This is a genomic window from Metabacillus litoralis (genome assembly GCF_007994985.1).
Classification (GTDB): Bacteria; Bacillota; Bacilli; order Bacillales; family Bacillaceae; genus Metabacillus; species Metabacillus litoralis.
On sequence record NZ_VOQF01000001.1, the window covers coordinates 57,672 to 288,357 of the forward strand.

Genomic DNA, 230,686 nt, shown 5'->3' on the forward strand with positions numbered 1-230,686 from the left:
TTCAAGGAACCCTCTTACGCTACTAGCTCCGTAAAGCATATCTTCTTCAGATGTGAGATGGTGAATTGTTGTTTCATCGATTTTGTTTTTGTAGTATTCTTCGGTGAAGGTTTTGAGTTCGTCTGGTGGGATTTTGTAGATGTCTTGGTCACTCATTAAATGGAACTCATCAGTAATTCTCTCTCTAAAATCAAAGTCTATTACTGCAAGTTGATAAGCTGTTGGTGGGGCATCGTTTATAGCGTAAACATTTTTAAATCTTAAGTTATTTTCATTCCTTGACATCAATTGTAAAACTGTTATATTATTGCCCCCTAAAGAATGTCCGTAACCATATTTCTCTATAATAGGTAATGCCATGTTCTTATTTTTATTTTGAATAATCCTTTGTACTTCATCATCAAATAATTTTGCATCTTGAAATTGATTATCTGTTCCTCCAACGTATATACCGATCAAATTATAACTCCAATCAATAGGCCTCCAAGTATCCTTTTCACCTAGCTCGCTTCCCCTCGTTATCGTAATTGACTGATTTAGCTTCTTATCTTCACTTTGGAAGTGAATAATAGTCCCGTCAAAACCACTATCAATATTGGTTTTTCTATGCTCTTTTAAAATATCATCTGAACGATATATCGTCACATTAGCTGCTAACTCTGTTCCTGTTTCTTCATAATAAATTCGTTTTATTTCACTTTCTATTTCCTTTCCTTCAAGATTTTCATATTCTAATTCCATAATTCTCGCTTTAAGAATTGAAGTATTTAGTAGTTCTTGGTTATTCATTTATTTACCTCTATTCATCTTTATTGAATACTATTGTTTTCATATTATTTAAAGCCTTCTCTTCTTCACTTGCAACATCTATATCACAGGTAGACTTAGACTCATCCAAGCACCGAGCTGAAAATACATATTCTAACCCTTTCTTATTATCTTTTGAGGTAATAAATCCAAAGAAACGATAAGATGTTGAATGTTTTAATTTTTCTTGAGACTTTGCATAGTATATACGAGTTTTTTCTGTTTCTATTTTTTCATATTCTCCATCGTAACTAACGGAATCACTCAAAATGCCAAGACTGGAATCAATTATACTTTCACCATAAGTAGAATATGTTGTACTAAAAGAGTATCTATAATTTTCATCTTCGTTACTTTCATAAAAAATAATCTTTTCAAAACTATCTTTTGTTTTTTGATAAAACGGCGGGCCATCTGTTACCGCATTTTTAGGCCAAAGCATGGAATATCCACCAGTTTTTGATTTATATAAATAATATCCATCTTCCACTTCCTCAGGTGAATCTAACAAACTACGAGTAAACTCATCCTGAAACGCGGCTGTATTTGGTATTTCTTTTGAATCCACTTCTTTTTTCATACTACATCCTCCTGTAAAGATCAGAGTACATATAAGGGCATAAATTAACCATGAACGCATTCGTTTGACCCCTTTCGATTTCCTTTAACACTCCATTATTATCATATATTTCCATTCGATTACAATGTGATATTTGGTTTTTTATAAAGAGAGGAGTTATTTACTATGTTGGATATAGTTATTAAGTATTAGAGGTGTGTCCTTTTTAATAGAAGAATATTATTTTTCTTGCTTTAAGAATTGAAGTATTTAGTAGTTCCTCATTACTCATTATTGTACCTCTATTCATCTTTATAGAATTTTACTGTTTTCATATAATGTAAAGCCTTTTTTTCTTCTTTATTAAAATCAATATTACAATTAGACGAAGAGCTATCTATACATTCTGCCGAAAATACATATTCTAATCCTTTCTGAGTTTCTTTCGAAGTAATATAACCAAAAAAGAAATGAGTTGTTGAACCTTCAAAAGAATCTTGAGATTTCGCATAGTATATACGAGTTTTTTCTGTTTCTATTTTTTCATATTCTCCATCATAACCAACTGAATCACTCAAGATGCCAAGACTGGAATCAATTATACTTTCACCATAAGTAGAATATGTTGTACTAAAAGAGTATCTATAATTCTCCTCTTCTTTTCTGTCATAGAAAATAATCTTTTCAAAACTATCTTTTGTTTTTTGATAAAATGGCGGGCCATCTGTTACCGCATTTTTAGGCCAAAGCATAGAATATCCACCTGTTTTTGATTTAAATAAATAATATCCATCTTCCACTTCCTCAGGTGAATCTAACAAACTACGAGTAAACTCATCCTGAAACGCGGCTGTATGTGGTAATTCTTCCCGATCCACTTCTTTTTTCATACTACATCCTCCTGTAAAGATCAGAGTACATATAAGGGCATAAATTAACCATGAACGCATTCGTGTGACCCCTTTCGATTTCCTTTAACACTCCATTATTCTTATATATTCAGTTGATTACAACGTGAAATTTGGTTTTCTATAAAGAGGGGAGTTATTTACAATGTTGGATATAGTTATTAAGTATTAGAGGTGTGTCCTTTTTACAAGAAGGTAATATTATTCTTACTTTTAGAATTGAAGTATTCTGTAGTTGCTCATAACCTATTTTTTCACCTCTATTCATCGATATTGAATTTTACTTTTTTCATATAATGTAATGCTTTTTCCTCTTCTTTTTTAATATTAATATCACAATTAGTCTTTGACTTATCAAGACATTGGGCTGTAAATACATATTCTAAACCTTCCTGACTTTCTTTCGAAAGAATATAACAAAAATAAAGATAGGCGGTTGAATGTTCTAATGGTTCTTCAGACTTCGCATAGTATATACGAGTTTTTTCTGTTTCTATTTTTTCATATTCTCCATCATAACCAACTGAATCACTCAAGATGCCAAGACTGGAATCAATTATACTTTCACCGTAAGTTGAATATGTTGTACTAAAAGAGTATCTATAATTCTCATCTTCGTTTCTGTCATAGAAAATAATCTTCTCAAAACTATCTTTTGTTTTTTGATAAAATGGCGGGCCATCTGTTACAGCATTTTTAGGCCAAAGCATAGAATATCCACCAGTTTTTGATTTATATAAATAATAGCCATCTTCCACTTCCTCAGGTGAATCTAACAAACTACGAGTAAATTCATCCTGAAACGCAGCTGTATTTGGTAATTCCTCCCGATCCACTTCTTTTTTCATACTACATCCTCCTGTAAAGATCAGAGTAAATATAAGGGCGTAATTTAACCATGAACGCATGAGTGTGACCCCTTTCGATTTCCTTTAACACTCCATTATTATCATATATTTCCAGTTGATTACAACGTGAAATTTGGTTTTATATAAAGAGAGGAGTTATTTACTATGTTGGATATAGGTATCAAGTATTAGAGGTGTGTCATTTTTACTAGAAAGAATTGTTTTGTGAAGTAAGTAAAGACAAAAGGAGTAAAATCGAATAAGCGTTATCCCCTTTTCTAATTGGATAACGCTTACCATATAGATATAATTTTTTACTTCTATTTTGATAATGGAATCTTCAACTCTTCTCCAATTTCAAGCACGACATTTGATCGATCCTTCACTGGTGCAAAGATCATGAGAAATTTTCCAAGCTCGCTGTCTACTTCTCCCTTACTAAAGTTTGGATCGATTTTTTTACTCGATTCACGTAAGAACACCCCTGATTTTCCTTCCGCAACCGTATACCCAGAGCCTGGATTAATTTTTCTTGCATTTAAAAATTGAAGCTCGAGTTTACTCTTCGTTTGGAACTCTTCACCAAATTCATCAATATAGATCATGTCACTACCAGAAATAACTAATCTTGTTTCTAGTTCAGAATACTCAACCTGCTCAATTTTGTATGTTTCGTTATCGTACGAAAATTCTTTATTTAAGACTACTGTTTCCACATTTGAAATATAAGATTTATCAAGTGTAAAAGACACTGGCCAAACGGTTTCTAACTTATCTCTTCCAGTATCACTCCAAATGGTGATGTTTTCGATTTCTAAAGAAATCTGTTGGTTTTCGTATTTCTTTATCGAATCAATGGATAATGCCGTACTCACTTTGTTTTCTTTTTTATCATAGTGTCTGCTTCCCCATCCGATATTATCTAGTTCTTTTCTTTCACCATTTGCTGTAACGACATACATTTTACTGTCACCTTCGAAAAGGTCAATCGCGTAGTTTTTTAAATTTGTTGTTTCACTTTCAAAGGTGACTAATAGCTTTGTTTCTGAGCTATCTGTTATGACATTTTCAAAATGAACAGTAATATCATTTTTTTTATCAAAGTATGTTTGAGAAAGAGCTTGACCATGTCCATCTTTTAGAACAGCTTTTAGACCAGGATCATCGATTTTTTCACTTTCAAAAATTTTATCATAAGCCTCTTTTACAGCCGCTCCTACAGGGGAAAAAGAAAGTCCTACTATTCCTATGATGCATGCTGCTGTTGTTAGTGATCGTTTTATGATGCTGCTTTTATTACCTGTTTTCTCTTGCTTTGCTTTTTTTACACCGAGCTTTGATCGTTCATGTAACTCTCTCGGAATGTTGATTTTCTCTATCTCACTCTTGATATTACTCATAAAAGTCAGCCTCCTTGAATTCATTTCGAAGTTTAGCAAGTGCACGATATAAAACCGATTTCACCGAACCTAGTGGCATGTCAACAAGCTCTGCTATTTCAGAAAATGAATAACCTTCATAATACTTGAGCATAACAATACTTCTTTCATGCTCATTCAACTGATTCAGTAGATCTTGCAATGTAATCGAAAGCGGGATATCTTCTTCCTCTGATCCAAAATTATCTCGGTACTCTTGCTTTAAGTGAACCACTTTCTTATTCTTTCTAATAAGATCAAGTGAACAAGTAATAGCAATTCTGATTAACCATGTTTTAACATACTCTGGATTTTTCAAGGTGTTGATTTTTTTAAACGATCTGTAGGCCACTTCCTGAACAACATCCAATGCATCACTCTCATTCTTCACATAAACAAAGGCCATTCGATAAATATCTTCTTCATACTGCTGAAAAAGCTTTAAAAAAGCTTTATTATTACCCTTTTGGGCTTTGTGAACTAACCTAATCATCAGATTTTAGCCTCTTTCCTTTTATTTCGTATATCTATTAGACAAATTAGATTGTGTTTTGGCTTAAACTTTCATAAAAATTTTTAAGCTTGCTACTATAATTAAATATTGAATTCTTATCCATTATGCCCTATAGGAGTCATGGATGGTTGTTAGAAACGTAAAGTTTTAGTTAAAAGCTCAGAAGAAAAAGGTATGAATTAGTATGGTGGAGAAAAAGAAGTTTTTTAAAGAACATTTATTCGAAGACAATGCAGCTTCACTAGATATGCAAACAGAGTAAAATTGGTGCTTATAGCTTTACTGATTTGGAAAAATTGATCGAAAGGTTGAATCAGTTAACGAGTGCTAACTATAATAAGTAAGTAGTTATTTAACTTGTTTTTTTTAAGATTATATAGTTAGTTTACTAGAAGGTGTGGAACTAGAACATTAACTAAAACATTATTTCTTTTTGAATCCATACTATTTATCCAAAAATACAGTGATTCTCATAATTCCATCTTACACTTTGTAGAAATTTGTTGAAATATAGTACAAAAGTCTTTAAAATCTACATATAGATGATAAAGGCAAACTTACTGAAAGGTAAGGACGCAAAGCTACGAGTCTAAAGTCACAGTACTATGACAGTCGGGTTGCCAAAGTTTTTATATTACTGGTAGCCCCTTTTATTTTAATGGAGGGGAGATAAAGATGAGCAATAATACTGAAATTCATTTAGCAATAAAAAAGTTCAATCAATTGATAACTAAATACGCAGATAACAAGGAGTCAACGTTTTATTTCGTAAGTTTTTTAAAACAGTTTCTAAGAATGAATAATAGCAATAGCAATTCTGAACTTTGTTTATCATCATTTATTACAATAATCAAACACGAAATGCCGATTGTTTTCTATGAACTTCGTAAACGCGGAGAGTATGATGATGTTATTAACTTTATGGTCCATATTTCAGTAGATTACCAAAAAGCAAAAACAGACTTAGACAACCTTAGTAAGAAAATAAATATGAAAGCAATTCTATAGTAATGTTAGATCCATAATCTGGTTATTATCTATAAAAAGGTCTTTTTTTATATAATGCTATATTTATTTCTTAGTACGTTCCCTATATGTTCAAAAACGTCTAAATCCCTAATGGGTTTTAGACGTTTTTTAATTAGTTTGTTCTAATTTTTAATCGATTCTTGATAGAGATCGGCGTAAGTTTTTGAACCTTGAATTAAATCATCACAAAATGCAGCAACATCTGTTCCTGTCACTTCAAGCACACCTTTCCCAGCAGCTACTCCTTCTTCAAAGAAGCTAAGAATTTCTGAGAGCGGTCCGATTCCTTCGTGTAATTCAACTGGTCCAACTTTATAGAGATATTTTTGGATTTCTTTATAAACAATTTGGTAATCTTGTGGAAGTGCTTTAACACGTGAAACATGGGCTCTCCATTCTTTTTTACCTTCAATGATTTTTTTGATACTCATTTTAGATCCCCTCCCAATTTTCGTGCTATGTTCTTATTAAGCTGGTTTCGCCATTTATCTCTATAAGATTTTGCGCCTTCATCACCAACAAGTGCTGCACAGAAACCTTTGATATCATTCCCTAGTACTTCTTCGACACTTTGGCCGTCTGCTGATGTCACTTCAAGCAGTTCAAGTGCACTGTCAAGTATCGGTATCAAATTACGACCTGTGAAATCACTATACATCCATAGATTGCTTGTGATCTCTTTCCAAGCAGCCTGATATTCAGATGGTAAGACTTTTGCTCTTGCTTCAAATTCTTTCATTTCTCTCTTCATATCGTTGCCAGTTATTTTATCAAGAAAGTTCATTGTCGTTTCCTCCTTTAAATTAAGTCTTTGCAGTTCCATTCCTAAAAGCTTTATTTTGATTTTAATTCGTTTAGTTTGCTTGAGACGAAGTTCCATTTAGCCCAAAAAATCTCAAGTTGTTCTTTCCCTGCAGCATTAAGTGTATAAAATTTTCTCGGTGGTCCTACAGTGGATTTCTTTTTCTCGATGTTGACCAGATTGTTTTTTTCTAATCTTAGGGTAATCGTATAAACTGTACCTTCAACCACATCACTAAAGCCAAGTTCTCGCAGCTTTTGTGTAATTTCATAACCATAAGTTTCACCACGGCTGATAATCTCAAGTACACACCCCTCAAGTACACCTTTCAGCATTTCTGTAATATTTTCCACATTAATCACTCAATTCTAATTTATTATCTTTTTCAGTAGTTTGTACTACATATATTCAGTGTTACTTACTACTGGTATATAGTATCACTGAATAGCGTGAGTTGTAAAGTAAAGTGTGAAATTTTCAATTATAGAAATTTAACTAGTATGTAGCTGACGTATTTTTTCTTATTTAGAGTTTCTTTCTACCTGTGAAAATTTTAGAGTTCTATTCAGACTAAGGTTCAATCTAACATCTGCTTTAGCTCTATACACAGCAATTTTTTATATCAGGAGCAATTAAGACACTAAAACTAATTAGTCCAAGTCATTTTGCATATAAAATAATTGATATCATCCTTATTTGATGAATCTTCTTAGGTAAGATAAACTATTTATTTCTAGGATGGTGTTTTAAATAAATAAAAACCTTAGTTATTGTAATTGCCATAATTAAGATGGCCAGATAATTAAGAAAAAGATAAAAGTAGTTCATTCCATTATCTAATTGAATTAAATCCCATGCGACCATAACGGGTTTGAATAAAAAAGAGAAAAAAGCGCTTGTTAATATCCCATAGAGAAATACATTTTTATCGTTGTTAATACACCATTGATAGACCAGCATAAAGGTGACTGGAACAAGAGAAGCATCAAGAGCAAAATTAACTGGCATAATAGGTATAGCCTGAAATGGATAATATACATACCCTGTCCTCATTGCAATGGCATCTGAATATGTGAACCAAGTGTGTATGTTAAATCCATAAAATCCGATATGGAAAACCTTCGTTCTATCGATCTTAAAATAAATAGTAACAAGAGGTACAATTAGAATTAGTATAATGACCCAGAATTGACCTGTTCCAATATGCGAGTAATCCTTCCAATATTCTAACCACAAGGAAACAATTTTCTCTTGTAAATTCAGAATTTCCTCTAGTCTCTCTCCTTGCTCTTTTGTCATCAAGACAGATCCACTCCTAGGTTCTTTTCTTATAGTATAAGTAAAATCAGTTAACATTATAATTACGGTTCTATTTATAAGGAGGATTAAAGCTTTCATACATTTAAATTAATTACTAAATATATAAATTTGCTTCTTTATTCACATAAATTTATTTCTTATGAACATTCTACTAGTAGGTGGTGTATTTTATGGACAATTTAGGAAAAGAAATTGATAAGCTTAGTAACCAGTTAACTGATTTGAGAATAGAGCTATGGAGAGAGCATACATTATTTACCTGGCAGTGGTGGATGTTAGTTGTAATTTGTTTTGTGTTCGTTATCTTATTAATTGTCTTTGTAAAGAAAGAGAAAGCACTTTCAACTGTTGCCTTTATAGGTATTGTGTATATAATCAATAAAAATTTAGACGATGTTGCTACAGCCCTAGATTGGTATGATTATCGAATTCAATTAGAGCCTATTATACCAACAATGTTACCAGCAAATCTTATTATAATCCCTATTGGTTTTGGTGTCTTATACGCAAGGTATGAACCATGGAAATCTTTTTTAGTCTCTATCATTATTTTTGCGGGGCTCGTTTCGTTTATTGCATTACCACTTATGAAGTTGGCTGAGATTTACATAGAAAAAAACTGGAATTCTATTCTTTCGTTTGTCAGTCTTTTAGCAATTACAATTATTAGCAAACTAATTATTGACCGTTTGAAATTTAAAAACGTCTAATACCAATCAAAGGTTTAGACGTTCTTTGGGCTTACATTTTGTTTGTTTATCCACAATTCAGCATTTTAGAAGACTTACTATAGAATACAGATTACTTCTTTCATGATCGGTGGTTATAATCACGTTCAATCCCCTTTTTCCAGCTTCGATCAATTTTTTTTCCACTTCTTAGCTTTACGACGGCTTCGCTAACTGTTTCATAATTTAATTGTGTGCCAATGTTGTCAGCATGATACTCTACTGCAAAGTCTTCATCAATTCCAAACGTAGCAGCAGTCGCGACCGCATCAATATTCGCTCCTAAAAAGATAAAGTCCCATTCATATCTCTCTTTTTGGTGTTGTATCAGTTTCTTAATCTTTTCAGGCGTGAATTCACGACTGGCATTTTCCATTCCATCAGTTGTAATGACGAATAGTACCTTATTCGCTCTTTCATCTTCTTTTGTATGTTTTTGTACATTTACAATTTTTTGGATAGTAAAACCGATTGCATCTAATAATGCAGTTGTTCCTCCAACTTCATAATCATTTTCTGTCATTGGAGAAATACCTCTTACGTTGATTCGGTCATGTACGATTTCAATATGATGGTTGAATAATACAGTTGTGACAAAAGCTTCTCCCTCAGCTTTTTTTTGCTTGTTTAACATCGAATTCATGCCACCAATTGTATCTGATTCAAGTCCTGCCATTGATCCGCTTTTGTCTAAAATAAAGACGATTTCCGTTACATCTTTCTTCATTCTTGTCATCTCCTACACTTTACTTTTCTTAAATGTAGAATACCAAGAATTGAAAAAGAAAAGGTCGCATAGAAAGCGACATTTTAAGCACCTAGTAAAGGTTGATCATATAAAAAGAGAGCCTCATTTATTTCGTGAATATCGTACTTGCCGTGTTCAATAAAGAATTCAATGATCACATCAAATTTACTACTTCGTGACAACGTATACCCAGCAGCCGAAAGCAATTCATTTGTTTCTTCTTTAGTCATTTCTAAAGCTATAGCTAAGGCGATAGCTGTTTTCTTTTTAGGTGAATAGTCAGGCGTATTTCGTATTTTTGAAAACAAACGTCGATCAATATTCGCCCTTTTATAGGTATCAACATCTGTCATTCCTCTTTCATCAATAAGACGAAGCAGACGTTCTGAAAATGATTCATCAAGTTCCTCCAATAAATCTACTAAACTATTTTCTAGTATTGGCTCAATTTGTTTTTCAACATAATCATCCGAAATACTTTTTGACTCCTGCAATTGTTCCATTGAAAATTGTTTAAGTCGTCGATTATATTGGATCTCTAATTCCTCAACATAATATTCATCTATGTATTCATTAATAGATGTCACTAGTTTTTTACTTAAACCAAATGCCTCTTTATCAAACACAACAAGATAAACAAGCATGTCATGTTGTAATAAAAATTTGCTAATGGTAGAAACTGCAATTTGTAATGCCTCTTCTTTGGGATAACCATAAATACCTGTCGAAATGAGTGGAAAAGCTACTGTCTCACATTTATATTTTTTAGCTAGTTCAAGTGAATGATCGTATGAATTCTGCAATAGGACAGCTTCATGATGAGCGCCATCCTTCCATATTGGACCTGGTGTATGAATGATATATTTTGCAAACAAATTAAAGCCATCTGTAATGACAGCTTGTCCTACCTGGCATCCACCAATTTCATCACATGCACGCTTCAGCTCATTAACACCGGCTGCTTGAAAAATAGCTCCACAAACACCTCCACCACTTGTTAAATCTGTATTTGCAGCATTTACAATTGCATCTACCTTCATCTTTGTAAGATCGTTGCGCACAATTTCCAATGGCATGATTATAATCACTCTTTCTAAATGGGTTGCTTTTCTATCTATATAATTATTTCTATTTCGAACATGTTTTTCCCTTTAATTATCAGTGGCTTTCGATACGAGGACTTAATAAAATATGATTAGGTATTTCCTTTCATTACTTTTCAAATATAGAATCTTTGGTAGAAAAGCATAAACTAAAAAGACTGTTTGGTGCTACAACACCAAAACAGCCTCACAATAGCTAAGGTTCTCCTAAAAAGGTGGCTGCGATAAAGTTAAATAAGCCCACTATCGCCGGAAAGATTAAATCATTTTATTCTATACTTGGTATTCTCTTGATCCTTGGATCTGTAAAAATATCTTCTTCATCGGTACTTGTTGTTGAAAATTCAGATACGACGCTTCCTTCACTTCCTGCTTGAAACCAGTGTAGTGTATTCGGATAGATTGTATACTGTTCGCCGGGATGTAATACAATCTCCTTAAACGCTGTATAATAAGCTTCATCTCCTCTAGGCGGATTGGCTCCCCTGTCTTTTGTTTCTTCTCCTTCAACATAGAGATATACTTTTCCATATCGACATCTAAAGGTTTCTTCTTTGCCATTGTCAAACGACCTTTTTGGGTGCTTATGTTCTGGACAAGTTTGTCCCGGGAGTAAGACCAATTCTTTCGCACATACTTTTTCCGTATTAACATATGTGATAAGCTGTAGTCCTGTTTCTTCAACTTTTCCAAGACCAAAGTCTGCAACTTCGAGATTTCGCTTCTCTTTTTCTGTTAACACAATATCAGCTTTCTCGAAATACGTTAAAGCCTTATCTTTTATTTTGAAATAATCTTCTAATTTCACTTCAAAATCTCCCTTCCTATTTATTTTTATTTAAGAAAACACAAATCGCTCGCTTATAATTTTCTTTTATCGCATTCTTTGCTTCTACAGTTAAGTCATGATAAAAAATAGGGTCATTGTTTTTAATATATTCTTTTACAGCTAGTGCCCCAGCTTGTGCAGCATAGCTATAGTAATTAATTTTTCGAACACCAGCATTTATTGTTCTAATATAATCGTCATTACTTAAACCTGATCCCCCATGCATGACAACTGGTCTTTCAATATTTTCATGAATGGCTTCTAATCGATCAAAGTCTAAATTTGGTTCACTTCTATAAATTCCATGAACGGTTCCAAACGAAGCGGCTAATGCGTCTATATCCGTTCTTTTTACAAAATCTTTTGCGATGATTGGGTCTGTATACAAATCTTCAGATGCTTCTTGATTTCCTGTAATGGTCTCTTCTCCCCCTAAACCTGAAGATGTCATCATACCAAGCTCGGCTTCGACTGAAACATTGCGTTCGTGGGCATATTTTACAACTTTTTGCACCATCTCGATATTCTCTTCATAATCCATATGAGAAGCATCAATCATGACGGAAGAAAAGCCAATATCGATCGCTTTTTGTATCATTTCAAAGCTTGTGCCATGATCAAGATGAACTGTAACAGGAACACTCGCTTTTTTTGCCATAGCTACCATTACTGGACCTATAATATCAATTGGTACTATTTCTTCATGTACCTCTGCATGGGCTAAAATGACTGGTGCATTTAATTCTTCGGCAGCCTCTATTGCGGCTCTTGCAGATTCTAGTGTTGGTGCATTAAACTGCCCAATTGCAAAATTCCCCTTCTCAGCGTTTATTAAATTTTCTTTTAACGTAACTAACACACTATCTCCCCCTTAAATGAATGTTTCATCTCTTTTCGGATAGCTGTTGTAAAGTGTAATTAATTCTGGAAAACTTTTTATTCCAGATGTACTATCTTCTTCAAATAAAGATGATGCTGCAGCTGCAGTTGCAATCTTCATAGAATCTAGTAAACTAAGCTCTTTATATGCTCCATATAATAACCCGGACAAATAGGCATCACCTGCACCTACCGTACCTTTAATGCTTTCTTTTTCAAGCTTAAGTGACGGAACACTATGTAGAGTACTTCCGTCATAACCAAAGCTTCCTTCTGGTGTATGAATCACAACCCAATCTTGAACACCGAAATCTTTTAGCTTAAATAACACTTGCTTTATTCTACTAGCTAGTAAATTACCACCTTTATCTCTTAATTCGATACCAGCAGTTTTTCCAGCTTCGTACTCATTAATGACACAATAGTTTGTATATTTTAGACTTGGAGGAACTATATTTTCGTAGCGATTATTGTTTTCACTAACAATATCAATAGACGTTTTAATTCCCAAATCTTGTGCTTTTTTCAAGAGTTTTGCCATTTTTGTTCCATATTCTGAATCCTGTTGATCAAGAGCATCTAATAGTAAAATATATGCCACGTGCAAGATCCGCGCATTTAGCTTTGTTAACTCAAAGGAATGTTCATTAAATAAAGTGGAATTTCCTTTAAAAGTAAAGAATGTTCTCGTTTTATCACTCAAATCTTGAATAACATCAGTGAAAGGTGTTTCACCAGTAAACTTCATATGCTCTAACCTTATATTTTTATATTTTGATAGACGGTCGTATAAAAAATGACCTCTTTCGTCATCACCAAGTAGGGCAATTGCTTCTACAACAAGTGATTCATCGATTTTTGCTAAGCCTACAGAGCAATTTGAAACAGCTCCACCAATTGATTTTTGTACACTTTTTATTGTTGTAAGCTCTGACTTTTGTGGGTACTGATCAATTACTTTAATTTCATCGACTGCAATCGTTCCTGCTATTGCTATACCTTTGGTCAAAAAAATCACCTTCTTTAACTATGCTCATTTCATTTACATAATTTCACATAACATATATTAAGCAAGGGCACTGATTTGGTCTCTTTTCTTTTTGACAACATCAGCATATACAGCTACTAAAATAACGACACCTTTTACAACGTATTGCCAAAATGAGCTTACACCCATAAGGTTCAAGCCATTACTTAGTACACCAATAATTAAAGCGCCGATGATTGTTCCCCCGATTCTACCAGATCCACCTGTCATACTTGTTCCACCCAAAACGACTGCTGCGATAGCATCTAATTCAGCCATATTACCAGCAGTTGGCTGACCTGAAAACATACGTGAAGATAATACAACACCAGCGACACCTGCCATTAACCCACTAAATGTATAAGCGAAAAGCTTAATTTTCTTAATGTTAATACCTGCATATTTCGCAGCTTCACTGTTTCCTCCAACTGCATACATATATCTTCCTAGCTTTGTTTTGTTCATAATTAAGTAAGCAATCAGAACAAATACAATCAAATAAATAACAGGAAGTGGTACAAGATCACCAACATATCCAGAGCCAATCGAATTAAAAGAATCTGACATTACTCGAATTGGCTTTCCGTCAGATAATACGTATGCTGCACCCCTTGCTATATTCATGGTTGCTAGAGTGACAATAAATGGAGGAATGATTGTTGTTGCAACAACATACCCATTAAAGGCACCAAATATCATCCCTACCAGTAACCCGGCAATGACAGCTAGCCATACAGGAAATCCTGCAAGGGCAATCAACATTGTTGTAACAACTCCAGTGACCGCTATAATCGAGCCAACCGATAAATCTATTCCACCCAATATAATAACCATTGTCATGGCTATCGCTAAGTACATGTTCGTCGATACTTGTCTTAACACGTTCATCAAGTTATTTGTAGAAAGAAAATCTGGATTAATAAGTGAAATAACAATACATAAGACCATTAATCCGATTAAAATCCCCATATTTTCTTTGACATATTTAGTAGTAGCATGACCTATTTTTAATAACATGCCATCTTTTTTTGTTTCATAATTTAATTCAGACACTTTAACTCCCCCCTGTTGCGTAATACATTATTTTTTCTTGACTGATTTCATCTTTATTGAGTATTTTGCTAATTCTCCCATTACTCATAACAGCAACCCGATCACTTAAATTAATAATTTCAGGCAACTCAGAAGAAATCATTATAATAGAAACTCCCTCAAGAATAAGCCGATTCATTATGGAGTAAATTTCTGCCTTAGCCCCGACGTCAACACCTCTAGTTGGTTCATCTAGAATAAGAATTTTAGGCTTTGTTGCTAACCATCTTGATATGAGTACTTTTTGCTGGTTACCACCACTTAGATTTCCCACCTTTTGACTAGCATTAGGGGTTTTGATTGATAATTCATTAATATAATTGTGTACTTGCTCATCTTCATAGTGATGATCAACTCTAAAAAACTTCATAAATTTATCTAGTATCTTAATCGTTATGTTGTAATCAACTGGCTTACCTAAAAATAAACCTTGTTCTTTTCTATTTTCTGGAACATATGCAAGCCCATTATTAATAGCATCATTAGGGTTTTTTATCATTATTTTTTGTCCGTTTATAAACACTGTTCCTTCATGGAATATGTCAATACCAAACAGGCATTTCATAAGTTCAGAACGTCCAGCACCCATTAGACCAGAGAAACCTAATATTTCTCCTTTCTTGAGCTCAAAGTTTATGTCTTCCAAAACGCCTTTTCTTTTTAAATTAACTACTTTTAAAACACTTTGCTCAGATTTCTCGATATAAGTGCGATTGTAAAAGCTAGTTAACTCACGACCAACCATCATTGAAATAAGATGATCGTTACTAGTTTCCTTTGTAACGACTGTGCCAATATACTCTCCATCTCTCATTACTGTAATTCTGTCAGTGATTTTGAAAAGTTCATTCATCCTATGAGAAATGTAAACCATTCCTACACCTTTTGCTTTTAGGTTTCGAATCGTCTTAAAGAGGAAATCTACTTCTTTGTCTGTAAGTGAAGATGTTGGTTCATCCATGATTATGATTTTCGAATCAAAGGATACTGCTTTTATTATTTCGATCATTTGTTGCTGAGCAACCGTTAATTTTCCTATCGGAGTTTGTGGATCTATGTTGAGATCAAAATCATCTAAGAACCTTTTGGAGTTCTCCAGCATCGTGTCAAAATCTATAAAACCAGATTTGAGCAGCGGCTCGCGACCTAGGTAAATATTTTCAGCGATTGATAAATAGGGTACTAAGACAATTTCTTGATGAATGATACTAATCCCATTCTTTTGAGCATCTTTCACATTATTAATTTCTGTTTCTATTCCATTGATTCTTATTTTGCCCTCATTAAGTTGGTGAATACCACCAAGCACCTTCATTAAAGTAGATTTACCAGCTCCATTTTCCCCTAAAAGGGCGTGAACCTCTCCTGCAATTAATTCAAAATCAACGCTTTTTAGAGCATGAACACCAGGGAATTTCTTTGTGATTTTGTTCATTTCTAATAGCCGAGTACTCACTAAATTCACCTCTTCTATTAATAGATAGCTTGCTTAATAATAAGCAAGCTACCCTAATTTATCTATTTATTGCCAACCTTCTGTGCCATATTCCTCTACGTTTTCTTCATTAATTAAAAATGTTTCAACAGGTGTTCTTTTTTCAAAATCTTCATCTTTTAACACTTTATAAGCAACTTCAACTGATTTCTTACCAATATTGATTGGTGATTGAGCACCAGTTCCAACGAACATTCCACCTGTAGCAATTTCAGCTTTTGCGCTTGGAGATCCGTCAACACCATAAATTGCTAGGTCAGTAATGTTATTTGCTTTTGCAGCTGCCAATGCACCTAAAGCTGTTGGGTCATTACCACCCATTACCGCAATAATATCCGGGTGTGCTTGAAGAATATCTTCAGTTATTCCTAAAGCTGTCTCCAAATCACCTTTTGCATCTTGTTGTGCAACAATTTCAAAACCCTTTCCTTCAATTGCTTCCATAAAGCCTTCAATACGATCATTAACAGAATTCATTGTTGGACTATCAAGAACAGCAATTGGTCCACCGTCAGGAAACCTTTTCACTAAATCTTCGCCTGCTACCCTACCCGCATTTTTGTTATCAGATCCAACATAAGCAGTTACATAATCAAAGTCTTTTACTTCTGTATCGTAATTGATGATTGGGATACCTGCCTCTTCTAACATTTGTAAAGCAGGTCTAATACCTTCCCAATCTACTGGATTTAAAAATATAGCATCAATGTCTTGAGCAATCATATCTTCAATTTGATTAATTTGAAGTGATACATCCATTGCTGGATTAGTTGTAATTAACTCATCACCATTAGCTTCTACATCTTTTCTAATGGATTCTTCTAATATTTGAAAAAATGGGTTGTTTTGTGTCATCGAAGTATAGCCAAATTTATAGCCCTCAGATTCCCCATTCCCTTTACCGCCGCCTGATTCTGAGTTACTACAAGCAACTAATCCAATTGTTAACACTAATGTAAGAAGCAACACAATAAATTTTTTCATGCTCTTGACCTCTCCCTTTTTTATAAAAATTTATAATAAATCACTAATGTGACTTAATATCATTTATATAGTCTGTAGTTCATCGGCTAAGCCCCTTTTATAAAACGCTTACATTTAACCGATTATCGATTTCTTGTTACCTTTATAAAGAAAAGCATTAATTAAAAGTTTTTATTTGAGATCTACTAAAGTCATAAAATAATAGACATATATAAATAAGTACCCTAAGATAACGCTTACATTATATAAAAACCGAAAGAACAATTAATCTTCGTCACATACAACTAAATCAATTCCTAGTGCTGTTATTAAATCACAATACTCATTTCCTGGTTTTTTATCGGTAATGATACGATCAACTCCTTCAAAATTAGTAATCTTATGAAGAAATTGCACATCAAATTTACTATGATCAACCAAGAAAGTAACTTCCTTGGATTGTTTCATTGCTTTTTGTTTAATTTGAACTTCATAGACATTTGAATTACTAAAGCCATTTTCTAGTGTTAAACCAGATGATGAAAAAAAAGCTTTTTCAAAAGATAAATTATCTAATTGGTGCTCAGTTATTGGTCCTACGAGTGACATAGTAGATTGACGTAGAACACCACCTAATAAAATCGTTTCAATATTAGCTCCTTGAATGCTTGTTGCAACATTTACGGCATTTGTCGCAATTACTAAATTCCAATTGCGAGGTATATATTTTAGTAGATTCGGAGTAGTGGTACCCGCGTCGATAAAAATGGCATCACCAGACTTTATATATTGAGCAGCTTTTTCTCCTATTTTGTTTTTAGCTTCCATATAAAGATTTTCACGTTTTGCGAGACCGATATCTGGATCAACAGGGATAGCACCTCCAAATGTTCTTTTAACAATCCCCATTTTTTCCATCTTTTCAAGATCTCGTCTAATCGTCATCTCAACAACTCCAAATTTCTCAGTAAGGTCGTTGACTTTTAACTCTCCTTCTCTTATTAAAAAAGTATATATTTGCTCTTGTCTAGAATTTAAATTTGTCTGATTTGTCATACGATCTCTTCTTTCTTTCGTGTGAATGTTATTTACAAACATTTTTATGTTCGTTATAAACAATTTATGACAGTGATGATGAGATGTTTTTTACTTTTCTTGTTTTTTAATCATTATTAATCAAGATTATTAATAATAGATACAGTTAAACAACTTACGCAACACTTGTGTCAAGCAATTATTTGAGGGACTTCGGTAAGAATTTTGAACAGGATAGTGGACGTAGTATTATCAGATTTCCCACCTAAAAAAGGTACCTATCCTCAATATCCAGAGGTAGGTACCTTTTCAATATTCCTAATAGAAACGCTGACTCTTTCCCATCAAACACTCTCCTGCTTCAATCCATCAATAATATTGTCTTTTTTGATTTTTTGAATAGAGTAAAACATCGCGAGTCCAACGATAATGAATATAATCACGATTGAGAAAGCTACACTCAGCCATGGCACAACAAAGCCATATTCGAAGGTTTGTTTTAATCCTAAATACATTAAATACATGATAATAAAGCTAATTGGAAGTCCATAGGTTAAAGACTTTATTCCATAAAATATACTTTCGTAATTAATCATTTTGTTAAAGCCCTTTGGTGTCATACCTACTGAACGAAGCATAGCAAACTCACGTTTACGTAGGGATATGCTTGTTGAAATGGTATTAAAGATATTCGCAATTGAAATTAACGAAATCAACGTAATAAATCCGTATGTGAAGACTGACAACAGAAGGACCATTTGTTCTTGTTCTTGTCTTCTTTCATGTACATTAAAAATATCCACATTAGCCAAATTCATTTCATCCAATACTTTTTGAGTTCCCAGCGGATCAGAGGAATTCATAAACAAAATTGGTTGCATTTCACTAAGTGTCTGTTTATTTGAACCAACAAGTTTGTTCAAAGTTTCTTGTTGGACAATAATAGTAATTCCACCTAAACTAGCTTTCTGTATTCCGATTGGAGCTTGATTCGTTAACGCAGCAATTTCAACACTATTTAAAAACTCCCGATCTTCCGTGTCTTCATAATTTATAGCATATATATCTAGCTTTTGACCGATATCAGCATTAATTGTTTTTGTTTCAATAACCTTACCAGATTCAGCGTCTTCGTATTTTATCTCTTCAATAATAATGGCACTGTTTTGTTTAGATTGCTCTAATTTCTCACTATCTACGCCAATACTAGTTGCGTATTCTCGAAAACTGTCTTTTTCCAATCCATATATTGATGCGAAATAAGGATATTTCCCATCAATAAGAGCTGAATCATCCTCTTTCACTAGTTCAAGGATTTCGTTTGAAGCGAAATCTAAATCAACCATTGCATTTACAAGTACTTCATTAGCCATTACCGATTCTGTTACATAATCAACCTTTGTTAGTGGTTCTAGCTCCTTTAAACCATTTTCTGATCCATAGCCATAGACTTGGATATCAGAGGTAATATCACCTTGAGAAAGCTCTAGTGATTTCTTAATATTTTCTGTGAAAAATGATACAGCCAAAAATAGGACAATGCTAATAACCAAAGAAAAAACGGTTGCTTGATATCTTCGCTTGTTTCTTTTTAAGTTTTTAAGGCCTATTTCAGCTTCGATACCGAATAATTTGCGTACAAATCTTGACGTTTTCACTGCTTTACCTGTTAGTTTTATATCCTGTGTTTGACGAAGAGCATCAATTGCTGACACCTTTGAAGCTTTTTTTGCTGGATAAAAGGTTGAGATAAAAATAGTTACAACGGAAACCACACATGCAACCATAATCGAACCAGGTGTGACAATTACCTCTAATTTTTCAGATACATTTAGTGCTCCTTGTAGATAAGAGTTAATAAAGGAGAATGTAACAGCTATTCCACCAATGCCTGATAGAAGGCCAATAGGAATACTTATAGCACCAATAATAACCCCTTCAAAAAACACAGAATTTCGCTTTTGTTTTTTAGTAGCACCGACACTCGCAAGCATCCCTAAATGTCTTGAACGTTCTGACACACTAATTGCAAATGCATTATAAATTAACGCAACTGAACCAACAATAATAACAATCATAATTATTCCTAAAAGTGAGAATAATGTCACTCGTAAATTATCGTTTTTTGTTACTCCATAGTAACGAAGTAATTCGGAATTATACCCTATTGATTCTATGTTCTGTTTTTCAGCAAATTCTTTTGTAGATTCAAAGATTGAACCCTTAACCTTCTTTAACATAACAATTGCATTTGCTTTTTTTGCATTGCTTACTAAGCTCTTATCAATATAGCTTATAATTGTGTAGCCAGGTGCCCATGAATATTCCCATGGTGGACGTTTTATTGTACCAACGATCGTAAGGGTTTTTGTTGATGTTATTTTGAGTTCTTCCGCTATCCCATTCTCATTCTTAATCAACCCATTCGTTTGATCAAGTCCCGCTTCTCCACCGTTACCAACGCGGTTCCCTATATCAAGTGTAAGCTGATCACCAATTTTATACTTTACACCTGCATTATTTTCAATTTCCTCAGAAATGACAACTTCGTTTTCAGCTTGCGGTAAACGTCCTTCTGATACCTCAATGGGAAACTGTTCAAATGCTGCTGGATCATATTCCTTTACAAATAAATAGGGCTTATTTAGGTTTTTAGAATTTGGTAGGTGTGCATAACCCAAGTCTCTACTTAACATGACCTTTTCGGTTGCTTTATCACGTTCAATTGCTTCAATTTGCTCAGCATTCACGTTTTTATAATTAACATGCCATTCACCATTTTGTGAGATATCTTCGCGAATCATTAAGTTTAAAAACGATACACCAAGAGTAGCAACGGCTGTGATCATTGCAACAGATATAATAACACCAATAATAGTGACAAGTGTTCTTCGTTTATTTTCCTTAAGATGTCGTATTGTTAATTTATTGATAATGTTCATGGACGAATCACCTCATCCTTAGCAACCCTTCCGTCTTCAATTGAAATAACGCGATCAGCTTGCAGGGCAATCCGTTCATCATGAGTAATCACAATTAATGTTTGGTTAAATGTTTTATTGAACATTTTTAGAAGTTCTAGTATTTCATCACTGTTTTTACTATCTAAATTTCCAGTTGGTTCATCTGCTAACATAATGGCGGGATTACTGATTAAAGCACGTCCGATTGAAACTCTTTGTTGCTGACCACCTGAAAGCTGATTTGGTAAATGATTTGTCCGATTTTCTAAACCTAAGGAACTTATAATGTTTTTCATTTGTTCTGGATCTACCTTGTGCTCATCAAGCAGCATTGGGAGGGTAATATTCTCTTCCACTGTTAATATTGGTATCAAATTGTAAAACTGATAAATAAGTCCGATTTGTCTTCTTCTGAAAATGGCAAGCTGAGTTTCATTCAGCTTGTATATATCTGTATTATCAATTAGAACCTTTCCGCTAGTTGGTCGATCAACCCCTCCAAGCAGATGAAGTAGAGTTGACTTCCCTGATCCTGATGGCCCTATAATCGCGACAAACTCTCCCTTTTTCACTGAAAATGACACATTATCAAGTGCTTTTACCGCTGTTTCACCTTTGCCATATACTTTAGACAGATTTTCAATTTGTAAAATATTCATCGATATATTCCTCCATGTTTTTCATTCTACAGTTAGTATATCTGCCTAAAATGACATTAAAGTGACTAGTTAGGTGACATTTTTGTCACTTTAAGAAATCTAGGGTAAAAACTAAGACAGTTTCGTTATCCTACTATATAATTTGTTTATAAAACTTAATAATAAATTGAGTTCCTTTTCCGATATCGCTTTTAACTTCAATATCACCTTGCTGACTTTTGATTACACTGTGAGCCATTGCAAGACCTATACCGACACTATCTTCTGCTGCATTTTTGCCTTTATAAAATCGTTTAAATATATAAGGTATATCTTCTTTTACTATTCCCTTACCATTATCAGAGATGATCAATTCAGTAAATAGTGCATTTTCTGAAAATGATATTGAAATTTCTCCACCGTCTTGTGTATGCTCCACACAGTTTTTCAAAATATTAATAATAGCTTCTGCTGTCCAATTGAAATCACCCATAAATGATACTTCATTATCACCAATCATTTTAAGAGTTTGCTGCTTAATATCCATAGGTACTAAAACAGGCTGAATCGCACGCTCTAGTAATTTGCAAACCAAAACAGGTTCCTTTTTAAACATAACCGTTCCAGCGTCAATTTTTGAGAGCTTTAATAAAGAAGTAACAAGCCACTCAATTCGTTCTAGCTGTACTCGAATATTGTTCGTGAATTCCTGTCGTTTCATTTCATCAAGCTTCACGTCACCTAAAAGATCAGCCATCACCATCATCGAAGTTAATGGTGTTTTCAGTTGATGAGAGATATCTGAAATGGCATTCGTTAGCTTTACTTTATCTTCTTGTAATAAAGAGTGATGCTCTGATAGCATTAATGTCACCTTGTAAATATCACTTTTTAAAATACTAAGTTCACCTTCATAATTATCCCGAACATCCAAGCTATAGTCACCCCTCGAAATGCGACGTAAATAACTCGACAGCTTCTCAATTTCTCGGTATCTCCATTTTGTGAAAAAAAGAAAACTACAAATTAGCAAAAGTGATGTTAGTAAAACAACAACTGCTGCTTCTATGGAAATAAAGAAAAAAGAAGCTACTGCTACTAGTAATGAAATGAATAGTAAACACAGTAGAAAAACTTGGATTTCTTTGTTTCGAAACAACCTAATCACCCACCTTGTAGCCCATGCCACGCATCGTTTTTATCAATGATGGATTTTGAGGATCGTCCTCTAGCTTTTCTCGTAATCTTTTTATGTAAACTGTTAATGTATTATCATTCACAAAATCACCTGCAACATCCCAAATTCGATCTAGTAATTGTGTTCTTGTGAGAACCTGACCAATATGATTAGCAAAAATCAATAAAAGTCGATACTCCAACGCAGTAAGTAGCACTTCTTCCCCATTTTTATAAACTTTACCTTCTAAGGTATTGATACGAATGGTTTGGATTTCAATGATATTTTTCACTTGTGTTGTTGTTTGCTTATGATAACGGCGTAGCACAGACTTGATTCTAGAAAGTAACTCACGAACACGAAAAGGCTTTGTAATATAATCATCCGCTCCCATATCAAGCCCCATCACAACATTCACCTCATCATCCAAAGCAGTTAAAAAAATAACAGGTTTATCACAATCTTTCTTCACTAACTCACATAACTCGTAGCCACTTCCATCTGGTAAAGACAAATCAAACAAGCACAAATCCAACTCATTTAATTGCTCTTTAATAACCTTCTTTGCTTCTTCCACATTGTAGCAAACAACCGTTTCATACTCTTCCTGCTTTAATGAATAATCTAGTCCCATTGCAATTGTCTTATCATCCTCGACAAGTAATATTTTCATCTATAGCACCTTATTCTTGGTTTTTTTACAATACTTCTATCTATTATAGTACCAGATCTTCACATTTAGATAGAAGTAAGAGCATATAATTTTCGATTAGACCTACATGTTTATTTCATCTTTTTGACTGTGTAATTTGGCGAAAATTGTCGTTTGATCGTTTATTCCGAAAAGTTGAATGAATAGGTGCATAAGTTGAATGATTAATTACCAAAGTTGAATGAATAATGCCCAAAGTTGAATGATTATTCTGTTCACGGTTGCACAAATTGTAAAATATTTACTTTTTCACGCCGAATTAGTTCTGTTTTGTATACAAAATAACATATTACGATAAATGTTCAAGCCAAAAAAGGAATAACCTTCAAAGATTATCCCAATCACTTAGTTTATAAGACTTATTTTCTTAAATTCGTCGAGTTTTTGTCATAAACCTACTTTTCCAAAATGGATAAAAACTGAATTTATCTATTTTTAAGGATATGTTGAACTACATTCTACGTAATCATTTTCGCTGTGTGTTAATCATTGACAGCCATGTGACCAAGGGGACCATTTTCATCAATTAGTTCCTGAATGTCATAGAAAGAAATAGGGAAAATTGGGAAACCAAAAACATATGGAGTGATTTCGTATAATTGAAAGTAAATAACAAGAGTCTTATCGGCAATATAAAAATCTTGATTAGGTTTGATCGTATTGAATTCGTGAAGCAGTGGGATATCTCGTTGTTTCATTTGCATCTTAATTATCTCTGAAAGCTTTTTCATATAATCCACTTCAGGTTTAAATAAGTCACGGAGTTGGCACTGTTTCCCTTTTTTCAGATCAAAGGTTAATGATCTTAAATATGTCATGCCATGAGCAGCTTGATCGTGGTACGTATAATTAGAAAATGTTAAACTCAATACTTGCCTTTGATTATTTTTGATTTCATAGAAACCTAGCATTTCCTTCACTGTTGTTGGCATATTACCTACTTGCTCGTTTATAAGTTTGTGAGTTTCATATACAATTGCAGTATTAATTAGCCTTTGCAATTGCTGATTTGTCATCTGCATCACTTTTGGATAAAAAACTGTTTGTTTCGGTCCGCTGGTAATTTTTAATGATTTAATACTAATCGGTAACGTAATAGGCATTGTTATCCATCCTCTGTTTTTTACATATTGTATGCATAACATGCCTAAAGTTGTACGTTGAGAAAGGAGTGATACCTTACAATTAACCTCCCCCGGTCGATACTAATCTTAATCCAGTTGAAACTGATACTTTTTTTCACCTTTTTTGTGAGGTAGATGAGTATGGTCTTTTTAAGTCTGTTTTTTTAAGGCTGTTTTTTCTAAGGCTGTTTTCGTAAACTTTGTGCTTTAAGATAAGAAAACCGCTCCTTCCTTTGGGATTTGTGTGAGTTGTGGTTACTTCAAAATACCAAATGGAACGATTTTGTTATTTTTGCACAAAAAGAGGTGCCCCAAACGTTAAACTTCTTACTATAAATCCAAGAAAATAAAGTCTGTTCCCTATAACTTGGAAACAGACTTTATTATTATTATTATCTACCTAGTTTATTATCAATCTCCGTTGTATCTACATTCTCACCAAATAAATCTTTAAGTTTATTTTTGGCTTGCATTTTAATTTCATCATCCACATAAAAAGCAACTTGAACTAGAGCGAATATTACAACACTTAAGTCGTCAGCATATCCTACACCAATTGCTAAGTCGGGTATAATATCTAGAGGTAAAATAAAGTAACCTAAAGCCCCAACAATGGTTGCTTTTACTTTTAATGGTACATCTGGCTTTTGAAGTGTGTAATAAAGTAATAAAACGGCATAGACTAAAGAAGTTCCAGCTCTTTTAGAAAACTTTTGAACCTTAGTCCAAAACTTTTCCTCTGAGAAATGCTCCTCGTGTTGCTTTATATCTTCAGCATTTAGTTTTTCTGCTTCATCTTTTAAATCAGGAACTAGTTCTTCTTCCATTTCAACTTTTTCGACTTCATTAGAAGAGGATAATTCGTCAAGATCTGTTTTCTTCTTAAATAAATTACTTAACATGAAATCACTCCAATGATTAGTAGATTACATATACATTTTACCCTATTATCCATTTACCATCTTTTAGAACACTAGTATATCAAATAAATAGGTTTCTTTGCGACAGCTATTAGATTAGAGTTGAAGGTCCAACCCCTTAAACTAGGATAAACACATTCTTACTTGGTGACCAATATAAAAACTAAGAAGAGGCGGGTATTTTCTTTAGTTGAAATCTAGTACCCCCACACTAATAGAAAAGAGTCCAAAAATAAGTAGAATTTGACAAACATCTATAGCCCCTAGTAAAGGAAAGGCCTGTCCCAAGTAATATGAACAGGCCTTCCTATTAGTTAAACGTGACATTTACCGTATAACCATCATTCTTAAAAAATTCCTTTAACACTTTTTCTGCATTTTTCTCTGCAGTATCTAGTAAACCACTAGAGATGGCTCCTTGACGAATTTTCTCTTGTGATTCAGCTGCCAACTCAAACCCCTCATCCATTTTAATATCAGCACGGAAAAACCCATTTTTGTCCAAGGCTTCTATTTTATCCATCTGTACTGATGGTTCCTGGATAATCTCTGCATGAGGAAGAGTAATATCTATTTCTTTTGTTTCTTCATTAATATCCATGTCATTAGAAGTAATCCCTTTCAAATCAACTCCTGCAATAACCGTCGCAGGTACAACTAAAAGAACTTCTCGCTTTGTTCCAGGTAAATTAATATTCAAGAACTTCTTATTATCCTCTTGGTGTAGAACCTCTTTCATATGAGCTTGGGCTGTTGCCAATGTGGCTAGCTCTTGAACACGTTCAACAAACGTGACAGACTCTTGTTTGGAGGTACTGCCCTCAAATAACCGAATTCCTCCTAAAGCGATGACTAGAGTTAAAAAAATAATGATGGCAATGATTAAAATATTCTTCAATCTACCAAAATTTAAGAAAGATTTAGATATTCCTTTCGGTGGAGATAAATATCTTGAGTTTTGACCTACCGCAATAGTTGCAGCACTTTGTTGTTGTGCTTCATTTAATTCTCTTAATTGTCTTTCTAACTGTGCAATTTTTTCGTCTTTTTCTTCTATAATTTCTCTATTTTTATCCATTTTTTTCACCTTTCATTTTTACCATCACAATGCTTATCCTTTTAATCCACTAATCTATTATGTGAGTAATTAATTAGATAGTATCACACATAAAGAAATTTTATATTTTAAAAATAATGGTTTTCCTAGGAATCCCTATCTTCCTAGTTCTACTTACTAAATTAATAATTTAGTATCAGATCCTTTAGATAAACACGCCAGTTAATTTCATATCTTTACTCTGTTGATCAGCTCTTCCATCTTTTTAGTATGGCATATAAAATCACCACAGATTTACCTAATAATAGAACATCAATTTCTTTGCAATATTTGTCATAAATTATATTCTTAATTCGATATTATAAGAATTTTGTTACTGCAAACATTCGACAAATTTCTTTAAAAATCCTCCAAAAAACATAAAAAACACCCAACACAGAGTAATGTTTGCGTGCTAAATCATGGTTTTTTTTGCAGGAAAATAGATATAAGATCTGGTGTTTCTCCCCTCAAAACGTGTTAATAACACTTATCTTTCGTTTTTTTTCTAATGAAAAAACGTCTTAACCACCGTAATATCAAGGATTTGAGACATTTTAACTACTTTTACTTAGTTGTGTTAATAGATATTTTACACGAAGTTAAGACTTAGAGAATTTCCGCCATCTTCAATTATTACTTATAGTATTTGTAAATTTCAATATAAAAGCCGATTAAAAACAGACCAGTCTACTTTGACATATCATTGTCTCGTTTGAAAAATCTCGATGTTGTCCTCATGAACTTATATTTTTATGAATGCTAAAGGAACAGAGTAATTGTCTTAACTTATGAGGAAAAATTCATGTTGTTTATAATCCATATTATTATCTTAACAATTTGGTTTATGAGGGTCGTGAAAAAAGGAGAATATACATGGGGTACAATATTAACAGCTTTCTTCGTCTTTGTATTAATTGTAGATATTGGAGAGATGATTTTTAATTTTTTGTTAAATTTTTATAAATTTCCCGCACATTTACTTTCTGATTTTAATAAGGACAACCAACTTGGTGTCTTACTGGCAGATGTAGTTACTTTGCCCCTAACATTGATTATTGTATGTCATTATTTAACCCATAGTAATAAGCGTTGGCTACTTGTCATATTATTTACGATTATGCAAGGTTTGACTGAAGTTCTATATATACGTTTAGGATACCTTGTTTATCTTCATTGGAATATCTGGATTTCAATATCTGTCTATTTTGTTGGGTTATGTATATTTTCAAAATACGCCCCACATTTTTTACGGAAAGAAAAGCCACTTCCTTATCCGATTATACTTACGGCTAGTGTGTATAACATTGCAGGCATGTTAGGAGGAGCCATTATGGGTGGAGAACTTCTAAATTTGTTTGAGTGGAGACCACACATTTTCAACTCTCCACATGCTGATGACCGTTTTTCTGAAATTGGTTCTCTTACTTTACTTGGAATTTTAACTGGTACCCTTATACCTAAATTTAATTCTAAACATCGTCCAATCGTATTTGGACTATTAAGCCTTGTAGGTATATCATACTATACATTTGCGAATTGGAAGGGTTGGCTTTTATATAATAACTGGAATGTTTATTTAACAATCATTCGCTGGATTGTCCCTTTCGCTATTATTGCATGGTTGGATCGTCAAGAGTCTTTCCGGACCTAATTATAAAAAAATCACACTTTTTTTATCTGGTAAATAATCAGTGAGTTGAGAGGCTAAAATATATAACTTACAGGTTAATTCACACTAGTTTTCAACACTATTTATTAGAAAAAATCACCAATATAATTAGCAATTCAACAAGGACCAGATAATTGAAATCTGATCCTTTTGCTTTGTTATAGTCATCGTTATTGTAAAACTGTATACTCAACTGACGTGTCTTCTACATGCAATCATTTGTCCATGCCCTTTTAGAACACCCTCCAAGGACCAAGGATCGTCCAAGTGGAATTGCGATTAGAAAGTTCTTTTTCTATGTGATCACTTAAAAGTATGTTATTTTTCAGATGAGTTTATCAGATTTCCAACCAAAACATAACGTTCCGGTGCATTGCCAATGTACGTAAATGGGTAACAAGTCGTCAAAGTTAATGTAGCCTCAGGCTTTGGGACAATGACAGTTTTATCCTCTGCGTCGACAATCCTGACTTTTTCTATTCGGTAGGTGTATATTCCTTTGGCAGTTTCAATCTTAATCACATCATGTTCTCGGACTTCTTTAAGCTTTCTGAATACAGTGTCCCGATGCCCTGAAATAACCGTGTTATTGTCTTCACCAGGCATAACGCTGTTGGAATAATGTCCAGCACCTTTTTCAAGCTCTTCTTCACTTGTACCTTCGTATATCGGAACAGATATGTCGACCTTTGGGATGGATATTTCCCCGATCTTTTCTCCTTTATCAGGTTTATCGGTATTTGTGCTTTTTTCATTTTTATCCATTTCTTGTTCCATGTTCCTGATACTAACACTATAATTACCTTTCTCGACAGCTATGACTCCTTTTGCCCAGCTATATGCATGGGTGCCTGCCAAATATATGCCAGAAATGATGAGGAAAAAGGCAATAGCGGGAATAATCCATTCCCGCATACCATTATTTTTCCCTTTATTCATTACCGATCACCAAAGTGTTTACGCGCTCTCAAGGTAATGCCTCCAAGCATGAATAGTCCAACTCCAAGAAAAACATAGGCAAGGGAATTTGTGGCTGTATCTGGCATGTCACCGCCATTTTCGGTTGCTGCTTCTTCCGGCTGATCACTATTATAGTAATCAAGCGATTCTCTCAAGTCATTCAGGAAGTAATAATCATCTGGACGTTCTCCGTACTCTGCCAATAATTCTTCGTACTCTCCAGGAGTCAAGCCGTATTTTTCGATTAACTCACGTTCATTTTCGTCGGTAATTAGCGGACCTACCTGAGATACCAGATCTTCAAATAAAGTGTAGTCATTCAAATCTGTGTCATAATTATCAACTAAATACTGGTTGAATTCATCAACCGTCCACCCAAGTGGTATTAAGTACGTTTCCTCTAACTGTCGCTCGTCCAGTGTTTCTGTTTCAGAGGGTTCATTTGGTCCATTGGCATTAGAGTTATCTGATGCATTGTCTTCGTTATTGTTTTCTGAAGCAACAACTCCATTATTATTGGTTGAACCATTTTCGTCAACGCTCCAGCCCTCATCCAATGAATTCACCAAATCACCAACAAAGTGTATATTATCCCTGTTGTCATATTCTTCTAAGAAAGCTACCAGCTGATTTGTGTCCATATTGTATCTTTCAATGATGTCCAATATATTTTGATCAAGATCTCCGTCAGCCAGCTGATTAACATCTATTGGTTCACCGATCTCTGCTTTCAGTTCATCCATGTTATCATAATCATTTAACTGAGATCCGTAATTTTCTTCTAGATAGTTATTCCATTCCATCTCTGTCCAGGTCGTCACCGCCGGGTATTGCTCTTTTACCTCTTTATATTCCACTGCACCCGCAGATAGCGGAGCAAAAACTAATGTTGATACTACGGCAAATGGTATTACTTTCTTTTTCATGTTTAGCCTCCTTTGGTTACTATTTACAATAGATCTTGAAAGATTATTTATTCACTTTTAAAAATAACAGCCCCTATATTTCGATAGGCGCTGATTTATTTTGAAACAAAATTACTAGACTATTATTTTCCGTTTACTTCTTTAAAAGTTTCTTCTACAAGATCTGGGCTCCTCTTCTTCTTTCGTTTCAGTTTCATTAGATTCTGATTCTAATTTATTGTGTTCTACTCATAGATGATTTCCCTCCTTGTAATTAGTCTTGAAAACTATTGCTTTAGCCTATATAAAACTGTTACCCGACACAAAATGCTATAAACGTCTTCTTTCATTCTAGGCTTTTGTTAATATAAAAACGGTAATTTCCGGAGGTGTATTGATTCTAAGTGGAAGATCACTGAAACCAATCCCTCTATTTACATACAGATGGTTTCCATTTGCTCCAAAGTTTTCAATCCACCCATCTACCTTTGCTTTGTCTTTTGCTACTAGGCTTTTATATGACCACTCTGGCGCAAACGGAACTCTAAATTGTCCTCCATGTGTATGACCGGCTACTGCAAGCGGTGCTGAATTTGCTGGCAGCTTTGCGAATGATTCTGGATTGTGCATCATGATCATTCTCGGAGCTGCTTCTGGAATACCATTGAGTGCTTTGGCTGGATCCGCATTTTCAGGCCAATTAGCTCCCAATCCAGCTATATAAAAACTACTGTCCTGAGGCTTTCCGATTGAGACTTCATTATCCTTTGTCAGTTTTAAAGCAACAGAACGATTGTGCAACAATGTTATTCCCATCTCCTCTAGAGAAGTTTTCACATGCTTCGCAGATGCTATTTTGGGTTCGTCATTTTTGTTTCCCATGTTGTAGTCATGATTCCCCAGAACGGCAAATAAGGGAATATCAGTTTTTACCAGAGGGTTGATCAGCTTTTCAACCTTTTGCATCTCTGCATTTGGATCCTCAAGCGAATGGTAGATAAAATCTCCAATGATCAGCACTGCATCCGGCTTCATTTCTGCGATTTTTTCAGCAGCATCCTCTACAGTTTCTGTGTTATCCATCCACATCCCTACTTGGAAATCTCCAATCACCGCCACCTTTTTGCCCTCCCATTCTGATGGCAAGTTCGGAATGGCTGCTTTTTCCTTTTCAATATCTAAAAAATATGGTTCTACTAATCCCCAAACCAAGATGCTCACTAGAATCAATCCCACTATTTTTCCTAATTTATTTTTTTTGAAAACTTTGACCCTCTCCTTCCCAATTTAAAAATTAATATATTTTCCTACAAATCTCTTAAAAACATGAGTTGGCCGGATAGAGTTTGCGCTTCTCCACTCTACCCATTCCAATGCAAGAATGGTGAGGATTAGCCAAATAGCTCCAGCTAAGTGCCCCGCTAGGACATCACTTGGGTAATGAGCTCCAAGATATATCCGTGTCGATCCGATCCAGATTACTACCAATCCCGCAGTCAATATCACAAACCACTTTAAAACTTTCTTTCTGCTAGATCGAACGATGAAATATGCAATAAATCCATAAAAAATCAAAGAACCCATTGAATGACCACTTGGAAAGCTATAGCCAATCGCATCAATTTCAGGATTGATAGATGGACGATCGCGTGCATATAGATGTTTCAATAAGGTAGTCAGCAAGCCTCCTCCGCCGATCCCAATCACGAGGAATAAAATTCCCCATTTATCCCTGGATGTAAACCATAACCCGATGATAGCAGCAACTGTACATACTGATAAAAACCAAACTGAGCCTAGCTCCGTACCAAATATCATGATTTGGTCGAGCGTGCCATTCTCTATGTATTTAAACCAATTGATAATCGTGGCATCAAAAATTTCCACCTCTTTTTCTAGCAATTCTTCTGCCAGATTGGCAAATAAAATGATAAAAAGAACCGAAAACCCAATCCCTCCAATCATAATTAGAAACGGAAATCCGGCTTTCTTTGCTTTTTGTTTATTCGTTTCCATATGATGATCCTTTCTGATGTTTTTTTATTTTCTCTAAAAACATTTCTATCTCCTCGATAAATTCTAACCTCAATAGAAATTCCGAAATAAACGTGCCCAGTGTTCTTTTATCGCTTGACATAATACCTCTGTCCAGCACATCTTGGAGCTCTTGCATCTCACTATTTCTATTCTTTTTTAAATCTTTAACTGCTGATTGCCTAGGCAAACGAATGCTTCCAACTAAGTTATCCAGATGCCTGACTTCCACCCTCCTTTGCCTTTTTCAATATCAAATCTATCAATTTCTTTCCGGATGAATCCTTTTTAAAACGATAAAAAGATAGATGGACAGAAGATACCGCTTCCGTATATCTTGAAAGATTTTTTTAAAATAATAACTTTCATTACCGAAAAACTCAGTCTTTCCCCATCGCTTTGCCTATTCACGAAGCTGCCGGGATATTAGCCTGTCCCTATCAAAAAATCAACTTCATTCAAATGAATAGTACACCTGCTAACCGTAAATCTCGCACAACCAATATCTCTCCAACAATACATCCTATATTCGCCTATTCCCCAATAAATAGTGAGTAAACGAAGGAACAGTAAACCAGGTGAACCAGGAGTAAGAAAAAGAAAAACTTTTACGAGCGCAGCCCCTCCAAGTATTGAAATATTTATCTTATTATCCTAGTGGCATTAATATCTTTTGTTCAATAAACTTCACATCATGTATATTCACAATCTCTCTAAAAACGGTGATAATCAGTTCTCCATGCTTCATTTATGATTTAAAAAAACGTAATTTTACTCGGTAATTAACACTGGTGTTAGTAACCAAATCAGGAATACAAAAAAATACAAAGCAAAAGGAGCAGATTTAGATCTGATCCTTTTGCTTTGTAATAACAGTCTTCTTAAACTAAAGCATCCGTTACTTCAATAACTCATTCACTTGTTTGACTGAATTCTCGGATAGACTATAGATTGTATGTGTATCTTCTGTAGTCATAACTCTTCCAGAATTTTCACTAATCCAAAGGAAATATGTTTCTTCTCCAAGTGCAATTTTAAATTCAGGGTCTGCCATATTAACAATCCCTGATTGTTTTTCTGCTTTTTCTACTGCTTCTTTAATCATTTCAATTGTTTTTTCATCCTCGATAACTAATGTTTCAGATATGCTAAACATTGAATCAATAGTTATCTTTTCTAAACTTTCAGTATCCTGCTGACATCCGAATAAACCAATTGATAATAAAAATATAGATAAGACCAAACTTATTTTTTTCATAGACAAAACCTCCTTAACCATCTTTTTAAATTAGACGAAAAAAAACTTTGTCGGTTTCAAAAATAGTATTGATTTATCCCAAGGCTTATTTAACTAACCTGCTCCGTTAGTGAAAAAACTACTGTTCTTATTGAACTCTCGCACCAGTTAGTGGAACATAGAGCAACAACAATATTGTTAAAACATTAGCTTATTCGCTATCTTTGAACTTTAACTCGTCTAAATTTTCTTTTTTAGTCGAAAAGCTGACTTGGTAAATGTTATTCTTCTCTACCCAATAATGATAAGTTACTTCTGGTTCGTCTTCGAAAACCACCCCAATGTAATATGGATTAAGGTGCTTATAACCATCTTCTTTATGAGGAACCGTTGTGATAATCCATTCGTCATTCGGATACTGTTGTTCTAAATATGGTTCTAACATTTCAACTTTCTTCTCAATTTGTGCATCAATCCAATTGGGGCGAGCTATAAAAAATACACTATATGCTAAAAGAACGACTGTGGCGAATACCAATCCAAACTTTCTCCGATTACCTTTTAAAATAAATGAAATAAGTATGATTACTGCAATAACAACACCTACAACGATAAACTCTATTACTTCTGTTGGGTGCATAATACCCTCCTTGGGTTATTTTTTCACTTCATTTCTACTCTTTAATTCTCACGAATGAAGAGCAAAGACTTGTTGTGCTAAACTGCATTTTTAACACAATAGGAGCTGCAGCAACGACAACTTTCCTTGTTCCAATCTTGCTCCCGTTAGCTGAATATGGACTTAATCTTCTTGGTATTCAATCTGCTCTTTAATGTAGTTAGCATCACTTTTATTGATTTCGAAATAATCGACTTGGTCCCAACTTTCCCCAGAACGAATACCAATCACGGCACCTTCATTGGTGAACCATAGTCTGGAATCTATTAAGCCAGTAGACTGCTTCGGACTCATTACTGAAATATGAACATCTGGCTTATCTATATCTTTATTTGTATCTAGAATTTTCTCTTTGTAGAGATAAATCATTAAAAAGTTATCAACTATCCCTTGGTTTTCTGTGTCTGTAATGACTTTTTCAATGTCAATTTGTCCAACATTTTCTATGTTATCATACCCAATTCTAATTTCCCGTGAAGCCTCATTGGAGTTTGCTTTTCCTATCATATAACCGCCCAAGAAAACGATTAAAATTAAAGCAATGGGACTAATAATTTTCACTAGTTTGATAATAACTCCCCCTTGAATTCAAATTCAGTTATATCACTAAAATGCACCGTTAGTGAAAAAGCGACTGTTCTTATTGAACACTCGGCCCGTTACTTGAAGAAGAAAACTTCACTTTTCAAATCTAACTAACGTTTTTTCGGGTATTTCAATCTGGTCAATATCAAAGTTATTGATTAGGAGGGTTATCTCACCCTCTCGCTTTTCAGTTTCTTCTCCTACCCAGCAACTATACAACTCAAAATAATCGCCATGTTTAAGATAACCATCCATTCTTTTACATAGTTCTATTAGCTTCTTTTTCGATTCCGCACACGTTTTTGGGTTCATAAATTCCGTAATCTCAATTCCCCAATGGCTTGATATTTCATAAACATAAGGAGTAGTAAACTGAAATTTCTTTACATTTTGTAGGTCATACTCACCCGCAAAACACCCTCCAATATATAAAGATTCATCTGAATATTCATCATCGGTAATCGACAATTCTATATTACACCCAATATAACTAGCTAAACTCATTTCGCCACCTCTATTCAATCTTTCAATAAAAGCTAATCTCCTTCTTGAAGATTAGCCCCCGTTAGTTAAACTAGGAGTTTTTTTTGGAAGCCACAAAACAAGAAACTAAATATAAGAGGGATAAAAGGAAAAAAACGATTAAAACCGAAAGTGAAAATTTATCTTGATGCCATATTGTTCCACAACATTTTATTCCATAAAAATAAGGTAAAGGTGGGTCAATTTTAACCCACGTCAGTTCTACAAATCCTATTGGAAAACCTATTACCATAGGGAAACTCTCTTTTAACTCGTCATATGTATTTATCATTTTCCCGTCAAAGAAAGAAGTAGAATAAACAAAAATGCTAGAGATAAACAGTATAAATGTTAGAACTACTAACTTCTTTATAATAAATCTCACTCATAAACCACCTTTCTTACTCTATAAAATAATTCTATTATTTTTTGCATTGTTATTGAATAAACCTGCCCGTTAGTTTAAGTGACAAACTTCACAATATCACTTATCTTCTAATTATCATCTTATCAGAAGATATTAAATTATTGTTCAATTTTTCCACAATTATGTAAATTCTACTGTGCAGTATATGTCTACTAGGCATTAAATGGGTTATGCTAAATCCTGATTTTGCTGCCGAAAAATAGTTATAGATTCTGGTGTTTCTCCCCCTAGACGTGTTAATAACACTTATCTTTCAGTTCCCGAGCTAATAAAAAAACGTCTCAACTCCAATACTATCAAGGAATTCAGACATTTTAGCTACTCAAATTCAGTTGTGTTGATAAATATTTTACACGAAGTTAAGATTTTAAAAATAATAGCTAGTTTCCCCCCTACCTGTTCATTATTATATACAACTGTTGCCTTTTGTATCATATGGCATGTGTTGAAGAAGTCTATCAAATTATGCATTTGAGGACAGGGAACCTACTAAAGAAGAACGAAAAGAGCTTGATTTAGGATTGAAAATTGGTAAAAATGCACATAAAGAAATCACTGATAAAGGAATTGAATTCTATAAATAGAAGTTTAAATTAGTCCGAGAACGTACTTTATTTTGTGACATTTACTATTTTTTTATGAATGAAAAAAGTCTCGATGATTAAATGATCATCAAGACTCTATATTATTATTCAATAATATTTATTGCAGGAGATTCCTTTTTCAATGAAAAGTCATAGTTGGTTTCATTTTCAAACATTGGATCCAAATAACTGGATTGTGAATCACTAGTTGAAGCAAGCTTGAATTCTTGAAAAGAAGTGAATTCTTCTTCATTCCATACCCAAAGACCTTTTTTTCCCTCTTCTTTATGAAAGACGTTTCTTCGTAGTTCATTATCTTGATTCGTTGTAAAAAAGTTGGCGATAAAAATACGAGATGGCCCAGCAGTTAAGGTATTTCTTTCTATAATATTATCTTTTATATCATGCTGCAACAGTAGCTGTCCCCCTGCTAGCCCTTTTGTATCATTTCGATAAATAATGTTTTGGGTAATGGAAGAGTTAATCGTTCCTCCCCGATTATCATCATATCCACCAATGGAAATTCCTGTATAATGGTTGTCATACACGATGTTCTCTGTTATTTCAATGTTATCAGCATATTGTTTTGCGTGCTCAGAGGTTGCCTCAATACCGATATCACAATTATATATAGTATTCTTTTCAATCGTTATACTTTTCCCACCATCGACATAAATTCCACCGGCATTGTATTCTTCTCCATATGCTGGATTACCGAATGAGGATATTTCATACACTTCATTATTTTTAATGATACCATTTCGAACGTAGTCAGCTTTTGGATCATTTGAAATTCCTTCATGACCAATTAGATCAATCCCAATATTATCATTTCTGCGAACTACATTATTTTCAACACTAAAACCATCGATATTCCCATTAAGAACGAGTGATTCACTCCACCCGAGTTTTAAATCCTCTAATGTATTATTTATAATATAAATATCTTTCATCGGACCAGTTCCGTATATTGCAATTCCATGGGCATTTCCATCTTCTGCATGCGTTTCTATCTTTCGTACAACATTATGTTCTAACGTAATATGGCTGCTTGAGCCTGTTACATACATTCCTATTACAGTTTCATTCGTTAAGTTAGTAGTTAAATCTTGAATAATGAGCCCACTAATCGTGATATAATTTTTATTGTCTATGTTAACAAGGGACGTATCTCCTTCTACATTTTTTACGTCCTCACCAGTAATAACAACCTTGTCTTGATTGTACGCTTTAAACGTAATTGGTTTTAATTTTGTTCCACTATATTTAACAATTAGCCTTTCTTTATAAATGCCTTCTTTTATGTAGACAATCGTCCCTGCTCTTGCTTCTGAAGCAGCTTTCTTTAGTGTACGAAATGGTTTTGATTTAGTCCCATCATTTTTATCACTTCCATTTGTAGCAACGTATATAGCCTTATCATGTGTTGACTCTGTTGTATTAAAAGCATAAACAATTAAAATAGCTACTGCTGCTGCAACGAGGTAAAGGATTGTCTTTTTCATTTCATCATTCCTTTATAAAAGTTCGTAATTTTCACTTCATACTAAAGCATAAAAATAGCCCTTTAGACTTTCTTTTCCCCTAGACTAAATCATGCTTTTGGAAGTATCAAAAGGTTTTTAGTTCGACCAATCAATCATGGTCATCCTCCAGGTTACTATACTATGATTTTAACACTTATTATTTTGAAGAATTAGTAATTTTAAGGAGATAATTACTAATTTCTTATTATAATATTTTTACAATATACGGCTTTTTATAAAAAAACGGATATGCAACAATCTGGCCCGATTGTTGAAAAAAACTAATAACGTTTGTTCAACTAAACTGCACCGTAAGTTTAAGTGAAAACCTTCACAATATACAATATGGTCTGTTTGTTGAAAAAAAAGACATGGTTAGAAACTTAGGTTTCATCCCCCTAGACGTGTTACTAAAACTTATCTTTCGTTCTTGCTCTAATAAAAAAACGTCTTAACTCCAGTCCTATCAAGGAAGTAAGACGTTTTAACTTCTCAAATTCAGTTGTGTTAATAGTTATTTTACACGAAGTTAAGACTTTAAGAATAATTGAGAGTTTCCTTCCTACCTTCAAATAAAATTCATTATTATTTCCAACTGGAGAAACATTTTAATTAGTTTAGTTAAAATGAAAAATTAGGTCTTCAACACTCGGGCCTGATTGTTGAAAATACTTATTCAATTTAGGCACCCGATAGTTGAATATCAATCAAGGCATAGAAGTTACTGCGAAATGTATCAAACCTGTTAATAAAAGTAAAAACACCATAAAGGAAGTTGAATACAACATAAGTTTCCTAACGATATTTTTTTCTTTTATTTGTTTATAAGCAATAAACCCTAACAAAATCGAAATTAACCATATGATTAACCCCCATACTGAAAATAAAAACTGTGAATTTGCTACCCAAAATGCGGTTACAACTAAATAAAATAACATTAAAAAACAAGCCAACCCCCTCATAACATCCCCCTTTTTCTATTAACGCAACCCGTTAACAAAATACAAAAGGCACATAAAGTGTCTTTATTTAACTCGTCAGCCACCTTAAATACAAGTTGCTTCTGTAGTACCAATTACTTTATTTATTTCAGTTATAATTGAAATTAGTTGTTCGTCTTGAAGGTGTTCTTTAAGTGCTTTATTAGATTCATAAGGTTTTGTTTCCTCCCAACTACTTGCAATACCTGATACTGGCATATCTTTTGTAATAACAATTTTCTGCACCTCTTTCTGTCTATAATTTTATCAACTCTTGTTCAATAATCCTGCTCCTTTAGCAAAACAAGAATGAGTTTTAAACAATCCTCTTAACAAACAATACCCTATCTTGATTTTTTCCATCGTAATCGGAAAATACAGATACTCCATCAACTTCTTTGTCACCTTTGTCAATATGAAATCCCATCTTGGTATGATAAGCAATTGAAACCTTGTTTACTGGTGAAGTTACAGCATGAACAACATTTCTATTATTCTTTTTTACCACATTGAAAAATTCATTATAAAGTTGCTTTCCAATTTGGTTTTTACGGTACTCTGGATTAACTCCAACAAAATGTATGTATGCAACATCAGTATCAGATTGAGACAGAAAGCCAATTAAAAATCCAACAATTTCACCATCTTTTTCAGCAATAAAACTTGTATTATTAAAATGAACAAAGAATAACTTAGGCAACATATCGGACATTTTCCTTCCGTCCCACCATTCGTTAATCAAAGGTGAAATTACGTTATAGTCAGAACTTCTCACATTGCGTATTTCCATTTTTAAACATCCTTTCTTTCTTGAACAAGCCTGCCCGTTAGTTCAGCAATAAAAAGAGTCGTATATCAAAAGATCAATCTACAACCCTTGTTCTCCACTGTTAAAGAACAAGACTATGATTGCTACATCTTCTAATTTGTTGAACTAAAACATCCTTTAATTCATTAGCCTAATCACTCTAAATATTGGAGTATGTTTCCTTTAGCATCATAAAATTTATAATTTTGGAATGTGTAATCTTTTTTATCAGTTAGTGGAAAATCCACCCAGGTAACCGAAGCCTTGTTTGAGAGAAAATCTTGTTCTACTAATTGACCATTTATATCCACTTGTATTTTAGTAATTTCATTTTCGTAGTTTGACACATACATAAGCTTACGTCTTATATTGTTAGGCAGGATAGGAGAAAAAGAACTTAATGTTTGATCATGTCTAACTTCAATGCTCCTCCACTTATAATTACCTACATCATTTTTATAGAACTCAATATAAGCTGGACTATCGTTATATAGGAATCCAACAATTCTTACATCATTGAAATCTTTAATCCCTAAAATTTCAATTGGTTTATCTTCATACCCTTTAATTGATTGAATAACTTTAACAATTGACTCTTTATCATTACCATATAAAGTATTATTAAAATGATAAATTGAAAAACCAACAACCCCTATAATTAAAATAATAAAGATAGTAAAATACCTCTTTTTTAAGATTTTAATCTCCTCCTTAATACTCATAATCTCATAAAGTAACCTTCGCCATTATAATAAGAAACGATTGAACTTATTGAACAATTTTACCTTTTTAGTTGAAAAAGATAGATAAAGTTTACTGATACACCTATTAAGATACTTGATAATAAAATCATCCATAAAATAACTGTTGATAGATTGCTCAATCCCGCTTCTATTTACCATTCCATACTTACCTTTTATACGTTTTTTCGAATGAGGAAAATTCCAATAATTTTAAACTCTTATTAAACAATTCTGTACCTTTAACACAATAGAATCTGCTGCATCGACAACTTTCCTTGTTTCACTCTTGCCCCGTTAGTTTAATAAGATTCTTATATTCACTTATCTTCTACTTTAACTTTATGCTCCGCATAACTGTCTGTGTTTTTCAATATAATTGACCATTCGTCTTTATCGGCATCATATGAAATGGATTGGGCAGTTAAAATTTCATTTTCAAACTTATTCTTAGATAATGCTCTATTTAAGATTTCAGTGTCGGAAAATGTTGCACCTTCAGGAGTAGAGCTTTGCATAACTTCTAATTTACCAACAGTCGTTTGACCTGGATATGATTCTTCTACTCCTCCGTCAAACCATATTTTCACTTTTTCTCCTACCTTAACATCATTAGGTGATTTATTTACCCATACAGCATCATAAAATTCTTCAATTCCACCATTTTCGCTGTAATCCTTAGCTTCTGTACTGACAACTAAAATCTTTTGTCCTTCCTTATCCATTACATATCCAGTAATCCCTGGTTCTCCACCATATTCATTTCCATTATCATTACTACATCCAACTAATACAAAAAGCATAAATGCTGTTAAATGAACTACTAGATTACGCAATTATAGCCCCCCTTTATTCTATTTGACGTTTTATGTTGCTTATAGTTTCAATTATTCTTTATTGTTGTATTATCCTGCACCGTTAGTTTTACAAGAATATGATTAATGAACAAAAATTCCCGATTACGCAATAAAAAAAGCCAACTTAATATGTTGACTCTGCTTACCTATTAAATTAAAGCCATCTTTAGGTGAAGATTAACAGGTAAATTTAACCTTCAATTCGCGTGGTAATCGAGTAATTATCCTTTTACTTCTGCTAAGATTACAAATGGTGCCTCGCCACTTTTATATTCTTCATATGTAGAATATACTTCAGTACCTCTTGTTAGCTTACTTGCATAAAGGTTCCCGAACCACAAAGTGTTGATTGTTTGTTTCTTGATTTCTCCTATTTTTTCACCGTTGGAATAATCATTTTCTATATTAGAGTTTCTTGAATAAATTAAACCGTCGTACCTTATTATATCGGCATCACTATTATCATTTAAGATTTCTTTTTCTGTTGGATTTTCTGTGGTAACAGAACTACAACCAGTTATTAACAAAATAAACACTACCATTAGAAAGAGATTTGGATACCTAATAATACCCATCCTTTTCTTCAACACGAAAACTTCAGTTAACCTGCCCCTTTTCTCTTATAAAAACAAAACGACCAGCGATTGAACTGATCGTAAATTCTTGTTGTTTATTCTCACCCCGTTAATACTATTAGTAAATTCTTCTATTAGTCACAAGTTCACTCTTCCTCCAGCTCTTTTAACAGCTCAACCCTTTCTTGCTCTGTTAGCTCACGCCATTCTCCTATAGGTAAATCGTTTAACTCTATGTTCATAATTCGAATCCGCTCTAGTTGCTCGACATAATACCCATGAGCTTTAGACATTCTTCGGATTTGTCGATTGAGCCCCTGTGATAAAATAATTCGAAACACACAATCATCTATTCGTTCTACCTTACATGGCTTTGTAATCGTATTTAAAATTTCAACGCCATCAGACATCTCTCGTATGAATAAATCTGTTATCTGCTTGTTTACCGTGACAATATATTCTTTTTCATGATTATGCTCTGAACGTAAAATCTTATTTACAATATCTCCATCATTGGTTAGTAATATTAATCCTTGTGAGTCTTTATCTAACCGACCTATCGGAAAAATGTGCTCTGGATAATTTATAAATTCCATAATGTTGTTTTCCACATGTTTTGCAGCTGTACAAGTTATCCCAACCGGTTTATTCATAGCGATATATACTAAATCAGCTTTATCTTTAATAGATTCTCCATCTATAAGCACGAGGTCACCTTCATTTACTTGATCTGTATGCTTAGCGGTAATTCCATTTATCGTTACTCTATTTGCTTCAATAACTCGTGCGGCCTCACGTCTAGAACAAAAACCCCTATTACTAATATATTTATTGATTCTCATGATGGACCGCTCCCTTCTACCTAATATACGCCACCCGTTACTTCAATAACTTTTAAAGAGGAACATTTTCAAAATGTTCGACTGTTGGAAATGGGTCATAGAAATGATGTAGTTGTTTTTTCCATTCTTGATACTCTTTCGATTGTCTAAATCCTAGTGTATGGTCCTCTAATGTTTCCCACTTCACCAATAATAAATATTTCCCCTTAACTTCCATACATCGTTGTAATTCGTGAGATATGTAGCCTCTCATTGATGATATAATATTTGATGCTTCTCGAAATGTTTCCTCATATTCCTGTTCCATACCTTGCTTAACTTGTAGCATAACAGCTTCTAAAATCATTTAATCTCCCCCTTTTTGAAAGTATATCATTTTACAAATTTTTCTTATATTGCTTATTAAGTTAATATGATACATAAAATTGGATTAATATAAAGTGCTGTTACTATAAAAAAATCCATCATATCTCTTCTTCTCTCCCCTAATTTAACTATTAAATTAATAATAACATTTATAATTTGAAATCCGTCTTCCACATACCTACTCCTTTAGCACAAGAAGTGACTACCTTAAATCAACACTCGCCCCCGGTGTTAGTAAGTTAAACTTTTTTATGGACCTGTTCCACAAGAGACTTCATACTTTTCAGTTTCAAGCTCTTTTGTATAACATAAGGTTGCAGTTTGTCCTGTAGGGCTATCGTAGTTAAACCAAAATACATTGTATAACTGTCCGTAGTCTTTATCTCTATAATCATGCTTAGTTATTAAAGCAAAAAAACTTTGATATGGATGCCCGCTTTTGTATATTTCCCCTCTTATTGCAGACCTTGGCGAATCATTATCATGTGCCAAGGGTGCTAAAATTGGTGGGAAAACTATTATCACTATTAATACCAGCAAACCAACCATTAAGAGTCTTTTTTTCTTTTGCAAATGAATCCCTCCTTTATTTCACTTTTTTCTTCAAATACAGCATAACCGAGAGAGAGAATTTCATCTATTTTGTTAAATTTATATGCTTCATTAGTTAAATAAGAAAAGCGACCCTCCTTTATCGAAGCATCGCACCCGTTAGTTTTAGATTCCTTCATAAATTCGTCATTTCACACACTTCTAATACTACAGTACTGATATCCCGATCATAAAAAACGATTACTTAAATAATACAATTACTCAACTCACTATAATTTCCCAGCAGATATATTCACTTTTTTTCTCCAAGATTACTAGAAGATAAAATTTAGCTAATAAAATAATGTAGCAAGTATGATTTAAACTTTAATTAACACTTTACATTCATAATGACGGCTTTCAACTAATTTGTGTGCACTAGCTACATCACTTAAATGGAATACTTCTGCAAAAACTTCCTCTACAAATGTATCGTAGGAACAAACGATATCTGCTCCTAACTTTTTCACATAATTTTCTTTATTTAGATTTCCAACAGTTACTATAATTTTTTGAACGCCAAATAGTTTGGCTAATTGTACGAGTACTGAACCTACTCCACCGGCTGCACTATGAATAACAATAATATCTGATTTTCGAACTAGCCCAATTTCATAGAAAAGTATATAAGATAAAATTGAAACCGTATGCATTGTTGCAGCTTGTTCATCTGTTAGACTATCTGGAATTTTAAATACTAGATGCTCATTTGCTACAACTTTTTCTGCATAGGAGCCTGCTTTTGGGAAAGCTATTACTCTATCACCTTTTGCAAAGTTTGATTTAGGAGAGACCTCTTCTATTGTCCCCGCAACATCCAGTCCGAGGGTTAAAGGAAAATTACCTTTACCTTTATTTCCTTTTCGTTTTTTTATATCTGCATAGTTCACACTCGTGTAAGCCACTTTTATTAAAACTTCATTTTCACCTATTTTCGGCAAATCAACATCTGTGTATGTAAGAACACTAGTGTCTCCAAATTCATTTTGAATGACAGCTTTCATTTTCTCTCCTACCTAATTAATATATTTAATAGTTATATATTTTTGATGATAACGATCTTTCTATACATACCATTAAACATTATTGGAGTGTCTTCTTGAATAAAAATAGTCTCTTTATTATGCTCATACAATCTTTCAAAACTTACACCAATATCAGTACCTAACAATTTGACTAGAGGTCTAAACGTTTTCTTCATAAGAGAGAGCTTCTTCCCTTTAGGTGAAAATTTATCAAAAATAATCATTTTTCCATTCGGTTTTAAAACCCTTATCATTTGTTTAATACATTTATCTGCGTCAGGAACAACGGATAATACAAGACTTCCCACCACAACATCAAATTGATTATCATTAAAATTCATATTTTGAGCATCCATTTTTAAAAAATGTATTGAAGAATTTCCAAATTTAACTTTTGCCTTTTCAAGCATTTCGTTCGAATAGTCTATTGCAGTAATATTTAACTCCCTATGATTAATTAGTTCCAAATCGGCTCCTGTTCCAACACCCACGAATAGGATTTTTTGATTTGCAATAAACTTGTCTCCATGAAATATCTGTTTTCGTGCTTCTAAAAACACCCCAGAATTAAAAAACTTATCGTACACAGGAGACCAAATTTTATATATGATTTCATTCCAACGATTGCCCATTTTTCACCTCATTAAGGATGTATCTAATTCAAGATGACTTTTTCTATATTTTAACATTAATTTCCTTTTCATTAACATAAAAAGATGCATTCCTTTTTAAAGAAATGCACCCTATCGTTGAAGATTGGTTCGGCAGCTCCTACCTAGTAAACTATTCTAATCTTTCATATATAATTAAATAAATTGTGAAAAGTCTTTTTTATATCGAATAGCTAGATATATTCCTGAAGCTAAGAATGCAAGAGAATATTTAAATAGGAAGAAAATTTGCCACATATATTCTTTCGGGAAAATTAAATCGCCAAAAATGATTGCACATAACATAATTAAGGCGCTTTTAAAATATATTTGATTTGTTCTTTCGTCTCCTTTACCCAATTTTCTTTGATATACGTATACAAGAATCGCTCCGACTACAAGCAATAATAAACTGCTTCCAACTAGCATATTCCAATTTTCAGTTGATTTTTCTGCCCAGGTTTTTAATGGATTAAAAAACATATTTGATATTTCTATAGATTTAATTCTCATTTTTATCAGATCCTTTCACATAAGTAAAAATCTCCTTAACATCTACGTTGAAGAAATCAGCTATTCGAAAAGCTAATACAAGAGAAGGCGAATAATTATTTTTTTCCATAACAAAAATCGTTTGTTTTGAAACGCCAACAGCATCAGCCAACTCCTTTTGTGACATTCTCTTTAACACCCTGTGTTCATACACTTTGTTATTAATAGAATCTCCAAATTTCTCTTTCACTTCCAGCACCTTCCTTTTTACTTATAATGTTATAATAAATTATTTTTATGTAAAAGTAAAGTAAACTTATACAAAAGATATATGTAATTTTATTTTTGTAAAGTTTTCATTTGAGTTTTCAATGCAATTAAAAGGGCCTGGGACATTATTAAAATAGTCATACAACAAGACGAAGAAATCTAAAATCAGTTAAGTTGTAAGAACAAAGTTCGTTCCAGTGCGCTGCAGACACTCCATTCGCAGGGGAGGAAGTTGAGCCTCCTCTATTCCCGTAGGTGCCCGAGTGCCTTCCGCTCCATTCCACTAGTTCTTGAAAATAGTATGCAAAGTCAAAAGATCTATTGAAGACGGCATAAAAAAACCGAACTATTAGGTGAATGATTAATTGAAATATCACCTAATAATTCGGGTTTATCATTAACTTAATTACTTGTATCCCTCTTTTTTATATGATCTTAAATTCCGCAACGATTATCCACAATCCTTCTAAACTTTCCATTAGAGCCATATTCCAGTTAATATGCAAAAAATCTGCACAAAATTTACATTTTTCATGTGAAAAATAATGCTTCAAATAAATAAAACTATCCTTCGTACATATCAATATGGTTGCTAAAAATGTTGGTAAGTATTTAGTATGGGGTGAATTTACAATCACATACTGAAGGCATTCTTAATGATTAAACGGAAGTGTTTGGTATGATAATGTTTGAAAAAGACCTTGATAAAACGTATCTACCTTAAACAAAAACCATAAAAGGGAAATAACATAACTAATCTGTACGCACAACATAATCCTTTACTTTATTGCTGCCCTCAAAATCAATTATTAACCATTCACTATCAATAGAAATAATTCCTCTTTCATTTCCAAGATAATAAACAATGTTTTTTTCATCCTTAAAATATTCTGTGTCAGTTGGTGGACCTAATAATGTCATAACATCACTTTTGCTCTTTCCTTTTAAATCATACGTATTGATTAAATCATCAACCATGTGCACTCTTCCTGACATATTATTAACCCATTTCTCTGTACTGAAGTTCGTTCTATATTCGTTTATTCCTAGCATTAACAGACAGATTAAAAAAGGTATTATACCCATAATGGTAATAAGATTAAGATTCTTCTTTGCATTTCTATCATTTTTTATATCGACTCGTTTCCAAATAAATAGTAAGGTTACTAGAAATATAATAAATGGTATAAGAATAGCAGGAATACTTATTATACTAAATGAGGACTGAGCAATAATAATAAAAAGAATGTAACCAAGATACAGTAGCCCGTACAAATATCCGAATAATATAGAAAAGCAACCAAACTTCCATTTGTTATTTGTCATAAATATCTCCCATTAAACATCTATTTATTTCTTATAAATACAGTTTATTTTGCAAACTATTTTCTAAATGTAAATGGGCAGTTGGAACACCAACATCATAATCCTCGCCAAAGCACCCTGTAAGGACAAAAAAAAAGCATTCCTACAATTAATTTCAAACCTTTATTCATAATAAGTAACTCCATATAAGCTTCACTTCTCACTCAACTATACCTCTACTCCACAAGAGATTTTATAAATAACCTTTCATCCTAATTACTTTACCTTCAACTTCTGGACAAATTTCTTTCATTCCAATTTTATGATAAAAGGTAATAGCAGCTTTATTTGACGTGGAAACTCTTAAGTGGTACTCACCAACTTTATTGTTCTCAAAAAATTGCATTGCATAGTTGTGTAATTCTTTTCCTTTACCCAACCCCCGCATTTCGGGCACTAAATAATACAAATTTACATAACCGATTGTATTACCTCGATATTCACGTATGGTTAATTCCAGTTGCCCTATATATTTACTACATTCTTCAATTAAAACAAAACCTTCAGGAAATTCTCTTGTTTTAACAACTAACCAATTTAAGTAATCCTCTTCATCACCAAATCCCGCATCATCACCGAAACTTGCCTTAAACGAGTCTTTACGAAATTTAACTACAGTATCTTGATGTTTCTTTAGATCAATTTTCTCAAAGTGCATGTTAATCACCCCTTGCAAAGATCCCTTGTTCTACAACACTTTCTTTTTTGTGGAATATAATAGTTAACCTAAAATAATTGATAGTCTTTTATTCAATAAATTTTGCAATAATTCCTCTATCGACTAAGTTATGGAGGTTTGAATATGAAATTCAGAAAGATAAGAACTATATCCTTACCTTTCCATTTGGTCTAATAACATGAAAACAAACACCGCGAAAATATGAAAAACAGCTATTACTACAAAATGATATCCCTCAACACCATGAATATATTTATATATGACTGGGAATAACACTGTCTCAATGCCAAATAACATAATCACAAAACCTATTCGCTCAGCTAATTTCTTTTCGATTGACGGAAAAACCAACAATGATTATTAATACACCTAAAACCATTAAGACTAATGCAGCTAACATTTCTCCCCCACCTTGAATAAATGTAGATGTTTTATAGATTTGTAGCTTTATATTGATTTGAGATTGTCACTTTATTAACTAAACCGCTTCTATAGTTTAACATTAATTTCCATTTAATTTATATAAAAAAATTCCCTCTTTAAGGAATGCACTCTTTACTGAAATAAAAATGTACTAGCATAATTACATTTTAAGCTTCTTTTAATTTTTGAATGATGTTTTCTTTTATTATCGCTATTAACGTTAAACCTACTTATCCAAATTTTTCTAATGTATTTACTTTTCGTTTTTCATAAATTTGGTAAAATAGATCATATATTATTGAAAAATGAGTGGTGATATTTCAGTGAAAATAAAATCATTTAAGTTCTTACTAAGTTTCATTTCTATGGGCATTTTAGTGTATCATTTAATAAATTTGTTTTTACTTTGGTCAGATATTCCAGATCGTATTGCGATTCACTTTACTAATGATGTACCAGATAATTGGGGTTCAAAGTTTTTTGTGCTAATTATGCCAATTATAGGACTTTTGCTATGGTGGTTAATCGGATTATTCACTAAGCATCCTGAAAAACTTAATTACATTAACTTAACGGCCAAAAATCGAGAGAAACAATATAATATGTCGAAAAACATAATGATTTTCATTCAACATTTAGTATTAATTATTTCTATATTGGCTAATGAATCTTTTATACGTTATTCAGTAGGTATTGAAAACAGCGTTTTAAATTTCTTACCATTGTTTTTAACGGCGATTATGTTTTTGGCAGTTTTTTATAATTTAATATGGGCAGCTAGATTAAAAGAATAAACGATCAACTTATTTTACCAACTGAACTATTATCAAATTCAGGGCGAACAAAATCTATTTCCTCTGTAATTTTATTTAAAACATTTCTATAACTTCCCTTATCCAAGTCTCTAGCTACTAAAATTTACATTAATTACATTATAATGGCATAAAAAAGCACCCCTTTCTTGCAGGAGTGCCCCCGTTTTTTTCTAAAGAAGATAAATTATTATACTACCAATACCTGCGATAGTGATCATAATACCTCCAAAACGAGTAGACCATTTATACAAGCTTGAAGGTTCAGTACCATCGTTTGATTTCCAGCTCTCTGTTAATATCCATAAAATAGATGGCTTTACAATCATTGTGACACCAATAGTTATTAGAAGGATTCCTAGTATACCCATTTTGAAGTTCCCCTTATTTTATTTCATTATTCTTATTAATCATTACAATTTATTGTTATTAGGATTTTAATTATTCTTGAAAGATCTTGCTCTATAGTCAGTTTAACATTTATTCCCTTCTGTTGAGGTATAGAAAAGCGCAACCATTAGTTTATGTGATATTTTTAATATATTTTATCCCTCTTTCCCTTGTGTTTCCCCTTTCAAGTACTAAATAAAATAGGACCTCTCATATCTTACTTAGTAAAAGAACTCAATTAAAGGGATGTGAGCAAAGTTGAAGAATGTGAATGTGCGTTTACGGCCACTTGTGCAGAACATTAATTTACCCACTGTGTTGAAAACAGCATTTCTACCTGGAGATACAGTGGAAAGGTTGTTTATTGCTACTCAGGTAGGAGAGGTCTTTTTCTTAAGAAATGGCGAGGTTCGAACGTTTTTAGATATTCGTTCACGAATTATAAAATTGGGTGCTTCTGGCGGATATGATGAACGAGGCTTACTAGGACTAGCGTTTCATCCTCAATTTTATTATAACGGTGTTTTTTATCTTCATTTTTCAGTCGCTGGTACTCAAGGTCCTGGTGCTCTCCCTAATTCTTTTACTCCTGATCCGTGTGACCCAAGTACCTTAAACTTGAAATGGGAAGATAGAAATAACCAATACGATCATATTGATACTGTGGAAGAGTGGATACTACAAACAAACGGACAACCGAAAAAACGTAGAACTTTACTTAATCTTAAAAGACCATTTTTTAATCATAATGGTTTTAATAGCTTAAACTTCTCACCTGAAACAGGTAATCTTGTTTTGACAACTGGAGACGGCGGATCAGGCTATGATCCTTTTAATCTAAGCCAGGATAACATGGAAATAGCCGGTAAGATTATTGAAATTGACGTGACTAAAAGCTTCCCCAATGATTTACCCACTATCACTCGTTTTAATGAACTTCCAGGTTCTATTCAGGAAGCATTAACGGTAGTTGCCAAAGGAGTTCGTAATAACCCTGGCATTTCTTATCAAAGGTATGGGAATCAGTATATTAAGTATATAGGAAATGTCGGTCAAGATTTTGCAGAATCCATCTTTTCATTTGTGCACGATCAGCGAATCCCTGTTACTCAGCTGGTTCAGTCTTATTCAACGAACTCAGATATTAAGGGCTTGATTAACTTCGGTTGGAGAGGATGGGAAGGAGCTTTTCCAACTTCGATTTTCGAGGACTGCTCAGAAAATTCTTCTCTGGATAAAAAGACGATTGCTTATTACAAGGAAGCCGTAAAAGATTCTGTGGAACGTCTTCCTCCTTTAACGAGTTATTTTCATCAAGATTCTAGACCTGATAAATTTGAAGGCACTGCACTTACGGGAGTCCAACCATATATGAGTAACAATATACCAGATTTAACGGGAAGCATTGTGTTTACCGATCTGTCTCGGAAAAAACAATCAGAATCTCCAAGGGGCGTATTAGCTTATACCAGAAACAGGTTTGATGGGAAGCTTAATGATTTTGGTGTGATTGAACCTATTTATGATTTTGGATCTCAACCAGCTTATTATGTGGGTTTAGGAACGAATCTTAACCATACAAATCTTTATTTAGGGGTATATAACTCTATGAAAGTAACAGACTTGAATCAAGGGACTGTATTTGAAATTATCCCTTGATTTAAAAACAAGGAGCGGTTTTTTGCTTCCGATACAGAAGCCGCTCGTTTGTTTCTCCTGTTATTCTTTTCCCTATAAGAAGTTTAACTCTTTTAATTAAATAATGAATCCTTCTACAATTGTTATGCAATGTATAACATCATTTTGTTTTTTGTTTGAAACTGATACCCTACAAATGAAAGTAATGCCATTCAATATGAAAATAGCAATATTGTAATTAAAAAATACGACTATAATTGAAATAATTTTAAGGTTAGGTTAGGTTAAGTTAGGTTAGGTTAGGTTAGGTTAGGTTAGGTTAGGTTAGGTTAGGTTAGGTTAGGTTAGGTTAGGTTAGGTTAGGTCCGGTCAGTTTCACAAATTGTATAATACCAGTTACTGTAATAGATACATTTTTGGGTAATCGTTGTTCCACTATCCTGCTTCAATAATAAAAAGCAACTGTTCTTATTGAAAAATCGCACCCTTTTATTTAAGAGAAGTGTTATGTTTTTACTTATTTTTAATTTCTTCTAATAAAGATATTACCTTTTCATTTTGTTCGATTATCGTATCATTTTGTTTCCTAAGTCTCGTAAAGTCGAATAAAAATACGATTAAAATTACTGTGATAAAGATAAGCATTGCGTTCACCCCATATACTTTGTATAGACCTATAAATAACATATTGAACTTTTCCGTCCTTTAACGAAATAAAGAAAGTATCTCTTGTTCCAGATAAACACCCTATAGTTTAATAAAGGAATTTGAAGCAGTGGAAATTTTTCAACTAATGTGTAATTCATTAATCGGATGAGTTGCATTCGAATTAATCTTGTAATCTTTAATACCAATTGGCACATTATAGACAGGTGTTTCCTAACATTTGCATACCATTAACAAATTCCCATCAGGATCTTTAAAATTAAACCAATGTCCGTTCTCTATATCTGTAACAAAATCAACATTACGTTGCTTGAGAAAGTGATAAGCCTTATGTATATCGTCTGTGTTGAAATGGAATGCCGGATTTTTATATAGCGATTCTTTATTATAAATCTTACTGTCTAAAACAAGGTTCAATCCATTATTATCAAATGGAATACAACATAGATGACCGGCTATAATTTCATGATTAGGTTCTAGATTTAGTATGGAACAGTACCAATCTCGTGCATGTAAAATGTTACTTACAGGAATAAATATTGCTCCAGCCTTACTTGAAATACTACTCATAATATCACATCCCTTAAAATTTTAACCCACCAAATCACAGTAAGTTGTTTTGGTTAAGTATAACTTAAATTATCAATCTCTAAATTCTCAAGTTTAATGACTTTTTTATAAAGCACACCGTTAGCCATCAAAATAGGTAGCACTACAATTAACTATCCAATTTTTCATTGATTTGTTTTAAGTGGTGAGCATCGTGTTTTACAAAAATCTTCACAAAGCTTTCTCCTGAGAACTTTCTTTTACCCCCACCAATAGTAAACCTAACATCTCGGTCTATACTAGATAATCTTTCAGATAATTCCTTTCGAGTAACAACAAAGTTATCTATGATCGTTTCAACTGAGTAATCTTTAAGAAAGGTCATAGCCTCTTCATTATGCTGGTCATGGTCTGGAAACTTAGGTAAATCAGCATCTTGAACCATTAACGGCACCATCTTTTCTAGATTGAATTTATCCCAATAATATAGATGACCTACGATTTCTCTAATTGACCATTTCCCTTCACTTATAGCTTCGCATAGCTTTGTTCTAGAAGTTTCTTTTAATTTCAAAACTTCATCAATCGTTTTACCAAATTGATTTAACGTTTTATTCATGGTTTTCTCCTTAGTAAAAATAATATATACACTTGTACCTCGGGTGATTTACCTATTACACCAATGACTAAATCACTCCCTTCGTAATTAGGGGAGTCAACCGCATCTTCTGCTTTGCACCCCACTAATAGTGAGAATAAAATTAAGCATCCTAAAAAAAATACTTATTCATTTAAAAACCCTTTAGTTCAAGTCCTAATTTAAATAGCTCACTTCTTCAACATAACTGCTTCTTTAGTTCCATAAGACATTCAAAAGAAAAAGGCATTAATCTTTCTTAGATCAATAACCTTTATGTTTAGGAAAACCTTTGAAATCTCTTATTTTAAATCCTTGCTTTTTTGCATATTCATTAATTGCTCTAAGTAATTTATTTTTAGACATAGAAAAAGAACCGTGAATTTCTCTTTTTTCATCAATAACATATTCTATAAAAACTATAAAGTTTAAGAGGTCCATTTTTCTAATAACAAATTCATTACATTCATATTCTCCACATCTTATATTGCCATTATAAATAAAATCAATAATACCGTCATAATACTCTTGATCAGAAATTTCAACTTCTAAAAATGATCGCACCATCCCTTCCATTTACATCAATTCCTTTCAAATCCCATCCTTTATATTCTATCTCATTTGGTCGAATTCCTTCTTCAACTAATCTGTACTGATAGTTTAAGTGGGACATAGCTTTACACTATTTTCTAACTTCAGAGCCTTTCATTCGGAAGTTCGTCAGTTCCTTTCGAGTGGAACATTCTCACCTTATCTAGTTTTCAGCTATCCGGCATATCAGCGGTTGTAATGTTGTAATCTATTAAAAGATATTCCCTTCATTTCACGCTCAAAAGTGTTTATAGCTGAACTTGTCGCTCGGCACCCGTTAGTTCAATAACTATAACTTGAGAGCTCCAATTTATAAAGATTCAATTCTCCATTTTTCAGCTTCTATATAGTCATAAACATTCAATATTTCTTTGTCATAGTCGTTTTCGATTTCAAAATACCTAACACCTGCTTGTAAACATTTTGTTTTGAATTCATTATGTTCCCTGATTAGTTCTTTTACTGTTCTGTCTTCCGGCCAATTACGGAGTTCAACTGTATTCCTATGTTTCACTATTTTTGTTTCAAAGTTTTCTCTAATATAATTCGTCGAAAAACCTAAGAATACCAAAATGATTTTTTCTGAATATTTGATGTCAAATCCCTTCATATAGTGAGGCAATATATAGCATCCTTCAATAATGATATGTTGTTCATTTTCGATATTTGTCATAATAATCCCTTTTAATATTGGCCAGAGCTTATCTCCAATGACTTCGGTACTATCTAGTGGTGTGAATCCACAATTCTTATCTCCTCTATACAAACCCATTTTCAAATGGTCTATAGAGAGATAAGAGATATGATATTTTTCTAGTAACTTTTGAGCCATCAAGGTTTTACCAGTAGCACTTACAGCACTTATTAAAATAACCATATATTACTCCCTTCTGATTTATTTGTTAATTCCGCTAAACTGCTTCTATAGTTGAAGAAGAAAGAGCCTCAACACTTAGTAGTAACGCCCCTTTACTTGAAGAAGGAAAAAGGGATACAGAGCTATATAACAATCATCCTTGTTTTACCTACTATATCTCTCCAAACGAAAGAGCTATCAATAGCTTAGTATTTTTATTGCTAACTTATAATTCTTGAAGCTCATCCACAGTCACAAATTTATACCCTTTTTTCGTAAGTTCTTTCAAGATATCTTCAATTGCTTGGATTGCCTCACCTGTTTGATCGTACATTGGATGCAGCAAGATTATCGATCCTGGTTTAATGTTCTCCATTACATAATTTACTTTTTCATCAGCACTGGTGTAATATGTATCAGGTTCTAAAGACCACATAATCGTTTCTCTGTTGTGCTTATTTAAATAATAAGGTAGTCCCACTAATTTTTTCCCATAGGGAGGTCTAAAGTCAATTTTGCTCTTATATCCAGACTTTCTAATCAGCTCATCGGTTTTTTCAATTTCTTCTTTAATAAAAGAGGGAGATTTTAAAACCATTCTTTTATGTGAATAGGTGTGATTACCAATTTGATGCCCTGCTTCTACCAATTTTTTTGCTTCTTCAGGGTATTTTTCAATATCTTTTCCAATAAGGAAAAAAGTTGCTTTTGCTTTGTATTTATCTAATAAAGGCAGAATTTGATCCACATTCTTTGTCGGACCGTCGTCAAATGTTAAAGCAAGAACTTTGTTTTCCGTTTCAAATTGGTATGTTAGCCCTCCAAAAAATTGAAAGGTCGTTAATTTTGTCACTTTAAAAGTTCCTATGAATAATAGAATCATAAACAAAAATATAATGCTAAAAAATATTAATTTCTTTTTCATCGGTGTTTCCTTTCTTTCAAAGACTATTTTTTAACGCTTGTAGATTAATATAATACAAATGCTTTATTGAAGTAACCTCATCAATATCATTGATTATTCCAACGAACTCCTGTTCATCTATTTCCTCGTCAAGCAAGATTTCCCTTACCATTGAAACCTCTTCCAAGCATATCCCTCTCTGTAATATTATTCATTTATATTGGAGAGTTTTGCTTCATCACTAACCTGCACCGTTAGTTGAAAAATATAATAACGAATCCTTTATTGATAGCTATCAGGTGCCCAAATAGCAATATCATTACCAGGAGTTGCAACTATTAACCAGTGGTCGCCACCAAATCCAGCACCATCTCCAGCTTGCCAACACTCATAAAAATCTTGATGACCGCTTACAAACATAGTTAGACCAGATTGGAAAGTCATAATTAAATGTGGTATTGTATCACCTAATTAAACTTCTACAACTTTGTCCCTTCGTAATTTAAAGATTAAGTTGTATTCCTCATCTTCAGTTAAATCCTCAATTGGTTTTCTGAGACAGGAAAATCTTTAATATCTGTAGAAAAAACTGTCCATTTTGACTCAATATTAATCCAAAGCTCATCAGGATCTTGATTAGATGTATAATGCATAAATCTGATTAAAATTGAACCAGGCCCTACTCCGAATTTTACTCCATCTAATTGGCTACCGACAAATAAATGTTTCAGTGCTTTTTTTGAAAATTCCTTCAGCCTTAAATCCACATTTATCACTTCTCTCTAATCAACGTTGATTTTCAGTTCAAATTTCCTAAGACTATTCACTTCCTCCACGAATCTACGCTTTTAGCTTAATAAGGAAATTCAATAAAAAAAGCATCCATCCCTCCTAGATCGACACATTTTTAGGTTTAAGAATTATTGATTTTTTTTAACCCTTTTTGATATTGTTCCTACGAAAAGGAGCTGTCCTTAAAAACTCCCGTTATAACTCAAGCTCACCGTTAGTTCAATAAGCATACGTTTATATTTCTACCGAGATATAAACGACACTTGCAATAGCACACTAAAGAATATGGAAAAAATCTTAATCCAAAAATAATTTTTCTTTGATAAAACGGTCGAAGACCTTTCCATATATCCAACAACAACAAGCAAACCGAGAGCACCTATATATGGCTTGAAATAATTTAATTTCTCATTACTCCAATTTGTATCAATAAAACTATAAAAGAACAGAAGCAGAAAAGTATAGGTTCCAATTACAAATATAGTCTCTTTAAACTTTTCGAGTTTCATCTTAATACCTACTTTTCTTGACTTTTTAAAAATTACAACTATAAATCTGTGCTTGAAGAAACTGCTCCGTTAATGAAAAAGCGACTGTTCTTAATAACCAATTGCCTTATCAGTTTATTAAAAACTTACTCAATAGAATTCTTATAATAAATTAGATTATCTGTCCATTCTCCAAACTCGAAAATAAATTCTTTTCTTGTACATTCATACTTCATTCCCACACTCTCTGCTAAAATGAATGAAGCAGAATTATCTACATTGATATGGGCTTCTATACGGTGGAATTTCAAATGATTAAAAGCAACATTAAATGCTTCTTCTACCGCTTCTTTGCCATAGCCTTTTCTCCAATACTGATTATGAATTGTGTATCCTATCCTACCCCATTGAAAGTCATCTCTTGCTAAGGTTGAAAAATCGACCATGTCTAGATGTCTACCATCTTCTTTTCTAAACACACCAAATACGTGTGCAGTATCTGTAAGTGCTAACTTTTGCTGTTTTTCTACCAGATTATGAAACCATTCCTGAGTGCACTCACTCTTATCTATTTTTCCTTTATCGTATCGATATTGAGATGGATAACGGTTTTCAAATTCATTTAGCCAATTTTCATAATCGGCTTTTTGTAATGGTCTTATTATTAATCTTTCTGTTTCTGAAACAATCTCAAATGTTCCTTCTGTCAGTTTCAATGTGACATTCTCCTCTGTATAGACCTGGTCCTATTGGCAAAACCTACTTTATTAACTTGATATAGTTTATATGCCTTAGGTATCAAACCTTTTTATATGTTATATAAATATAATACTATTATTTATTTATAATATATTTAACTCTTCTGCCGGTTAGTGAAAAAGCGATTGTTCTTATTGAACACTCGCACCCTTTACTTTAACTGTAATGTTTCACATACTTTAACGTTTTAAATTATATTCCATGCTACCTTAATAATTAATACCAAAGATAATATCCCAATTTCTTAAATAAAATTAAGAAATTGGGATATAGTTCTACTATTAAATTATTACCTATATGAATTATGTGTTGGATAAAATAACTCTTCTTCTGTATTTCTTACAATGGAAAAGTTTTCAACATTGTAATGTCCATGAAGAGTTTCGTTATGATGATTTATAATTTGTTCGGCACTTAAAACATCACCGTCTGTTGTAGAATGTCCATCTCCTACTAAGGTGACGTCCATTCCATTAATAGTTGCAGTTCGGACTGCACTATCTATGCAGTGTTGAGTTGCGCACCCCATTACAACAACATGTCCAATCTCTTGAGATTTTAAGTGATTTAGAAGTCCTGTACCATGAAACGAATTCGTTGCAGTTTTTTCAAAGAAATTTGCATTTGTAGGTACATTAATTTTTTCATGAACTTGAAAACCTTTGCCTATTCCTTCTGCAACCTCCAAGTCCCTTACAAAGACAATAGGAACATTAGAATTATTTGCTTTTTTAATTACTACATTGATATTTGTGATAAGTTGTTCCTTATTGTAAACAGCACTTTCTTCTTGATTCCCTTCAATTAACTCCTGTTGGGCATCAATGATTAACAATATTTGCTTCAAATAATTTTCCCCTCTCAAATTTGGGGAAACGTTTTAATTAATTTGACATTTTCCCCTTAATGTTTTTAACGTCGATATATTTTTCCATTTTCATAATATCTACCTCCTACACGAAGATTGTCCTCTAATTGAGTGTTTAAATTTTCAGACAGTTAAATATTAACATATGATAGTTGAAATAACATCTCATATCGTCAATTAGTTATTTCACTATCCTGCACCGTTAGTGAACAAGCGACTGTTCTTGTTGGGGTACCGTCAGGAAAATGCGGATTTACAACGTTAAGAAATTTTCAATACTAAAGAGCCCAACTTCCGCTTTAATTAATAGAGAAATTGGGCTTTTTCATTACTCCATAAGCATTTTTAAGTTTTATTCAAAAACAATGCTTTGACATTGTCTAAAGCATGGTAATTATTTAAACTAATATGAATCTGCTAAGTTGCTTTTTTTAGATCAGCTATTTATCGAATCCATTAACTGGAAGAAGTGTTCAGGTTTATGAGTCTTATTTAGGTTATACCATGATTGTAATGCATCTGGTGTAAATACATCCATTTTTTTCAGTACCTCCATTTCAAATTCCAGAGGAGAGCTATTCCTGATGCAGTAACTAAATTCACATTAGATACTGCAGATCCCATCTCATAGAACTTTTCTCCTTTATAGTTAGGACATACCATTTTAGTATATTCTAAGTTATTACTTGTATGCTTTCTAGTATCTAAGTATCCCATATTCGCGAGGGCCTCAGTTGCACCACAAATTGCAGCAACAATAGTGCCAAGCTTTAAAGCTTGACCAATTCTTTCCAAGATAGGTTTATGAATTTCTTCACTCCAAGTAGTCCCTCCTGGTAAAATTAAAAGATCTTTACACTCAAGAGTACATTCATCCAGCGAAATATCTGGTTTTATGTTCAGTCCTCCCATAGTAGTAATCATTTCTTTATTAGCTCCTACTGTAATTACTTTTAAAGGTGCTAAATCTTTTTTGAAATATCTTCCTGAGGTTAGTTCAGCAATTAAATATCCATATTCCCAGTCCGCTATTATATTAAAAACATATAGAAAAACTTTTTTTGTTTGCATCCAATAACACTCCAATCACAATTGATATAGCTATTATAATAAAACTTCCCTGACAGCTAACGTCAGGGAAGTTATCATTCTTGATGAAATTTTATTAATTCAGACAGAACTTCAATAAGTCTTTTCTTAAGACTTATTGGCTCAATAACTTTAATAGATTTGTTGGTTTATCTTTGTTTCCTGCTCTTGATTTGAGTATTTACTTAGTTTTGAAATGACCCTATTTAATGCTTCACCTCCATAATATCCGGCTTCTTCTGCAAAAACAGCAGCGTGAAATAGTGAAGTTTGCTCCTCAAAATCAAAAAAAGAGGTGCCTCAACAAAATTGTTCAATAAAGTGTATCCACCGTTATGTCCTGGTTCCGAAATTATAGGTACGCCACTTGTTGAAATTGTATCAATATAACGATAAACAGTTTTTATATTCATCTCTAACCTTTCTGAAATTTGTTTTGCAGTAATTTTTTCACCTGAACGAAGCATCCATAAAATTGCTAACATATTGTCAATTTTAGGCATATAATTCCACCTTTATATGAAATTTAATTTCTATTATATAATTCCGATTTTTGGTATAACTCATCAACTGTTCCTTTCCGATAGCTTTCTATATAATGAGGAGCTAAACACATTAGTAAATGTTTAATACCTTCTCTTCTCACTAAAATGCACATTTATTTTAACATTAATTTCCTTTTTATTAACATAGAAAAAAGCACTCCTTATAGATAGAAGGAATGCATCCCTTATTTTAATTAGCAGTTACTCACGTCTAAAATCATATTTTTCATCAAGTACATCTAATGAATGTCCGTTAATCACTACTGTATCATCGTCTGTCCAAGAAATACTCGCAGTGTCCTCTTCATAGTTCCAGTAGATATTTTTAGTTTTACTTTTTCTTTCATTAAAAACTAATTCACCACGAATTGAATATGAAGTTGTTGCACCTCCATTAGCGACATAAGCTTTTAGGGTATATGTTCCATCAGGTGAGGTATCTTCTGTTAGATATTCTCCTGTTGGTAACCTATTCATATCAAAAAAGGCCCAATAAATACCATAGCCGACGAATGCAATAAATAAAAATGAGACCGTAATAAGCGTTTTAAAAACCTTTTTCATTAAACTCTCTCCTCATGGTAATAAACTAGTCTTACCCTTTCATTTTAACATTAATTTCCTTTTATTTAATATACAAAAAGCTCTCCTGTCTTTATGCAGGAACGCTTATTGCAACGATTCCTGAGTTTTCAAACCGTAAACATTTATTTTCACTTATTTGATAGCTTACATTTTTCTATGTGCTAAACCACTCATATTAAATTCGAAAGGATAAGTTCAAAAGTGGGAATTTAGAATTTAATTAAAGTTCAAACAAAGGAGGAATTGAGAGATTACTTGAGGAAAAATCAAATACAGCAAGGTTTTGTTGGGTAATAGTAAGCATGAGTGAACAAATTGAGGATAAATTTATTGAAAATACAAGAGAAAATAAAATGTATGGTCAGTGGTCGCTTAATCAATAATTGAGGAAAGGTTGGAAATTGAATTTGGACCTTTTGATATCCATCATGAATCTTAAAAGCTGACTGACCTATAACATTTTATTTGTAAAGCTTCATTGCGTCCTCTAGAAAGTTCAAATATTTAGAAACAAACCCTTTTGGCTTCATAATTTTAACTTTATTTCCGAATCCGGCTATAAATTGGTAGGCAAATTGATTCTCTGGCAGTTCAATTGTCGCAAGGTAACTTCTTGTATCTACTTTAGTAACGGCATTTTTTCCGTATCTCTCGATAAATTGATCTCTTACAGCAACATCTATCGCTAGTTGTACACTAACCACATTTTGTTGTACATTGTGTTTTTTTTCATCCTTAAATTCCTTTTCAGACCTTGGGACAAAAAAACCGTCTTTTTGGATATTTATTATCCTCGTCAATTTAAACGTTCGATAATCTTCCCGTTCTACACTATAACCAATAAGATACCACCGCATCTCACTTAAATGTAATTTATAGGGTTCTACGACTCTATAAGTTATATTTCCTGTTTGGTTTACATACTCAAACTTTAATAACCAATTATTCTCAATTGCCTTCTTGATAAATAAAATTTCTTCCTTAATTTGACTTCTTCCAACCCAATCATAAAAAGATAAATCAAGTTTTGGAAAGATATCTTTGCTTGTCATTCCTTTGATTTTTTGAATGGTCATTTGAACCTCTTGATTCGTAATTAGTCCCTCAAAACCACCTAAAGCTACGAGTATATTTTCAATATCGTTGTGATTTAGTAATCGTTTGTCGAATTTATACCCTTCCATTAGCGCATATCCCCCTTCAGCACCATATTCCGCATAAATAGGGATGTTTGTATAACTTAATGCTTCCATATCACGCTGAATCGTTCGTTTCGTTACATTAAAAAGTCGACTAAATTCTGATGCCGAAACAACTTCTTTTTGTAACAAGATCATCACTATCGAGATAAGTCGTTCAATTTTTTTCATATTCCCCTCCCATATACGACATACTGTTGTCGCCTATGTCCTATTATACTTCAAATATGAAAAGGAGGAATTAAGTTATGGAAGCAATATCTTATCTACAATTTGGTGGAAGAGCAGAAGAAGCAATAGCTTTTTATGAAAAGGCATTACAAGCAACAAATGTAAAAATGGTGAGATTTGGTGCTTTTGGTAAAGATCCAAATTCTCCATTAACGGTAGAACAACAAAACATGATTATGGAATCTCGTATTGAATTTTCAGGGAATAGTTTAATGATCTCTGATGTTCCGCCTTTTATGCAAGCTGCAGCAGGCGAACTCACAACAGGGAATACCGTCTTAATCAGTATTATTGATGCTGATCCAGAAATGAATAAACAATGTTTCGAAAAGCTTTCGGAAGGTGGTACTGTGATTATGCCGATATCTTCTACGCCATGGTCAGTAAGTTTTGGAATGTTAGTCGACAAATTTGGTGTAATGTGGAAATTTAATAGTGATGCGAGTAAATTTCTAGATGGTTTCGTAGATTAAATTTGTATTATCAGAGTGGGTGTCCCGTTAACAATTTTTACGATACACCCACTCTAATACATTATTAACAGACCCTGAAGTACCACCTATATGATTGGTGATTTCAGGGCTTGTTTTATTTTTATTTTAGTTTGAGATTTTATTTAGAAGTAGGGATGTAAATGGGCAAGGTATATTTCTTGTCTTTGAAAATTTAAATAGTCCAATCAGTAAAAATACCATACCTAAAGCTCAAACAACCCCAGAAATTCCTAGCTGAAGAGATATTTCTTCAGATGCCATTGGGTGGTTAAAATCAAAGGAAATTGCCTTTATGAAAAAATATATTGCAACTGAGAAAAACAGCATATGTAATAATATCCAGACGTATGCAGAACTGTTATTTTTATTTTTTAACCAGAGTAAAGATGCAGGTAATATTGCAATTCCCATTACAATAGAGAAACCACCGATTAATAAACAGATTACTTCTTGTTCTAATGGCATATGTCCCCCTCCTTAAACTGGCTTTATATAACATTAATTGTAACATTCTATTAATTTAGATGGTATATATTGTTAAACTAAGCCGCATCGTAAGTAAAAAAGCGACTGTTCCTATTGAACACTCGCCACCCGTTCCTTCTATAAAGTTAGATCATTACTTTGAAATTGCACTTATTATTAAAAATTGTGGACTTTTCATAAGTCGGTCATAATTTTCAGGTGCTTTTTCTTTAAATGTCATTGTAGGCTGGGGCTCAATAACTTCTTTAATAGCAAAATATTTAAGTGTTGTGTTTAAAATTTCACTTAGAGGTCTTCGATAAAAAGGTACTTCATATAATTTACCTTCTTTATTCCATTTATCAATTATTAATTCAGTTGAGAAATATTTTGGGTCTTGGAGTAATTTTATATCTGAAATAGGGTGATGTATTGAAAACAAAAGGATACCTTTAGGCTTCAATATCCTTTGAAATTCACTAAAGGTATAATCCCAATTTTTTAAATAATGTAGAGTCAGTGAGCTTACAATAAAATCAAAATAATTATCATCAAAAGGTAATTCATCCTCTAAATCTAAACAAATAACCTTTGCCCTTTCCCCAATACGCCTCTTTGTAGAGTTAACCATCTCAGGACTAATATCAGTTGCCACAACATTAGCTCCTTTACTGACTAATTGGAAAGTATACCAGCCTGCAGCACAGCCAGCATCTAATACACTTTTACCATTTAAGTTTTCTGGCAATTGCTTTAACATTGATGGTCTTTCATATTCGCTATTATACATGCTTGTTGTATCAACACTATTTTCATAAACCTTTGCAAGTTGATTAAACGTTCCTTTTACCATTTCTTTCACAACTTCACCTCCCTTCATACTACTAAATTCAATCAAAAAATGCGATATTCCTACTTGAAATAACCTACAGAGTTAGTTTTTAAACACTTTATTAATTTAATCGGTTTAACAAATAAAATGTATAGGGAGTCACTAAAAATATAGCTGTATAAAGCCCTGGAGTATAGGTTTTTAATAACCATGACTGCACATCATGAACTATATTTTTTGTGACCCTTTTATTTATTTCGAATCGATGCACAATACTTTCCATGGACAACCAGTAAAACCGCTCCCATTACCATAATTGAAAATAGTTGGGATTGACCCGATGTAATCGAATAAACCGTTGAAAGTAAAATGGCAATAAATAAAGATATAGTGAGTAAATTGTAGGATTTATAGAATCCGATTAGCATAACATGTCGTTCACCTTCATCTGATGCCTCTAACAGCTTTTCTGCATAATTTGCTTCTGATAATTTCGGAAGACTTCGCTCTGGGTAAATTAGTTGTGTTAGATGAGAGATAAGCATAGATAAAAGATAGCTAATAATCATCCCTACGGCCGCCAGAACTGTGAGAATAAGTGTTGTATTTATAGTAGCTGATATACATAAAGCTACAAGAGAAAAAGTAAGACTAGTCTGAACAAAAAATGAGTAATCTGTAAACTTTTTATAAATCAGCACATCTACTTCGTCTTCATCCTCACCATAAACTTCTCTACGATTCAGATTAATGATTTGTCTGTATTTTACTAGGCTTACCACAAGCAATATGATAATAAGCACTAACATACCGACAACAATAGTTTCTCCATGTTTAGTGAAATCAAAGGTAAAGCCATTCAATAATAATGTAACGACAACAAATCCGATGACTGCACTAAAAAGGAGTCGTATCAAGGTTTTCATGCTATAATTCATCCTCCTCTAATAAAAATACATTCTCAACAGGTTCACTAAAGATTCGGGAAATTCGAACGGCGATTAATATAGACGGGATAAACTCTTCACGTTCAATCAAACTAATGGTTTGCCTTGAAACCTTTGCAAGCTTTGCAAGTTGTGTTTGGTTTAGCCCCTCTCGAGCACGAAGTTCTTTCAGTCTGCTTTTCATATTTACATCACCTCACAATAATATCGTAAACGATATTTATCATTTTGACAAGTATATTTGTCAAAATGATAAATATATAGGTCATTATTCCATAAAAAGAAGATTATACTCTGATTCACGCCTCATTTACACAGTCTAATTAACAAAAAAACGTCTCAACTCCATGAGTATCAAGGAATTAAGACGGGTTAACTATTTAAATTTAGTTGTGATAATAGATATTTTACACGAAGTTAAGACTTTAAGAATAATAGAGAGTTTCCTCCCTACCTTCAAATCTATTGATTATTTATATCCAAATAGATAAGCGTTTAATATGTTTATTAGATAAAATGAAAAATTACATCTTTCACACTCAGGCCCGTTTGTGGAAAATACTTATCCAATATTAGTAGATTTACTTTCTTTTATTCCTTTAATACAAATCCATTTTTTATTTGCATGCTCATAAAAACTAACCTTAGCAAATCCTGTCTTTTTAAGCAATTGCTCCATTTCCACTTTTGTTTTATAAGATTTCATATGATAATTTATTTTGTATAACTCGGCTGAAATTAAAAAACATCCTCCTGGTTTCAATACTCTACAAACTTCATTAACACTCTCTTCTAAATCAGACCAAAAATAATGTGTCTGAAATGCTGTGATAATATCAAATGTATTTTCTGGAAACGAGATATCTGTAACACTTGCTTGCTTAATATGTACTTTACCAGTCGCTACATTGTTTTTATTGGCTCTTAAAGAATTTTTAACTGCTTGGTCGGAGTAATCTATACCGAATATCTTCGCGTTTGTGTTAATTTTTGATAATAATAGTATTGTTTTCCCGCCACCGCACCCTACATCCAACACAACCGACTCTTCTTTCATTTTTATCTTCTCTAAAGCCCATTTGTTCATATTAGTATGAGCGGTATTCATTATCCTCAACATCATCGATCCTATGATTCCATTAGGATTCTTAGCTTGTTCTATTAACTGATTTAAAAAAATCAAATTCTACACATCCTATATTCAAGTTAACTTTTTATATTCAATGTGAATATAATAATTCCCTCTACACATATAATATTATCTTGAACTATCCTGCGCCTTATATAGCAAACGATCTAATCATAATTTATTATTGTTGAATCAGAGTTATCCCTGCTTACTTCACTTTATATTTACCTTAATAAAAAAACTGCACCGCTTTTAAGGTACAGTTTTTGGTAGTTAAACAAAAAATAAATCTTGATTTTATTTTGTGATTAAATATTTCTCTTTGAAGATAGGGCTAAGTTCACTCCATACATCAAATTTATTGCAATCTAAATCATAAAAAATAAAATTCCTACCATCGTGTCCCCTGTTTTCAATATCTCCAACTCTTATCTCATTATTTACAAAATCCTTATGCAGTGCTTCCAATGCGTCTAAACCATTTACTTCAAATGTTAAAGAAAAACGTTCAACACCATAAAAATCAATAAAATTAGAACTTTGACTTTCATTTGACTTCACAAGAAAAACACTTTGATTTGCAAGGTTTAAAATCGCTTTGTCGTCATCTTTATAAGATAACTCTGCACCTATTTTATTTACATACCATTCAGCTGAAAGCTGTACATTTGTTACTGGAATATAATATAAGTCGTTCCAACCCTCAATAATTTCTCACCCATTTTATAAACTCCCTCCAATTTCTGATATACCAATCATTCTCTTTTTATATACATTCTTCCAGTTATTAAATTAATCTCTTTAAAATTATCATTTACATAGACAAAGTCATCGCTTGTTGTAGAAATGCACGTCTTTAGATCAACTTTAATTATATACATTAAAGACACTTAATATCTGTAATTAAGCAGAAATTTAATCCTTTAATCAGGCTTCTGAGCAATGAGAATGTATAAAGATTTCGCTGGGAAAAATTTCTCTGTTACTTGAAATCCGGCTTCTTTCATTTCCTGCTCCATTCCTTCCAATGTAATTCTCGGTGCTTTCTCGGAACTTCCTTTTGGTTGTAGTTCAAGACAGATTAAATAGCCTTCTTTTTTTAGTACATTTTTCATTTGATGTAACAGCGGTGCTAGGGGCTGTATTTCATGCAGCACCAGAGAAGCAATTATCAAATCGATAGAGCCATCAGGTAAAGGAAGTTCCTCCTTGCTTACCTGAACCGGAACAATATTCGTGAGCTTTTCCTTCAAGGCTTTCTCATTTATTATTTCTAGCATGGAAGAGTCGATATCCAGCGCGTATACATTGCCTTTGATCCTTTTCGCCGCAGGGATGGATAAATAACCGGTACCAGCGCCAAAGTCCAACAAGCTGTCCGTTTCCTTTAAAGGAATCATATTTAGCAGCTGTTCCGGGGAGAATTCTTTTCTTCGTTCGGGACTTTCCAAGTACGATACCTTACCTTTACTGTGCTTTCCATTCTGTTGATGCATATAGATCCTCCTCTTTTTTAAGCGTGCTGTTTATCATGGTTAAATTTCTCTTCTATCAATGCTGCAATCACAGACATGGCAGCCAAAGAGCCTTCTGCTGCTGCAACAATTAATTGGGACGGCCCGGCAATTCGCGTATCTCCGCAAGCAAATACCCCTTCCGTATTCGTGCGTTGCCAGCTGTCGGTTTCAATTCCACCATGCTCGTTAAATGAATATTTAAGTGTTGAATCAAAAGAAGCAGCCTGTTTCCATTCCGCTGTTATAAACCCTCCTTCACGGAGCACTGCTGTACCATCTTCAAGTTGGATTTTATTCAGTATTCCTTCTTCTCCAATGAAAGTGACGATCTTCTTTTCATTTATACTGATTCCGTAGCTTTTGAGCCAATCTTGTTCTTCGAGCGAAAGTATCTTATTGCCATTGGTAAAAATAATTAAATCATTCGTCCAATTGGATACCATTTTCGCCATATGAAGCGCCCTTTGATCATTTGCAATCACTGCTAGAGGCCGATCTCTTAATTCCCAGCCATCACAGAAAGGGCAGCTGAACAGGCTCTTGCCATAGAACTCTCTCACTCTTGGGATATCCGGAAGAACTTCCTTAAAGCCAGTTGCGATAATGATTTTTTTCGCTCTGTAAACTTCCCCATTTTCTGTCTCCACCTGGAACAAGGTGTTTTCTTTATTAATTCGATGAACCCGTTGTTTTTCGATTCTCACGTCTGAATACTTACTTAATTCTTCATGGGCAATCCTTTTGAATTCCTGAGGATCAATACCGTCCCTTGTGATAAACCCGTGAGATTCTGAAACAACCGCATTTCTCGGTTTGTTGTCATCGAACAGGACAGTGTTACGTCTTGATCTTCCAAGAACTAATGTAGCATTAAGTCCAGCTGGTCCTCCACCAATCACAGCGCAGTCTAATATCATCTTGTTCACTCCTTTAAATTTACTTTATTGTTATTTCTGTTTGGATTCTGCCTCTTTAGCAATATTGATCAATAGCTTTGATTTCAGTTCAGCTTTCATATTTTCCTCTGCCTGCCTCATTACGTTTTCAATCAAGCAGCCTTCATGATGAATGGAGCAGTCAAATAAGCTAGTATCTCCTTCGGTCGCATGAATAACATCTAAAAAGGATATTTCATGTTTTTTTCTGGAAATTTTATAGCCCCCCTTTGCACCAGGCGTCGACTCGATCAAGCCTGCTTTCGCAAGTTTGGTTAATATCTTAGAAAGGTAAGTCGGGGATAGATCCTGCATTTCGGCTAATTCCTGCACTCCCACCGAGCTGTCCGCTGGCTGCAGCATTAAATGGACCATCGTATGCAATGCGTAATTTGTCGCGTTTGAATACCTCATACATAACCTCCTTATTTAAAACAGATATTAAAGACTCTTAATGTCTTTAATAAAATGAGTTTATCACTAGAAAGTAAGGAAGTCAAAGAAGTGGTTTTAAACTTTGACTAAACTGCTTGTTACTTTAAATTCATTTTTACTAAAGTTATCCAACACTGAAGAACTTTGTTTAGCAGTAATCATTTGCTACGCAATAAATGAGATTCGCTAAATTCAGGGTTTGATAGCCGAAAATAAAAATAGAATCTGGTGTTTCTCCCCCATGAAGTGTTAATATTAACACTTATTTTCTAGTTCCTGATTTAAAAAAACGTCTCAACTCCACTACTATCAAGGAATTAAGACGTTTAAACTAATCAACTTTATTTGTGTTAATAGATATTTCACATGAAATTTGACTTTAAGAATAAAAGGTAGTTTCCTTCCATTCATCAAAACTTTTGTTGAAACTCTTCACTAATTGAAAAAAGATCTTCGAATAAGAAAAACACAGGTAGATGTTAGTCTTCCTATTTTTTCATTCATACTATTTATCTGTTTGTTTTTGCTTTTTTTCCAAATACTCCGCACGTATTTTTTCAAGTTGCTTTTTTTTATCAAATTTCGCAGGTCTCTGCTTTTCATGAAACTTTGTCACAGCTACCTGACCTTTCGTATCCAATTGATATTTCCCCACTTTATTCACCTACTTTTCTTTAAAGAAAATCTATTCAACCAATATACTATACCTTATATTGCTGTAGTAAAGCTTTATTACTTTATTATGTACTGCTAACTTTGTATATATCAGTAAAACTATAACTTATTGAAATAATTTTGTACCCGCTCATATAGAGGATATTTTCAAAACTATTATTCGAATAAATGTGGCATACCTATATTATACTTTACTATAATTATGCGAACTTATATGTGTAAGAAGTCGAATCATTTTATCTATGATATTCAGGATGATTGTGCCTTATACATCCAAATAGATAGCAAGATCCAGTACGATAAATATCAAAATCTAATTTAGGAACATAACCAGATACGATAAGGTTTATCATGTTTTTATACTGATTATTCTCGTCAATTAACTCTTTGATAAGCTCTATTTTATCGCCTTTTGATAAGTGTTCATGAAGTAAGTTAATGATAAACCTTGTGCAGCCATTTTTTTGAACAGACTCTATTTACAAAAAAATATCCCCAGCCTTATTTATAGTGACCATAACTGCTACTGATAATGGATTTACTCGTCCTCAAAATCATCATCGTTCTCTTCTTCTGATATTGAAATTATAAATTTTTTCAAATCTTGAGCATATTCTTCAAGTTCCGTATCTTCGTGATACCATAGATGAATTTCATTGCCCATTATTCCGTTTTTTACTTTAAGACATAATATATTTCCCGAACCATCATCACCTATAGCAATAAGGTCTTTCGACATATTCTCTTCTCTGACTTCAGTATTTTGTCTAATAACATCATCCCAGGTCTTTTTCGTATTTCTATGATCTTTAATAGGATAAAGTATCCATTCACCAATTTCTGCATTATTAACTAACTTGAAAAGTTCTTTATATTGTTCTGGAAAAACTGCACCTAACTTTTCTTCTGTTACTTTTATATCCGATTCTTCTACCCCTAATTTCTTTGTATGAATTAGTTTCCTAACATCTTTCATTTAACAAACAACTCCCCTATTGGTTTTAAAAAAAAAATCAACTTTTTTTGCATTATCCTTATTCTATTAACGTGCTTCTATACACCTTTTCACAAAGTTTGCATAAAAATAGTATATCGTTTAAATGCACAGTATTGTTAGATTGCGAATTAATCTTATTCAGTATCACCCTTCCAGCAAAGGTAGAGCTGACGATTTACAGTAGTCCTCGAGATTGCGATGCCTGTTGTTAAGATTCGTGCAATGCTTATAGAACCAGATTCAGAGGGATGTAGTGACATAGATGGTTCCTATACTCAGCGTTTTTTACTAGAAAATGGCTATGAAATGAGATTTACTGGCGATGATCTTAACTTTAGTGAGTTCTAGTTATGGTATGAGGAATCATAGTGGGGTGAAAGTCCTTTTGGGTGCTCCTTCAAAAGACTTTTTTTAAAGTTGGGTTAAGCATATTATTTACTGGGAAGGGGCTTTTGCATTAATTGAACTAACCTACCCATAACTTCAATAAAGCAAAGAACTACAGATCCTTCTTGATCTTCAACCCTTACACCCGTTAGCACAACAGCGATTTAATCATTAAACATTTTTTCAATATAATGTAGTTCTATCTTTTCTTCTTCTGAACGATAATCATCATATTCATTTACAGCATTTATTCTTAGTAATCCATTTTGAAAAAATGTTAGCAATCTTCTTGCTTCATTAACCATCTTAGGTTTAATATCTATTAATATTTCTCTTTTCCGATCAAATTCGTTTTTATCCCATTTTTCTTTTTGTTGTAATTTGGGTATTTCTTCTACTCCAGTAACATAATTAAGCGCTAAATATCGAAGAAAGTAATATCCCCTACAATAATCGTCGTATAAATGCTCTAAAATCTCTACTAAATCACCTTTTTCATTAATTATGTTTTCTAATAATGAAACAACCCTCAATTGTTCAAACTCACCAATTGGAATTTTATTTTCAATAACTTTCTCTAATTCGTTTTTAATGTGTCTACTTCTATAATTCAAATCAAGTAGGTTAAAGTAAAAGGTATCACCATAAACCCTTTCAATTTCAGGTGTATGATAAAGCCATTCTTCGAATTCAGAGGAGCTAATTAGACCTTTATATATTTTATAAAACTGCTTTTGAATCTCCTTTTGATTACTCACTCCTTAATTCAACTCCTTAATTTCTAACCTCTCTTTTTCAACTTATTCTCTTTATTTTCATTATAATTCATTGATCAATAATAATATTGAAAAATGAGCACATCTTTTTGGCGAATCGCGCTTCTCATTTTATTTATCTAGTCTTAACATTTTCTTAACAAAAAAATAAAATATAATTGAAGAGATTAATAAAAAGGTAATGAACACAATTGCTATGCCTATGGTTTGTTGACTATCGTAGCCACCAAATAATACAAGTAGAAAAGTACCTATGACTCCTAAAATAAGATAAATCCATATCGTTATTTTTAAATATTTTAACCTTTTATTTAAAACTAAACACACCTTTCTGAATTTTAAATATAATCTAATTCTTTATGTCTTACTTCCGCATAAGCACCTGTTAGTTCAAAAACAGCTTTTCTCAATCTAAATAAGGCGAAGTGTAATTTTTAACAAATAAACCACTCTTTTCTATCTTCATTCTGGCTTTTGGACAATCCTTATACGCACCTATGTACATATAATAATCGTAACCGAAATGAACGAAGAATTTCCCCTGTAAAGTCATCTTACACCAGACAACTTCTCGTAGAGTTAACATTGCTATTTCTTTTATCTCTTGAACGCTAAGTTCTTGATTTGAACGGATGGGTAAAATGTGTTCAATATCGTCCATTTCTCCCTCAAAATCACTTAGGTACACCGCTTCTAATCCCAAATCCTCAATAAAATAAAAAATAGAGTCTATATACTTTTGCTCAGTTTCAAAGTATTCACTTTTATCGATTTTCGCATCAAAATCCGAATATGAAGTCCATTCGTTAGTATCTTTATAGAAACCATTTTCATCTCTGTTTAGAGGATTATATTTTGAAATTCTGCACGAGTACATAAAATGATAACCTCCAAACATTTATTTCTTTTTACAGGAAAGTTGCTCTATTAGTTGAATAAGAAAAAAGCGATTTGTTATTAAAGCAAAGCCACCGTTACTTCAATAGAAAAGTATCCCAAATTGTTTCATCTACAAAAAAATATTCTTCATGAGAACACACAGCTAATATACATTTATCATTGTGATAAAACATCAAATCTTCTGGTAGCTCACCAATCCAACCAAAGAGGGAATGACTACGTTCTTTTAAAAATTGAGTTGTAGCGTTATTCATTTGAAAATAGAAAACGTAAGCTGAGTCTTTAGCAAGTCTTGTGGTTTCCCATTCTTTTTGTATTCGTCTTTCTATTAAATGCCATTTAATATCGGATATCATATCATCAATATAGGCAAGACGCTCTTCTTCAATCTCCATCATTCGTCTATCTTCAACAAAAGCAAAGCGGTTGCAATTTCTTGAGAGTAAGTCTATTAATTGCTTATACTGTTTGCCCTTTACATTTTTATAAATCATTAACATATGAGCATCACCTCAACACCGAGTCTACATATCTACAGCTTTTTGCACTACATTTATCTTTTGCTTGCTATGAGTTTAATCTCCTTGCACGCTGAAAAGCAGCTGTTTCTATTGAACACTCGCACCCGTTTAAGAGTAATCATTCACAATCTAATTTATTGAAAATCTCAATTTACAAAATGTCTTGCAAGGTCTTATCAAGAGTTCCAAAGGTAAACGTGAAACCTTCTCGTTCTAACCGTTCTGGAAGCACCCACCGACTTTTTAATACCAATTCTGTTTCAGTTTTAATTAGAAGTGAGCCAATCTCTAACATCCATTTTGGTGATGGTATACCGAATGGAACATTCATTGTTTTTCTTATTTCTTGCATCAATTTACGATTACTAACTGGTTGTGGTGAAGAGCAATTAAAAACACCACTTAAATCCTCTTTATCTTTCAAAAAGAGAACGATTTGAAACAAATCCTCGACATGTATCCAACTAAACTTTTGGTTTCCCGTTCCCTGAATACCTCCAAGTCCAAATTTCACTAAATTTCGATAAGGTATAATGACTCCGCCGTTTTTACCTAATACAATAGCTATGCGTAATGCTATTTGTCTCGTTTTTGGTAAGTCAAAGGAAAAGAAAGCTTTCTCCCAGTTTGTTGCAACATTAACGGAGAATCCAGACCCTATTTCTCCATTTTCCTCTGTCATCGGACGATCTTCTGCGTGTCGATAAATCGTCGCCGTACTGGAATTCATCCAAATCTTAGGTGGATTTTTACATGCTTGTATTGACTCTCCAAGGATTGTAGTAGTTCTAATCCTTGAATTCATAATTTCTTTCTTATTTTCTTCATTGTATCTACAATTCACAGATTTTCCTGCAAGATTAATAAGAAGCTCACTATCATCTAATGCCTCTATAATCCCTTTTTGATCATCCCAAGAAATATGTTGTTTTTGTCTTGATATGATATATACTTCATATCCTCGTTCCTCAAATTTTTTATGAAAATATTCACCGATGAAGCCTGTTCCCCCTGCTAAAACTACTTTTTTCATAAAAAAACTCCAATCTACTATAAAATCTTACATATTTATAATCTCTTCTTATATAAATGCACTTTTTTGTTGAAGAACGCTATTGAAGTAAAATTCAGTTTAGTTGAATTAAAAACTCCATTTATTTTAATTTTCATCTATCTTTTCATCAAGTACCCATTGAATTTCTGCCTCAAAATCTAACTGAAGGACAGGATTTGGAAAACTTTCTGGGACAAACTCTAGGTCTTCTGAAAATCCAAATATGAAATTCTCTATTTCAATAGTGTTTGTTTCATTCCAATTGGACGATGTACTCAATGCTCCTTCCAACACTCTGCCGACTAAATGATAATTTCCTATGTATAATTTTGTCATGGTTTCTTCAGTTGGGAATTGAGAAAGATGTGCTGGCATAGCAGGATTGATTCCTAGCTCGTTAAATAGCTTTGCTACTGAAGTATCTAAATGCTTACAAGCTTCTACAAAATTGTTACAGTATAGACAGCTGCACACATCTATACCTTTCTTATAGTAATCTCGAGTCTTATCAATATCGACTTCTACTATCCAATTTGCTAATCTTATCTGCTATAGCACTATGACACCTCATCTCTTATAAATCCCGTTTATATGTAAATATTCTATTAATATCTTCACAAATCCTTCTGAACTACCCTGCACGTTTGTTGAATAAGGATATGTTATAAATACCCTAATGTAATTTCACCTTCATGGTAAACTTCAATTACATATTTCTTCGGAACATATAGGAATGTATCTGAACTTACAGCTACTAACTCTTCAAATGCTCCTATAATATTAACAAACTTAGTTTTTAATACTGGTGAATTACCATAACTCCAATATACTTCAATATTCTCTTGGTAAAGTATGTCTGTAACTTCTTTTAAGTTGTGTATCGTTTTATATTTATTGATTTTACTCCAATCAATTCTAGACCATTTTGTAAAAGGTATTTGTTGTTGAAATAAATCATAAAATTCTTTACTCTTTGAATCGGAATAAACAATTACTTCATCACCAAGAGCCTCGATACATTCTTCAAATAGAGGCCCATATTCAGGTTTTTGGTTTACCTTTTGACGTTCCAATAATAGTTCTAATCTTTTCTTCCTCTCATTGTTTTCCATGTCATGAACACCCCATATTTTTCAAGTAAAGCACCCTTTGCTTTAGTGACGTATTCACAACCACTTAAAATAATTGGTCATTTAATCAAAGGATACAATCTTTCCATGGCTATTTATCCCTCTAAAACTGAAACTACCTACAACTCCATTTGGTAACTTACTGTAATGAGCTACAAATCCATCTTTTACATCCATTTCAATAAAAACAGTTGATTGCTCTTTGACTATGCTTAATGGTGTATTTTTTTTATCATCTTCTTCATTACTAACAATTACCTTCTCAATATCCTTATCTAATACCTCTGCTGCGATATTACATCATAAAATTCATCTTCTATTTTGGTTCCAGACCAAGTAACTTTCATTTTTATATCAATAGTTTCTGCACTAATAATTGTAATCTCATAATAATCAGCTATTAAGAAATCCCCCAAAGGGCTTACTGTTAAACTTTGATATTGGGGCTGGGACTCATATTCAGTTAATTCTCCACTGATACAATCAAGTTTAAACAGATAATCCGTAGTAAGGACAAGAACACAGCTATGCTTTTTTGATACTGCAACTTCTCGTGGAAAGCCTCGAAAATTCCCACACCATTCAGTTAAATCATTATTTGAGAATTTTATCCAAGTCCAATCTTGAGAGGTCCATGAATTCGGAATATCATAAATCTTTTCTTTGAATTCTCCTGAATATGGCTGGGTTATTATCTCTGCTTTGATTATCATTCGTTTATCCTCCATAAAAAACCTTCTTGTACTCTACTGCTCCGTTAGTATAATAAATTCTATAAAAATAGCGTCAATCCCTTCTTGGATCAACGCCCCCGTTTGTTTAATAGGCTCTATACTTTCACTCTTTCGAAATGCTAAATATTTGGAATGCTACACGTTAGTTAAACAAAAAAGTAAATCTTGATTTTATTTTGAGATTAAATATTTCTCTTTGAAGATAGGACTAAGTTCACTCCATACATCAAATTTATTACCATCTAAATCAAAGAAAATAAAATTCCTTCCAGCGTGTCCCCTGTTTTCAATATCTCCAACTCTTATCTCATTATTTATAAACTCCTTATGCAGTGCTTCCAATGCATCTAAACCATTTACTTCAAATGTTAAAGAAAAACGTTCAGTACCATAAAAATCAATAAAATTAGAACTTTGACTTTCATTTGACTTCACAAGAAAAACACTTTGATTTGCAAGGTTTAAAATCGCTTTGTCTTCATCTTTATAAGATAACTCTGCACCTATTTTATTTACATACCATTCAGTGGAAAGCTGTACATTTGTTACTGGAATATAAGTCGTTCCAACCCTCAATAATTTCTCACCCATTTTATAAATTCCCTCCAATTTCTGATATACCAATTATTCTCTTTTTATATACGAAAGAGACGGGTCTTCTTTGTTATTGTAATATTTCAAAGTTACAGGTGTATATTTTCATGGTAGTTCAAGAAGAACAGATAATTATATAGACTAAAGAACAGCTATTTAATCAATCAACCATAAGTCCCCATCCATCTGTGTATCCATCATAAGGTTTACTTAATTCATCAAGTCTTTTTTGTATATCAATAATGTCTTCGTGATTTAAAAGCATTTTTATAAAACAATAACAAGTCCACTCTTCAGTTTCATCATCTTGTTCTAATTCACAATTAAAACCATCATCACTTAATGCTTTTAATACAGCTTCACCACTCTTTTTATCAGGAACTGCAATAAAAAAATCTACATCTTGTGGTTCTTTAAAATCAACACCTTGTTTATATAGCATTTTTAACACTTGCCCATCTTCATCATTAGGAAATTTTTTAGAGAATAGTTTCATTATTTATCTTCTCCTTCTTTCTTGAGTATTTAATATTTTTTTAATATTTTACCATCTTAATTCAATTAACCTGCTCCGTTAGTCGAATAAAATAACTTTTCTTCGAGCATCTCACCGTTTAGCTTTATAACTATTCCACCCTAGATAACTTTTCTCCAGTTAAGACCTCGAATAAAACAGCAGAATTTTCTTCATTTAATAGTGCATATTTATTCGATGCTTCAACTATCTCAACTTTGTCTATATTAGGATTAATCCAAATTTCGTATCCTACCGCTTTAGCCTCTATTTTTGAATCCTTAAACTGAAATATAAATTGGTAATCTGCAGGACGATCCATATTTAACTTCGCATCCTCCCAATCCGCTTTTTTTAATATTTTTTTTATCTTTTCAACTTTGTCGTTTTCAGTTATTATTTTGAAGTTTTCATATTCATTTCCATCGCTAACACGTTTCTGAACAACTATATTTTGTTTTTCATCTCCTATGCCATTTGTACAACCCGTGGTTAATGATAACAAGACTACAAACGAGAAGAATAAAAGCATTCTAAACTTCATATCTGACCACCTCATTTAATAGACGTGTTTTCCTTACTAAAGTTCCATTAAAATCATTGTTCAGCAAAACATCTTCTTAGTTCAATAACAAAAAGGAGCGATTTCTTCATAAAGAATCGACCCTTTAGCGATCAATAATGACTTACACATAGGTGCATATTTAAATGATGTGACTAAAAAATTATTTCTTACCTTTTCGTTCTAAAAATATAGGTGCTATATTTAGTAGTATAGAAACAATTGTCAAAAACCATAATGCCCTTTCCATACCAGGTACTACATCCATTAAAGCTGACCAATCTTCCACTTCTACCCAATCAGATACAAGACTGTATTCTGCACAAAGTGTTAATGCTGTAAATGATAATCCCATCGCCATCGCAAGCTTATAATCCTTTCCTGCTGTATACATATAAAGATTTATACAAGTCACTACTATTGCAATAACCCCTAATATAATCCACATAACTATCCCTCCATACAATTGTGAATCCACTCAATTTTTGTATTATTAGACATTAATACTTCAAATCTTATTTTATAGTAAATGCTCTTCCTTTTATGATTTCTTATTGAACAAACCTGCTCCGTTTAAGATCATTCATTCAGAAACACACCATTAATTTTAACATATAATTACAATTACCTTTATTTTATTTAAAACTTAAAAATAAATATTTTTCATAGAAATAAAAAAGTAAAAGACCAAATCAAGTGGGATTTGGTCTTCTACTTATACTATTATTTAATATGTAACTTAACTTCACTTTAACTATCTTACCAAATTAATTAAAAGTTTTACTGATAGATAGTTCATAAACCACACACTTTAGTGATACTACGTCAAGATAGTTTTTCTTTTTTAAGAATGGAAATAGTGGCTCTGCTACACCAATATTTCTAATCTATCAGCCTAATAGATGATTTTTACATCTTCCGTTTGACTAAAAACGCACTTCCATTAAAACTATGACGATAAAACTAACTCTATATACTTCCCTAGTTGATTTAAAGCGTAACGATAATTGGGCCATTTTTCGTAATGATAATTGTATGCTCAATTTGGGCAACAAAGCTTTTTTCTGTAGCATAAGTCCAGCCGTCGTCTTTTTGGAAAACTTCTTCTTCAAGAGTTGAGATAAAAGGTTCAAATGCGATAACCATGCCTTCCTTTAATAATTCATTATCCCATGTATCATTATAGTTATAAATGTGATCAGGAGCTTCGTGTATGTTTCGTCCAATACCATGTCCTGTAAGATTTTTGATAACAGTTAATCCGTTCTCTTTCGCCGTTTGAAAAACTGCTTTTCCTATTCCGCTTTTTTTGGCACCTGGCTTTACTTTTTTAAGTCCTGCTTCAAATGCTTTCTTAGCCACGTTACATATTGTCGTTAATATTTCTTCTCCATCGCCTACTACAAACGATATTCCTGTATCTGCAAAATATCCATTTTTAGAGCCAGAAACATCTATATTAACTAAATCGCCTTCTTGAATAACTCGAGAACCCGGAATACCATGTGCCACTTCTTCATTAACACTAATGCAAGTATAGCCAGGAAAATCATATTCACCTTTTGGAGCTGATACTGCACCCGCTTTCTCGAAAAGCGTTCCAGCTATATCATCAAGTTCTTTGGTTGTTATGCCAGGGATTGTTCTTTCTACTAATTCATCTCTTATTGAGCCTACAATTTTACCAATTTCCTTCAAGCCATTAAAATCTTCTTCTGTTTTTGCTATCATCGTATATCCTCACTTTTTAAAGTATCTATTAGTATTCCTATTAGATTCTATCATAAAGATAAAAGCTATTGCTCCATCTAGGCTGCTTCCTAGTGAAAATTTTGGAGAATTGATCCTTATTCTTCGTTATTTTCATCAAGTCGTTTTTTTCGCAAATAATAGATATAGATTATTGGAATAAGACCGCAAATAAATAATATCCCGCCCATAATTACTCCATCAATTATCTTAAATCCATCAGTACGAGTTACAAAGAAACCGATAACAGTTGATATGAGAAAAAGCACAATCAGAGAAATATTTAGACTTCTTTGCGGTTTATTTTTATTATTTTCATGATCTGCAGTAATACTCATTGATAAATATACTGAAATAACGGTGGTTATCATAAATACGAACCATAGTGGATTTTCTCTCATTCCGTCTAGCCCTTTTGTAGCTAAGTCATATCCTAATATCCCAAGTATACCAATTGTTTGAATAAAATAAGCAATACGGATATTATTCAAATTTTGTAATACTAGACGTTCATCTGTAATCTTTTTCATCATTATTCACTCCTTTTCTACCCAAAAAACTTCATCTAATGTTTTATTAACTACATAACAAATTTCCAGACACAACTTTAACGTTGGATTATATTTTCCCTTTTCAATTAAACTAATTGTTTGGCGAGTAACACCTATCTTCTCTGCAAGTTGTTGTTGTGTTAAACTTACTTGAATTCGTGCAATCTTTACTTTATTCTCCAAATTGTAGAATCCCTCCTCAGAACGATTGTAACATATACATTACATAATTCAATATATATGTTACATTTGAAGCATAGTAAATTCCTAAAAAAATGTTTGTTTGATCAATATCAAAAGCTACTGTCTTACAACTCTAATTTATACTCAACCCGTATTTTGATGAACTATAAAAAGCACTTATGAACATTTCGAACACAAGTGCTTATGGTTTTTCACTAATTCATGATGGATTTTAAAAATAAATTCATTAAATTTTTTCTAAACCCCATAATACTACGTCTATTCCCTTTGAATAATGGAGTAATGGTTTATTTTTTTCTGATTGAAAATCACTTATCGGGATCATAGTATTACAAGTTATATTTGCTTCTGCATGTTGTAATGGCCACGGATCATGATTTATTTCCGAAAGATAAAATTTGTTATTGTGTGTTGTGTATAAACAGTACCTTTCTGTTAACCAGTTTTCTAAGGTACCTGTTTGTGCGAAGAATATCTCTGATGTTGGCTTATATGAAGCAGTAAATTCATATTTCCCTTTTTGTTTATGTCTAATTGAATGATATTTTATTGTTTCACCATCTTTTCTGGACGAAATATTTGCATAATAATAAGGTAAGTAGAAAAATGTTTTAGCTACTTGTACAGCTAAGAAATTAGCAGCATCTAAACTAAAAAAGTAAACTCCTGGTTTTCCGTTTTTAGTAACATATGTTCGAACATTAATTTCAGCAAAACTTGAAGTAAAGGGTATTTCTGGGAGGTATCTTAGACGGATATTCCTCATTTCAAAAGGAACAACAGCAATCCAGGCATCACCATTAAATGTATCGATATCTAAATACTCTGGTATATAAGGTCTTATTAAATCTATATCAATCTTCCAATGTGCAAAAAGTAAATGTTCCCATGTTTGTTTCATAACCCAGGGTTTCCTTGGAACGGGCCAAGGACGAGGATGACTATTATTCATAAAATAACCTCCAAAATGGATGATAGATAAAAAAGAATCTTTATGATTATTACAATATATTCTATGTGTTTACCTAATTATAGATGGTCTAGCACCTAACATCTACCATACTCAAATATACAAGATTATAAATGTTCCTAGGTTTAATATGTATTTGGATATTTAATCTATTCTCCTCCTATTAAAAGCTACAAACAAAATAAGCATTGATATAATTAAAACAATAACACTAAAATTTATTTTACCACTACCAATAAAAGTATAGAAAAATGCTATTATTCCATATATTAAAAGAAAACCAGTAAATTTCCTTCCTATTTTATTTCTCTTTTTCAAGAAAACCCCTTCCTTTCTTAATTTTATTTTCTATTAGCTTTTTTAATACTTCATTGATCTCAAAATGATTCGGATAGAGAGAAGTATGTAAATCGTGAACTGGTTTATTTAATTTTGCACTTAATGCAGAATCTTTCGTTTCGCTAATTTTAATTATGTTTCCTACCTACTTATTTCAATCCTTACTCCTTAGCAACTTGCAAAAATTCATTTCATTTCTATTTATATTTTCTGTCCTACCCTTAGTGTCAAACATTCTTTACATACAGATTGATTTTATGTACTAATTTTATTAATCTGCTATACAGATTTAGTGTTCTTATTATCCTTTTAAGTACCGCTAACTCATAATCTATTGTTCGTTCTTTTTTTAAAAATTAATTATCCAAAATCAACGACTGTCCATTTCAAACTTGTATTGACAGCATAAACTATTAGTACACCTACAATATTTCATGTATATATCTTCCAAGGGCACTCAGTTGAGTGTCCTTTTGTTTTCAAAAAAAGAGAAATACTGATTCATTAATCCAATCATGATTAATTTTCAAACATACTATAAATTAACCTCATAATAAGGAGGTGTAACATATGGGCGCAGGTGGATATGGTTCAGGTGCAGGTTTTGCACTAATCGTTGTTTTATTTATCCTTTTAATCATCGTTGGTACTTCTTACGTTGGCGGCTTCGGTGGTTACTAATTTAACTTGAGTATTTTTAGTTGAAGCAGACTACTTTTGTGGTCTGCTTTTTTTAAATACATTATTTCATAATCTTGATTTTAGATCATTTTTATATTTTAAAGGAAATACTCCAAACACGATTCCAATTAAAACATATTTCATTATCCCGTTAAAAAAGTAGTCAATAATTGCTATATATAGCATGAAAGAAATGACAAATAAAACTAAAACTCTAAAAATAATTTGATTTATTAAACTCATCCTCGAAAAAAGCTCCCTTTCTTTTATCAAACTACTTATGTCCCAAAATTACCAACCATCATGATTGCAATAACCAAAACAAAGATGATCAACAAAATTAACATACCAAGTGAAGAAATAGATAAAGTAATGGTTTTCAAATGTCCTTTCACACTAAAAAGTGCCGTAAAAAATGCACCTAGTAAAAGGAATAATAATAAAAATAAATCTAATGATTCGGGTAAAGCTGTCAACACTTCTGGAATAACAAAACTTAATATGATAAATGTAAGAATCAATAACAAGGAGATTAAGCTCAGATATTTTTTCATCAAATAAACCTCGCTTTAATTAAACACACTCTGTAATGAATTTACTTTTACAAAGGTCGCATCAAGATTTCTATTATTCCTCACTAAAATTCACGTCAAACAGATAATCAGTTGATTCGGCACCTTCAAAGCTTTCAAATATAATATTTCCATTATCATCTTTTTTTTCTTCTGTTTTCTTCAAAGCGTATGTTAATATATAATAGCCTTCAAATGGTAATTTTTCATCATCGATTAAATGTATATCTCCATTTGATATAAAAAAGGAATTTTCATTTCCCAATTCATGATAAGTTCTTTGCCCAGTACTTCGTATCACATAGGAAGAAAAGTTACCTTTTGCAAGAGTAATATCTTTAATATCAAGTATAGTAAGATTTTCAAAGAAATAATAAGCTGGAATTAATCGATCGTATTGCAGCCATGAATCAAGCTGACTGCGTCTAAGCTCATACCTATTATTTTCAGTGTCATATCGAATTTGATAAAGGTTATAATTGTTGCCATTTTGTTCGAGTAGCTGCCATCGTAAATCTGTTATTTGACCATTTTTACCATAGTTTAATTCAAAATCCTCAAGCCTTAAATGGTTGTGCTCTATCTTTAATTTTTCCTTAATTTGATCATATTCATCTTGAAAGTTCACGGTATAAACTGAATCAAGCTCACGTTCGATAATTATTGGCCGGCTTTGCCATTCATTTATGGCAAATGGCAAAATCCAATGAACCAATATAAATGCAGTCACACCAAAAACAGCCGCCATTTGTTTTACATCTACATTTAGCTTAGGTCGAAAAAACAACAAATACACTATTAACCCTAGAGGTAGTGTGAATTGATTGAAATTAAAAGCAAATGAACCTAATATAAAATATCCAACTATTTTTAACGGAAAATAAGCTTCTGTTTCTGTTTTTTTCCGCACTAAAAATAAGAAACTAACAATTAATACACCTGTGTAAACGATTGAAATCAATTTTCAGCCCCTATTCTGGAAGTAAAAACTCTCCTGTTTTGTTAGAAGTAACCTTTTATTCATAATGACATATTGATGCTGACAAATCGTTAACACCATAGTCAAAATCCCCATAACCAGTCTGTACCGTTAGCAAAAAAAACGACTGTTCTTTAATTGAACAATCGCATCTCTTATTTTATATACAATAATTCAGATGATTTTTGATATGTAGATATTTAATAGAGCTCCAGAATAAGAGCCTTTTACACATTTATCGTTTAAATCCACCTTCTGAATGAATAATTTGTCCTGTAATCCAATCTGCTTCATCACTCACTAAAAATTTAATTGTTTTTGCTACATCTTTCGGTACACCTATTCTTCCGAATGGAAACATCGGTTTTAAGTGCGTTTTTATTTCTTCAGTCATCCAGCCGGTATCTGTTGGACCTGGGTTTATTGCATTAACTGTAATACCTAACGGAGCTAGTTCTGCCGACAATGTAATAGTTAGAGCATCAATTGCTCCCTTGGTCGTTGCATATGCTAATTCTCCAGGCATTGGTCCTTGAAACTGACCTGAAGTAATATTAACTATTCTTCCACCAGATATCTTATTAAATTTTTGAGCAAATTTACTACTCAAAAGTACTGTGGCACGAACATTTACCAAATAATGCTTATCTAATACCTCGGCAGTAAGATTAGAAAAATCATTATTGGTTGAGTAAGCTGCATTGTTTACCAAAATATCTGGAAAACCTAGGTGCTCAATTACAGTATTTATAAGTTCTTCTGGTGCATCATGTAAGGTTAAATCTAATTCCATACATGATACTTTCACACCTTTTTTTAGTAATTCCTCTTTCAGTTTCAATGGTTCATCTACAGAAAGGCTCCAAGGCATTTCCTTATCATATTCCGTCCAATAAGTCAAAAAGATATGATACCCTGCTTCAGCTAGCTCCTTACATATAGCTGCGCCAATCCCTTTAAGACGGCTAACACCCGTAACAATTGCAATTTTATTTTTTAATAGATTCATAATTATCCCTCCAAATGAAGGACGCACCATACAAAACAAAAGGAGATACGATTTTCCTACAATAGAACAGATACTCAAGATCCATCCTGTAAAAATGGCTGTTGAAGCCGTATAATGCAATCCTTAAATGATTATTGATAGTTAAATAACCCTCATAAAGAGAGTTAATATTAATCTATCCAACTACTAATCATTACAAGTTAATCCACATTAGAATTTAGCTCCTTCGATTATCTCCAGCATATTAATTTTAACAAAAAAGGGTATTAATTACAAAAACAAATTCCTTGCATAGTTTAATACAATAAACAGCAACTAAGTATAGAATACCTTTTCATTTATTTCCAGTATTACAGTACCTTCTCACTCTATTATTCCTTCATCTCAGTTTTTCACGCTACACCTTAACTCATCTTCCGTTAATTATATTCCATTTGAAATTGTCTCATTTTATCAATGTACTAAAAAAGTCGATTTCAAATATTGCTTAGAATCAACTTTCATTTCTTATATATTTTAATCTGTTCCAGTAATATTAATTTGATTATGTTTTAGAACTTCTCCTAACTGATCTGCTTGTTTATTTTCATCAGGTTGAGTCATTCCTGACTTCTTTTCAAAATAAACCGCAATACTACCAATAACAACAACAGGTATTAACAAAAATAACCAAATCATAATAATACCTCCTTTAGTGGTATTGATCATTATTCCATTATTATACCATATATGTGGGATTATTTTACAAAAATATTAAAAACACACAGAGAAAAGATAAATCAATATTTTTTAAAAGAAAACACTTCTTAGTTCGAGTTTTTAACCTATTGGGGTTTCTACACATAAATTAATATTCTAAATTAAAGGACAAATCTCTAGTCCAATAATCAACGATTACATTTGCGTGTTTGAGATCTATTGTTTCTTTTAAATATGTAATAAATGTATCAAAATCGGTTTGTGTTAAATCACTATGATTTTCATTAAACTTTACAACAACCAGAGGTTTTCCTATTGCTACGTCATAACTAACATATATATATCTTGTATCTCCAAAATGTTCTTTTATAAATTTTTCAATTTGCGGTGTTATTTCACGTTCTAAATGTTCCTCTTCTTGATCGATATTAATCGAATCTTCCATTCGCTTCATTTTTTTATCATAAAATACTAAAAAGGTATCTTTTGTATTAGTGTTTTCAACTGTTACTCCATGTTCAAAATAGCCATAATGCTTAAAGTCAGTGGACGACAAAATATCTTGTATTTCATAACTTATATCTTGATAGTTTTCAGCTAAATAATGTTGTGTTTGTTTTATTGCTTCGTCTTGATCTTTCTTGTTAAGGATACCGATTATTTTAAAAGCTAAAACTATTAATAAAAAGAATATAATAATCGCACCAAATATGTATATTAACCTTTTAAACCCATTCTTCATATGGACTTTCCTTCCCATGTTTACAAACCTGTTTTGCTTTAAGTGATTATGAAGTCACTTCGTTTCAACATTTAAAATGTTTCCAGTTCGTTCCAAATACGTGAAGCTGTATGTTTTACCTTCTTCTATGTTAAATACCTTTTGATCCAGCAGATAGAGTTCTTGTTCCTCCGTCTTGATTAACGCTATTTTTGTTGAGCTTCCGGTATATACCTCCACAACTTTAAGATCATCTCTTTTCATCACACCGTTTGAGTAATCCTTCATATCTCCCACACTATTAATTGTTAAAGAACTTAATTCTTGAAAAATGAAAACACTTGTGACGAGAGAAATTATTCCTGTGCCTGCCCATAAAAATACCTTATTTCTACTTATTTTTTGAGGATTTTTTATTGTGATTACTGAGCTAAAATAAATTATAAAGAGAAGTAGGGTTATTCCTCCCAAAAACAAAAAAGCAGTTCCTATCCAATCATAAATAAATGCATGATAAAGATCTGTAGCATAAAATATTCTAAGAAAAGTAAAAGCTACACCTAACAAAACAAAAGTACACATTACAATAAGGAAACCATATATAATTCTTATCCTCTTGCGATTTGCAACATCACGTTTGATCCGGGCTTGCAAATAGTGTGCTTTTTCTCGCGAACTGATCACTTAATCTCCTCCCTTTGCAAAATTCTTAGTATTCGGATGGTATTATATAAAGATAAAACTAATAGTCTTACCTCATTATTTCCTAAGCATTACCTAAAAGTTCTTATTGACCCGCACCGGTTACTTCAATATGAAACTGTTTATTGATACAAATAAAACAAATATAAATACAACTATACTAACCAGCCGTAAACTTTTTGGCCTTTTTGAAATTCTCTTAATCCCATTATCAACATCGTTACACCTAACAATAAAATCATATATGGTTGAAATCTAAAATCCTCAGTAATCAATGCATACCCTGCAAGTGAAATAACCGCTATTGAAAAAATAACTTGCAAAAACTTTAACAATTAAACATCCCCTATTAACCAAGTCACAATATTCCTAACTGATTCGTAAACAAACCTGCTTTTTTACTAGCGAATCCTTTGTTATAATTTGCTTTCATTTATTGAATATGTGCTATTTAAAATATCGTTAAAAACGAGAACAGAAATATAAATAAAATATACTTATAAGCAGCAGCTGGTGATTTCTTCTTATTTGAGCTTCTCCTAATATCTGATGTTAAAAAAGCAAGAAATACAATAATTAAACTATATGTAATTATTTCTGTTATTGATGTTGTACCAGTAAATAGTGTTAATAATAAAATGCTGCTAACAATGACGATTAACGAGCTTGTCACATACTCTGGTTTAAATCTTGAAACGTTTTTCAAGTGAATTAGCCTCCAAAAAAAGTGTTTGAAATACTGTCAATATCTCTAATAGTAGGGATTTTCCCGTTTGTATCTCTTACGATCATATAAGAACCTGTTTCTTGTTTTTGAGAGTTTTCATCATGCCTAACAATCAACTCGATGCCTTCCCCATTATCTTTTAGCAATTGTTGATAATAATTAAATATACCTTTCTCTATTTCTATTGCTTTTTCTTCCCTAAAAGGATCTTTCAAATCAACATAAATGGTTATCCATAAATCATTTTTTACTTCTTCAATAGGTTTAGCAAGCTGACTTATTTTTCTGCTTGCTTCTTCACGATAACCAATATTAAGGGTAATTTCCTCTACACCTTCAATAAACTTTTCTGCATACCCCCATTTATCCAAACCCTTTTTATTCCACAGTTCTTCCATATAAAAATCCACAATGTCATTTGGTCGGTTCCACGCATCAAAAATGATCCCACTTTCAGTTGTTAAGGTTGCCCCATAACCAACAGTGTGTGTATAAAAGCCTTCGCTATTTTCGATAACAATATCGTATTTCTTTTGCATTTTTCCTTTCAATATTTGTGCTGTATCTCTTTTCTTTTCGGGATCACCATTTATACTTTTATCAAAATAGTTAAAACCAAAAATCCCCAATATTGAAATGCCTATTACTATGATAAAAATAACAATTCTCCGTTTTTTATTCATACTATTATCCTCAATTTAAAACTTTCTTTATAAATTTATTGTATAGCTTCTATTCTTTTCTGTCCGACACTTTCAGGTTTCTAATCCTTTTTATAGAAGCCATAAAAGAAACCAAGCAAAACAACTAAAAACCCTGGATATATTAAAAGTCCACCCCTTGTTGTGGTTGTAGTATCTAGTGTAATAATTGCACCTAATAACATAATACTTATTCCCAATAGCATTATTCTTGTTGAATTCATAAAACTCCCCCCTATAAAACTTATAAGTTAGTTTTGGTAGCAAGTCTCATATTCGTCTTTCATTAACAAACTTTTACAAGCCAAACCATTTCTATGATAAATCTCTTTACCAATTTCTAGTTCTATACTTCTATTTGAATTTGGAACATCAGGTTCATCATTTAAAATGTACAATGTATCCTCGTTCAGCCACTCCATAGCAAAATTACTTTTTGCATCACTATAATAAACAACTTGACCTTTATGTTTCTCATTATTGGTTGTAATTTCCACCATTAAATTAACACCACCTGCTGCACCACCATGTGGTTCATAAAAAGCATTAGCTGTATATTCTTCAGTAGGTGATATTACTAGACCTGGTCCCTTTTGAATAGATTCTCTATTAATTTCACTAAATGTAAAAAAGTATGTTTCATATATATAAATTGAGCGATTTTCTTCAATATTGAAACTCCATTTAATCCATTAGATGTACATTTTCTGTACTTGTTTCACAATAATACCGAATACTTCTTATTCTATTCTTCTTTAGCTAAACTGCACCGTTAGTTCAACAACTTCCATTGAATCAGATGTATAATCTAAACATATTCTTAAATGCAAAATTCATTTGGAATTATTGATCCTTTCTTCTTTCTTTTCATAGCGGCTTGAAAAGAAAAGAGTAAGGAAAATTCCTAATAAAACGAAGCTTATACAAATATAAAAGGGAAAATCCAACCGTATATAAGCTGCCGTTGACACTCCTAAAATTGTAATCCATTCAAATACTAAAAATGGCTTTATGTATTTCATTAATTGCCCCTCCTTAAATCCCAAATATTGTTAACTTATTTTAACATATTTAGAATTAAAGAGACCTATAAAAAATAGTTTAAATAGAGCCAACTATAGAAAGCTAGTAACTAGTAAAAGAGCCAAACCCTTGATAGCTATAGGATTTGACTCTTTGTTAACGTTATAGATGATTTTTTACATCTTTGTTTATCAACAGTTTTCTAGTTTTTTAGATGACTGTTGGTTGTATAAGTAGGGTTATACTAGCTCTTCAATTTTAAAGCCTCACTAACTGAATAAAAATGATTTACATTTTTGATATACCGTTAATGAAAATGCTAAATAACAAACTTATTGTTGTTAAGCCAGCAACTGGGAGGGCAAAACCTTTGTTGTTTTTAAATTCATATACAACTGTGACATATCCTGCTGCGCATAACATTAACCATATTGGCATAAAAATGGCATTTGCAATATTTGTTGGTAATAAAGTGTAACCGTTAGATAAGAAAAATGCCCAGTGCAAAACCAACAAAGCTAATATTGTATAAGAAATTCTTCGCGGAGATTTCCCTTTCCCTTTTTTTAAAAAAGATATAATTGGAATAATAATTGAAGTTATTGCAATAATGCCTATCACCAGTAAAAAAATTATTGAGAATCCAATGATGACCACTTCCTTTAAAATATATTCTATAATTCAACATTTTCACATAAAAACACACACGATAAGTTGGTTTTATCTTAGAACATAATTTATCGTTTGTCAATAAATAGTTATTAATAATCAATATGGAATTTTTCTTATGGAAGCTTCTCCTAAAAAAACACCTCTAATTTGAAGATATGATTCTTAAATATAATTCTATTCAATTAACCTGTCCTGCTCCGGTAGTGAAAAAGCGAATGTTCTTATAGAACACTCGCTCACATTTAGTTGAAGAACATGCCCCTGGATATTTAATTATAAATTAAATTGTTCTTTTATCATTTTCACCACTTCTTGTGGACTCAAATTTGTATTGTCAATTCTTAAATAATGTTCTTTTTTGATCTCACCCTCAAATGAATTCAATCTGTGCTTTTCCTGTGTCTCCCTTAGTTCTTTTTCTGACCATTCAACATTTCTTTTTGTTGGCTTGTGTTCAAGTCTATGTGGACTTTTATTTCGCTCAAGTCTTTCTTCCAACACTGCTTCAAGTTCTACCAAATAAACAGTCCCTCCTCTTGACTCAAATACTCATAAACTTCATTAACATAATCCCAATCTTCTTGCATATCGAACGCCCACAGATAGGTAAATATCAAGCCTTCTAAGTCACTCTTTGCAACAGCCTCGAATATTTCTTTTCGAAATTGATTAACTAACCTCCACATTTCCGGATTAAAACCGAATAAAGGTGAAAGTAAATCAATGGTCATATGATTATGAAAAAGTTTCAAATCTGTTAATTTAGCTAATTCCTGTCCTACAGTCATTTTCCCAACTGCTTGGGGTCCAAATATCATAACAAATTTCATATATTTCCTCCGTTACGTGATTTTTCCTAATAATTCTATCTATATTGATTATTTTCCTTCTTCCACTATTCTGCACCTTTAGTGAAAAGTAACTGTTTCTTGAAGAAACACACGTTACATTTAATGAATCACCACTTCCCCTTATAAATAGCACTAATTACCGTAACCTTTAACTCTATTTCATTTAAAGAATCTAAATCATAAAATTCAAGTTTCATATTTAGACCTCAAATTTTTGGGATGTACCTTAAAAAATTCTTTACACTGTGCAAATACCCCTTATTCTTTATCAATTGTCATACTTTTTTAAAGTAAATGCTTACTTAGTTGAATAAGAAAAATGCCTCCCCCTTTAAAGCGGGCATTCCGAACGTCATCAAATATACAGATACTTCATCACTATTAGTAATTTCAAAGTGAAACTTATTATCCTTCATCTTCTCCAATATCGACTTCTTCAATGTGATAATCATATATCTCAGCATCAGGATGACCAAACACATGCCCTCTCTTATTTATCCTGATAATCCGAATTACTATGGTTATCAAGATCCCACCAAGTGAAATGTACAAACATAAATAATTATTTAGTAAGTAAGAAACCAAAAAAAGTATACTAGAGGGAAGTGCTATTATTAACTGTAACTTTTTCATATACAACCCCTATAAGCATATTGAAATTTTTGTTTAAGTTAAAAACTAATATTTTTGTAATTTTATTTTGAAATTGATCTAAAGGTTTATTATTAAGCACTGATTCTCGGTCATTTAAAAGCAATTAAACAAACCTGCTCCGATAATAAAAAAACGACTGTTCTGATTGAACACTCGTATCCGTTTGCACAAAAAAATTTGATTATTCTTCTTTCGCTTCTAGCAGAACTTTTTGTATAAAAGGTGCTTTATTCTCTGTATAAGCCACTCTGTCAAAACGATAATTTCTCGCTAAATCAAGTTTTAGTTGATGGTATTCCATTAAAACAACAGGATTATTTATTAAATACTCTCTAAACAAAATCTGATTGTTCCATTCTTCGCCCCCAAATTGATAAATATGCAAATGATGTGTACCCGCTCTCCATTGTCCTTTTCTAAAGAATCGTCTTTCTGGAAACTCTCTATGGTAAACAAATTCGTATTCTATTTGTTTTAATGGATCTATAAATTTGTCAACTACATCCAAATCATTTACTCCAATAGCAATATCTATAATCGGCTTAGCCGCTAACCCTACAATAGATGTACTTCCTATGTGTTCAATTGATATAACATTGTCAGCTAAGATTTCTTCTAGTTTTACTTTTTCTTCGACAAATTGTTTAGACCAATTTGAATTGTATTCTTCAATTGTTATTTCCTTATCCATTCTTTTCCCCTATCTCAACTCTACTGGATTCTTTGTTTGCATTAATTTCCTTTTTGTTGACATAGAAAAAAGCACCCTTTGTTGAAGGAATGCACCCGTTTGTTTAAGTGTAATATTTCACAATATAGGTTTTAAAAATCAACTTTTGAAAAAAATCACTTTGAGTTAGTAGATTTACTTTCCTTTATTCCTTTAATACACATCCATTTTTTATTTGCATGCTCATAAAAACTAACCGTAGCAAACCCTGTCTTTTTAAACAATTGCTCCATTTCCACTTTTGTTTTATACGATTTCATATGATAATTTATTTTGTATAATTCGGCTGTAATTATAAAACAGCCTCCTGGTTTCAATACTCTACAAACTTCATTTACACTCTTTTCTAAATCAGACCAAAAGTAATGTGTATTGTTTTCCCGCCACCGCACCCTACATCCAACACAACCGATTCTTCTTTCATTTTTATCTCCTCTAAAGCCCATTTGTTCATATTAGTGTGAGCGGTATTCATTATCCTCAACATTAATGATCCTATGATTCCATTAGGATTCTTAGCTTGTTCTATTAACTTATTTAACCTTTTATATTCAACATATATATATGATTCCCCCTTCAAGTATAATGTTTCTTGAACTTTCTACCAAAATAAACAGAGATTATCTGTTTCCAGTCCTAATCCCAAACTGAAAGGACACTTTTTGTGAATTGTCCATTGTAATATATACTTTAACAACTTGTTCTTGTATATGTGTAGGTAGTAAAAATTCATTTCCTTCTACTTTTAAATCTTTTATCTTTTTCCCATCTATATAGAAAACTGAGATTGAATAATCCCTTTTTGAATTTGGTATGTGTACCCTTGTCTTTATTTCTGCTTCTTTCTCAACATTGAATTCGTTTATCCCTATAGGATCAATTGGTAGTAAATAAGGTTTGTTATCGACTGGACAACCGTTGCTACCGTCTGAATCCCAACATGTATTTGGTGTTACTTCAACGACTTCACCATTCACATCGAGTTCAACCAGGGGTAACTCTTCGTTCTGAATCTGAGAAAATTGCCATTTATCAATTAAGTTTGGCGTTAATAAAGTCAGTAAAAAGATAAATGGAACAATTAATACAAAGTATTTTTTCTTACTTGTTGATTCTCTAAGAAAAACAAGAGTGTCTACCACAAAAAAGATCGAAGAAATAAAAACTGGTATGAAAATTAAAAAGAATTCTTCATTAAACAAGATTACTCCTATTATTAAGGCGGGTACGCTATGAAGTAGTAGATTAATAAATGGTTTAAAACGAGTAACCTTCTTCAAAACGAAACCAGTAATTATATTGACTGGTATCCCTAGAAGGATCATAAAAGGAGAAGCGAATAGACTATATATCAAAATCAGTCCTAAATAATCCTGAATGAAACTATTTCCATATTCTCCTAAAATTAATGGTAAGATCAAAATTGAAATAACGATAGATATCAATGAAACTATTATCTTCTTTTTAAAGATTGCTTTATTGCTCATCTTAACCTCCTATTTAACAAGGGAAATTATTAATCTGACCTCTTTATTAGGAAATCCTTTATGAATGCACCAAACCTATTGAACAAAAGATAACCAAAACTAGCCATATAGCTTTCACGAAATTTAGAAGAGAAGAGATGACCTGCATGCTCCTATTAGAACCATTAAAAACAATACTTCCTATTAGTAATAGTTGTTTTCATTTTTTTAGCAAGAGAAATTTTCTACCTTTCATTACTTCGATACTATTCAATTGCTTTCCGTTCCAAATTTTGCACAAAATCATTTTTCCCATCGCAATACCCCTTCAATATCCTTTAGAAACTGTTGGGCAAGTCTTTCTTTTAACTGACCGTACTCAACCATATCTTCTTTATGGGAAATAAGGTAATCAGAGCTGCAATATGGCGTTCTAATTCGTATTCATTATCGTACTGAGTAAAATATGAATTTGAATTTGGTGTGTTCCGTTTTCTCCGCCCTTTCGAAAGTATCTTCTTCCTATAATCCCTAATTCTCCAAGCGGCTCGTAACTTAATTCAATCATTTTTCTTAAATTTATCAACTTTTTTTAATGTTTTTAACTACTGGCATTATATCGATGATTGGCTTAGCTTTTAAGTATGGGGCTGCTGTACTTCCTATATGGTGAATTTGAACAAGTTTATCATTGAATATATCTCTCATTTTTTGTTCTTCCTTTTTATAAATTTCAATCCATTTTTATCACAACCTGAAACTATGATATTCATTTCTTGATTAATCATTGTTCATTCCTCTCTCGACTACATATTTTTCCTCTTCAAGTATTCTGCTTCGTTACTTCGATCAACATAAAGAGCTACTGCTTCGTCTTGATCTTTAACTCTTGCACGCCGTTAGTTGAAGAAAAAGTGCTCTACCAAATATTTAAAAAATACCGGTTAACAAATTCAATTACTCTTTTTAGTTCCTTCTACTGCCAATAAATACATTACTTGAGATTTTGCTCTTTCATTTATCCATTTCCTAAAATCATCCTCAGCTCTTGCTCGTTGACTTTCAGTGATAGTTCCATCGTTGACCATTTGAATCCCTTTAGATGAAGCAACTCCAGCCAAGATTTCAATATGTTTTTGAAAGTCATTATCTGTACGTTTTGTCATTTCATTTTGAACAGTAACTTTTAAATTTGTAAGCCCAGACTCTTCAAACATCTTTGTAAGATGGTCAGCTATTTCATTGTCCATACCTGCATCAGAACGCCATTTTAAAAAAGCATCGTAAAAGTTTTGCATAGTTTCTGGAATGTCTGGTTCCCAAGATATTTTTGTATGGTTATAATCAAGCACTAAAACTTGACCATTATGTTTGGTGGATTGAACCATTTGATTTAAAGCAGTTTGTGGATTTTCAAGCCATTGAAGAACCCTTGCGGAAGTAACAATATCAAACTCATTATGAAATGGGAGATTATAAATATCAGCAATTTCAAAGGTTAGCCCCGGAATATTTTTATAGTTTTGACGTGCCTTTTCAATTAATGCTGGATTGTTATCAATTCCGATTACACGTCCATTTGGACCTACAATTTCTGCGATACCAGAAGTAATAGCTCCTGTTCCACATCCAATATCGAGTACAGTCATTCTAGGTTGTAATATTTCTGCCAACCTTTTATGTGACCTCTTTAATGAGCGAGCATCAATAATACCTGATTCCTTTAATGTCGCTCTTTCTTTTGCTACTTCAGCTGCCATTACAAATCCTCCCTACACATTAATTAATCCAATAATTCCCAATAACTTATCACGTATGCACTTCCATATCAAGAACTAAATAATATACCTTAATTGCACTAAACTGTGCCGTTAGTGAAAAAGCAACTGTTCTTGTTGAACACTCGCAACCGTTCGCACAATAACTACTATTAAGTAATTTACTTTTTTTGATTATCTTTTAATGTTTTAGCCATTGCTAAAAATACAATAATAACAAAAATCATAGAAAATATAATTACTGAATACAAATTATCACCTCATAATCCACCTAAATAATACAATAATTTAAACCCAGGTTATTCCAGTAACCTGCACCGTTAGTTGGATATTGCTGCAGATTAACATATACTTTTGCTAGTTTCTGTTCCTAATGCATTTTCATTTAAGGGTTGGAATCCTCATTTTGAAAGAATAGATCTAAATCCCTTAGCAAAGGAATTGAATTACTAAAAAGATGTCTAACATTATTATCGAGTTAACAATTTAATTATTGGTATCCACTCCAAGTGGAGCAGCTTGAATATATTGGACTAACCGATCCTGAGATAGTAGTAATAAGGGCATAAAAGCTATCCTAGAACGTTCTTTTTGAAAGTATAAGTTCACATTAGAGAATTACTGCTCTTAGATAAAACACCAAATAAAGTACGAATGGAATAAACGTTAGAAAAACTCCGATAAACTTGGTTCGTTCTTTAAACTGTAATAGAAACCCGACTGCCCACAACACAAATAACAACATAAAGTACCATCTGTAAGTTGGTGTGTTTGTTTCACCTATTCCTGGACCACTCATCCAAATTGAAAATAACAATACAAATACCCCTGAAAGAGTATTCCAAGTATGTCTCATTATTTTTTTGAACATATCACCATCTCTTTTCGTAATGTAGTAATCTGCTCTTTTAGTTTAACATTAATTTCCTTTTTGTTGACATAGAAAAATGCACCCCTTGTTGGAGGAGTGCACTCTTTACCTTAATACATCATTTCAAAATTTCATTTAAGATGGTTTGTTTTTGATCTAATTGATTCTCCTTATAAGTTAAATAAGTATTATTTAACATCCATTTTTAACTTATCAATATATTCTTGTCCTTCTAACAATGAGAGACCTTTAAAAACAAAGTGACAATGAAAATAGACTTATTCTTTATACCATTTTCTTAGCTGATTGATATGAGCTTGATGATAACGATTATGGTCAGCCATATGCCATAGCCCCCATCGAATGGTTGCTTTCTTTTCATTACAATGTCCAAAAGTAACAACTAAAGCTAAATCGTCATCAGTTAATAGTGTACATGTATCTTTCAACATGTTTAATACTTCTTTATAGTCATCCATAAGTGTATCTATAGATTTTCCTTTGATCATCGGTAACCTATTATTTTCATCTATCATTGGACCAAATTGTTTTTTAAACGAAGCAGGAAGTGGTTTTCCTTTTATTCTAAAAATCCAATTAAGGTCAACAAACATGATATGATTTATCAACTGAGCTGTACTGTTAAATTTGTCATTTGGCCCTTTGTAATCTACTTCTTCATGTGACATGTCATTCGTTATATATTGTAGCCTTTGACTATTTTCTTTTACAGCTGAAAATAACATTCCCACAATTGGTGTCATATCAGTATCACCTTGTAAATCGTAAAACATAGACTCTGCCTCCAGTCCTTTAAATTGAACCAATATCACTTTAGGTATGTGAAGAGTGTTTATATTATTGCTACAAATAATAAAGCCATAAGAGCTGCTACTATCGCATCCCTCTTTGATGTAGTTCTTACTGTTGGCATCCTTTCGAAACTACCTATAAAACTAACTAATCTAGCAATAACAAAAAACAATACAAAATATATAAAAAATGAGCCTAACATAATATCACCTGAAATCGTATGTATTTAAGAAAAGCACCTGATAAATGAAAATGTCATATCTTATAAAACAAAAACACCCAAAAGGCAAATTAGTACCTTATTTTTAATGATACTTTCACTTGCCTAACTGTTACATCTCATTTTCTATTCACGATATAGATAATTTAACCCACTATTCCTGTCTACCTGAAAAACCAAATGCGAATCAGATGTAAGCATCAGTGTATGAAAATAAAGACCGTACCCATTATCCTCTGGATATCCGTATACATAACAAACGACCTCTTCATCCTTCATAAAAACGATTTGGTTCATACCCTCATTGACGGTTTCGGTAATGTCATCCCACTTGTACCCAACCATTTCAAATACATCTTCATTACTTGTATAGGGATTAAATGAATAGGCAACATCCCACTCAAACGGGGTGACATCTAATAAATTCACCTTTTCAACAGATTCCTCTATGGAAAGGATTTCTTCTTTTAAACGTTTTTCGTTTAAATCCCACACATCCTCCTCTTCGGAAAATTTTATGAAAGCCGCAATTAACATAATACACACTACAATGGTGGCTACCTTATTTTCTGTTTTCAAATTTAGAGGCTCTCCTCTTTTTTAACGTAATAGCATCACTAAAATAATTGGCCTGAAACTATTCTTCACTTTGTTTTTTTTCGTAGTTTACTACCGTAATAATATAATAGGCATCCAAAACAAATGCCCAATAATATAATTGATAACCAATAAACAATTGGAGTTGCACTAGGAGCATATGTTGCAATGAGACCTAATCCAATTCCAGCAAGCATATATAAAGTAATGAATCGCATTATTTTAACGTACATTAGCTTAACCTCCCTAAGCCTATTATCTATTTTATACTAATTTTACCATTTTTTCTTTAACTTTACTGCCCCAGCGGAACAAATGTACACTTTAAAATCTAGTTAACATAATAATATTATATGAAGATATTAAAATAGCCAAACCCTTATAGTAAAGGCTTGGCTACTTTTCGTTTTTTATCTTTTATGTATACTTGATTGATCAACGTTTTAGCCTTTTAGAAGTCTGATTATTAAAACTAAAGGTTATTTTGAACTGTTATAATACTTAATTGATCTTGAAACTTAGAAATCTTAAATACCGTTTTTCCCACGTATAATAATTCCAACCATAAATGTACATTAATATTTTTGATAATTATTGCTCGGTTATGTAAATCGTTTCACAAACATTCAATTTTTCTTTATTACCTTATAAAAATACAAACTCAGCCAACCACCAACTAAAGCAATCGGCACAGCGAATATTCTTTTTGGATTTCCCTCTTGGACCCAATCTATATTAAAATTAGGTGCTACAAATAAAAGAAATAACAAAATGACAATGCCTGAAGAAGCTCTAATAAAAAAATATTTCATTTTCTAACTCACCAATCCTTGACGGTTTGTTTTATAATCTTTTTATAAAGCTAAAACTACAGATATATTATGCTAATCAAAATCCCTCCTTTAGTCGGAAATTATAACTACCTTGATCCTAATGCAAAGCACACAGTTACATAGATTAATAAAGTTACTATTACTATATAATGGAAAAAAGATTCTTAATCCTTATTTTCTAGTACTCGCTTTATATCAAGATTCCTATCGTTCCACAAATCAAAACACCCAATAGTAAAATACCTGTAAGAATCCAGTTATCCCCCCAGCTTGTTATTGTGCTGCATAAACAGCATAACGCAATAACTAAAGACCCATATTTCTCTCTCCATCTTGCTAATTTTGAGGAACCATCACTACTCAAATATCTTCCCTCCTTTTTCACTAAAACCAACGACTGCCTTAATTAATTCATTATAGAAAAGAGGTAATCTAAATTATATATGATAATGAGACCCAATATCAGGAATATAGCTGTCCCGAGATATTGCTTTGAATCTTTTATAAAGATAAACTCAAGTACAGCCTGAAAACCTAATAAAAATGTTAAATAAACCATCCAATACAACTTCATGATGGTATCAGAATCTTGATTAATCACAAACCATAATGTACATAAGAAGATAACAAGTATAATACCTCTACCCCAACGGTCTATATTTTTACCACGTGTTTCCGCAATTTTTTTCTTTTGCACTCCAAGTATTTTGTATGTCAATTTTTCTGTTAGAAATATTATTAAAACTAGAATTAATAATAACAATACTAAGTTCATGCATTTCTCCTTTAGCTACACATTTTAACTACTTCGTTACCTCAGAATAAGAAACATTATTGTAAACTCGCACCCTATACTTGCTACAAACGTTAACCTTTATCTTGGATTACTACCGTATAAATAACTCATTTAATTCTATTATTTCTCGGCATTGCTCAAATCCTTCATTGGTTTTGCAATCTGAGCTTCAACACCGTTTGTTAAGTAATATTTTTAAGCCAAGTTATTATCCGAATAAATTGAAATGGCTCATACCAACTAACTAAAAATAAGATAATAAAAAAGAAAGCGAGCGATATATATTTTATACGACCTTTTTCCTTCTTAGAGATTGCTATAATACTGAATAAAGCTCCTATCAATAAAAAAAGTGCTCCTATAAGTACAATGGGTTCATAATAACCTTCTATTATCCAGTTTAATCCAAAAGAAAGCAATCCAAAAAATATAGCGATTATTGACCATTTACTATATGCTTTCATAATCCCCCTCCTAAAAATTAAATTATTATCGTGCTAATTAGAAGAAATACTAAAAATACCTGCCCCTAAATTTTAACATTAAATCCCTTTTTCAGTGATAAAAAAATGCATTCATTGTAAAATGAACACACCGATTAGTGGAATTGTATTATTAAAATTTGTATGTCTTTTTCATACATACTTGAACAAATCTCATTAGTTATTCTTTTAGGTTATTGTTATTCTTACTATATCCATATACTAAAAAAGACCGCTAGTTACCACCAGACGGTCAGATAATTAAATAGTAAACTCCATAACAGATCAGCTCTTAAATATACTTCAGGCTTTTTTTACAAATAAATTCAATAACTCTTTTGCACTATGTACTTCTTCATCTGGTTTATAGGTAGCATTGGTTGGTATATCTTTTTTGCGATGATTCATCCAGATCGCCTGCCAACCTGCTTGTTTTGCTCCGATAATATCTTTTTCAAAATTATCTCCGATATAAATTGTTTTTGTTTGATCAAGGTTCATTTTTTCTTCAATAAAATCAAACACTTCTCTTTTCGGTTTTGCATGACCAATACTCCCAGAAATAAAGGTTCTTTCTGCAGGAAACCAGCGACTAAGACCGAGCTGCTTAATTTTCATTGCTTGATGTTTTTCCTCACCATTGGTTAGAATCCCAAGCTGTTTACCTTCCTTATAAAGTGCATTTAATAGTTCTTCCACTTCCGGAAAGAGTGTAATTTTATTTTGTTCAACAACATACGTTTCATGAAAAACAGCCGCTTTTTCCGTATCAATCGGGATATTAAAGTCTTTACAAGCAGAAATAATTCGTCCTGTTTGCCATTCGAATTGTGATATTTCACCATTTTCACTTTTATCAAATAAAATCTCACTATACTTTCTACTAGCTTTATATAAAGAATCAATTTCTTCGTCAGAAAAGGGCTCTTGAAACAGCTTTTTTACCGTTTTATGAAAAGATTGTGCTTGATCATATAATGTATCATCAACATCAAAAATAATTGTATCCATTTTTATAAACCTCCTTATCTTTATGATATCACTAAATTATTGTTGACTCAGTATCAATGGTAAGAATTATTAACAGAATACAAATAATATAAAATTTGATTTTTCATCGTTTTTTAGCAGAAAATTTCCCCTTATAAAAATAATAGATATACTACGCATTTACTTGCTGTTACAACTGTCAATTATTTAATCAAGCAAACTAAAATGAAGAGGTAACTGTGTAGAAAAACAGCTGAAAATTCCGACTCAAAACAAATCTTCATGATGCATTTTTTTAATCTAATGAACAGTATAAGAGAAGTGAAACCCTTGTTACTTCGTGCTAGTTAATTCTATGTTTTAATCATAGCATAGAAAGGTAAATAACATTAAAATACTATAGTTGCAAATGGGTGAATAAAATGTTTAAAAAATTAAAAAATCGAACAACACTTGATCAAGAAACGATTCAAATTCATTTAGGAAAAAAGAACATGGTCATCCAAAATCGTTATCAAATGGTTTACTACCTTAATAATATTCTTCAAGGATTATTATATTTGACCGGTAGTATTCTTTTTCTATCAAAATTTAACGAAGTATACGCTATTTCCTTTTTTATCGCTGGTAGTTTCCTGATGGTTTTCCGTTCTCTTATTCAAATTGTAAGAGATATTCATTTAATGAAGTTAGAAAATGAAGGTAACACGAATACACCAAACAACTCATATTAAGAATTGTTCGGCAGAATGGACAAACCTCTTGGTTCAATTATTTCAGATTCACTTAAACTTTATTTGAAGTAACTCACCCAATTAAAAGAAATATCTCAGTGGTGGGTTATTTTCAGTTAAACTTTGTTGTTGATTTCCGTTACAGGCATTCTCTTTCCGCGAGCGGTCCGGGAGCCTCCTCGGCGCAAGCGCCTGTGGGGTCTCCCTTTGACAGGCTTCTCCCGCAGGAGTCTCATGCCTTTCACTACAATCAACAAAATGCTTAAAAATCAACATTAAGCTTTAACATAGCCTTTTATTAAAGGCTGTTTTCGCAAACTTTGTTGCTTTAAAATACCTAAAGCAATTAGCATTGTATAAAGTCTAGTGGCATCTTTTCTTCATAAAATGGTACCCTTATAGTGAAAAAACACTATTTACATTCCAAATTTTTAGTTACATAGCAACAATTGTTCAGAAAAGAGCCTTATTAAAAGAATCTCCAGTAGATATTAGGTTAGTGATTTGATACTTTATATATAAATAGTAGTTCAGCTAAGTTAATTAACTAAAACGATGTTCAAACAGTGAGCAGAAAAGTTCTTTCTCAACTAGTTATTTGTTTCTGTTTGAAATTTCCCATTGTCATATTTATACCTACAAAAAAAATACTTAAATTTAGAGTTTGTCTAACTTCAGTCATTTCGTGCAATTATAACGCTCTTAAATATGTACTTGTTAAAGATAAGCTTCATTTGGATCAGAAGAAAGCTCTTCGATCGTAAGAAAATCAAAACGCACAGTTTGATCTTTTCCTTTGGGACTGCATGCGAATAATCCAGCTGAAATTGTTGAGTCACAAGGAATATCCAGGTGAGCTAGCCGTATTTGCATCCATTCTTCTCCATCAAAGGAAAAATCAACATAACAATTATGAGCAATCCTAGATATTCTAAAGTATAAGTCAATCTCTTTAGACTCCATAATTTGTGTCGACCAGTCAGAATATCCATGATTTGTTACTACTGTACCCAATTTACTCAAAGTATTCGTTATATATTCTAAAGAAGTTTTAACCCAAACATCCTTTGAAAAACGAATCATCAACCCTGCCTGGTCGTATTTTGACTTTGGAAAAGTTTTGACCTTTGTGGTCATCCTAAAATTTTTATCTATATTCGTATAAAGAAAATGACCATTATCTGCTTCAAAGCCGTAATGTGTTTTTTGCCAGTAATCTGTTTCCTGATCGGTTTGTAAAACCAATTGAGAACTAGTTGGATCAACAAACCAATTCTTAGGTTCACAACGCCATTCTAGTAAGCTATTTAATTGTTCACTTTCAAATTTCTCCTCAAGAATCGACCGTTTATCCAACCAAATCCCTCCAAATTTAATCAATTACATACTTCCTCAATCATTATACTACTTATTTATATCTTCAATCGTTAAATTCCAAGCTCTTGTTTGATGATTTTTTCATCAATAAACATCAGTGAAAATATGTAAAAGTTAGCACTCCTAGTCTTCATTGTAAATCCCCATATTATCCATTAATAATATTTCTACGAAAATATATAAATACAATCATTATTACGCCTAACCCAGCACAAATCGAATACATCATTGAGTATGATGACATATCGGCTATAGGTCCCATCATTACTCCTCCTAGAGATACACCAAGATCAGCCATAGCTATAAATAAACCTAGTAACACATTTCGATTCACCTGTGGTAAAACAAAGCTTAAATAGGTTGTTAGCGTCGGATACAAAAGAGCTTGCGCTATTCCAATTAAACATGCACCAGCATAAAAAAAGCTAGCTCCACCATTTATAGCAAAACTCACACATTGTGTTCCCGTTGCTAATAGAAGCATCATACCCATTATAAAACCTGGATGCCACTTTCCATCAGAAGGGATTTTCTTTCTTAAAGTAAACCGAGAAAAGACAACAGTTCCTGCTATGATCATAAGGAAAATTCCAGCATTTCCGTTTTCTATCACGTCAGCATATAGGGGAATAAAGATCGTCGTTGCACCGAATATAATTGAACCAACTAACATAAGAACACTGCATGTAAACAAAGATGGATTTTTCACTAGATGGCCAAAAGAATGATACATATTTTTACCTTGCTCTGAATTGTTTGTAGCAGTCTGTGCTTCCTGTTTACCCATTTTGGCACTATATCCAACAACTCCAGTAAAGATGGCAATTCCGATCATCACCACTGCAAAGTATTCCATCCCTCCTTGCCAAATACCTAGTGCCAATAATGGACCAATAATACCTGGGATATAAGAAAATAAAGAATAAAGTGATATCCCTTGAGAACGGTCTTTTTCTGGCAGAGCATCAATAATTCCGATCTGTAATGCCATTGAAAAGAATGCTGTTGATACGCCTTGTAACATACGAGCAACCAGATAACCACCTAGCCCTGTTACCGTATATAATATTAAAGCAAAACCATTTACAATAAGAATAATTCGTAATACTTTTATTGAACCATACTTTTGAATAATGTGACCTGCCCAGGGTCTAAAAAACATAGTTGTAAATAAATAGGCCCCCATAATCAAACCAATTGTTGAATTGGTGGCTCCTAGGGAATCTCCTTTCAAAGGGATAATAACATTTAGTATAGAATTGGCACTAAAATAAAGAAGCACCAAAAGATATAATCGTAGAAAGGGCCAAGACAAAGCTCCACTCAAAATTTCTTCTCCTCCAAATCTATCAGTACATTAACCTGATTAAAACGTGATCAATGATTGCAATAATTTTCTTGCATAAAAGGATTTTACGTTCTTTAAGTGTTCAATTTTAACTATTTCTTCTATACTTCCTTCTTTAAAAATAATCACTCGATCACAAATATAGGCGCAGCCTGCAATTAATGTATCAGCGACTGATTCTGTACCATTAAAAATATCTTTACTAAGTTTCTCTATCAATCGCATACCATATTGCTTCACGAACAGTCATTTCACATATTGGATTATTAGCTAAATAAAACAATAATTACTAAACTTACTAACTTGAATTTTTAATGAACAAAAACATTCTGTCACAATAAAACGAAACAATTACGATTTGAAGAAAATACTTATCTCTTAGTTTAAGACAAGTTCTATTAAACTTCTTTTTTTCCTATACTTTTTCCTATTTCACTGCAGATCATATTTAAAACTTCTTCAAAGCTATGAACAACAATCGTATTTATTACGATTTGAAAACTAAAAATAAACCACTCTTTAAATAACCTCACCTTCCCAATTCGTAATGATTACTATTTAGCAAATAATACCACTATAAATCAACTTTCGTCAACTAAAAATTGGAATTTTTGATCAAATTCGCAGAATAACTAATAGGAAAGGATCTTTAAAAATCCTTTCCTTATAAACAACTTCTTCTCATTCGACACTCTGCTTGTAATCTAACCCCACTTGCTACCCAACCCTATTAAAAAACCCCGCTACAACAGGAAAACGTTCAAATTCCATTCTCATCTTTCGAAACGAAATCACATCATTTCCTCTAGTAAGTTCATAATCTAGTGAATATTCATGACAATTCACTGGAGTGTGTCCAAATGTTTCTGTAAAAAATTGAATAGCTCTTTGCTTGCTATTTGCAAAGATAAACACATATTCATTATGCTTCAGCTTTAATGAATAAATGCCAATTTTATGAAAACCTAATACATTATTTTCGATCATTTCGCCTACTTTTTGATGATCTGCTTCATCAAAGTTCAACTGTGAAATATCGTCAGTTAAAGAAATTTTCTTCTCTTTAAGTAAATGAAATATGTAATGCGCTAATGGAGATTCTTCCAGCTGAAGGGATTGTAAGTATAGTTCTTTTACAAGCATTTTTTAAAGCACCTCACTACTTTAGAATTTTAAATACATTTTATCTTCATTTTTAAACAATATTTTTTAGTTATAATCTAATTCTTTTGATCCTCAATCTTCCCTGTATGCTCGTTGTAATGTACTTTAATAAATCCAACAGGACCATTTCGGTTTTTAGAGACAATGATTTCTAGAGATTGATCTTGAACATCTTTGTCATAATAAGCTTCACGATAAAGAAACAAAATCACATCCGCATCTTGCTCAACACTGCCTGATTCCCTGATATCCGACATCATCGGTCGTTTGTTTGCTCTCGTTTCGACTGACCTGTTTAATTGGGCCAAACAAATCACAGGACAATCAAAATCCTTTGCTATCATTTTGAGAGATTTTGAGATTTCGGTTACTTGTAAATGAGAATTTCCTCCGTAAACATCACTAGGAGAAATGAGTGTTAAGTAATCAATAAAAAGAATTGGTTTTTTATTTGGGTATTGATGAATCATTTTTCTCGTTTTTGCTCTCATTTCAGCAACTGTTTGTCCCGCACCATCAAAGATGTGGATATTTGTTTCATTTAAGTCATGAATAACGTCTGACCATTTATTTTTTTGAGTAGCTGTTAACATATTTTTCGGATCTCGCATTTTTGAGCGATTAAAGTTCCCTGTTGAAGCAATTAATCGTTTGGTGATTAATTTTCCCGGCATTTCTAACGAAAAAACAAGTGGCAAATACCCATCCCATCCCACCATTTTCGCAAAATGAAGCATCACATCTGTTTTCCCCATCGATGGTCTTGCGGCTAAGATTGTCACTTCTCCGCTTTGAAATCCTCCTGTTACTTCATCAAGTTTTTTAATACCAGTTGTTGCATGATGTAAGATTTCTTGATCCTCCCATGGTGCTTCATAGATTGAAGACAACGCATGTTGTAGGGACGTGTGATCATCAATTTTACTTTGATTAATTTTATCCAGGCTAGTAATAACCTTAGATATATCCCAATCATTCATATTTGCGATTGTTAAGATGTTTTTCTTTTCTCGCTCTTTCCAAAGATCAAGAATAATCTTTTCAATTCCTTCAAACCTCTCTACATCACCATATGATAACAGCTCAGAAAGATAAGACATCCCACCGAAGGAATTGAGATCTGGTAAAGTTGTTAACGAGATTAAATCGATATTTTTACCGCCTTGATGATATTCCACCATTCTACGCATTAATTCTTTATGTATTGTGCCTTCCAATTGATCAGGCCTAATAACAGTATCCTTTAGAAGATACTCTGCCTTCATCAAGCTTCCTAAAAATGCTTTTTCTGCGATAGTCATCCATCTTCACCTGCTGTTATATCTAAAACAAATTCTCCAGGTATTGCCCTTCCAGCTTTTTCATTGTATGTATTCTGCTTTTGATTTTTATTTTGCTTTTCTTGATATAAATCGATCTCTTCAACCGTTCGCAATGATTGATGATCCCAGTTTTTAAGAATGCCAATCACATAGTTTAATTTCCGCTTATTATTCGCACAAGCTATTGTCAAAGCCTTTAAGATCACTTTCTTCGGTTGTGAAAAATTTGAAGCATCAAGCCAGGATAACAGCTGCTCTTTAGCATTCATATTAGACACACCAAAGCCATTATTGTCCCAAAACTCAACAATTTCCTTCACACCTTTTGTTTCTTGTTTTTGTGGAAGCTGTTTTATGTTACTATCACTTTCTGCCTTGGAATTATTATCTTTTTCTTGTTGATCTTGTTCTGTAGCAGAAATAATGACAGATTCATTTTCATCTAAATTCTCACTTTTTGAGTCCTGATTTGTATGTTCTTCAATTGGATTGCTGCTATATTGATTGACATTGTTTTTATTATAATAATCGTCATAAAGACTACGCATTTCCTTTTTCTCAATTCCTTCTGAGATAAATGGAATAAGCGACATATCAATTACCTGCTTTAATTCAGATTTAATACAATCCATCATAGGTTTTCCACCCTTATTCAGGTTATGTTTCCCCCAGTTTTTAATGGCAACTTCCTTAGTTGCCGGATTGTATCGGATTAACTTATGATGATTAACGAAACGATCGACAAGTGAATGAACCTTCTCAATCGAAAGATCTGTATCACTTGATATCTTTTTTGGGGATATTTTATAAATTCCAATTTGAGTTGTTCTAAAATTTGTTAGAAGAAAAAAGTAAAAGTACCTATCCTCTATCGTCATCACATCTGATACCTCTAGATCTTCCCAAAAATCACAACGTATCATTCGATATAAAGCCATCTATCATCACTACCTTTTTTATGTAAGTTTCTTTCCATTTTGTATATATAGAAAAAAACAAATCGGGTAGCGTGTTTTTTAAAAAAATATTTAAAAAATTATCTCGAGCTGCAATTTTTGTTTGGTTTACTTTAATTTTTCATTCTCACTACGAATTTTCAACCTAAATAAAAAAACGTTCCTTACTTTTGTAAGAAACGTCACTACCAACACTCGTTAAAAAAATTCATTATTCTTCGCTTATTTTAGCATTGGGTTAAAAGTTCTTTTGTTGTTTTTGTTTTTGTTTTTCTTTTTCTTTTTGCCCACGTATCGTGAAAAATATTTGAACGTATCGTCAAAAAAATTCTATTTTGTTATTATTTTAATTCCCATCCCTCTTTGTAGCACTCAACATCCCTCTTCTTCGCTTCACTTTTTCCACCAAAAACTGAACTGCATATAATAAATATGCTTTATAGTGTATGTATATAAAAAATTGAAAATAATTTAATCGATATAAACGTAAAATTTTAATTTTCTTTAGAAAAGCTATAAAAATAAAAGCAAAGAATATATTAAAAATCACATTAACAAGGACAAACTTTTTAAAGTTTCCATAAGTATATTTCAGGATCCACATCGAAACCGGTACATATGGACCAATATCAAACGGTAGTTCATCTCTTATAAATTTTTGAGGTTTATCATAGAATTTCCAATACTTTTTCTTTCGACCAATTAGATGACTTATGATTTCATAAATTCCTATTACAACACTCGATAAAGAATAGCGCATAATACTGCGCTTACCTATAAACAAAGTGGATAACCATGGTAGACCCATCATTAAAGTATTAAAGATTTTGTGTTTTCTTGAAGTCATACGTTAGTAGCACCTCGACATAATGAATTAACTAGATATATCTAAAATGTCCAAATACTATTTATTTAAACCACTTTATTTAAAAAGACTCAATGCTTCACAATATTAATTTTTGTTTACTAATAAATTTAATCAGATTATAATTCTTGATAGGAAGTATTCTATTTACATAATAAAATTTTTTCGAATGGTGAAGACGATGAATTTACTACTAGATATGAAGACCATTTTCATTACATTAGTGTGCGGTAATTTTTTTACTGTGTTTTTAATATCTGCTTATTGGCAGCAACATAAACATAATAAAACCTTGAATACTTTTTTTGCTGCAAAATGCATACAAGCAATTGCGTGGCTTTTCTTAACTATTAGAGGTGGAATTCCTGACATTTTTTCGATCTCACTAGCCAACAGTCTACTGTTTGTTGGTCTCTCATTAGAAATAGCTTCAGTGTTATTGCTGTTGCAAGTCTTTTCTAAGCGTGTAAAAAAATTCTACATTTACTTGACGCTAATCAATCTTATTGGCTTTCATATCATTATTCTATTTTACAATTTAGAGAATGTAAGAATTGCCTTTGCGTCCATTGGCTCTGCCATAGTCATCATCTTACCTACTTATAAATTACTTTTTCAACAATCTTCAACACCATTAAAAAAAGTATTAGGCACTCTTTATTTTCTCATCCTGTTTTCTCTTATTTTTAGGGGCATTTCTGCTTTAAATGATCAAGCAATGGGATTGTTTACACCAAGTATTACTCAAAGTCTATCTTTCCTATCCCTTTATTTATCAATGATTTTAGGTAATATCGGGTTCATTTTACTGTTAAAAGAAAGAGCTGATGAAGAGTTAATAAAATTATCTAAATATGATGATCTAACCAATGCCTTAAATCGTAGAAGTTTTATCGAGCAATCAAAACAATACTTAATACACTATCAAAAAATACAAAAACCTGTTTCTTTACTTCTTTTCGACCTTGATCACTTTAAACAGATAAACGACCAGCATGGACATGAAGTAGGTGACCGAGTACTTAAAGATATAGCTTCCCACATTTTTCAACAAATGACCCAAGATGGTTTGTTTGGCCGATATGGTGGTGACGAGTTTGCTATTTTACTTCCCAATACTGATGAAAACCAATCTTCAATATTTGCGGAGAAAATGCTAAATTCTAAGAAAGTATATACTCTTGAAGAAATGTCTGTTGAATATTCGTTAAGTATCGGTGTTATTACAGTTGTTCCTACGGAGAATATCTCGATGGAATCACTTTACGTTATCTGTGACAAAGCACTTTATGATTCGAAAAATGCTGGGAGAAACAAGGTGTCAAGGCGTTATTATGAAACATTAGAGGCAATTGGGTAAGCTAAAGATCATCCCGAATTATTATGTTTTAGTTCAATTAACTCTCACCTAAAAGTTCGGGTCGATATTTGCTATCATCAATAGATTTTATGGTTTTGCATACTATTTATAAAAACTAGTGGAATGGAGCGGAAGACACTTGACTCCTTCGGATGTAGAGGAAAGGCTAAGACCCCACAGGAGAACCTTGTGTCTACAGCGCAATGAAACGAGCTTATTTTCCAAACTAGACTAATTAATAATTAAATATATTAGAATACTATGGATTTATTATCTTTGTGAATTGATTAATTTGATTATGCTTTACCTCTTTTTTACAGAACAATAGTAAACAATTAGTCTACAGAGATATCGGCTGCTACAATATCACCTTCAACCTTATCTATTTCCTTTTCCCCTTCAATTGATATTTGTACACGTTGTGCTACTTTTAAATCTGAAAACTGTTGAACATCCCCTGAAAACGAGGTATTTTTTGTTACAAAAATAGTATATGCTGGATAGGTTGCTGTTGGATCTCCATTTCCAGTTCCAACAACAATACTACTTGTTGAGTCTTCTATTTCTAAAATATGACCTTTCACACCAAATTCAACATTCTTTCCACAAGCTGAAAGTATTAAAACACTTAAAACAGTTAAAATCAAAGTAATCTTCTTCATCTTGAAGCCTCCGATCAGACAATGTAAATTCCTACATACAATTAACACAACTAAAAAGTAATTCTTTTAAAATAGCATTGTATTAATTTGAATATTTTACCATAGAAATCAAAAAAAACAAAAACAAACCACTCCTTCGTTTACATGAATTGTAAGCAATGGAGTGGTTTTTCTTTTTTTTAATGGTAAACCTTATTCAATATCTTCGGTAATTTCTTCCCGTTCCACACTAATTTCCTCTATATTTTCTAAAATCCGTTTGGCCATAAGGCTATACCCACTTGAATTTGGATGAAAATGATCTTCTGATAATAGTTCAATGTCGGAATCTTTAAAGAGATCTGCGATTGGAATGTAATTTACATAATCATATTGCTGTGTAAGAATTTGTCCTGAGCTATTCCAATCGTCAATAATCATTTGCATTTCCTCGATGTCACCAAAATAACGATCGAACGGATTGTAAAAACCAATTAAATAAATCTTCGCGTTTGGATTTAAGCTATGAATTTTAGTAAAGATAACGTCTAGTCTCTCAAGATAGTCTATTTTCGCATCATTAAAAGGTTTCATTTGAAGGTTCATAATATTACTTTTAACAATTTTCATAATATCATTGGCACCTATTGTTACTAAAACAATATCTGCTTCTTCAACTGATGCTTTGATTTTCTTTTTATCCAGCCGCTTTACTAATTGATCTGTGCGATTTCCTCTTTTACCATAATTCTCAATTGCGACTTTTATGTTATTATCTTCAAATGTGTTCGTTAAGATTCCAACATAACCATCATTTTTTGTTTCATCTCCAACACCTTGCGTAAGTGAGTCACCGATTGCAACAACATGGAGATCTTTTTCAAATAATTTGAAGACTCCTTCTACTACCCCCCTAACTTTTTCCTTGATCTCTTCTGATACTTTATTTATTTTTTCAGTCTCGACCTCAACAACTTCTTTTCCTTCTTCAGCTACAAGATTACCTGAAACAACCTCAACTTGTTCCTTACTCTTAAGCTCAGAATCTTTAGAATTCTCTTCTTCAGAAATAGTGTCATTCGTCTTTTCTTTAGATATATCCTTTTTTTCAGTTAAAGATTTATCTACTGTATCACTAGAAGATATTGCTTCATTTTTAATTGAGGTTTCAATATTGATCATGTTTGATTGATAAGAAAATGAAAGAAAAAAGTATACAGCAAAGCATACTACTAACAAACTAGATATCAAGATTAATACTTTATGTCTCCACATGTGTAACCACACCTAACGATGTAAATTATTAAACAGTTTTTTCTTTTAACAGTGCTCTTTTCTGAAAGAATGTTGCTATGTAACAAAAACTTATTTTCGCAAATAAGGATACCCTTTTATGAAGAAATGGTGGCATCTACTGATTTCTCAGGTATTAAAAGCAACAAAATTTGCGAAAACAGCTCATTAACATTTTAAAAACCGTTTGTAAAGCCTTAATAAGTTAAACTTTACAAAATTTTAATATTGTAACATTCATTGTACTATAAAAAGTGACTAAATAATTATGGAATTTTGTACCATGGCATGGTACAAAATTATTTTGAACATCATAAGAATCTTATCATAGTACTTTTTTAAGACTGATCTCTGCTTAAATTAACAAACAATTTAAGACGCAACGATTTCTATACAAGCTACTAATAATATCTACATTTAATTGATAAAGTCATACGCTGTGTTTTAATTGGGTTTTGCTTTTCTTTTACCTTCTAGTCAAAAACATACTCATTTTCTATCTCTATTACATACCTATATTAATAAGAAATAAACCCCTGATTAATGGAGGGACACTTTTTGGATAATAATTGGTTAAAGGAACATTCTTTTAAGGAAATAAAGATTGAGGATTATGATTTGTTTAGTAAATTCATTCAACAATCTAGTTACTTTACAGGATTATGGGCATCTAATTTCACCTATATTTGGAGTCTATCTCAGCTAAAAAACATAAAGGTCTTTTGGAAAATTATTGACCATATGTTAGTCCCCTTCATCATGACAAAAAAATTATATATGTATGTTTGGTGCTTACCTTTTGGTAAAGGAAACGAGAATCATGTTATAAAGGTAACAAAAAAAAGCTTACTTCTTTGCAAACAATGGAATTACATTCATCAACAAAAAAATAGTGCTACCGTTAACTTAGTAAATGAACGTCAATTTCAATTCTTAGCATCGTCTCCTTTATTCAAAGAAAACTTCTTTTACAAAAAATACGACAGCAAGGAGATAATTTGGAGTGTTCCTAAGTTGGTTCATTTAAAAGGCAAAGAATTTAGTGAAATTAGAAGCTTAAGAAATAAATTAAAACGTGAACATCCGACAATTTTATTTCGTGAATATCAACCAACTGATTATAAAAGTGTCAAAAAATTAAAGCAAATATGGAATAAAACTTCTGGGCAGAAATACAAAGTCATAACAGATCATAATCTCTTTCATCAAGTTATTCACTATTACCAAGCTCTTCAAGAGAAGATTTATGTTGCAACAGTTGATGGGAAAATTGTTGGAATTGTCACAGGTGCTATTTTACCCAATGGTATTTCATGGGGTTGTATCGCAAAAACACTTCCTGGTTATAAAGGACTCTCCGAATATTTATATACCGAATTTGCAAAATCAATGTATTCCATTAATCCCAGGTTAACCATGTTACATGTTGGTAGTGACAATAACCAAGAAGGTTTACGCCGTTTTAAAGAAAAGTTTCGTCCTATTGAACAATTAGAACTTTATGCTCTGAAATTAAGGTAATAGTGAGAGCTATGGATAAAATCCCTCTCTATTTCCAACAATGGTGATGATCATGAAACGATATAAAATTGTCCCTTTTACAGGGAAATCAACTATTCTAAAAATACACAATGACCTAATGATGGATCTTAAGTGTATAGAATCTTCTTTATCGTTCGGAGAAAAAACTGTAACAATACAGATTCAACGTACACCTGGGGTAAAAAATAATGAGATCCATTTGTCAGAAGAGGTAATCAACCATTTTCGCATTCCGCTTTTCTGTGAATACGAAATAACCTTTAATCAAGATACAATAACATTAGGACCATATATCGGAATAATAGCTGACTTAACTAAAAAGGGTTTAATTCGTAGATTAAGTGATTTAGATAGTTATGTTAAATATTATGAAAAAATAGGTGGTAGCATTGCTGCTTTCTCTTTAGATTCAGTAAATGTAGAAAATGAAGAAATCTCTGAAGGATTTATTTATAATCCCCAAATGCAAGAGTGGATACACACAGAAAATATTCCTCTACCTTCTTCTTTGTTTAATAAATGTAAAGTTGAAATGAATAAACAATGGGAGTTTTTATCATTTTATTATAAGTCGAACATTTGTAATTTTCCTACGTTTGATAAATGGGAAATGTACAAATGGTTTTCCTCTGATCCTTCTTTAAAAAACGTTCTACCTAAAACTCGTTTATGTAAAACTCCGAAAGATATTTTACAATTTTTAAGAAGTTATAAAAATGCATTTTTAAAACCTATAGGTGGTACGTTCGCTAAGGGAATCATATGGTTATCATATAATAGCCAGGGTGTGACGGTAAAATATGAAGTTAAAAGAAAAACAATCACACAAACTTTTTATCAAAAAAGAGAATTTATCCTTTTCTTAAAACGACTTTTAAGAAAAAACGAGTACCTTATTCAAGAATCTATAAATCTTATCCGTGCAAATCAAAGAGTTGTAGACTTTAGATTCATTTTTATAAGAAATCAAGAAAGAGAATGGGAAAATGGCGGTCTATTTGCAAGATATGGAAAACAAGGGAGTTCGGTTAGTAACCTTACAAGTGGAGGCAAACCTCAATTAGGTAAGAAAGCCCTTATAGAACTATTAGAAAGTGAAGAGCTGGCTAATTCTTTATACGAAGAAATACTTTCTATCTCAAAAAAAGCAGCAAATAAACTAGAACAACATCTTATTACATGTGGAAATCTTGGTTTTGATTTTGGTATTGATAAAAATCATAAGTTATGGATTATTGAAATTAATAATGAAGATCCTGACCACCGAATTGCGACAGTATGCAAACGGAAAGATCTTATGTATTATGCACGATTACAAAATATGCTTTATACGAAAGCATTAGCTAATTTTCATGAAAAAACACCGCCTATATTGTAAGCTCCATACTAAAATAGGCGGTGTTTTTTATTTGACTCTAAGTGAATTTACGAACTTTTTATAAGATTGAAACATCGATGTTTTAATTAAAATAATTGAATCTTCATCAGCTGTATCTGATAAGAACTTGTATGCTTTGGTAGGATCCTGACAATGTAAGATTTTCTTACTATCCATACCTTTTTTTATCGCTTGTAAACCAATCAACTCAGCTTCTTTTCCAATCGTGATCAGGTAATCGATCTCTTCTTTTGCGACAATATCACCTACTAGTGTATGAATTTCACTCGTTTTGTCTCCTAAATATTTAATGTCCCCAAACACAGCAATCTTCTTTTTACCTTTAGCAACATTCGATAATACATCTAAAGATGATTCTATTGATGTTGGATTCGAACTCCACGTATCGTCTATTAATGTAGATCCGTTTATTCCTCTTACTATTTCCACATGCCTTGGTAATAAAGGAAAACTTGCTAAACGCTTGCCAGCACTTTCAATACTCATTCCAAGCTGATATGCTGCCGCTATGGCTGCTGTTGCGTTATATACATTATGTTTTCCTAGGCCTGGCACTTCAAAAATATAAGAATCTCGAGCATAGATTAATTGAAATTTCATTTTATTTTGTTCGTACATTATTTTTGCAATTTTAAAATCTGCGTTATCATTCATTCCAAAGGTTACAATTTTTTTCTTCATCTTCTTTAAATCTATTTTTCTTACAGAATCATCATCACCATTTACAATAACTGTTCCTTTTGAGTCGATTAAAGAGAAGATAGACAGCTTTTCGTTTATATAAGAATCTAAATCTGGAAATCCATTCAAATGATCAATACCAATAGATGTCAAAATTCCAACATGTGGCTTAAAGTATTGATACGCTCGTTTTAAATGTCCTGGAACAGCTACAGCTGTCTCCATTACCGCTAGATCATCTGATTGTTTAATTCCTAACAAATAATCTAAATGACGAGAAGGATCGTTTTCATTTCGAATGGTTTTATACACATTGAATTTTTGTGAGAAAATCCAACTAATCATTTCCTTTGTCGTCGTTTTTCCACAAGTACCGGTGATTGCCACAAAAGGTATTTTAAGAGTATTTCGATAAAAATCAACGAATCTCCAGTAAGCTGTTTTTACATTTTTCACGAAAACAATCGTCACGTTTCTTCCTGCATCTAGTAATAAATCAGGCTTTGACGTAATAATTGTAAGCTGCTTAAAATGATTTGATGCTTTTAAAGATAAAGTTCCTTTATTATGAAAGTATAATGTATGATCTTTGAGTAAAGAATATTTTGGGATTTTAATCACATGTCGTATAAGGGGATTTGTTTCGCCAACTATTACTTTTCCTTTCATATAAGGCAATAGATCTTGTAAATAGGTTGGTTTCATTTTTACTCTCCTTTATAAATTGGCTCTGGTAAACTTTGTTGTTTTTCGTCATACGAAGAAAACAGCTTCATATAAAGTCTAGTGGCATCTTTTCTTCTTAGAATATTACTTTTATTTGTTACCTACATTGTTACTAACGGGAAACTAGGTTAATTTACTATCCATCAGAAAAATAGCCTTACTTAAAAATCAGTTAGTGCTTTTGCATAGTAAAGTGGAGTTTGCCAAACTTTTTTATAAATTGACTCGGGTAAATGATATAAACGTTCATCATCTGCGTAATTTACTTGAACTTCGAGAACCCACACCTTTAGATGCTCATCAAGAACAATATCAATCGCTACATCTGCAAGTGATTGCCTTCTTTTTTCAAGTGAAACACAAACATTTTTGCAAACTTGAATCATTTGAGTTTGAACGTTATTGCACCTATCTTGGTCAAGAGTAAAATATTTTCTTAATGTATCTTCAACTGGGACAATCTTCTGGCTATGTTTTAAATTAGTAATTACTTCGTTTGGTTTCGAAACTCGCCCATAAATACCAGAGCAATTCCATTCTTTGGCTTCATCCTTTTGCATATACACTCGAAAATCTACTAAACTGTTTTCATAAGTGAACGGAACACCTTGTTGGATAATATATGGATGCTTATTTGTTAATGTTTCGATAAAATGACTTAATTCATTTTCTGTAAATAAAATTTGTTCTCGGGTGTTTGTGTCTTTAATGAGAAATCCTAATTTCATTTTCTTTGCTTGAAGAATGCCCCTACCTCTTGAAAGATTTGTCGGCTTTAAATACACGGTTTCATAGTGGTTAACCATAACTATAAAGCTATTTACATCTCTCAAGCTTTGTGTGAAAGGTAGATGTTGATTTATAGAAGAATCTTTACACAGTAATCTCCACAGCTTTGATTTTGACATTAAGCAATTATTAATCACTTGCATTTTTACACCTTTTTTTAATAACTTCAGTTGATTTTTTTTTATATAAACTCGATTATATAAAACAGTAGGAAGCGGAAATATTCCTTCTTTCCACTCATGATCTTTCGTATAATAATATGCTTTTATCAATTTATTTGTTTCATTGATTGAGTCAAGAGCCCCAACAAAAACAACTCCATGATCAAAATCAGAATTAGGAATCCTCTCTTTTAATAGTTCTAGTTTTTTTTGTGATAATTTTTCAAACTTCTTTTTTAGTAACATGCCAATTAAGGGTCCAAATTGCACTCCGCCATTTTTTATTTGAACATGAAGTTCAACATCATCTGGTAATTTTATTGATTGCGAAAATTGTGGTGACACTCCAACTTCATTATATTGTAATGTATTATTTCCTTTTAGTTCCTTCAGTACTTTCAACGTACCATAAGTGATGGGAATCTGTTGTTTTTCTACAAAATTATACTTACTTATTGTTTTTGGATTCATCCAAATTTCATTAATATTGCTGTCTTTCATCCACTTTATTTTCACTGATTACACAACCTCTCTTTGGATGTCATTTCTCTTGGTGTAAATGCCTGGTATCATGTTCCATAATTCTCCATTTTATGCTTGGCGATATTTTACGACAACTTGGCGATATTCGCTTTTCATTTTTCCAAGTGACATTTTGAAGAGAATACATGAGTTTTCTCCGCTAAGTTTCTCTAACACAGAATCTAATTCACTAGCACTATCTACCATTATTACTTTTGAAGCAGCCATCCCATTTTCTATAGCACTCATCCCAGTTAATTTCGCATGACTTCCAACAGTAATTAAATAGTCTAGCCCTCCCATTTCCATAAATGTTTTCCCTATTTTAATATGCTGCTCTTGCAAATGTTTACCAAGTCTCTGCATCTTACCTAAAACAAATATTTCCTTTTTATCTTTAGAAATATTCTTTAATACTTGCATAGCAGCTTTAACTGAGCTTGGATTACAGCTCCACGTATCATCAATGACCATACTTTGGTTATAACCTTCATAAATTTTCACATGACGAGACATTGTGCGAAAAGTTTGAAGTCGATTTATACAAGTTTCTATTGAAATTCCTATAGAATGGCAAGCTGCAATGGCTGCTAAACTATTAAAAATATTATGTTCGCCGTATCCAGGTATAAAAACTGTATATTGTTTACCAGAGTTCAGAAGTGTATAGTTCATCCCCTCATTTGCATAGGAAATTTTATTAGCTCGATAATTTGCTTCCTCGTTCACTCCGAATGAAATGATTTTCCCTTGATAATTCGACATATCTATTTTCTTTATGTTTTCATCGTCAGCATTTATGATAAGCATTCCTTTGTAAGATAACGCCTCTAGCATTTCTGCTTTAGCTTTAATATAATTTTCAAGTGTTCTACATCCTTCTAGATGTGCTTCGCCAATATTTGTGATCACACCTACTGTTGGTCGAAAATATCTCCCGCTACTACGAACATTTCCTCTGTAGGCGACACCCATTTCAAACACTGCTAATTGTGTGGAGTCATCTAATCCAAACAAATACCCATGATTCAAGTGCAATCCGTTTTGACTTTGAAAGGTTTTATGAACCATTAGATCTTCTTTTGCAATATGGTTAATCATATCCTTTGTCGTCGTTTTACCACACGTTCCCGTTACGCCGATAACAGGAATATCAAATAAACTTCGATAATAACAAATAAATTTCCAATAAGCTTCTTTACAATCATTCACTAAGATAATATTTACATCTTTGTGAATTGGTTCTTCCCCAGTTAAGTGGTCAACAACGATGCTATAGCCTTGTTTTGTTTTTAACAAATCCCAATTACATGCATATGGAGCAAGGCAAAAATATAAAACATGTTGATCAATATTACTTTGTCTTTTCACCACTTTTTGTATGGTACTTTCTTCATATCCTTTAACTAGTGATCCATCAATTTCTCTCACAATATCTTTTAATAAAAGGGGTTTCATCAGTCATACTCCTTTATTTCATGCTCATAAAGGTATTTAGCATATCCAATGGGAGTGAAATAAGTCGATTTCCAAACATCATTCATTCCAGCATTTTTAAATGTGATTCTGAGATCCCGACAATTCGCTTCAATAAACATTGGAAATCCTTCATTTGTCATTCCTATATCTAAGCCTAAATCAGCAAGCTTTGGTAATTTAGCTGCAAGGTTTGAGGCAACTTTTTCCGAGAAAAACTCGATATTTTTATATACCGTTTTATAGTCAAGAGATAACTCATTTACCAATTCCTCTAGCGTTTTACATGTTCCTCCTTTTGCAACATTTGTTACATGTCCGCCAAGTTGAGCTACTTTTCCAACAATTCCTGTTACTTGCCATTTATCTTTCTCGTTTTTTTGAACAGATACGCGCAAATCAAAAGGACTTCCTTTATATGTTGCTAATGGAATTCGTTCTTGAATTAAGTTGATTTTAGAATTGATTTTTCTCTTTAAGATTACGGGGAAGTCTTTTGTTGTAAAAACTTCTTTGTGTAGTGTATTTTCTTGCTTTTTGTAAAAAAACATTTCCCAATTTTCCACATCAACTTTAGCTAACTTGATTACACCGCTACCAAGACTATTGTTGTTTGGCTTTATAATTAAATCTTTATATTTTTTTAACATCATGTGAAGATTCACTTCGCTGGCTCTAACTGTTTCTGGTAAGTGCGGTTGTATATCTTCATTAACTTGGAGAATTTGATGAATCTTTAATTTTCCAAATCGATTCCAATTATTAAAAATACTGATTCCTTTATCATTTAAGAGATGTATTTTCTCTTCAGCAGTTTGTGTAAAATGTAAGGCACGATTATGAATAACTGTAGGAACAGGTAGTGTTCGTTTTTCATATTTACCGCCGGTTTCCATCACATAAGCATGAACATAATCACAATCTTCACTAATATCTTTTAACCTAAAATAACAAGGAATTAAGCCATAATGTTTCGCAGCTTCTTCATATAAAGATAGTTGCTCGTATGTTAATTTTTGGTTTTTAATTCCTCCATAATTAATTCCATCCAGTAAGATTCCAACATAAGGTTTGGTCATGTCATTATCCCTCCTTTAACTTAAAATCCTGCTAATGATTTTGCATAATGAAACGGAGTTGTGCGTAAAGTCTTAACTAATTGGCGATTCTTCATTTTTATTAAGCTATCATATCCGTAAAGTTTATTAACCTCTAAAATCCAGATATTGAAATGATCATCAATAATACAGTCTATTGCAACATCACCATAATTGCCGATTGTCTTATCTAATGTTTTGCACAAATCGATGCAAGTAGTATAAATTTTTTGTTTCATCATATTCACTTCTTCAGCGGTTCCCTCAAATAAAAATCTTATTGCTTCTTCTCCAGATAATAATTTCTCTACGTATTTTAAGTTTGTAATGATTGTATTTTTTTTAGACACTCTTCCGATCATTCCTTGACAAACCCATTCTTTAAGGTGATTTTTCTGAGCATAAATGCGAAAATCAACATTTTGATTTTCTCGAGAAATAGAAACACTTTGTTGGATGATATATTTTTTATTCATTAACTTTCTTAGAAACAATTGCAGATCATCTTTGTTATTTAATACGGTTTTCTCTCTATTACGATTCGTTACAACTAGTAATTCTTGTTCATTTTTAGTCATATGAAATATCCCTTGCCCTCCAGCACCGTCACGAGGCTTGACGTAAACAGAGCCATATTGATCTATGAATTTTTCTACTTGTTCAACATCACTTATGGATTCTGTATAAGGAAAATACTTAGCTAGCTCATTGTCTACTAAGCTATATTCATTTATTTCACCTTTACAAAAATAATAAGAATTAATAACTTTATCGCCGATTTGTGCTATTAAATCGTTGTACCTATCAGTATCAATAGGATGTCTTTTGTACACAACATCAGGATAAGGAAACGTACCAGCTATCCATCTAGTGTTTACTTTGTCACCGTTTGGATTGTAGTAATATCCATGAATTACTTTTTTCTCCGCATCAATTTCTTTTGCAGCAAAGATAAAAATGAGCCCACCTATTTCTGAATAACTGGAAAAGCGGCCTTTCATACGTTCTAATCTTTTTGGTGATAGATGTTTTTTATGAGAATATGCGACAAAGCCAATAACTGGACCAAGGCGGAGTGTTCGACCAGTTAAATCCACTTCAAAAGGAACTTCACTTGGAATCGTAAGGGTTTTCGTTATGTCAACTGGAATTCCTATATTATTCTCAGCTAGCTCATCATCCATTTTCACCAAATATTCTTTTGACCAGTTTCCGATTTTAAGAATAATTCGATGTTGCACGATACCGTACTCATTCTTCAAGCTTTTAGAAATACGAATTTCTTCTGGATTATTGTGATATTCAATCGTTACCATACCCATTTCCCCCCTCTGATACAAAGCTTGAGACACTATAATTCATTACATGCACAAATGTACAGTTGGGTACGGCTTTTTACCTATAATTTGGCAAAAATATTGATTGTGGGTGTTATTATTTTAAGCTATGTTAAAGCTTAAGATTGATTTTTAGCACTTGGTTGATTGGAGTGAAAGGCATGAGACTCCTGCGGGAGAAGCGTGTCAAAGGGAGACCCCACAGGCGCTTGCGCCGAGGAGGCTTCCGGACCGCCCGCGGAAAGCGAATGCCTGTAACGGAAATCAACCACAAAGTTTAACAGAGCCTTATTTTATAATGGTTATCTTTGTGACAAATAATAGGCATATTCAAAAGGTCGAGTGAATGAGAGATCTTGATCCTTTAAACTACGAATAGGATATGGTAAATGATTCACTTCAAATATCCATAAATCCCCTCGTTGATCTAAACCAAGGTCAATTCCTATGTCACCCATATGATAGCTTGAATCATCAAACGTTTTTCCTATTTCATGTCCTAATTGAATAATAGATTTTTTCATAGTTATGATTTTTTCAGGAAGAAACATTTCTTTTAAAAATGGTTCAATATACATAAGCATGTTTTTATCTGATCCTCTTGAAACAAACGGTTTTTTTAACGCAATTCTGCCTACCAATAGACTTACATCCCAATCACCAATACCATTTTTATTCATGTTTAAGCGAATATCCGTTGATTTCCCTTTCCATTTTGCTGTTTGTATACCTTGTTGAATCATATACTTACCAGTTGAAAATCCCTTCGGATATAAGTTCCATATTTCTTTACTATTCTTAACAGCACTTGTTTTTTTAGCCGTTTCTATTTTTATATGATCTTCATCTTTTTTTACCCAGATGATTCCTTTGCCACTATGACCTCTAATTGGTTTTAAATAAAATTCATGAAACTCTTCTAAAGCTTCGTCAAGATCATCTATTTCATTTAACATCCTTGAATGGGGTAAGTGGCTTCTTAGTGATTTATTTTCTGATAAAATCTGACTTCCTTCAAACTTGTTATAAAAATGATTATTAAAGATTCTACCAGGCATTAACTTTTCTATCTCTTGTAATTCACAATGATTCACTTCACTTTGCATATAAATGACATCAGGTATTGAAAAAGCTCCATTCTCTATTACGATTTTATTGTCTTTTTTTCTATAAATCTGTCCTTTTAAAGTGGAAGTTTCAATATTTAGATTTTCTAATGTAAAAACAATAATTTCATCAAATAAATCATTTTCTAGCATAGAGATTCTTCTTTGAGCTAAGCGTTTAAACGTTCTTCTAGTTGTTTTAGTACTTCTACCAACACATATTCCTAACTTTGGTTTCATATTAGATTGTTCATTCAAAATTAAACACTCTCCTTTCTACAAATTATGTTGTTAAGCAATATTTGGATTATACTTTTTTCTATTTTCTAGACGAGCGTATATACATTCTTTTTTATGATGAATACAATATTATGAATAAAATAGTTAAAGGAGATTGATAAATATGCCATGTACTTCAACAGTTTCACTAGATTATTATGATTTTGAATGGTTGGGTGATGCTTCCGCGGGTGTGATTAGTTACCGCGTAACTGGAACCTTAGAAGAATGTTCAAATGGTGAATTCCCAGATTTAAGTCACTTTACGGTTGGCTTCGGATGTCCTTTAGAATTTTTTCCGGACGAACCAGTTGTAGGGTCAGTTCAGTATTTTCTAGATGGAAATTTAATTAGCACCCAAGCTGTTAGTGTTGATTTTGTTTCAAGCGGAGAATTTCCTTTTGATGGAATTAAATTCGAACAATTAGATGGTGATACAGTCCTAAAATCAGCTGCTTGTGGAGTAGATGGAGATAATCGTACACATGATGCTATTTTCACTTTTCTATTACCAGAAGATGTAGGATTCATCTATCAAGAATGCTGTGTAGGAATTGGTTGGGTTGGCGGTACAACTAGATCGCCATTTTGTGAGGAATGTATCACTGGTCTTTGCTGTTCAACCAAAGGTTAATTTAATCTATTAGCAAACATCAACAAAAAAATAGCCTTCAACAGAAGGCTATTTTTTTGTTATTTTAAAGTACTTATAAAAATCAGAACTCAACTCTTCTCCTTGAGCATTATAATCCTTTGCTGAAACAGTGTTATCCTTCTTCTTCTTTATCATCGTATTATTATCTCCATGAGCAAGAACCCATGTTAATAGTGGGGTATTGACCATTGTATACTTTTTATTAATCTTACTAAGATGCGTTTTCACTGAGCCGTGTCGTCTTCCAACAATTTTAAAATTTGTTTTTAGAACATCCTTCCGTTTTGAAGAGATAGGAAACTCTCTATTTGTAAAATAAAACAATTGGCTAGTGCCACATCCAATATAAAATCGATTTCTTTGCCATACTTCTTGGTTGGATACATTCACCATAAATCCACTATTAAAAACAAAGGCATCTGTTTTAGGACATTTTCGAATGTATTCAACAAATCGGTGATGAATCCAATCATCGGCATCAACAGGCATAAAATATCCTGTATACCCAATTCTTCTTAAATGCGATCCAATCACATTTCGCTTCAATAACTTATCCCTACTATACCCTTTTGAGTTTAGTGGTGGCGGAAATTTAACCTTCAGCCATGTTACCCTACTATGTTTTAACTCGGGTATGGTTGGCTTTTTATGTCCTGCAATTATAATTCGATAATGTTGATCTGTGTTGTTAAAGATTGTTCTTAATGTTTTTGCCAGATTATTTTGTACTCTTTGCCAATTTCGTGAAGCTCTTTTACTTTTTAGAGAAATGGCAAAGACAATTTCCTTATTTATCTCATTATTACTTGAATTTAAGTCTGATATATATTTATCTATCGTATTAAGATTTTCCATTACTGGTTTATGAATAGAAGATTGAGTAGCTTGTTCTTTTTTGGTTCTTTTATCTTGTACTGGAGATAAAGTGAGGGTTTTATTGTGTGATTTCGTAGTAGAAAATGTGTTGTGTTTTTTGCGAGCGCTTTTTAACCTTTTTATTTTCTTGTAAATAACTTTCTTCTTATTTTTCACTAACATCATTCACCTTTCTAAGGCTTTTAAAATAGCTTCCCATTGTATATTGTTATCTATCTATACCTTTACTTGTTGTCCTTCCAATAGAGTAGTAGTCTATAGAATGCTGACTTATTTCCTCTAAATGATAGCAATTTCGTCCATCAAAAATAATCGGATGTTTCATCAATTTTACGTAGTTAGTAATGGGAAAGTGTACAATCTCTTTCCATTCGGTTAAAATAAACACAGCATCTGCATCTTGTATTGCCTCTTTTATACAATCTACATATTGGATAGTAGGATGAAGTATTTTTTTCGCAGCATTTTTTGCAACTGGGTCAAATGCTATAATGTTTGCACCTTCTTCTACTAATTGGTTTGAAATATCAATAGAAGCTGCTTCTCTCATGTCATCTGTATTCGGTTTAAACGATAAACCTAAAAGAGCAATCTTTTTTCCGTGAAAAGTTCCAAGTCTTTCTTTCGCTTTTTTTATAAGAACTGACTTTTGAGTTTCATTAATTTTCACAACAGATGATAAAATTTGAAATTGATATCCAGCTTCATTGGCTATATGAAGAAGCGCATTCGTATCTTTAGGAAAGCAAGAACCTCCATAACCAATTCCAGCATTTAAAAATTGAGAACCAATTCTCTGATCCTTCCCCATTCCCATAGAAACATCTTCAACATTCGCTCCAACTTTTTCACATATCGAAGCAATTTCATTGATAAAGCTAATTTTAGTAGCAAGAAAAGCATTTGCTGCGTACTTGATCAGCTCTGCACTACGAATATCAGTTTTAAATATTGGAATATTGAAAGGTTTATTGATTTCTTCGAGAATTAAAGCTGCACGATCGTTTTCAACTCCAATGACAATACGATCACCATTAAAGGAATCATAAATCGCTGATCCTTCTCTTAAAAATTCAGGATTAGAAGCAATATCAACTCTGACTTCTGCTTGTAAATGTTCTTGAATCATTTTCAAAATAAAATGATTTGTTCCAACTGGGACAGTACTTTTCGTTACAACAACCACATCGTTTTTCACACGGTGAGCAATTCTCTTCGCCACTTCTTCAACAAACTGTAGATCTGCTGATCCGTCCTTCTTCTGAGGTGTGCCAACAGCAATATAAATAACATCCACTTCATAAGCATCTTGAGTTTCTAAGCTAAAACGTAAATTTCCACTCGCTACATTTTTCGAAATCAACTCTTCTATGTCAGGTTCATATATCGGTGATTTTCCACTTTTTAATAGATCTATCTTTTCTTGATCAACATCAATACAAGTGACATCATGACCGATTTCAGCCAAACATACACCTGTGACAAGACCCACATACCCTGTTCCGACTACCGCTATCTTTTTCATGCATCAGAGCCTCCTTGCAAACAATTTTCACCTAATTATCTTTGCTATTTTTCAAAAACAATTGATAACTTTTTTCCATCCTTTCTATCCTTTTCCAAAACTTTATTCCACAATGATGCATGATAACAGGATTTTCTGAAACATCCTTTCGATTAGGTCGACTATTCCATTTCACATCTAAAGATCCAATATAGGGAGTATACTTTGTCGGGCCATTGTATGTTAGAATTTTTACTAATCTATTTTTAAAGCCTAATAATTTTAAAAACCCTTGCTGATCCCACCATCCACGTTTATTTTTCCGCTTGAAATTCCATACTTTTTCTAGTATTTCAAATGTCATCGGATCTCGCTTTGCCACAATAACACCAGAGTTTGGAAATAATGGCTTTCTTCCAAAATAACTTGTCATATACACAACATGATCTGATTGTAACTCTTTACGAATATCTTCTTTAGGATTCACAATGATCGTATCTGAATCCATCCACATCACTGTTTTATAGTATTTTAAGAGATTTGCAAGTAAGAAAATTTTATTCTTTTTTGCTAATTTTGTTGTTAAAAAACTTTCAGTAAAAAAAAGCGTATCAATATTATGAAGCTTCCCATAATACTCAACTGTTGGTTTCATAATTTGTAATGCTTTTTCGTGATTCTCTCCAACTCCTAAACAACAAATGACCATATCACTTTTAGGCTGTAATAAAAAATCATGAGAAGGGATCACGGTTATCCTCCTAACATTATTTAACTATTTTATCTTTTTCGATAAGTTCTTCAAATACTGTCCGTATTCACTTTTCTCTAAACTTAATGCTAGTTTCATTAATTGAGATTTTGTAATTAACTTTTCTCTGAAAGCTATTTCTTCAATACAACCTATTTTAATCTTTTCGTTCTTCTCGGTTTCTTCGATAAATTGGCCAGCTTGGTATAAGGATGTATGTGTTCCTGTATCAAACCATGAATATCCGTTACCTAACAACTCAACATGTAAATCACCTAATTCTAAATATGCTTTGTTAACATCAGTAATCTCTAATTCTCCTTTTTCTGAAGGCTTTATTTTTTTAGCAATATTTACAACTCGATGATCATAAACATACAATCCTGTAACAGCATAATTTGTTTTCGGCTGTGCTGGCTTTTCCTCTAAATTAATAACTTCTTTCCGGTCATTGAATTCTACGACTCCAAAACGATATGGATCTTTTACATAATAACCGAAAATTGTGGCACCTTTTTTTAAACTAATCGCCTTTCTTAAAAGTGAGGTTAATCCATGACCATAAAAAATATTGTCACCTAAAATTAACGTAACAGGTTCATTACCAATGAATTCTTCTCCAATAATAAATGCTTGAGCAATGCCCTTTGGAGAAGGTTCAACTTTAAATTTGATTGATATTCCTAATTGTGAACCATCGCCTAATAAATTCATAAATCTATGCTTATCCTCTGGTGTTGTAATAATGAGGATTTCTTTTATTCCTGCTTCCATTAATATAGCGAGAGGATAGTAAATCATCGGTTTATCGTATACAGGAAGCAATGGCTTTGAAATCACATTCGTTAAAGGACATAATCTCGTTCCTTTTCCTCCTGCAATTATTATTCCTTTCAAATTCCCTCCCCCTTTCTTTTTAAATTGCGTAAGCTCTTTTCGAATAATAATATATTAAATTATTTAGATATAGATATATGAAAGAGCCCAAATATAAGACATTATATCCAATTCATATAACCTATAATTGTATATACTATTCCCTTATTATCTATATTGATTAGGTGTTCATCGCTATAAAAGATAGATTATTAACCATTTATAGTACTCTAACTTAGTGAAAAACACATATTTCTCACCATTTATCACTAACTCATCGTAAATTCATATATGTATAAAAAAGAATGTTGGAGGAATCTAAATGGTGTCAGTTGTTGCTTGTACAATTCGTGATTCAATGATGGACAATATATTTTCTAATTTTAATAGACAATTGTGGCAAAAAAAGGAGTTAATTATTATTTTAAATAAAGATAAAATGAATAAGCAAAAATGGGAGGAAAAAGCAAGCACCTTTGACAATGTTTCAATTTATCAGCTTCCTGAAGAAAAGACGTTAGGAGATTGCTTAAATTTCGGTACCGAAAAAGCAAAGTATGAAATTGTCGCCAAACTCGATGATGATGATTATTACTCTGAATATTACTTAACTGAAGCGATGATGGCATTCGCATCAACAAATGCACAGCTAATTGGCAAAGGAAAATCATTTATGTATTTTGAAAAACAAAAGCTCCTTACAATAAGAAGACTAGGAAATGAAAACCAGCGTGTAAAAACGAATGTAAAAGGTGGGCTTAAAGGAGGAACCTTGATGTTTAAAAAAGAAATCTACCCTGAAATTAAGTTTCCTTCTAAAGTAGGCTCTGGAACAGACAGTTCATTTGTTGGACTTTGTAAAAGGAAAAAGCTAAGAATTTATTCAACTAGTCGGTACAATTATGTATATATTAGAAAATCAAATAGTGATAGCCATACGTATAAAAGGTCAAATAAAGTATTGTTGCAAAAAAGTAGAAGGGTTGGGAAGATTTCGAACTTTGTCCCTAAAGTGACAAAAGCGTTTGGATCTAAACAATAGAATAAGAATTTTAAAAAAGATAAAGGACTAGCCACTATCTAATAAATTCGGTTAGTCCACAATTTATGTTCTTTTCATTCATTCATTTATTAATAAAGAAGATCTGAGATATTTATAATATTCATTTTTAAATGGATGTTCTGAATTCCATGGTTTTTTTCGTGTAGTAAAGTGTATTATAACTGCATCTTTTTGTGGATAAATCTTTCTCCTATTCCAATGTCCAGTTGTATAATTCCACTTATAATGTAACTTAAGCCACTTGTCATATAAAACAGCGTTTAGTGCGTCTTGATCCATAAACCTCTTTTGATCAGGATGTTTCTCTTTATAACGAATGATTTTCTCAGACGTATTATCCTCTCTCCACTTTTCTAAATTTAATAATAATACACCCGAATTGAAGTAACCAGAACCTGTTGGTAATGAAATATACTTAATTAGCTTCTTAGAAATGGTACTTTCGACAGCAGCTAAATGATAGTCTTCAATATTAGTTTCCCATAAAGCAGTAAGATCCTTAGTTACTATTAAATCACAATCAAGATATAATGCCTTATTAATATCAGTACTTAAGAGATTAGGTATTAATATACGATAATATGCTTGCTTACTTATCCGTTTACGTTCATTAAATGAATGAAAAACTTCGTCGTCAATCTCTAGGAAATGAATGCTTGAATTAAATCTCTCAACGATGAGTTGTAGTTTGAGTTTGTTACTTTCTGATAGATTTCCATCAATTATATAGATGTTGATGTGTTCCGTTTGATCTTGATTCATAAATAAGGATGTTAACATGACACCTAAATGTATGGCATATTTATCATCTGATGCTGATACGATATGCATGAATAATCCTCCTTTTTTACATTTGTTATACCAAAATATGAATTCTTAAGAAATTTGATTGTACTCCCCTACTAGATAATGAGAATAAAGGTACTTATCTATTATTTTAGGTATCGCAAGTCATAGAAATAGGTGAACCTAAAACTATGATTTTGCATAAAATTATAATAAGTGGGGGTGATCATCAATGATTTCAGTCATTACTATCACAAATCGACCTGAATTCATAGATAATGTATTTCAAAATTACGAATCACAAGTTTGGAAAAAGAAAGAGTTAATTATTGTATTAAATAGCGAAGATATGGATGTAGATAGTTGGAATGATCGAGCACAACAATATTCAAGGGTTTTTGTTTTTCAACAACCCGAGAAAGTATCTTTAGGTGAGTGCACAAACTTTGCAGTAAAACAAACCAGCCATAACTATATAGCAAAATTTGATGATGACGACTATTATGCACCTTATTATCTTAGCGACACGATGAATGCCTTTCAAAATACTGGTGCTGATATTGTTGGGAAAGCTACAACCTTTTGTTATTTTGAAAGTAAAAAGGCTTTAGTTATTCGAGACCCAGGTAAAGAAAATCAGTTTGTTAATGGAATTGTTAAGGGTGCCACCTTAGCATTTAAGAAGAAGGTTTTTAACAATATTAAATTCCCTGATCTTCCTACCAGAGAAGACACAGTGTTTATGAGGAAAGCAAAAAAGAAAGGTTACAAGATTTACTCTAATCATAAATATAACCACGTATATTGTAGAAGAAACTTCCATGATCATGCATCCATTGTTTCTGATGAAGATATTTTGAAGAAGAGTAAACTTGTATCATATACAGATGACTATAAAACCCTTGTTCAGAAAATCCCGAAGAATTAACTGTAAGGAGGAATAAACTTGAAAAAAATACTTTATGTAGGTTTTATTGGCAAGGGAAATTTAGGTGATGATATGATGTGGGATGTTTTTCATGATATGTGTCATTCACTTTTCCCAAATCATTTCCTTATTCACACATATACTCCAGGACAAAAAGTATTGGTAAATGATTATGATGCTATAGTGTTAGGTGGAGGCTCAATCATTGGAGGTAAATACCTTGATATTTTAACTAAAGCGATGAATCTTGAAATACCTATTTTTGTTTGGGGTAGTGGTGTTGATAAATTAAGCAAAAAGAAAATGAATACATTTTTATATAACAAAGAAACAAAATTCAATAATATTTTACCAAAAGAGACAGAAGAAAAATTAAAAAAGATTATTCCGTATGCAAAAAAATTCGGTGTTCGAGGTCCCCTTACTCAAGCTTCTTTAGAACACTTACAAAAAGACAGTGAAAAGTATACTTTTATATCAGGAGACCCAGGATTATTACTTCCCACAAAAGAACAGTCCGCTACCATTAACAGAGTGGAGGAAAATACAATCCAGTCCCCAACAATTGCCGTTAATTGGGGTACAGATTTTAATAGAATTTATGGTAAAGATGAAAAAGGATTAAAAAAACAATTAGTAAAGGCACTAAAAGACATTCATTTACAAGGTTATGAAATATTATTATATAGTGTATGGAAAAGAGATCACTCGATTTTACAAGAAATAAAAGATGAGTTAGAACCAGATGTAAAAGTAAATGTTATTTGGGAAGCAGATCAAAACGAAATGATGGATATACTTAGTAAATGTGTGTATTCAATCAATTTCAAGCTACATGCAAACTTATTATCACTAGCGGCTGGAACTCCATGTGTAGCGTTAGGATATCGATTTAAAGTATATGATTTCTTTCATTCTATTGACTTACCTTCATGGGTATTATCCGCAAATACCAAGACCTTATATCAAGATATTCTAACGCATCATGAAATGCAAAAAAAATACGGTTCAGATATGATTGCTAAATATCAACAACATCGAGAATTATATAAAAAACAACTACTATCCATTTTAAATGATCTCAAAGATTGTCTATATAACTAAAACTTTTTGAACTTAAATCACAAATAAAAATAGAGGCTGGGACATATTAGAATTTGTATACAAAATCAAAAAATCTATTGATGACAGCAAAAAAAAAAACCGAACTATTAGGCGAATGATTAATTGATATTATCACCTGAACTAGTGGAATGGAGCGGAAGACACACGACTCCTACGGGAATTGAGGAAAGGATGAGACCCCGCAGGCATGCCGAGGAGGCTCAGCTTCCTCCCCGTGGAAAGCGAGTGTCTGCAGCGCAATGGAACGAAACTTGTTTCTTTCAGCTTAACTGAATATAGATTTTTTCGTCTTTTTTTATGACTTCCTTAATACTTCAACTTCCATCATTGAAACCGTTCATCGCCAAATACTTCGCATACAAAACCGGATTGGATTTCACTAAATAATACATTTTTCGATCCTTAATCATAAGTGGAAAATCGTGATCATGTCTTTTGTTCATTTCAATCACCCAAATTTTTTCGTCTTCATCAATTCCAACATCGATTCCTAAATCTGCATAACCTCCACCTACTTGATCAACTCTTTTCGCCATTTTTGTGCAAATTCGAACAATTTCTTGGTACTTATTGAATGCGGTTAACTCATCATAACCAAATTGAAGCTTCAAAGCAGAAATACCATCTCTTGCAAATCCATTTGCTTTAAAATTTGATGAAATTGCGTTTGTTTGCCCAAACCTTGCAATCATTCCTGTGCACTGCCAAAACCCTGTATGGTTTTTTTGAAGTATCACACGATAATCAACTTTTCGATTTTCATAGGTGTGTAGACGGATCGGTTCTTGCAATAAATAGTAATAATGCTTTCTTAAAAAGCTACGCATTTCTTCAGTTGTTATTTTTTTACTTTCATCTTCATAATTTTTCGAAATGATATAATGTTCATCTTCTTTTTCAATATAATGAATTCCCTTACCTCTTGAACCACTTTTTGGTTTTAAGTAAGCCCCTTTATAACGATCGATAAACTCATCTACTGCATGTAAATTGATTTTTTTTGTTGTTTTCGGTAAATTTTCTACTAATTCATGACAAGGCTCTAACCACTTCCAGAATTGCCATTTATCAAAGTAATTGGAGTTAAAAAAACTCTTACCCATGCAGTTATTTAGTTTTTTCAACGTAGGACTTGCGAGTTCAACCCTTCGATAAATCGCGCCAGGAAAAGGTAAATCAGCTTTTCTCCAGTTATTTTCTTTACTTGGATCATAAATATATCCTGAAATCTTTTCTTCATCAAAATCAATTTGGTCTTCACTAAACACAAAAAGCACACCATTAATTTGCTCATATAACATTGTATAAATTACATAATGATGCAAATTTTTTTCTAATCTTGTTTCTGTTTTACCTAATAATAATCCGATAACAGGTCCTATTATTAACTCATTATTTTTAAGCGAGAACTCGTATTTTACATCCAAATCAATTAATAAAGAGGTTTTGATATTACTAGAAATGAACACTCGTTCCTCATCTAGAAGTGAATGAACTTTCACAACTACTTGTTGCTTCCGTTTTCCATAAGTTAAAGTTAATTCTTGATGTTTCTCTAAACCTAACTCATTTAGTATTTTTTCATTAAACGTAATCACAAAATCCTTTGTTTCACATTCACTTTGATATAATAGGAAACGTTTCATTTATACAACACTCCTAAATCCACTTAACCATTTCGCATATTTTAAGGGTGCTGTTTTTATCTTATAATAAAGCTGTTCATCTTTAGCATCCAAAGCGATTGTCATGTCAGGGCTGCGATTATTAATTTCAATAACCCATAAATTTTTATGTTCATCCATGCCTATATCAATCCCAATATAAGCAAGATGAAGACCTTTATTTTCTAAATACTTGCAACATTGTATGGCTAAATTCTCTAATTCTATATATTTCCTAAAAGCATCTTTTGGGGAGTCTTTATAAATTCTTTGTAATGTTTCCCATACTTGTTCAGCAGATCCTCCACTTGAAATATTACTTACGATACTATTTTCTTCCCCTAATTTAGTGACAATCCCTGGAACTGACCACTTTCCATTATGATCTTTTGTTACAATCACTCTTAAATCCATTAATCTCCCATTTTCTTTTATCAGTGATATTCCTTGCTGAGCAATATATCTTTCTATCTTTAACTCAGTTTGTAAATACTCTTGAATAGAATACCAATCATCAAATAACGTTGAAATATTTTCATTCTTAAACCGATATTTTAACGTGTACCCCTCTTCTGTTTTACTAAGGAGGTAAATGCCTGAGCCCTGCATGCCAGATGCTGGTTTAATATATATAGAAGAATGGTTGTTTACTAATTTCTCTAATGCAGGAAAATCGTTAGCTAAAACTGTTTCTGCAAAAAAGCCCTTTAAAGAATCATTGCTTGAAAACCATTCCCACATTTCCCACTTATTAAAAACATGTGAATTAAAATAATTTGAACCTATAAGTCGTTCTAATTGGTTTCTCATTGATGTTTTCAGTGTCTTTCTAATAAATACTGCAGCTGGAAAAGGGAAAGTCCCCTTTTCCCACACATTTTGAATTGGATCATAAGCGAAACCTGTAATGATTCGCTTTTCCTCATCGATACCATCTGATGTAAACAAAAGAATTAGGCCGTTTATTTGTTTGTAGCCATACATATAATTTTTATAAATTCTAATTCTTTCCATTGTCATCTCACTTGTTTTTCCACGAACAAGTAAACCGATCACAGGACCAATAATCAATTCATTTTGATTGACAGTAAGTTCATAGTCGAGGTTAGTAGGTATTGAAAAATGATTAAACACATCTTCTGATAAAATAATGACTGATTCTTCGTCATCATGAACATCAACTTTAACTATTTGTTTATTAGCACCAATCGTTAGATTCATATTGCATTCGTTAATAGCAAGGTTTGATAAAGTATTAGCATGAAGAAAGATCTCTTTATTAGAGGTAGGACTTATTTTGAGTGTATACTTCATTTCCTAAATCCTCCTTTACAATATCGAAACCTTGAAGATTCACAGCGTAAAAAAGTGGTTGATACCTTATTTTTAAGTACGTATCATAATCCATCTTTTTAAACCCTTTGAAACTCGGGAAAATATTTGCTTCTAATATCCATGGATATCCTTCTTCATCTAAAGCTATATCTATCCCAAATTCTGCATAATGTTGTGCATGTTTAGTCATCACAAGACAAAAGTTGTGACAAACTTCTATAACCTTCTGATGGATAGATGCATATGAAAGAGGTTTATTTGATTTCCTAATCACCTCTTCTAACGTCATAGCAAAGCCACCTCTAGCTATATTTGTAAGTTCCTCATTTTCACCGGCGACCCTACACTCAATCCCGGTGCAATCCCATTCCATTCTTTTATTTTTTTGCATAACTACTCTCACATCAAATGGTCTCTCATTTACCTTTAAAAGTGAGATATAGGTTTGGTATAAATATTGTTGCTTGCAAATTTCCAAGTTATCTAACATTTCCATGAGAATTTTTTCATCCTGAATAAGATGGCGAATACGATATTTTTTTCGATAATCATACAACACATAGCCTTCACGGTTCTCATTTTCTTCAAGAATAAAGATTCCTCGGCCTCTAGACAGGTCAACAGGTTTTAGAATAATCTTTTTTTCCTCATGCAGAAAACGAATGAAATCTTGGTTATTACTAAATATATGAGTAGAAGGTAAATGTTTACTAATAGTGGGTTCATCCCGTAATAAATGCAAATCTGATTTCTTAAAATGATGAGAATTAAACAAATTATTATTCGTCAATTGAATAAGTTGATTTATACGATCTTCGTTTTGATGGAAATTCCTTCTATAAATCGCAGATGGAATGGGAGCACTCCCATATTCCCAGATTTGAAGTTTAGGATTATAAATTTGTCCATAAACCATCTTATTTTCCCAATCAATTGAACGAGTTGAAAAAGCAATGACTAGCCCGCCAAATCGTTCATACTGCCCAAATCTGTCACTATATTTCTCCATGTATTGTGTTGTGTAAAGTTGATTCTTTTCACCTAATAAAAAACCTATTGTTGGTCCTATAATTAATTTAGTTTCTAGAAGTTTGATCTGATAATGTAGCCCCATCTTTACATGTGTTTTTTTCGCTAATCCTGATGAAATAAAAACTTCTACAGGGCTAAAGTAAGAATTACCTTTTACAAACGTTGGTGTTTTCTCCGCTGGCTCAACAATACACATGGTTTCTACTATTCCAAATTCAAATGAGAGGTGTGATTTCAACTTATTCCCTAATAATTCCTGAGGAAGTTTTATGACCAAATCATCTGAATTAAATTCAGTAAATTTAATCCAATAAGAACGTTCTACATCAGCTAGATGATCTTTTTCTTCTCTAATCGTTGGTGTTATTGTTGTTTCGTCTGAATTAGAACTTATAAAACTTTTTGAGGTATTTTTTTTCAAATGAGAAGCAACTTCAATCGGCCTCATGGCTACTGTTTTCCATAAGTTTTTTTTCCATTTTAAAAGATCATCAAGACCAGTGTTTATTGAACGAACTGATTGTAACTTCATATTCTCATCATCATATATTGAAAATTGAAGACTAGTCTCATGAATTCCTGGATAATAAAAATGAATCACTTCTAAAATCTTTTCCGAAACGGAGACTATTTTTTTCTCTATTTCCTCTATATCTTCTAGGTGAAATAAAAAACCGCACTCATTTAGACTATAAATAACTTCATCTAGATCTTTTATATAAATAGTAGAAATGTTCCATTTTAAAAACTCATTTTTTTGGGCTAACACATGTAATGTAAAAGGAGTTCCAAAATATTTTTTTTCTTTAGGAAGGTAATCACTTAGTTCAGGCTTAGATTTTATTAATTCAAACAAATGATTCATTTTTATCACATGATGCTCATTAATGACAGTAACAGTTGACATTTGAGAAAGCTGCCGTAATTTTTTTATATTTCTTTTTAGGTTTATTTTTGTGGAATTATAAATAACAGATGGTATTTTAATGGTTTCTTTTTTCATTCGTTCATTTTGGAGCATATAGGCCTCGACTGTATGCTCATTAATGGAAACATCTTTTATTGAAAAGAAGGCGATTTGACTTCCTAATTCTTTCCCCTTCTCTAAATATTCGTAAGGCATACCATCAACTTTATTAACTTGTTTTTTTAACTTTTTTAATTCTTGTGTTGAAAGTAATACCCCAATAAGATGATCATGCATATCTCACCCTCCTCACAAACTATAAGTTAACCTCTTTAGGTGGTTGAATTCCGTTGCAGGCATTCCCTTTTTCGTGGGTGTCCCTTAGCCTTCGTAGCACCTGCACTTACAGGTTCCTTATTAAAACTCTTTTCCAGAACTCTTCTGTCATCCGCATAAAAATAGAAAACACAAAAAAATTTTAACCTCTCTAATTAAAGCTCAATAATAAAACCACGAACGATATACAGGACCTATATAATATATTCATCAGTAGGTAAATGGTTATAGGCAGTCAATTGCCGGATTGGTAATTTTTGTTGATGAACATATAAAAAAACGTGGATCACGAGCTAATGATTCACGTTTTTTTATATGTTCACTTTTGCAAGTAAATAATTATCCATGATTACCACTTCGGCTCGATTACGATCTTTTTTAACAAATCAACATCTAAACATTGAATTGCACAGAAGCAGGACAAATCAACTGTTACACAAATATTCGTTCGCTCTAATCGATCTACAGCACAAATGTCATCTACATAAGAGCTATAGATAGATATAGGACGTAAAAGTGATAGTGAAGCACAATTCTTCTCTTCGTCAAGATGTTCTATTCTAAAAAATTTTGTATGAAAATGATGATGGTCATGATCCTTTTCTCCATACTGTAACCCTGCTAATTCAAATAACCCATCTTCATTGAATAATAAAAAAGGAATTGTATCCACCTTAAATAGCTTTTTAAATAAGCTGCTAAAACAGCTAGTTGGACTTCCCTCTAATTGATCTTGCTGTTCTTTTAACTCTTGGAGTGCTTTGTAAACACAGTTTGGGTTAGAATCATTGTATTCATCGATCATCTCCCCCTCCCTCCAATACATTCATTTACTATATGATATTTAACTAGTTAAATTATGTGCAAATGTGGATATAATTGGGTTTAACTATTATTTTTTCTTATTAAAAACAAACAGTAAGGAATCATTTTTTTCGCAACTTCAAATTCACGAAACTTTGCTCCTGGTCTCCAATTCACTTCATAAATCCATAGCTTTTTATTAGAATCAAGACCAACGTCAATTCCAAGTTCATCAAATTCTTTAGAATAAAGACTTTCGAAATGTTTTGTAAATGAAAGTGTAAATTGTTCAAGTAACCTTTTCATATTAAAATAATCTTCATCAAATTCATCTTTTAAAAATGAATCTAGCTCCCCTCTATACCCGCCGCTACTCACATTGCTTACTAATCTACTGCTACCACTAATACGAGGGTATATAAGGTTTATCTCCCATATTCCTTGACCATTTTTTTGAACGTGCAAACGAAAGTCATACGTTAAACCAGCTTTTGTTTTACACTCGATAAATGGTTGGAGCATGTATTTTTTTTCTTTTATTAAATCATCTATATATAAGACAAGCTCATCTTCTGAATAAATTTTCACTTCTGATCCAACCACTACTTTAAATCGTTGTGTCTCTATACACTCAATAAATAAAACACCTTTTCCATGTTTACCAGATAATGATTTTAAAACAAGTTTTTCATTATTAGAAAAATGGGGAAGAGCTTCTTTACCACTTTTTATATAGTAAGAAGGGATAATAAAATCAGAAAACTGTTTAGCTTTCACAATTTTCTTGTGAACGCTCATTTTATTTCCAACAGAGTAACTTGTAAATAAGCACTGCTTTTTTAATTTCCTAGTAATTTGATATTCTCTCTTATTTCTTGGTGAACAACTATTGATCACAACATCTGGAAAACTCATATCCTTCCTTTTCCATTCGCGATCATCATAAACCCACCCACTGATTTTTCCTTCTTGAAAATTAACTGATTCAAATGAAAAATAAAAAAACTCTACATTTTCCATTTTGGATACAGCTGCGTAGGCATAGGCTCTTTTCAAGACGTAAGGACTTTTCCGACGATGAAGCATTCCAATTAGTGTCATAACATCAGCTTCCTTAAAAAGGTTCTAGAAAAAATTGAATTTCCTTTGATGCTCGTAACGCATTCTGCTTTGCTTCTTGGGGTGAATCTCCAGTAGCAATTACATATGCATATCGATCACCCATGGACATTGGTGGTGTCAAGATGCTCCCTTTTCTTGGTTTTACATATACTTCTTTTACACCTTTAAATTGTTTCGCTCTATTTTTTCCTGTTACCTTTACTAATTTCCCTCTTCTCTCTACGATTAAATAATTTGCAAACACAAATTGATTCTTTTTCTTTTCTACTAAAGGCTTTTCACCTAAATATAACCTTAATGTTTCCTTAACGAGGTCGATACCTGTTGCATATTGAATGATTCGGTTCATTGCTCCCCCTGAGATTCTAGGATTAATTTCAATTAACTTCCACTGCCCACGTACTAATCTCATTTCTAAGTGACATGAACCATTGATCAGACCTAATTTGTGGATGATTTCTGAAATGGTTTTTTCTAATTCTTCCATTAAAGAACTAGATAGCTGGGCAGGCATGTGATAACCCGTTATGATAAATCTCTTTTTGCTTGTTATTTCTTGCTCAATAACAGCAACAATGGAGATCGTTTGTTTATAAACAATAATCTCAATAAGGAATTGTCTCCCTTGTAGATATTCTTCTATTAATATAGGTAAGGGCTTTTCTTTACTTTGCATGTTCTTCATTCCTACTATTAATTCATCGGACGTTTGTACTAATACAACATCTTTAGATCCATTTGATTCAGGAGATTTAATCACAAGAGGTAAGTATTCTTTTGACCTATCTAGGATATCTTTAATTAATTCATCCTTTTTAAAAATTGTATAATAAGGTGAAGACGATAAGTCTTTTAGCAATGAACGAAACCTAGTCTTATTTTCCATATTGTATAAAGCATCCGTTGACATTTGACTCAATCCTAATTCTTTTGACAAATTTACTGAATATGATACAAATGGATCGATTAAGCTAACAATTGCCCGAATATCTTTTCCTTTATCTCTTAGTTCATTTATTTCGTTTAAAACATCTTCTTTATTTAACAAGTCCTTTTTAAAGATCATAAGATGTGTTTCTGTGAACTCTTCTCTCTGTTCTATGAATTTTTTTCTGTCTGTAAATAATACTGTAAAATATCCCATTTTTTCTGCAATGTTCAATGCGTCTCTACTTGTACCAGACTTATTACTTCCAATAAATACAATTGTTTTCATAGGATCACATCTCCTAACCCGGCGTTTCTAGGCACTTTATCATATTATTATGTGTAAAAAAGGAATTAGGTTCCTTGCTCCTATAAGTTTCATTGCATTGCATAAATTAAAAAGTTAAAATTTAGTTATTTCTACGTTAATTTTTTTATCCCTTACGAAATGTTCTACTACAACATTTTCGATTTAGTTGTATATTTGATGCTAAAAAAAGCACCTCAATTGTTAAGTATGTCTAACAGGTGGGGCGCTTTTTAATTGTAGGGTGTTTTATTTGTCTGTTTAGTTGAAATTTAACGCGCAATTTTGAGAAATTAAAAATTATTGTTCATAAAGTCGCTCAACCAGTTGAATATTATATCCTTTGTTTTTCAATACTTTATGTAGCTCTTCAATATGGTCATTGTTTCTTGTTTCAACGGAAATCTCAAGCTGGGCAAATCCCGGGTATATATGTCTTCCAACGTGCTGAAGATTTACATCTTGAATATTAGCATTGAGATTCGTAACAGAGCTTAATACTTTCTCAAGCTCACCTGGTTTATCTTTTAATGTCATCGAAAAGTGAGCAAACCTTCCAGCTTCAACCAAACCTCGTTCAATAATTCTTGAAATAAAGTGAACATCCACATTTCCACCGCTCAAAATAGCTGTTACTTTCTTTCCAGTCAAGTTTAGTTTTTTGTATAGAAGTGCTGCTAGTGAACTAGCTCCTGATCCTTCTACTAATAGCTTACTTCTCTCTAATACCATAAGCATCGTTCTGGCAATCTCCATTTCATCCACACAAACAATGTCATCAACATACTCTTTTATAATGTCAAAGTTTTTTTGTCCTGGCTTTTTGACAGCAATTCCATCCGCCATTGTTGGGGTTGCTTCGATCATCACTGGCTTTCTTTCCAGCAAAGATTGCTTCATACTTGGACATGCTGATGCTTGAACTCCGTAAACTGCTATGTTCGGGTTCATTTGTTTTACTGCCATCGCTACTCCAGCAATCAGCCCGCCTCCTCCGACAGGACAAATAATAGCATCGATATCTGGCAGTTGTTCGACAATTTCAACTCCTACTGTTCCTTGTCCTACAATCACATCATGATCATCAAAGGCATGAATAAACGTACCCCCAACTCGATCACAATATTCTAAAGCATATGCTAAGGCTTCATCAAAAACAGTTCCTTCTAAAATAACTTCAGCACCATACTGCTTCGTAGCTAGCACTTTACTGAGTGGTGCTCCCTTTGGCATAACAATCGTACAAGGAATTCCTAGCATTTTACTAGAATAAGCAACACCTTGAGCATGATTTCCTGCCGATGCTGCAACAACTCCCTTATTTAATTCTTCTTTGCTCAAAGAGCTTAACTTATTATAAGATCCTCTAACTTTAAAGGAACCTGTTTTTTGAAGATTTTCTAATTTTAAATACACTTCATTTTGAGCAATTGTACTAAATGTGTGTGAATAATCGAGTGGAGTTGTATGAACAATTCCTTTAAACTTTTTCCTAGCAGCTAGCACATCATCTAAGTTCAACTAAATACTCCTCCAATCTCTAGACCTTTTCTTTAGGCTTCTCAATTGAAGGAGTAAGTATGAGTAATTTTATTAAATGTAAAAATCGCTTATAAATAAAGGTCGACCACTTATCATTTAGTTTAAATCTCCAATAAACCAGATTTCTCCCTTGTAATGGTAATCTTCATCAGTAATTTCTTCTCTATATCCTACTATTGACATATTAGCTGGGACTGTTAATTTCCATTCCTTTTCAATATTCCTCATTTTAGAAAGTGGAAACCACGTTTGTTCATCATTCCTATTAAAAATTTTTTGATAATAGGATTTCCCTTTAAATACAATAATTTCTGATCTCCATAAATCAGGTAAATGAATAGCAACCACTACACGATATATTTCTTCTTCTTTTGGTTTTATGTAACTCAGATGTTTAGCTCTATCTATCAAGGTTTGTATACATTTTCGTTTAACTTTCGTTGGTGTTTTATTCGAATTTATAAATTCTTGTGAAACAGGTAATGGAAAATTTCTATATTCATTTTCATAAAATTTCAATGGAAATTCTATCGTGTTTTCTTCAATACGTTTTATTAGTTTATTGATTTTACGGTTAATTCCACGTACTTTTTTCTCTCTCATGCTTTTTTCTCATTTCTTATCTAATTATGTTTTAAAAACAACCCTAGTCATGCGGCATATAGCCAATAACTTATTGCGTCATACTGTCAATAAGGATAACTGGAGTACTTACAACAGTATTTTCCTAATTGTATCATTGTGATTTTGACCATTTTCATTCATAGAACAGCCCACCATTAAGAAATTGAGTAAAACGGAGTCATTTACTTTTTAAAAATTTTTTAATATTATATTACGTTATAACAAGAAAATACTGCTTCCTGTCAGTTAGTTCTCCCTTTATCTCTTGTACTCTTTTCGTACAATCAATCATTTTGTATCTTGCCAATTTTTTATCTAGCTCATTATTTATTTCGTCTTCTATACTATGCATAAAATTTACTGTTTCTTCAATAGTCATATTAAAGTGCTTCGCAGCCTGATGATGGGGAGAATGCTCTTTAAGAAGTGTTAAAAACTGCTCTTTCGTATTTGATTGTTGAGCTAAACCATCTTCCAAATCTTCGATGAATTGATATAATTTTCTTTTTTCAATAGAAAGAGAGTTAATGATTCTTCTTGCAAAGATCTCCATTAGTTTATCATTCATACACTCTCACTAGCCTCCTTTTTTCCTTATGCAAAAGAAGAAACGTGAAGTAATATGGTCACTTCACGTCCTCATTTGATCTTCTACCAGCTCGATTTTTTCACACCTGGAATTTGACCTTTATGTGCCAATTCACGAAACGCAATTCGGGACATGGCGAATTTTCTTAAATAGCCTCTTGGTCGACCTGTTACTTGACACCTGTTATGAAGTCTTGAGGGTGCTGAATCCCTCGGAAGCTTACTCAATGCTGTGTAATCTCCCTTCTCCTTTAACTCTCTTCTTATTTCTGCATATTTCTCAACCATTTTTTGTCTTTGTAATTCCTTTACTACCTTTGATTTCTTTGCCATATGAGATAACTCCTTTTACTAAACGTAATTATTACGATTTAAAGTGTATTTTTTACCCACTAATTAATTATTTTCCTTCATTTTATACTTTTGTAGAAAACGATCTACTCTTCCACCTTTATCTGTAAACTTCTGTACTCCTGTATAAAATGGATGTGTGTCTGAGCTTATTTCCACTTTAATTAACGGATATGAGTTTCCATCTTCCCACTCTATTGTCTCATTTGTCACCTTTGTAGATCCTGTTAAAAACTTAAATCCGCTGTTTGTATCCATAAATACTACTTTTCGAAAATCAGGATGTATACCCTTTTTCATTTTATCACCTCTAAATTTATTTTCTTTTTTAATAATAACCGTAATCATTACGAATTGCAAATAATAAATCTTCCTGATAAAAACAGAGCCCTTAATCTGTAGCATTTAAAATAATAAGGACTCTTCATCCTACTCTTTTACTTGCACATCATCAATACATTTCCATCAGGATCCTTAAAATTAAACCAATGACCATTTTCGATATTTGTTATGATTTCTACATTTTTACGTTTCAGAAATTCATATGCTTCATCAATATCTTCTGTATAAAGTTGAAAAGCAGCTACTTTATAGACGTTTTCTGGTGCATAAATTTTGCTATCTAATACAATGTTCGGACCATTTAACGGCAAAACATAAATATGGTCAAAATAAATTTCACCCTCTGTTGATAAACCTAAAATGTCACAATACCAATCACGGGCACGTTCTATAGAACTAACAGGAACAAAAACACCACTAATTTTATTAGAAACAGATTCCATACCATAACCTCCAATATATGAGATATACCTATCATTCTATGTATATTGCAAATTACCTCTTTATTTCCAGATTTTTTTGGTTAAATTAACCTGCTTACATTACTCAAGTTGAACGATTATTCGCCAGAGTTGAACGATTAATAGGGAAAGTTGAATGAATATTCAATAAAGTTGAACGATTAATAGTAAAAGTTGATTAATTCTAGGTAGTTTCAGAGATTTATATCCTCTCAGCCCCTCAAACATACGTAAATGAATAAATACGCCACTAAAACTGATATGATTATTGAAAAAAGTACATGCTTTTTTCCAATATACTTTTTTCAAGACACTCTTCTAACAATATCTATCCATTTAATTCAAAATCATTTCCTTTTTTAAGCTGTTATCTTCGGAACAATTTTGGGAGCAACATGATGACCTATAAAAACGACGAAAATGGTCGCTAAACCAAAAGGTAGCGAGTAAACTAAATCAATCATCGAAATTAGATTCTCTGTTAGTAATCGATAAAATAAATAGAATGAATACGGCAACGTAATACAAAGAGCTGTTCCTGCCCCAAGTGCATAAACACGCAAGAAAATACTCTGTCCTAAATGAATAAACACATGCAAAAACAGAATGAGATTAAACCCAACAAACATGTAGTAAAAATGTTGTTCAACCGCCAAATAGGTAGCAATGATATATAGAACTAATTGAAAAAAAACTGGTATTGAAAACTGTGCTGCAGTAGTTGTTGACATATCTTGAAATGTTTTTTGAAATGTTGCTGGAATTCTATGAGCAACTTTCTCCTTGTTTATCTTAAACCAAGCTTCGACAAAAATTATTTCTTCAAAATCATGAAGTAAAAACGATAATGGAAATAACCACAAAAGTGATTCTAAACTAATATGAGCATCCAGCATGTTAAACATCTATCGACCTCTCCTCTAACAGATTTCTTGCTATGCCTTAGAAGTAAGAGGATGCTTAAACTGTAAAGGTAGTGATTTCTCCATTTTAGATAGTACAAACAATACATCATCACCTTCATAAGCATCAATCTGATAATCGGCTTCATTTAGCTCTGGGGTAAAATGAAAAATAATAGTACCCTCTTCTTTTCTAAGCAGTGCTCCTCCTACTTCATTAAGAGAACATTCCTCCTTACTAAGACAATCAAAAAGATGAAGCTGCTCCTCTTCGAACTTTGCAACAATGATTGCATCTAATTCTTTAATATAATAAAGATCATTAGTAAAAACATTGATACAATAAAACATTAACAATGAATCAGCATTGAATGTAGCAAATCGAGTAGACAAGTTTTTTTTCTGCTTTGCATATGTATGGACAAACTCTCTATCCTGCTTCAGAGTTCCATCTAATTTTGTAATGGAATAGTTTGTGTTTCCAGATCTTATTGTCGTAGTAAAAATAGATTCATAGCACCTTCCAAATCCGAATTTCGGATAAAAGTCTAAAACTGTGTTGTTTGCAAACAAATACATGAAATCATACTGTCCTTCGTATCTAGATAGCACCTCATTCATGAGCTTTGCTGAAAGTCCTTTATTGCGGAAATCTGGGTGAGTCATTACTGTGCCTAGTTGAATCGCTTTCACCTCTATTCCTTCAACAATAACATCAATTAGATTTACTGAAACATTAGCAACAACATTGTTATCTACCACGTATGAATGAGGAACATATCGGTGATCCCAATATCCCATTTGGTACCAATCCTCAAACTGAATGCCAAAAATACTAGTAGCTAACTCATTAAAGCTGAAACGAAGCTTATCATCATTTTGATAACCTATAACTAATTCAGGTGAATTCATTTTCTTGCTCCATTCTCTTTGTTTTTTCGACAGCTACATGATGAAGTTTTCTTACTACTTCAGGAATTTACCTACTTCCTCTCAAGGCCATTATCTAAATATTGATTTAAAACAATGCCTTGTGATAATTCTAAATATTTTTGCACTTAAAATATTTATAAGCTTGAATTAAATAATTGTCAATGACTTCCATTTGTGACAGTCACTTCCCGAATTTTCTTGTTTCACAGCTAAAATTGTTTTTTCTTATGGTGTAATGCTAACTATTAACTTTGGTTTTCGTTAATCTTTTAGATATCAGAAAATAAAATCATAGTAAATAGCCAAGGTTTTTTGCATCATTTACATACAATAACCTTGGCTATTTCAACCGATCCATTTTGACTCCAATTATTAAGCTTAAAAAACTATTTATTAATACCCTCTTACTTGCTTGAGTTCAAGTACACGTTTTCTTGTAAAAAGGACGAGCAGCAAGGCAACAAGCATTTCTGCAAGTGGTAATGCAAGCCAAACACCTGCGATACCAATGAACTTTGGTAGCAACCATAAAAAGAATAAGATAAAAACAAAGCTTCTTAATAGAATAATAATAATGGAAGGACGAATATTCATGATGGATTGAAAATAAGTCATATAAACAAAATTAAAACCTAGGAAAAGGTAGCCAATGAAAAATAACCGAATTCCATCAACAGCTAAATTACGCACATCATTTGATTCTAATCCAAAGAGTGATACAAGCAAAGGTGCAGCAGCCAGACCGATGAGAAGAAGAATTGCGCCAAGAATAAATGCTGCTTTTTCACCAATTAGTACACTCTCCTTGATACGACCTTTTTCTTTTGCACCATGATAATAGCTGATCATTGGTTGTAATGCTGACTCAATGCCAAAAAACGTTAAAAACATAAAGCCGTGTAAGTAATTAACGACTGAAAAAGCTGCTACTCCTTCTGTACCTAGTAAACCGACAATTGCCAAGTTATACCCTACAACAAAGACAAGGGTACCCGCTTCAGCAAGAAAGCTAGGAAATCCAATTGAGAAAATACCTCTGAGCATATTCCAGGACCACTGAAAGGAAAGCTTCCGTAAATTTGAATGCTTCTTTAAAAAGTGAAGCATAAGAACAAGTATGCCCCCAATACTTGCAAGCACAGTGGCAAGGGCTGCTCCATATACACCTAACTCCAATATAAAAATCATATAATAATTCAGACATATATTAACGATAGCCGTTACACCAAGAGCTACCATTGACAAGGTAGGGCTACCATCGTTTCTAACAAAGATACTGAGAAGTTGTTGTAATGCCATTAGCCAACCAAACAGAAAAAGGACCGTCAAATATTCAACTGTATGAAAAAGAGTATCAGAATTTGCTCCAAGCAAATTCGCAATTGCCTCTACGTTTATATATCCGAACACTCCGATAACTAATAAAGGCACCAATGCACTGGCAAGCCCCAATGAAAATACACTTCGCGCTTTAACGACATTTTCCTCTCCACTATAAATTGAATATAACGTTCCTCCACCGATGCCGATCCAAAGTGAAATCGAAAAAATTAAAGAGAAAACTGGCATGGCAAGGTTAACTCCTGCAAGCGCCTCAGCACCTACCCCATTACCAACAAATACTCCATCAATTAGAATGTTTACTGACATTAACATCATTCCTAATAATGATGGGAAAAAATACTGATAAAATACCTTTTTTACTGATTGATGTTTCAAGCTTTCATGTGCAGTTCCGCTCATTTGTTATTCCTCCTGTACTTCTTACAAGAGAAAGTATAAACCTTCAAGTTACTTGAAGGTCAATCTTTTTCTACCGGAATTTGAAGTAAGGTGATATATGCTGCTTCATCTTGAATAACAGATTCATCAAGTATGGCTATTTCTAAAGGAGCTCCAATCACATGATAGCCTGATTTTTTCAAATGATCTAGTACAGAAGAATAGCTAGATTTAATTGTTTTATAAGGTCCATAATGTGGGAAACAAGCAAATATACCTTCATCCAAATAAGATATTTTCAATCCTTGCTTTTTCCTATTATTATGTAATAATTCAAAGACACCTCTATATTTCACAGGTCCTTCTTGATAAAGACTATCGATCTCGACAATAGCTCCAAAATCACCAGTGAAAAAACCATCATAATCAACACCAGCTAAAGATAGGTTTTCTAGGTCTTTTAAATACAATGCTTCAGATTCTTTCATCAAGTCAATTGGTACATCATTGTATATATAAGAAATTGCACGTTTTGGAAACCAGCGATATTCCAACGTTGGATTGGTACGAAGTGAAAGACCCTCATCAATGGTAGCAATTTTACTTTCTATTTTCTCAGAAACTCTTCTCAATCTTTCCATTTCATCTTTCACTTCTTTAAGCTTTCGTTCCAAAAGTTCTTTCGTATTTTCAGGTGTTCGCTTTTCTAACTGCTGTTGAATATCTTTTATCGAAAATCCATTTTTCTTTAGAAAAATAATTGTATCGAGTGAGATAAATTGCTCGATTGTATAATAACGATAACTACTTTGCTGATCCGTATATTTAGGTTGGAAAATGCCAATCTAATCATAATAACGAAGTGTCGAGGTAGAAATTTGGAACAGTTTGGCCACTTCTCCGATACGGAATTGATGTTTCATATAAATAACTCCTTATTTTGAAATAATAAACTTTTTAATTATAGCTAATGATATCTTAACAAGTACTTCTACCAAACGGACAGTGTAGTTCTTGTATCATTTTCATTTGTAATATATTCAACACCTTTAAAACCATAATTCAGTACATTATTGTATAAAATTTCTAGTTTACTTATATCTCTACAGTAGATGCTCACATAGCAACTATCCACAACCAGCAAAACAAGCTCACAATCACTTCGCAAAAACTCATCATAATTGTTAATCTCTACAATTCTTCCTTTTGGGTGTGCCTGAAGTTCAACAAAAATAAGATAATATCTATTATTTTCTATTAATCTTTTGAAATCAATTCCTTCTATCACCTTTTTATTATCAGGGAAAAGATCATTATTCAATTCATTATTCTTTATCTTGTAAGACTCTCCACTCCCGATTTTCCAACTATAAGTAGCAATGTCAATTGGCTTTAAAACATCACCAAGAAATGTTCCATATTCATTTGGTAGCTCAAAACTAATTCCACGTTTCATACAATGCACTCCCTGAATCACTAGTCTCTATCATAAATAATAAATAACGCAAATTACTTTAGTCGTTTATGTTGATTTTTGTTTTTTGAGGATAATATAAAAGTAAGCAGTGTGTGAAGGTGTTACTTCAACACTTCAAGGTTTAACAACTAAAATTAATAGTGTAGTTAATTTTTTTAACAAAGTATAATATATATATATAATACGCCTCTGTAGCTCTAGAAGGGAAGAGCGCCGTAAAACATTGTAGAGACGGGTCGCAAGGCAAGGGTTTCAGAAGCACCGAAAAGCAAATAAGCTGAGACAGGTGGAATTCCTGTCGGTGAAATTCCGTAGGGAAGCGTGTTCTCCCCCTAGCCTATGCTTACGAAAGGAGTGCGGGTTCGAATCCCGCCAGAGGCTTTTCTTTCCCTGTTAATTATCTATTGGAATGAACGTTTTCATTGAGAAATTGAATAATAGCTAACTTTAACGAACTACTTGTGTATCTACAAACCCCGGATTCTTAATATTTAACAATTGTTGTAACTCCGTATTCTGTTAAAAAGTTCTTATGACTTAATTCTTCTACCCAATTTTTAGAGTTCAACTGATATGTCCCATATTTATCTTGATATGTAAAACTTCCTACATTAATGAAAATTGATTCAGGGTGTTCCGATAATCTGCTTATATAATATTCAACGTTATGTTGATTAGGAAAATGTAAAAGTTCTATAACATCTCCCACCTCCATGTACTTTTCCAGGTAGAATAGAAATAACTGTGAATCAGCACCAGTGATTTCATATATATAAGGTAAAGTAAAAAGTCCTTCCACCGATTCTCCCCATCCATCGGATTCCACTTCTTCAACCCATAATCCCATCACATCTTCTATCCGTTCAAAAACAGTACGATTATTATACTCTTGAATTTCATCGGGAATGATAAAAGACTTTGATGATGCTAAAAATGTAATTTCAGACATAACTGATCCCCCTTTTCATACCAAACTAACCTTTCATATTCAATAGAGAATCTTGTAGAAGTTCAAAAAATCATTTATATCTCTATCTTTCTAATTTTAATAGATGAACAGTGAATAATGATTATTGTTTGAGATAATAGAAGAATCTCATGTTGTAAATGATTTTGACTCAAAGGAAGTATTTCATCATACCCCCACTCACCTTTTTACATTTAAACACAATTTTATAAGGTTTATCTCCGTCAACATTACGTGTTATATCAAAATCCATAGTCCATTTCCGTACTTTTGTCCATTTTATTTGATAAAGACTTCCATTTCTTCAAACTTCATGTAGTTATGTTTTCTAAATCCAATTTCCCCTTAAAATCTCCCACATACTTTCGTATATTTGTCGGCTTTTTGCCTGTTACTTTTTCATAGTCATGCTTTATTCCTTTAGCAAGTCCTAGCTTTGTTGGCATATGCACACCAACCACTACATTCACAAATTCTTCATCTTCACCTAACTTCTTCTTTACAGATTTAAATTCTTTAACAGAAGGGTTTGTGTATTCAATCTTTTTATTAAGTACATCTGTCATTATTTTTGCAACATCATAAAAGTCTAGTGCTTCATTTCCTGTGATCACATAGGTTTTGTTTTTATGAATCTCTGTATTTATTAAGGATAAAACAGAGATTTCCGCAAGATCTCTTGTCTCAACAAAGCTTGTTTTCCCTTTACCTGCCGGTACGAAAATACGTTGCCTTTCTTTAATTTCCTTACAAAGGAAGTCATTTAAATTTTGCATAAAATACCCTGCACGAACAAACGTATAAGGAATATTGCTGCTTTTGATTAGCTTTTCCATTTTGTAATGGTGAATAAATGGCATAAATTGAACATCTTTTAGCGACAAATAGGAAATGTGCTTTATGTCTTTATCCTTTGCCATTTCTAGAAAGATATCAAACTGTAGATCAGCACCTGGTGTGTACATTAAAAAGATGCGATCAACCTGTTCAAGTGCTCCTTCAAATGTACTTGGTTCAGCAAAATCCAGTTCTACATACTCATATTCATCTCCTAACGAATCTCTCGCTTTTTCCACATTTCGAACTCCACATACCATCGGAATATCTTTCGAACGTAAAAATTTTGCAACCTGTGAACCAACTTTCCCTGTAAATCCCGTAACGAGAACCTTCATTCTGTATTTCCCACCTTCCATAACAAGTGTCAATAAGTCTTCTTGTTGATTTTACTTTTTTACCATTATTATAATATTAAACAAAATGTATTAAGACTAAATAATAATTAACATTCTTTGTTTTTTCATAGTATTCTTCCCTTTGTAAAAATTAATCTGTAAGGTCTAACAACAAATTTCTTGTCAATTAATGTCGAATGAACGTTTATATATAAAAGTTGAATGATTATTGGCAAAAGTTGAATGATTATCATGAAAAGTTGAACGATTATTGCCCAAAGTTGAATGATTATCATGAAAAGTTGAACGATTATTGCCCAAAGTTGAATGAATAATAAGTCAAGCTGAAGAATTATGTATTTACTGCAGTTGTTTGTTCACCACTTCCAACTAATTTCTCCTGAATAACCTGCATGGGAGCATGTAAACTTCATAAAAAGATAACATTTGTGTCCTAATCTACCTATTTATTCTATTTAAGGTAGGTTATTTATGTTGATAGTAAAAGGCGTGAAACTTTTTATAAAAGTTTCACGCCTTTTAGCTCCTATTCTTGGATATCTTCATCACTTTTGTATTCTAAAAGATCTCCTGGTTGACAGTCTAATGCCTTACAAATGGCTTCTAAGGTGGAAAGTCGTACCGCTTTTGCTTTTCCATTTTTTAAAATAGATAGGTTTGCCATTGTGATACCAACCTTTTCGGAAAGTTCTGTTACGCTCATTTTCCTTTTAGCCAGCATTACATCAATATTAATTATAATTGCCATATTTATCACCTCAGATTATTAGGTCGTTTTCTGTTTTTATTTCAATGGCTTCTTTTAATAGTCTTTGAAGAACAGCCGCAAAGACAGCAACAACCATCGGAGCAAAAATCATCACCATTCCAACAATGATAAGGCCTGGTGCGTCATCTACCTCTGCTAAAATATAGACAAAAGGTAATCCTACAACATATAAGCTACTGATTATTAGCGCAGAATTTTTGATTTTCTTTAGTGCTTTTACAGATAGTTCCGAGAAAGCCTGGTTTTTATCAATATACGTTAAAAGATTAAAAGCTTGGTACAAAGCGAAGTAAAAAGGAACGGCTGAAACATACATAACCATTAAAATTGCATATACCGCATAAGCCAGATCTGATCCTTTTTCTGCTGCTTCATTTGCTTCTGATGCAATCTGTGGTAACAAAAATAAACATAAAGCAAGTACTGGAATTCCTATAAATATAACAGCTATCTTTAGAAAAAGTGTTGAACTTGGTTTCATCTTATACACCTCATTTATTTGTTTTCTATTTGAATTTAACACATTATTTATCGTTTTACAATAAAATATTATTGAAATAAAAAATACTTTATTGTTTTTAATGGGAACTTTAAGAATAAATCAAAAATAAAAAAGCCTCCCACAACAAACGGGATATGCTTCTAGGTTAAAAGATTATATTGTTAACTGATCTTCAACAATCATATTTCATCAATCACTTATCCTTTTTATTCCTTTTTACATGAAACTCAATAAAAAGGACTGGAGTGACAATCGCTGCAAAAAGTATACTCCAAACTATATTAGATGTCTGTTTGTTTGGCGTTACTGTTTTGACGATTAAAAATAAAACTGCAAGCAAATAAATAATTTTGGCATACTTAGCGATAAACAGCAAGCTAATTCCTCATATTCTACTCATACCATACATTTTTCATCATCATTTTGAAAGATTTGTACAGTTACCATCACTAGTTTTTCTAAAAACCTACACCTTATTTAGTACCGAGTCCATTCATGATATGGAATTATACGTATAAAAAAACAATGGATGTTTAGACTATTACAAAAAACAATTGGAAGGTGTAATTACTTGAGGAGACATTTTTTTGCAGCACTTCTTTCATTTGTCATGCCTGGTCTCGGGCAAGTTCATAATCACCAGTTTACTAAAGGGATTATTTTACTCGTTCTTGAACATATTCTAAACAAACTTTCCAATATAAATGCTTCACTCATGCTTTCTTTTAGTGGTCAACACACCGAGGCATTACATCTTATAAATTATGATTTCGCACTATTCTATCCTGGGTTCTATGCACTTTGTGCTTATGATTCTGTAATAAATTCAGATTACAATAAGACTTCTATTGATCATACATTCGCACCCTTTTGGTTTTTCTTATCAGCATTATTGGGTTGTTTTGGTATTTTTTATGCACGATACATTCCTATGCCTATAATTACAGTTGGTTTGTTCATTATATGTATCATGTTAATAGGCACATACACGTATTCATTTAATCGAAAAATTAAATTTTTAGCTAGATAAGCTCTAAAGGTGGAACTAATTATGAAAAATAGATTAGAGAAAATGATAGAACTTTCATCATGGATTGTTACTTCCGTGTTATTAATTAAATTGGTACCTCACAACAAAATCAAAGAAGCTCAAGTTTCGTTTTTATTCAAACAAGTTATCACATGGATTTTTGGGTTGATTGTAGTAGAAAAGAAGCTAATTAGATATCCGTATCGTTTATTTTTCAAAACAGCTAATAAAGCAAGTTTTACGTTTGAATACTTTGTTTACCCTGCATTATGCTCTATTTTCAATTTATACTATCCAGAAAAAAAGAATAATTTGCTTAAAATCTTATATTATTGCTTTCATACCTCAATTATCACTGGCTTTGAAGTGTTCGCTGAAAAGTATACTAACTTAATACACTACAAAAAATGGTCTTGGAAATGGAGTTTTATCACCATTTGGTTTACATATTTTTTATCTAGAATATATTTTAAATGGTTTTTTTATGGTAGTGATAGCTCTCAAACTAATCAGCAACAAATTATTAGGAAATAAGCATTACAAAATTACTTTCTTCCAGTAAAACCAAGCTTTAAGATATTTTTCAAAATCACATGGATGGTGTTTGATACATGCTGCTAGACGAAGATATAAACCAATCATTACTTCTTTGTACAAAATGGATGGATACCTTTCTCCTTTATTCGTTAAATAACTAACTGCTAAATCGAGAGTTTCTTTCGATAAGTCATCTGGCGAGGAACAAAAAGCATAAATAACATCATAAAGTGGGTAACCAATAATTGGAGTCGGATCTATTACACCGACTAATTGTCTCTTATTAAAAATGAAATTATGCACACCACAATCACCATGCAATAACATGGGTCTTCTTTCGGATTCCTGATTCTTTAGTTCTTCCAAGACATTCAGCACGAAATGATATTCTTCGATTGCAACATGTTGTTTTAGTACATTATTAGCTTCAATCAATTCATGGAGAAAAAAATCAGCCCAAGTAGTTTTTAAATCATCAGTATAGCCAAAGCCAGCATGATCTGTGGGAAACGTTTTATAGTGATTTATTACATTTTCCACAAGTGCTTTAAGCATGGTTCGTTTAGTTATTCCACCATTGTTACTAGAACCAGATATGTAGGAATACACTATGTAAAGATAAGATTGCTCAACAAAGAAAAGATCCGGTATGAACTTCAATTCCTTGTAGCATTTAAGAAAATCAGACTCTACTTTAAGAATCTGTGATTCATTAGATTTAACAACATAGTTTGTTTCTTCATTTATACAAAGGAGATACAATTCACTTGATGTACCTCCAGTTAGCTTCTTATAATTTCTGGGTTTTGTTTTAATGATATTATTTTGATTCAGTTCTTTAATGATTTCATCGATATTCATTTCTAAATCCCCACTTTCAAGTAGTTAAGAAAACTGACTAAGCTGTCGCTTATATGATCAAACAAATCGTGGGGTTTCCATTGTGATTCCTTCATTCATTTTTTGTCCTTTACGGCAAAGTATTTTGCTTTATGATCTGAAAACTATTCTTTTCACTAGTAGATACTTCTATCAACCTAGAATTCAGCTAAAATCATTCATGCAAAAAAATCTAGTTAGGTTTACCTTCAAAACAATCTTCACAAATGAATTTCCGTTGTTTCTTAAATAAGCTTTAATTTCTGTAAATCCTTTTTGCTTTGGATAACGTATTTTTACAAATACATCTTCATCTTCCTTAATTTCTTTATTACAAATCGTACATTTCGGTTGATCCCACAACACTTAATCACTCCTAAATAATATTTATCTCTTACTAGAAAGATAATTAATCCTAACTTGTAGATCAGCTTTGCAATTCTTCCATATTAACTTCTTCTACAATTTCTTTAATTCATTACTCTTCACTATCGTTACTTCTACATCTTTTTCAGGACTATTAACGTACCAAAACCGCTTACAACAGATAGATTTTTCTTCTTCATAAAGACATATGAAATTGATGACATGTTATATCTAATCCACCTTAAAGGTAGATTCTATGTGCATCATGTCTTTGAACATTTAATGATCGGTACTCATCAGATTCACTGCAAAAGGTCAATTAATATATAGCTGTTAAACTAAAGATAGCGTTATAGTTCAAAAACAAACTATTATAATTTCTTCCTAATTCTAACATAATCTTCTTGTTTTTTATTCAACAATTTAGTGGTTTGCTGAATAAGTTGTACCAAGTTCATCTAGTCCTTATTCTGATTAAAAAGAATAAAAAAACGCCTCAAACTCTTTTAATATCAAGAATTGAGACGTTTCAGATATAGAGGAAAATCTTAATGAAAATTACGCCAAACAGATTAATCACTTACAATCGTTATATAAAGATCCATTCATATTTAAGGTGTATATATATTCGGCATAGCAGGTGTTTTCATGCCACTTCCTAGGTAGAAGCTTGTATGTGGTGGTTGGTTATACCCAGCATTTTGCCATGCAATACTAGTACGGTATAGAGAATCGTGCATAAGAGTGAAGATTCGCTGATTTGTTATATTAGTCGTTGTATAAATACGTAAAGCACTACTATCTTCTGACCTCCAAATTACTTCTTCTCTCCAGTCTCCAAATAAATCTGCTTGTAGACTTGGGTTACCTTTCGTCCAGTTATTTGAAAAAGTTCCTGTTGCCGTTAAAAGGGTATCCAGCTTGTTTTGTTGATAATTCCATTTATAGATTTTACCAACACCAGTTGAGCCACTCCAATGATGATCAAGAAGCTCACGACTGACATCTCCATCCCACCATATGGCAAAATTCATAGAGGAAGGTGCTGTACTACTGATTTTTGTTCCAGTAACAGAATATAATGATTGACCTGATGCCCATAATTCAGTACCTGCATAGCGTGGATCAATATCAGCAGCTACACCTCGACCAGTATCTTGACCTGTTCGAAGTCCCCATAAAAGCTGCCCAGAATCTCCATCACGAATTCCCATGCCTATAGGAGAACCTGAATTTTCATGAACCTGAAAAATCTCAATTCCGGGATAGTTAGGATTTAAATCACCTACATGGTGAGCATCACCATGCCCCCATCCTGTTGAATGAAGACCTCGACCATTATCATCAATTGCCATTGCACCATAAACGATTTCATCTTTTCCGTCACCATCTAAATCAGCTGTAGCGAGACTATGGTTTCCTTGTCCTGCATAGCTTTGATTCCCAGAATCGTCACTGTCAAATGTCCACAATTCGTTAAAGTCACCATTTCTGTAGTTATAGGCAGTGATCATCGTTTTCTCATAATAACCGCGGGACATAATTAAACTTGGTCTTTGTCCATCAAGGTACGCAACACCGGCAAGGAATCGATCCACACGGTTGCCATAACAATCGCCCCAATCACATACGTTACCCCTTTCCGGTTTAAAGCGAATATTTTCTAATGCCCGACCAGATCCTCCGCTAAAAATCGTTAAATATTCTGGTCCAGATAAAATTCTCCCCTTAGCATCTCGATAATCAGCAGTTGCATTTCCTATCACAGTACCTTGACCATCAATTGTACCGTCCGCAGTTTTCATCGCGACCTCTGCTCTTCCATTGCCATCTAAGTCATAAACAACAAATTGGGTATAGTGAGCTCCTGCTCGTACATTCTTACCTAGATTTATCCTCCAAAGTTGAGTTCCATCTTGGTCATATGCGTCAACAAAAACATTCCCTGTATAGCCATCCTTTGAATTGTCCTTAGAGTTTGACGGATCCCACTTTACGACAATTTCATAATCACCGTCTCCATCCAAATCACCAACACTGGCATCATTTGCACTATAAGAGTAACTAACTCCATCTGGTGTTACACCACCATTAGGCTTTTTGATAGGAACATTTAGATAATTCTCTCCCCATACTTTAACAGTTTCAGATGCAGCTTGCTCAGTATTATTAAGAACAGCTTTCACATAATAAGTTGAACTTGATGTCCCATTTGTATCTAAAAAATTCGTACTTGATGTAATCGGTGAAGAATTTATTTTCTGACCATTTCTATAGAGGTTATATGAAACACTACTTGATTCTGTGGCTAGTAGTCGCCAGCTAACAAATACACCATTGGATGTTTTTACCGCTGTTAACCCTCGGTTTAACGATTCCATTTGTCTTGATGTAGCAGCATGTACTTGATTGAGGTTAGTATCTAAGAATGGAATTGTTGGTAAAAATACTGAAGAAAAGACAACGCTACCTATTAAAACTACTTTTGCTATTTTTTGATATGGACGATTCTTTACCACGATAAATCAGCTCCTAATTTTATAAATTAAATATGCTGATACTTTGGTACATAGCTTCACAACACTCTGTTTAACATTAGATCTAGATATTCTCCCATCAATACTCGTTAAGATCGTTTTAATAAAACTTGAATTATCCTTTGGAGTATGAGAACACTCCCAACTAGACCTAATTTGTGGTTATAGAATATCCGACTGCAAACGTATTACTTACAACCTTACACAAATACTTTTTAAGTACTTTTTTAACTAAGTATCAACTAAATAACAAAAAATCACCTCCACGTACTATTTTAGAAAGCGTTTGCAATTTTATAATATCCTCTTCTCTTCTTAAATTAATATATATAAAACAGTTATTGTTGTTTAAAAAACAGTCATTGAAAAAAATGAATCTATTATACCAGTATTAATAACCTATTTTTAAACATGCCACTTATGGAAGATTTCTACTCGATCATTACAATCGATGCTTCAAAATTTATGGTATTAAAGCAAGATTTACATCTTAAAAATAAATTAAGGTTTTATATGATCTTCCTGATTTTCTTAACAAGTGGACAACATTGAAGATGCATAACATAATATTTACGTAATGTTATTCTTCCTAATTTTATTTCTATTGCTTTTGGTTTCTTATTTACGATAAGAAACCAACACTTAGTCAGTTAAAGTAGCGTCAAGACCAATATCAAGTAATTAATGTAGGAAGAAGTTTTCTATGGAATAAGAATGTAAGGTAATAAAGATAAGTGAAATCTAAGATAGGGAAAAATGGAAATAGTTGTAGCTGCAAAGGTTGAAGAAGAAAGCGGCGAAGAATTAGTACCATTAATATCAATTATAAACAATATAAAATGCTCTAAATCAAATTTCATCAAGCCCACACACAAGAAACTTCTATGTCTTCTTTTACTCTCAAAATGAGCTACAGTGTAATAATTTACTAAGAAAAATATTACAATTTAGTTCACCCCCCCCCAAAAAAAACAACTATGAAAAACCCCAAACACTTAAACGTTTTAAAATTGAAAATTTCTATCCTAAATTAAATCCCGTGTGACCTCCCCCCTATCTTATATAATGTCACAAAAATTTTTACTAGAAAGGAATGACTACATCCATTAATGAGTAAAAAGATTACATATTACATATACTAAAATTAATAATTCTTGTAACAAAATGGCAGCCTAATGAGAAATTAAAACTAAAAATTGCATTGTTGAAAGCACATTCGATAGTGAATATTGAATGAACTAATGAAGTCATACCTTTTTTACGTAATTACACAAACGATATCATTTGGATTAAGGGGTTTTAACAAGATGGAAATTAATTGGTTTGAATGGTTAGGATACCTAGCTTCTCTTATAGTCCTAATTTCTTTATTAATGAGTTCAATTATTAAGCTAAGATGGGTTAATTTAATAGGATCTAGCTTGTTTTCACTTTATGGATTTTTAATAGGTGCTTTACCTGTTGGGACTGTGAACTTAGGGATCGTCATCATTAATATTTATTATCTAGTGAAAATATATAGTGCAAGTGCTAAGAAGGAATACTTTAAGATTCTCTCTATTGAAAAAGATTCAATGTATTTTAACCATTTCATTGATTTCTATAAAGAAGGACTAAATAAATTAACAGATCCTGCTAAGCTCAAAACAAATCATTACGAAGTGAGTTTTTATATTTTACGAAACATGGTACCTGCTGGTGTGTTTTTAGGATCTAAGCACGATAATAATACATTAAAGGTAGAACTTGATTTTGTTATTCCGGAATATCGAGATTTTAAAATTGGAAGTTTTATTTACGAAGATAGTAAAGATTACTTCTTAAACTTAGGCTATAACAGACTAATTAGCTATACATCAAATGATGAACATATCGATTATTTAAGAAGAATGGGATTTAAAGAAAAGAATGAAAAAGGAATGGACTACTTCGAGAAATTACTCACAAAATAGACATAAAAACAACAAAGAGACAAATTTTTGCTCTTTTGTTGTTTTTTGTTTGATTACTTATTATTAGTGCAGAATTGTTCTGAGACTAGTAATACCAATTTTATATTACGAAATCAATTTCTTTTTGGATACTTACTGTATCCAGAGTTTAAAAAGTCCATCTGTTACCCCTAAGTTATACATGTAATATATCCCAAAAATAGTGCTTATTCCTCCAGTAATTAATATGAAGGTTTTATTAAGGTTTACCTTTTTCGAACTAAGTATAAATGGAATACCCAGTAATGTTGTAAAGAAAAGCATACCAACGATTGTTCCAACACCAAATATAAGAATATAAATGGCACCTTCCCATACACTCTCAACTGTACTCATAGTCAAAAGCACCATAGCCGCACTTCCGGCCAATCCATGTACAAATCCAATTAGCGATGATTTCATATAAGTGATTTCATCTTTTGGATGTTTCTCATGAAGATTGCCTTCCATTTTTTTGATGGAACGGATACTTGTGATCCCAAGGTAGACAAGCATAATTCCCACTAAAAACTCCAAAGACATAGCCCAAACAGTTGATATTTCACCTTTCATTAAAATGATAAAAATTCCAAATATAAAAAGTGTTATAGTATGACCAATTCCCCAGAATACACCTGATAAAGATGAACGCCACAACTTTTTACTTCGACTAGCAATAGTGGATACAGCAATTACATGGTCTGGTTCTATAGCATGTTTAATTCCAAGAACAAATCCTAAAGCTAAGATAGATAAATACCCTATTTCCATTAATTATTACTCCTTCTTCATGTCACTGATATTTCAAACATTCTTTCTTGAAAATTATATCATTTTAAATTAAGATCATCGTGGAATTTTTTATTTTTTCACAAATCAACCTTGATCGTAAAATTTACATTCATAAAGACAAAAAGCAGCATTTATATTGTACTTTCCACAATCAAAAAGCTAGTTTTTACTTATCTAAATTAATCTGATCTTTATAAATAACTTTTAAAATCGATTTCTGCTACACAATTTCTTTATTAAAGGCTCTTTTCTGAAGGATTGTTGCTAATTAACCTAATTTCCTGTTAGTAAACATATAAAAGGTACGATTCTAAGAAGAAAAGATGCCACTAGACCTTATACAGTGCTGTTTTCTTCTTAGAACTAAAAGCAGCAAAGTTTACGAAAACAGCCTTAGGTAAAAAGGACTTCTAATTATGTAAAACCGATGATTACCACTTAAAAATACAATTATGATAAAATTTAAAAGCACATATCAAAACATGGTATTCTATTACAAATTATATGATTTAATTTTTAATAACAGTGTCTTTAAAAACAATAAATGTCCTGTTACACAACTGCTATTTTGATGATTTTTTACTCAACAGACAACAATAAATAGAAAATACTGGAGGTTTTAAAATGAATGATAATAGAGATTTAGTGGCACTAAGAGAAGTATCGAGAGAAGAGTTTCTTGATTTGGCTCAAAATGGTGCAAGAGAATTATTTGAACTTGAAAAATATAAAGTGTTTGATGCGTTAAAAGGTGAAGAACAAAATTACTTTGTCTACGAAATGGGAACACACAAATGTTTTTTAATTAATCAAGATACATGTTATCAATTGGTTACATCATTTTACTGTGGTGGAAATAAACCATCCATTCTTGAAGGCTTAAACAATATTGCTTCCTCATTAACATAACAGGAATCGTCATACTTAGAGAATATTAGTAATTAAGAGAACTCTTATAAAGGGTTCTCTTTCTCTTTATAAATCTCTTTTCCACCCCATTTGTCCATCCACTGAAAAATATGGTAATTACAGTAAAAATATAGGATAATACTTAAAAGGAGTGATAATAATGGATCTTCTTACTAGTGTATTATCTTTTGTTGGAAATATTGTATCTGCTTGGTCTATGGCAGCTTGTAGTTACTTTCAAGAAAAATTAGGAAACGGTTAAACCTTTTTAAAAGGACTAATATACTTACGTTAGTCCTTTTTCTTATAACCTAAAACAGCTGGATTTAATTATTCATATTACGAAGCTCTCTTGCTAAAATAGAGCTCCTTAATCCTTTTTGATGAAGCAATTCTTTTAACTCTTGTGAAGTTAGATAAGATAGGCGAAGATGATAATAGTTTATGTATTCTATTAAAGCAAAGCAATACAAAAACAAATAAAATCCATTGAAAGTAATTGGAGAGTATCCAATATTTTTTAGTAAGATAAAAAGACCTAAACATAATAAGAGCACGTTGATTCTCCTAAACCAACGGAATACATGTAATTGTCTATGAGATAAATGATAGCTTTTGTTATGTTTGACTTTACTCCATTTTAAATACCAATAGATACTGCCCTGTAAAAGAATAAATTCGAGCAAAAGAAAGGCATAGATGTTTTCTAAAGAAGTAAGATGAGCGTCGAATGTATCCAAAATATTAATATATAGTATCCAAAGAAATGCAAACATGACTAATGCAAAAAATTCACCAGACATTAAACTAAATAATTTCTTTTCAACGTTTTTCTTCACTTTAGTCCACCTCTTAAAGATCAAAAAAATTCTAATAAACTGTCAAAATACCATTTTCAAATATATTAAACTACACAATAACTTCTTCCCCTTTTAGACCCTTTATTGATACGAAAAAACCATACAATCATAAATGAGTTTATTTTTTACTAATTTAGTGATAAAACAAAATATACAAATACAAGTGTGCTGTAAATCCACACATCACAAAAATAGTTTTAAATAGAGTAATTACACTCCAATTTATTATAAAGTTGTAAATTAGACCAACAGTTATGATGCCCAATGCAATTTTCCCCAGAAGTAAGAAATCAAATAGTAAGAGACCAATTACATAAAGTAAACTTCCTATAATAAAAGACAATTCCAACATGATATGTAAAGGGTGTATTTGTTGTTCTTTTTTTAGCTTTTTCATATCTTTTTTTAAAGCAATAAGAAATCCAATAATAATTCCACATATAAGCAATATTTTTAAAATTAATACAATAATAAAATTCACATCCTTCTCATTTCTTCAACTAAACGTTACTTGTATTAGAATATAGAAACATATGGCAAACTAATTTCATCAAATATTTCCATATAAGAAGGAGTTAATAAATGAGTTTTTCATTTTTAGGTTTCTTAAGTATTATTTGTGCTCTCTTAATAACGGTAAATAAAGAAAAGTATAAATGGCTAGTAGCTCCAGCTGGGTTTAAACAGAAACCAAATATTGCGATAGCCTTTTATTCCATTCTTGGAGCTTTACTTATGTTAAGTTCCATTGTAAATAATCCTTACATAACTAACTTTATTTTACCTGTGTTTGTAATCTGTTTATGCTTACTTACAATCTTAGTCATAAATGCAAAAGGATCGAAATCAGCAAGTTAATTAGTTGGAATACCTTATATAAAAGGAAGCGGTGTTCAAAAATATGATTCCGCTTTTTTGCTTTTAATTCTAGTAAATTGGGCTATACCTTACTTCTTAGGTTTTCTTCATTCGTTTCACTATAAATATGATTAGGACAAATAAATGAATCATTAGGATGACAGGAAAATATAAATTATTTATAGCTCGTAGAAATTTTGCATCATTACTCGTTGTCATATCACCTTCAAATAAAGCAAATTCTTCTGCCCCTATCGTAGCAATATCTAAAAAGACTCCTATCACAGAGAAAAAGATCAAACTATAAATCCATATAGCAGATTTAGATAGTAATATTTTCATGACTGCTCTCCTTCTGTGCCTTCCATTCGTGAAGAACCTAAAATTAGATTAAAGCAAACAGATGATCTATTAACCATTAACTAATCTTTCAACCTGCAACAAATCTTGATTCTCAAATTCCATTCTATATATATCTGGTTTAGTTGTATTTAACAGAAAATCCAATCCATATTTTATGTCATAATAGCCCATCATTAGTGTCATGATGACTGCATGAGTACTAATAACGACCTTATGTCCTTTGTGCGTTATTAGTAATTTCTGTAGAATTTCTATTGCACGCTTTCTGCATTCAGAATTTGACTCTGCACCAGTTAATGAAAAGCTATCATCATCAAAGGATTTTTTTATTAAAGGCATTAGCTCAGAGTCAGACATTCTGGTCTCTTTTACTGTAAAAACTCTTTCTCTAAGATCTTCATATATCATAACTTCTTGCCCTATTTCTTCAGCCAGCTGCTGCACCGTTAATGTCGCGCGAAGATATGGGCTTGAAACGATGAGGTCAATTTTCTCTTTCTTTAGAATCTCTGTGACACTCCGAACTCCCTTTTTTCCTAATTCGGTTAGACCTCTTGTCCTTTCCTCACCTTCTTTAGGCGAATCACAATGTCTTACCATATATATATACGTTTTCATAAAAGCACCTCAATGTTAAAAATCTATTTATCAACTAACATAAAGCTGTAATAACAGTTAAGTATCGGAAATCCTAGTAACCATTGGTAGTAATATCCAACCTCAAATTAAATATTAACATATTTTTACAGAATTATAGTGAAATTGTTGAATTAATTATGAATCTTAGATTTTCTATAGTAGTGACAAATTAAGTTACGATCAACTAGCTTACACTAGGAATAGAAATCTTTTCTTCTTTGCGATTCTGTTGTATTCGATAAATAATAATTAATGATATAAAACCAAATACACCATAAATTATTGATATTTTAAAAGGCTGTATATATTGCATGAGTGGTACAAATAAAAATGCACATAAACCACCTATATGTCCAATTACATCTAGAATACTCAAGTATGTACTTCTATGTTCATCTGGAATTACATCAGCTGAGATTGTTTGTATTACTGGAGAATATATGATTTGCCCAATTGACATTATAGCCATAGCCATATATAAAATTGATGGTATTTCGCCCATACTAAGAGCTATATATCCTATAAAAAACAACAATACACCAAATAATAGAGATTTAATTTCATAGACTTTCTTCAATAGATTAGTGATAACAAAAGTTAAAAAGAAAATCATAAGTGTATTTTCACTTCTTAAAAATCCTAAAATTGTATATCCCTCTGTTTCAAATATATTTACATAATGTACACTTAAATAATATGGTAATTGATTATTCATCAATGAAAGAATCAAAGTTAGCATAACTAAGAATTGAAAGATAGGAGCTTTTAGCATATGCTGATAAACTTTAAGTTTATTACTATTAGCTTTTATCTGATTTTTCACACGGAGATTATTTGATTCCACTTTTCGCTTAATAAAATGATCCTGGACTAAAATTGCTATACAGATACATGATAAAATAGAACTACAACCTACTAAGAAAAATAATAAAGAAGAATACTGTTTAAATAGAAAACCTCCTAATATACTTCCAAGTGCAAAAGACAAATTTGACACCCATAGCATTACAACATATACAGATTTACGATTTTTATTTGTTGTTTCATCAATGATAAAAGCACTATAAGCTGGACCTGATAAGCCAGAAAAAAAGTAAATCAAGAGAAAACTAATAAAAATAATAGTGATTAGCATTTCAGTAAATACACTTGAGAAACAGGCTAAGAAAAAACCAATTCCATTTCCTATTTCTCCGAATATAATCATTTTTTTCCTTCCATATTTGTCTCCTAACTTTCCTCCTAGTAAACTTCCTAGTATTCCAGCTATCCCTACACCTAAAACCATCAATGAAGCTATGTTGATTCCAACACGTTCTACAAAATATACAACAACATAAGGCATAACCATTGCGTTAAATAAGACAGATATAAATAGAAGAACAATTCTTACCTTAATCATTTTACTAAAGGAATGATAGTCTTTAAGAAATCCAAATTTATTCAACATCTTATCCTATTGGTCCGAACATTCTTATCGCAATTGAAATGAATTCGTTCTGTTCCTCTTCACTAGGATTAATGGCATATGAAAGGATTGTACCGAAAAGAAAATTAACATAAGCTACAGATAACATCTTTGCATCCCCTTCTTTAAGCTGACCTAGCTCTTGACCGTATTGAATAAATTTTGCTATAGCATTCTGAATGATTTCAGTGTGTTGAAAAATTATATTAATTTCATTTGGAAATCTTTTATGCTGAGCAATAACTTGAACGATTAATCTCAGGTAAACCTTCATGCTAGAAAATAATATGAAATGCTGCTTAATCATTACTCTTAGTTCATCAACAATTGAAGTTGTATGTTTATTAAAATTCAAAAAGATTTCTACAAACTCTTCTAAAGGCTGTTCAATACAGATAGCAAATAATGCCTCCTTATTACCGTAATATGATGCAACACTTCCAAAACTCACATTTGCTTTTTTAGATATATCAGACATTGTCGTTGCTTCATAACTTTTCATACTAAACAATTCAGTTGCTGCATGAAGTACGTCTCTTTTTTTCATTTCTAATGTTCTTTTATTTTCACTATTCTCCATAAATCTTCACTCCTTATTCTATAAACAAAACTATAATGATTGATTGATCAATCATTATATAATTAGTATAATTAAACCGGAAAAATTTGTAAACAACTTTTGTTAATCCACTTAGCAAATTCTTTAATTGATTGGATACAGTTCTTAAATTATGGTAACCAACAAAGTGATCATACAACTATACATGGGTCGATTACAGTTTGTGATCGTCTAACACTTTATGAAACATATGAATCACTTCAGACGTATAAATATCAAGGTTCGATCATTAAATTAACAGAGCAATTCACAAAAAGGTGGTAATTAGTGTGACTGGAGCGCTTGTAAATCTTATTATCCTTATTCCGTTTTTAATTTTCGCTATAATCCTATCAAAAGGTAAAGGAGCATTCTTACTTGCAGGGTATAATACTATGTCTGAAAGTGAAAAGGCTCAATATGATGAAGTAGCATTATGCAAATTTATGGGGAAAATTATGTATGGTGTTAGCTTTTGCATACTATTATTTGCATTTAGCGATATAGTGGAAAACCAGGTTTTATTTATGATTGCTCTTATCTTACTAATCACTCTTATTGTATTTGCGCTAATATACAGTAATACAAACAACAGATTTAAAAAGAAAAGTTGAAAAATAAATAAAAAGGACTTCGGGGTTCAGCACAGGTGCACATCATCCCGAAGTCCTTTTTATCATTAAAGTTTTTTATAATGAATTTTTATCATAGTGTGTTGTTGGTGGTTCAAATGGTAAACGTTTCATGATAAGTCCTCAAAAGTTAAAGCATTTACATAATTTAATATAAATTGGAAGATGTTCATTGTTATTGAAGCACTAACTACTATAGTAGAAAAAGCATTCCTAATCTAACAGAAATGCTACTCTTTTGTCGAGGTTAGTTATTGTTGCTTCATTAAACCAAAGTTTCTAGCTCCTGGTTCATTACACTAAATTCGCTCATTATCTTGTTATCTTTATAAACTTCCGTTTACCAACTTGTAGTATTAATCCATCGGTAACAGCTATTTCTAATTTCGTATCCTCAATTCTTTCTCCATCTATTTTAACTCCTTTATTTTCAATCATTCTTCGAGCTTCACTTTTTGAGCTTAATAATTGTAAATCAACTAGTAAATCAAGAATTAAAATTTGATCATTTCCGCTCCATTTGACCTCAGGCATTTCATCAGGAATTGACCCTTTTTGGAAAACTGAGACAAAATGCTGCTCTGCTCTGTTCGCTTCTTCCACACCATGGTACATTTCAACAATCGTTTTTCCTAATAGCATTTTCGCATCTCTTGGATGAAGTTCACCAAAATGTAACTGATTCTTAATGATCTCAACTTGTTCAGGTGTAAAAGCTGTCACCAACTCAAAGTATTTAACCATTAACTCATCAGGAATTGACATTGCTTTTCCGTACATTTCCTGGGGGCTTTCATCAATGCCGATGTAGTTTTTCTTAGATTTAGACATTTTCTCAACACCATCAAGTCCTTCTAGTAATGGCATTAGTATCGCAACTTGTTTTTCCTTGCCAAACTTTTCTTGGAAATGTCGTCCCATTAAAATATTAAAATGCTGATCAGTTCCACCAAGCTCAATATCAGATTCTAAAACTACAGAATCGTAGCCTTGCATTAAAGGGTAGAAAAATTCGTGTAGCGATATTGGCTTTCCTAAAGCAATACGTTCCTCAAAATCATCTCTTTCTAAAAGTCTTGCTACCGTAATCTTGCCAGCAAGCTGTATTACATCCTCAAAGTTTAGATCAGATAACCACTTTGAATTATAATGAAGCTCAACCTTTTCCATATCGATTACCTTTGCAAATTGTTCGAAATATGTTTTCGCATTATGCTTCACTTCATCCTCTGTTAATTGCTTTCTCGCCACTGACTTACCTGTGGGATCACCAATTTTCCCAGTGAAATCACCAATAATAAGTTGAATGATGTGACCATTATCCTGAAACTGCTTCATCTTGTTAAGAACCACAGTATGTCCAAGGTGTACATCTGGAGCTGAAGGATCTAACCCTAATTTGATTTTCAGTGGTTTATTTTCAAGTATTGATTTTGCAATTTTCTTCTCTAACTCTTCTGTTGGAATAATATCTTGAACTCCTTGACTGTAAATGATCATTTGCCTTTTTACTTCTTTTAATTGTTCCTCTTTTAACTCTTCTATGAAATTACTCATTATTGTTCCTCCTAAAAAATCAATAAAAAAGCCACATCCCCAAGAAAAGGGACGTGGTTAACTTTGTGCACGCGGTACCACCCTAATTGAAGGAACAATTCCTCCCACTTTACGATTAACGGCTCGTCCGTTCTTTGCTACTATCTTTTTCTTCACAAAGAAAGCTCAAAAACTGTAATTCGTCATTATCTTTGCGTCGATTTTCACCACCCATCGACTCTCTGTAAGCAGAGAGATAATGACTACTGATTGTCCTGTCATCACTTTTTTAGTATTTTATTGTCTATTAAAAGTTATTTTCTCGTATTACCCTTCTAAGTAGCTTAGAGATATCTTTTTTTTCATCGGTAGCTAAACTTGAAGCAATTTCTACTTCACCTTTATGAAAGTTTGGATATACCTTTTCCATTACGTCTTTACCTTTTTCGGTTATCGTAACGTAAGTGATTCGCCTATCTCTGTTATCCACCTTTCGATAACACAGCTCTTTTCGCTCCAAGGTTTTTGTAATATTGCTTATTGTTGCTTTTGAAACACCAGCCGATTGTGCTAATTTTTTCGTTTCCACTGATTTCCATATCCACAAATCATAAAGCAAAGAAAATGAAGTCCATGATAACCCAAACTCTGATAGCACTTCTCGTTCCATTTTGTTTCTTAGCCCTTGAGCAACTCTATAAATATTCGTTACAACAGAAATAGCATCTAAATCAAGTGAATCCAAAGGTAGCTTCGCTAATAGATTTATTGTATCTTTCTCATCAGATAACAATTCCCCATCATCATCAAAAGCATGAATAATAATCACCTCCGTTTGAATTTTCATAATCGTTAGCTATGAAACGATAATAACAAAAAATTTTTTTCTTTGCAAGAGCATGTTAAGAATCTCTTGTCAGATCAATAATTAGGACTAGGATATTCTAAATAACTATTTCGTTCTGCAACTTGAACTAAGTTCACTTCACATATCGAACGAATTTACTTTAATTTAAAAAAACAGTTCCTTTTGAAAAGTATTAGGACAAATCAATATATAGTATATTGAAAAAATCAATCTGATCATCCTAACACCACCAAAAATTATTTTAAGATAATTTCTATATCTTCAGCTGTAGGATTCTCTTCAGTATAGGCAATCCAATACATATATTGCATAGAAAAATCTTCTGTGTATTCTTCTATATATGTTACTGCTTTTACCATCTCTCCAAGTACTTTAACGCCTTTTACATTCGAATTCTGTGGTTGTTTAACTGATAAAAGTAGAGTTACAGATGGACCATCATTTCTTCCAAATATCATTCCATTTACCTCTTGATCTAACAGCGATAACGTAACATCATCAGGTCCAGCAACCCATTCTAATATTTTATTTTTATTCTTTAAAATCACTAGATCTGGATTATGATTATTGCTATTTATATGGTTATTTTTAAAAATGACATAAATAAAATTACCTTTTATGTCATAATCGATAATTTCTTTTTCTTCTAATTTATTATCTGCCATAATACTGGTGATTTGTTGTTCTAAAGACAGGTTTTCTGAGCTAGTAGGTTTCACATCACTATTGGAACAACCAATCAAAATTATCAGGATGAAAAAAGATACAAATAAACTTTTCACAACATCACTTCTCCTTTATTAGAGATCTACTGCTTTTACAATATTTAAATACTTTTCCTAATTTTAACACAATTACTTATACCACAAACCTTTTTAAAATAGTGTCTAATTTTTCGTATGTCACAGAGTTTCTCTAACTCTATTTCATTTCATTAAATTTTAAAAATTAAAATGTATAAATTTTTAAAGCATGTTACATTCGAAAGGTAAACAAACCAATATAGACTTGAAAGGTAGGAAGATTATGAACTTCAAAATCGAAACAATATCAAACGATCGAATTGCTTATATGCGAAGAGTTGGTCCTTATGGTCCTGCTAACACGGAAGTAATGGAAAAGTTAAAAAATTGGGCTAAGGAGAAAAATCTTCTTCTTGATACTGAGATATTATTTGCAATAGCTCAAGATAATCCAGTAACAACATTTCCTGAAAACTGTAGATTTGACGCTTGTATAGTTATTCCTGAAAATTTTCATTGTGATGATTCAGTTTCTGAAGGAGAACTTACAGGTGGAAAGTATATGATTTGTGAAGTAAAACATACAGCAGATGCTATTCAAAAAGCATATTCTGAGATTTTTCAATTACTTCAAATGCATGGGTATCAAATGGAAAACAAACCAATGATGGAAAAATACATTGGTGATCCAGTTAGCAATCCTTATTGTGAAATATGTATTCCTATTAAACCATAAAAATATTGCTTTTTCCTAAGAAGAACAAGTTGCTATGAACAACGACGATAGCTTCTTGTTCTTCAGGAACATAGATGGTAAGAAAAATTCTTATACAAGAAAATGTTAAAATCATTCAGCATCTTCTATTTTCATTTTTTTAAGACAGTTATTTAAGATATTTTTATCAATTTTATTAACTAGAAAATACTTTTCTTCATAAATCGTTTTAATCGCTTCTTTTATACCATGCTTAGTAAGAATCATTTTATCTATATTTTTAACAAAAAGGTTTAATGGAACAGCTTCCTCATCTTCATATAATGGTGGCTGAAGATAAGATATTTCTTCGTATTTTTCATAGTGATTTCTAGAAAAAAATCTATTTCTTTTCATACAAGCTTTCTTTTCTTCTTCAGTGTGAGCCATTTCATGTGTTTCCGTTTCTAAGAATATGGCTCTAATTGTTGAATTACCTGTTTGGATAGCATCATGATTTAACAATTCTTCCATTTTTGCTAATGTTTTTGAACCTACACCAACATTTTGCAGTTTTGGATTTGTGACAATATAAACTACAAACCCAGAATTTATTTCAGCAAAATAATGAGCCGTTGCAAATGAAACCAGCTCTTCTTCAATTAACCCTACTAAGAAGTGATAGTTATTGTTCTTTCTTGTCTTAGCTATGTGTACACTTTCTAGAAAAATATTATGTGGTTCTCTCACTTCAATAGGAAAAGCTTGATCGTATAATTTCATTACAGGTTCAACGTATGATAGATTTTCATTATTAACTTCTACCCATTTTATTGCCATAATATAACCACCTACTTCCAATTTTCTCATCTTAAACCTCTAATAAAAAACCATTTTATTTTGGAACAATTCAATTCTTCATTTAAAAAGAAGGTGGAGTTACTGAAAAAAGGATAGCTGCATTTTCGGTAAAGTCATTTTCCCATTTATGCTTCATAAATGCTGGAATTTTCACACTATCACCTGTTTGTAGAATGTACTCTTTATCATCTAAAAACACTTTAATTTTTCCTTCTAACACAAAAGCAACTTCTTCACCTTTATGTTCTAAAAGTTTCTCAGACGAAGATGTATTTGGAGGAACATTCATAATTGCTGTTGCCAGTGTTCCAGTAAAATGAGGAGACAACAACTCATAAGATAGGTTTTCAACAACCATTTTCTTACGTTCATTTGATCTTACAACTAAGTCCTCCGTGTTTGATTCTTCAAGTAAAAAACTAAATGTTGGTACATCAAGGGATTTAGCTAAAACCTTTAATGTTTGGATCGATGGATTCGCCAACCCACGTTCAATCTGACTTAACATGGAAGGAGTAATTTCTGCTATTTTTGCTAATTGCCTACTACTCCACCCTTTAGCTTTTCTGAATCTCTCTACTTTTTTCCCAATATCAATATTATCCATTTATATACTCCTTTATATTAAATATAAATTAATTTTTTAAAATTCAATTTAACAATTTATTTACGTATGTGTTAAACTACATTTAACATTTATTAATTATAATTTTAACAGAACACATTTAACAAGTCATTGGGAGTGGATAAAATGAATGAACTATTTACGTTTCTTGTTCTTTCGTTATTTGTTGTGATGAGCCCAGGAATTGATACCGCTCTTATCACGAAAAGAACAATTTCAGACGGAAGAAATGCTGGGTATAAAATGGCTTTAGGTATTACAACTGGATCTTTAGTGCACACATTTGCTGCGGCTTTTGGACTTTCAGCTATTTTAATGCAATCTGCTGTTGCTTTTGAAATTGTTAAATATGCTGGATCAATCTACTTGATATACCTTGGATTGTCTTCTTTCATCTCAAAGAAAAAGAACGATACTACTATTGATGAAAGACAACACCAGGTTGAAGAGAAAAAGTCAGCTTTTAATCAAGGCTTATTCTCGAATGTACTTAATCCAAAGGTAGCAATGTTCTTCATAACATTTTTACCCCAATTTATTAAAACTGGAGAAAACGCCACACAGCAACTTATCTTAATGGGCGTTATCTACACTCTTTTGTCGATTTCTTGGTTTTTTATTTATGTCTTTTTTATAAACTATTTACGCGAGTGGTTAATGTCCCCCAAGGTTCAAAAGGTAATGGATCAAGCAACAGGTCTTGTTTTAATCGGATTTGGGTTAAAGCTTGCTTTCGATAAACAACAATAAAAATAAACGATAAAGACATTGAGGGTCACTCAATGCTTTTTATCGTTTATTTACCATCTTTTAAGTTACTTCTATTATTATTTTTTACTAGATTATTTAAGTGCATTTTTCAAAAAAAACTACTTTGCTCTTAACGTAATTAACCCAATACTCGGTGTATTAAATAGTCTAAATTGAGCAAACCAAGGGCCACTTACACCTAAGCCGTTGTTGACATACTGTGTATGGTTTTCAACAGTATGAACACCTGTAACATTTACTTTACCAGGTAGAAAACCATGATTTGGTGCATATAAAGGGCCGATAATTGGTAATTGAAATTGACCTCCACGTGTATGGCCATTAAGACTAATATCCCAATGTCTCCATTCTTCTCCTTTATCATTTAACTCTGATGTTCGATATTCACGTATTGAAGAATCTTCTTTGTCAATTTCTGTGGGACGATGTGCTATTTCAATTGTAAATGGATGCTCCTGCTGGTTATAGCGAGCTTCAAACTGATCACTTGCCTCGATTAATTGCTCTGGAATTTCATTTGCACCCACTTCATTTATTACCACATATGGATTCGTTTTTAGCCAGATTGACTGCTTTTCCTTCTTTATTTCCTGACCTGGGTACAGTGGCTTAACATCATATTTTATAAACAAATCATAAAAGCGATTTCCTTCCTTAAGTGCAGCTGTACTGTTATCAGCATCTTTATCACCTAAAATAAAATACATTTCTTTATTTTTCGGCATGCCCTTCAGTATGTTTTCTAAAGGCTGTAGATCTTCTTCGTCATCAGAAGCATAATCTCCAGTGAAAACAGCCAAATCATATTTCTGTTTAGTAATCAAATCTACTAGCTTTTCTTGATTTCTACCAAACTCTTTTCCATGTAAATCAGAAATCTGTAAAATTTTATAATTGTCAAATTGTGTTGGTAAACGATCATGGTCAATTGTCACAGTATCAACTACTACAGAATTATTTCTCCATATTGTACCTAGTATAAGTAAGATAACGGACGCAACCACAATCATAACAGGATTTATTTTTTTCATTGTTATTCTCCTCTATTGCCCCACAATTTTTTTATAGCTTTTTTCTGTAAATATAAATGTTACACCATATATGACGGTATAAATGATAGCTGCAAAAAGAGAACTACCTAGTACAATTAGCCCCATATCTTCAATAGCAATTCCTATGATATTCGTCACAAGCTGTAGACTAACTACTAAATGCATAAGCGCCACTGCAAGCGGTGCAAAAAACATAATAAGCGTTTGTTTTCTAATTGTTTTCCGTATTTCCTTATCACTCATACCTACTTTTTTCATAATCGAAAATCGTTTTCGATCATCATAACCTTCTGTTATCTGCTTATAAAAAATCATTAGCGCTGTTTCAGCAAATAATATGATGCTGATAAACATTCCTAAAAACAATAAGCTACCATAACGCACTAATAAAGTTTCTCTGTAAATTGATTTTGATGAGACATCTACATTTCCTATAGATTCAGCTTTTTTTGCAATCTCATGAGAAAATTCATTTACTGCATTTGTACTGCCCTGCATATTAAAATCTTGGAACATAGTAAAGACAACGGGATTTTCTAAGCCAACTTTAAGCGCCAAATCTCCAGTTAACGGTGCGATCACAAACATCCAATTAGCATCTACACTATTTCCTAATGAAGTATCGATTGGAAAATCTTTTACTGTATCTATTACATCAAACGAAGTATCCTCTACTGTGATACTTTTTAATTTTGCTGTTACTTCATCTTCTAGGAGTAGCACTTCATTTGCAGCTAAAGAGAGATTTCTTTTTGTTAGCTTATTAAAATCCTCAAGAGGTAAAAGCAGAAAAAATTCTTCCTTTCCATCTCCTGTCAAATCTGCTGCATACTTTCCCCCACGATACGATGTCGCGGACTTAATTTCGATACCAAAACGCTCCTTATTACTGTCAATAAATTCTTGAAGCTTTTTTTGCTCCGTTTGATTTTCTACTGTATTTTCAATAGATACATCATACTGAAATGCATTGTTTAGCTCTTTATCAACACCAAAATATAATGAAACTGTTGTTGTCATGACAATCAAGGTAGCCGTACTTAAAACAGCAATATTTGATAAACCAACCGCATTGAGTTTCATGCGATAAAGCAGCGTTGAAATCAATGTGAAATACTTTTTGTTATAATAAAAGTTCTCATTTTTCCGAAGAATTTTTAAGACGACGATACTGATTGCAATAAAAAGTAGATATGATGCAATAATGACAAAAATAATGACCATTAACATCACATTTAAATCATCTTTCGGATTATTGACTTTAAAAGATAAACTATATCCAGTTATTAAACTAATAACGCCAAGCAAAGCCCAAATAAACTTTGCCTTTGGCTCGACCTCTCCTACTTGAGCACCCTTCATTAATTCAATCACACGAATCGAATGAATTTGCTTTAAGTTACTTAAATAAATGATTAAAAAGAAGATCATATAAGTAGCAATTGTTTTGATCATTGCCGATAAAGAAATTGCGTTTACTGATAACGACACATTCATCAAGCTTGACATAGCTTTACCAACAATTTGATTGAACATTGTACCCATTAAAATTCCGATAAACATTGTGATGAATGCAAGTATCCAGTTTTCAATCAGCAATATTTTTTTTATATGCTTTTTCTCTAAGCCTAATAAATTGTAAAGACCAATTTCCTTTTGACGTCTTTTAAAAATAAAGCTATTTGTGTACATTAAGAAAAGCAGGGAAAGAACAGTAAACAATATGCTTCCAAATTTCATCACGTCGATTGTGAAGTTTCCACCAGATATTGATTTTAGTGCTTCAGCATTTACTAAGTTGTTAATCGTATAGAATAAAGCAATAATGACAATGCAGGTTACGATATAAGGAAGAAACATTCGTAGATTATTTTTTAAGTTTGTAGCTGCTAATTTAAAATATAGTTTGTTATTCATTGTGGATCCTCTTCGCAACTGCAGACGATTGCATGTCGAAAATCTTCTGTGTTAAATCTTCTCCTTTATATGATTTACGAATTTCACTGATTATTTTTCCATCTTTAATGAATAGCACACGACTCGCTTTACTTGCTGCACACACACTATGTGTTACCATAATGATTGTCTGCCCACTTTGGTGAAATTTTCCTAATAAATCTAATAGCTCATTTGCTGAACGAGAATCTAGTGCACCAGTAGGTTCATCTGCTAAAATCAAGCTCGGTGAAGTAATTAAAGCTCGTGCAACCGCGGCCCTTTGCTGCTGTCCTCCCGAAACCTCGTAAGGATATTTATCCAACACATGATCTATTCCTAACGTTACAGCTATTTGTTTTACTTTTTCATTCATTTCTTTTACTGATTTATTAGCCAGTACTAATGGAAGAAAAATATTATCCTTTAAGTTAAATTGATCCAGCAAATTAAAATCCTGAAAAACAAATCCTAAATGTTTTCGACGAAATGCAGCCAGTTCTTCATTTTTTATAGATTGATAATTCACTCCCTCTAGCATCACTTCTCCTTCTGTGACATCATCCAAGGAAGCTAAAATATTTAGCAAAGTAGTCTTGCCAGATCCTGATTCTCCCATAATCGCAATATATTCACCTTTTTTGACGGTGAAATTTATATCTACTAATGCCTCAACCTTAGCACCTAACCTAGGTTTATATACCTTTTTCACATTTTGAACGTTTAAAATTTCCATCTTTAGCCCTCCAATAAAATAAAAACACCTTTGTTCCAGTACATTTATCATACTGAAAACAAAGGTGTTGTTTATTTGGGTTTTATAACAATAATCTTCTCTTTTTCTTCTAAAATTCTTACGAAAACCTTACGATCGTGGTAGAACCACTGTAAATGTGATTTTTTGATCCTCGCTTGCAGCTGTAATAGTACCCTTATGCTGCTCAACAATTTGCTTTGCAATTGCTAAACCTAAACCAGTCCCTCCATCTCTAATAGATCTTGATGTATCTAACCGATAAAATTGTTCAAAAATACGACTTAGCTTTTCTTGATCAACTGGGTAACATTCATTACTAAATTGAATCACCACATTATCAGCATCTTCTTTGATAGAAATAGACATTTCGCTATTTTCAAAGCTGTAGTGAACAGCATTACTAATCAGATTATCAAATACACGTTGAATTTTATTGGCATCGCAAACGATCTCTAAATCTTTATTTCCTTCTAATTGATACGTTATGTTTTTAATTTGAAATGTTGGCTGAAACTCAAAACACAATTGTTCAAGCATGAAGCCAATATTTACTTTGCTGTAATTTAATGAAACATTAGATAAATTAAAGCGTGTAATCTCAAAAAATTCATCTATTAAATCATCTAAGCGCTCTGCATTTGTTATCGCAACATTAGTAAATTTTTGATACATCTCTTCTGAAATATTTTTCTCATCTCGAAGCAGGATCAAATATCCAATAATCGATGAAATAGGTGTTTTCAAATCATGTGCTAAATAAACAATTAAATCATTCTTCCGTTGCTCTGCTTCTCTTGCTATTCGTTCTTTTTCCATAAGCTCTGTTTGTAATCTTTGAATACCTTCTTCAACGTTCTTAAATATCGCAGGTAGTCGTAAATCCTGCTTTTTCTCTAAATTTATTGTTTCGATAGTTGCTGATAATGTAGCTGTATACCTGATCAGCTGACTGTATTGAAGGATAAAAATAAGAAAGATACTAACAATAAACAAAAATAGAGCAATAACAAATATTCGATCACTAATCCGTTTTATACCATTTCCGAAATCACCTGTAAAAACCTGGTGATCTTCTAACATTAGGATACTAATAGACAAAATAGAGATAAGGGTAAAGGAAGAAAGAGTATATATAATAAACCTTGAGATCATATAAATAGCAATTTGTTTTTTCTTTGCTTTTTTATTCAATCTTATACCCTACTCCCCACACTGTTTTAATAAACTTTGGCTTTTTAACAGGTTCCTTTAATTTCTCACGTAATCTTGCAATATGAGCCATAACAGTATTATTGTTTTCTATAAATTTTTCTCCCCATACATTTTCAAAAAGCTCTTCAGAAGGTATTACTCTACCTTGATTTTCTGATAAATACCATAAAATCGAGAATTCTATTGGTGTTAAGTCGACTGTCTCACCGAATAAGGAGCAGGTGTGAGTAGCTTTATTGATTTTAAGGCCCCTAATATCATACTCATTCACCTGTTCTTTAACTGAATGTTCGTTATAGCGCTTATATCTACGCAATTGTGTCTTCACTCTAGCCATTACTTCAAGCGGATTGAACGGCTTTGTTATGTAGTCATCCGCACCTAGCGTCAAGCCTGTTATTTTATCAATATCCTCTATTTTTGCGGTTAACATAATGATCGGATAAAAATACTTCTCACGTATTTTTCGGCATAAATCAAAACCGTTTATCCCAGGTACCATAACATCCAGTATCGCTAAATCATATTCTTGATTATGTGTTTCAATATGATTCAAGGCATCCAGCCCATTATGAAAGAAATCCACTATGTATCCCCCATCATATAGATAGATTTTTAATAGATTGGAAATATCCTCTTCATCTTCCACTAGTAATATTCTTTGTTCCATATCAGTTCCCCTTAGTATCATTAGAGTTTAGTTCAAAAGTAAAAGCAATCATTGGTTGTAAATATCTATTTTATTATAATGTCATAAGCTTCATTGTGCGAATGTAATTTATTCAATGATTTAGCATTATTGCAGAATAAATCAAGATGAAATAATGACATAGGGCTATATTACACTAATTACACAGAAAGGATAACGTCTCTAACTTGGAATGTTCATTACTATTCACAACAAAGTCAACAAACGCATCACCTTCAGGATTACCCTTCAACATTTAATCTCCATTTTATAACCAAAAAGGACTGCTATCGCAGTCCTTTTATACAAGCATTAAATTCTATTTTATTAAGTGTTCTATTTTAGTTCGTATACTATTTAATACTTCTGCGTTCACCTTGCCAAATCTTTTTCTGATAATTCCTTTTGAAAGTGTATATACTTTGTCTGCTCTCACTGCTGATGTAACTTTAAGAGCACCTTCTTCTAAGTCTTTTTGTTCAATCACAACAGAATAATCAAGATCTTTTAATTGTGATGTAATAGCAACAACAAGAATATCGCCTGGCATCTGATTATATTCATCATTTGATATTATGAGAACAGGACGTTGTTTTCTATTTGATAGGTCACTGAACGGAACTGGAATTAAAACAATATCACCTTGTTTATACATCCTTCCAAACCTCATCATCTATATCATTATTCCAAAAATCAATGCTACTTTCGCTCGCTTTAGTTAAATCTTCTGACAAGCTTTTTGCTTTTTTAGCCTTTAAATATTCAGCAAAGTCTAAGATTTTATTGACTTCTTGCTCTGGAATTTCTTCAATAATCTTTAGTAATCGTTCCTTAGCAGTATTCATGATGTCCATCACCTCTTTCATGAATATTTTATCTAATTATATCATTTTAGATTACTACAAACCATTGATGTTTTAGTAAATCTCTCGTTACTTCAATAAGATGATAGGTATTTTCTGTCTGTATCTATGTCAATTTCTTTCAGCTACCTTTAAAGAGGTACTAGATGTCATATCCGATATCGCGAGCAAGTTGGTTTCTTTAATGGATAAGGGTTGTGTATAAATTTTCATTTTCTCTTTTATACTCTTTTAGATCCACAAAAAAAGATTAGACCTTTAGTAAACCTCGAAACCCTCTAGCTCCATAATAGGAGTCAGCACCATTATGATAAACAAATACATGTCCATAACGATAATCACAAAAAAGTGCACCACCACGTTCTCTGATATCCGAGGGTGTTTGCACCCAGCTAGACGTTTTCAAGTCGAAAGCTTCAAGCTTCTGCAACTCTCGATATTGATCTTCGTTTAACAGTTCAATTCCCATGGCAGAAGCCATATCCATAGCGCTATTTTCTGGTTTATGTTTTTTCCTAGAGTCTAACGCTTTGCGGTCGTAACAAACACTTCTACGGCCTTTAGGACTTTCCGTTGAACAATCATAAAAAATGTATTCATCCATTTTTTTGTCATAACCAACAACATCTGGCTCACCGCCTGTGCTTTCCATTTCATTTAATGACCACAGTTTGTCAGTATTTGCTTCTAATTTTGATTGAATTTTAGTCCATTCAAGTTCTTTATGTCGGTGCATATTTTTCTCAAAGCGTGCTTTTAATGCACTTAGTAATTCTTCACGTTGTTGAAGTGATATCTCTTTGTTAGCAATGCTTTTTTCATTTCCTGTCATGTTAAAATCTCCTTTTACTAATGATGGTTTATGTAAAAATAATTTTTGTTTGCCTATGTATGTCGTTTCGATAGCTGTTTGAAGTTGAGCGTGTAGGCAAAATTTTAATTCTTCCTACTTTTTTTATTGTGCGAATATTGTAAAAATCCTAAAAGTCCACCTATAAAACCCGTAATGACAAGCGAGATCCCCATTAAGATATCATATAATCCTTGACCATTAATTATGTAATGAACACCGCTTATCCCTAATAATATCCCCACAATACTAAAGATTACCGTTACTGTTGGATTTACTTTTATAGCTTTCTTCCTCACTTACTTTCGTTCCCTCTCTCCATATATTTAATGCTTATACCATAAATATACTGTTTTAATAAAATCTCCTTAATTATCTAGAATAAACAAGTAGAAGCACTTGTTATTAAGTTGTACATTTTCTTTCAATTTCTTCAATAAACTGTATGTTGGTTAACTAGATTTAGAGATTGATAGTAACAGGAAAAGCTAATGATTCATTTCTATTTTTCTTCCTGTATATTGTTCTTTTTATCTATACTTGTAAAAACAACATAGCCTGCAAGTATTCCGTTTATCGTTTCAAATGTGATTGATGCTCCATTTCCAAAATACCCACCCATTATATAAGATAAAAAAAGAAAATCAACACTTATCATTTCAGTTAAATACAATACTGGTATAACAGAAGCATATAAAAATGGTAAACCCAAAACAATTAACTTAATCCAATTAATATCCCATTTTCCAGCTTTTAAGGAAGCTTTTATCAAATGAGGTATTGCTAAATAAACACCTAGAACTAATGGAAAAATGGCTTTAAATTGAAGGTAAGGTAAGATCTCATAACTGTCTTTACTATAAGAATAGAGTACAGCTTGATATTTTAACCCTAGAAAAATGATTAAAAGTAATACAATAGTATAAATTAGATAACTTAAAAGACTTTTCCATTTATTATCCATCTTACATCTCCATTGATAGTGCAACAAAAGAAAACTTCATGTTTTAAGAAATAGTTAAACACTTAACTGACAAAACTTCTATAATAGGAATTATGTTTCATACCTTATAATTTCTATTAAATCATTAGAAGGAGAAAGTTCTTTTACAGAAAAATCAGATCGTTGACGTTGTATTTCAGCGTATTGAACAACGGTATTTTCATAAAGAAAAACCAATAAATAGATATCATCTCTACTACCTATACCACTTTGGTCTTTATAATCAACACCTAACTTTTCTTTAATTGTTTCATGTGTCGTATAAGGTGGAAAGACTATTGCTTTATCCCAGTTAAAGCTTGTCAAAGAATCTATTCTAATTTCACTATTATTTTCGTCCTCTACTATTTCATAAATTGATTTCTCTAATTCAATATTTTCTTGAACACCACTACTTTGATTACAGCCTACTAATATGAGTAAAGAAAATAAAAGAACTGTAAATTGTTTCATCATACACCTCGATTCTACTCATTTTCATCATATGTAAATTCTGCTAAAGTGAAAGAAGTGTTATCTTCCTTATTGTGCAAGCGCATCTTTTACTTGAAGTCATTTTAATGTTTTGGCTTCATAAAACCTTTGATCAACATTCCTACTCCTACAACAAAAATAATAGGAAACAGTATAACCATTAACCCTCCAGCAGCAAAACCACTTCCAACACTTACCCCGTAAATAATTCCGATTAGCCAAGATAAAAGTGGTGCTATTAACAACATGGTGATAAGTCCCCATGTAATAAGTCGTTTTCTTTGAGATTTGTTATTCATCATACTCACTCCTATAGCTTTTCAATAGTATTGTTTCTACGATCATCACGATTTCTTCTTATCATATAATTCTTGAAAAATACTTGATTGTTGTAAGCTGATACACCTCTGTTCTCTATAACAATTCCTCCTACGCATCCTTCATATATATTAACATAATTATCCATTACTATTATCTAAATTCGCTTTAAATTAAATATGAGCGCTTATCTTTATTCTAAGATAGCACTCAATTAATCATAAATTATTTATAAAGTTCTCATTTAAACTAGACTCTTTGAAAACACACTACTTTTACTTTTTATAACCCATATATGGATAGAATTGATGTGCGCTCCTTGCATCTATTGTCGGAGATCATTAAAGCATTTCTTTCTTAATCCCTTTTACAAGATCTCTAATAAACTTCATCTTATTCCTAGGAGTTGATTCATATCATCTTTAACTCTCTTCCACTACTTATTTGGATTAAACATAACACTTTAACTTTCTTCCTTCACCATCTATGAAACCATTATTTTTATAAAAAATAAAAGATTTACTAAACTGAGGTAACGGAGGTGTCGCTACTTCTATACGCTTCCATTCCATTGTTTTTCCATATTGTATGGCTTTAGCTAATAATTTCGAACCTATCCCATTAGAACGATACTCTGGCAAAACATAGAATTCTTGAATGATCCCAAATTCACCACCTGCATAAAGAGAATGGCTTATACATAGTGATATAAAGCCAATAAAATGATTTTTCTCTTCTGCAAGAAAAACTATATACGTGTCCTTCTCTAAATAATTTTTACAAATTTCTAATGAATAGTAATGGTCAGGAATGCTAAGTTTCCTATTGGTTTTTTCACAAATTTCCTTCATTAACTCTTCGAATAATTCTGTAATAACTTGGTAATCATCTACCAGAGCTCTTTTAATTTTCATCTATGTATCCTCCTACAAAATTAACATAATAAAACTTTATTAAAGAAATTAAGTTTAAGAGAATTCCTTTAAAATTTTATTGTATAAATATTTATTTGTACCCATAATTATACATTATATTCATTTTGAAAAGGAGAAATAATTATGACACTAATCGTTCGTACAGTAGATCCAAAAGATCTAAAATCTCTAACAGTATTAATGTATCAATATATTGTAGATTTCTACAAACGACCAAAACCTCCAATAGAGGATGTACATAATTTAATTAATATCTTATTAGAAAAAAACAAAGGTATCCAATATATTGCTGAGCAAGAGGGTGATCTTGTCGGATTTGCCACTTTGTTTTTTAGCTTTAGTACAACCAAGGCAGATAAGATTACAATAATGAACGACATCTATGTAATCCAAAACGTAAGAAGTAAAGGTGTAGCACAAGAACTTTTTAAAGCATGCGTGAAATACACAAAAGAAAATGGTTATGCACATATGTCATGGATTACTGCAACAGATAACAAACGCGCACAACGATTTTATGAAAAAATGGGTGGTTCACTTGGTGACTGGATGAGCTACTCCATTTAACCAAAAAAACCTCTTTTTTGAGGTCTTGTTTTACTCTGCTTATAATTTATGATCCTCAAAGATTTTAACCTATACAAAAAGAAACCAATTAAAACAACTATGTTATTAACAGGTCATCACTTTTGTTGTTACTATTAGACTTACTATATGTATATAAAGAAATTTATTATATTAAAGACGTTAAGTGACTTTATATATTAAAACCATTATCCTTTTCTCAAAGTAACGTACGTTCCATACAACAAAAAGAGCGTAAATCCATATAAGGATAACACCCTTTTTTGAAATATAATTTTTAACATCTAACATACTTGCGCTTGAAACCTAGTCTTCCTTTATCCAAATCTTTTTGAATACTTTCGTAAGCATTTAGTAAGCTGCTTTTTTTATTTTCCCGCTTTATTTCTACTGTACCTACTTCTTTTGCAGTCTCAATCGCTTTTTCATTCAGTGGTAAATAGGATATCCCTACAGTAAATAGAAAATTATTCATAGCTGATTTCGTTCGTTCTGGAGAATTATGAATTTCTTTTTTAACAGTATCGAGCATTTGGGAAATCTTGCTTTCAGAAAATTCATTGTCTGGTCGATTTCCTAATAACCAGCAGTAGCAACTCCACCCCGCTGACATTTTCAGCTCCTGATCACTTGCAATCCAATTATCGGCAATGCTTTGTGCAAGCTCTGACTCAGCTAATGTTACAGCTACCACATAATCAGACAGCATATAAAAATATGCTGCTTCAATCCAACGTTCAAAATCTGACTCAGTCATTGCGTTTGGGTCTGCAATTATACCTGCAAAATACATAGCATCATAGTTACCTGTAGCATAAAGCTCTTCAGCTAAGGGTTGATTTATTTTTATTTTCTTTGCGATTGGTTTCATAGCACCTGTTGCTACACCAAAAAGAGGGTCATGTGCTCCATTGGATATGTATATTTTTTTCGTTCGTTCCTTACCTAATGCCTCAAGCTCCTGCATAACTGTTTCGAAATCCATGGGTTTTGTACGTCCCTTCTAGGTATCAATACTAATTCATTGTAGGGGAAGAATGTTAAATAAACTATAAACTATTCTTACCATAATTAGCTTAAAAAGTTCAGATGGAATATTTTAACTTATTTTCATTTGATATCTAAATTTTTTTTAAATTCTTACCCTTTACTACAATAATTCTTTAACAGTTACATTATAAATTCAAACACTACATTTATAGTAATTATTGTTATGATCAAACCAAATGCCAACTTCTTAAAAGTGGTTTTCATACTGTCTCTTTTTCTCTTTTTTGAGATTAACAATAATATGATTAATAAAACAATTAGTATTGAAGTTTGCATTATTTCACCTCATCTTCTAAAGCTATACTAGAACAATCCTAATAGAAACATCACACACATCATTTTTATTTCGTTGATACGCTTGAATGCTAATGCTGTTAGTCAAACCGTTTTTAGTTGAAGAGTTGCTTTACCTTATCTTGATCTTTCAAATGATCTTGAATGAGATCTTCCAATTCTTCTTTGTTAGTAAATTCATTTAAATCTCTTCCATACCATTTCTCTAGATTTCCCTTCGTCATTTCATATTCCATACCTTCAAAATCAAACTTTATCAGTTCAACATTTTGAATTAATGAAAATAAATATGTACTGTTGTATAGAACAGTTTGTTCGTAACCTTCTTCTATTTCTAAATGATAATGTATGATTATTCCATAAGGTTTTTCTTTCGTTTCAAGTTCAAATCCTTTTAGATGATTATTACTTGGCAAAGAATTTAAAATATGTGAAACTGCATTGTTATCACCAACATAAGAGTTTTTATATTGAAAGATATCTACCTTACTGGTGTTACATCCACTTAAGAGAAATAATACGAATAAAAATGATAACATTCCTTTTACTATTCTCAATATTTCCACTCCTATAAGACGTTTTCATGATTCTATCTGAACAATTGCTAGCAAATTCTCGAAACTTCTAATTGCTTTTAAATCTAACTAAAAATGGAGTTAGTATTGAACCAAAAAACGCTAATAAGATTCCATTAAAAATTGTTGTAAAAAAGTTTTCAAAAGGAGTTAGAAAATTCATAAAAAGTGACATCGGTAGGACAATTAGAAACGTTGCTATTAACCTTCCGGAAAAAGTAATACGATGCTCCGTACCACATTTTTCACATATAATAGATTTGTACCCCCAGCCCCAAAAAGACAGATAAACTTTTTTCCAACTAAAATGCTTATTACAATTTTTACATTGTTGTATATTACTCATCACCTTTACCACAATCTTTCCCTAATATTAGCATAATCTCCTATCTTATTATTCTACAATCTATCTTGATTGATATAAGCACCTTTTAGAAATAATTAGGAATCTCAAATGAAATTGAATCAACATCATAAGATTGTGAATAATACACACAAACACTATCTTTGTATTTTTGCTTTTCATACGGAATTTCAATAAAACCTAATTTGCTATAAAAATCTGCTCCAATATCACTATAAAGAAAAAAATGGTTGCAGCTTTCTTTCTGTTCAAGCTCATTAATTACTTCTTTTATTAATAAAGAAGCATGCCCCTTTTTTCTAGATTGCAAATGGGTCGAAATTGAACCAATCCCTTTTACGATGATATCTTCTGAGGGACTTAGCTCATAAACAATAAGAGAACTTAATAGTTCCTTTGTGTTTAGATCTTCAAGTGTGTACCAGGTTCCCTTTTGATACTTACTTGATTCTTGACAAATAGCTATATATTTTTCGGAAGACATATTACCTCCCCAAACGTCAAAGCCCATCATATAGATACTGTCCATATCTTCTTTTGTTGCTTTTCTAATTTTCTTCAATAAGTCACACCTCAGTTTAATTTAAAAATTAAAAATAATATCTATTATCCTTGTAAGATACTTGCCTACAATGTTATCTATTTACAATCATTTAGCTAGCATAAAACATATTTTTGTATGAACTTGTTTAAAGAGATGTCTACATTATCGAAAGAAAACTGAATAAATAATAAAAGCTGAAATTAATAGTAAGATAAATATGCCAAGCCCCCTCCAACCTAGAGCTCAAAACTAAATCGGTCAATCCTCCACCATAAAGAGGATTTCTTTTTAATTCTTCCTGTCTCATTCTTTCTCTTCTTCTTTCTGGTGTTTCTCTATAGTTACTCATATAATTTTCTCCTCACCGATGCATATGGCTTGAAAAACATGACATGTAGAAAAAAACCTTTGATAGTGCTTTGTGAATTTACTTTTTCAAAATACATCAATATATATAGAATATTTTACCATAACTTGCATTTCTTTATTTTAGGCTATTTTCGTAAAGATTGTTGTTTTTATTCATAAAAATAAAGGGGTTTCATCTTCCCCTTTATTTACCAATTTTAGATTATAAGAATTTTAATCAACAAGACCATTACCAATGTAGTCAAAAGTATTAACATCAGCATATACAATCATATTATTAGGAAAGGATTTACTTGTGGTAGGGAAATCGATTAAATAGACTTCTTTCCCTTTATATGACTTATCGTCAACTTGAGTCATCATATTTTCATTCAAAGTAATTTCAGTAACCTTCCCATTCTTCCATGTACTACCATCAATCCATTCTTGTTGTTCTGAAGATAACTGCTCCCAAACAACTTGTCTAACATCATTCTCATTTTTTTCCTCATTGATTTGCTCATTAATATTAACAATGTTTTGGTCATTGTTAGTATTTGCTTCCTTATTCTGATTAGAACAAGCGAATAAACCTAATAAAAGACAAGAGGAAAGCATAAACAGAATGGTCTTCTTTATAACAAACACCTCCTCATTTAATTAGACGACATATCTTACTTATACGTTTCAACAAAGAACAGATTCTCCTTTGTAATTATGCACTTCTCAACATTTCAACTGTTCTTGACACGCTGAAATAAGTATTTGCTCTACTCGTTTATCAAATGCTAAATCCTTTCCTATTTCAAGCCTTCGCACAAATTGAGGTATTTGTCCAAATAATACGTTCCACACCTTAAAATGCACCAAACACCCATTCAAGCGATTGGAAGTTATTAACGTGTTGTATATGAAATATCCCTTTCTTTTCACTCCTCATTATATTCTATTCTCTTTTTAAAGACTCATAGTTTCATTACCATAAGCTTTCACTTCATAAAATTGTTTTTTTGAAGGCAATAAGCTACATATACACAATATTATGGATAAAATCATCATTACAAGTACACCTATAATCACAACTACCTGAATAGAAGTACCATTTGCTGCAATACCCATAATACTCGTTGTCGTTATAACGAAAACTGCTTGAATTAAGCTGTAGGCACTGCCAATGCGGCCCATCATTTCTACTGGTATATTATTTTGATAAAATGTTAAAAAGCCTGTATTCGCATAAGAAATAAAAAACGCTAGAATAAAAAAGCCAATTCCCGCAATGATGAACGAGCTTGAAAAAGCATAAATCACATAACCAACTGAGACTAATACTGAACCCAAACCAATTGTAAACGAAGTTTTTAGATTTTTAACGAATATAGAGTTAATTATAGCGCCAGTTACAATACCTGCCCCAGCAATAGTAACCAAAAAACCATACTGACTTTCTGACAAAAATAGTACCTCTTTGGCAAAAGCTGCTTCAAGCGAGTCTACAGCACTTGCCATAATGACCATAACACAGCTAAACAACATATTAATCATCATTATATATTGTGATTGGCGACTAAATTTAATTACCGCAATCAAATCATTTCTTATTATTTTAATAGAAAGCTCACTATTTATTGCTGAAACAATATTTTTCTTTTCTATATCAGGCATTAGTAACGTAATCATTCCTGAGATCAATAATGCTAGTGCATTTATATAGATAGCAAAAATCGGGGTACCAATCATAAATAAAAACCCTGCAATTGCTGGACCTATCAAAAATGCCCCTGATGTAATTAGGCTATGAAGGGAATTGAATTGTTTTCGTTGTTCATGAGGTATTAATTTTGTTATATACGTCATTGATGATGGACCAAAAATAGAACTTGCCATATTTATGATAAAAACAACGAAATAAATGAGTGAAAGAGATGACATAATGGGTAATAAAGCAATAAATACAGCTCGGAAAATATCAAGAAAAACCATTAAGTTTCTTTTATTTAATCGATCAATAATGCTCCCAGCCCAAAAATTAGTCAATAAAGTAGCCATAGGTTTGATGATATAAAGTCCAGATACTGCAAGTGGAGAACTAGTCATTTCTAAAACGATTAAATTAAGAGCGATGAAATATATCCACTCACCCACATTTGAAACTCCTATTCCAAATAATAAAATGGAGGGATATTTCCATGAAACACATCTTTTACTTAAAGTCACTCTTAACACCCTCCTTTCATAACAGGTAAAGAAACACCAGAAACAACAAAAAAATCCCACCCCCAAGACATCATGTCTTGGGGACGAGATTTTATAATCGTGGTACCACCCCAGTTTATTAATATGTCACCATATTAATCTTATCAAGTACAAAAATACTATACTTTAGCTCTATAACGGGAGCTCCCGTCATACCATCCCCTAAAAGGTTCCGATATGATACTCAGAGGCTTGATTCAATAAATCATCCTTACTCCTTCCCACCAAACGGAGCTCTCTAGAAAGAATTCAATTTATCTACTCTTCTCTTCAACGTTTTTGATATTTATTCTATATTACATACTTTAACATATTATGTAAATATGAAATTTGGAGGTTTACTCAATAAATTAAAGAAACATCTTGTTAAAGTATATATAGTTAAGAATTCTTAAAATGCCTATTATGTAATATAACGCAATATTTCATCCAAAGAACTGATCTCAGCATATGGCTTTATGTCCGTTTCATTTTTTTTATTATGAGGGTTGTACCAAATACCCCTTACATTCCCATTTTGACAGCCGCTAATATCTTTTTCTAAGTCATCTCCAACAAAAAATGCGTCTTCTGATTTCACATTAAGTTCACTTAATGCTAATTCGAATATTCGTTTGTCAGGTTTACTTAATCCCACTTCTTCAGATATTATAATAATATCAAAATAATTATTTAAACCTGTGTTTACTATTTTTGCTTTTTGTCTCTCTGTTGAGCCGTTTGTGATAATCGCAACTTTAACATACTTTTTTATCGAGTTTACGAGACTTATCGTATTTTCGTGAATAGAAAAACAATAAGGAAAATGATTATTCCAGAAGTCTTGAATCTCATGACTTGGTAATCTATATTTTGGTGGAAATTCATCAAATAATGATTCAAAAGCTTTTGTTTTATCATTACAGCCATAGGCTGCTTTGTCATAACCCTTGAATGATTGCAACATTTGCTTTTTGATTGTATCATCCACAACATTTCCATAACACTTTTTTAATATAATGAAAAATATTTCATTTACTGCGCTATCCCTATTAAGTAAGGTATCATCCAAATCAAATAATATGGCTTTATCATCCTTCATAAAAATTCAAACCTCTTCTCACTAAGAATAATCTCAAGCTTGCAACTTCCTTAAACAACTGAGCCTAACCCAGAAATTTATCTGCTTGTCATACCGATAATTAACTTAAATTTCCTTCGTTTTTTCTTCATTCTTTTAAAACACTCTTTTGAATCAAATATAAAAATCGTTTTATCAATCCATATTCTTATATATAAAGAGTGAAATTTTAAAGGCCCAACAATTCCTTTTTGCTCATATTCAGTACCATCCTCTAGCTCTGTTTCTGTCCTAACCAACCAAATGTTACCTATTCCGAATTCAATAAACTTCAAGAAAAACTCTCCCCTAAAAATTAAAGCTCAATACATTTTCTATCTCTTGTCTACGAAACGTCAATGTAAATAAACAACACTTAGCCGGATTGTGAAACTACTTCTTCTATGACAATAGCTAAACCTTCCTCATCATTGCTCTTGGTAACAAAAGAGGCGACTTGTTTCAACTCAGGAATGGCATTTCCCATCGCTACAGAAAAGCCACTTTCTTTAAATAAATTAAAATCATTCCAGTCATCACCAAAAGACATTACATGATCCATTTCTATTCCTTTTTGCATACATAAATCCATTACTGCATTTTCTTTTGAGACATTTTTGTCCATGATTTGAATTAAGCTTCCAGAATCTGTTTGTATGATATTTACCTTTTCGCCGAATTGATCGATTATGGACTTATACTCATTACAATGAGAAATTAATATTTTCGAAGTGTTTACTTTCTTAAATTCTTCTAAAGGTAATATAATTGGATTAGCGAGCACTCTCAGGGTTTGGATGTAATTCAATGCTTTGTAACTGTACCAATTATCTTCTGCCTCTATAGATATATTTGTCTCTGGTTGTGTACTAAGAAGGTAATCTACTATTTCACTCATAATAGTTTGTTGAATAGGGAAATGTTTTCGTGTTCCGCTAAGATTATCAACAATAAAAGCTCCGTTATAATAAATAATAGATGATATCTCTTGAAGTTCTTTTGTCAAAAAGATATCAATTGATCTAGGAGGTCTTGCAGTAGCGAAGATAATCCTGATTCCCTTTTCATAAGCTGACAAGATAGCATCCTTACTTCTTTCAGATACCTCTTTTTTATTATTCAATAAAGTTCCGTCGAGGTCCATGACTATAGCTTTTACTTGATTTATAATTTCCATTTTTACCCCCTAACTAGTAAGATTAAAAATTAAATAACCTTATTAAGGTCATATTAGTTGAAAATTAAATTAAGCCTCTTTTTTGTTACAGGAAGACGCTCAATTGTTTCACGTTTCACATCAAATATATCGAATTCAATTATAGAACGATAAACTTTAAAAATCGCTATTTCCCAAGTCAATAGCGTACTCTTTTGGGATATACTGTATCAATTTTGTTGTACTATTAATTCTTTCATCCTTTGTAATTACCGTAAATCCCACTTCATCGATTTCTATTATGGTTTTTACATTCATCCAGTCAAAATTAGGTAATCTGCCTGAATCACTCAATGAAAAAACGGCCAATAAATGTTCAAATTGAAGATTGTCACCTTGCAGCAATATAGAACCTAAACCTATACAAGCAAACCACTCACAATATTCTGATACTAGTTTTACTTGAGATCTATTCATTATTTTTACTACTATCCAATTTTTGTTTTCATTGCTAGTTAGATAATCAATTTGAAGATGTTTGATCTTATTCATTTCCTCATCATCTAACATCAAAGTATGTAAAACAAAGAATATTGGATAACTAAAACTATTTGCTATGAATTTATATGTAAAATCATCTTCATCTCTTAGCATTAATCCAATATCCATCATTGTAAAATTTGCATTTTTTAGAATTACCGGAACTGAATTCACTATACTTATATGACTGTATTGAATAAAGACAGACATTATCATCACTTCCTGCTATTCTTTTAAATTCCTCATTATCTTTATTTTCGATTACTTATGTTTCTACCATAATCACCTTAAGCCTTATGCTGTTAAAAATTAATTTTCTTCTTTGGAGTTTTATCTGGAGATTCTATTAACGTAGCAATTTTTTACTCTTTTTAAACCTTATGTTGTTCAGCCAGTAAACGAAAGCCTCTGCATCAAAACAAACACCATATATTTCTATACCTTCCTCATCTACATGAGCAACTACCCAATAAGCATGAAGGTTATTTTTGTTATACACCATTTACCAAAATCCCTTTGTAGCATACGAATTCTTCTTCCTATTTTTGTTGAACAACGGATAAATTGACTTTCAAAGCAAAATTGGACTTCTATTAACACTCCACATTCTACTTTGATACAAAATAATAAAATTAATAGTCAACTATCTTTAGCCATTGACCATCAGGACCAATGGTCATATGAGGTATTTTATTTAATTCAAATAATTGTGAGATATCTAGATTCTTTTTGGTAATTTCCCCTAAATGGTCCGAAGCATCAATATTGGAAAAAACAAGATGATTTATCATAGGTGAGTGTAAATAAAATTCATATATATATCGCTTATGACTATCTTTTACATATCCAAGATAACCTACTTCCTTAGGAAAAATATATGGTAATGGAAAGCTATTAACACTAATAAAGTCATTTGAAAGTTCAGTTAGTAGCTCTTTCTCATATTTCGGAATAATTGCATAAATAAAACAGTCTTGCTTGTAAATATTATTGACAATACTTACAAACCCCTGTTTATCAATTTCTTCATCAAGAAATATCTCTCTTAATTTCGGAGCATCTGTACCTATCAGTTCATCAATATATTCATTCAATTCTTCCTTAATTTCTTCTATTGTTTGATCGAGTAATTCGCCAACAATTTTGCTACCAGGAATAGTAAAAGAAGTTGGCAATCCTAAGATATAACGTTCGCATTTCCATATTCTTATGATACGTAAATCAATAATTTCTCCATTATCATTTGCAATGCCAATTGATATAGAAGAACTGTATTCAGGCTTAAAATGGTTTTTGCCTTCTTTAACAAACCCAGCATCCAAAAGTAAATTTCTCTTAGCAAAAGCAGATTTATGCTTCCGTAACAATTTCTCTATATAATCTTTTAACACCATTTCAGTATTTATTATCTTTTCTTTTAGTACAGTATTAAAATCTCTTTGTTGATATTTCATAAACAAATCACTTTTCCTTCTACTTGCTGGATCTGAAAAATCGTACAAAAGTAATTTTATTCTTTCATTAGATTTCTACAATTCAATTTTTCACACTTAGAAACACAATATTTACTGTGTACCAAAGTTGTTTAGTAACACAAATTACTAAATCAAAAAATATTTATATCATCTATCAATAACTGTATCATTTATTTGTGTTACGACTGTACCTTTAGGTAAGCTTGAAATAAAATTTGTAAGTGGAAAATACTTCTCCTCATTTGACAATAAGTAAAATCCTGCGCCATCGTGTTCAATTAGAATGAAGCTTGTATTTCCCTCAACCTTGAAGCTTGCAATTGACCTTTTTCTTTTTCTTTTCCACTCAATAACCTCCTCTGATTCAAATGTTAAATTATCAGAAAAAGAAATAGAATAAAACTCATTTTGAGCTGGTAACCAATATGTTTCATTCAGTAACAGTAGCAAGGAATCATCATCTTCAATTCTTGCAGTAAAGCATGGAGGATGATATTGGTGCTTACCGGAGAAATCATAATACGTTCTTTTTTCGTCAAGATTATTTAGAACAAATTCTATTTTGTTCTTTTTTAAAAAGGTAATATATTCGTCAGTTTGATCATCATAGACAATAAAAGTAACAAACAAAGGATACCTATTTTCATTCAATAAAAACTCCAATAAAAAATCTTTATTGTTTTCTACGTAATCTTCTCCAGTAGCATTTAAATAGTAGGCATTTTCCAGTTCTCCATCTACCTTTAGATAATGACCAAAATCTCTTATAAACTTGTTTGTCACTTTTTCTTCTACAATCCAGATATCCATTATATTTGCTCCTAGTTTAATCTCTTGATAATTAACTATTCTGTTTATTTCATATAATCCTCAACCAATTCATAGCATCTTTCTTCTGTAATATTTGCTGACACAGCCGAATATTCTAAGTGCTCCTGTGTACCGCCTTTATATTTTAGTGATGCTTCCAATGCACGTTCATCTCTGTTTTTTATCCAATTCCGCTGTTCTTCTTTTAATTGATCCATTTCCTCTGCAGACAATTGCTCCTTTAAAGCTCCATATATTTCATTCAGCAATTTATCCCATATTTCCCATCTGTCGTCTTCTACTTTTTTCAAAGCGTAAGTCGAAGAATCTGTAGCTTCCAATTTTTCTACTTCACTTTTAGTTTCATTAATCTTCTTTACATACTTTTCTTTCAAGTTACATCAGTATTATTAGAAGATGCCTCTTCATCATTTGTTGTATTCTGGCTTGAGGTATCTTCTTTTTCATTTGTATCATTATTGTCTAATTCCTTTTTGTCGTGATCACTGCTTTCAGGATCTGGAGAATTTTCTGAAGATTCAACATTTGTAGTTTGATTAGAGTTTTTATTTTGTGACTGATTTTCCGATGTAGTACTTGAATTTTCAGATGAGCTTGCACAAGCAGACAATACAATGAGACATATTAAAGTAGAAAATAAAATTAAAATCCCTCTATTTTTTTTCATAATTCTACTCTCCTCTTATAGATACATTCTTATATTCTTACCGATACGACCATTCTTTACTATTTAAGTAACTACTACACCTATCAACTAAATTGACATAAAAAGCAATACAGATGCTACTATTAAAAATAATGTTATTAAGATACCTAAACAGCTACAAACAATTCCTGCGATAGCCATTTTTCTTCCTTCATGACCGAATCGTTTAATTTCATTTAATCCAATAATACCTAGTATTAACCCAGTAACACCTAATAAGAGACCAAGTCCTGAGAAAGCAATTGCAATAATTGATAAAACACCTAAAATGAGAGCAGCAATAGCTTTTCCATTAGTTATTGGATTTTCTGATTTATTTTGATAATTAATTTTCATGACCTCCAATTATAGATTGTGAATTTTTTTACTTAATCTATCTATTTACTAACAATAAAAACACTATAATCCTTTCCCTTAAACAATTTAACATATTTACCTATATTTTACTTTAAAAATCTTTTAAAATTTTACTTCGTTATGTAGTGAAAATTTCTTATTAGCTTCCACTCTTCCCAATTTTAATAATGAAAATGAAAAAATAAGACACCTATTTCGGCTAGGGGTATCATTAACGTATCAGGACTGTTAAATCCAATAAATACGCCCTATGCCAAAAAGGTGTCTATAAGAAAGTTTCTTTATTCTGTTTGAACAATGCTAATTAACATTGAAGGTAAGATCCAAGCAACATTCACATTTTTGCCCTCTATATGTTAGTCAATCCATTGAACTACATCTTCACTAGCTCGGCGAGTTTTCGGACGAGCTGGATCTTCTGCGCGATACCCAAAAGCAACCATTGCAGATACGGCGAACTTACCATCCTCAAGAAGTCCTTCGTTCTCCAACATCTCATTTACTTTTTCATAATCAAAGCCCTCAATCGGACAAGAGTCGATACCAATTTGTGCCGCAGCTGTCATCATATTACCAAGCGCAATATATGTTTGTTTACTAGCCCAATCAAACAATGCTCGGTCGCTTTCGAACAGACGCTGATCATCTTCTTGAAAGCTTCTGTATTTAGGCTTTAGTGTCTCAAGTAAATCATCAGGCATTTGTTTTACAGTTCTTTGTAAATTCTGCACATACTCAGAATCATATCTAGCATCTGTACGTGCAAGAATAACAACAAAATGACTTGCAGTTGGAAGCTGTCCTTGTGCACCCCATGAAATCTCTTTTAACTTTTCACGAAATGTCTCATTTTGTACAACAAGAAATTTCCAAGGCTCATAGCCAACAGAACTTGGCGACAAACGCCCTGTTTCTAAGATGAAAGAAAAATCCTCATCGGAAATTTTCTTTGTTGGGTTAAACACCTTTGTTGCATGGCGAAAATTGAATGCAGCAAGAATATCTTGTTTTTTCGCGTCATGATTGATCATGTTGAATTCATCCTTTACAAAATAGATTAAAAACTAGAGTTTATTTTGATACTAGTTTATACAAAATACATTGTATATGATTTAACTTCCTATTAACAAAAAATCAGCTCTAGCTTTTAAACAATACTCTATCAAAGCTGTTTTACTTATATCCGCATTACGCCAAAAAGTATATTACTTATTACTCTTAAAGACTTTATCAATTTCTTCACGATCATAATCTAATATCCACTCATTATAGCTTTCGTAAAGTAAATATAAATCCTCTTTATCTGAAGCAATTACGTCACAACCTCGATCATCATATAAGTGATAAATCATTTTTTTGGTCAGATTTATAAAATATATATCAATACCATGCCGCGGAAATCCTTTTAAAATTTGATCGGGATGATAGAAATCCTCATAACTTATTGCTTTCAAAAGTGAGTGATAACGTATTTCGCTCATTTTACACGGTAAAACAAATCTATGCGTGACCATCTCTGTATAATCTTCTCCATCTTCTTCATCTTCAATAAAAACATTCGGTAAAACAATATGTTGAAGTTTTCTAACTGTTTCCTTGTTCTTTATATATTTCTGATAAACTTTTGTGGATCTCTTTTGTAAAAAGGTATCGTGTTGTTCACAATGTATGTCTGTAATGAGTAATATATCATCTACTTGATTAAACACACTTTTGAATAGTGTAGTTGTTCTTTCATTTATTTGTTGCTGATTATTTTTATCCTCATGATCCACCCAAGGCATAGATATTTCAAAACGGATTCCATAATTCCATAAGTAAAATAAGGGTGGTCTCAGAGAGAGAATGTCAAAATGATCTTTCATAAATTTTGAAACGATATTTTCCATTTTACACCTTCTAAACTTAGTATATTTTAAATAATAAAATAGCAGCTTCCATTTGATAAAGAAAGATTAAACTGCTATTAACAAAACAAACAATTCATTTTTTAGTCAATTTTGCTAAAATGTGAACTACATTTCTAAGGAATCGTACCCTATTCGTTTAAGTTCATTGTTGGACTACAATGGTTTCCAATTAGGATCCTTACTATCAGACTTATTTGGAGGTCTTACATATTCCAAACTTCTTTCACCTTTAGCACCAAATTTCATAAAATTTTTTTGTGCTTGTCTAAAAGAAACATAATTGGCACCAGTTTCATCTGGATATTTATATTGATAGCCATCATCTTCCCAAAAACAAATTTCACATATGTCATAGGTGTCTGGAGGTTTTTCATCTAACGTTTTAAACCCACAACAAGGACAAGTATATTTCAAGATTTCACCTCAAAACTAATAATATTTAATCTGTTTAATTTATTGAACTCCAAACACCCTAACAATTAAGATGTAAAAATATAATAAAGATTCATTTATAAGTTCCAGTTGAGCCTCGCCATATCTGTAACAACATAAATTTCATTCATTACTAAACATAGTAAAAAATTACTCATAATAGCTAACGATCTCAGCTTCAAGTTGATCTATATCTTTACCACTAATTTGTTTAAGAGCTTCATAAAAATCATCATTTACTTTTGTATTCTCCATTAAATTTACTACTACTTGATCTCCATACACGTCCAGAAGATATTTAACAGTAAAGTGGCTTTGAAGATAAGGGTTAGCATTGTCTCTTAATCTTGCATCCTGCCATTCTTTATAACCACTTAGTTCTTCAAATGATAGCCAATCAAAATTAAATGAATTATATTCAACAGTTGTATTATGATAAACAACATATTCTGCGATTCCTTCCACAAACCATTTAGGGAAATCTGAATAATCAACAGAAAATTCTTCAATTTTCCTATGAGTTGCCACATGAGCATACTCATGTAAAATCGTCTTTTGAAAGAAAAACAATGGTGTTTCTTTTTCAGCTAGTATACTTTCCACATCTTCCTCGTAAACATGAATTCCAATTAGTTTATCAAAGTCCGAATAAATCCCCGAAAGGTCGTTAATAGTTGAAAACTCGTCCATTTCTTCTAAATCCATAAAGATAAGATCCGTAGGCTTTTTCTTAAAACTACCTAATAAGGAGGAATCTACCCTCTGACTTGCCATATCCAATGATTTAATTGTTAAAGGTATAAGACCACTAACACTTTCATGGTAATAAATCGTTATATTATCATGTTTCCTTTTGAGCCTTGTGTCTTTCATTTCTTTCTCAAGTTGACCGTCAAAATTAAGAGTCGTTACTGCTTTAACAGTTTCAAAAAAGGTGACATTTTCACCGGTTCTTTCATTTAATTCAATATGAAAAAATTTAAAAATGCAAAAAATAATAAATAGAAGGAAAAGGAAGATGATAGAAAGTATTAGAAATATCCTTGTTTTATTGGTTTTTTTTATAGCAATCACCTCTTACTTTTATTTTTAATTAATATCAATCAGCTTTCTTATCGCACTGACAATCAAATCCGGTTCATTATTTTATATATAATATGCACTGTTTTTGTCAATCACCAATGTATAATGAGCTTTCTTACCTGCTGAAAGAACAATTAATGGTATATTTAATTTACGTTTCGTTTCTTTTAACTCTCTCAGACTTTCCATAAATTCTTCATAATTACCTTCATAAACGAATTGCTCGTTGTATGCTGTTTGAAATTCTTTTGAGATCGTTGGAAGAAATCTTTCTCTATAATCTTCAGGGGTAGAGTCAATCAATACAAGCCCACACACTTCATGTTGATATACAGTAGCAAACATTCTCATATTCACTCCACCAAAAGAATGACCTACTAATATGTATCTGGTGGGTTAACCTTAGCTCAATAAGAAGATTCTTCAATTCTTTTACCATCTCACTGCTTATTCTAGGATTAGAACTTTTTTCACTTTTTCCAAGTCCTGCTCGATCATAAATCATAACCTTACTTAGAATGCAATGAAATATCTCCAAGAACTGAATCCCATGCCTTGGAAAAGTCTCCATATCCTTTGCCTATTACAACTGTTGGTTTACTGTTGTTTCCACCCAAAAATTTAACATAAATCTACAATCATCTACTTGTACAAATAGTTCTATAGTCATTGTGTACCTCTTATGTATTTCATTATTTTTTTACCCATTTGTATTTTCTTAGATGTTCCTACAATAAAAAGAATGAAACCTAGTGATTAGCACCGTCAAGTTGATATATTTTAAAAGAACTTTTGCAAGTTTACCATTGTCACGAAAAAAACGTCTAAAACCCTAACTAACATGGTTTTTAAACGTCTTGTTATAAGAAATGCAAAAGATCATGATAGAAGAACTAAAACCCTCCGCCTTCTCCTCCTCCACTACCACCATTATTAAACTGATTTCTTATCGTTTCAGTTTCTATATTATGATTACCTTTGTTAACATCTGGTGGAACTGCACCAGTTTTCTTACTGAAATAAATAGCAACCGTACATAAAATTCCTAGTGGGATCAAAAATATAAGCCAAATCATTGCTCTCGTCCTCCTTAAATTCAATTTATCTAGTAAGAAAACATAAAATATTTACATGCTAAAGTGACTGCTGCTATAGCCTATATATTTAATTTCCTTTTGTACATTTCTTGGATCCAACATCTAAATAAATTATCTTATCAACTTAACCTTATTAACATTTTACCATATTTTTCAAAACATATCGCAGATAGTAAGTCGATTCAAAAGAAAGCACTTCTATTATTTAAAATATCTTATTTAAAATCTAAAAAAGTTAAAAATAAAAAAACGACCCTTTAAAGAATCGCTCTTTTAAACTAATTAAACATATTCTTAATCACACGAAATAAGATTCTTGGTATAAACATCAAGATGTTCCAAAATACTTCAAATACGATAGAATCTCGGAATTCAATAAGTATATCCTTAACTATTCCGCGGCGGTCGTATCTTTTCTCTTTTCTGATTTTCATCCTTTTCTCCTATAAGTTGTTATTGGACAGCAATATAAACAGAAATGATAAGCAAAAATTTTTCAGAAAAGCACATAGTCAAAGAGGCTGTTACCAGTCAATATACCTGGCTTCACCCGCCCCAAACAACTTATCTGCAATAAGATGACCATCTTTATCAAGAGCTCTTATTGTCCATGTTGCTTCAGAATATTCATCAAGAACAAATAAGGCATGATTATTCACTACCTCTTCTAGATGGTAGCTATCCTGATATTTCACAACCGTATCCATAGTAAAGTTATAGGAGTCTGATAGTTTCACCTTTTCTATGTGATTACCAACAACAATATATTTAATGTTTGGGTCTCTAGTTCTAACTCCAACCATAAAACCATCTTCTTCATCACGTCCAAAACCAGCAGCTTCGAATGGTTCATTTTCTTCAATGAAATAGTCAGATGTCCCGCCTGCATAATGATAAAGAAATCCAATATTTCGATAAATATTCGCCAAGCCAAATGTATTATTGTTTATATCTTCGTATAATATCGCTTTTCCGTATATTGTATCTTCACTTATTACTGCTTTAGTTCCAGTAGGTAAAGCACTGTATGGTGTAAAACGATAGCCTATTAGTAATAAAACACCAATCATTATTAACACAAAGATCATAATGAATTTCCACGGTATCTTTTTATTTTTAGTTGTTAAATATAGTGTGATACCAATCAACGTTATTATTAAAAATATCAGTAAATTAAACATACATACTCCTGTATTCAAACAGTTATTTATTTTTTTCCTTACTCTATTTGTAAGGTATTCTTGCCCAATAAATAAACAATAAAATCAAGTACATTATAAAACAAACAATTATATTTTCTATCCATCTAATATCTTTGTTAATTATTAATTGCCAAGAAGTCAAGACTACAAAATACACGAAAGGATATTTAATGTTCTTTTTAAAAATAGTAATACCTCCGTCTTTATCATTTGTATGTAATAAGGTAAACCTTTTTGTTTTGACCATAAAACAATTAACTAGCTCTCACACTTGATAAACGAAGAGTTGTTAAAACTGAATTCTTTATTTCCCCTCGTCTTTTTCAAGAATTTTTTCTAAAAGCTTAATCAATTCTTCATTCTGTTTAGTGGTTTTATGTAAATCCTTTGATATTAGTGGTAAATAGTAGATGATGAAGACACCAAGAGCTAAAATGAAAAGTACAAACATAAATTGCAATTATTCCATCTCCTTAATATTTCTTATAAATAACCTTATCATTATTAGTTTAGATGTATCTCCTTTAAATCTATATTTCTTTCAAGTTTTTACTTATCCTTTTCAACCATCTATATAAATTAGAATGTTTCCTTGTATTGATCTAACATTTCATCATTATATTTCAAATTGGCTAGTAAACTTTCCCAAAGTGTTCTTAATTCTGTGTAATTCATCCTGGATAATTGATTATAATCAAGGTTTTCATCAAGATACTTTATATCCTTTAACAATATCTCCATTAATGGCAATGATTCTTCATCGATAACATTTTTCTTGCTTATCATAGCCCAAAACTCCTTTGAGGAAGAAAGTTGACTGTAAATATCAAATAACTCTGCCAGCTTTCTATATCTTTCGTCATTCGGCTCGACGATTTCCAGTGTATGAACTGATAATTGTAAGCTCCAAGACATAGACGTTAGATATTCTGCTTTTTGCTTTAAGGATAGATCGTTGTAGTTACTTACTAAGCTATTTCCAAAATTATACGAATAATTAACACCATTTTGAATTTTTTCAAACTGTGCTGTTCGTGATTCTTCTTTATTTATATTTAATTGTTGGAACAAATATATATTCAGCATGATGGATATCATCATAAGACTTATTACAATTAGTTTTTTTCTATACTTTTTCAAATTGCTCTCTCCTTTCACCTACTAAATTTTACCATATTAATTTCTTTTGTTGTTGAACAAATCTGTTCGGCACTTTTCATAGTAACTGAAAAAATTTTGACAAGGTTGAGAAACCACAATCAGGTTTGGAGTAATCAATAAGTTAATTGTTTGTTTAACTAACGACAATAAAGTTCTAAAAAAAAGCTAAATAAAAAAACTGCTTAGCAGCAGCTTTTTAATGCTCAAATATTAGTAATATAATTACAATGCAAGAACATCCTCAATTATTTGTTCAAATTTATTACTTATAAAGCTACGGTTATTTATCATTTCTTCATTTTTAAAGGTGATACTACCTCTATGTTCATCAAGATTTAATTTCTCTACTATAGAAGAAAACGCACCCTTACTTTTCTTATCAACTTCAAAATAAATCGTTGTTTCCTCATCATCCTGGATAATATAAACCTCTAATTCATCCAGCTTGTTTAAGTATTTCCCGAAGGATGGTACAAACTCATATTGCTGAACGAAAGCACGCTTTACATTTATTCCAAAAGGTACTTTTTGACTTTCCATTTGTCTAAATTTAAAACCGATTATTTTTATAGCATCAACAATGTCTTCGTGAACTTCAGTAGGTTCTATCGATAAATAATCTTTATCACTAGGATCAACTGCATTTTGAATATTAACATCTGTATCAATCCAAACAGGTGGAACATTTTGATTTGTTTCTGGATCTCGCATTGTTATAGGAGTATCTAGGGGAATTCTAAATGAAAATGGTATCTCTTTTCGCTCTCCACTATTTATGGTAAATGGATTGTTTACAATATGTGTAGAAACAACTGCAGATGAAAGTCGATCACTGTCCTCATAACCATATAACGTCATTAAATTAAGCTGTATGGATTGTATCTTTTGTTCTGTTACTCCTCCAATAATTTCAATCACACCTTCAAGTATCTCACCTTGAGTATAGTAACTCTTACTGATCTTTGTATCTACTTTTGCAGAACCCACGCCAACACTAGCAATTATTTTATTAAAAAGAGACATTTAATCACCTCATCATTTATTTGTTATTCATACGAATTGACAAAGATAAAGTTTCATAAAAAAGATACTTTCCCTTTTAAGTTTCACGTTAATATTAGTGAAGAAACACATAATATCAAAAATACTGTAAATAATACCAAAGCGAATGTATTATTTTAAAATGTTAAACTCTAATCTCATGTAGTTCGAAAAATCTCTAACGGTACAAGGAGTTGAAAAAATGGAAAACATCGATCATGTTGTTCATATAGGTGAATTAATAGCTGTGTCTAAAGTTTTCCAATTAAATCCTTTTCAAATGATCACTTTACTAGAAAATGATGCAATGGAAGTCTTTGAAAATAAAGAAGCTTTCTTGGTGAAATACGGGAATAAAGAAACGTATGATGAATTAGAAGATTGGTGTGAGTTAAATAACGGAAAAATCTTTACGAAAACAAAATAGAAGGAAAGAGAAAGGAATATTTCATGGCGATTGGTTTCATAGAACGAAAATGACTAATATGTTAGCTAATTTTGCCTAATTCATATTCCCTTTCAATTTGTTTCTTGATTTTGATACATACTTCATCAATGCTCCCGTAATATAATCAGCTGCTAAATAGTGTATCAATTTAGATACTCAATATAAAATTCTTCGCAATAAAAGGAAAACTTCTATACTTCCAAATCAAAATTAATTCCTACACTAGATGCTTGCTTTCCACCTCTTATACCCCAATTATCAAGGTGAGGTTCATGTAAAGTAGTTATTATTGAATTTTTACTGATATTCAAGGATTGTGATATAGCAGCTGTAAATTCCACTATTAATGTTTCTTTTGTTTCTTTTTTCCGACCTGGAAACATTAACACCTCTACAAAAACAAACTCTTCATCCCATCCTTCAGGCATAAACCAATTTGATTCCTCAATTTCTAGAAACATCACTGGTCCATCTTGTAAAGGTACATGTAAGACTTTTTGCATAATGTTTCTTAAATTAATTGCAATTGATTGTTTATCAATACCGATTCTATTTTTCAGATACACCTTAACTAAAGGCATGAAAACACTCCTTTATTTTTATAAATGAATATTTATAAAAAATCAAACACACAATATAAAACAATTCTTGATCTTATAAATTATCCTACCTTATTCCAATAAAATAGGTCTAAAATCACTTCTAACTTATTTTGTCAGTAAAGGTTTAGTCATACATTTATTATTAATAAAAGAAAATTTCTTATAAAAGTTATGAGCATCGGAAGTGGCCAAAGCAAAAGCGGTGTATTTTATTTCTTGATGTTCAAAAATACATTCCATTAACCATTTACCTAAACCATTCCCTCTGTATTTATCATCTATAACTACATCTAGAATCCATGAAAAAGTTGCTTTATCTGTAACTACTCTCGCAAACCCAATTTGTTTTCCAATATGAAATAACCCAAATGTAAGAGAATTAGCAATACTAATTTCAATCGTTTCTATTGTTCTATTTTTTGCCCAGTATGTTGTAGAAAGTAACCTTTTAACAGTATCTATATCAATTAGTTCAATATTGTCACTAACCATAAAATCACCTTTATACCATTCCATTAATTCTCCCCCAAATTCTAGATATACTGAAGAATCTCACGTCGATTTTTGAACCACGTTATTTCCAAAATACACCCTTAACTACAAACAGGTTTGAATACCAACTACATTTCCCAAGTTAATTGGCGCCCTCCAATAATATGATAATGCAAATGGTAAATCTCTTGTTGACCATGTTTTCCAGTATTAGTTATTACTCTGAAGCCATCATTACTGACATCCAATATCTTTGAAACTTCTTGTAACCCACGATGAATTTTAAATATAATCTTTTCATCATCTTCTTTAATGTCCGTTATGTTTTTTATATGCTTTTTAGGAATCACTAACGCATGAACTGGAGCACTAAAATGCAAGCCGTAAAAAGCTATTACATCTTCATCTTCGTATATAATATCAGCTGGTTCTTCTCTATTAACAATTCTACAAAAAACACAATCCATCGTTTTATCCTCCATACTATCTACATTACTTATGTACTTTTTTATTTTAAGTATTCTACTTTTCTACTTTAACATAAATATCCAATTTTAAATGTTCATTAATTAAATAAAATATAAAACATTAAGGTTACTTTCCTTTAGTGAAAGAATATAATAACAGGTTCTCTGTAAAAGATTAGAATTGAATAAAATACCATTTATTCTATTTTTTTAATTAACATGAATGCGTAGGAGGTAAAGCAGATGTATTGTGAGAATTACGGAGAGGAATTACAAAATAACAATCAGTACTGTAAGAATTGTGGTGATTTAACAAACAAAGCTTACAGTTATAAAGTATTTAATTTATTCTCATATATTGTTGGATTGGTATTTTCACCACTTTTCAGCGTAAAAAACACACTTGAAGTATAATTGTAGTTTCACTTATAGGTTGGGTAATAAGTAATAAATGCACTTTTAATAGGAAATTTATAGTATTAAACTCTTATTTTAAATAAATCGTAAAATATCCTTCTACTGTCTATATCTAAATAAGCGCTTACTCTCATTTTAAGAATAGCGCTTGTTTAAATATTTTCTTGAATAAAATGATAAACAATAAAGGATTACTCTTGTAAATTCGCTTTCATTAAAGAGGAAATCTGTTGCTCATCTGTGTTTGGAATTTTTTCGAGTTGATTTATAACTAGCTTTTGTCGCTCTTTTGAATGGTTTTGACTTAACTTAGCTTTTCCTTCTATTTTATTAATTTTTATTTTAAAACCCTGTATTCCTTTGTTCATACTAGAAAGATATTCAGCATCCACATTCTGTAACTGATATGGACTTTCTTCAGATTCATATTTTAACACCATATCATGTAAAGAAGACTTTAACTCATTTTCGTCCTCTAAAAACTTTACTTCTCCATAAACATGAACGGTCACGTAATTCCAGGTAGGCACTGCTTGGTTTGTTTCATACCAAGATGGAGAGATATAACAATGAGGACCATGGAATATGGCTAGAACTGTTTGATCTTTAATATCTATCCACTGAGGATTTGAACGGGCAAAATGTCCATATAAGTGTGTGTGATCCTTATTTAAAATTAAGGGTAAATGAGTGGCAAATGGTATTTCATTATGTTTGGAAATAAGAGTGGCAAAACTATGGTCTTTCATGATGTCGTGGCAAATTTCTTCATCTGTGATTTTAAAGCATTTTGGAATGTACATCTTAATTCCCCTTTACAAAATTATAAAAGTGTTTTCATCATGATAAAGTCGGTTTGCTCTTCATCACCCATATAAAATGAGTGAGCATCAGTTTGAACAAATCCCATCTTCACATAAAAAGCTGTTGCATTTTCATTTTTCTCCCACACACCTAGCCATACTTTATTTTTATGATGTTCCATCGCAATTTCAATAGCTTTATTCAAGAGAGATTTACCAAGGCCATGTTTTTGAAATTTATTCTTTATATAAATCCTCTCAATTTCGAGGGTTTCTTCGCCCATTTCCTCTGACTGAGCGTCATTAATATTTACTTTTAAATATCCAGAGACTTCATTATTATAAAGAACAAAAAAGAATTGCGAAGAATGATTGGCTAATTCTTTTTCTAATTGTTTTAAGTTAAATGCCTTTTGGATATAGGTTGTCATATTTTCTGTTGAATTCTGATCCTTAAAAGTATCATTGAATGTTTCAATACTTATTGCTTGGAGTCTTTGTAAATCTTCTTGATTGCATTTTGTTAATTTTACAGTCACCTAAAATGTCACTCCCTTTTCATATCAATAAAGTCTCTTGTGCCCCTTTTTGACGAGTTCCCAGTCTTTTTCTATATTCTTTCTTACTCTATGAAGAAGATTGACCATTTCTTCTACTTCTTTTTCGTCAAAGCCTACTAATGCGACACTATTCGAGTGTTCATTTTCTTTTATTATATAAGGATAAACATTTTCTCCTTTTTCTGTTGGAAAGATTTTTTTGATTTTTTTGTTATATTTATCTTCTTTCTTTTCGATAAACCCATTCATTTCTAGTTTATTGATCGCACGAGCCGCTGTTGTACGATCTACTTTTATCATCTCAGCTAGTTTTTCTTGAATGATTCCCTTGTTTTCACATATTCTCACAAGATATAAATACTGCCCTTTTGTTAGGTCGTATTCTTTAAATTCAATATTACTTATTGAATCTAATGCTCTTGCAATCATACCAATTTCACGAAGAATATCCGTCATCGTAACCTCCTTAATTATTTTTTGTTGTAAATGCAACAAAAAATGTTGTATTTTTAATTTATATTATTTTTATTGTATTTGCAACAAAAATAAAGGGTTTTATAACATATATACCTTACATACAGCCTAACCTTTTCTTTGTTAGCTCTTGATTGGTAATGATCTATTTTTCATTTTTCTTTGAACTAAGAAAATATCCGTTGTGAAATTAAATTTAGTCATCTAAGCTCCCAGTTTCAATAATGAGTCCCTCTTTATCAAGCCTTCTGTAATTGTATGGAATGTGGCTTAATTGTTTGTACTTTTCATTCCAAATAATATTAACGAATGGAGAAGGATCATGAAGAAAATAGGAAGGAGTCAGGTTTTCAAACCTATAACATTCTTTTGGGTATTCTTCGTCAAACCCAAATAGTTTAAGAACATCTTCTTCTATTGCAGTTGCACCAATTTTAAATTCATAAACGAAATACAACTCTTCAAGAAAACGCGTAAAGTCCATAAGCTCTTCTTTTTTAACACCAACTTGGCCCCATTTAGGTTCATCACATTCACTTGCATAAAACCAAAAATTAACGAGGAGTGCATTGGCAGATACCATATCTATTTGTAATGTTGCCTTTCGTTTCCTTGCAACATAGACATACAATCTTAATCTTAATGAGTGTAAGTTAATGGAAAGTGGATCTGCATCATCAGAGAAGTAACCTCTATCGAAAAAATCAATTATTTCATTAATGTTCTTGTCTACGACTTCAATTTTATTTCTGACAGTTGATAATTTTTTTATAATATCTTGTATTACTATTTGTTTCTTTTCTTTAAGTTCCAAAATGAAACTAACTTCAAGAAAAGGACCGCCTTGCAACCAATTGGACCACTTCATCTGAAATTACTCCTAAATTTTAGATTATATGTTCTTATTTCGTATTGTACAATTGTACCCTTAGTTCAAAAATAACAAAAGAAGCTGTCAAAACAGCTCCACTGTTAAACCCAAGTACCCATTAGATTAATTAGTTATTCATAAACCATAATATAAAAATAATAACTAATATCATTACTAAACAACCACCCTTAGTTGGGCTACCATAAATTGCTCTATTCCACGCATCATCTGTTTCTATATTGCTTTTATAATCAATGTTCTCTCGATTTGGCAAACCACTAAACTCCTTACTCACAATATCTCATCTTAAGTAAAAGTATGAAATGATAAAGTTTCCATTACTTTAATTACAAAACTTACATTATGATTATCTTTTTTATTCCCATACTCGTTGAAAAGTTACTTTATAATTGTCATTCATTAAAAGAAATACATCCGGATTAGTAAGCCTTCTCCATTCTTCGAACCCAAAATCCTTGTTAAAATACCTTAAAAGTAATGACATTAAATTTCCATGCGTAACAATGACTGTAGTTTTATTGGTTCTTCTAAAAGCTTCTTCTATAACCTCAACAATTCGATTCATTGCTTCTTCACTGGACTCTCCACCTTCGAACTTCAATTCAAGATCATCGAATGTACTTCTTAGTTTTTCAAACCAATCAGGAAGATTTTTGGTACTTAGTATCCGTTCTGCTAATTTTCTATCAATCTCAATGTTTATATTACACCTCTTTGCAAGTGGAGATATAGAATCAATCGCACGTTTATATGGACTTGAAATCATGCGGTCTATTTTAGTATTTGAGAAAAAATCAGATAATGCTAATGCTTGTTCCATACCTACACCAGTAAGTTGTGCTTCAGGTGACTGTCCTTCTGCTTCACAATGCCTAATAACATATATTTTCTTCATCATCAACCAACCTCTATTAGAATATTGTTTTTATTTACTAAATGGTTTATTTTCAATTATCATAAGAGTCGATTGCTACATAAATTTTATTTTCGACATAAATATTGAATTCCAATATATTTTTATATGATTTCAATCTTTGTTGAATTGATAGTTTTCTAAATCGAAAGTATGGAGAGTCTGGGTGGGTATATTTGTGAGGAGGAGGAAATGACCATTGTGATTGTAAACATTCCCCATCAAACCATTTAAAAACTGCTACATAACCATTTTCAGTTTCAAAATGGTCAAGCAACCTTATTAGGTGTTTATTATGTAAATTCAATTTTTATGGAGAAAATCAATTAATTCCTTTTCACTGTAGGTTTTTAACACTATATCCTTAGTATTAAAGACAACAAAAGCAGGAGACTTTTCTATTTCTATGAATTTATATTGATTATTAATCTCTTTTACTGAGCTTCTACCATGAACAGTTTTAACATTATAGATTTTATTCTTTTCTCTCCATTCATTTCCTATATCATATTCTCCATCTTCGTCAACAACTAATAAAGAATATTTAGATTCATCGTTTGAGAACAAAGGATGTAATGGTACTGGCTTAGTATCTGAAAAAGAAGAGCAACCAACCGTTATGATACATAAAATGATTAATAAACAAGTTTTTTTCATAATTTCCTCCAACATTATATTGTTAACCTAAATTTACCATAAACACATCATTAGTGACATTAGAAACCCCTTCTAGCCCGGATTGTTGGTAATCATTTTTTATTAACATACTTCTTAATATGCTTATCATATAAGTTTAGACATGTAATATTCATTAACATATTTTCCTTCGATAAATAAAGAATTTCTTTTTGTACCTTCTATTTCAAACCCCTGTTTTTTATACAATGAGAGAGCTGCTTCATTTAAAGTAACAACTGTTAACTCTAAACGACATATTCCTCTTTCCTTAGCCCATTTCTCCATTTGCTCAAACAACCTTTTGCCTACACCTTGTCCTCTAAAATTAAGTGAAATTCCTACTACAACATAAACAGAATGCTTGTTTCTGTTCGCACCACCACCGACAGCTAACAGGAATCCTATAAGTTTATCGAATTGTTCAGCAACGAATATAGTAGAATTTTCACTTCTTTGGATAGCTTCTATTTTTTCAGCTTGCTGATCAGCCTCAACTGATCTTTCCCCTGCTTCCCAAAGCATATATCGCGAGCTTGCTTCAATTTCATTCCTTAGCAGTGCAAATTTTTCAGCATCATCTACATTTATTTCTCTAATTTTCAAAATTCTTTTTCACCTCTAATATTTTTTAAGATCCTTAAAAGTTTCTATTTATTTTATAGAAAAGCTCGCGTTTACCAAATAACCTATTCATTAATAAATTGTGAAATTAATGCTAATAGATTCATTAGTTTTTATGATAAAGTTTAGATAAAAGATATAAAGGATGTTTTAATATGGATATCACAACAAACCGTTTGATTCAAATACAATGGGATGGACCATATGTGATTAATGACCTTCCTAAGTTAAAAAATGAAGAAACTGATTATGGAATATACCAAATTTATGGTAACCACCCTGTATATGGCCATGATGTCCTATTGTATATTGGGAAAGCAGACTATCAGACGCTGGGAAAAAGAATTTCCCAAGAAAATTGGTTAGACACTAACGATTCTAACAACACAAAAATATATGTTGGTAGATTTCATGGTTCAAATACGCCCTCTGAAATTGAATGGTCCATAGAGATTGACTTAGCAGAAAGACTATTAATTTATGTTCATAAGCCTGCATATAACGCTAGAAGTATTTCCACATTGAGAGATATAGAATTTCAAAACATTCATATCTTGAATTGGGGTGATTACAGATCACTTCTCCCTGAAATTTCTGGTTTAAGGTGGACAAGTAAGTTAGATAACCTGGAGTATGATATATATAAATGGATGTGAGTTCATCCGTATGTATATTTTTTTAAAAACCCTTAAAGTGTAGTATCCTACCAAGAAACTCAATATATATTTCTTCAATAATTTGTAATATGATAATTATAAGGAGGGAATTTCAAGAGATTTGGTTCAATGACTCAAATCGTATAGTATCCTTGTTTTAAAGTTTGTTTAATAATTCTAAAAAAGAACATATGTACTTGCTCCTTACTTTTATGGTCAATATTTACTGTACAAGTTTCAGCATACCTCTTTCACTAAAAAAAGGCGGAAATTCCGGTTAAAGAACTTACCTTTGTTCCTTCTAATAGACCTATACCTGTGTGATTTTCTTAATACTTGGATTTTACAAATCACTTATATTCAATTGAAATATTAATTTTTTATGACATATTTCTCTTAATCATTTGTCACTCTTATTATTGAGTGCTTTTTTAAATTAGAAACTCTTTCTTTTGATTTTTCTTCAGTATTACTCAACATTCAGGAGAAATAATCTTGCTTCTACTATTAAATATCATTACTAAGTTTTTTTTATTTTAGTAAAATAAAAAATGTAAACTAATCCATCTCTTTAAAAATCAGCTTAGAAAATACAGCCGCAATAATTGTTGTTATACCTGCGAAAATGCCTACATAAATTTGTTTATCCCATTCTATATAAGAATTTACAACTGTAACTATTGTAGCAACAATAGCAGATGTAAAAACTATTTGTGGTGTATTTAATTTCATCTATACTCCCCATCTCCATATTATCCTGACCAGTTTGAATTTTCTCAATATTTTTCCTTTTAAGAAAACTCTTGTTGCACTGTTTTATATCTTCAATCTCATCAACCTTTTTAAAAATAAAATAAGATATATTTGTTTTTTCATATTTCATTATTACCCTCAATATAAAATATTCTATTATTTTAACAGATTTACCCAGAAAATAAACCTAACAACTCTAATTATAAAATTTATAAGCTAATGAATTTGGTTATCCAAGTTCATAAGTTTATCCAAAAGGATGAATGCAATCAGCGCTGTGTTATTAAATGATTAAGCTATATAGCAATAGGTAAATTATTCTCCCTTTTATACCTACCTACTTTAAATCCTTTTTTAAATAGTAATGCTTGTGTTCTCTACCTACATTATCTAATGCCCCAAACACTGTATATCCATGTTTTTGATAAAAATCTAATGCTTGAAAACTTAAAGTTTCTAACTTAATAAAATCACAATTCTTTTCTAAAGCTATATTCTCCGCTTGTAATAATAATTTAGTGCCATATCCATGCTTTCTTATCTCTTCATCTACAAATAGAGTATGTATCTCTAACCAATTCCAACAAATTGATCCGGTTAACCCACCTCGAACAATACCGCTGTCATCCTTAATGAATATACCAATTTCTTTGTACCGACCTCCTAAATCTTCTGGAAAGTGCTTTAAATTAAATTTGTAAAGCTCATCATCTACAAATTTTTTAGCATGTTGATCTAATTCTTCAGTTATATGTAAATTCATGATTACATTTCTCCTCTTACAATTCTTTTTAATAGTTACTCCAATAAAGTGTCATTTTAAATAAAGTATATTCCTTCACATTTACTTCTTCCTGAAATTCTTTCCTTAAACTTAAATAAGCACCTTTTCTTATATTAAAAAGGCGCTTCAATTATGAGAGATTAACAACAATTAGCAGATAAATTTCCCGATAAAATGACCTACCCCATAACCTACCAGAATAAGTAAAAAACCTACTATTACGTAAAGGCTATATTTGATAAATTCATTTAAATTATCTTTCTGAATATCTTTATTCAAGATATTCAACTCCCTTTATTCAGTATTAATTTTGCTATAAGGACTATACCTTATCTATAATCTAATTCATATTTTAACTTAACTTCTAATATTTGTAACTTATGATAAGATTCAATAAGCAAAAACAACTTTTTTTCTAGTTAACTATTAGCTTTTACAAACTCACATGTCATATCACTGACTTTTTTATTACCTGCTTCTGAGAAACCATGACCTTCTCCATGGAAAATTTCAATTGCAGCATGTGGGTATAACAGTGCTGCTCTTTTCCCATAGTCAAGTGCCACAATTTCATCTTGATCACCATGAAAAATTAGTACATTTTTATTGAACTTTCCGATATGGTCGAATACATTATATTTATGAATTGACTCAAAATAAATTCGCCCTAGCTGAACTCCCCATATTTCGTGTGTATCAGGAATGCTCTCAAGTGTTGGAAATCTATTATTCCAATCATCTGCAATACAAAACGCTGGAAATAGCAAAAGAAGTCCTTTAATTACTTCAACATTTTCATCCGCTACTAGTGCTGATACTAATCCTCCCTGACTTCCTCCAAACAAAAAGATATTAGTAGGATCAACATCCTCCCAGCTCTTTACATGTTCAATGACCGCACATAGATCTTCTTTTTCTGTAAATATAGACATTTCATCTGTATTAAGGTCACTTTTCGAATTAATAGAGCCTCCACAAAAATCGATGCATAAAGCAGCTATGTTATTTTTCGCTAAATAGTCACTATTCATCGCAAAATCTATATTTGTTCCATTAAAACCATGACTGAAAATTACGATAGGGCACTTCTTCTTACTATCTGGTCTGTAATAAACGCTATGGATTTCCCTACCATGATGTTTGATCTTCACAATTTCTTTTTTATAACTACCCATTTAAATACCTCCACATCAAAAAAGATCTAGTTACTAACTTTTACTTAAGATAATCTAAACTATGTACTAATTCATAAGTCTATATATTTTTATATCTAAACCAGATTCCGTTGGTAGTCCTTCTGCAATTAATATATCATCATTTAAAAAAGCTAAAGACTTACTATTTGTAATAACTTTTGGATAAGATCTAAATAAAGTATGTTTCAATTTATTATTTACATGACCGTTATTCTCAATATAAATGCTGCATTGTTCGCCTCTATAATCTTTCCCTTCAAGCATATATCTAGCTGATAAGGTATGTCGATCACCAAACCTTCCAATAATTTGCGTATCAACTCCACCATCAAGAATTTCTCCTGTAAAATATTCACCTGAAACATGACCTTTAAAAGAAATCATGATTACTGAATCGCCGTCATTATTAGTTAGTTTGATCGTATTGTTAATTTGAACATGTACTGTGAAGATTTCTTCAAACTCCATGCTTCTAAGCCTCCTATTAGCTAAATAAATTCCCAATAAATATAATGAAGAACAAAAATGCCGTTAAGCCTACTGTAAGAATAATCGTAGATACACTTCTAACTAAACCTTTCCAATCTTGAATACCACCTAAGCCTACAACTGCCAAAACAAAATTAATTAATGTAATATACAGGATGAGATATATCAGATCTATACCAAAAATTGAATAATTAATAGCACTTGAAAAAGTAGTTGGCAAAAATAATACTATACAAATAATAGACGTAATAAATGACCAAAAGTTAATTTTCCTCATTCAAGAACATCCTTTTCCCCTCTTAAACTAGTAGATTCAATATCATAAGATAAATTGTTTTAGATGTTTTCCACCTAATAAGAACTGCTATTTATATACCTTTTGAGCTTCATATTGAAATCCTTGAAATTGATAATTTTGTTTTTTGTACATTTCCCTCGGAGTGTCTTCACCATCAGCTATTAAAATGACAATTTTTTCAGGAAATGCTTCCATTACATATTGTTGTAATTTTCTACCGATTCCTTTGTTTTGGAACTTCTCATCAACAGTTAGGTTGTCTATTTCTGCGGTTTCTTCAGAAACTATGACAACAACATACCCAGCTGGATTTCCTTTGTAAAACGCCAAGATCTGAAGAATATCTTGATTTTTAAACTGACGTTTTATGAGTTCATGTTTTTGATCGGCAAACTCACTGCCATACTCCAAATTATGTTGATACTGAAGATTACAAAATATTTCTATATTTTCATCTGTCACAAAAGCAACTTCTATATCTGGGTTGTTTGCTGAAGTAGGAAATTGCTGTGGCTTAATAGCATATAATTCCATAAAACCTATTTCATATCCATTATCATTAAAGAAAGATATAAGTTCAGATGTAGGTTTTTCATTATCAGGAAAAGTAAACTTTACATGATTCTGGCCCCGTTTCAAATGATATTCCCTTAAGTATTCTTCAGCATCTAAAAATTCAGATAAAGAAGGTAGATGTTTAAATTCAATAAAGTTACTACTATAACTTGTCAGCATCTCAGTATAATGAAAGTGTTTATATTGGTCATTTTCAGCCACTACTTTTCCAAGGTTATAAATATTATCAAATGTTATATTTTTCATTATTATTTCTCCTCTATTAATCATATACTTTCTCTTTTAATGGTGAACATCTTTTTAAGAATAGGTATTTTAAAGGTTAAATATGTTATGTAAGACCAGACCATTTTTGTATAATAATGTAATTATATGATAACTTTCTACTTATTACTTTAAATTCTCTCATAAAATCATCATAACAGTACCTTATCGATTTTGCAGACAATTCATCACAGTGTCTCCAAAAGATCTAACATCAGATAGATAATCATACCCTTCAGGTGAACCAAAACTATTAAACTTGCGAACTGCGACTAAATTTTCATCAGGAATGACCAACAAAGTAACACCCGTATATCCTAGTATCTGATATGATCCTTTAGGAACTGATGCACCTATTTCTGTTTTCTTAGCAGGTAAATCTTTTACAAACCATAAGAAAGCATTTTGGGGTAAATCTTGATCTTTTAGTGCAGGACTTTGAAGTGTTGTAGCCACCTTTAAAATTTCTTTTGGAACAATTTGTTTTCCATTTATATCTTTCCTTGGTTGAGGTGAAAGTACCCCCAATAAGCTAATTCACGTGTAGACACATACATATTCGCCTTGTCACCTTCTGTGCTTTCACTTGGTTGCCAATTCTCATCTCCAGCTTCAGGCAAAATTACATCAACAAGATTATCGTCTTTATGTGCATACCAATTTGATTCACTAAAACCTAAAGGACTAAATACATGCTCATGAATAATCTCAGATACTGATTTATTGGTTGTCTTCTTCACAATTTTAGTTAAAGCATCTATACCAACTTGTCGATATGTCCAGCTTTGACCAGCAGGATGCTCACGATATACAATTCCTTGCTCCAAATATAAACCATGTGTATGAGTCAATAAATGTCTAATCGTTGTTTTCTTCCAAATAATTTCATCAAGTTCTGGCAAATAGTTCAATACAAGATCATCTATGTCTCCTATGTAATTGTGGTATAGAGCATAAGCAACAGCAAAACCAATATAGCTTTTTCTTACTGATGCTACGTGAAATTGAGTTTCTTTGTTTACAATACTAGCGCCACTATCATTGGATTGTTTTCCTATATATTCTTCTAGTACAACACTGTCATTATGAATAATAAACACCGATGCTCCAGAACAATGTACTTGATGAAAAGTGTTACGAACATGATTTAATACTGAAGAAAATTCATTATTATGTTGATATGTAAGTTGCATAATATCGTACCTCTTCCCGTTAATCGTATTTAGATATGAAGATATAAAAATAATAATTGTAAAAAATAATAAAATCTCTACTTTGAATCCATACATCAAGGCAAAATTCCTTTAATGCAAAAAATATTAATAAATTTCCAATCTATGTTAATAATATAAATAATTGAAATTTGGAGGGGAAACTATGAGGGATATAAAACTATCCACTTCAGAAATCGCTCATCTTTGGGGGACCTACATAAACGATAGTATGGCAAACTGTGTTCTCCAATATTATTTAAAGAATGTAGATAGTCAAGATATAAAAGGTCTTTTACAATTTGCTTTAGAGATCTCTCAAAACCATCTACTTTTTTTAACAGATCTATTTGAAAAAAATAAGTTCCCAATTCCTGTTGGTTTTCATAAACAGGATGTTAATAAAGATGCTTCAAGATTGTTTTCAGATGAATTTTATCTTTATTATCTTAAAAATATGGCCTTTATAGGAGGAAATGGATACAGCTTGGCTCTAGGTAACTCTGCTCGTAAAGATATACGTAACTTCTTTATCAAAGCCATTCAAAGTTCTTCCCAACTATATGACAAAACGGCTGACGTTTTGTTAGAAAAAGGGCTTTACGTGAGACCAGCACAAATCAATATTCCAAACAAAGTAGATTTTATTACTAAAAATAGTTTTCTTACGGGCTGGTTTGGAGAAAGAAGACCTTTAACGTCTGTTGAGATAATGAACTTATCCTTTAACATAGAGCGTAACGCTTTAGGACGTTCTTTATTAACTGGGTTTCAACAGGTTGCTCAAGACAAGGATGTAAAAGAATTTTTATCAAAAGGAATTAAAATAGCTTCCAAACATGTTGAAATATTTGGGTCTATATTAAGCGAATCTAGTTTACCAGCACCAATGGCTTGGAATACACATGCTACTGAATCCACAGATTATACATTCTCTGATAAGTTAATCATGTTCCATTCTGCTGCCTTGACTGCTGCAAGCACAAGTCATTATGGAACGAGTATTGGTACAAGTCCTAGACGTGACATAGGTTTACATTATTCAAGATTAATTATGGAAATCCTAAAGTACGGTGAAGATGGTACCAATATCATGATTAAAAACGGATGGCTAGAACAGCCACCTACAGCAACAGATCGTGATGCATTAAAGAATAAAAACTTAAATAATTAAGTAAACTTGTAAAATTATTAAGTAGTGATTTTCACTACTTTTTTGTCTACTTTCTTTCTATTTGTAACAATATTTTAGTGTTTGCTTATAACTATTATCTCCTTCTAGCCTTAAGTACCTTATAAACCTTACAAAAAGTAATCTAAACTAAAAATGCCTTTTCTGCACAAGTACTTGTCTAAGTTAAGCGAATAAAACTAATTATTGAAAAAGTATATGTCCACCATGATACTCATAGTTATTACAGCAAGTGAAGTTAAACAATCTTGGTTAAAATTACTAATGTAATACCCGTCTTGACTTAGCAAATTTTCTGTAAGCGTGTTATTAACCAAAGAACGTTTCTTTAAAGTAGATATTTTTTCATTAGATTTGCTGTAAACAACAGAAAAATCACTTGCTCCATATCCTCCATTTGCTTTCATTAACTCCTCACCATTTGGAGAAATGACAGTCATTTTTGGTGTTTCACTTTGACAGTAGGTTTTATTGTGGCTACGTGTTTTTCCTCCTTTGACAACAGTTTAACATCCTTATAAAATCCTTTTTCTTTGATTATAGTACCTATCAAATTGCCTTTTTGATCCAAAATATTAAGCTTTATACCTGCCACATTATAAAGTGTAATTAACTTTAACAGCTGATTACCCATATCTTTTGTCGATTCAATAGATTCTTCGATCGTTCCAATAATTTTGTTATTAAAAGTTAAAGAATACATTCTCCCCTGACTTTTAAATAGTGTCTCTTTTTTTAGAAATATTTCATTATATTGCTCGAACATATATTAGAGCCTCCATCATAATACTTACAAGACAAAATGAGGATCTAAAGCTCCATTTAACGTGTTCTTCTATTATTAGAAGAATCTACAGAACTCCTAAAATATATTTTATCTCGTCAACTCGATTAACAATATGTGTAGGATTAGAGTCATTTAGTTCTTTTAACGAACCATATCCATAAGTTACTCCGATTGAGTCAATACCAGCATTGTTTGCACCAATAATATCGTGTTTTCTGTCACCAATCATGACAAAATCATCTAAACTATTTTCATTGTACTTTTGGATGATGTATTGAATAATTTCAGTTTTTGAAGATCTTGTTCCATCTAAATTACTTCCCACAACAAAGTCAAAATACTTGTCAATATCAAAATAATTTAGGATTTGTTCAGAAAATACAGTAGGCTTTGAAGTTGCAACAACTAAAGTATATTGCTGTTTTCTTAATGAATCTAAAAGTAAAGGAATAGCCGAATATAGTTTATTCTCAAACATCCCTTTATTCTTGAACCTTTCTCTATAAAAATCAATTGCTCTCTGTGTATTTACTTCATCGAATCCGTAGAATTCAGCAAATGAAACATGAAGTGGTGGCCCAATAAAACATTCTAATTTATCAAGATTCAATTCATTAATGTTCATTTTCTGTAACGCATATTGAACAGATTTAGTTATACCTGTTTTGGGATCTGAAATCGTTCCATCTAAATCAAATAAAATTACTTTATATTTGCTCATATTAAGCTTCCTTTCATTAGCTAGTAACTCCCTCATTTTACCATGCGGATTTCATGATCATTTAAGATTTTCATTAAAACTAACCACTTTTTTAGTGATTCTTAAATTGAAATTAGCGCATTTCCAAGTTTCTAGAAATGCGCTCTACTGCTGAAGCTACTTTTAAATTAATTCCTTGTTTTTCTTATAAGAACGATTTAAAGAAATGTAGTTAGTGAAAAACCACACGATACCGATACTTACTAATAAACCAATAATCTCCATCCACCCTATTAGATTACTTGGTATATCAACAATAATTAAATATAAAACAATATAGATAACAACAAAGCCACAAGTTTTAATACATATATTTTTTATTTCTCTCTTATAAGAACGTTCTGATGTAATATCTGTGTATTCAATCCCAGATATAATATACCTTGCTGTAGTATAAAAAAGAAAAATAGCAACAGATACCAAAAGTGCAAGTTCAGAACTTATATTAAAAAACTTAGTGCAAATTAACATGATAATTTGAGAAATGAAAAGAATTAAAGCTCCTTCTGCAAAGAAATACAACACTCTTTTTTCTTTATATTCGTCATTAGGTATTAAAAACGATATCCAAGATTTCATCATTATTCAACCTCCCAAAATAACTCATCTAACGTTTTGTTTAGTTCTTTTGCTATGGCAACACAAAGTTGAAGGCTAGGGTTATATTCGCCTTTCTCAATTAGCCCAATCGTATGTCGAGTAACTCCCACTCTTTGAGCTAACTGTTGTTGAGGCATCGACAATTTTACCCGTGTTATTTTCACGTTATTCTTCATTTATTCACCTACAGTTTGTAATATATATCTAACGTATGTAAGATATATATTACGTTTCATATAAAAAAAGTCAATTAACAAATCAACTATTTTATTTTAATAAGAATTAGCTATTCTTATAATTGAAATATCGCACTCTTTCTATTTTCGTACAATCATTCAAATAGCATCTAACGCTGTCATAGCGGTAAATTCATCTTCGATTACCCTTAATACTCTGTACAAACAAAATTTAATTAGGCTTACTTTCTCTTCCCCATTTCGTTAAAAAGTAAGCTGTAACAAATAGTAAGAGTGCTAAGATAACATTACTAAGTATTGCATTAATTCCGTAATGATATTGAAATTCGTCTAAAACCCCTGAGTATAAACCTGCCAGTATGGCTATTAAAAGTAATCTTCCTATTCCCAATTGAATATCTCCATTCTTTACCTTAAATTTAAAAGCATGATATTATACTTTTTACTCAAATGACTTTGCCGTTTCTATTAGTTCTTCTTTTGTTAATTCATTATCAGATTGTTGTACGTAAAATGTTAGTCTGTAATGAATATCATTTTCTGACCAATTTAAAATCATTTCTTCTTCATCGTTTACTTCATAACTTCCATTTAAATCTCCTATTTTAACATCTTCATATTCTATATTTGACTCAACTTTTCCACCATTAACAGCCATTAAACTTAAGTGGTTTCCTTTACCATTTTCATCTCCTGAACCAAAGAAATCAAATGAAAGAATATTACTTGGTTGTTGTTCCTGAGGTGGAGTTGTGAAAGCTGCTTCTTCAACCTCAAAAGGAAGCTTAGTAGGAAGTTTTGGCTGAAATGCTTGGTCATTTAATTCTTCCTTTAATTTAGTATTATCAAATTCCGTTAAACTTGTGCCTCCACTGCAACCTATTACAAGTAATAATATAGGCAACAACATAAATCCTATTTTTTTCATAAAAAAACTCCCTTTTATTTTCCATTTTCTTCTTAATACTAATGTTGAATCTAAAACCCATTTGATAATCAGATTATTAACACTTGATCAGAATTGTATTAAATATCATAAATAAATGAAAAAATTAAGTTCAATATTGTTCATAATAACTATGAACTTTCGTTGTTAAAGTTTGTTTGTGATGCAATTTGTTAAGTACCTTTTCTGTGTTCCATTTGCTTTCATTCCTTAAAACGTCTTAATTAATTCTATATCAGCGTATTGGTTCTCACCGTGTTCTTTATCTCCAAAAAACCCATTAATCGTATTAAGGCCCAGTTTAGTCCAAAACCTAACTGCTGGCCAATTTTTCATTGCAACATTAGCTCGAACTTCATTATACTTTTCCAGTTGCAATATCCTTAACAATTCGGTAACTAACTCATGCCCCAGTCCTTCATTCTGATATTCTTTATCAATATATAAATAGTTTATGTAAAATATTTCAGGTTGGGGAAATCCATGATATGTTATAAGTAAGCCCGTCATAATTTCGTTACTTTTCAATCTTATAACCTGGATTTTAAATCGATCTTTTGTTCCATTAGGTGGTAAGTCACCAACAGTAAAACAACGATGAACAAACTCTTTATCTAGACTTCGTCCATCCCATTTATGTATAAAACTACCTTGTTCATATAACTGTTGAACAGGTTGAATTTCATCTTCAACTAAGTCTTTTATTGTGAGACGCTTTGTTTCCCAAGCACTTGGAATAGTCTCTTTTACCACATTAAATCAACTCCAACTTCTATTATACAATTATTCTTATTGAACAAGATGCCTTTTGTCTAAGAGCCTGAACTGCACTAAATAAGACACGTGTATTAGCTTTTTGCTTCAAATACCTTTATTAGTCGAACTACCCAATACAAAGCTACCCATGGCAAGATAAATTTTGTCGCCCATTCTATCAAACTAAAGATGATATAAAATTCATAACCTATAAAATGTAGAACATTAAGAAAAACTAATACAATAGCAGCAATAGTAAAGTAATATTTTATTTTTACAGCTAAATATGTTTTTTTGATATAAGCGATAAATAGTGCAATTAGCCATAAAAAGACAAAATGAATGATTATATTTTCCCAATTAATTTCATCTAACAATTTTACGCCCCAAAAATTTTCATGATTTAATGGTAACATTATTGCTTACTTTATGGAATATTTTTCTACTTTATCTAAAAAAGAGGAAAAGCACTATCCATGTTTTTAATGAATAGTGCTTTCAAATGAAATTTTCATACAAATATAACACTGATATACTACTTATACTTTAAGTTTCTCCATAGTATTCTGCTAAGTATATGAATCCATATTTCCTAACTAGGAAGTTTCTTAACTCACCTTGTGTAGCTTTCTCAATCGGTGGTTTTGTTAAGGTGTATGCTTTGGCATTTAACTCAGCAAATTTAATGTGATTCATTTCGTTATGGTATTTATCATCAACAATCTTAGTAGTCAAAGCTGATTTAGGATATCCCATAAATAACACTTGTGTTCGTAATGCCATACTTGGCGTTGAATGGAGAATTATAAATATTGCAGCTACAGTAACTAAGAAGATTACTTCTTTTTTTGCTATTAATTTTCTCATGAAATTGAAGACCCCACTATTCAACTAAATTCCCAAGCTAACATACATTCACTTTATAAAAGTTAAAATAACATGACTATTATTAATTTGCGATAAAGGGTGCTTTTTTTACATACTGCAAATTATCAATTTGGTTAATGATAAATGTTGCGATATCATGATTCGTTATTTTCGTACCTGGCATATCTGTAAGATTCTCTTTAATAAACCCGTTTCCGGGACCTTCAGCTATAAATGGAAGTCTAATTAGAGTCCATTTTATGTAATGATTGCGATTAAGAATTTCCCATTCTTCTTTCTTATCTTTCATCAAATTAGAATAGAGCCTTTCAAATATCTTTGCACCTAATCGATTATGAAAGCTCTTTTTATCTCCCTTAATAGTTAAAGATCCACCAGAAACAGTAATATATCGATCAATTTTAACATCAGTCATGACCTCAAGTATATTTCCTGTTACTTTGCTATAAATAGGGGTCTCTTTGATTGGCTGTCCAAAAGTATTTATAACTACATGGCAGCCTTTTAGTAGTTTTTGTATATCCTCTATATTTTGGACATTTCCTTTTACAATCTCCATTCTTTCATCATTAAATGATGAATTTTCAGGATTCCTAACTAACATACGGACTTGAAAGCCTTTCTCTAACGCCCTAGTTGCAATATGACGACCTACCTTTCCTGTCCCACCAATTATTGCTACCTTAAAGGAATGAGCCATAATAGCCTCCCATAAAACATAATGTTATGTTATACGTTCAAATTCCTTTTTAGTTCCATGAATCTAAATATATTACTATTAATATGTAAACCTTCATTCAATGGTTTAATAGAACACAACTACTTTCAAAGAACTCAGTAATATTTTTAAAGACTGTCTGGTAATTGGTATTTATACATTAGCACTCCATTTGTACTTGCCTCTAAAGTGTCAATTGTTTTCCTATTAGGCTCAGTATAAATTGTTGGGTAATCTTTCTCATCGAATTGTTCCTGTATATTAAACGCTAAGATTTCTTCATTAGTCGAAAATTCGGCTCTTACACCTGTCTTGTTTCCTCGAGCATCTAAACGAATCCATTTATTTAAATCCCTAATATAGACTCCATTTAATGCATGAAGTGAATAACCCTTATTTGGTGTATCAAAGATCATTAGTCGTTGATAGCAAAAGCCAGTCGGAATACCTTGTGATCTTAATAAAGCAGCTAACAAATTGCATTTAGCATAGCAAATACCTTCTTTGTATTGCAGAACCTCTGATGCTTTACAGGTAACTATTGTACCTTGAATATCCCAAGAGTGAGATATATTGTCACGAACAAATTTATATGCTGTCTCAACCTTTTCTATTTCTTTTTGTCTGTCATTGAACAAATCAGTAATTGTTTCCTCAATTAAAGGGTGAGAAAAATTGACTACATTAGATTCTTTCAAATAATCGTTTAAATTAGATGATTCAATTATTAGTTCCATAAGAGGCACCCCTTTCCTCAAAAAAAGGCCTTAATTTAAATAATCAGCTTTCTATTTTTGAATTAAATCTCTTTTTTCATTGAAACAACTTTGATACTTGCACCATTTGGCTTATGAACAATTTCTTCATCGTATAATGTATAACCTACTGAACTATATAGCTGTATGTTCCTTTGAAGATTCATACGAACTTTACACAAAATTGTAGTTACATCTACCTGTTTTGCATATTCCTCTAAGTGTTGTAAAATATTTTTTGCAATACCTTTACCTTGTTTTTCTGGAATAACTGATAATCGGTAAAAATATAAACCTTCATGATTCAATTGAAATCGAATCATACCTACAGGAATATTATCTTCAAGAGCGATTAGTGCCTTTTCTCCATTTTCTAATGATTGTGAAATAGATTGAACAGTTTCTTCTAAAGCGCTTGATGGGGTATCTTCATTTTTGTATTCTAAAAATGCTTTCATCATTAAATTGTAAATCACCGATGCATGTGATGATGTCGCAGAAATTATTATATTTTTCAACCACCTTTCAATCGTATATTAATACATTATAAATTATGTTTATACAAAATTAAATAACTATTCTCTTAAATAACTAACCATTTCAGCAAAAGAATTATACGAAAAATCCACTTATAAAAGAATAAAGAAAAGCACCAACAAATAAAACTGTAGGAATTGCACTAATAATTAACCCATATTTGGCAAGCCTGTTATGAAATGAAATAACAGCACCTATAAACCAAATGACGATTAATAAAAGAAGTTCAGGATCAACAAAATAGCTATCAGTATAGTTTTCTCCTATTGCTCCTGCAGCTAAAAAAATAGTTATAGGAATTGTAACAATGCCTGTTAAAACAAGATGTAGAATTCTATATATTTTAAAGCTCAATGTAACCCCTCCTCAATCTTATTTTACCACAATATCCCAAAAAGAGATTCGATTAGATCCTTTATTTTATTTACCTAATCAACATCTTTCTTAGATAATTTTCAGGTTTATGAAATGATAAAAAGCACTATCCTTGTTGAGTGATAGTGCTTGATTGTTTTAAATATAATTACAGTTTTGCTCGATACAGACCTATCAGATTTACTAACTGTATCGAGTAATTATTTATAAGGTCCTCACCTTAGTCTATTGTTCCCAATCACTTTCTTTTTACAGAATAACGATTAAACCATGAACTTTGTGAACCACGCTATATATCTTGCTCCCCATAAAAACAACAATTGAGCAAGTAATGTTCCTAACAACCTCGAAGTGACCATCATAATAGACATACTTTTTAGCTTATTGTAACTTCCCCTTTTATTTACAACATCATCTGCTATAACAGAAATTTTCGGATCAATAAAGACCACCAAAAGTATTGTGGCTATGCCATTTATTAAGCCTGATGCCATAATGGCCGTTGATGCTCTATCAGGTGCTAATAATGAAGCATATAGTGCTGATAAAACTCCGATTGTATAGATTGCGGTTATAAGCATATTTATACAAAACAAACTAACTGGAATATCCTTAGCCTTTGTATCACGCAAATATGAAAACTTAGGTAAACTAAAATGTGTTATGCTACGCTTTATGTATTGAAAAGAGAATAACCTTTTCATTAAAAAGGGAACAGAGCCTTTTTCCTCAGATAAATGAATAATTGCCCGAGAAAATAGAGCGATAAAGGTAGGAAACAAAATGGTACCAAAAACTGTTCCGATTGTTGATGCACCAATAAGAATTCGATATTGTGTTTCTACAAACTCCAAGGCATTTTCTGATGGAGCAGTATCAATTAAACTACCAGTAAAAGGCTGCTGCATCATATTTGCTAGCCTTGACACAATAACCATTATATTAAATAAAGATAAAGCAGACGCAATCATTTTCACTCTCGCACCTGATAGCCTCACCGCATAGGCAAGTGTTTCGATCGAATGAATGATAAAAATAAATAATCCTATAAATAATAATTTTTCAGTTAAAAACTCCACTAGGTATCCTTCTTTTCCTCGTGTATTTATTACCCTTATTTTACCATAATTTCTCTTCTTGTTCTTAAATCTAATTAATTGAGCTGTATTACATGATATCTAGTAATTATCTATTATAAAGAAATTTTATAATAAATGATCTCCGGATCTCCTTCATCTAAATTTTCAATTTTGCCACTTTGAATAAACCCATTTTTTATAAATACTTTTTGCATTTTAACATTCGATTGATTAGTAGAAGAAAATACTTTCTTTGTTGGTGAATGGGATACCATATACTCAATCATTGAGCTAGCATATCCCTTCAGTCTTTTATTTGGCAAAACTATGATTAACGAAATAAAAGAACATCCAAAGAAGCTAGTGTCATATAATAAAAATCCAACTATTTGTTCCTCTTCTTTTACAACTATACATGTTTCTGCTTCGATAGCGTCTTTAATATAATCTCGTCTTCTATCATCTCCAATAACCGCTCTGTCTATATTTACTAACTTTTCTAAATCGTCTATTTGAGCTTTAGTTACATTCTTCAAAGGTATGCTCCCTATTCATTATTGAATTTAAGTGATCTCTTGTTATGAAATCTTGTAATTTAAACTTATTCACTAGAAAATCTTGTTAAATAACCAGGAGAACTAACATTTCTGATAAAAAGGATCGCATCATAATGCTCTTGGGGATAAATGACCTTAGGAGATAATGTGACTTTTGAACCCTCAAACTTAGTTAATCGTAAAAATTTCCGGCATCATTTTAAAACTTCACACCAAAATGTGAAGTTTTTTAAAGAAACATCAATATTAAAATTGTGTAGGCTTTTTATAATTGTTAATGATTTTATTAACTCTCTAAAAATTTCCTCTGATGATTGATCTTTGCTTCTATGAATTTCTTCTCTTGCAAATAATATCAAATGCTTTTTTTCTACTCTATGTATTTTTCTGATATTAGTATGTAGAGTTAAATATATAAGAAAGTTTTTAATTGTAGTTAAATCTTGTTTTTTATCTAGTCGTTCTAATGAATCTAATAGCAGTATGTATTGTTTATATAATGATTTATAGCGTAAAGAATCTTTCGTAATAATATAAAGGTCATTATGGTGGAGAGCCATGTCAATCTCCTTTCTTAATGTTTAATTATGATTTTTTATAAAAGTTGTTATAAACAAATATTTTAAATATTACTTTAATTAAAACATTACAATAAAGCAACACCTTTTTTGGAATAAATTAGCATCAAACTAAAATTCACACTAAATGTCTACATAAAAACAGGCACGACTAATAAATTCGTGCCTGTTCAAATATTGCTTCAAGTTTTAAATTTAATTTTCAATTTATAAAGGTTAAGTTAACTTCTCATCTCACCTAAACTTTTATTTTTACATAATAAAAAAACTATTAATCATGTACTTTTGAGTTTCATCTTGTATTTAAAAGTACTTAGAACAATAAGAATTACAGGAATACAAACTTGTAGTGGTATATGTAAATATAAAGGAACAATTTCTAGCCCTATACGTAGATGTTCTGTTAGCCCTTCAGCCATAAAAATTGAACTCGCAAGTAGCCCCGCACCTGTAATGACTAATAAATATATTCGTTTTTGTTTTTTTATTTTAAATATCTTTTCAAGACCGTACAAAGCACCAAAATAAAAAATAGTGGTCTTAAAATAGATACCGATTATAAGAATGCCTAGAGCAATGGGATCTAACCGTTGGATAAAATTAGCTATATTCACTTTTTCTATTGCATCCATTAAAGGGAACTGTGCTGTGCCTCCTACTGTAGGTCCTAATATACTTAGAATAACTGTCATAGTTAGCATTAAAAGCGTTCCACTGAATATTAAAGAAGCTAAACCTACTTTAAAAACCTGATCCTGACGATTTAAAAATGGAAATATCATAGTAAAAACGATGATTTCTCCAAAGGGAAATGTTAATGTTAATGGAAAGGCTGCTTTTAAAACAGGTTCCCACCCTTTTTCTAAAACAGGAAGGAGATTTTCAACTTTCGGTAGTTGATCGATAAAAGCAAATATAAAGAAGAATAACGCCAATAATAGTAAGATAATAGAAAATATACTCGCTGCTCTTGCAATGACTTCTAAACCCAAGTAATAGCTGTACATCACTAGTAAAACAATGACTAAATTGACGATTACTAAAGGCGTGTTATCAAGTGCAGTAGTGATGATTAAGTCACCAAAATCACGTAATACCCTTCCTGCTATATAAAGGAAATACAAACTATAAAAAACGGCAACAACTTTCCCGATGTACTTACCTAATATATCTTCTAAGTATTCGGATAGTGTTTTATTTGCATTTTGTTTAAATAATAAGAAATAGATAATAAAAAGAATGATTCCTCCTATTAATGCTAATAAGATTGCTAACCAAGCATCTTGCTTTGCACTAAATCCTAGACCTACAACAATAGAACTACCAATTTCAAAAAGGAAAATTAGTATAAACAACTGCTTTGAGCTTATTTTATACGTATTTATGTAACATCCCTTCTTCACATCGTTTTTGAAAAAAATTCATTTCACAAAAAAATATGCTACCTAACTTAACCAAGTCATGACGACATCGCTTATTGGCTGATAAAAGAATATCAGTGCTTCTAAAGGGTTAGGTATATGTACGTTTAAGGTTTTAGCTATACTTAAACCTACTCCCAAAATCAATAGGATAGCGAACACCCATAGTTGTTTTTTCTCTTGCTTTCTAATAAGACTAGGTACTTCAGCCATTACTATTACTAATCCTACCGAAATAATGCCTATCATCATCCACACAAAGCCTTACTCCTTTATTTCAGATGTTATAGAATTCCCGATCTTTCCTAATCGACGAATCTTTATATCTGCTTTCACATTGATTTCAAGGTCAGTAAAATGTTTATCATTCCAGTCACTTTTTAGTTTTTCCCAAGCTTCTGCATTAGCTCTATGAATAGCATCACCGAACCCAAATACATCTGTACTAAAATCTTCTTTTACATTATTAATAGTCTTTTCCACAAGATTAATCAAATCTTCTTCTACTGATTTCTCTAATTCTTCAATTGTTTTTTGTTTTGTTAAATCAATGTCACATTGTACTTCCCCAACATTTCCTTCAGACTTTATATGGATTTCGATCTTGGGTGTACTATTTTCGACCTTTGCCGTCACTTCGGTTTTTGACTTTACAATCTCGAAATTAAATTTTCCTTCTTTTGGACAATTAACATCTGTTACTGTATTTTTTACGTTATTCATAATAAAGTTATATCCTTTACTTTCATCTTGATCTAGCCAACCCAACATTTTATCACTTTTAAAAACAGCCAATCCTGAATATTTTAAGTAAGCTGTCGGCTTAATTATTTCTAAGTTTTTTTGTGTTTGACCAGCAGCAGGATCGCCTATAATCTCTATACCTGTTAATACAGGATTTTTCCCTTCAGTTACCAAATCCTGTATTAATTTATCTAACGTAATAGCAGCAGTAGGTGCCCATGTCTTTTCAGAAGTTTCAAGAGAGGATACCATATTATTTGCTGGTATTTTCTCAATTGATGTTAATATGGATAAAATATTTTCAGCGCTAGTATCTTTCGCGATAACAATATAAAAATCACTTCGATATTCATGATCTCTTGAAAACATATCTAACACTTCACCTATACCTTCTTTAGCTAGAGATTCTCCTATTACGAGAACACGTAGATGAGAATGGTATATTGGTCTTGGACTTTTTGTTGTTAACTCGCGCATTGCTTCAAAAACTGTATCTTCAGTTGCAGTAAATATTCTTACCGGTAAACCCGAGGCAGCACCGCTTGTCTTTGAAGCGATTTCACCAGGTATGACAATTTGTGTAGAAATCTGATATTTCCCTTCATTATCCCTGTCTATTCCCTCGCCTACACTTATTGCAAGTTCGTTTAATTCACGACGATTCCAGCAGCCTGAACTAAACAAAACTAAGATACTTATTATAACGAGTGTGATCGATTTTCTAGTCATATAGCAGACTCCACCTTTTTTTATTTATCTGGCGGTTTTGGAGAAGGACTTTGATTCCGCTTTACGTTTTGTTCACTAATCAAACGCGGG

At 31.9% G+C, this 230,686-nt stretch carries 281 protein-coding genes, 7 pseudogenes, 1 riboswitch and 2 other annotated features (2 of these 291 only partly in view); of the genes and pseudogenes, 29 read left to right on the forward strand and 259 right to left on the reverse strand.

All coding sequences use genetic code 11. The features are described 5' to 3' along the window. The 6 genes from FS935_RS00205 to FS935_RS00230 all read right to left on the reverse strand — a co-directional run. A protein-coding gene (locus FS935_RS00205; RefSeq protein WP_146945531.1) for a DUF6792 domain-containing protein crosses the window boundary here: on the reverse strand, nt 1–789 show its start. 1,362 nt of this gene lie to the left of the window's left edge; the window shows 789 of its 2,151 coding nt (coding positions 1–789); its start codon is at nt 787–789; the stop codon falls past the left edge of the window. Nucleotides 790–799: 10 nt separating this feature from the next. Beyond that, nucleotides 800–1,387, reverse strand: coding sequence for a YvcA-related protein (locus FS935_RS00210; protein WP_146945532.1), 588 nt, complete (start codon nt 1,385–1,387; stop codon nt 800–802). A gap of 281 nt (nt 1,388–1,668) precedes the next feature. Beyond that, the gene (locus FS935_RS00215) at nt 1,669–2,256 is read right to left on the reverse strand and encodes a YvcA-related protein (protein WP_146945533.1); all 588 of its coding nucleotides are present in this window, start codon (nt 2,254–2,256) and stop codon (nt 1,669–1,671) included. Between the two features lie 278 nt (nt 2,257–2,534). Continuing rightward, nucleotides 2,535–3,122 carry a YvcA-related protein gene (locus FS935_RS00220; RefSeq protein WP_146945534.1) on the reverse strand — a complete coding sequence of 196 codons (588 nt, stop codon included), beginning with the start codon at nt 3,120–3,122 and terminating at the stop codon, nt 2,535–2,537. A gap of 320 nt (nt 3,123–3,442) precedes the next feature. Continuing rightward, a complete protein-coding gene (locus FS935_RS00225) occupies nt 3,443–4,522 on the reverse strand; it encodes a DUF4179 domain-containing protein (protein ID WP_146945535.1) in 1,080 nt (359 codons plus the stop codon). Further along, entirely contained in the window at nt 4,515–5,033 is a 519-nt protein-coding gene (locus FS935_RS00230; protein ID WP_146945536.1) for a sigma-70 family RNA polymerase sigma factor, read from the reverse strand. The genes FS935_RS00225 and FS935_RS00230 overlap by 8 nt, the downstream gene beginning before the upstream one ends. Before the next feature lie 561 nt (nt 5,034–5,594). Continuing rightward, nucleotides 5,595–5,679, forward strand: a riboswitch (cyclic di-GMP riboswitch). A 50-nt stretch (nt 5,680–5,729) separates the two neighbouring features. On the opposite strand from FS935_RS00230, the gene FS935_RS00235 reads away from it, so the two are divergent. After that, nucleotides 5,730–6,062: a hypothetical protein gene (locus FS935_RS00235; RefSeq protein ID WP_146945537.1), complete on the forward strand. Its 333-nt coding sequence runs from the start codon at nt 5,730–5,732 to the stop codon at nt 6,060–6,062. 143 nt (nt 6,063–6,205) lie between these two features. Here the strand turns inward: FS935_RS00235 and FS935_RS00240 are convergent, their stop codons facing one another. From FS935_RS00240 to FS935_RS00255, 4 genes are all read right to left on the reverse strand, one after another. Continuing rightward, nucleotides 6,206–6,514: a DUF1048 domain-containing protein gene (locus FS935_RS00240; RefSeq protein WP_146945538.1), complete on the reverse strand. Its 309-nt coding sequence runs from the start codon at nt 6,512–6,514 to the stop codon at nt 6,206–6,208. After that, nucleotides 6,511–6,867, reverse strand: a complete 357-nt coding sequence (locus tag FS935_RS00245) for a DUF1048 domain-containing protein (protein ID WP_146946293.1) — start codon at nt 6,865–6,867, stop codon at nt 6,511–6,513. The genes FS935_RS00240 and FS935_RS00245 overlap by 4 nt, the downstream gene beginning before the upstream one ends. A 50-nt stretch (nt 6,868–6,917) precedes the next feature. Beyond that, on the reverse strand, nt 6,918–7,238 hold the full coding sequence (locus FS935_RS00250) for a PadR family transcriptional regulator (RefSeq protein WP_146945539.1): 321 nt from the start codon (nt 7,236–7,238) through the stop codon (nt 6,918–6,920). A gap of 370 nt (nt 7,239–7,608) precedes the next feature. Next, nucleotides 7,609–8,184, reverse strand: a complete 576-nt coding sequence (locus FS935_RS00255) for a hypothetical protein (RefSeq protein WP_146945540.1) — start codon at nt 8,182–8,184, stop codon at nt 7,609–7,611. A gap of 191 nt (nt 8,185–8,375) precedes the next feature. On the opposite strand from FS935_RS00255, the gene FS935_RS00260 reads away from it, so the two are divergent. Then, nucleotides 8,376–8,915 carry a CBO0543 family protein gene (locus FS935_RS00260; RefSeq protein WP_146945541.1) on the forward strand — a complete coding sequence of 180 codons (540 nt, stop codon included), beginning with the start codon at nt 8,376–8,378 and terminating at the stop codon, nt 8,913–8,915. A 100-nt stretch (nt 8,916–9,015) separates the two neighbouring features. On the opposite strand, the gene FS935_RS00265 is transcribed toward FS935_RS00260, so the two are convergent. The 16 genes from FS935_RS00265 to FS935_RS00340 form a co-directional block, all read right to left on the reverse strand. Then, a complete protein-coding gene (locus tag FS935_RS00265; RefSeq protein ID WP_146945542.1) occupies nt 9,016–9,660 on the reverse strand; it encodes a vWA domain-containing protein in 645 nt (214 codons plus the stop codon). Nucleotides 9,661–9,743: 83 nt separating this feature from the next. Next, nucleotides 9,744–10,757, reverse strand: a complete 1,014-nt coding sequence (locus FS935_RS00270) for a macro domain-containing protein (RefSeq protein ID WP_146945543.1) — start codon at nt 10,755–10,757, stop codon at nt 9,744–9,746. 295 nt (nt 10,758–11,052) lie between these two features. Further along, nucleotides 11,053–11,592: a D-lyxose/D-mannose family sugar isomerase gene (locus FS935_RS00275; RefSeq protein ID WP_146945544.1), complete on the reverse strand. Its 540-nt coding sequence runs from the start codon at nt 11,590–11,592 to the stop codon at nt 11,053–11,055. A gap of 16 nt (nt 11,593–11,608) precedes the next feature. Further along, nucleotides 11,609–12,472 carry a class II fructose-bisphosphate aldolase gene (locus tag FS935_RS00280; RefSeq protein WP_146945545.1) on the reverse strand — a complete coding sequence of 288 codons (864 nt, stop codon included), beginning with the start codon at nt 12,470–12,472 and terminating at the stop codon, nt 11,609–11,611. A 12-nt stretch (nt 12,473–12,484) separates the two neighbouring features. Then, nucleotides 12,485–13,510 carry a carbohydrate kinase family protein gene (locus FS935_RS00285; protein ID WP_240050765.1) on the reverse strand — a complete coding sequence of 342 codons (1,026 nt, stop codon included), beginning with the start codon at nt 13,508–13,510 and terminating at the stop codon, nt 12,485–12,487. A 48-nt stretch (nt 13,511–13,558) separates the two neighbouring features. Next, on the reverse strand, nt 13,559–14,572 hold the full coding sequence (locus FS935_RS00290) for an ABC transporter permease (protein ID WP_205124296.1): 1,014 nt from the start codon (nt 14,570–14,572) through the stop codon (nt 13,559–13,561). A 1-nt stretch (nt 14,573) separates the two neighbouring features. Continuing rightward, nucleotides 14,574–16,067 carry a sugar ABC transporter ATP-binding protein gene (locus FS935_RS00295; RefSeq protein ID WP_205124297.1) on the reverse strand — a complete coding sequence of 498 codons (1,494 nt, stop codon included), beginning with the start codon at nt 16,065–16,067 and terminating at the stop codon, nt 14,574–14,576. Between the two features lie 66 nt (nt 16,068–16,133). Beyond that, nucleotides 16,134–17,090, reverse strand: a complete 957-nt coding sequence (locus FS935_RS00300; protein WP_146945547.1) for a sugar ABC transporter substrate-binding protein — start codon at nt 17,088–17,090, stop codon at nt 16,134–16,136. A 264-nt stretch (nt 17,091–17,354) separates the two neighbouring features. Continuing rightward, entirely contained in the window at nt 17,355–18,125 is a 771-nt protein-coding gene (locus FS935_RS00305) for a DeoR/GlpR family DNA-binding transcription regulator (protein WP_158638471.1), read from the reverse strand. Nucleotides 18,126–18,448: 323 nt separating this feature from the next. Further along, a complete protein-coding gene (locus FS935_RS00310; protein WP_146945549.1) occupies nt 18,449–21,046 on the reverse strand; it encodes an ABC transporter permease in 2,598 nt (865 codons plus the stop codon). Further along, nucleotides 21,043–21,726 carry an ABC transporter ATP-binding protein gene (locus FS935_RS00315; protein WP_146945550.1) on the reverse strand — a complete coding sequence of 228 codons (684 nt, stop codon included), beginning with the start codon at nt 21,724–21,726 and terminating at the stop codon, nt 21,043–21,045. The genes FS935_RS00310 and FS935_RS00315 overlap by 4 nt, the downstream gene beginning before the upstream one ends. Before the next feature lie 133 nt (nt 21,727–21,859). After that, nucleotides 21,860–22,864: a sensor histidine kinase gene (locus tag FS935_RS00320; RefSeq protein WP_146945551.1), complete on the reverse strand. Its 1,005-nt coding sequence runs from the start codon at nt 22,862–22,864 to the stop codon at nt 21,860–21,862. Between the two features lies 1 nt (nt 22,865). Then, nucleotides 22,866–23,555 (reverse strand): response regulator transcription factor, encoded by a 690-nt coding sequence (locus tag FS935_RS00325; protein WP_146945552.1) that lies wholly within the window; start codon nt 23,553–23,555, stop codon nt 22,866–22,868. 521 nt (nt 23,556–24,076) lie between these two features. After that, nucleotides 24,077–24,697, reverse strand: coding sequence for a DUF3298 and DUF4163 domain-containing protein (locus FS935_RS00330; RefSeq protein ID WP_146945553.1), 621 nt, complete (start codon nt 24,695–24,697; stop codon nt 24,077–24,079). 413 nt (nt 24,698–25,110) lie between these two features. Further along, nucleotides 25,111–25,620: a YkvA family protein gene (locus tag FS935_RS00335; protein ID WP_146945554.1), complete on the reverse strand. Its 510-nt coding sequence runs from the start codon at nt 25,618–25,620 to the stop codon at nt 25,111–25,113. 328 nt (nt 25,621–25,948) lie between these two features. Beyond that, nucleotides 25,949–26,716 carry a DUF4230 domain-containing protein gene (locus FS935_RS00340; protein ID WP_240050766.1) on the reverse strand — a complete coding sequence of 256 codons (768 nt, stop codon included), beginning with the start codon at nt 26,714–26,716 and terminating at the stop codon, nt 25,949–25,951. Between the two features lie 823 nt (nt 26,717–27,539). On the opposite strand from FS935_RS00340, the gene FS935_RS00345 reads away from it, so the two are divergent. After that, nucleotides 27,540–28,388, forward strand: coding sequence for a hypothetical protein (locus tag FS935_RS00345; protein ID WP_146945555.1), 849 nt, complete (start codon nt 27,540–27,542; stop codon nt 28,386–28,388). Between the two features lie 336 nt (nt 28,389–28,724). On the opposite strand, the gene srtD is transcribed toward FS935_RS00345, so the two are convergent. The 25 genes from srtD to FS935_RS00470 all read right to left on the reverse strand — a co-directional run bounded on the left by srtD (nt 28,725) and on the right by FS935_RS00470 (nt 48,084). Then, nucleotides 28,725–29,345: a class D sortase, LPxTATN-specific gene (srtD, locus tag FS935_RS00350; protein WP_193559336.1), complete on the reverse strand. Its 621-nt coding sequence runs from the start codon at nt 29,343–29,345 to the stop codon at nt 28,725–28,727. After that, complete coding sequence (locus FS935_RS00355; RefSeq protein WP_146945556.1) at nt 29,345–30,292, reverse strand: processed acidic surface protein; 948 nt, start codon at nt 30,290–30,292, stop codon at nt 29,345–29,347. The genes srtD and FS935_RS00355 overlap by 1 nt, the downstream gene beginning before the upstream one ends. A gap of 330 nt (nt 30,293–30,622) precedes the next feature. After that, on the reverse strand, nt 30,623–31,492 hold the full coding sequence (locus tag FS935_RS00360) for a metallophosphoesterase (RefSeq protein ID WP_240050767.1): 870 nt from the start codon (nt 31,490–31,492) through the stop codon (nt 30,623–30,625). Nucleotides 31,493–31,558: 66 nt separating this feature from the next. Continuing rightward, nucleotides 31,559–32,287 carry a phosphatase PAP2 family protein gene (locus tag FS935_RS00365; RefSeq protein WP_146945558.1) on the reverse strand — a complete coding sequence of 243 codons (729 nt, stop codon included), beginning with the start codon at nt 32,285–32,287 and terminating at the stop codon, nt 31,559–31,561. Beyond that, nucleotides 32,274–32,495, reverse strand: a complete 222-nt coding sequence (locus FS935_RS00370; RefSeq protein WP_146945559.1) for a hypothetical protein — start codon at nt 32,493–32,495, stop codon at nt 32,274–32,276. Before FS935_RS00370 ends, FS935_RS00365 begins: the two co-directional genes overlap by 14 nt. 708 nt (nt 32,496–33,203) lie before the next feature. Then, nucleotides 33,204–33,563, reverse strand: coding sequence for a YhfM domain-containing protein (locus FS935_RS00375; RefSeq protein WP_146945560.1), 360 nt, complete (start codon nt 33,561–33,563; stop codon nt 33,204–33,206). A 190-nt stretch (nt 33,564–33,753) separates the two neighbouring features. Next, entirely contained in the window at nt 33,754–34,182 is a 429-nt protein-coding gene (locus tag FS935_RS00380) for a DUF3139 domain-containing protein (protein ID WP_146945561.1), read from the reverse strand. 162 nt (nt 34,183–34,344) lie between these two features. Continuing rightward, complete coding sequence (locus FS935_RS00385) at nt 34,345–34,728, reverse strand: hypothetical protein (RefSeq protein WP_146945562.1); 384 nt, start codon at nt 34,726–34,728, stop codon at nt 34,345–34,347. Nucleotides 34,729–34,899: 171 nt separating this feature from the next. Next, a complete protein-coding gene (locus FS935_RS00390; RefSeq protein ID WP_146946298.1) occupies nt 34,900–35,310 on the reverse strand; it encodes a hypothetical protein in 411 nt (136 codons plus the stop codon). A gap of 1,133 nt (nt 35,311–36,443) precedes the next feature. Beyond that, on the reverse strand, nt 36,444–37,844 hold the full coding sequence (locus FS935_RS00395) for a right-handed parallel beta-helix repeat-containing protein (protein ID WP_146945563.1): 1,401 nt from the start codon (nt 37,842–37,844) through the stop codon (nt 36,444–36,446). Between the two features lie 728 nt (nt 37,845–38,572). Beyond that, entirely contained in the window at nt 38,573–38,827 is a 255-nt protein-coding gene (locus tag FS935_RS00400; protein ID WP_158638472.1) for a hypothetical protein, read from the reverse strand. A gap of 84 nt (nt 38,828–38,911) precedes the next feature. After that, entirely contained in the window at nt 38,912–39,091 is a 180-nt protein-coding gene (locus tag FS935_RS00405) for a hypothetical protein (protein WP_146945565.1), read from the reverse strand. A 70-nt stretch (nt 39,092–39,161) separates the two neighbouring features. After that, nucleotides 39,162–39,635: a GNAT family N-acetyltransferase gene (locus FS935_RS00410; protein WP_146945566.1), complete on the reverse strand. Its 474-nt coding sequence runs from the start codon at nt 39,633–39,635 to the stop codon at nt 39,162–39,164. Between the two features lie 173 nt (nt 39,636–39,808). Beyond that, complete coding sequence (locus FS935_RS00415; protein WP_146945567.1) at nt 39,809–40,375, reverse strand: hypothetical protein; 567 nt, start codon at nt 40,373–40,375, stop codon at nt 39,809–39,811. Between the two features lie 338 nt (nt 40,376–40,713). Further along, a complete protein-coding gene (locus FS935_RS00420; RefSeq protein WP_146945568.1) occupies nt 40,714–41,229 on the reverse strand; it encodes a YobA family protein in 516 nt (171 codons plus the stop codon). Nucleotides 41,230–41,471: 242 nt separating this feature from the next. Beyond that, a complete protein-coding gene (locus FS935_RS00425; RefSeq protein WP_158638473.1) occupies nt 41,472–41,837 on the reverse strand; it encodes a hypothetical protein in 366 nt (121 codons plus the stop codon). Nucleotides 41,838–41,971: 134 nt separating this feature from the next. Further along, nucleotides 41,972–42,667, reverse strand: a complete 696-nt coding sequence (rluF, locus tag FS935_RS00430) for a 23S rRNA pseudouridine(2604) synthase RluF (protein ID WP_146945570.1) — start codon at nt 42,665–42,667, stop codon at nt 41,972–41,974. A gap of 52 nt (nt 42,668–42,719) precedes the next feature. Further along, nucleotides 42,720–43,013: an antibiotic biosynthesis monooxygenase family protein gene (locus FS935_RS00435; RefSeq protein ID WP_146945571.1), complete on the reverse strand. Its 294-nt coding sequence runs from the start codon at nt 43,011–43,013 to the stop codon at nt 42,720–42,722. Between the two features lie 269 nt (nt 43,014–43,282). After that, entirely contained in the window at nt 43,283–43,606 is a 324-nt protein-coding gene (locus FS935_RS00440; protein ID WP_240050768.1) for a YjcN family protein, read from the reverse strand. Between the two features lie 338 nt (nt 43,607–43,944). After that, complete coding sequence (locus tag FS935_RS00445) at nt 43,945–44,628, reverse strand: quinone oxidoreductase family protein (protein ID WP_146945572.1); 684 nt, start codon at nt 44,626–44,628, stop codon at nt 43,945–43,947. Between the two features lie 32 nt (nt 44,629–44,660). Beyond that, nucleotides 44,661–45,281, reverse strand: a complete 621-nt coding sequence (locus tag FS935_RS00450) for a class I SAM-dependent methyltransferase (protein ID WP_146945573.1) — start codon at nt 45,279–45,281, stop codon at nt 44,661–44,663. Between the two features lie 174 nt (nt 45,282–45,455). Further along, a complete protein-coding gene (locus FS935_RS00455) occupies nt 45,456–45,812 on the reverse strand; it encodes a DUF2178 domain-containing protein (protein ID WP_146945574.1) in 357 nt (118 codons plus the stop codon). Beyond that, nucleotides 45,802–46,041: a helix-turn-helix transcriptional regulator gene (locus tag FS935_RS00460; RefSeq protein ID WP_146945575.1), complete on the reverse strand. Its 240-nt coding sequence runs from the start codon at nt 46,039–46,041 to the stop codon at nt 45,802–45,804. Before FS935_RS00460 ends, FS935_RS00455 begins: the two co-directional genes overlap by 11 nt. A gap of 773 nt (nt 46,042–46,814) precedes the next feature. Next, on the reverse strand, nt 46,815–47,387 hold the full coding sequence (locus tag FS935_RS00465) for a hypothetical protein (protein ID WP_146945576.1): 573 nt from the start codon (nt 47,385–47,387) through the stop codon (nt 46,815–46,817). A gap of 232 nt (nt 47,388–47,619) precedes the next feature. Continuing rightward, entirely contained in the window at nt 47,620–48,084 is a 465-nt protein-coding gene (locus FS935_RS00470; protein WP_146945577.1) for a GNAT family N-acetyltransferase, read from the reverse strand. An 821-nt stretch (nt 48,085–48,905) separates the two neighbouring features. On the opposite strand from FS935_RS00470, the gene FS935_RS00475 reads away from it, so the two are divergent. Further along, complete coding sequence (locus FS935_RS00475) at nt 48,906–49,322, forward strand: DUF1648 domain-containing protein (RefSeq protein WP_158638474.1); 417 nt, start codon at nt 48,906–48,908, stop codon at nt 49,320–49,322. A 191-nt stretch (nt 49,323–49,513) separates the two neighbouring features. On the opposite strand, the gene FS935_RS00480 is transcribed toward FS935_RS00475, so the two are convergent. Further along, a complete protein-coding gene (locus FS935_RS00480; RefSeq protein WP_146945579.1) occupies nt 49,514–49,711 on the reverse strand; it encodes a DUF6199 family natural product biosynthesis protein in 198 nt (65 codons plus the stop codon). A gap of 277 nt (nt 49,712–49,988) precedes the next feature. Between FS935_RS00480 and FS935_RS00485 the strand changes: the two genes are divergently transcribed. Beyond that, nucleotides 49,989–51,389 (forward strand): PQQ-dependent sugar dehydrogenase, encoded by a 1,401-nt coding sequence (locus tag FS935_RS00485; RefSeq protein WP_146945580.1) that lies wholly within the window; start codon nt 49,989–49,991, stop codon nt 51,387–51,389. Between the two features lie 492 nt (nt 51,390–51,881). Here the strand turns inward: FS935_RS00485 and FS935_RS24115 are convergent, their stop codons facing one another. The 15 genes and pseudogenes from FS935_RS24115 to FS935_RS00550 all read right to left on the reverse strand — a co-directional run bounded on the left by FS935_RS24115 (nt 51,882) and on the right by FS935_RS00550 (nt 62,067). Continuing rightward, nucleotides 51,882–52,013 carry a hypothetical protein gene (locus tag FS935_RS24115; protein WP_275669546.1) on the reverse strand — a complete coding sequence of 44 codons (132 nt, stop codon included), beginning with the start codon at nt 52,011–52,013 and terminating at the stop codon, nt 51,882–51,884. 234 nt (nt 52,014–52,247) lie between these two features. Beyond that, nucleotides 52,248–52,604, reverse strand: a complete 357-nt coding sequence (locus FS935_RS00490) for a VOC family protein (RefSeq protein WP_146945581.1) — start codon at nt 52,602–52,604, stop codon at nt 52,248–52,250. A 148-nt stretch (nt 52,605–52,752) separates the two neighbouring features. Continuing rightward, nucleotides 52,753–53,202 (reverse strand): DinB family protein, encoded by a 450-nt coding sequence (locus FS935_RS00495; RefSeq protein ID WP_146945582.1) that lies wholly within the window; start codon nt 53,200–53,202, stop codon nt 52,753–52,755. A 282-nt stretch (nt 53,203–53,484) separates the two neighbouring features. Continuing rightward, nucleotides 53,485–53,796 carry a hypothetical protein gene (locus FS935_RS00500; protein ID WP_146945583.1) on the reverse strand — a complete coding sequence of 104 codons (312 nt, stop codon included), beginning with the start codon at nt 53,794–53,796 and terminating at the stop codon, nt 53,485–53,487. A 325-nt stretch (nt 53,797–54,121) separates the two neighbouring features. Beyond that, nucleotides 54,122–54,688, reverse strand: a complete 567-nt coding sequence (locus FS935_RS00505) for a P-loop nucleotide/nucleoside kinase family protein (RefSeq protein WP_146945584.1) — start codon at nt 54,686–54,688, stop codon at nt 54,122–54,124. A gap of 205 nt (nt 54,689–54,893) precedes the next feature. Beyond that, on the reverse strand, nt 54,894–55,592 hold the full coding sequence (locus FS935_RS00510) for a polysaccharide deacetylase family protein (protein WP_146945585.1): 699 nt from the start codon (nt 55,590–55,592) through the stop codon (nt 54,894–54,896). 16 nt (nt 55,593–55,608) lie between these two features. Further along, nucleotides 55,609–55,758 carry a hypothetical protein gene (locus FS935_RS23260; protein WP_158638475.1) on the reverse strand — a complete coding sequence of 50 codons (150 nt, stop codon included), beginning with the start codon at nt 55,756–55,758 and terminating at the stop codon, nt 55,609–55,611. Between the two features lie 95 nt (nt 55,759–55,853). Continuing rightward, nucleotides 55,854–55,991, reverse strand: coding sequence for a hypothetical protein (locus FS935_RS23265; protein WP_158638476.1), 138 nt, complete (start codon nt 55,989–55,991; stop codon nt 55,854–55,856). A 113-nt stretch (nt 55,992–56,104) separates the two neighbouring features. Then, the gene (locus FS935_RS00515) at nt 56,105–56,338 is read right to left on the reverse strand and encodes a hypothetical protein (RefSeq protein ID WP_158638477.1); all 234 of its coding nucleotides are present in this window, start codon (nt 56,336–56,338) and stop codon (nt 56,105–56,107) included. Nucleotides 56,339–56,997: 659 nt separating this feature from the next. Continuing rightward, nucleotides 56,998–57,567, reverse strand: a complete 570-nt coding sequence (locus tag FS935_RS00520) for a GNAT family N-acetyltransferase (RefSeq protein ID WP_146945587.1) — start codon at nt 57,565–57,567, stop codon at nt 56,998–57,000. Nucleotides 57,568–57,899: 332 nt separating this feature from the next. Beyond that, nucleotides 57,900–58,457, reverse strand: coding sequence for a cysteine hydrolase family protein (locus FS935_RS00525; protein WP_146945588.1), 558 nt, complete (start codon nt 58,455–58,457; stop codon nt 57,900–57,902). 457 nt (nt 58,458–58,914) lie between these two features. Continuing rightward, nucleotides 58,915–59,549, reverse strand: a pseudogene (locus FS935_RS00530) (type 1 glutamine amidotransferase family protein). A gap of 156 nt (nt 59,550–59,705) precedes the next feature. Then, nucleotides 59,706–60,070: pseudogene (locus FS935_RS00535) on the reverse strand (helix-turn-helix transcriptional regulator); the annotation flags it as partial. 243 nt (nt 60,071–60,313) lie between these two features. Further along, nucleotides 60,314–60,676: a DUF5412 domain-containing protein gene (locus FS935_RS00540; protein ID WP_146945589.1), complete on the reverse strand. Its 363-nt coding sequence runs from the start codon at nt 60,674–60,676 to the stop codon at nt 60,314–60,316. A 482-nt stretch (nt 60,677–61,158) separates the two neighbouring features. After that, complete coding sequence (locus FS935_RS00550; RefSeq protein ID WP_146945590.1) at nt 61,159–62,067, reverse strand: helix-turn-helix transcriptional regulator; 909 nt, start codon at nt 62,065–62,067, stop codon at nt 61,159–61,161. A gap of 77 nt (nt 62,068–62,144) precedes the next feature. On the opposite strand from FS935_RS00550, the gene FS935_RS00555 reads away from it, so the two are divergent. Then, complete coding sequence (locus FS935_RS00555; protein WP_146945591.1) at nt 62,145–62,600, forward strand: VOC family protein; 456 nt, start codon at nt 62,145–62,147, stop codon at nt 62,598–62,600. Between the two features lie 231 nt (nt 62,601–62,831). On the opposite strand, the gene FS935_RS00560 is transcribed toward FS935_RS00555, so the two are convergent. The 13 genes and pseudogenes from FS935_RS00560 to FS935_RS00610 all read right to left on the reverse strand — a co-directional run bounded on the left by FS935_RS00560 (nt 62,832) and on the right by FS935_RS00610 (nt 70,532). Then, nucleotides 62,832–63,086 (reverse strand): hypothetical protein, encoded by a 255-nt coding sequence (locus tag FS935_RS00560; RefSeq protein ID WP_146945592.1) that lies wholly within the window; start codon nt 63,084–63,086, stop codon nt 62,832–62,834. A gap of 154 nt (nt 63,087–63,240) precedes the next feature. After that, nucleotides 63,241–63,939 (reverse strand): class I SAM-dependent methyltransferase, encoded by a 699-nt coding sequence (locus FS935_RS00565; RefSeq protein ID WP_338036895.1) that lies wholly within the window; start codon nt 63,937–63,939, stop codon nt 63,241–63,243. Between the two features lie 100 nt (nt 63,940–64,039). Then, a complete protein-coding gene (locus tag FS935_RS24120) occupies nt 64,040–64,201 on the reverse strand; it encodes an HXXEE domain-containing protein (protein WP_146945594.1) in 162 nt (53 codons plus the stop codon). Continuing rightward, a complete protein-coding gene (locus tag FS935_RS00575) occupies nt 64,167–64,844 on the reverse strand; it encodes a DUF3169 family protein (RefSeq protein ID WP_146945595.1) in 678 nt (225 codons plus the stop codon). Before FS935_RS00575 ends, FS935_RS24120 begins: the two co-directional genes overlap by 35 nt. A 1-nt stretch (nt 64,845) precedes the next feature. After that, nucleotides 64,846–65,049, reverse strand: coding sequence for a helix-turn-helix transcriptional regulator (locus tag FS935_RS00580; protein WP_146945596.1), 204 nt, complete (start codon nt 65,047–65,049; stop codon nt 64,846–64,848). Nucleotides 65,050–65,427: 378 nt separating this feature from the next. After that, on the reverse strand, nt 65,428–66,048 hold the full coding sequence (locus tag FS935_RS00585; RefSeq protein ID WP_146945597.1) for a class I SAM-dependent methyltransferase: 621 nt from the start codon (nt 66,046–66,048) through the stop codon (nt 65,428–65,430). A 243-nt stretch (nt 66,049–66,291) separates the two neighbouring features. Beyond that, nucleotides 66,292–66,716, reverse strand: a pseudogene (locus tag FS935_RS00590) (VOC family protein). A gap of 201 nt (nt 66,717–66,917) precedes the next feature. Further along, nucleotides 66,918–67,490 carry a class I SAM-dependent methyltransferase gene (locus FS935_RS00595; RefSeq protein WP_146945598.1) on the reverse strand — a complete coding sequence of 191 codons (573 nt, stop codon included), beginning with the start codon at nt 67,488–67,490 and terminating at the stop codon, nt 66,918–66,920. Nucleotides 67,491–67,507: 17 nt separating this feature from the next. Next, the gene (locus FS935_RS00600) at nt 67,508–68,428 is read right to left on the reverse strand and encodes an NAD(P)/FAD-dependent oxidoreductase (RefSeq protein ID WP_146945599.1); all 921 of its coding nucleotides are present in this window, start codon (nt 68,426–68,428) and stop codon (nt 67,508–67,510) included. A gap of 30 nt (nt 68,429–68,458) precedes the next feature. Next, nucleotides 68,459–68,860: an Rrf2 family transcriptional regulator gene (locus tag FS935_RS00605; RefSeq protein ID WP_146945600.1), complete on the reverse strand. Its 402-nt coding sequence runs from the start codon at nt 68,858–68,860 to the stop codon at nt 68,459–68,461. Nucleotides 68,861–69,386: 526 nt separating this feature from the next. Then, the gene (locus tag FS935_RS24125) at nt 69,387–69,521 is read right to left on the reverse strand and encodes a hypothetical protein (protein ID WP_275669566.1); all 135 of its coding nucleotides are present in this window, start codon (nt 69,519–69,521) and stop codon (nt 69,387–69,389) included. A gap of 271 nt (nt 69,522–69,792) precedes the next feature. After that, nucleotides 69,793–69,963 (reverse strand): annotated as a pseudogene (locus FS935_RS24530) (tetratricopeptide repeat protein); the annotation flags it as partial. Nucleotides 69,964–70,094: 131 nt separating this feature from the next. After that, complete coding sequence (locus tag FS935_RS00610) at nt 70,095–70,532, reverse strand: SMI1/KNR4 family protein (protein WP_146945601.1); 438 nt, start codon at nt 70,530–70,532, stop codon at nt 70,095–70,097. Between the two features lie 219 nt (nt 70,533–70,751). Here FS935_RS00610 and FS935_RS23270 point away from each other — a divergent pair, with 219 nt between their 5' ends. Beyond that, entirely contained in the window at nt 70,752–70,901 is a 150-nt protein-coding gene (locus tag FS935_RS23270; protein WP_158638478.1) for a hypothetical protein, read from the forward strand. Nucleotides 70,902–71,104: 203 nt separating this feature from the next. Here the strand turns inward: FS935_RS23270 and FS935_RS00615 are convergent, their stop codons facing one another. From FS935_RS00615 to FS935_RS00685, 15 genes are all read right to left on the reverse strand, one after another. Then, complete coding sequence (locus FS935_RS00615; RefSeq protein WP_146945602.1) at nt 71,105–71,698, reverse strand: hypothetical protein; 594 nt, start codon at nt 71,696–71,698, stop codon at nt 71,105–71,107. 424 nt (nt 71,699–72,122) lie between these two features. Then, nucleotides 72,123–72,593 (reverse strand): hypothetical protein, encoded by a 471-nt coding sequence (locus tag FS935_RS00620; RefSeq protein WP_146945603.1) that lies wholly within the window; start codon nt 72,591–72,593, stop codon nt 72,123–72,125. Nucleotides 72,594–72,690: 97 nt separating this feature from the next. Further along, nucleotides 72,691–73,116, reverse strand: coding sequence for a stage III sporulation protein AH (locus FS935_RS00625; RefSeq protein WP_146945604.1), 426 nt, complete (start codon nt 73,114–73,116; stop codon nt 72,691–72,693). Between the two features lie 172 nt (nt 73,117–73,288). Next, entirely contained in the window at nt 73,289–74,170 is an 882-nt protein-coding gene (locus FS935_RS00630; RefSeq protein ID WP_146945605.1) for a TIGR01777 family oxidoreductase, read from the reverse strand. A 126-nt stretch (nt 74,171–74,296) separates the two neighbouring features. Continuing rightward, nucleotides 74,297–74,665, reverse strand: coding sequence for a hypothetical protein (locus FS935_RS00635; protein ID WP_146945606.1), 369 nt, complete (start codon nt 74,663–74,665; stop codon nt 74,297–74,299). Between the two features lie 188 nt (nt 74,666–74,853). Continuing rightward, the gene (locus FS935_RS00640) at nt 74,854–75,303 is read right to left on the reverse strand and encodes a CDI toxin immunity protein (RefSeq protein WP_146945607.1); all 450 of its coding nucleotides are present in this window, start codon (nt 75,301–75,303) and stop codon (nt 74,854–74,856) included. 293 nt (nt 75,304–75,596) lie between these two features. Further along, nucleotides 75,597–76,034: an NHL repeat-containing protein gene (locus FS935_RS00645; protein ID WP_146945608.1), complete on the reverse strand. Its 438-nt coding sequence runs from the start codon at nt 76,032–76,034 to the stop codon at nt 75,597–75,599. A 192-nt stretch (nt 76,035–76,226) separates the two neighbouring features. Then, the gene (locus tag FS935_RS00650; RefSeq protein ID WP_146945609.1) at nt 76,227–76,646 is read right to left on the reverse strand and encodes a VOC family protein; all 420 of its coding nucleotides are present in this window, start codon (nt 76,644–76,646) and stop codon (nt 76,227–76,229) included. Nucleotides 76,647–76,809: 163 nt separating this feature from the next. Continuing rightward, nucleotides 76,810–77,145, reverse strand: coding sequence for a ribonuclease E inhibitor RraB (locus FS935_RS00655; RefSeq protein WP_146945610.1), 336 nt, complete (start codon nt 77,143–77,145; stop codon nt 76,810–76,812). A 130-nt stretch (nt 77,146–77,275) separates the two neighbouring features. Beyond that, nucleotides 77,276–77,707: a YhfM domain-containing protein gene (locus FS935_RS00660; RefSeq protein WP_146945611.1), complete on the reverse strand. Its 432-nt coding sequence runs from the start codon at nt 77,705–77,707 to the stop codon at nt 77,276–77,278. A gap of 181 nt (nt 77,708–77,888) precedes the next feature. Next, entirely contained in the window at nt 77,889–78,173 is a 285-nt protein-coding gene (locus FS935_RS00665; RefSeq protein ID WP_146945612.1) for a hypothetical protein, read from the reverse strand. A 542-nt stretch (nt 78,174–78,715) separates the two neighbouring features. Then, nucleotides 78,716–79,456, reverse strand: a complete 741-nt coding sequence (gene map, locus FS935_RS00670; RefSeq protein ID WP_146945613.1) for a type I methionyl aminopeptidase — start codon at nt 79,454–79,456, stop codon at nt 78,716–78,718. 116 nt (nt 79,457–79,572) lie between these two features. Beyond that, on the reverse strand, nt 79,573–80,004 hold the full coding sequence (locus FS935_RS00675; RefSeq protein ID WP_146945614.1) for a hypothetical protein: 432 nt from the start codon (nt 80,002–80,004) through the stop codon (nt 79,573–79,575). Nucleotides 80,005–80,010: 6 nt separating this feature from the next. Beyond that, nucleotides 80,011–80,208, reverse strand: a complete 198-nt coding sequence (locus tag FS935_RS00680) for a helix-turn-helix transcriptional regulator (protein WP_146945615.1) — start codon at nt 80,206–80,208, stop codon at nt 80,011–80,013. 247 nt (nt 80,209–80,455) lie between these two features. Continuing rightward, nucleotides 80,456–81,181 (reverse strand): YqjF family protein, encoded by a 726-nt coding sequence (locus FS935_RS00685; RefSeq protein WP_146945616.1) that lies wholly within the window; start codon nt 81,179–81,181, stop codon nt 80,456–80,458. Nucleotides 81,182–82,108: 927 nt separating this feature from the next. Between FS935_RS00685 and FS935_RS00695 the strand changes: the two genes are divergently transcribed. Next, on the forward strand, nt 82,109–82,219 hold the full coding sequence (locus FS935_RS00695; protein WP_146945617.1) for a YjcZ family sporulation protein: 111 nt from the start codon (nt 82,109–82,111) through the stop codon (nt 82,217–82,219). Between the two features lie 278 nt (nt 82,220–82,497). Here the strand turns inward: FS935_RS00695 and FS935_RS00700 are convergent, their stop codons facing one another. The 28 genes and pseudogenes from FS935_RS00700 to FS935_RS00825 all read right to left on the reverse strand — a co-directional run bounded on the left by FS935_RS00700 (nt 82,498) and on the right by FS935_RS00825 (nt 101,126). Then, nucleotides 82,498–82,773: a histidine kinase gene (locus FS935_RS00700; RefSeq protein ID WP_146945618.1), complete on the reverse strand. Its 276-nt coding sequence runs from the start codon at nt 82,771–82,773 to the stop codon at nt 82,498–82,500. Nucleotides 82,774–82,846: 73 nt separating this feature from the next. Next, nucleotides 82,847–83,752 carry a hypothetical protein gene (locus tag FS935_RS00705; RefSeq protein WP_146945619.1) on the reverse strand — a complete coding sequence of 302 codons (906 nt, stop codon included), beginning with the start codon at nt 83,750–83,752 and terminating at the stop codon, nt 82,847–82,849. A gap of 253 nt (nt 83,753–84,005) precedes the next feature. Beyond that, nucleotides 84,006–84,779 (reverse strand): SDR family oxidoreductase, encoded by a 774-nt coding sequence (locus FS935_RS00710; RefSeq protein WP_193559337.1) that lies wholly within the window; start codon nt 84,777–84,779, stop codon nt 84,006–84,008. Nucleotides 84,780–85,295: 516 nt separating this feature from the next. Next, entirely contained in the window at nt 85,296–85,457 is a 162-nt protein-coding gene (locus FS935_RS23275; RefSeq protein WP_158638479.1) for a hypothetical protein, read from the reverse strand. A gap of 169 nt (nt 85,458–85,626) precedes the next feature. Beyond that, the gene (locus FS935_RS00715; RefSeq protein WP_146945620.1) at nt 85,627–86,220 is read right to left on the reverse strand and encodes a hypothetical protein; all 594 of its coding nucleotides are present in this window, start codon (nt 86,218–86,220) and stop codon (nt 85,627–85,629) included. A gap of 54 nt (nt 86,221–86,274) precedes the next feature. Then, nucleotides 86,275–86,883 carry a hypothetical protein gene (locus tag FS935_RS00720; RefSeq protein ID WP_146945621.1) on the reverse strand — a complete coding sequence of 203 codons (609 nt, stop codon included), beginning with the start codon at nt 86,881–86,883 and terminating at the stop codon, nt 86,275–86,277. Between the two features lie 173 nt (nt 86,884–87,056). After that, complete coding sequence (locus FS935_RS00725) at nt 87,057–87,236, reverse strand: DUF3953 domain-containing protein (protein ID WP_240050770.1); 180 nt, start codon at nt 87,234–87,236, stop codon at nt 87,057–87,059. Nucleotides 87,237–87,352: 116 nt separating this feature from the next. After that, nucleotides 87,353–87,607 carry a hypothetical protein gene (locus FS935_RS00730; RefSeq protein WP_146945622.1) on the reverse strand — a complete coding sequence of 85 codons (255 nt, stop codon included), beginning with the start codon at nt 87,605–87,607 and terminating at the stop codon, nt 87,353–87,355. Nucleotides 87,608–87,612: 5 nt separating this feature from the next. Beyond that, nucleotides 87,613–88,311, reverse strand: coding sequence for a hypothetical protein (locus tag FS935_RS00735; protein WP_146945623.1), 699 nt, complete (start codon nt 88,309–88,311; stop codon nt 87,613–87,615). Nucleotides 88,312–88,391: 80 nt separating this feature from the next. Then, nucleotides 88,392–88,553 carry a hypothetical protein gene (locus FS935_RS23280; RefSeq protein WP_158638480.1) on the reverse strand — a complete coding sequence of 54 codons (162 nt, stop codon included), beginning with the start codon at nt 88,551–88,553 and terminating at the stop codon, nt 88,392–88,394. A gap of 27 nt (nt 88,554–88,580) precedes the next feature. Continuing rightward, nucleotides 88,581–89,018, reverse strand: coding sequence for a DUF5412 family protein (locus tag FS935_RS00740; RefSeq protein ID WP_158638529.1), 438 nt, complete (start codon nt 89,016–89,018; stop codon nt 88,581–88,583). 144 nt (nt 89,019–89,162) lie between these two features. Then, on the reverse strand, nt 89,163–89,351 hold the full coding sequence (locus FS935_RS00745) for a hypothetical protein (RefSeq protein WP_146945624.1): 189 nt from the start codon (nt 89,349–89,351) through the stop codon (nt 89,163–89,165). 946 nt (nt 89,352–90,297) lie between these two features. After that, nucleotides 90,298–90,854: pseudogene (locus FS935_RS00755) on the reverse strand (DEAD/DEAH box helicase family protein). Between the two features lie 426 nt (nt 90,855–91,280). Continuing rightward, complete coding sequence (locus tag FS935_RS24130; RefSeq protein ID WP_275669547.1) at nt 91,281–91,403, reverse strand: hypothetical protein; 123 nt, start codon at nt 91,401–91,403, stop codon at nt 91,281–91,283. 307 nt (nt 91,404–91,710) lie between these two features. Beyond that, nucleotides 91,711–92,220, reverse strand: a complete 510-nt coding sequence (locus FS935_RS00760) for a GrpB family protein (RefSeq protein ID WP_146945626.1) — start codon at nt 92,218–92,220, stop codon at nt 91,711–91,713. Nucleotides 92,221–92,375: 155 nt separating this feature from the next. Continuing rightward, nucleotides 92,376–92,821 (reverse strand): annotated as a pseudogene (locus tag FS935_RS23790) (hypothetical protein). Nucleotides 92,822–92,879: 58 nt separating this feature from the next. Next, nucleotides 92,880–93,746: a hypothetical protein gene (locus FS935_RS00770; protein WP_146945627.1), complete on the reverse strand. Its 867-nt coding sequence runs from the start codon at nt 93,744–93,746 to the stop codon at nt 92,880–92,882. Nucleotides 93,747–94,307: 561 nt separating this feature from the next. Continuing rightward, complete coding sequence (locus FS935_RS24370; protein WP_338036888.1) at nt 94,308–94,433, reverse strand: GrpB family protein; 126 nt, start codon at nt 94,431–94,433, stop codon at nt 94,308–94,310. A 245-nt stretch (nt 94,434–94,678) separates the two neighbouring features. Beyond that, nucleotides 94,679–95,485 carry a methyltransferase domain-containing protein gene (locus tag FS935_RS00780; protein ID WP_146945628.1) on the reverse strand — a complete coding sequence of 269 codons (807 nt, stop codon included), beginning with the start codon at nt 95,483–95,485 and terminating at the stop codon, nt 94,679–94,681. Between the two features lie 628 nt (nt 95,486–96,113). Continuing rightward, the gene (locus tag FS935_RS00785; RefSeq protein ID WP_146945629.1) at nt 96,114–96,374 is read right to left on the reverse strand and encodes a hypothetical protein; all 261 of its coding nucleotides are present in this window, start codon (nt 96,372–96,374) and stop codon (nt 96,114–96,116) included. Nucleotides 96,375–96,652: 278 nt separating this feature from the next. After that, a complete protein-coding gene (locus FS935_RS00790) occupies nt 96,653–97,168 on the reverse strand; it encodes a DinB family protein (protein ID WP_146945630.1) in 516 nt (171 codons plus the stop codon). A 365-nt stretch (nt 97,169–97,533) separates the two neighbouring features. Further along, on the reverse strand, nt 97,534–97,986 hold the full coding sequence (locus tag FS935_RS00795) for a hypothetical protein (protein WP_146945631.1): 453 nt from the start codon (nt 97,984–97,986) through the stop codon (nt 97,534–97,536). Between the two features lie 65 nt (nt 97,987–98,051). Next, complete coding sequence (locus FS935_RS00800; protein ID WP_146945632.1) at nt 98,052–98,237, reverse strand: hypothetical protein; 186 nt, start codon at nt 98,235–98,237, stop codon at nt 98,052–98,054. Between the two features lie 393 nt (nt 98,238–98,630). Then, nucleotides 98,631–98,816 (reverse strand): hypothetical protein, encoded by a 186-nt coding sequence (locus FS935_RS00805; protein WP_146945633.1) that lies wholly within the window; start codon nt 98,814–98,816, stop codon nt 98,631–98,633. Between the two features lie 211 nt (nt 98,817–99,027). Continuing rightward, nucleotides 99,028–99,201 carry a hypothetical protein gene (locus FS935_RS00810; RefSeq protein WP_240050771.1) on the reverse strand — a complete coding sequence of 58 codons (174 nt, stop codon included), beginning with the start codon at nt 99,199–99,201 and terminating at the stop codon, nt 99,028–99,030. Between the two features lie 42 nt (nt 99,202–99,243). Then, entirely contained in the window at nt 99,244–99,612 is a 369-nt protein-coding gene (locus FS935_RS00815) for a DUF4181 domain-containing protein (protein WP_146945635.1), read from the reverse strand. Between the two features lie 203 nt (nt 99,613–99,815). Then, nucleotides 99,816–100,097, reverse strand: a complete 282-nt coding sequence (locus tag FS935_RS00820) for a hypothetical protein (protein WP_146945636.1) — start codon at nt 100,095–100,097, stop codon at nt 99,816–99,818. Nucleotides 100,098–100,418: 321 nt separating this feature from the next. Then, entirely contained in the window at nt 100,419–101,126 is a 708-nt protein-coding gene (locus FS935_RS00825) for an HAD family hydrolase (protein ID WP_146945637.1), read from the reverse strand. A 401-nt stretch (nt 101,127–101,527) separates the two neighbouring features. Between FS935_RS00825 and FS935_RS00830 the strand changes: the two genes are divergently transcribed. After that, nucleotides 101,528–101,839, forward strand: coding sequence for a YrhK family protein (locus FS935_RS00830; protein ID WP_158638481.1), 312 nt, complete (start codon nt 101,528–101,530; stop codon nt 101,837–101,839). A gap of 717 nt (nt 101,840–102,556) precedes the next feature. On the opposite strand, the gene FS935_RS00835 is transcribed toward FS935_RS00830, so the two are convergent. From FS935_RS00835 to FS935_RS00865, 7 genes are all read right to left on the reverse strand, one after another. Beyond that, the gene (locus tag FS935_RS00835) at nt 102,557–103,195 is read right to left on the reverse strand and encodes a DUF1349 domain-containing protein (RefSeq protein WP_146945639.1); all 639 of its coding nucleotides are present in this window, start codon (nt 103,193–103,195) and stop codon (nt 102,557–102,559) included. Between the two features lie 169 nt (nt 103,196–103,364). Next, the gene (gene cntE, locus FS935_RS00840; protein WP_146945640.1) at nt 103,365–104,543 is read right to left on the reverse strand and encodes a staphylopine family metallophore export MFS transporter CntE; all 1,179 of its coding nucleotides are present in this window, start codon (nt 104,541–104,543) and stop codon (nt 103,365–103,367) included. A gap of 39 nt (nt 104,544–104,582) precedes the next feature. Beyond that, nucleotides 104,583–104,789: a hypothetical protein gene (locus FS935_RS00845; RefSeq protein WP_158638482.1), complete on the reverse strand. Its 207-nt coding sequence runs from the start codon at nt 104,787–104,789 to the stop codon at nt 104,583–104,585. A gap of 492 nt (nt 104,790–105,281) precedes the next feature. Then, entirely contained in the window at nt 105,282–105,707 is a 426-nt protein-coding gene (locus FS935_RS00850) for a hypothetical protein (RefSeq protein WP_146945642.1), read from the reverse strand. Between the two features lie 77 nt (nt 105,708–105,784). Further along, on the reverse strand, nt 105,785–107,029 hold the full coding sequence (locus tag FS935_RS00855) for a replicative DNA helicase (protein ID WP_146945643.1): 1,245 nt from the start codon (nt 107,027–107,029) through the stop codon (nt 105,785–105,787). Then, nucleotides 107,026–107,988, reverse strand: coding sequence for a DnaD domain-containing protein (locus tag FS935_RS00860; RefSeq protein ID WP_240050772.1), 963 nt, complete (start codon nt 107,986–107,988; stop codon nt 107,026–107,028). Before FS935_RS00860 ends, FS935_RS00855 begins: the two co-directional genes overlap by 4 nt. Before the next feature lie 364 nt (nt 107,989–108,352). Next, nucleotides 108,353–108,853, reverse strand: a complete 501-nt coding sequence (locus FS935_RS00865) for a hypothetical protein (protein ID WP_146945644.1) — start codon at nt 108,851–108,853, stop codon at nt 108,353–108,355. 199 nt (nt 108,854–109,052) lie between these two features. On the opposite strand from FS935_RS00865, the gene FS935_RS00870 reads away from it, so the two are divergent. Further along, the gene (locus FS935_RS00870) at nt 109,053–110,231 is read left to right on the forward strand and encodes a GGDEF domain-containing protein (protein WP_158638483.1); all 1,179 of its coding nucleotides are present in this window, start codon (nt 109,053–109,055) and stop codon (nt 110,229–110,231) included. A gap of 335 nt (nt 110,232–110,566) precedes the next feature. Here the strand turns inward: FS935_RS00870 and FS935_RS00875 are convergent, their stop codons facing one another. Together FS935_RS00875 and FS935_RS00880 are read right to left on the reverse strand one after the other, a co-directional pair. Next, entirely contained in the window at nt 110,567–110,893 is a 327-nt protein-coding gene (locus FS935_RS00875) for a hypothetical protein (protein ID WP_146945646.1), read from the reverse strand. A 192-nt stretch (nt 110,894–111,085) separates the two neighbouring features. Beyond that, nucleotides 111,086–112,147 carry an SGNH/GDSL hydrolase family protein gene (locus FS935_RS00880; RefSeq protein ID WP_240050773.1) on the reverse strand — a complete coding sequence of 354 codons (1,062 nt, stop codon included), beginning with the start codon at nt 112,145–112,147 and terminating at the stop codon, nt 111,086–111,088. A 576-nt stretch (nt 112,148–112,723) separates the two neighbouring features. On the opposite strand from FS935_RS00880, the gene FS935_RS00885 reads away from it, so the two are divergent. Next, a complete protein-coding gene (locus FS935_RS00885) occupies nt 112,724–113,686 on the forward strand; it encodes a phosphatidylglycerol lysyltransferase domain-containing protein (protein ID WP_158638484.1) in 963 nt (320 codons plus the stop codon). A gap of 52 nt (nt 113,687–113,738) precedes the next feature. Next, complete coding sequence (locus FS935_RS00890) at nt 113,739–115,085, forward strand: YheC/YheD family endospore coat-associated protein (protein WP_158638485.1); 1,347 nt, start codon at nt 113,739–113,741, stop codon at nt 115,083–115,085. Between the two features lie 27 nt (nt 115,086–115,112). On the opposite strand, the gene FS935_RS00895 is transcribed toward FS935_RS00890, so the two are convergent. The 6 genes from FS935_RS00895 to FS935_RS00920 all read right to left on the reverse strand — a co-directional run bounded on the left by FS935_RS00895 (nt 115,113) and on the right by FS935_RS00920 (nt 123,259). Next, the gene (locus FS935_RS00895) at nt 115,113–116,492 is read right to left on the reverse strand and encodes a Mur ligase family protein (protein WP_146945649.1); all 1,380 of its coding nucleotides are present in this window, start codon (nt 116,490–116,492) and stop codon (nt 115,113–115,115) included. Nucleotides 116,493–116,674: 182 nt separating this feature from the next. Then, the gene (locus FS935_RS00900) at nt 116,675–117,979 is read right to left on the reverse strand and encodes a YheC/YheD family endospore coat-associated protein (protein WP_158638486.1); all 1,305 of its coding nucleotides are present in this window, start codon (nt 117,977–117,979) and stop codon (nt 116,675–116,677) included. Between the two features lie 75 nt (nt 117,980–118,054). Further along, nucleotides 118,055–119,443, reverse strand: coding sequence for a Mur ligase family protein (locus FS935_RS00905; RefSeq protein WP_146945651.1), 1,389 nt, complete (start codon nt 119,441–119,443; stop codon nt 118,055–118,057). Continuing rightward, on the reverse strand, nt 119,443–120,540 hold the full coding sequence (locus FS935_RS00910; protein ID WP_146945652.1) for a YheC/YheD family endospore coat-associated protein: 1,098 nt from the start codon (nt 120,538–120,540) through the stop codon (nt 119,443–119,445). The genes FS935_RS00905 and FS935_RS00910 overlap by 1 nt, the downstream gene beginning before the upstream one ends. A 20-nt stretch (nt 120,541–120,560) precedes the next feature. Further along, the gene (locus tag FS935_RS00915) at nt 120,561–121,874 is read right to left on the reverse strand and encodes a YheC/YheD family endospore coat-associated protein (RefSeq protein ID WP_158638487.1); all 1,314 of its coding nucleotides are present in this window, start codon (nt 121,872–121,874) and stop codon (nt 120,561–120,563) included. 323 nt (nt 121,875–122,197) lie between these two features. Next, nucleotides 122,198–123,259, reverse strand: coding sequence for a YheC/YheD family protein (locus tag FS935_RS00920; RefSeq protein WP_146945654.1), 1,062 nt, complete (start codon nt 123,257–123,259; stop codon nt 122,198–122,200). A gap of 145 nt (nt 123,260–123,404) precedes the next feature. Between FS935_RS00920 and FS935_RS00925 the strand changes: the two genes are divergently transcribed. Further along, complete coding sequence (locus FS935_RS00925) at nt 123,405–123,914, forward strand: hypothetical protein (RefSeq protein ID WP_146945655.1); 510 nt, start codon at nt 123,405–123,407, stop codon at nt 123,912–123,914. Nucleotides 123,915–123,962: 48 nt separating this feature from the next. Here FS935_RS00925 and FS935_RS00930 read toward each other — a convergent pair whose 3' ends face one another. Genes FS935_RS00930 through rfbA form a run of 4 tightly spaced genes read right to left on the reverse strand, consistent with a single transcriptional unit; the run spans nt 123,963 to nt 127,963 of the window. Further along, nucleotides 123,963–124,967, reverse strand: a complete 1,005-nt coding sequence (locus tag FS935_RS00930) for a hypothetical protein (RefSeq protein WP_158638488.1) — start codon at nt 124,965–124,967, stop codon at nt 123,963–123,965. 52 nt (nt 124,968–125,019) lie between these two features. Continuing rightward, nucleotides 125,020–126,336 carry a UDP-glucose dehydrogenase family protein gene (locus tag FS935_RS00935; protein ID WP_146945657.1) on the reverse strand — a complete coding sequence of 439 codons (1,317 nt, stop codon included), beginning with the start codon at nt 126,334–126,336 and terminating at the stop codon, nt 125,020–125,022. Between the two features lie 31 nt (nt 126,337–126,367). Next, nucleotides 126,368–127,066, reverse strand: a complete 699-nt coding sequence (locus FS935_RS00940; RefSeq protein ID WP_146945658.1) for a putative nucleotide-diphospho-sugar transferase — start codon at nt 127,064–127,066, stop codon at nt 126,368–126,370. Nucleotides 127,067–127,090: 24 nt separating this feature from the next. After that, nucleotides 127,091–127,963, reverse strand: coding sequence for a glucose-1-phosphate thymidylyltransferase RfbA (gene rfbA / locus FS935_RS00945; protein WP_146945659.1), 873 nt, complete (start codon nt 127,961–127,963; stop codon nt 127,091–127,093). 301 nt (nt 127,964–128,264) lie between these two features. On the opposite strand from rfbA, the gene FS935_RS00950 reads away from it, so the two are divergent. Beyond that, entirely contained in the window at nt 128,265–128,984 is a 720-nt protein-coding gene (locus FS935_RS00950; protein WP_146945660.1) for a glycosyltransferase, read from the forward strand. A 78-nt stretch (nt 128,985–129,062) separates the two neighbouring features. Here the strand turns inward: FS935_RS00950 and FS935_RS00955 are convergent, their stop codons facing one another. After that, nucleotides 129,063–129,836 carry a glycosyltransferase family 8 protein gene (locus FS935_RS00955; RefSeq protein ID WP_146945661.1) on the reverse strand — a complete coding sequence of 258 codons (774 nt, stop codon included), beginning with the start codon at nt 129,834–129,836 and terminating at the stop codon, nt 129,063–129,065. Nucleotides 129,837–130,023: 187 nt separating this feature from the next. Between FS935_RS00955 and FS935_RS00960 the strand changes: the two genes are divergently transcribed. Beyond that, nucleotides 130,024–130,719, forward strand: coding sequence for a glycosyltransferase family 2 protein (locus tag FS935_RS00960; protein ID WP_146945662.1), 696 nt, complete (start codon nt 130,024–130,026; stop codon nt 130,717–130,719). An 18-nt stretch (nt 130,720–130,737) separates the two neighbouring features. Next, nucleotides 130,738–131,823, forward strand: a complete 1,086-nt coding sequence (locus FS935_RS00965) for a polysaccharide pyruvyl transferase family protein (protein WP_146945663.1) — start codon at nt 130,738–130,740, stop codon at nt 131,821–131,823. Nucleotides 131,824–132,158: 335 nt separating this feature from the next. Here the strand turns inward: FS935_RS00965 and FS935_RS00970 are convergent, their stop codons facing one another. From FS935_RS00970 to FS935_RS01075, 22 genes are all read right to left on the reverse strand, one after another. Further along, entirely contained in the window at nt 132,159–133,490 is a 1,332-nt protein-coding gene (locus FS935_RS00970; RefSeq protein WP_146945664.1) for a YheC/YheD family endospore coat-associated protein, read from the reverse strand. Beyond that, complete coding sequence (locus FS935_RS00975; RefSeq protein WP_146945665.1) at nt 133,491–134,822, reverse strand: YheC/YheD family endospore coat-associated protein; 1,332 nt, start codon at nt 134,820–134,822, stop codon at nt 133,491–133,493. Then, a complete protein-coding gene (locus FS935_RS00980; RefSeq protein WP_146945666.1) occupies nt 134,788–137,079 on the reverse strand; it encodes a YheC/YheD family endospore coat-associated protein in 2,292 nt (763 codons plus the stop codon). The genes FS935_RS00975 and FS935_RS00980 overlap by 35 nt, the downstream gene beginning before the upstream one ends. A 388-nt stretch (nt 137,080–137,467) precedes the next feature. After that, the gene (locus tag FS935_RS00985; RefSeq protein WP_158638489.1) at nt 137,468–137,923 is read right to left on the reverse strand and encodes a CotY/CotZ family spore coat protein; all 456 of its coding nucleotides are present in this window, start codon (nt 137,921–137,923) and stop codon (nt 137,468–137,470) included. 80 nt (nt 137,924–138,003) lie between these two features. Beyond that, a complete protein-coding gene (locus FS935_RS00990) occupies nt 138,004–139,023 on the reverse strand; it encodes a YheC/YheD family protein (RefSeq protein WP_146945668.1) in 1,020 nt (339 codons plus the stop codon). A gap of 13 nt (nt 139,024–139,036) precedes the next feature. Continuing rightward, complete coding sequence (locus tag FS935_RS00995; RefSeq protein ID WP_146945669.1) at nt 139,037–140,260, reverse strand: ATP-grasp domain-containing protein; 1,224 nt, start codon at nt 140,258–140,260, stop codon at nt 139,037–139,039. Between the two features lie 318 nt (nt 140,261–140,578). Then, complete coding sequence (gene ilvA / locus FS935_RS01000) at nt 140,579–141,799, reverse strand: threonine ammonia-lyase (protein WP_146945670.1); 1,221 nt, start codon at nt 141,797–141,799, stop codon at nt 140,579–140,581. 117 nt (nt 141,800–141,916) lie between these two features. Next, the gene (locus FS935_RS01005) at nt 141,917–142,423 is read right to left on the reverse strand and encodes a DUF3916 domain-containing protein (RefSeq protein WP_146945671.1); all 507 of its coding nucleotides are present in this window, start codon (nt 142,421–142,423) and stop codon (nt 141,917–141,919) included. Between the two features lie 232 nt (nt 142,424–142,655). Continuing rightward, complete coding sequence (locus FS935_RS01010; protein WP_193559338.1) at nt 142,656–143,012, reverse strand: hypothetical protein; 357 nt, start codon at nt 143,010–143,012, stop codon at nt 142,656–142,658. An 83-nt stretch (nt 143,013–143,095) separates the two neighbouring features. Further along, the gene (gene rpsN, locus FS935_RS01015; protein WP_146945672.1) at nt 143,096–143,365 is read right to left on the reverse strand and encodes a 30S ribosomal protein S14; all 270 of its coding nucleotides are present in this window, start codon (nt 143,363–143,365) and stop codon (nt 143,096–143,098) included. A gap of 63 nt (nt 143,366–143,428) precedes the next feature. Beyond that, nucleotides 143,429–143,683 (reverse strand): type B 50S ribosomal protein L31, encoded by a 255-nt coding sequence (locus FS935_RS01020; RefSeq protein WP_146946303.1) that lies wholly within the window; start codon nt 143,681–143,683, stop codon nt 143,429–143,431. Between the two features lie 137 nt (nt 143,684–143,820). Continuing rightward, nucleotides 143,821–144,168 carry a VOC family protein gene (locus tag FS935_RS01025; protein ID WP_146945673.1) on the reverse strand — a complete coding sequence of 116 codons (348 nt, stop codon included), beginning with the start codon at nt 144,166–144,168 and terminating at the stop codon, nt 143,821–143,823. A gap of 377 nt (nt 144,169–144,545) precedes the next feature. Further along, nucleotides 144,546–145,091, reverse strand: a complete 546-nt coding sequence (locus FS935_RS01030) for an HXXEE domain-containing protein (protein WP_146945674.1) — start codon at nt 145,089–145,091, stop codon at nt 144,546–144,548. Between the two features lie 30 nt (nt 145,092–145,121). Next, nucleotides 145,122–146,000: a GNAT family N-acetyltransferase gene (locus tag FS935_RS01035; protein WP_146945675.1), complete on the reverse strand. Its 879-nt coding sequence runs from the start codon at nt 145,998–146,000 to the stop codon at nt 145,122–145,124. Between the two features lie 414 nt (nt 146,001–146,414). Continuing rightward, on the reverse strand, nt 146,415–147,764 hold the full coding sequence (locus FS935_RS01040) for an MATE family efflux transporter (RefSeq protein WP_146945676.1): 1,350 nt from the start codon (nt 147,762–147,764) through the stop codon (nt 146,415–146,417). A gap of 59 nt (nt 147,765–147,823) precedes the next feature. Beyond that, on the reverse strand, nt 147,824–148,417 hold the full coding sequence (locus FS935_RS01045) for a GyrI-like domain-containing protein (RefSeq protein ID WP_240050774.1): 594 nt from the start codon (nt 148,415–148,417) through the stop codon (nt 147,824–147,826). Between the two features lie 171 nt (nt 148,418–148,588). Then, nucleotides 148,589–148,666 (reverse strand): MerR family DNA-binding transcriptional regulator, encoded by a 78-nt coding sequence (locus FS935_RS23795; RefSeq protein WP_240050808.1) that lies wholly within the window; start codon nt 148,664–148,666, stop codon nt 148,589–148,591. A 68-nt stretch (nt 148,667–148,734) separates the two neighbouring features. Then, nucleotides 148,735–149,199, reverse strand: a complete 465-nt coding sequence (locus FS935_RS01050) for a DUF2691 family protein (protein ID WP_146945677.1) — start codon at nt 149,197–149,199, stop codon at nt 148,735–148,737. Between the two features lie 505 nt (nt 149,200–149,704). Beyond that, nucleotides 149,705–150,169, reverse strand: a complete 465-nt coding sequence (locus FS935_RS01055) for a hypothetical protein (RefSeq protein WP_146945678.1) — start codon at nt 150,167–150,169, stop codon at nt 149,705–149,707. A 329-nt stretch (nt 150,170–150,498) separates the two neighbouring features. Then, on the reverse strand, nt 150,499–151,362 hold the full coding sequence (locus FS935_RS01065; protein ID WP_146945679.1) for an SDR family oxidoreductase: 864 nt from the start codon (nt 151,360–151,362) through the stop codon (nt 150,499–150,501). Nucleotides 151,363–151,909: 547 nt separating this feature from the next. After that, nucleotides 151,910–152,131: a helix-turn-helix domain-containing protein gene (locus tag FS935_RS01070; protein WP_146945680.1), complete on the reverse strand. Its 222-nt coding sequence runs from the start codon at nt 152,129–152,131 to the stop codon at nt 151,910–151,912. A gap of 10 nt (nt 152,132–152,141) precedes the next feature. Next, nucleotides 152,142–152,633, reverse strand: a complete 492-nt coding sequence (locus FS935_RS01075) for a DUF2975 domain-containing protein (RefSeq protein ID WP_146945681.1) — start codon at nt 152,631–152,633, stop codon at nt 152,142–152,144. A gap of 592 nt (nt 152,634–153,225) precedes the next feature. Between FS935_RS01075 and FS935_RS01080 the strand changes: the two genes are divergently transcribed. Together FS935_RS01080 and FS935_RS01085 are read left to right on the forward strand one after the other, a co-directional pair. Then, nucleotides 153,226–153,684 carry a hypothetical protein gene (locus FS935_RS01080; RefSeq protein ID WP_146945682.1) on the forward strand — a complete coding sequence of 153 codons (459 nt, stop codon included), beginning with the start codon at nt 153,226–153,228 and terminating at the stop codon, nt 153,682–153,684. Between the two features lie 21 nt (nt 153,685–153,705). Then, nucleotides 153,706–154,218, forward strand: a complete 513-nt coding sequence (locus FS935_RS01085; RefSeq protein ID WP_146945683.1) for a CBO0543 family protein — start codon at nt 153,706–153,708, stop codon at nt 154,216–154,218. Between the two features lie 3 nt (nt 154,219–154,221). On the opposite strand, the gene FS935_RS01090 is transcribed toward FS935_RS01085, so the two are convergent. From FS935_RS01090 to FS935_RS01100, 3 genes are all read right to left on the reverse strand, one after another. Then, nucleotides 154,222–155,082: a phosphotransferase gene (locus tag FS935_RS01090; protein ID WP_146945684.1), complete on the reverse strand. Its 861-nt coding sequence runs from the start codon at nt 155,080–155,082 to the stop codon at nt 154,222–154,224. Nucleotides 155,083–155,265: 183 nt separating this feature from the next. Then, on the reverse strand, nt 155,266–155,466 hold the full coding sequence (locus tag FS935_RS01095) for a Fe3+ hydroxamate ABC transporter substrate-binding protein (protein ID WP_338036889.1): 201 nt from the start codon (nt 155,464–155,466) through the stop codon (nt 155,266–155,268). 611 nt (nt 155,467–156,077) lie between these two features. Continuing rightward, complete coding sequence (locus FS935_RS01100; protein WP_500684359.1) at nt 156,078–157,901, reverse strand: rhamnogalacturonan lyase; 1,824 nt, start codon at nt 157,899–157,901, stop codon at nt 156,078–156,080. A gap of 1,409 nt (nt 157,902–159,310) precedes the next feature. Here FS935_RS01100 and FS935_RS01105 point away from each other — a divergent pair. Then, nucleotides 159,311–159,955: a GNAT family N-acetyltransferase gene (locus FS935_RS01105; RefSeq protein ID WP_158638490.1), complete on the forward strand. Its 645-nt coding sequence runs from the start codon at nt 159,311–159,313 to the stop codon at nt 159,953–159,955. Between the two features lie 132 nt (nt 159,956–160,087). On the opposite strand, the gene FS935_RS01110 is transcribed toward FS935_RS01105, so the two are convergent. Further along, nucleotides 160,088–160,744: an urease accessory protein UreH domain-containing protein gene (locus FS935_RS01110; RefSeq protein ID WP_146945686.1), complete on the reverse strand. Its 657-nt coding sequence runs from the start codon at nt 160,742–160,744 to the stop codon at nt 160,088–160,090. 645 nt (nt 160,745–161,389) lie between these two features. On the opposite strand from FS935_RS01110, the gene FS935_RS01115 reads away from it, so the two are divergent. Beyond that, nucleotides 161,390–161,674 carry a hypothetical protein gene (locus FS935_RS01115; RefSeq protein WP_146945687.1) on the forward strand — a complete coding sequence of 95 codons (285 nt, stop codon included), beginning with the start codon at nt 161,390–161,392 and terminating at the stop codon, nt 161,672–161,674. A 326-nt stretch (nt 161,675–162,000) separates the two neighbouring features. Here FS935_RS01115 and FS935_RS01120 read toward each other — a convergent pair whose 3' ends face one another. After that, a complete protein-coding gene (locus tag FS935_RS01120; protein WP_146945688.1) occupies nt 162,001–162,513 on the reverse strand; it encodes a hypothetical protein in 513 nt (170 codons plus the stop codon). Between the two features lie 603 nt (nt 162,514–163,116). Here FS935_RS01120 and FS935_RS01125 point away from each other — a divergent pair. Next, on the forward strand, nt 163,117–163,392 hold the full coding sequence (locus FS935_RS01125; RefSeq protein ID WP_146945689.1) for a hypothetical protein: 276 nt from the start codon (nt 163,117–163,119) through the stop codon (nt 163,390–163,392). Nucleotides 163,393–163,488: 96 nt separating this feature from the next. Here the strand turns inward: FS935_RS01125 and FS935_RS01130 are convergent, their stop codons facing one another. From FS935_RS01130 to FS935_RS01145, 4 genes are all read right to left on the reverse strand, one after another. Next, nucleotides 163,489–163,734 (reverse strand): hypothetical protein, encoded by a 246-nt coding sequence (locus FS935_RS01130; RefSeq protein WP_146945690.1) that lies wholly within the window; start codon nt 163,732–163,734, stop codon nt 163,489–163,491. Nucleotides 163,735–163,803: 69 nt separating this feature from the next. Then, a complete protein-coding gene (locus tag FS935_RS01135) occupies nt 163,804–164,373 on the reverse strand; it encodes a histidine phosphatase family protein (protein WP_146945691.1) in 570 nt (189 codons plus the stop codon). A gap of 205 nt (nt 164,374–164,578) precedes the next feature. Then, nucleotides 164,579–165,841, reverse strand: a complete 1,263-nt coding sequence (locus FS935_RS01140; protein WP_158638491.1) for an MFS transporter — start codon at nt 165,839–165,841, stop codon at nt 164,579–164,581. A gap of 4 nt (nt 165,842–165,845) precedes the next feature. Continuing rightward, complete coding sequence (locus FS935_RS01145) at nt 165,846–166,442, reverse strand: TetR/AcrR family transcriptional regulator (protein ID WP_146945693.1); 597 nt, start codon at nt 166,440–166,442, stop codon at nt 165,846–165,848. 308 nt (nt 166,443–166,750) lie between these two features. Between FS935_RS01145 and FS935_RS01155 the strand changes: the two genes are divergently transcribed. Continuing rightward, on the forward strand, nt 166,751–167,074 hold the full coding sequence (locus FS935_RS01155; protein WP_146945695.1) for a DUF3784 domain-containing protein: 324 nt from the start codon (nt 166,751–166,753) through the stop codon (nt 167,072–167,074). Nucleotides 167,075–167,404: 330 nt separating this feature from the next. Here the strand turns inward: FS935_RS01155 and tyrS are convergent, their stop codons facing one another. The 3 genes from tyrS to FS935_RS01170 all read right to left on the reverse strand — a co-directional run bounded on the left by tyrS (nt 167,405) and on the right by FS935_RS01170 (nt 170,278). After that, entirely contained in the window at nt 167,405–168,649 is a 1,245-nt protein-coding gene (gene tyrS / locus FS935_RS01160) for a tyrosine--tRNA ligase (RefSeq protein ID WP_146945696.1), read from the reverse strand. A gap of 44 nt (nt 168,650–168,693) precedes the next feature. Beyond that, nucleotides 168,694–168,919: a binding site (T-box leader), on the reverse strand. Between the two features lie 16 nt (nt 168,920–168,935). Then, the gene (locus FS935_RS01165; RefSeq protein WP_146945697.1) at nt 168,936–169,475 is read right to left on the reverse strand and encodes a MarR family transcriptional regulator; all 540 of its coding nucleotides are present in this window, start codon (nt 169,473–169,475) and stop codon (nt 168,936–168,938) included. Between the two features lie 257 nt (nt 169,476–169,732). Next, nucleotides 169,733–170,278 carry a hypothetical protein gene (locus FS935_RS01170; protein ID WP_146945698.1) on the reverse strand — a complete coding sequence of 182 codons (546 nt, stop codon included), beginning with the start codon at nt 170,276–170,278 and terminating at the stop codon, nt 169,733–169,735. A 244-nt stretch (nt 170,279–170,522) separates the two neighbouring features. On the opposite strand from FS935_RS01170, the gene FS935_RS01175 reads away from it, so the two are divergent. Next, nucleotides 170,523–170,975, forward strand: a complete 453-nt coding sequence (locus FS935_RS01175) for an AraC family transcriptional regulator (RefSeq protein ID WP_146945699.1) — start codon at nt 170,523–170,525, stop codon at nt 170,973–170,975. A 111-nt stretch (nt 170,976–171,086) separates the two neighbouring features. Here FS935_RS01175 and FS935_RS01180 read toward each other — a convergent pair whose 3' ends face one another. Continuing rightward, complete coding sequence (locus FS935_RS01180) at nt 171,087–171,803, reverse strand: GNAT family N-acetyltransferase (protein WP_240050775.1); 717 nt, start codon at nt 171,801–171,803, stop codon at nt 171,087–171,089. Between the two features lie 52 nt (nt 171,804–171,855). Then, nucleotides 171,856–172,401, reverse strand: coding sequence for a cupin domain-containing protein (locus FS935_RS01185; protein WP_146945700.1), 546 nt, complete (start codon nt 172,399–172,401; stop codon nt 171,856–171,858). 144 nt (nt 172,402–172,545) lie between these two features. On the opposite strand from FS935_RS01185, the gene FS935_RS01190 reads away from it, so the two are divergent. Further along, entirely contained in the window at nt 172,546–173,169 is a 624-nt protein-coding gene (locus FS935_RS01190; RefSeq protein WP_146945701.1) for a LysE family translocator, read from the forward strand. Between the two features lie 119 nt (nt 173,170–173,288). Here the strand turns inward: FS935_RS01190 and FS935_RS01195 are convergent, their stop codons facing one another. The 13 genes from FS935_RS01195 to FS935_RS01255 form a co-directional block, all read right to left on the reverse strand. Then, a complete protein-coding gene (locus tag FS935_RS01195; RefSeq protein WP_146945702.1) occupies nt 173,289–174,221 on the reverse strand; it encodes a metallophosphoesterase in 933 nt (310 codons plus the stop codon). 12 nt (nt 174,222–174,233) lie between these two features. Then, on the reverse strand, nt 174,234–176,159 hold the full coding sequence (locus tag FS935_RS01200; protein ID WP_146945703.1) for an ABC transporter permease: 1,926 nt from the start codon (nt 176,157–176,159) through the stop codon (nt 174,234–174,236). Then, a complete protein-coding gene (locus tag FS935_RS01205; protein WP_146945704.1) occupies nt 176,152–176,913 on the reverse strand; it encodes an ABC transporter ATP-binding protein in 762 nt (253 codons plus the stop codon). Before FS935_RS01205 ends, FS935_RS01200 begins: the two co-directional genes overlap by 8 nt. 129 nt (nt 176,914–177,042) lie before the next feature. Next, nucleotides 177,043–178,125, reverse strand: coding sequence for a sensor histidine kinase (locus FS935_RS01210; RefSeq protein ID WP_146945705.1), 1,083 nt, complete (start codon nt 178,123–178,125; stop codon nt 177,043–177,045). After that, nucleotides 178,118–178,816 carry a VanR-ABDEGLN family response regulator transcription factor gene (gene vanR / locus FS935_RS01215; protein ID WP_146945706.1) on the reverse strand — a complete coding sequence of 233 codons (699 nt, stop codon included), beginning with the start codon at nt 178,814–178,816 and terminating at the stop codon, nt 178,118–178,120. The genes FS935_RS01210 and vanR overlap by 8 nt, the downstream gene beginning before the upstream one ends. Nucleotides 178,817–179,153: 337 nt before the next feature. After that, a complete protein-coding gene (locus tag FS935_RS01220; protein WP_146945707.1) occupies nt 179,154–179,489 on the reverse strand; it encodes a type II toxin-antitoxin system PemK/MazF family toxin in 336 nt (111 codons plus the stop codon). Further along, on the reverse strand, nt 179,482–179,679 hold the full coding sequence (locus FS935_RS01225; protein WP_146945708.1) for a DUF2281 domain-containing protein: 198 nt from the start codon (nt 179,677–179,679) through the stop codon (nt 179,482–179,484). The genes FS935_RS01220 and FS935_RS01225 overlap by 8 nt, the downstream gene beginning before the upstream one ends. A 268-nt stretch (nt 179,680–179,947) precedes the next feature. After that, nucleotides 179,948–180,529, reverse strand: a complete 582-nt coding sequence (locus FS935_RS01230; RefSeq protein ID WP_146945709.1) for a DUF4256 domain-containing protein — start codon at nt 180,527–180,529, stop codon at nt 179,948–179,950. 104 nt (nt 180,530–180,633) lie between these two features. After that, nucleotides 180,634–180,846, reverse strand: coding sequence for a hypothetical protein (locus FS935_RS01235; RefSeq protein WP_146945710.1), 213 nt, complete (start codon nt 180,844–180,846; stop codon nt 180,634–180,636). 203 nt (nt 180,847–181,049) lie between these two features. Next, the gene (locus FS935_RS01240; protein ID WP_146945711.1) at nt 181,050–181,511 is read right to left on the reverse strand and encodes a hypothetical protein; all 462 of its coding nucleotides are present in this window, start codon (nt 181,509–181,511) and stop codon (nt 181,050–181,052) included. A 90-nt stretch (nt 181,512–181,601) separates the two neighbouring features. Beyond that, entirely contained in the window at nt 181,602–182,003 is a 402-nt protein-coding gene (locus FS935_RS01245) for a hypothetical protein (RefSeq protein WP_146945712.1), read from the reverse strand. 104 nt (nt 182,004–182,107) lie between these two features. Next, complete coding sequence (locus FS935_RS01250) at nt 182,108–182,323, reverse strand: hypothetical protein (protein WP_146945713.1); 216 nt, start codon at nt 182,321–182,323, stop codon at nt 182,108–182,110. A gap of 468 nt (nt 182,324–182,791) precedes the next feature. Beyond that, the gene (locus FS935_RS01255; RefSeq protein ID WP_146945714.1) at nt 182,792–183,256 is read right to left on the reverse strand and encodes a GNAT family N-acetyltransferase; all 465 of its coding nucleotides are present in this window, start codon (nt 183,254–183,256) and stop codon (nt 182,792–182,794) included. 144 nt (nt 183,257–183,400) lie between these two features. On the opposite strand from FS935_RS01255, the gene FS935_RS01260 reads away from it, so the two are divergent. Beyond that, nucleotides 183,401–183,844 (forward strand): GNAT family N-acetyltransferase, encoded by a 444-nt coding sequence (locus tag FS935_RS01260; RefSeq protein ID WP_146945715.1) that lies wholly within the window; start codon nt 183,401–183,403, stop codon nt 183,842–183,844. A gap of 295 nt (nt 183,845–184,139) precedes the next feature. Here the strand turns inward: FS935_RS01260 and FS935_RS01265 are convergent, their stop codons facing one another. From FS935_RS01265 to FS935_RS01380, 27 genes and pseudogenes are all read right to left on the reverse strand, one after another. Then, complete coding sequence (locus FS935_RS01265) at nt 184,140–184,847, reverse strand: DNA alkylation repair protein (RefSeq protein ID WP_146945716.1); 708 nt, start codon at nt 184,845–184,847, stop codon at nt 184,140–184,142. Between the two features lie 454 nt (nt 184,848–185,301). Beyond that, entirely contained in the window at nt 185,302–185,763 is a 462-nt protein-coding gene (locus FS935_RS01270; protein ID WP_439116613.1) for a DUF4825 domain-containing protein, read from the reverse strand. A 67-nt stretch (nt 185,764–185,830) separates the two neighbouring features. Continuing rightward, the gene (locus FS935_RS24450) at nt 185,831–186,127 is read right to left on the reverse strand and encodes a TIGR04104 family putative zinc finger protein (RefSeq protein ID WP_146945717.1); all 297 of its coding nucleotides are present in this window, start codon (nt 186,125–186,127) and stop codon (nt 185,831–185,833) included. 85 nt (nt 186,128–186,212) lie between these two features. Further along, nucleotides 186,213–186,707 carry a GNAT family N-acetyltransferase gene (locus tag FS935_RS01280; RefSeq protein WP_146945718.1) on the reverse strand — a complete coding sequence of 165 codons (495 nt, stop codon included), beginning with the start codon at nt 186,705–186,707 and terminating at the stop codon, nt 186,213–186,215. A gap of 139 nt (nt 186,708–186,846) precedes the next feature. Next, nucleotides 186,847–187,038, reverse strand: a complete 192-nt coding sequence (locus FS935_RS24535) for a DUF6366 family protein (RefSeq protein ID WP_338036890.1) — start codon at nt 187,036–187,038, stop codon at nt 186,847–186,849. A gap of 233 nt (nt 187,039–187,271) precedes the next feature. Beyond that, the gene (locus tag FS935_RS01290) at nt 187,272–187,685 is read right to left on the reverse strand and encodes a hypothetical protein (protein ID WP_240050777.1); all 414 of its coding nucleotides are present in this window, start codon (nt 187,683–187,685) and stop codon (nt 187,272–187,274) included. A 309-nt stretch (nt 187,686–187,994) separates the two neighbouring features. Continuing rightward, nucleotides 187,995–189,254, reverse strand: a complete 1,260-nt coding sequence (locus FS935_RS01295; protein WP_240050778.1) for an MFS transporter — start codon at nt 189,252–189,254, stop codon at nt 187,995–187,997. Nucleotides 189,255–189,330: 76 nt separating this feature from the next. Beyond that, nucleotides 189,331–189,576, reverse strand: a binding site (T-box leader). Nucleotides 189,577–189,696: 120 nt separating this feature from the next. Continuing rightward, entirely contained in the window at nt 189,697–190,356 is a 660-nt protein-coding gene (locus tag FS935_RS01300) for an HAD family hydrolase (protein ID WP_146946308.1), read from the reverse strand. 95 nt (nt 190,357–190,451) lie between these two features. After that, entirely contained in the window at nt 190,452–190,688 is a 237-nt protein-coding gene (locus FS935_RS01305; protein ID WP_146945720.1) for a DUF3977 family protein, read from the reverse strand. An 80-nt stretch (nt 190,689–190,768) separates the two neighbouring features. Beyond that, nucleotides 190,769–191,569: a Cof-type HAD-IIB family hydrolase gene (locus FS935_RS01310; RefSeq protein WP_146945721.1), complete on the reverse strand. Its 801-nt coding sequence runs from the start codon at nt 191,567–191,569 to the stop codon at nt 190,769–190,771. 156 nt (nt 191,570–191,725) lie between these two features. Continuing rightward, entirely contained in the window at nt 191,726–192,298 is a 573-nt protein-coding gene (locus tag FS935_RS01315; RefSeq protein WP_146945722.1) for a hypothetical protein, read from the reverse strand. A gap of 422 nt (nt 192,299–192,720) precedes the next feature. Continuing rightward, entirely contained in the window at nt 192,721–193,548 is an 828-nt protein-coding gene (locus tag FS935_RS23725; protein ID WP_193559339.1) for a hypothetical protein, read from the reverse strand. 162 nt (nt 193,549–193,710) lie between these two features. After that, entirely contained in the window at nt 193,711–194,373 is a 663-nt protein-coding gene (locus tag FS935_RS01325; RefSeq protein WP_146945723.1) for a hypothetical protein, read from the reverse strand. 44 nt (nt 194,374–194,417) lie between these two features. Further along, nucleotides 194,418–194,768, reverse strand: coding sequence for a lysozyme inhibitor LprI family protein (locus FS935_RS23800; RefSeq protein WP_240050779.1), 351 nt, complete (start codon nt 194,766–194,768; stop codon nt 194,418–194,420). Further along, on the reverse strand, nt 194,765–195,061 hold the full coding sequence (locus tag FS935_RS23805; protein WP_240050780.1) for a hypothetical protein: 297 nt from the start codon (nt 195,059–195,061) through the stop codon (nt 194,765–194,767). The genes FS935_RS23800 and FS935_RS23805 overlap by 4 nt, the downstream gene beginning before the upstream one ends. Before the next feature lie 87 nt (nt 195,062–195,148). Beyond that, a complete protein-coding gene (locus FS935_RS01335) occupies nt 195,149–195,436 on the reverse strand; it encodes a DUF4190 domain-containing protein (protein WP_146945724.1) in 288 nt (95 codons plus the stop codon). Between the two features lie 377 nt (nt 195,437–195,813). Beyond that, nucleotides 195,814–196,488 carry an NAD(P)H-dependent oxidoreductase gene (locus FS935_RS01340; RefSeq protein ID WP_146945725.1) on the reverse strand — a complete coding sequence of 225 codons (675 nt, stop codon included), beginning with the start codon at nt 196,486–196,488 and terminating at the stop codon, nt 195,814–195,816. A 174-nt stretch (nt 196,489–196,662) separates the two neighbouring features. After that, nucleotides 196,663–197,346, reverse strand: coding sequence for a DUF3885 domain-containing protein (locus FS935_RS01345; RefSeq protein ID WP_146945726.1), 684 nt, complete (start codon nt 197,344–197,346; stop codon nt 196,663–196,665). Nucleotides 197,347–197,520: 174 nt separating this feature from the next. Then, nucleotides 197,521–197,781: a CPCC family cysteine-rich protein gene (locus FS935_RS01350; RefSeq protein ID WP_146945727.1), complete on the reverse strand. Its 261-nt coding sequence runs from the start codon at nt 197,779–197,781 to the stop codon at nt 197,521–197,523. Nucleotides 197,782–197,949: 168 nt separating this feature from the next. Continuing rightward, nucleotides 197,950–198,672 carry a gluzincin family metallopeptidase gene (locus FS935_RS01355; protein ID WP_158638492.1) on the reverse strand — a complete coding sequence of 241 codons (723 nt, stop codon included), beginning with the start codon at nt 198,670–198,672 and terminating at the stop codon, nt 197,950–197,952. Nucleotides 198,673–198,945: 273 nt separating this feature from the next. Then, nucleotides 198,946–199,552, reverse strand: a pseudogene (locus FS935_RS01360) (alpha/beta fold hydrolase). 223 nt (nt 199,553–199,775) lie between these two features. Beyond that, the gene (locus FS935_RS01365) at nt 199,776–199,958 is read right to left on the reverse strand and encodes a hypothetical protein (RefSeq protein ID WP_146945729.1); all 183 of its coding nucleotides are present in this window, start codon (nt 199,956–199,958) and stop codon (nt 199,776–199,778) included. A gap of 299 nt (nt 199,959–200,257) precedes the next feature. Then, nucleotides 200,258–200,413: a hypothetical protein gene (locus FS935_RS23285; protein ID WP_158638493.1), complete on the reverse strand. Its 156-nt coding sequence runs from the start codon at nt 200,411–200,413 to the stop codon at nt 200,258–200,260. Between the two features lie 90 nt (nt 200,414–200,503). Further along, nucleotides 200,504–201,160: a hypothetical protein gene (locus FS935_RS01370; RefSeq protein ID WP_146945730.1), complete on the reverse strand. Its 657-nt coding sequence runs from the start codon at nt 201,158–201,160 to the stop codon at nt 200,504–200,506. Between the two features lie 325 nt (nt 201,161–201,485). Then, the gene (locus FS935_RS23290) at nt 201,486–201,641 is read right to left on the reverse strand and encodes a hypothetical protein (RefSeq protein ID WP_158638494.1); all 156 of its coding nucleotides are present in this window, start codon (nt 201,639–201,641) and stop codon (nt 201,486–201,488) included. 119 nt (nt 201,642–201,760) lie between these two features. Further along, complete coding sequence (locus tag FS935_RS01375) at nt 201,761–202,321, reverse strand: hypothetical protein (RefSeq protein WP_146945731.1); 561 nt, start codon at nt 202,319–202,321, stop codon at nt 201,761–201,763. Between the two features lie 243 nt (nt 202,322–202,564). Continuing rightward, the gene (locus FS935_RS01380; protein WP_146945732.1) at nt 202,565–203,365 is read right to left on the reverse strand and encodes a sporulation protein; all 801 of its coding nucleotides are present in this window, start codon (nt 203,363–203,365) and stop codon (nt 202,565–202,567) included. A 220-nt stretch (nt 203,366–203,585) separates the two neighbouring features. Between FS935_RS01380 and FS935_RS01385 the strand changes: the two genes are divergently transcribed. Further along, nucleotides 203,586–203,810, forward strand: a complete 225-nt coding sequence (locus FS935_RS01385) for a hypothetical protein (protein WP_146945733.1) — start codon at nt 203,586–203,588, stop codon at nt 203,808–203,810. Nucleotides 203,811–204,022: 212 nt separating this feature from the next. Here FS935_RS01385 and FS935_RS01390 read toward each other — a convergent pair whose 3' ends face one another. The 3 genes from FS935_RS01390 to FS935_RS01400 all read right to left on the reverse strand — a co-directional run bounded on the left by FS935_RS01390 (nt 204,023) and on the right by FS935_RS01400 (nt 205,392). Beyond that, nucleotides 204,023–204,412: a tautomerase family protein gene (locus tag FS935_RS01390; protein WP_146945734.1), complete on the reverse strand. Its 390-nt coding sequence runs from the start codon at nt 204,410–204,412 to the stop codon at nt 204,023–204,025. Between the two features lie 126 nt (nt 204,413–204,538). Continuing rightward, nucleotides 204,539–204,949, reverse strand: coding sequence for a GNAT family N-acetyltransferase (locus FS935_RS01395; protein WP_146945735.1), 411 nt, complete (start codon nt 204,947–204,949; stop codon nt 204,539–204,541). Between the two features lie 104 nt (nt 204,950–205,053). Then, nucleotides 205,054–205,392, reverse strand: coding sequence for an HIT domain-containing protein (locus tag FS935_RS01400; RefSeq protein ID WP_146945736.1), 339 nt, complete (start codon nt 205,390–205,392; stop codon nt 205,054–205,056). A 243-nt stretch (nt 205,393–205,635) separates the two neighbouring features. Between FS935_RS01400 and FS935_RS23295 the strand changes: the two genes are divergently transcribed. Then, on the forward strand, nt 205,636–205,806 hold the full coding sequence (locus FS935_RS23295; RefSeq protein WP_158638495.1) for a hypothetical protein: 171 nt from the start codon (nt 205,636–205,638) through the stop codon (nt 205,804–205,806). Between the two features lie 194 nt (nt 205,807–206,000). Here the strand turns inward: FS935_RS23295 and FS935_RS01405 are convergent, their stop codons facing one another. The 8 genes from FS935_RS01405 to FS935_RS01435 form a co-directional block, all read right to left on the reverse strand. After that, the gene (locus tag FS935_RS01405; protein ID WP_146945737.1) at nt 206,001–206,612 is read right to left on the reverse strand and encodes an FMN-binding negative transcriptional regulator; all 612 of its coding nucleotides are present in this window, start codon (nt 206,610–206,612) and stop codon (nt 206,001–206,003) included. Between the two features lie 20 nt (nt 206,613–206,632). Continuing rightward, nucleotides 206,633–207,151, reverse strand: a complete 519-nt coding sequence (gene paiA / locus FS935_RS01410; RefSeq protein WP_146945738.1) for a spermidine/spermine N(1)-acetyltransferase — start codon at nt 207,149–207,151, stop codon at nt 206,633–206,635. A 24-nt stretch (nt 207,152–207,175) separates the two neighbouring features. Next, a complete protein-coding gene (locus FS935_RS01415; protein ID WP_146945739.1) occupies nt 207,176–207,628 on the reverse strand; it encodes a MarR family winged helix-turn-helix transcriptional regulator in 453 nt (150 codons plus the stop codon). A 214-nt stretch (nt 207,629–207,842) separates the two neighbouring features. Further along, nucleotides 207,843–208,514: a hypothetical protein gene (locus FS935_RS01420; protein WP_146945740.1), complete on the reverse strand. Its 672-nt coding sequence runs from the start codon at nt 208,512–208,514 to the stop codon at nt 207,843–207,845. A 130-nt stretch (nt 208,515–208,644) separates the two neighbouring features. Next, on the reverse strand, nt 208,645–208,791 hold the full coding sequence (locus FS935_RS23300; RefSeq protein WP_158638496.1) for a hypothetical protein: 147 nt from the start codon (nt 208,789–208,791) through the stop codon (nt 208,645–208,647). Between the two features lie 102 nt (nt 208,792–208,893). Next, the gene (locus FS935_RS01425; protein ID WP_146946309.1) at nt 208,894–209,433 is read right to left on the reverse strand and encodes a histidine phosphatase family protein; all 540 of its coding nucleotides are present in this window, start codon (nt 209,431–209,433) and stop codon (nt 208,894–208,896) included. Nucleotides 209,434–209,754: 321 nt separating this feature from the next. After that, nucleotides 209,755–210,108 carry a hypothetical protein gene (locus tag FS935_RS01430; RefSeq protein ID WP_146945741.1) on the reverse strand — a complete coding sequence of 118 codons (354 nt, stop codon included), beginning with the start codon at nt 210,106–210,108 and terminating at the stop codon, nt 209,755–209,757. 126 nt (nt 210,109–210,234) lie between these two features. Next, the gene (locus FS935_RS01435; RefSeq protein WP_146945742.1) at nt 210,235–210,732 is read right to left on the reverse strand and encodes a GNAT family N-acetyltransferase; all 498 of its coding nucleotides are present in this window, start codon (nt 210,730–210,732) and stop codon (nt 210,235–210,237) included. Nucleotides 210,733–210,905: 173 nt separating this feature from the next. On the opposite strand from FS935_RS01435, the gene FS935_RS01440 reads away from it, so the two are divergent. Continuing rightward, the gene (locus tag FS935_RS01440) at nt 210,906–211,406 is read left to right on the forward strand and encodes a GIY-YIG nuclease family protein (RefSeq protein WP_146945743.1); all 501 of its coding nucleotides are present in this window, start codon (nt 210,906–210,908) and stop codon (nt 211,404–211,406) included. 558 nt (nt 211,407–211,964) lie between these two features. On the opposite strand, the gene FS935_RS23305 is transcribed toward FS935_RS01440, so the two are convergent. The 8 genes from FS935_RS23305 to FS935_RS01470 all read right to left on the reverse strand — a co-directional run bounded on the left by FS935_RS23305 (nt 211,965) and on the right by FS935_RS01470 (nt 216,959). Continuing rightward, nucleotides 211,965–212,138: a hypothetical protein gene (locus FS935_RS23305; RefSeq protein WP_158638497.1), complete on the reverse strand. Its 174-nt coding sequence runs from the start codon at nt 212,136–212,138 to the stop codon at nt 211,965–211,967. A gap of 358 nt (nt 212,139–212,496) precedes the next feature. Next, the gene (locus FS935_RS01445; protein WP_146945744.1) at nt 212,497–212,922 is read right to left on the reverse strand and encodes a GNAT family N-acetyltransferase; all 426 of its coding nucleotides are present in this window, start codon (nt 212,920–212,922) and stop codon (nt 212,497–212,499) included. Nucleotides 212,923–213,362: 440 nt separating this feature from the next. Then, complete coding sequence (locus tag FS935_RS01450) at nt 213,363–214,118, reverse strand: alpha/beta hydrolase family protein (RefSeq protein WP_146945745.1); 756 nt, start codon at nt 214,116–214,118, stop codon at nt 213,363–213,365. A 66-nt stretch (nt 214,119–214,184) separates the two neighbouring features. Further along, nucleotides 214,185–214,607 carry a DUF3237 family protein gene (locus tag FS935_RS01455; protein ID WP_146945746.1) on the reverse strand — a complete coding sequence of 141 codons (423 nt, stop codon included), beginning with the start codon at nt 214,605–214,607 and terminating at the stop codon, nt 214,185–214,187. A gap of 16 nt (nt 214,608–214,623) precedes the next feature. Further along, nucleotides 214,624–214,905 (reverse strand): hypothetical protein, encoded by a 282-nt coding sequence (locus FS935_RS01460; protein WP_146945747.1) that lies wholly within the window; start codon nt 214,903–214,905, stop codon nt 214,624–214,626. 87 nt (nt 214,906–214,992) lie between these two features. Continuing rightward, on the reverse strand, nt 214,993–215,748 hold the full coding sequence (locus FS935_RS01465; protein WP_146945748.1) for a GNAT family N-acetyltransferase: 756 nt from the start codon (nt 215,746–215,748) through the stop codon (nt 214,993–214,995). 183 nt (nt 215,749–215,931) lie between these two features. Further along, complete coding sequence (locus FS935_RS23810) at nt 215,932–216,294, reverse strand: hypothetical protein (RefSeq protein ID WP_240050781.1); 363 nt, start codon at nt 216,292–216,294, stop codon at nt 215,932–215,934. After that, entirely contained in the window at nt 216,258–216,959 is a 702-nt protein-coding gene (locus FS935_RS01470) for a serine hydrolase domain-containing protein (protein WP_240050782.1), read from the reverse strand. The genes FS935_RS23810 and FS935_RS01470 overlap by 37 nt, the downstream gene beginning before the upstream one ends. 184 nt (nt 216,960–217,143) lie before the next feature. Here FS935_RS01470 and FS935_RS01475 point away from each other — a divergent pair, with 184 nt between their 5' ends. After that, complete coding sequence (locus FS935_RS01475) at nt 217,144–218,151, forward strand: DUF3231 family protein (protein WP_146945749.1); 1,008 nt, start codon at nt 217,144–217,146, stop codon at nt 218,149–218,151. Between the two features lie 197 nt (nt 218,152–218,348). Here FS935_RS01475 and FS935_RS01480 read toward each other — a convergent pair whose 3' ends face one another. From FS935_RS01480 to FS935_RS01580, 21 genes are all read right to left on the reverse strand, one after another. Further along, nucleotides 218,349–218,576 (reverse strand): hypothetical protein, encoded by a 228-nt coding sequence (locus tag FS935_RS01480; protein ID WP_146945750.1) that lies wholly within the window; start codon nt 218,574–218,576, stop codon nt 218,349–218,351. 29 nt (nt 218,577–218,605) lie between these two features. Next, complete coding sequence (locus FS935_RS01485) at nt 218,606–218,935, reverse strand: hypothetical protein (RefSeq protein ID WP_146945751.1); 330 nt, start codon at nt 218,933–218,935, stop codon at nt 218,606–218,608. Nucleotides 218,936–219,020: 85 nt separating this feature from the next. Next, nucleotides 219,021–219,677, reverse strand: a complete 657-nt coding sequence (locus FS935_RS01490) for an HAD family hydrolase (protein ID WP_146945752.1) — start codon at nt 219,675–219,677, stop codon at nt 219,021–219,023. Between the two features lie 162 nt (nt 219,678–219,839). Further along, entirely contained in the window at nt 219,840–220,298 is a 459-nt protein-coding gene (locus FS935_RS01495) for a DUF3278 domain-containing protein (RefSeq protein WP_146945753.1), read from the reverse strand. Further along, the gene (locus FS935_RS01500; protein WP_146945754.1) at nt 220,298–220,492 is read right to left on the reverse strand and encodes a helix-turn-helix transcriptional regulator; all 195 of its coding nucleotides are present in this window, start codon (nt 220,490–220,492) and stop codon (nt 220,298–220,300) included. The genes FS935_RS01495 and FS935_RS01500 overlap by 1 nt, the downstream gene beginning before the upstream one ends. 232 nt (nt 220,493–220,724) lie before the next feature. Beyond that, nucleotides 220,725–220,904, reverse strand: coding sequence for a hypothetical protein (locus FS935_RS01505; RefSeq protein ID WP_146945755.1), 180 nt, complete (start codon nt 220,902–220,904; stop codon nt 220,725–220,727). Between the two features lie 51 nt (nt 220,905–220,955). After that, nucleotides 220,956–221,441 carry a DUF4367 domain-containing protein gene (locus FS935_RS01510; protein WP_146945756.1) on the reverse strand — a complete coding sequence of 162 codons (486 nt, stop codon included), beginning with the start codon at nt 221,439–221,441 and terminating at the stop codon, nt 220,956–220,958. 228 nt (nt 221,442–221,669) lie between these two features. After that, nucleotides 221,670–222,212 (reverse strand): GNAT family N-acetyltransferase, encoded by a 543-nt coding sequence (locus FS935_RS01515; protein ID WP_146945757.1) that lies wholly within the window; start codon nt 222,210–222,212, stop codon nt 221,670–221,672. A 95-nt stretch (nt 222,213–222,307) separates the two neighbouring features. Further along, nucleotides 222,308–222,592, reverse strand: a complete 285-nt coding sequence (locus tag FS935_RS01520; protein ID WP_158638498.1) for a hypothetical protein — start codon at nt 222,590–222,592, stop codon at nt 222,308–222,310. A gap of 169 nt (nt 222,593–222,761) precedes the next feature. Beyond that, the gene (locus tag FS935_RS01525) at nt 222,762–223,082 is read right to left on the reverse strand and encodes a YjcN family protein (RefSeq protein ID WP_146945759.1); all 321 of its coding nucleotides are present in this window, start codon (nt 223,080–223,082) and stop codon (nt 222,762–222,764) included. 82 nt (nt 223,083–223,164) lie between these two features. Beyond that, nucleotides 223,165–223,803 (reverse strand): NAD(P)-dependent oxidoreductase, encoded by a 639-nt coding sequence (locus FS935_RS01530; RefSeq protein WP_146945760.1) that lies wholly within the window; start codon nt 223,801–223,803, stop codon nt 223,165–223,167. Nucleotides 223,804–223,949: 146 nt separating this feature from the next. After that, a complete protein-coding gene (locus FS935_RS01535; protein WP_146945761.1) occupies nt 223,950–224,558 on the reverse strand; it encodes a transglutaminase-like domain-containing protein in 609 nt (202 codons plus the stop codon). A 62-nt stretch (nt 224,559–224,620) separates the two neighbouring features. Then, entirely contained in the window at nt 224,621–225,037 is a 417-nt protein-coding gene (locus tag FS935_RS01540; protein ID WP_146945762.1) for a GNAT family N-acetyltransferase, read from the reverse strand. Between the two features lie 151 nt (nt 225,038–225,188). After that, the gene (locus FS935_RS01545; protein ID WP_146945763.1) at nt 225,189–225,467 is read right to left on the reverse strand and encodes a hypothetical protein; all 279 of its coding nucleotides are present in this window, start codon (nt 225,465–225,467) and stop codon (nt 225,189–225,191) included. Between the two features lie 284 nt (nt 225,468–225,751). Further along, complete coding sequence (locus FS935_RS01550; protein ID WP_146945764.1) at nt 225,752–226,567, reverse strand: lipid II flippase Amj family protein; 816 nt, start codon at nt 226,565–226,567, stop codon at nt 225,752–225,754. Between the two features lie 113 nt (nt 226,568–226,680). Continuing rightward, a complete protein-coding gene (locus FS935_RS01555; protein ID WP_146945765.1) occupies nt 226,681–227,103 on the reverse strand; it encodes a GNAT family N-acetyltransferase in 423 nt (140 codons plus the stop codon). A 215-nt stretch (nt 227,104–227,318) separates the two neighbouring features. Beyond that, a complete protein-coding gene (locus tag FS935_RS01560) occupies nt 227,319–227,684 on the reverse strand; it encodes a hypothetical protein (RefSeq protein WP_146945766.1) in 366 nt (121 codons plus the stop codon). A gap of 293 nt (nt 227,685–227,977) precedes the next feature. After that, nucleotides 227,978–229,105: a GerAB/ArcD/ProY family transporter gene (locus FS935_RS01565; protein WP_275669550.1), complete on the reverse strand. Its 1,128-nt coding sequence runs from the start codon at nt 229,103–229,105 to the stop codon at nt 227,978–227,980. Between the two features lie 42 nt (nt 229,106–229,147). Beyond that, complete coding sequence (locus FS935_RS01570) at nt 229,148–229,381, reverse strand: hypothetical protein (RefSeq protein ID WP_146945768.1); 234 nt, start codon at nt 229,379–229,381, stop codon at nt 229,148–229,150. 6 nt (nt 229,382–229,387) lie between these two features. Further along, a complete protein-coding gene (locus FS935_RS01575; RefSeq protein WP_146945769.1) occupies nt 229,388–230,596 on the reverse strand; it encodes a Ger(x)C family spore germination protein in 1,209 nt (402 codons plus the stop codon). Nucleotides 230,597–230,616: 20 nt separating this feature from the next. Beyond that, nucleotides 230,617–230,686, reverse strand: partial view of a spore germination protein gene (locus FS935_RS01580; RefSeq protein WP_146945770.1) — the 3' portion only. It continues 1,514 nt past the right edge of the window; the window shows 70 of its 1,584 coding nt (coding positions 1,515–1,584); its start codon lies off the right edge, out of view; the stop codon is at nt 230,617–230,619.

Coding starts and splice junctions, on each gene's coding strand:
- FS935_RS00700 (WP_146945618.1), bottom strand. CDS start 82,773: ATGAAAAAATATCTGAGCTTAATCTCCTTGTTATTGATTCTTACATTT.
- FS935_RS00245 (WP_146946293.1), bottom strand. CDS start 6,867: ATGAACTTTCTTGATAAAATAACTGGCAACGATATGAAGAGAGAAATG.
- FS935_RS00925 (WP_146945655.1), top strand. CDS start 123,405: ATGCCATGTACTTCAACAGTTTCACTAGATTATTATGATTTTGAATGG.
- FS935_RS00985 (WP_158638489.1), bottom strand. CDS start 137,923: ATGATCGATGAATACAATGATTCTAACCCAAACTGTGTTTACAAAGCA.
- FS935_RS00400 (WP_158638472.1), bottom strand. CDS start 38,827: ATGAGGGGGTTGGCTTGTTTTTTAATGTTATTTTATTTAGTTGTAACC.
- FS935_RS01415 (WP_146945739.1), bottom strand. CDS start 207,628: ATGACGGATATTCTTCGTGAAATTGGTATGATTGCAAGAGCATTAGAT.
- FS935_RS23305 (WP_158638497.1), bottom strand. CDS start 212,138: ATGAAATTAAATACACCACAAATAGTTTTTACATCTGCTATTGTTGCT.
- FS935_RS01470 (WP_240050782.1), bottom strand. CDS start 216,959: ATGCAACTTACATATCAACATAATAATGAATTTTCTTCAGTATTAAAT.
- FS935_RS00415 (WP_146945567.1), bottom strand. CDS start 40,375: ATGAGTATTAAGGAGGAGATTAAAATCTTAAAAAAGAGGTATTTTACT.
- FS935_RS00445 (WP_146945572.1), bottom strand. CDS start 44,628: ATGAAAGCTGTCATTCAAAATGAATTTGGAGACACTAGTGTTCTTACA.
- FS935_RS01405 (WP_146945737.1), bottom strand. CDS start 206,612: ATGTACATTCCAAAATGCTTTAAAATCACAGATGAAGAAATTTGCCAC.
- FS935_RS01495 (WP_146945753.1), bottom strand. CDS start 220,298: ATGATGAAATCTTGGATATCGTTTTTAATACCTAATGACGAATATAAA.
- FS935_RS00315 (WP_146945550.1), bottom strand. CDS start 21,726: ATGAATATTTTACAAATTGAAAATCTGTCTAAAGTATATGGCAAAGGT.
- FS935_RS01430 (WP_146945741.1), bottom strand. CDS start 210,108: ATGAAAAAAACTTGTTTATTAATCATTTTATGTATCATAACGGTTGGT.
- FS935_RS00745 (WP_146945624.1), bottom strand. CDS start 89,351: ATGAAATACATAAAGCCATTTTTAGTATTTGAATGGATTACAATTTTA.
- FS935_RS00815 (WP_146945635.1), bottom strand. CDS start 99,612: ATGAACTTAGTATTGTTATTATTAATTCTAGTTTTAATAATATTTCTA.
- FS935_RS00820 (WP_146945636.1), bottom strand. CDS start 100,097: ATGAAAGCATATAGTAAATGGTCAATAATCGCTATATTTTTTGGATTG.
- FS935_RS00355 (WP_146945556.1), bottom strand. CDS start 30,292: ATGAAAAAGAAAGTAATACCATTTGCCGTAGTATCAACATTAGTTTTT.
- FS935_RS01355 (WP_158638492.1), bottom strand. CDS start 198,672: ATGAAAGACACAAGGCTCAAAAGGAAACATGATAATATAACGATTTAT.
- FS935_RS00980 (WP_146945666.1), bottom strand. CDS start 137,079: ATGCATGATCATCTTATTGGGGTATTACTTTCAACACAAGAATTAAAA.
- FS935_RS01020 (WP_146946303.1), bottom strand. CDS start 143,683: ATGAAAAAGGGTATACATCCTGATTTTCGAAAAGTAGTATTTATGGAT.
- FS935_RS01315 (WP_146945722.1), bottom strand. CDS start 192,298: ATGTCTGTCTTTATTCAATACAGTCATATAAGTATAGTGAATTCAGTT.
- FS935_RS00645 (WP_146945608.1), bottom strand. CDS start 76,034: ATGATAATCAAAGCAGAGATAATAACCCAGCCATATTCAGGAGAATTC.
- FS935_RS00905 (WP_146945651.1), bottom strand. CDS start 119,443: ATGAAACCCCTTTTATTAAAAGATATTGTGAGAGAAATTGATGGATCA.
- FS935_RS00505 (WP_146945584.1), bottom strand. CDS start 54,688: ATGGTTATTTTAATAAGTGCTGTAAGTGCTACTGGTAAAACCTTGATG.
- FS935_RS00890 (WP_158638485.1), top strand. CDS start 113,739: ATGAAACGATATAAAATTGTCCCTTTTACAGGGAAATCAACTATTCTA.
- FS935_RS23265 (WP_158638476.1), bottom strand. CDS start 55,991: ATGTTTGTAAGCGGTCATCAAGATTTTTATGAGTGTTGGCAAGCTGGA.
- FS935_RS00870 (WP_158638483.1), top strand. CDS start 109,053: ATGAATTTACTACTAGATATGAAGACCATTTTCATTACATTAGTGTGC.
- FS935_RS01195 (WP_146945702.1), bottom strand. CDS start 174,221: ATGAAAAAAATAAATCCTGTTATGATTGTGGTTGCGTCCGTTATCTTA.
- FS935_RS00565 (WP_338036895.1), bottom strand. CDS start 63,939: ATGGTAAAAGGAACGTTTAATCAACTTGCAAAGGTTTATGAAAATAGT.
- FS935_RS00935 (WP_146945657.1), bottom strand. CDS start 126,336: ATGAAAAAGATAGCGGTAGTCGGAACAGGGTATGTGGGTCTTGTCACA.
- FS935_RS01010 (WP_193559338.1), bottom strand. CDS start 143,012: ATGAATGATAAACTAATGGAGATCTTTGCAAGAAGAATCATTAACTCT.
- FS935_RS00220 (WP_146945534.1), bottom strand. CDS start 3,122: ATGAAAAAAGAAGTGGATCGGGAGGAATTACCAAATACAGCTGCGTTT.
- FS935_RS00310 (WP_146945549.1), bottom strand. CDS start 21,046: ATGAACATTATCAATAAATTAACAATACGACATCTTAAGGAAAATAAA.
- FS935_RS00800 (WP_146945632.1), bottom strand. CDS start 98,237: ATGTACGTTAAAATAATGCGATTCATTACTTTATATATGCTTGCTGGA.
- FS935_RS00435 (WP_146945571.1), bottom strand. CDS start 43,013: ATGATTTTAGAAGCTGTTATGCTACAAGTTAAGCAAGGTATGGAACAG.
- FS935_RS01485 (WP_146945751.1), bottom strand. CDS start 218,935: ATGTTCGAGCAATATAATGAAATATTTCTAAAAAAAGAGACACTATTT.
- FS935_RS01335 (WP_146945724.1), bottom strand. CDS start 195,436: ATGAAAATTAATTATCAAAATAAATCAGAAAATCCAATAACTAATGGA.
- FS935_RS00240 (WP_146945538.1), bottom strand. CDS start 6,514: ATGAGTATCAAAAAAATCATTGAAGGTAAAAAAGAATGGAGAGCCCAT.
- FS935_RS00300 (WP_146945547.1), bottom strand. CDS start 17,090: ATGAAAAAATTTATTGTGTTGCTTCTTACATTAGTGTTAACAATTGGA.
- FS935_RS01145 (WP_146945693.1), bottom strand. CDS start 166,442: ATGGAGAATAGTGAAAATAAAAGAACATTAGAAATGAAAAAAAGAGAC.
- FS935_RS00695 (WP_146945617.1), top strand. CDS start 82,109: ATGGGCGCAGGTGGATATGGTTCAGGTGCAGGTTTTGCACTAATCGTT.
- FS935_RS01035 (WP_146945675.1), bottom strand. CDS start 146,000: ATGAATTCACCTGAATTAGTTATAGGTTATCAAAATGATGATAAGCTT.
- FS935_RS00550 (WP_146945590.1), bottom strand. CDS start 62,067: ATGAAAAAAATTGAACGACTTATCTCGATAGTGATGATCTTGTTACAA.
- FS935_RS01475 (WP_146945749.1), top strand. CDS start 217,144: ATGAGGGATATAAAACTATCCACTTCAGAAATCGCTCATCTTTGGGGG.
- FS935_RS01205 (WP_146945704.1), bottom strand. CDS start 176,913: ATGGAAATTTTAAACGTTCAAAATGTGAAAAAGGTATATAAACCTAGG.
- FS935_RS01130 (WP_146945690.1), bottom strand. CDS start 163,734: ATGAAAATATTACTATCTAAATCTGCTATATGGATTTATAGTTTGATC.
- FS935_RS23285 (WP_158638493.1), bottom strand. CDS start 200,413: ATGAAAATCAGAAAAGAGAAAAGATACGACCGCCGCGGAATAGTTAAG.
- FS935_RS00715 (WP_146945620.1), bottom strand. CDS start 86,220: ATGAAGAATGGGTTTAAAAGGTTAATATACATATTTGGTGCGATTATT.
- FS935_RS00600 (WP_146945599.1), bottom strand. CDS start 68,428: ATGATATTAGACTGCGCTGTGATTGGTGGAGGACCAGCTGGACTTAAT.
- FS935_RS01180 (WP_240050775.1), bottom strand. CDS start 171,803: ATGAGAAAATTGGAAGTAGGTGGTTATATTATGGCAATAAAATGGGTA.
- FS935_RS01075 (WP_146945681.1), bottom strand. CDS start 152,633: ATGAAACCAAGTTCAACACTTTTTCTAAAGATAGCTGTTATATTTATA.
- FS935_RS00655 (WP_146945610.1), bottom strand. CDS start 77,145: ATGAAACTATTCTCTAAAAAATTTCCTAATGATGAAGATGGGCAAGTG.
- map (WP_146945613.1), bottom strand. CDS start 79,456: ATGATAGCAAAAACAGAAGAAGATTTTAATGGCTTGAAGGAAATTGGT.
- FS935_RS01385 (WP_146945733.1), top strand. CDS start 203,586: ATGGAAAACATCGATCATGTTGTTCATATAGGTGAATTAATAGCTGTG.
- FS935_RS00365 (WP_146945558.1), bottom strand. CDS start 32,287: ATGGAAACGAATAAACAAAAAGCAAAGAAAGCCGGATTTCCGTTTCTA.
- FS935_RS01450 (WP_146945745.1), bottom strand. CDS start 214,118: ATGGGTAGTTATAAAAAAGAAATTGTGAAGATCAAACATCATGGTAGG.
- FS935_RS00330 (WP_146945553.1), bottom strand. CDS start 24,697: ATGCCTATTACGTTACCGATTAGTATTAAATCATTAAAAATTACCAGC.
- FS935_RS00605 (WP_146945600.1), bottom strand. CDS start 68,860: ATGAGGTATTCAAACGCGACAAATTACGCATTGCATACGATGGTCCAT.
- FS935_RS01070 (WP_146945680.1), bottom strand. CDS start 152,131: ATGGCAATTATAATTAATATTGATGTAATGCTGGCTAAAAGGAAAATG.
- FS935_RS01190 (WP_146945701.1), top strand. CDS start 172,546: ATGAATGAACTATTTACGTTTCTTGTTCTTTCGTTATTTGTTGTGATG.
- FS935_RS00865 (WP_146945644.1), bottom strand. CDS start 108,853: ATGACTTCAAGAAAACACAAAATCTTTAATACTTTAATGATGGGTCTA.
- FS935_RS00500 (WP_146945583.1), bottom strand. CDS start 53,796: ATGGAAGGGATGGTGCGATCATTTTTAGAAGTTGAAATTTCTGATCAA.
- FS935_RS01005 (WP_146945671.1), bottom strand. CDS start 142,423: ATGAGAGAGAAAAAAGTACGTGGAATTAACCGTAAAATCAATAAACTA.
- FS935_RS01250 (WP_146945713.1), bottom strand. CDS start 182,323: ATGAATAACAAATCTCAAAGAAAACGACTTATTACATGGGGACTTATC.
- FS935_RS01200 (WP_146945703.1), bottom strand. CDS start 176,159: ATGAATAACAAACTATATTTTAAATTAGCAGCTACAAACTTAAAAAAT.
- FS935_RS01325 (WP_146945723.1), bottom strand. CDS start 194,373: ATGGATATCTGGATTGTAGAAGAAAAAGTGACAAACAAGTTTATAAGA.
- FS935_RS01040 (WP_146945676.1), bottom strand. CDS start 147,764: ATGAGCGGAACTGCACATGAAAGCTTGAAACATCAATCAGTAAAAAAG.
- FS935_RS00990 (WP_146945668.1), bottom strand. CDS start 139,023: ATGACACTAATTGGAATGCTTCATCGTCGGAAAAGTCCTTACGTCTTG.
- FS935_RS01490 (WP_146945752.1), bottom strand. CDS start 219,677: ATGAGCAAATATAAAGTAATTTTATTTGATTTAGATGGAACGATTTCA.
- FS935_RS01460 (WP_146945747.1), bottom strand. CDS start 214,905: ATGAGGAAAATTAACTTTTGGTCATTTATTACGTCTATTATTTGTATA.
- FS935_RS23795 (WP_240050808.1), bottom strand. CDS start 148,666: ATGAAACATCAATTCCGTATCGGAGAAGTGGCCAAACTGTTCCAAATT.
- FS935_RS00390 (WP_146946298.1), bottom strand. CDS start 35,310: ATGAGTTTAGCTAGTTATATTGGGTGTAATATAGAATTGTCGATTACC.
- FS935_RS00510 (WP_146945585.1), bottom strand. CDS start 55,592: ATGAAAAAGAAATTAATATTTTTTAGCATTATATTTTTGTTTATGATT.
- FS935_RS00335 (WP_146945554.1), bottom strand. CDS start 25,620: ATGTTAAGTAATTTATTTAAGAAGAAAACAGATCTTGACGAATTATCC.
- FS935_RS00625 (WP_146945604.1), bottom strand. CDS start 73,116: ATGTTAATGATTTATAAAAATGTAAAGGGCAAACAGTATAAGCAATTA.
- FS935_RS01090 (WP_146945684.1), bottom strand. CDS start 155,082: ATGAATATCGATGAAATCATTAAAGAACTGAATCAAAATAATATCATT.
- FS935_RS01175 (WP_146945699.1), top strand. CDS start 170,523: ATGAACTTCAAAATCGAAACAATATCAAACGATCGAATTGCTTATATG.
- FS935_RS01575 (WP_146945769.1), bottom strand. CDS start 230,596: ATGACTAGAAAATCGATCACACTCGTTATAATAAGTATCTTAGTTTTG.
- FS935_RS00395 (WP_146945563.1), bottom strand. CDS start 37,844: ATGAAAAAGACAATCCTTTACCTCGTTGCAGCAGCAGTAGCTATTTTA.
- FS935_RS01085 (WP_146945683.1), top strand. CDS start 153,706: ATGAAAAATAGATTAGAGAAAATGATAGAACTTTCATCATGGATTGTT.
- FS935_RS01560 (WP_146945766.1), bottom strand. CDS start 227,684: ATGGCTCTCCACCATAATGACCTTTATATTATTACGAAAGATTCTTTA.
- FS935_RS01365 (WP_146945729.1), bottom strand. CDS start 199,958: ATGATTTGGCTTATATTTTTGATCCCACTAGGAATTTTATGTACGGTT.
- FS935_RS00960 (WP_146945662.1), top strand. CDS start 130,024: ATGATTTCAGTCATTACTATCACAAATCGACCTGAATTCATAGATAAT.
- FS935_RS01255 (WP_146945714.1), bottom strand. CDS start 183,256: ATGAAAATTAAAAGAGCTCTGGTAGATGATTACCAAGTTATTACAGAA.
- FS935_RS00650 (WP_146945609.1), bottom strand. CDS start 76,646: ATGGGTGAGAAATTATTGAGGGTTGGAACGACTTATATTCCAGTAACA.
- FS935_RS00975 (WP_146945665.1), bottom strand. CDS start 134,822: ATGAAGTATACACTCAAAATAAGTCCTACCTCTAATAAAGAGATCTTT.
- FS935_RS01025 (WP_146945673.1), bottom strand. CDS start 144,168: ATGGAATCTGTTTCTAATAAAATTAGTGGTGTTTTTGTTCCTGTTAGT.
- FS935_RS00305 (WP_158638471.1), bottom strand. CDS start 18,125: ATGACAAATCAGACAAATTTAAATTCTAGACAAGAGCAAATATATACT.
- FS935_RS00610 (WP_146945601.1), bottom strand. CDS start 70,532: ATGAAAGATGTTAGGAAACTAATTCATACAAAGAAATTAGGGGTAGAA.
- FS935_RS00410 (WP_146945566.1), bottom strand. CDS start 39,635: ATGGAAATACGCAATGTGAGAAGTTCTGACTATAACGTAATTTCACCT.
- FS935_RS23280 (WP_158638480.1), bottom strand. CDS start 88,553: ATGAATTCAACAAGAATAATGCTATTGGGAATAAGTATTATGTTATTA.
- FS935_RS00860 (WP_240050772.1), bottom strand. CDS start 107,988: ATGGCTTTATATCGAATGATACGTTGTGATTTTTGGGAAGATCTAGAG.
- FS935_RS23295 (WP_158638495.1), top strand. CDS start 205,636: ATGTATTGTGAGAATTACGGAGAGGAATTACAAAATAACAATCAGTAC.
- FS935_RS00340 (WP_240050766.1), bottom strand. CDS start 26,716: ATGGATAAAAATAGAGAAATTATAGAAGAAAAAGACGAAAAAATTGCA.
- FS935_RS01030 (WP_146945674.1), bottom strand. CDS start 145,091: ATGTTTAACATGCTGGATGCTCATATTAGTTTAGAATCACTTTTGTGG.
- FS935_RS01265 (WP_146945716.1), bottom strand. CDS start 184,847: ATGGATTTCGAAACAGTTATGCAGGAGCTTGAGGCATTAGGTAAGGAA.
- srtD (WP_193559336.1), bottom strand. CDS start 29,345: ATGAATAAAGGGAAAAATAATGGTATGCGGGAATGGATTATTCCCGCT.
- FS935_RS01220 (WP_146945707.1), bottom strand. CDS start 179,489: ATGTATAAACAAGGTGATATTGTTTTAATTCCAGTTCCGTTCAGTGAC.
- FS935_RS01535 (WP_146945761.1), bottom strand. CDS start 224,558: ATGGAACTAATAATTGAATCATCTAATTTAAACGATTATTTGAAAGAA.
- FS935_RS00825 (WP_146945637.1), bottom strand. CDS start 101,126: ATGGATACAATTATTTTTGATGTTGATGATACATTATATGATCAAGCA.
- FS935_RS01115 (WP_146945687.1), top strand. CDS start 161,390: ATGAATGATAATAGAGATTTAGTGGCACTAAGAGAAGTATCGAGAGAA.
- FS935_RS00710 (WP_193559337.1), bottom strand. CDS start 84,779: ATGAATCTATTAAAAAATAAAATTGCAATTGTTACGGGTGTTAGCCGT.
- FS935_RS01050 (WP_146945677.1), bottom strand. CDS start 149,199: ATGAAACGTGGAATTAGTTTTGAGCTACCAAATGAATATGGAACATTT.
- FS935_RS24370 (WP_338036888.1), bottom strand. CDS start 94,433: ATGAGAGATATATTCAATGATAAACTTGTTCAAATTCACCATATAGGA.
- FS935_RS00455 (WP_146945574.1), bottom strand. CDS start 45,812: ATGAGAATTAAATCTATAGAAATATCAAATATGTTTTTTAATCCATTA.
- rpsN (WP_146945672.1), bottom strand. CDS start 143,365: ATGGCAAAGAAATCAAAGGTAGTAAAGGAATTACAAAGACAAAAAATG.
- FS935_RS00470 (WP_146945577.1), bottom strand. CDS start 48,084: ATGCACTTTGAGAAAATTGATCTAAAGAAACATCAAGATACTGTAGTT.
- FS935_RS01455 (WP_146945746.1), bottom strand. CDS start 214,607: ATGGAGTTTGAAGAAATCTTCACAGTACATGTTCAAATTAACAATACG.
- vanR (WP_146945706.1), bottom strand. CDS start 178,816: ATGGAACAAAGAATATTACTAGTGGAAGATGAAGAGGATATTTCCAAT.
- FS935_RS01065 (WP_146945679.1), bottom strand. CDS start 151,362: ATGAAGGTTCTCGTTACGGGATTTACAGGGAAAGTTGGTTCACAGGTT.
- FS935_RS00950 (WP_146945660.1), top strand. CDS start 128,265: ATGGTGTCAGTTGTTGCTTGTACAATTCGTGATTCAATGATGGACAAT.
- FS935_RS00325 (WP_146945552.1), bottom strand. CDS start 23,555: ATGAAAATATTACTTGTCGAGGATGATAAGACAATTGCAATGGGACTA.
- FS935_RS00380 (WP_146945561.1), bottom strand. CDS start 34,182: ATGCACCCAACAGAAGTAATAGAGTTTATCGTTGTAGGTGTTGTTATT.
- FS935_RS01425 (WP_146946309.1), bottom strand. CDS start 209,433: ATGAAGAAAATATATGTTATTAGGCATTGTGAAGCAGAAGGACAGTCA.
- FS935_RS01340 (WP_146945725.1), bottom strand. CDS start 196,488: ATGATCAATCATGACGCGAAAAAACAAGATATTCTTGCTGCATTCAAT.
- FS935_RS01225 (WP_146945708.1), bottom strand. CDS start 179,679: ATGAATACTGCTAAGGAACGATTACTAAAGATTATTGAAGAAATTCCA.
- FS935_RS01500 (WP_146945754.1), bottom strand. CDS start 220,492: ATGAAGAATAACGTGAAAATAACACGGGTAAAATTGTCGATGCCTCAA.
- FS935_RS01105 (WP_158638490.1), top strand. CDS start 159,311: ATGGAAATTAATTGGTTTGAATGGTTAGGATACCTAGCTTCTCTTATA.
- FS935_RS01540 (WP_146945762.1), bottom strand. CDS start 225,037: ATGATGAAAGCATTTTTAGAATACAAAAATGAAGATACCCCATCAAGC.
- tyrS (WP_146945696.1), bottom strand. CDS start 168,649: ATGAGTAATTTCATAGAAGAGTTAAAAGAGGAACAATTAAAAGAAGTA.
- FS935_RS01525 (WP_146945759.1), bottom strand. CDS start 223,082: ATGAGAAAATTAATAGCAAAAAAAGAAGTAATCTTCTTAGTTACTGTA.
- FS935_RS00580 (WP_146945596.1), bottom strand. CDS start 65,049: ATGAAAAGCAGACTGAAAGAACTTCGTGCTCGAGAGGGGCTAAACCAA.
- FS935_RS00875 (WP_146945646.1), bottom strand. CDS start 110,893: ATGAAGAAGATTACTTTGATTTTAACTGTTTTAAGTGTTTTAATACTT.
- FS935_RS00260 (WP_146945541.1), top strand. CDS start 8,376: ATGGACAATTTAGGAAAAGAAATTGATAAGCTTAGTAACCAGTTAACT.
- FS935_RS24120 (WP_146945594.1), bottom strand. CDS start 64,201: ATGGAAAGTATTGTGCATCGATTCGAAATAAATAAAAGGGTCACAAAA.
- FS935_RS01390 (WP_146945734.1), bottom strand. CDS start 204,412: ATGCCTTTAGTTAAGGTGTATCTGAAAAATAGAATCGGTATTGATAAA.
- FS935_RS00450 (WP_146945573.1), bottom strand. CDS start 45,281: ATGGGCAATCGTTGGAATGAAATCATATATAAAATTTGGTCTCCTGTG.
- FS935_RS24115 (WP_275669546.1), bottom strand. CDS start 52,013: ATGCTTATCTTTATCACAGTAATTTTAATCGTATTTTTATTCGACTTT.
- FS935_RS00575 (WP_146945595.1), bottom strand. CDS start 64,844: ATGAAAACCTTGATACGACTCCTTTTTAGTGCAGTCATCGGATTTGTT.
- FS935_RS00770 (WP_146945627.1), bottom strand. CDS start 93,746: ATGAGCAATAAAGCAATCTTTAAAAAGAAGATAATAGTTTCATTGATA.
- FS935_RS00620 (WP_146945603.1), bottom strand. CDS start 72,593: ATGTACTCGTGCAGAATTTCAAAATATAATCCTCTAAACAGAGATGAA.
- FS935_RS01465 (WP_146945748.1), bottom strand. CDS start 215,748: ATGAAAAATATAACATTTGATAATATTTATAACCTTGGAAAAGTAGTG.
- FS935_RS00230 (WP_146945536.1), bottom strand. CDS start 5,033: ATGATTAGGTTAGTTCACAAAGCCCAAAAGGGTAATAATAAAGCTTTT.
- FS935_RS00225 (WP_146945535.1), bottom strand. CDS start 4,522: ATGAGTAATATCAAGAGTGAGATAGAGAAAATCAACATTCCGAGAGAG.
- FS935_RS01245 (WP_146945712.1), bottom strand. CDS start 182,003: ATGAAACAATTTACAGTTCTTTTATTTTCTTTACTCATATTAGTAGGC.
- FS935_RS00970 (WP_146945664.1), bottom strand. CDS start 133,490: ATGAAACGTTTCCTATTATATCAAAGTGAATGTGAAACAAAGGATTTT.
- FS935_RS00685 (WP_146945616.1), bottom strand. CDS start 81,181: ATGAATAATAGTCATCCTCGTCCTTGGCCCGTTCCAAGGAAACCCTGG.
- FS935_RS01445 (WP_146945744.1), bottom strand. CDS start 212,922: ATGAATTTACATATAACTGAAGAATTAGATCAACATGCTAAAAAATTT.
- FS935_RS23275 (WP_158638479.1), bottom strand. CDS start 85,457: ATGATTTGGTTATTTTTGTTAATACCTGTTGTTGTTATTGGTAGTATT.
- FS935_RS01440 (WP_146945743.1), top strand. CDS start 210,906: ATGGATATCACAACAAACCGTTTGATTCAAATACAATGGGATGGACCA.
- FS935_RS01230 (WP_146945709.1), bottom strand. CDS start 180,529: ATGACAGGAAATGAAAAAAGCATTGCTAACAAAGAGATATCACTTCAA.
- FS935_RS00235 (WP_146945537.1), top strand. CDS start 5,730: ATGAGCAATAATACTGAAATTCATTTAGCAATAAAAAAGTTCAATCAA.
- FS935_RS00385 (WP_146945562.1), bottom strand. CDS start 34,728: ATGATAGGAAAAGCAAACTCCAATGAGGCTTCACGGGAAATTAGAATT.
- FS935_RS00805 (WP_146945633.1), bottom strand. CDS start 98,816: ATGAAATATTTTTTTATTAGAGCTTCTTCAGGCATTGTCATTTTGTTA.
- FS935_RS00465 (WP_146945576.1), bottom strand. CDS start 47,387: ATGACAAATAACAAATGGAAGTTTGGTTGCTTTTCTATATTATTCGGA.
- FS935_RS01135 (WP_146945691.1), bottom strand. CDS start 164,373: ATGAAAACGTATATATATATGGTAAGACATTGTGATTCGCCTAAAGAA.
- FS935_RS00640 (WP_146945607.1), bottom strand. CDS start 75,303: ATGGAAAACAATGAGAGGAAGAAAAGATTAGAACTATTATTGGAACGT.
- FS935_RS00785 (WP_146945629.1), bottom strand. CDS start 96,374: ATGTTCAAAAAAATAATGAGACATACTTGGAATACTCTTTCAGGGGTA.
- FS935_RS00210 (WP_146945532.1), bottom strand. CDS start 1,387: ATGAAAAAAGAAGTGGATTCAAAAGAAATACCAAATACAGCCGCGTTT.
- FS935_RS00845 (WP_158638482.1), bottom strand. CDS start 104,789: ATGCGATTGATAGAGAAACTTAGTAAAGATATTTTTAATGGTACAGAA.
- FS935_RS24535 (WP_338036890.1), bottom strand. CDS start 187,038: ATGAGTAACTATAGAGAAACACCAGAAAGAAGAAGAGAAAGAATGAGA.
- FS935_RS00995 (WP_146945669.1), bottom strand. CDS start 140,260: ATGAAAACAATTGTATTTATTGGAAGTAATAAGTCTGGTACAAGTAGA.
- FS935_RS00675 (WP_146945614.1), bottom strand. CDS start 80,004: ATGAAAAAGATTACAGATGAACGTCTAGTATTACAAAATTTGAATAAT.
- FS935_RS00555 (WP_146945591.1), top strand. CDS start 62,145: ATGGAAGCAATATCTTATCTACAATTTGGTGGAAGAGCAGAAGAAGCA.
- FS935_RS01400 (WP_146945736.1), bottom strand. CDS start 205,392: ATGGATTGTGTTTTTTGTAGAATTGTTAATAGAGAAGAACCAGCTGAT.
- FS935_RS23805 (WP_240050780.1), bottom strand. CDS start 195,061: ATGAAAAAAAATAGAGGGATTTTAATTTTATTTTCTACTTTAATATGT.
- FS935_RS00830 (WP_158638481.1), top strand. CDS start 101,528: ATGTTTAAAAAATTAAAAAATCGAACAACACTTGATCAAGAAACGATT.
- FS935_RS01125 (WP_146945689.1), top strand. CDS start 163,117: ATGAGTTTTTCATTTTTAGGTTTCTTAAGTATTATTTGTGCTCTCTTA.
- FS935_RS00345 (WP_146945555.1), top strand. CDS start 27,540: ATGTTGTTTATAATCCATATTATTATCTTAACAATTTGGTTTATGAGG.
- FS935_RS00855 (WP_146945643.1), bottom strand. CDS start 107,029: ATGACTATCGCAGAAAAAGCATTTTTAGGAAGCTTGATGAAGGCAGAG.
- FS935_RS00375 (WP_146945560.1), bottom strand. CDS start 33,563: ATGAAAAAAATAAGTTTGGTCTTATCTATATTTTTATTATCAATTGGT.
- FS935_RS01240 (WP_146945711.1), bottom strand. CDS start 181,511: ATGGATAATAAATGGAAAAGTCTTTTAAGTTATCTAATTTATACTATT.
- FS935_RS01370 (WP_146945730.1), bottom strand. CDS start 201,160: ATGTTTAATTTACTGATATTTTTAATAATAACGTTGATTGGTATCACA.
- FS935_RS01055 (WP_146945678.1), bottom strand. CDS start 150,169: ATGTCTGAAATTACATTTTTAGCATCATCAAAGTCTTTTATCATTCCC.
- FS935_RS00780 (WP_146945628.1), bottom strand. CDS start 95,485: ATGGCAGCTGAAGTAGCAAAAGAAAGAGCGACATTAAAGGAATCAGGT.
- FS935_RS00540 (WP_146945589.1), bottom strand. CDS start 60,676: ATGAAAAAGGTTTTTAAAACGCTTATTACGGTCTCATTTTTATTTATT.
- FS935_RS00270 (WP_146945543.1), bottom strand. CDS start 10,757: ATGCCATTGGAAATTGTGCGCAACGATCTTACAAAGATGAAGGTAGAT.
- FS935_RS00910 (WP_146945652.1), bottom strand. CDS start 120,540: ATGACCAAACCTTATGTTGGAATCTTACTGGATGGAATTAATTATGGA.
- FS935_RS01380 (WP_146945732.1), bottom strand. CDS start 203,365: ATGTCTCTTTTTAATAAAATAATTGCTAGTGTTGGCGTGGGTTCTGCA.
- FS935_RS00665 (WP_146945612.1), bottom strand. CDS start 78,173: ATGTGGATTATATTAGGGGTTATTGCAATAGTAGTGACTTGTATAAAT.
- FS935_RS00215 (WP_146945533.1), bottom strand. CDS start 2,256: ATGAAAAAAGAAGTGGATCGGGAAGAATTACCACATACAGCCGCGTTT.
- FS935_RS00760 (WP_146945626.1), bottom strand. CDS start 92,220: ATGGATAAGGAAATAACAATTGAAGAATACAATTCAAATTGGTCTAAA.
- FS935_RS01110 (WP_146945686.1), bottom strand. CDS start 160,744: ATGGAAATAGGGTATTTATCTATCTTAGCTTTAGGATTTGTTCTTGGA.
- FS935_RS01345 (WP_146945726.1), bottom strand. CDS start 197,346: ATGGAAAATATCGTTTCAAAATTTATGAAAGATCATTTTGACATTCTC.
- FS935_RS01480 (WP_146945750.1), bottom strand. CDS start 218,576: ATGAAAGCAAATGGAGGATATGGAGCAAGTGATTTTTCTGTTGTTTAC.
- FS935_RS00660 (WP_146945611.1), bottom strand. CDS start 77,707: ATGAAGTTTAGAATGCTTTTATTCTTCTCGTTTGTAGTCTTGTTATCA.
- FS935_RS01185 (WP_146945700.1), bottom strand. CDS start 172,401: ATGGATAATATTGATATTGGGAAAAAAGTAGAGAGATTCAGAAAAGCT.
- FS935_RS23270 (WP_158638478.1), top strand. CDS start 70,752: ATGCCTGTTGTTAAGATTCGTGCAATGCTTATAGAACCAGATTCAGAG.
- FS935_RS01420 (WP_146945740.1), bottom strand. CDS start 208,514: ATGAAGTGGTCCAATTGGTTGCAAGGCGGTCCTTTTCTTGAAGTTAGT.
- FS935_RS01260 (WP_146945715.1), top strand. CDS start 183,401: ATGACACTAATCGTTCGTACAGTAGATCCAAAAGATCTAAAATCTCTA.
- FS935_RS00895 (WP_146945649.1), bottom strand. CDS start 116,492: ATGAAACCAACCTATTTACAAGATCTATTGCCTTATATGAAAGGAAAA.
- FS935_RS01165 (WP_146945697.1), bottom strand. CDS start 169,475: ATGAAAATTCAAACGGAGGTGATTATTATTCATGCTTTTGATGATGAT.
- FS935_RS00630 (WP_146945605.1), bottom strand. CDS start 74,170: ATGAAAAAAGTAGTTTTAGCAGGGGGAACAGGCTTCATCGGTGAATAT.
- FS935_RS00735 (WP_146945623.1), bottom strand. CDS start 88,311: ATGAATAAAAAACGGAGAATTGTTATTTTTATCATAGTAATAGGCATT.
- rluF (WP_146945570.1), bottom strand. CDS start 42,667: ATGAGAATCAATAAATATATTAGTAATAGGGGTTTTTGTTCTAGACGT.
- FS935_RS00850 (WP_146945642.1), bottom strand. CDS start 105,707: ATGCTTGTAAAAGAACTATACTTACAATCCCTTCAGCTGGAAGAATCT.
- FS935_RS00490 (WP_146945581.1), bottom strand. CDS start 52,604: ATGAGTAGTATTTCAAGTAAGGCTGGAGCAATATTTATTCCTGTAAGT.
- FS935_RS00255 (WP_146945540.1), bottom strand. CDS start 8,184: ATGACAAAAGAGCAAGGAGAGAGACTAGAGGAAATTCTGAATTTACAA.
- FS935_RS01395 (WP_146945735.1), bottom strand. CDS start 204,949: ATGGAATGGTATAAAGGTGATTTTATGGTTAGTGACAATATTGAACTA.
- FS935_RS00955 (WP_146945661.1), bottom strand. CDS start 129,836: ATGCATATCGTATCAGCATCAGATGATAAATATGCCATACATTTAGGT.
- FS935_RS01310 (WP_146945721.1), bottom strand. CDS start 191,569: ATGGAAATTATAAATCAAGTAAAAGCTATAGTCATGGACCTCGACGGA.
- FS935_RS00915 (WP_158638487.1), bottom strand. CDS start 121,874: ATGGTAACGATTGAATATCACAATAATCCAGAAGAAATTCGTATTTCT.
- FS935_RS24450 (WP_146945717.1), bottom strand. CDS start 186,127: ATGAGTAATATACAACAATGTAAAAATTGTAATAAGCATTTTAGTTGG.
- FS935_RS01530 (WP_146945760.1), bottom strand. CDS start 223,803: ATGGCTCATTCCTTTAAGGTAGCAATAATTGGTGGGACAGGAAAGGTA.
- FS935_RS00495 (WP_146945582.1), bottom strand. CDS start 53,202: ATGAATAAAACGTTAAATCAATTTGGTAAAACGATTGATGAAGTTTTG.
- FS935_RS00880 (WP_240050773.1), bottom strand. CDS start 112,147: ATGTGGAGACATAAAGTATTAATCTTGATATCTAGTTTGTTAGTAGTA.
- FS935_RS00595 (WP_146945598.1), bottom strand. CDS start 67,490: ATGCATCAACAGAATGGAAAGCACAGTAAAGGTAAGGTATCGTACTTG.
- FS935_RS01510 (WP_146945756.1), bottom strand. CDS start 221,441: ATGAAAAAAATAGGATTTATGTTGTTGCCTATATTATTACTTGTAATA.
- FS935_RS00790 (WP_146945630.1), bottom strand. CDS start 97,168: ATGTTTTACGATTTACAAGGTGATACTGATATGACACCAATTGTGGGA.
- FS935_RS00265 (WP_146945542.1), bottom strand. CDS start 9,660: ATGAAGAAAGATGTAACGGAAATCGTCTTTATTTTAGACAAAAGCGGA.
- FS935_RS00560 (WP_146945592.1), bottom strand. CDS start 63,086: ATGCCATTAGAACAAGAAGTAATCTGTTTATTAATCGGTGGTTTCTCT.
- FS935_RS00480 (WP_146945579.1), bottom strand. CDS start 49,711: ATGGGTATACTAGGAATCCTTCTAATAACTATTGGTGTCACAATGATT.